This is a genomic window from Flavobacterium sedimenticola, assembly GCF_030053345.1.
GTDB lineage: Bacteria > Bacteroidota > Bacteroidia > Flavobacteriales > Flavobacteriaceae > Flavobacterium > Flavobacterium sedimenticola.
Map to the genome: position 1 here is coordinate 1 of NZ_JASGBP010000004.1, position 230,686 is coordinate 230,686.

The 230,686-nt window shown below is 40.7% G+C and carries 189 protein-coding genes, 5 tRNA genes and 1 other RNA gene (1 of these 195 cut by a window edge); 98 read left to right on the top strand and 97 right to left on the bottom strand.

The window, feature by feature from the left end; translation table 11 throughout:
* The 3 genes from QHT84_RS07870 to QHT84_RS07880 form a co-directional block, all read right to left on the bottom strand.
* The coding region (locus QHT84_RS07870; protein WP_283239014.1) for a hypothetical protein at positions 1 to 2,336 on the bottom strand (2,336 nt) is incomplete at its 3' end.
* 365 nt (positions 2,337 to 2,701) lie between these two features.
* Positions 2,702 to 3,820 (bottom strand): GTP cyclohydrolase, encoded by a 1,119-nt coding sequence (locus QHT84_RS07875; protein ID WP_283239015.1) that lies wholly within the window; start codon positions 3,818 to 3,820, stop codon positions 2,702 to 2,704.
* A complete protein-coding gene (locus QHT84_RS07880) occupies positions 3,820 to 4,800 on the bottom strand; it encodes a transporter (RefSeq protein WP_283239016.1) in 981 nt (326 codons plus the stop codon). The genes QHT84_RS07875 and QHT84_RS07880 overlap by 1 nt, the downstream gene beginning before the upstream one ends.
* Before the next feature lie 127 nt (positions 4,801 to 4,927).
* On the opposite strand from QHT84_RS07880, the gene QHT84_RS07885 reads away from it, so the two are divergent.
* The 12 genes from QHT84_RS07885 (at position 4,928) to QHT84_RS07940 (ending at position 14,739) form a co-directional block, all read left to right on the top strand.
* Positions 4,928 to 5,188: a DUF4834 family protein gene (locus QHT84_RS07885; RefSeq protein WP_283239017.1), complete on the top strand. Its 261-nt coding sequence runs from the start codon at positions 4,928 to 4,930 to the stop codon at positions 5,186 to 5,188.
* Between the two features lie 27 nt (positions 5,189 to 5,215).
* The gene (locus tag QHT84_RS07890) at positions 5,216 to 7,723 is read left to right on the top strand and encodes a YfhO family protein (RefSeq protein ID WP_283239018.1); all 2,508 of its coding nucleotides are present in this window, start codon (positions 5,216 to 5,218) and stop codon (positions 7,721 to 7,723) included.
* A 12-nt stretch (positions 7,724 to 7,735) separates the two neighbouring features.
* Entirely contained in the window at positions 7,736 to 9,031 is a 1,296-nt protein-coding gene (locus tag QHT84_RS07895) for a glycosyltransferase family 4 protein (RefSeq protein ID WP_283239019.1), read from the top strand.
* A gap of 13 nt (positions 9,032 to 9,044) precedes the next feature.
* Entirely contained in the window at positions 9,045 to 10,508 is a 1,464-nt protein-coding gene (locus QHT84_RS07900; protein WP_283239020.1) for a lipopolysaccharide biosynthesis protein, read from the top strand.
* A 31-nt stretch (positions 10,509 to 10,539) separates the two neighbouring features.
* The gene (locus QHT84_RS07905; RefSeq protein ID WP_283239021.1) at positions 10,540 to 10,923 is read left to right on the top strand and encodes a hypothetical protein; all 384 of its coding nucleotides are present in this window, start codon (positions 10,540 to 10,542) and stop codon (positions 10,921 to 10,923) included.
* Between the two features lie 127 nt (positions 10,924 to 11,050).
* Entirely contained in the window at positions 11,051 to 11,503 is a 453-nt protein-coding gene (locus tag QHT84_RS07910; protein ID WP_283239022.1) for a YciI family protein, read from the top strand.
* A 3-nt stretch (positions 11,504 to 11,506) separates the two neighbouring features.
* A complete protein-coding gene (gene gloA2, locus QHT84_RS07915; protein ID WP_283239023.1) occupies positions 11,507 to 11,890 on the top strand; it encodes an SMU1112c/YaeR family gloxylase I-like metalloprotein in 384 nt (127 codons plus the stop codon).
* Positions 11,891 to 11,945: 55 nt separating this feature from the next.
* Positions 11,946 to 12,308, top strand: a complete 363-nt coding sequence (locus QHT84_RS07920; protein WP_283239024.1) for an iron chaperone — start codon at positions 11,946 to 11,948, stop codon at positions 12,306 to 12,308.
* The gene (locus QHT84_RS14150) at positions 12,305 to 13,150 is read left to right on the top strand and encodes an SRPBCC domain-containing protein (RefSeq protein ID WP_321169576.1); all 846 of its coding nucleotides are present in this window, start codon (positions 12,305 to 12,307) and stop codon (positions 13,148 to 13,150) included. The genes QHT84_RS07920 and QHT84_RS14150 overlap by 4 nt, the downstream gene beginning before the upstream one ends.
* An 11-nt stretch (positions 13,151 to 13,161) precedes the next feature.
* Positions 13,162 to 13,581, top strand: coding sequence for a VOC family protein (locus tag QHT84_RS07930; protein ID WP_283239025.1), 420 nt, complete (start codon positions 13,162 to 13,164; stop codon positions 13,579 to 13,581).
* A gap of 27 nt (positions 13,582 to 13,608) precedes the next feature.
* Entirely contained in the window at positions 13,609 to 14,043 is a 435-nt protein-coding gene (locus QHT84_RS07935; RefSeq protein WP_283239026.1) for a VOC family protein, read from the top strand.
* A gap of 69 nt (positions 14,044 to 14,112) precedes the next feature.
* Positions 14,113 to 14,739 carry a murein L,D-transpeptidase catalytic domain-containing protein gene (locus QHT84_RS07940; protein ID WP_283239027.1) on the top strand — a complete coding sequence of 209 codons (627 nt, stop codon included), beginning with the start codon at positions 14,113 to 14,115 and terminating at the stop codon, positions 14,737 to 14,739.
* A gap of 44 nt (positions 14,740 to 14,783) precedes the next feature.
* On the opposite strand, the gene glmM is transcribed toward QHT84_RS07940, so the two are convergent.
* Positions 14,784 to 16,184, bottom strand: coding sequence for a phosphoglucosamine mutase (glmM, locus tag QHT84_RS07945; protein WP_283239028.1), 1,401 nt, complete (start codon positions 16,182 to 16,184; stop codon positions 14,784 to 14,786).
* Positions 16,185 to 16,298: 114 nt separating this feature from the next.
* On the opposite strand from glmM, the gene QHT84_RS07950 reads away from it, so the two are divergent.
* From QHT84_RS07950 to QHT84_RS08000, 11 genes are all read left to right on the top strand, one after another.
* A complete protein-coding gene (locus tag QHT84_RS07950; RefSeq protein ID WP_283239029.1) occupies positions 16,299 to 16,883 on the top strand; it encodes an acyl carrier protein phosphodiesterase in 585 nt (194 codons plus the stop codon).
* The gene (gene ggt, locus QHT84_RS07955) at positions 16,880 to 18,550 is read left to right on the top strand and encodes a gamma-glutamyltransferase (protein WP_283239030.1); all 1,671 of its coding nucleotides are present in this window, start codon (positions 16,880 to 16,882) and stop codon (positions 18,548 to 18,550) included. Before QHT84_RS07950 ends, ggt begins: the two co-directional genes overlap by 4 nt.
* Positions 18,551 to 18,617: 67 nt before the next feature.
* Complete coding sequence (locus QHT84_RS07960; RefSeq protein ID WP_283239031.1) at positions 18,618 to 20,438, top strand: chloride channel protein; 1,821 nt, start codon at positions 18,618 to 18,620, stop codon at positions 20,436 to 20,438.
* Between the two features lie 79 nt (positions 20,439 to 20,517).
* Positions 20,518 to 23,349, top strand: a complete 2,832-nt coding sequence (uvrA, locus tag QHT84_RS07965; RefSeq protein ID WP_283239032.1) for an excinuclease ABC subunit UvrA — start codon at positions 20,518 to 20,520, stop codon at positions 23,347 to 23,349.
* A gap of 145 nt (positions 23,350 to 23,494) precedes the next feature.
* Positions 23,495 to 24,220 (top strand): LOG family protein, encoded by a 726-nt coding sequence (locus QHT84_RS07970; RefSeq protein WP_283239033.1) that lies wholly within the window; start codon positions 23,495 to 23,497, stop codon positions 24,218 to 24,220.
* Positions 24,221 to 24,310: 90 nt separating this feature from the next.
* Entirely contained in the window at positions 24,311 to 25,744 is a 1,434-nt protein-coding gene (locus tag QHT84_RS07975; RefSeq protein WP_283239034.1) for an MBOAT family O-acyltransferase, read from the top strand.
* Positions 25,744 to 26,634 (top strand): hypothetical protein, encoded by an 891-nt coding sequence (locus tag QHT84_RS07980; RefSeq protein ID WP_283239035.1) that lies wholly within the window; start codon positions 25,744 to 25,746, stop codon positions 26,632 to 26,634. Before QHT84_RS07975 ends, QHT84_RS07980 begins: the two co-directional genes overlap by 1 nt.
* Positions 26,631 to 29,444: a gluzincin family metallopeptidase gene (locus tag QHT84_RS07985; protein WP_321169577.1), complete on the top strand. Its 2,814-nt coding sequence runs from the start codon at positions 26,631 to 26,633 to the stop codon at positions 29,442 to 29,444. Before QHT84_RS07980 ends, QHT84_RS07985 begins: the two co-directional genes overlap by 4 nt.
* 186 nt (positions 29,445 to 29,630) lie before the next feature.
* Entirely contained in the window at positions 29,631 to 32,036 is a 2,406-nt protein-coding gene (locus QHT84_RS07990) for an alpha-ketoacid dehydrogenase subunit alpha/beta (RefSeq protein ID WP_283239036.1), read from the top strand.
* A 261-nt stretch (positions 32,037 to 32,297) separates the two neighbouring features.
* Entirely contained in the window at positions 32,298 to 33,587 is a 1,290-nt protein-coding gene (pepT, locus tag QHT84_RS07995; RefSeq protein ID WP_283239037.1) for a peptidase T, read from the top strand.
* 185 nt (positions 33,588 to 33,772) lie between these two features.
* The gene (locus QHT84_RS08000; RefSeq protein ID WP_283239038.1) at positions 33,773 to 34,354 is read left to right on the top strand and encodes a YdeI/OmpD-associated family protein; all 582 of its coding nucleotides are present in this window, start codon (positions 33,773 to 33,775) and stop codon (positions 34,352 to 34,354) included.
* A gap of 102 nt (positions 34,355 to 34,456) precedes the next feature.
* On the opposite strand, the gene yajC is transcribed toward QHT84_RS08000, so the two are convergent.
* The 4 genes from yajC to QHT84_RS08020 form a co-directional block, all read right to left on the bottom strand.
* Positions 34,457 to 34,732: a preprotein translocase subunit YajC gene (gene yajC, locus QHT84_RS08005; protein WP_283239039.1), complete on the bottom strand. Its 276-nt coding sequence runs from the start codon at positions 34,730 to 34,732 to the stop codon at positions 34,457 to 34,459.
* An 8-nt stretch (positions 34,733 to 34,740) separates the two neighbouring features.
* The gene (locus tag QHT84_RS08010) at positions 34,741 to 35,136 is read right to left on the bottom strand and encodes a DUF1573 domain-containing protein (RefSeq protein WP_283239040.1); all 396 of its coding nucleotides are present in this window, start codon (positions 35,134 to 35,136) and stop codon (positions 34,741 to 34,743) included.
* A gap of 10 nt (positions 35,137 to 35,146) precedes the next feature.
* Positions 35,147 to 36,052, bottom strand: a complete 906-nt coding sequence (gene nusB / locus QHT84_RS08015; RefSeq protein ID WP_283239041.1) for a transcription antitermination factor NusB — start codon at positions 36,050 to 36,052, stop codon at positions 35,147 to 35,149.
* A gap of 111 nt (positions 36,053 to 36,163) precedes the next feature.
* Complete coding sequence (locus QHT84_RS08020; RefSeq protein WP_283239042.1) at positions 36,164 to 37,270, bottom strand: Glu/Leu/Phe/Val dehydrogenase dimerization domain-containing protein; 1,107 nt, start codon at positions 37,268 to 37,270, stop codon at positions 36,164 to 36,166.
* Positions 37,271 to 37,467: 197 nt separating this feature from the next.
* Here QHT84_RS08020 and QHT84_RS08025 point away from each other — a divergent pair, with 197 nt between their 5' ends.
* Together QHT84_RS08025 and QHT84_RS08030 are read left to right on the top strand one after the other, a co-directional pair.
* The gene (locus QHT84_RS08025) at positions 37,468 to 39,225 is read left to right on the top strand and encodes an ABC transporter ATP-binding protein (RefSeq protein ID WP_283239043.1); all 1,758 of its coding nucleotides are present in this window, start codon (positions 37,468 to 37,470) and stop codon (positions 39,223 to 39,225) included.
* Between the two features lie 70 nt (positions 39,226 to 39,295).
* The gene (locus tag QHT84_RS08030; protein ID WP_283239044.1) at positions 39,296 to 39,673 is read left to right on the top strand and encodes a PUR family DNA/RNA-binding protein; all 378 of its coding nucleotides are present in this window, start codon (positions 39,296 to 39,298) and stop codon (positions 39,671 to 39,673) included.
* 66 nt (positions 39,674 to 39,739) lie between these two features.
* Here the strand turns inward: QHT84_RS08030 and QHT84_RS08035 are convergent, their stop codons facing one another.
* The 3 genes from QHT84_RS08035 to QHT84_RS08045 form a co-directional block, all read right to left on the bottom strand.
* Positions 39,740 to 40,081: a tRNA-binding protein gene (locus tag QHT84_RS08035; RefSeq protein ID WP_283239045.1), complete on the bottom strand. Its 342-nt coding sequence runs from the start codon at positions 40,079 to 40,081 to the stop codon at positions 39,740 to 39,742.
* A gap of 38 nt (positions 40,082 to 40,119) precedes the next feature.
* Positions 40,120 to 40,407: a cytochrome c gene (locus QHT84_RS08040; protein WP_283239046.1), complete on the bottom strand. Its 288-nt coding sequence runs from the start codon at positions 40,405 to 40,407 to the stop codon at positions 40,120 to 40,122.
* 106 nt (positions 40,408 to 40,513) lie between these two features.
* Entirely contained in the window at positions 40,514 to 41,446 is a 933-nt protein-coding gene (locus tag QHT84_RS08045; RefSeq protein ID WP_283239047.1) for a peptidylprolyl isomerase, read from the bottom strand.
* Positions 41,447 to 41,519: 73 nt separating this feature from the next.
* On the opposite strand from QHT84_RS08045, the gene QHT84_RS08050 reads away from it, so the two are divergent.
* From QHT84_RS08050 to QHT84_RS08065, 4 genes are all read left to right on the top strand, one after another.
* Positions 41,520 to 41,969, top strand: coding sequence for a DUF1569 domain-containing protein (locus QHT84_RS08050; protein ID WP_283239048.1), 450 nt, complete (start codon positions 41,520 to 41,522; stop codon positions 41,967 to 41,969).
* A 124-nt stretch (positions 41,970 to 42,093) separates the two neighbouring features.
* Positions 42,094 to 42,771: a tRNA (guanosine(37)-N1)-methyltransferase TrmD gene (trmD, locus tag QHT84_RS08055; protein WP_283239049.1), complete on the top strand. Its 678-nt coding sequence runs from the start codon at positions 42,094 to 42,096 to the stop codon at positions 42,769 to 42,771.
* A 251-nt stretch (positions 42,772 to 43,022) separates the two neighbouring features.
* A complete protein-coding gene (gene rplS / locus QHT84_RS08060; RefSeq protein ID WP_283239050.1) occupies positions 43,023 to 43,373 on the top strand; it encodes a 50S ribosomal protein L19 in 351 nt (116 codons plus the stop codon).
* 234 nt (positions 43,374 to 43,607) lie between these two features.
* The gene (locus QHT84_RS08065) at positions 43,608 to 45,830 is read left to right on the top strand and encodes an NADP-dependent isocitrate dehydrogenase (protein ID WP_283239051.1); all 2,223 of its coding nucleotides are present in this window, start codon (positions 43,608 to 43,610) and stop codon (positions 45,828 to 45,830) included.
* Between the two features lie 42 nt (positions 45,831 to 45,872).
* On the opposite strand, the gene QHT84_RS08070 is transcribed toward QHT84_RS08065, so the two are convergent.
* A complete protein-coding gene (locus QHT84_RS08070; protein ID WP_283239052.1) occupies positions 45,873 to 46,541 on the bottom strand; it encodes a hypothetical protein in 669 nt (222 codons plus the stop codon).
* A gap of 135 nt (positions 46,542 to 46,676) precedes the next feature.
* Between QHT84_RS08070 and QHT84_RS08075 the strand changes: the two genes are divergently transcribed.
* The 7 genes from QHT84_RS08075 (at position 46,677) to QHT84_RS08105 (ending at position 55,415) form a co-directional block, all read left to right on the top strand.
* A complete protein-coding gene (locus QHT84_RS08075; RefSeq protein ID WP_283239053.1) occupies positions 46,677 to 49,046 on the top strand; it encodes a TonB-dependent receptor in 2,370 nt (789 codons plus the stop codon).
* A 3-nt stretch (positions 49,047 to 49,049) separates the two neighbouring features.
* Entirely contained in the window at positions 49,050 to 49,871 is an 822-nt protein-coding gene (locus QHT84_RS08080; protein ID WP_283239054.1) for a DUF4249 family protein, read from the top strand.
* A gap of 73 nt (positions 49,872 to 49,944) precedes the next feature.
* A complete protein-coding gene (locus QHT84_RS08085; RefSeq protein WP_283239055.1) occupies positions 49,945 to 50,607 on the top strand; it encodes a thiamine diphosphokinase in 663 nt (220 codons plus the stop codon).
* Between the two features lie 4 nt (positions 50,608 to 50,611).
* Positions 50,612 to 51,829, top strand: a complete 1,218-nt coding sequence (locus QHT84_RS08090) for an acyloxyacyl hydrolase (protein WP_283239056.1) — start codon at positions 50,612 to 50,614, stop codon at positions 51,827 to 51,829.
* 6 nt (positions 51,830 to 51,835) lie between these two features.
* Entirely contained in the window at positions 51,836 to 53,833 is a 1,998-nt protein-coding gene (gene uvrB / locus QHT84_RS08095; protein ID WP_283239057.1) for an excinuclease ABC subunit UvrB, read from the top strand.
* Positions 53,834 to 53,842: 9 nt separating this feature from the next.
* Positions 53,843 to 54,259, top strand: a complete 417-nt coding sequence (locus QHT84_RS08100) for a DUF3788 family protein (protein ID WP_283239058.1) — start codon at positions 53,843 to 53,845, stop codon at positions 54,257 to 54,259.
* 178 nt (positions 54,260 to 54,437) lie between these two features.
* On the top strand, positions 54,438 to 55,415 hold the full coding sequence (locus tag QHT84_RS08105) for a c-type cytochrome (RefSeq protein WP_283239059.1): 978 nt from the start codon (positions 54,438 to 54,440) through the stop codon (positions 55,413 to 55,415).
* 49 nt (positions 55,416 to 55,464) lie between these two features.
* Here QHT84_RS08105 and QHT84_RS08110 read toward each other — a convergent pair whose 3' ends face one another.
* Together QHT84_RS08110 and QHT84_RS08115 are read right to left on the bottom strand one after the other, a co-directional pair.
* Positions 55,465 to 55,896: an Hsp20/alpha crystallin family protein gene (locus tag QHT84_RS08110; protein ID WP_283239060.1), complete on the bottom strand. Its 432-nt coding sequence runs from the start codon at positions 55,894 to 55,896 to the stop codon at positions 55,465 to 55,467.
* 148 nt (positions 55,897 to 56,044) lie between these two features.
* Complete coding sequence (locus QHT84_RS08115) at positions 56,045 to 56,446, bottom strand: TerB family tellurite resistance protein (protein ID WP_283239061.1); 402 nt, start codon at positions 56,444 to 56,446, stop codon at positions 56,045 to 56,047.
* Positions 56,447 to 56,559: 113 nt separating this feature from the next.
* Here QHT84_RS08115 and QHT84_RS08120 point away from each other — a divergent pair, with 113 nt between their 5' ends.
* The 3 genes from QHT84_RS08120 to QHT84_RS08130 are packed head-to-tail and all read left to right on the top strand — an operon-like array spanning position 56,560 to position 58,302.
* Positions 56,560 to 57,030: a hypothetical protein gene (locus tag QHT84_RS08120; protein ID WP_283239062.1), complete on the top strand. Its 471-nt coding sequence runs from the start codon at positions 56,560 to 56,562 to the stop codon at positions 57,028 to 57,030.
* Between the two features lie 9 nt (positions 57,031 to 57,039).
* Positions 57,040 to 57,840 carry an alpha/beta hydrolase gene (locus tag QHT84_RS08125; RefSeq protein WP_283239063.1) on the top strand — a complete coding sequence of 267 codons (801 nt, stop codon included), beginning with the start codon at positions 57,040 to 57,042 and terminating at the stop codon, positions 57,838 to 57,840.
* Between the two features lie 9 nt (positions 57,841 to 57,849).
* Positions 57,850 to 58,302: a DUF1456 family protein gene (locus QHT84_RS08130; protein WP_283239064.1), complete on the top strand. Its 453-nt coding sequence runs from the start codon at positions 57,850 to 57,852 to the stop codon at positions 58,300 to 58,302.
* Positions 58,303 to 58,323: 21 nt separating this feature from the next.
* On the opposite strand, the gene QHT84_RS08135 is transcribed toward QHT84_RS08130, so the two are convergent.
* From QHT84_RS08135 to QHT84_RS08155, 5 genes are all read right to left on the bottom strand, one after another.
* Positions 58,324 to 59,211, bottom strand: coding sequence for a bifunctional 5,10-methylenetetrahydrofolate dehydrogenase/5,10-methenyltetrahydrofolate cyclohydrolase (locus QHT84_RS08135; RefSeq protein WP_283239065.1), 888 nt, complete (start codon positions 59,209 to 59,211; stop codon positions 58,324 to 58,326).
* Positions 59,212 to 59,270: 59 nt separating this feature from the next.
* Entirely contained in the window at positions 59,271 to 60,608 is a 1,338-nt protein-coding gene (gene ffh, locus QHT84_RS08140) for a signal recognition particle protein (protein WP_283239066.1), read from the bottom strand.
* A 126-nt stretch (positions 60,609 to 60,734) separates the two neighbouring features.
* The gene (locus QHT84_RS08145; protein ID WP_283239067.1) at positions 60,735 to 61,196 is read right to left on the bottom strand and encodes a hypothetical protein; all 462 of its coding nucleotides are present in this window, start codon (positions 61,194 to 61,196) and stop codon (positions 60,735 to 60,737) included.
* A 203-nt stretch (positions 61,197 to 61,399) separates the two neighbouring features.
* Entirely contained in the window at positions 61,400 to 62,434 is a 1,035-nt protein-coding gene (locus QHT84_RS08150; protein ID WP_283239068.1) for a hypothetical protein, read from the bottom strand.
* 63 nt (positions 62,435 to 62,497) lie between these two features.
* Complete coding sequence (locus tag QHT84_RS08155; RefSeq protein ID WP_283239069.1) at positions 62,498 to 64,156, bottom strand: T9SS type A sorting domain-containing protein; 1,659 nt, start codon at positions 64,154 to 64,156, stop codon at positions 62,498 to 62,500.
* 125 nt (positions 64,157 to 64,281) lie between these two features.
* Here QHT84_RS08155 and QHT84_RS08160 point away from each other — a divergent pair, with 125 nt between their 5' ends.
* From QHT84_RS08160 to QHT84_RS08170, 3 genes are read left to right on the top strand one after another with little or no spacing between them, the layout of a single operon-like run.
* Positions 64,282 to 64,803, top strand: coding sequence for an RNA polymerase sigma factor (locus QHT84_RS08160; RefSeq protein ID WP_283239070.1), 522 nt, complete (start codon positions 64,282 to 64,284; stop codon positions 64,801 to 64,803).
* A gap of 28 nt (positions 64,804 to 64,831) precedes the next feature.
* Positions 64,832 to 65,761 (top strand): FecR family protein, encoded by a 930-nt coding sequence (locus QHT84_RS08165; protein WP_283239071.1) that lies wholly within the window; start codon positions 64,832 to 64,834, stop codon positions 65,759 to 65,761.
* A complete protein-coding gene (locus QHT84_RS08170; RefSeq protein ID WP_283239072.1) occupies positions 65,748 to 68,273 on the top strand; it encodes a TonB-dependent receptor in 2,526 nt (841 codons plus the stop codon). Before QHT84_RS08165 ends, QHT84_RS08170 begins: the two co-directional genes overlap by 14 nt.
* Positions 68,274 to 68,297: 24 nt before the next feature.
* Here the strand turns inward: QHT84_RS08170 and argS are convergent, their stop codons facing one another.
* Complete coding sequence (argS, locus tag QHT84_RS08175; RefSeq protein WP_283239073.1) at positions 68,298 to 70,076, bottom strand: arginine--tRNA ligase; 1,779 nt, start codon at positions 70,074 to 70,076, stop codon at positions 68,298 to 68,300.
* Between the two features lie 211 nt (positions 70,077 to 70,287).
* Between argS and QHT84_RS08180 the strand changes: the two genes are divergently transcribed.
* Together QHT84_RS08180 and QHT84_RS08185 are read left to right on the top strand one after the other, a co-directional pair.
* A complete protein-coding gene (locus QHT84_RS08180) occupies positions 70,288 to 74,904 on the top strand; it encodes a T9SS type B sorting domain-containing protein (RefSeq protein WP_283239074.1) in 4,617 nt (1,538 codons plus the stop codon).
* Between the two features lie 176 nt (positions 74,905 to 75,080).
* Complete coding sequence (locus tag QHT84_RS08185; RefSeq protein WP_283239075.1) at positions 75,081 to 77,531, top strand: TonB-dependent receptor domain-containing protein; 2,451 nt, start codon at positions 75,081 to 75,083, stop codon at positions 77,529 to 77,531.
* Positions 77,532 to 77,615: 84 nt separating this feature from the next.
* Here the strand turns inward: QHT84_RS08185 and QHT84_RS08190 are convergent, their stop codons facing one another.
* A complete protein-coding gene (locus tag QHT84_RS08190; protein ID WP_283239076.1) occupies positions 77,616 to 78,623 on the bottom strand; it encodes a 3-oxoacyl-ACP synthase III family protein in 1,008 nt (335 codons plus the stop codon).
* Positions 78,624 to 78,832: 209 nt separating this feature from the next.
* Here QHT84_RS08190 and QHT84_RS08195 point away from each other — a divergent pair, with 209 nt between their 5' ends.
* The 3 genes from QHT84_RS08195 (at position 78,833) to QHT84_RS08205 (ending at position 82,157) form a co-directional block, all read left to right on the top strand.
* The gene (locus QHT84_RS08195) at positions 78,833 to 81,244 is read left to right on the top strand and encodes a prolyl oligopeptidase family serine peptidase (protein ID WP_283239077.1); all 2,412 of its coding nucleotides are present in this window, start codon (positions 78,833 to 78,835) and stop codon (positions 81,242 to 81,244) included.
* Between the two features lie 154 nt (positions 81,245 to 81,398).
* Positions 81,399 to 81,941 (top strand): DUF2975 domain-containing protein, encoded by a 543-nt coding sequence (locus QHT84_RS08200; RefSeq protein WP_283239078.1) that lies wholly within the window; start codon positions 81,399 to 81,401, stop codon positions 81,939 to 81,941.
* Between the two features lie 3 nt (positions 81,942 to 81,944).
* Positions 81,945 to 82,157, top strand: coding sequence for a helix-turn-helix domain-containing protein (locus QHT84_RS08205; RefSeq protein WP_283239079.1), 213 nt, complete (start codon positions 81,945 to 81,947; stop codon positions 82,155 to 82,157).
* Positions 82,158 to 82,167: 10 nt separating this feature from the next.
* Here QHT84_RS08205 and QHT84_RS08210 read toward each other — a convergent pair whose 3' ends face one another.
* From QHT84_RS08210 to QHT84_RS08230, 5 genes are all read right to left on the bottom strand, one after another.
* The gene (locus tag QHT84_RS08210; protein ID WP_283239080.1) at positions 82,168 to 83,091 is read right to left on the bottom strand and encodes an ABC transporter ATP-binding protein; all 924 of its coding nucleotides are present in this window, start codon (positions 83,089 to 83,091) and stop codon (positions 82,168 to 82,170) included.
* Positions 83,092 to 83,199: 108 nt separating this feature from the next.
* Positions 83,200 to 84,513, bottom strand: a complete 1,314-nt coding sequence (locus QHT84_RS08215) for an ABC1 kinase family protein (protein ID WP_283239081.1) — start codon at positions 84,511 to 84,513, stop codon at positions 83,200 to 83,202.
* On the bottom strand, positions 84,514 to 85,185 hold the full coding sequence (locus QHT84_RS08220; RefSeq protein WP_283239082.1) for a TetR family transcriptional regulator C-terminal domain-containing protein: 672 nt from the start codon (positions 85,183 to 85,185) through the stop codon (positions 84,514 to 84,516).
* A gap of 158 nt (positions 85,186 to 85,343) precedes the next feature.
* Complete coding sequence (locus QHT84_RS08225) at positions 85,344 to 86,039, bottom strand: OmpA family protein (RefSeq protein ID WP_283239083.1); 696 nt, start codon at positions 86,037 to 86,039, stop codon at positions 85,344 to 85,346.
* 6 nt (positions 86,040 to 86,045) lie between these two features.
* Positions 86,046 to 86,522, bottom strand: coding sequence for a lipocalin family protein (locus tag QHT84_RS08230; protein WP_283239084.1), 477 nt, complete (start codon positions 86,520 to 86,522; stop codon positions 86,046 to 86,048).
* A gap of 172 nt (positions 86,523 to 86,694) precedes the next feature.
* On the opposite strand from QHT84_RS08230, the gene htpG reads away from it, so the two are divergent.
* From htpG to QHT84_RS08245, 3 genes are all read left to right on the top strand, one after another.
* A complete protein-coding gene (gene htpG / locus QHT84_RS08235; protein ID WP_283239085.1) occupies positions 86,695 to 88,575 on the top strand; it encodes a molecular chaperone HtpG in 1,881 nt (626 codons plus the stop codon).
* A gap of 101 nt (positions 88,576 to 88,676) precedes the next feature.
* Complete coding sequence (locus tag QHT84_RS08240; RefSeq protein ID WP_283239086.1) at positions 88,677 to 89,078, top strand: DUF2721 domain-containing protein; 402 nt, start codon at positions 88,677 to 88,679, stop codon at positions 89,076 to 89,078.
* A gap of 273 nt (positions 89,079 to 89,351) precedes the next feature.
* Positions 89,352 to 91,880 (top strand): YCF48-related protein, encoded by a 2,529-nt coding sequence (locus QHT84_RS08245; RefSeq protein WP_283239087.1) that lies wholly within the window; start codon positions 89,352 to 89,354, stop codon positions 91,878 to 91,880.
* 37 nt (positions 91,881 to 91,917) lie between these two features.
* On the opposite strand, the gene carB is transcribed toward QHT84_RS08245, so the two are convergent.
* Both carB and rpmH read right to left on the bottom strand, forming a co-directional pair.
* Entirely contained in the window at positions 91,918 to 94,770 is a 2,853-nt protein-coding gene (gene carB / locus QHT84_RS08250; RefSeq protein WP_283239088.1) for a carbamoyl-phosphate synthase large subunit, read from the bottom strand.
* 217 nt (positions 94,771 to 94,987) lie between these two features.
* Positions 94,988 to 95,149 carry a 50S ribosomal protein L34 gene (rpmH, locus tag QHT84_RS08255; protein WP_026710894.1) on the bottom strand — a complete coding sequence of 54 codons (162 nt, stop codon included), beginning with the start codon at positions 95,147 to 95,149 and terminating at the stop codon, positions 94,988 to 94,990.
* Between the two features lie 155 nt (positions 95,150 to 95,304).
* Between rpmH and QHT84_RS08260 the strand changes: the two genes are divergently transcribed.
* Positions 95,305 to 95,820 carry a DUF2892 domain-containing protein gene (locus QHT84_RS08260; protein ID WP_283239089.1) on the top strand — a complete coding sequence of 172 codons (516 nt, stop codon included), beginning with the start codon at positions 95,305 to 95,307 and terminating at the stop codon, positions 95,818 to 95,820.
* A gap of 105 nt (positions 95,821 to 95,925) precedes the next feature.
* Here the strand turns inward: QHT84_RS08260 and QHT84_RS08265 are convergent, their stop codons facing one another.
* Positions 95,926 to 96,819, bottom strand: coding sequence for a lytic transglycosylase domain-containing protein (locus QHT84_RS08265; RefSeq protein ID WP_283239090.1), 894 nt, complete (start codon positions 96,817 to 96,819; stop codon positions 95,926 to 95,928).
* A 63-nt stretch (positions 96,820 to 96,882) separates the two neighbouring features.
* Positions 96,883 to 97,551: an alpha/beta hydrolase gene (locus tag QHT84_RS08270; RefSeq protein WP_283239218.1), complete on the bottom strand. Its 669-nt coding sequence runs from the start codon at positions 97,549 to 97,551 to the stop codon at positions 96,883 to 96,885.
* Between the two features lie 95 nt (positions 97,552 to 97,646).
* Here QHT84_RS08270 and QHT84_RS08275 point away from each other — a divergent pair, with 95 nt between their 5' ends.
* Together QHT84_RS08275 and QHT84_RS08280 are read left to right on the top strand one after the other, a co-directional pair.
* Entirely contained in the window at positions 97,647 to 97,931 is a 285-nt protein-coding gene (locus QHT84_RS08275; protein WP_407649240.1) for a GNAT family N-acetyltransferase, read from the top strand.
* A gap of 56 nt (positions 97,932 to 97,987) precedes the next feature.
* Positions 97,988 to 98,353 (top strand): hypothetical protein, encoded by a 366-nt coding sequence (locus QHT84_RS08280; RefSeq protein WP_283239092.1) that lies wholly within the window; start codon positions 97,988 to 97,990, stop codon positions 98,351 to 98,353.
* 25 nt (positions 98,354 to 98,378) lie between these two features.
* Here the strand turns inward: QHT84_RS08280 and mtaB are convergent, their stop codons facing one another.
* Positions 98,379 to 99,707, bottom strand: a complete 1,329-nt coding sequence (mtaB, locus tag QHT84_RS08285) for a tRNA (N(6)-L-threonylcarbamoyladenosine(37)-C(2))-methylthiotransferase MtaB (protein ID WP_283239093.1) — start codon at positions 99,705 to 99,707, stop codon at positions 98,379 to 98,381.
* A 168-nt stretch (positions 99,708 to 99,875) separates the two neighbouring features.
* Here mtaB and QHT84_RS08290 point away from each other — a divergent pair, with 168 nt between their 5' ends.
* Positions 99,876 to 100,304, top strand: a complete 429-nt coding sequence (locus tag QHT84_RS08290) for a PepSY-like domain-containing protein (protein ID WP_283239094.1) — start codon at positions 99,876 to 99,878, stop codon at positions 100,302 to 100,304.
* Positions 100,305 to 100,382: 78 nt separating this feature from the next.
* Here QHT84_RS08290 and QHT84_RS08295 read toward each other — a convergent pair whose 3' ends face one another.
* The gene (locus QHT84_RS08295) at positions 100,383 to 101,558 is read right to left on the bottom strand and encodes a GlmU family protein (RefSeq protein WP_283239095.1); all 1,176 of its coding nucleotides are present in this window, start codon (positions 101,556 to 101,558) and stop codon (positions 100,383 to 100,385) included.
* Between the two features lie 139 nt (positions 101,559 to 101,697).
* Complete coding sequence (locus QHT84_RS08300) at positions 101,698 to 101,949, bottom strand: type B 50S ribosomal protein L31 (RefSeq protein ID WP_283239096.1); 252 nt, start codon at positions 101,947 to 101,949, stop codon at positions 101,698 to 101,700.
* 224 nt (positions 101,950 to 102,173) lie between these two features.
* Here QHT84_RS08300 and QHT84_RS08305 point away from each other — a divergent pair, with 224 nt between their 5' ends.
* From QHT84_RS08305 to QHT84_RS08325, 5 genes are read left to right on the top strand one after another with little or no spacing between them, the layout of a single operon-like run.
* Entirely contained in the window at positions 102,174 to 102,713 is a 540-nt protein-coding gene (locus QHT84_RS08305; RefSeq protein ID WP_283239097.1) for a DUF4199 domain-containing protein, read from the top strand.
* Between the two features lie 3 nt (positions 102,714 to 102,716).
* Positions 102,717 to 103,676: a glycosyltransferase family 2 protein gene (locus tag QHT84_RS08310; protein ID WP_283239098.1), complete on the top strand. Its 960-nt coding sequence runs from the start codon at positions 102,717 to 102,719 to the stop codon at positions 103,674 to 103,676.
* Between the two features lie 34 nt (positions 103,677 to 103,710).
* The gene (locus QHT84_RS08315) at positions 103,711 to 105,438 is read left to right on the top strand and encodes a phospho-sugar mutase (protein ID WP_283239219.1); all 1,728 of its coding nucleotides are present in this window, start codon (positions 103,711 to 103,713) and stop codon (positions 105,436 to 105,438) included.
* Positions 105,438 to 107,267, top strand: a complete 1,830-nt coding sequence (locus QHT84_RS08320; RefSeq protein WP_283239099.1) for an ABC transporter ATP-binding protein — start codon at positions 105,438 to 105,440, stop codon at positions 107,265 to 107,267. Before QHT84_RS08315 ends, QHT84_RS08320 begins: the two co-directional genes overlap by 1 nt.
* Positions 107,268 to 107,270: 3 nt before the next feature.
* Entirely contained in the window at positions 107,271 to 107,972 is a 702-nt protein-coding gene (locus QHT84_RS08325) for a hypothetical protein (protein WP_283239100.1), read from the top strand.
* Here the strand turns inward: QHT84_RS08325 and QHT84_RS08330 are convergent.
* From QHT84_RS08330 to QHT84_RS08340, 3 genes are read right to left on the bottom strand one after another with little or no spacing between them, the layout of a single operon-like run.
* Positions 107,969 to 108,679, bottom strand: a complete 711-nt coding sequence (locus QHT84_RS08330) for a hypothetical protein (RefSeq protein WP_283239101.1) — start codon at positions 108,677 to 108,679, stop codon at positions 107,969 to 107,971. The genes QHT84_RS08325 and QHT84_RS08330 overlap by 4 nt on opposite strands.
* 36 nt (positions 108,680 to 108,715) lie before the next feature.
* On the bottom strand, positions 108,716 to 111,193 hold the full coding sequence (locus tag QHT84_RS08335) for a TonB-dependent receptor (RefSeq protein WP_283239102.1): 2,478 nt from the start codon (positions 111,191 to 111,193) through the stop codon (positions 108,716 to 108,718).
* 9 nt (positions 111,194 to 111,202) lie between these two features.
* A complete protein-coding gene (locus QHT84_RS08340) occupies positions 111,203 to 112,900 on the bottom strand; it encodes a M23 family metallopeptidase (protein ID WP_283239103.1) in 1,698 nt (565 codons plus the stop codon).
* A gap of 187 nt (positions 112,901 to 113,087) precedes the next feature.
* On the opposite strand from QHT84_RS08340, the gene QHT84_RS08345 reads away from it, so the two are divergent.
* The 4 genes from QHT84_RS08345 (at position 113,088) to rny (ending at position 115,447) form a co-directional block, all read left to right on the top strand.
* On the top strand, positions 113,088 to 113,378 hold the full coding sequence (locus QHT84_RS08345; RefSeq protein WP_283239104.1) for a hypothetical protein: 291 nt from the start codon (positions 113,088 to 113,090) through the stop codon (positions 113,376 to 113,378).
* Between the two features lie 3 nt (positions 113,379 to 113,381).
* On the top strand, positions 113,382 to 113,678 hold the full coding sequence (locus QHT84_RS08350) for a cell division protein ZapA (protein ID WP_283239105.1): 297 nt from the start codon (positions 113,382 to 113,384) through the stop codon (positions 113,676 to 113,678).
* Positions 113,679 to 113,728: 50 nt separating this feature from the next.
* Positions 113,729 to 113,836: non-coding RNA, 6S RNA (gene ssrS / locus QHT84_RS08355), on the top strand.
* Positions 113,837 to 113,884: 48 nt separating this feature from the next.
* Complete coding sequence (gene rny / locus QHT84_RS08360) at positions 113,885 to 115,447, top strand: ribonuclease Y (protein WP_283239106.1); 1,563 nt, start codon at positions 113,885 to 113,887, stop codon at positions 115,445 to 115,447.
* A 46-nt stretch (positions 115,448 to 115,493) separates the two neighbouring features.
* On the opposite strand, the gene QHT84_RS08365 is transcribed toward rny, so the two are convergent.
* The 4 genes from QHT84_RS08365 to QHT84_RS08380 all read right to left on the bottom strand — a co-directional run bounded on the left by QHT84_RS08365 (position 115,494) and on the right by QHT84_RS08380 (position 118,205).
* A complete protein-coding gene (locus QHT84_RS08365) occupies positions 115,494 to 115,886 on the bottom strand; it encodes a response regulator (RefSeq protein WP_283239107.1) in 393 nt (130 codons plus the stop codon).
* A 60-nt stretch (positions 115,887 to 115,946) separates the two neighbouring features.
* Entirely contained in the window at positions 115,947 to 116,846 is a 900-nt protein-coding gene (xerD, locus tag QHT84_RS08370) for a site-specific tyrosine recombinase XerD (protein ID WP_283239108.1), read from the bottom strand.
* A 76-nt stretch (positions 116,847 to 116,922) separates the two neighbouring features.
* Positions 116,923 to 117,456, bottom strand: coding sequence for a porin family protein (locus QHT84_RS08375; RefSeq protein ID WP_283239109.1), 534 nt, complete (start codon positions 117,454 to 117,456; stop codon positions 116,923 to 116,925).
* 131 nt (positions 117,457 to 117,587) lie between these two features.
* The gene (locus QHT84_RS08380) at positions 117,588 to 118,205 is read right to left on the bottom strand and encodes an outer membrane beta-barrel protein (RefSeq protein WP_283239110.1); all 618 of its coding nucleotides are present in this window, start codon (positions 118,203 to 118,205) and stop codon (positions 117,588 to 117,590) included.
* Positions 118,206 to 118,495: 290 nt separating this feature from the next.
* On the opposite strand from QHT84_RS08380, the gene QHT84_RS08385 reads away from it, so the two are divergent.
* The 4 genes from QHT84_RS08385 to QHT84_RS08400 all read left to right on the top strand — a co-directional run bounded on the left by QHT84_RS08385 (position 118,496) and on the right by QHT84_RS08400 (position 122,417).
* Positions 118,496 to 119,032, top strand: coding sequence for a porin family protein (locus QHT84_RS08385; RefSeq protein WP_283239111.1), 537 nt, complete (start codon positions 118,496 to 118,498; stop codon positions 119,030 to 119,032).
* Between the two features lie 71 nt (positions 119,033 to 119,103).
* Positions 119,104 to 119,517: a type II 3-dehydroquinate dehydratase gene (gene aroQ, locus QHT84_RS08390; RefSeq protein WP_283239112.1), complete on the top strand. Its 414-nt coding sequence runs from the start codon at positions 119,104 to 119,106 to the stop codon at positions 119,515 to 119,517.
* A gap of 21 nt (positions 119,518 to 119,538) precedes the next feature.
* Positions 119,539 to 122,016 (top strand): DUF5686 and carboxypeptidase regulatory-like domain-containing protein, encoded by a 2,478-nt coding sequence (locus QHT84_RS08395; protein WP_283239113.1) that lies wholly within the window; start codon positions 119,539 to 119,541, stop codon positions 122,014 to 122,016.
* Positions 122,017 to 122,060: 44 nt separating this feature from the next.
* A complete protein-coding gene (locus QHT84_RS08400) occupies positions 122,061 to 122,417 on the top strand; it encodes a hypothetical protein (protein WP_283239114.1) in 357 nt (118 codons plus the stop codon).
* Here the strand turns inward: QHT84_RS08400 and QHT84_RS08405 are convergent, their stop codons facing one another.
* The 4 genes from QHT84_RS08405 to QHT84_RS08420 all read right to left on the bottom strand — a co-directional run bounded on the left by QHT84_RS08405 (position 122,418) and on the right by QHT84_RS08420 (position 125,671).
* The gene (locus tag QHT84_RS08405; protein WP_283239115.1) at positions 122,418 to 123,185 is read right to left on the bottom strand and encodes a sulfite exporter TauE/SafE family protein; all 768 of its coding nucleotides are present in this window, start codon (positions 123,183 to 123,185) and stop codon (positions 122,418 to 122,420) included.
* A 108-nt stretch (positions 123,186 to 123,293) separates the two neighbouring features.
* Complete coding sequence (murA, locus tag QHT84_RS08410) at positions 123,294 to 124,604, bottom strand: UDP-N-acetylglucosamine 1-carboxyvinyltransferase (RefSeq protein ID WP_283239116.1); 1,311 nt, start codon at positions 124,602 to 124,604, stop codon at positions 123,294 to 123,296.
* Positions 124,605 to 124,682: 78 nt separating this feature from the next.
* The gene (locus QHT84_RS08415; RefSeq protein ID WP_283239117.1) at positions 124,683 to 125,387 is read right to left on the bottom strand and encodes a DUF4290 domain-containing protein; all 705 of its coding nucleotides are present in this window, start codon (positions 125,385 to 125,387) and stop codon (positions 124,683 to 124,685) included.
* Positions 125,387 to 125,671: a DUF493 family protein gene (locus QHT84_RS08420; RefSeq protein ID WP_283239118.1), complete on the bottom strand. Its 285-nt coding sequence runs from the start codon at positions 125,669 to 125,671 to the stop codon at positions 125,387 to 125,389. Before QHT84_RS08420 ends, QHT84_RS08415 begins: the two co-directional genes overlap by 1 nt.
* 285 nt (positions 125,672 to 125,956) lie before the next feature.
* On the opposite strand from QHT84_RS08420, the gene QHT84_RS08425 reads away from it, so the two are divergent.
* The 5 genes from QHT84_RS08425 (at position 125,957) to QHT84_RS08445 (ending at position 130,590) form a co-directional block, all read left to right on the top strand.
* Positions 125,957 to 126,493, top strand: coding sequence for an AAA family ATPase (locus QHT84_RS08425; RefSeq protein ID WP_283239119.1), 537 nt, complete (start codon positions 125,957 to 125,959; stop codon positions 126,491 to 126,493).
* 101 nt (positions 126,494 to 126,594) lie between these two features.
* Positions 126,595 to 128,487 (top strand): RecQ family ATP-dependent DNA helicase, encoded by a 1,893-nt coding sequence (locus QHT84_RS08430; protein ID WP_283239120.1) that lies wholly within the window; start codon positions 126,595 to 126,597, stop codon positions 128,485 to 128,487.
* A gap of 25 nt (positions 128,488 to 128,512) precedes the next feature.
* Positions 128,513 to 129,460 (top strand): methionyl-tRNA formyltransferase, encoded by a 948-nt coding sequence (gene fmt / locus QHT84_RS08435; RefSeq protein WP_283239121.1) that lies wholly within the window; start codon positions 128,513 to 128,515, stop codon positions 129,458 to 129,460.
* A 175-nt stretch (positions 129,461 to 129,635) separates the two neighbouring features.
* Positions 129,636 to 129,908: an HU family DNA-binding protein gene (locus QHT84_RS08440; RefSeq protein WP_283239122.1), complete on the top strand. Its 273-nt coding sequence runs from the start codon at positions 129,636 to 129,638 to the stop codon at positions 129,906 to 129,908.
* A gap of 121 nt (positions 129,909 to 130,029) precedes the next feature.
* Positions 130,030 to 130,590 (top strand): YqgE/AlgH family protein, encoded by a 561-nt coding sequence (locus QHT84_RS08445; protein WP_283239123.1) that lies wholly within the window; start codon positions 130,030 to 130,032, stop codon positions 130,588 to 130,590.
* Here the strand turns inward: QHT84_RS08445 and QHT84_RS08450 are convergent.
* Both QHT84_RS08450 and QHT84_RS08455 read right to left on the bottom strand, forming a co-directional pair.
* A complete protein-coding gene (locus QHT84_RS08450) occupies positions 130,587 to 131,423 on the bottom strand; it encodes an aminotransferase class IV (RefSeq protein WP_283239124.1) in 837 nt (278 codons plus the stop codon). The genes QHT84_RS08445 and QHT84_RS08450 overlap by 4 nt on opposite strands.
* 61 nt (positions 131,424 to 131,484) lie before the next feature.
* Positions 131,485 to 131,877 carry an START-like domain-containing protein gene (locus QHT84_RS08455; protein WP_283239125.1) on the bottom strand — a complete coding sequence of 131 codons (393 nt, stop codon included), beginning with the start codon at positions 131,875 to 131,877 and terminating at the stop codon, positions 131,485 to 131,487.
* A 144-nt stretch (positions 131,878 to 132,021) separates the two neighbouring features.
* Between QHT84_RS08455 and QHT84_RS08460 the strand changes: the two genes are divergently transcribed.
* From QHT84_RS08460 to QHT84_RS08470, 3 genes are all read left to right on the top strand, one after another.
* A tRNA-Met gene (locus QHT84_RS08460) sits at positions 132,022 to 132,095 on the top strand.
* A gap of 249 nt (positions 132,096 to 132,344) precedes the next feature.
* A complete protein-coding gene (locus QHT84_RS08465) occupies positions 132,345 to 135,512 on the top strand; it encodes a LamG-like jellyroll fold domain-containing protein (RefSeq protein ID WP_283239126.1) in 3,168 nt (1,055 codons plus the stop codon).
* 294 nt (positions 135,513 to 135,806) lie between these two features.
* Positions 135,807 to 144,701, top strand: coding sequence for a LamG-like jellyroll fold domain-containing protein (locus QHT84_RS08470; protein WP_283239127.1), 8,895 nt, complete (start codon positions 135,807 to 135,809; stop codon positions 144,699 to 144,701).
* A gap of 89 nt (positions 144,702 to 144,790) precedes the next feature.
* Here QHT84_RS08470 and hisS read toward each other — a convergent pair whose 3' ends face one another.
* On the bottom strand, positions 144,791 to 146,149 hold the full coding sequence (hisS, locus tag QHT84_RS08475) for a histidine--tRNA ligase (protein WP_283239128.1): 1,359 nt from the start codon (positions 146,147 to 146,149) through the stop codon (positions 144,791 to 144,793).
* A 118-nt stretch (positions 146,150 to 146,267) separates the two neighbouring features.
* Between hisS and QHT84_RS08480 the strand changes: the two genes are divergently transcribed.
* Positions 146,268 to 147,512: an ABC transporter permease gene (locus QHT84_RS08480; RefSeq protein WP_283239129.1), complete on the top strand. Its 1,245-nt coding sequence runs from the start codon at positions 146,268 to 146,270 to the stop codon at positions 147,510 to 147,512.
* On the opposite strand, the gene prmC is transcribed toward QHT84_RS08480, so the two are convergent.
* Together prmC and QHT84_RS08490 are read right to left on the bottom strand one after the other, a co-directional pair.
* The gene (gene prmC / locus QHT84_RS08485; protein WP_283239130.1) at positions 147,513 to 148,367 is read right to left on the bottom strand and encodes a peptide chain release factor N(5)-glutamine methyltransferase; all 855 of its coding nucleotides are present in this window, start codon (positions 148,365 to 148,367) and stop codon (positions 147,513 to 147,515) included. It abuts the gene before it with no gap.
* A 1-nt stretch (position 148,368) separates the two neighbouring features.
* Complete coding sequence (locus tag QHT84_RS08490; RefSeq protein ID WP_283239131.1) at positions 148,369 to 148,857, bottom strand: GNAT family N-acetyltransferase; 489 nt, start codon at positions 148,855 to 148,857, stop codon at positions 148,369 to 148,371.
* 108 nt (positions 148,858 to 148,965) lie between these two features.
* On the opposite strand from QHT84_RS08490, the gene ribD reads away from it, so the two are divergent.
* From ribD to QHT84_RS08505, 3 genes are read left to right on the top strand one after another with little or no spacing between them, the layout of a single operon-like run.
* Positions 148,966 to 150,009, top strand: coding sequence for a bifunctional diaminohydroxyphosphoribosylaminopyrimidine deaminase/5-amino-6-(5-phosphoribosylamino)uracil reductase RibD (gene ribD / locus QHT84_RS08495; RefSeq protein WP_283239132.1), 1,044 nt, complete (start codon positions 148,966 to 148,968; stop codon positions 150,007 to 150,009).
* The gene (locus tag QHT84_RS08500) at positions 150,002 to 150,610 is read left to right on the top strand and encodes an HAD family hydrolase (protein ID WP_283239133.1); all 609 of its coding nucleotides are present in this window, start codon (positions 150,002 to 150,004) and stop codon (positions 150,608 to 150,610) included. Before ribD ends, QHT84_RS08500 begins: the two co-directional genes overlap by 8 nt.
* Before the next feature lie 32 nt (positions 150,611 to 150,642).
* Positions 150,643 to 151,245 (top strand): IMPACT family protein, encoded by a 603-nt coding sequence (locus QHT84_RS08505; protein WP_283239134.1) that lies wholly within the window; start codon positions 150,643 to 150,645, stop codon positions 151,243 to 151,245.
* On the opposite strand, the gene QHT84_RS08510 is transcribed toward QHT84_RS08505, so the two are convergent.
* Positions 151,242 to 151,640 (bottom strand): acyl-CoA thioesterase, encoded by a 399-nt coding sequence (locus QHT84_RS08510; RefSeq protein ID WP_283239135.1) that lies wholly within the window; start codon positions 151,638 to 151,640, stop codon positions 151,242 to 151,244. The genes QHT84_RS08505 and QHT84_RS08510 overlap by 4 nt on opposite strands.
* Before the next feature lie 188 nt (positions 151,641 to 151,828).
* Between QHT84_RS08510 and dnaA the strand changes: the two genes are divergently transcribed.
* Genes dnaA through QHT84_RS08525 form a run of 3 tightly spaced genes read left to right on the top strand, consistent with a single transcriptional unit; the run spans position 151,829 to position 154,483 of the window.
* Complete coding sequence (dnaA, locus tag QHT84_RS08515) at positions 151,829 to 153,256, top strand: chromosomal replication initiator protein DnaA (protein WP_283239136.1); 1,428 nt, start codon at positions 151,829 to 151,831, stop codon at positions 153,254 to 153,256.
* 40 nt (positions 153,257 to 153,296) lie between these two features.
* Positions 153,297 to 153,764, top strand: a complete 468-nt coding sequence (locus tag QHT84_RS08520; RefSeq protein ID WP_283239137.1) for a low molecular weight protein-tyrosine-phosphatase — start codon at positions 153,297 to 153,299, stop codon at positions 153,762 to 153,764.
* Entirely contained in the window at positions 153,761 to 154,483 is a 723-nt protein-coding gene (locus QHT84_RS08525) for an SAM-dependent methyltransferase (RefSeq protein WP_283239138.1), read from the top strand. The genes QHT84_RS08520 and QHT84_RS08525 overlap by 4 nt, the downstream gene beginning before the upstream one ends.
* A gap of 4 nt (positions 154,484 to 154,487) precedes the next feature.
* Here QHT84_RS08525 and QHT84_RS08530 read toward each other — a convergent pair whose 3' ends face one another.
* The 5 genes from QHT84_RS08530 to dapF form a co-directional block, all read right to left on the bottom strand.
* Entirely contained in the window at positions 154,488 to 155,123 is a 636-nt protein-coding gene (locus QHT84_RS08530) for a peptidoglycan-binding protein LysM (RefSeq protein WP_283239139.1), read from the bottom strand.
* 97 nt (positions 155,124 to 155,220) lie between these two features.
* The gene (locus tag QHT84_RS08535; protein ID WP_283239220.1) at positions 155,221 to 156,087 is read right to left on the bottom strand and encodes a DUF2279 domain-containing protein; all 867 of its coding nucleotides are present in this window, start codon (positions 156,085 to 156,087) and stop codon (positions 155,221 to 155,223) included.
* A 49-nt stretch (positions 156,088 to 156,136) separates the two neighbouring features.
* The gene (gene mltG, locus QHT84_RS08540) at positions 156,137 to 157,165 is read right to left on the bottom strand and encodes an endolytic transglycosylase MltG (RefSeq protein ID WP_283239140.1); all 1,029 of its coding nucleotides are present in this window, start codon (positions 157,163 to 157,165) and stop codon (positions 156,137 to 156,139) included.
* A gap of 18 nt (positions 157,166 to 157,183) precedes the next feature.
* Positions 157,184 to 157,711, bottom strand: a complete 528-nt coding sequence (locus QHT84_RS08545) for a GNAT family N-acetyltransferase (RefSeq protein WP_283239141.1) — start codon at positions 157,709 to 157,711, stop codon at positions 157,184 to 157,186.
* On the bottom strand, positions 157,705 to 158,487 hold the full coding sequence (dapF, locus tag QHT84_RS08550) for a diaminopimelate epimerase (RefSeq protein ID WP_283239142.1): 783 nt from the start codon (positions 158,485 to 158,487) through the stop codon (positions 157,705 to 157,707). Before dapF ends, QHT84_RS08545 begins: the two co-directional genes overlap by 7 nt.
* A 130-nt stretch (positions 158,488 to 158,617) precedes the next feature.
* On the opposite strand from dapF, the gene QHT84_RS08555 reads away from it, so the two are divergent.
* The 3 genes from QHT84_RS08555 (at position 158,618) to QHT84_RS08565 (ending at position 162,132) form a co-directional block, all read left to right on the top strand.
* Entirely contained in the window at positions 158,618 to 160,003 is a 1,386-nt protein-coding gene (locus tag QHT84_RS08555; protein WP_283239143.1) for a S1C family serine protease, read from the top strand.
* Positions 160,004 to 160,158: 155 nt separating this feature from the next.
* Positions 160,159 to 161,607 (top strand): glyceraldehyde-3-phosphate dehydrogenase, encoded by a 1,449-nt coding sequence (locus QHT84_RS08560; RefSeq protein WP_283239144.1) that lies wholly within the window; start codon positions 160,159 to 160,161, stop codon positions 161,605 to 161,607.
* Between the two features lie 153 nt (positions 161,608 to 161,760).
* Entirely contained in the window at positions 161,761 to 162,132 is a 372-nt protein-coding gene (locus tag QHT84_RS08565) for a hypothetical protein (RefSeq protein WP_283239145.1), read from the top strand.
* A 60-nt stretch (positions 162,133 to 162,192) separates the two neighbouring features.
* Here QHT84_RS08565 and QHT84_RS08570 read toward each other — a convergent pair whose 3' ends face one another.
* Together QHT84_RS08570 and QHT84_RS08575 are read right to left on the bottom strand one after the other, a co-directional pair.
* Positions 162,193 to 164,457, bottom strand: coding sequence for an aconitate hydratase (locus QHT84_RS08570; RefSeq protein WP_283239146.1), 2,265 nt, complete (start codon positions 164,455 to 164,457; stop codon positions 162,193 to 162,195).
* A 167-nt stretch (positions 164,458 to 164,624) separates the two neighbouring features.
* Entirely contained in the window at positions 164,625 to 165,734 is a 1,110-nt protein-coding gene (locus QHT84_RS08575; RefSeq protein ID WP_283239147.1) for an acyltransferase family protein, read from the bottom strand.
* A gap of 21 nt (positions 165,735 to 165,755) precedes the next feature.
* Between QHT84_RS08575 and QHT84_RS08580 the strand changes: the two genes are divergently transcribed.
* The gene (locus QHT84_RS08580; RefSeq protein ID WP_283239148.1) at positions 165,756 to 166,889 is read left to right on the top strand and encodes a hypothetical protein; all 1,134 of its coding nucleotides are present in this window, start codon (positions 165,756 to 165,758) and stop codon (positions 166,887 to 166,889) included.
* On the opposite strand, the gene QHT84_RS08585 is transcribed toward QHT84_RS08580, so the two are convergent.
* From QHT84_RS08585 to QHT84_RS08600, 4 genes are read right to left on the bottom strand one after another with little or no spacing between them, the layout of a single operon-like run.
* Positions 166,886 to 167,839: an AAA family ATPase gene (locus QHT84_RS08585; RefSeq protein WP_283239149.1), complete on the bottom strand. Its 954-nt coding sequence runs from the start codon at positions 167,837 to 167,839 to the stop codon at positions 166,886 to 166,888. The two genes, QHT84_RS08580 and QHT84_RS08585, sit on opposite strands and share 4 nt — an antisense overlap.
* A gap of 56 nt (positions 167,840 to 167,895) precedes the next feature.
* Entirely contained in the window at positions 167,896 to 169,323 is a 1,428-nt protein-coding gene (locus QHT84_RS08590; protein ID WP_283239221.1) for a peptidylprolyl isomerase, read from the bottom strand.
* Entirely contained in the window at positions 169,286 to 170,134 is an 849-nt protein-coding gene (locus tag QHT84_RS08595) for a peptidylprolyl isomerase (RefSeq protein ID WP_283239150.1), read from the bottom strand. The genes QHT84_RS08590 and QHT84_RS08595 overlap by 38 nt, the downstream gene beginning before the upstream one ends.
* A gap of 1 nt (position 170,135) precedes the next feature.
* Complete coding sequence (locus QHT84_RS08600; protein WP_283239151.1) at positions 170,136 to 172,103, bottom strand: peptidylprolyl isomerase; 1,968 nt, start codon at positions 172,101 to 172,103, stop codon at positions 170,136 to 170,138.
* 253 nt (positions 172,104 to 172,356) lie between these two features.
* Between QHT84_RS08600 and QHT84_RS08605 the strand changes: the two genes are divergently transcribed.
* The gene (locus tag QHT84_RS08605; RefSeq protein WP_283239152.1) at positions 172,357 to 173,946 is read left to right on the top strand and encodes a peptide chain release factor 3; all 1,590 of its coding nucleotides are present in this window, start codon (positions 172,357 to 172,359) and stop codon (positions 173,944 to 173,946) included.
* Positions 173,947 to 174,014: 68 nt separating this feature from the next.
* On the opposite strand, the gene QHT84_RS08610 is transcribed toward QHT84_RS08605, so the two are convergent.
* From QHT84_RS08610 to QHT84_RS08720, 23 genes are all read right to left on the bottom strand, one after another.
* Positions 174,015 to 174,227 (bottom strand): hypothetical protein, encoded by a 213-nt coding sequence (locus QHT84_RS08610; RefSeq protein WP_283239153.1) that lies wholly within the window; start codon positions 174,225 to 174,227, stop codon positions 174,015 to 174,017.
* A gap of 15 nt (positions 174,228 to 174,242) precedes the next feature.
* Complete coding sequence (locus tag QHT84_RS08615) at positions 174,243 to 177,395, bottom strand: glycine-rich domain-containing protein (protein WP_283239154.1); 3,153 nt, start codon at positions 177,393 to 177,395, stop codon at positions 174,243 to 174,245.
* Positions 177,396 to 177,847: 452 nt separating this feature from the next.
* Positions 177,848 to 178,159, bottom strand: a complete 312-nt coding sequence (locus QHT84_RS08620) for a DUF3467 domain-containing protein (protein WP_283239155.1) — start codon at positions 178,157 to 178,159, stop codon at positions 177,848 to 177,850.
* Between the two features lie 2 nt (positions 178,160 to 178,161).
* On the bottom strand, positions 178,162 to 182,466 hold the full coding sequence (rpoC, locus tag QHT84_RS08625) for a DNA-directed RNA polymerase subunit beta' (RefSeq protein ID WP_283239156.1): 4,305 nt from the start codon (positions 182,464 to 182,466) through the stop codon (positions 178,162 to 178,164).
* 92 nt (positions 182,467 to 182,558) lie between these two features.
* Complete coding sequence (gene rpoB / locus QHT84_RS08630) at positions 182,559 to 186,371, bottom strand: DNA-directed RNA polymerase subunit beta (RefSeq protein WP_283239157.1); 3,813 nt, start codon at positions 186,369 to 186,371, stop codon at positions 182,559 to 182,561.
* Positions 186,372 to 186,639: 268 nt separating this feature from the next.
* Entirely contained in the window at positions 186,640 to 187,014 is a 375-nt protein-coding gene (gene rplL, locus QHT84_RS08635; protein ID WP_283239158.1) for a 50S ribosomal protein L7/L12, read from the bottom strand.
* 53 nt (positions 187,015 to 187,067) lie between these two features.
* Positions 187,068 to 187,568, bottom strand: a complete 501-nt coding sequence (gene rplJ / locus QHT84_RS08640; protein ID WP_283239159.1) for a 50S ribosomal protein L10 — start codon at positions 187,566 to 187,568, stop codon at positions 187,068 to 187,070.
* A gap of 22 nt (positions 187,569 to 187,590) precedes the next feature.
* On the bottom strand, positions 187,591 to 188,280 hold the full coding sequence (rplA, locus tag QHT84_RS08645; protein WP_283239160.1) for a 50S ribosomal protein L1: 690 nt from the start codon (positions 188,278 to 188,280) through the stop codon (positions 187,591 to 187,593).
* A gap of 3 nt (positions 188,281 to 188,283) precedes the next feature.
* Positions 188,284 to 188,730, bottom strand: coding sequence for a 50S ribosomal protein L11 (gene rplK / locus QHT84_RS08650; RefSeq protein ID WP_283239161.1), 447 nt, complete (start codon positions 188,728 to 188,730; stop codon positions 188,284 to 188,286).
* Between the two features lie 68 nt (positions 188,731 to 188,798).
* Complete coding sequence (gene nusG / locus QHT84_RS08655; protein WP_283239162.1) at positions 188,799 to 189,350, bottom strand: transcription termination/antitermination protein NusG; 552 nt, start codon at positions 189,348 to 189,350, stop codon at positions 188,799 to 188,801.
* A 10-nt stretch (positions 189,351 to 189,360) separates the two neighbouring features.
* Positions 189,361 to 189,558, bottom strand: a complete 198-nt coding sequence (gene secE / locus QHT84_RS08660) for a preprotein translocase subunit SecE (RefSeq protein WP_283239163.1) — start codon at positions 189,556 to 189,558, stop codon at positions 189,361 to 189,363.
* Positions 189,559 to 189,574: 16 nt separating this feature from the next.
* Positions 189,575 to 189,645 (bottom strand) — tRNA-Trp (locus QHT84_RS08665).
* Positions 189,646 to 189,709: 64 nt separating this feature from the next.
* Entirely contained in the window at positions 189,710 to 190,897 is a 1,188-nt protein-coding gene (gene tuf, locus QHT84_RS08670) for an elongation factor Tu (RefSeq protein WP_283239164.1), read from the bottom strand.
* Positions 190,898 to 190,952: 55 nt separating this feature from the next.
* Positions 190,953 to 191,024: transfer RNA gene (locus QHT84_RS08675), tRNA-Thr, on the bottom strand.
* Positions 191,025 to 191,200: 176 nt separating this feature from the next.
* A tRNA-Tyr gene (locus QHT84_RS08680) sits at positions 191,201 to 191,282 on the bottom strand.
* Between the two features lie 35 nt (positions 191,283 to 191,317).
* Positions 191,318 to 191,391, bottom strand: a tRNA-Thr gene (locus tag QHT84_RS08685).
* 88 nt (positions 191,392 to 191,479) lie between these two features.
* Positions 191,480 to 191,782, bottom strand: coding sequence for a ribosome hibernation-promoting factor, HPF/YfiA family (gene hpf, locus QHT84_RS08690; protein ID WP_283239165.1), 303 nt, complete (start codon positions 191,780 to 191,782; stop codon positions 191,480 to 191,482).
* A 32-nt stretch (positions 191,783 to 191,814) separates the two neighbouring features.
* Entirely contained in the window at positions 191,815 to 192,711 is an 897-nt protein-coding gene (locus QHT84_RS08695; protein ID WP_283239166.1) for a tyrosine-type recombinase/integrase, read from the bottom strand.
* Between the two features lie 69 nt (positions 192,712 to 192,780).
* On the bottom strand, positions 192,781 to 192,975 hold the full coding sequence (gene rpsU / locus QHT84_RS08700; protein ID WP_283239167.1) for a 30S ribosomal protein S21: 195 nt from the start codon (positions 192,973 to 192,975) through the stop codon (positions 192,781 to 192,783).
* A gap of 315 nt (positions 192,976 to 193,290) precedes the next feature.
* Positions 193,291 to 194,460, bottom strand: coding sequence for an acyl-CoA dehydrogenase family protein (locus QHT84_RS08705; protein WP_283239168.1), 1,170 nt, complete (start codon positions 194,458 to 194,460; stop codon positions 193,291 to 193,293).
* A gap of 32 nt (positions 194,461 to 194,492) precedes the next feature.
* Positions 194,493 to 195,365 carry a helix-hairpin-helix domain-containing protein gene (locus QHT84_RS08710; protein WP_283239169.1) on the bottom strand — a complete coding sequence of 291 codons (873 nt, stop codon included), beginning with the start codon at positions 195,363 to 195,365 and terminating at the stop codon, positions 194,493 to 194,495.
* Positions 195,366 to 195,370: 5 nt separating this feature from the next.
* Entirely contained in the window at positions 195,371 to 195,598 is a 228-nt protein-coding gene (locus QHT84_RS08715; protein ID WP_283239170.1) for a PspC domain-containing protein, read from the bottom strand.
* The gene (locus QHT84_RS08720) at positions 195,582 to 196,868 is read right to left on the bottom strand and encodes a DUF2851 family protein (protein WP_283239171.1); all 1,287 of its coding nucleotides are present in this window, start codon (positions 196,866 to 196,868) and stop codon (positions 195,582 to 195,584) included. Before QHT84_RS08720 ends, QHT84_RS08715 begins: the two co-directional genes overlap by 17 nt.
* Positions 196,869 to 196,924: 56 nt before the next feature.
* Here QHT84_RS08720 and QHT84_RS08725 point away from each other — a divergent pair, with 56 nt between their 5' ends.
* A complete protein-coding gene (locus tag QHT84_RS08725) occupies positions 196,925 to 198,574 on the top strand; it encodes a GLPGLI family protein (RefSeq protein WP_283239172.1) in 1,650 nt (549 codons plus the stop codon).
* Between the two features lie 69 nt (positions 198,575 to 198,643).
* On the opposite strand, the gene QHT84_RS08730 is transcribed toward QHT84_RS08725, so the two are convergent.
* The 5 genes from QHT84_RS08730 to QHT84_RS08750 all read right to left on the bottom strand — a co-directional run bounded on the left by QHT84_RS08730 (position 198,644) and on the right by QHT84_RS08750 (position 208,589).
* Entirely contained in the window at positions 198,644 to 200,005 is a 1,362-nt protein-coding gene (locus QHT84_RS08730; RefSeq protein ID WP_283239173.1) for a pyridoxal-phosphate dependent enzyme, read from the bottom strand.
* Between the two features lie 191 nt (positions 200,006 to 200,196).
* Positions 200,197 to 202,116 carry a putative porin gene (locus QHT84_RS08735; RefSeq protein ID WP_283239174.1) on the bottom strand — a complete coding sequence of 640 codons (1,920 nt, stop codon included), beginning with the start codon at positions 202,114 to 202,116 and terminating at the stop codon, positions 200,197 to 200,199.
* A gap of 104 nt (positions 202,117 to 202,220) precedes the next feature.
* Complete coding sequence (locus QHT84_RS08740) at positions 202,221 to 203,570, bottom strand: T9SS type A sorting domain-containing protein (RefSeq protein WP_283239175.1); 1,350 nt, start codon at positions 203,568 to 203,570, stop codon at positions 202,221 to 202,223.
* 123 nt (positions 203,571 to 203,693) lie between these two features.
* Positions 203,694 to 205,505 carry a RagB/SusD family nutrient uptake outer membrane protein gene (locus QHT84_RS08745; protein WP_283239176.1) on the bottom strand — a complete coding sequence of 604 codons (1,812 nt, stop codon included), beginning with the start codon at positions 205,503 to 205,505 and terminating at the stop codon, positions 203,694 to 203,696.
* 21 nt (positions 205,506 to 205,526) lie between these two features.
* Positions 205,527 to 208,589: a SusC/RagA family TonB-linked outer membrane protein gene (locus QHT84_RS08750; RefSeq protein WP_283239177.1), complete on the bottom strand. Its 3,063-nt coding sequence runs from the start codon at positions 208,587 to 208,589 to the stop codon at positions 205,527 to 205,529.
* A gap of 185 nt (positions 208,590 to 208,774) precedes the next feature.
* On the opposite strand from QHT84_RS08750, the gene QHT84_RS08755 reads away from it, so the two are divergent.
* Positions 208,775 to 209,377, top strand: a complete 603-nt coding sequence (locus tag QHT84_RS08755) for a ribonuclease HII (protein ID WP_283239178.1) — start codon at positions 208,775 to 208,777, stop codon at positions 209,375 to 209,377.
* A gap of 24 nt (positions 209,378 to 209,401) precedes the next feature.
* On the opposite strand, the gene lipB is transcribed toward QHT84_RS08755, so the two are convergent.
* Positions 209,402 to 210,115: a lipoyl(octanoyl) transferase LipB gene (gene lipB, locus QHT84_RS08760; protein ID WP_283239179.1), complete on the bottom strand. Its 714-nt coding sequence runs from the start codon at positions 210,113 to 210,115 to the stop codon at positions 209,402 to 209,404.
* 275 nt (positions 210,116 to 210,390) lie between these two features.
* Between lipB and lysS the strand changes: the two genes are divergently transcribed.
* The 3 genes from lysS (at position 210,391) to QHT84_RS08775 (ending at position 213,034) form a co-directional block, all read left to right on the top strand.
* A complete protein-coding gene (lysS, locus tag QHT84_RS08765; protein ID WP_283239180.1) occupies positions 210,391 to 212,082 on the top strand; it encodes a lysine--tRNA ligase in 1,692 nt (563 codons plus the stop codon).
* A gap of 104 nt (positions 212,083 to 212,186) precedes the next feature.
* Positions 212,187 to 212,633: a hypothetical protein gene (locus tag QHT84_RS08770; protein WP_283239181.1), complete on the top strand. Its 447-nt coding sequence runs from the start codon at positions 212,187 to 212,189 to the stop codon at positions 212,631 to 212,633.
* Between the two features lie 71 nt (positions 212,634 to 212,704).
* Complete coding sequence (locus QHT84_RS08775; protein WP_283239182.1) at positions 212,705 to 213,034, top strand: hypothetical protein; 330 nt, start codon at positions 212,705 to 212,707, stop codon at positions 213,032 to 213,034.
* A gap of 51 nt (positions 213,035 to 213,085) precedes the next feature.
* Here QHT84_RS08775 and hemL read toward each other — a convergent pair whose 3' ends face one another.
* The 4 genes from hemL to QHT84_RS08795 form a co-directional block, all read right to left on the bottom strand.
* A complete protein-coding gene (hemL, locus tag QHT84_RS08780; RefSeq protein WP_283239183.1) occupies positions 213,086 to 214,372 on the bottom strand; it encodes a glutamate-1-semialdehyde 2,1-aminomutase in 1,287 nt (428 codons plus the stop codon).
* 33 nt (positions 214,373 to 214,405) lie between these two features.
* Positions 214,406 to 215,308, bottom strand: a complete 903-nt coding sequence (locus tag QHT84_RS08785) for a glucosaminidase domain-containing protein (protein ID WP_283239184.1) — start codon at positions 215,306 to 215,308, stop codon at positions 214,406 to 214,408.
* Positions 215,301 to 216,194: a 1-aminocyclopropane-1-carboxylate deaminase/D-cysteine desulfhydrase gene (locus tag QHT84_RS08790; protein ID WP_283239185.1), complete on the bottom strand. Its 894-nt coding sequence runs from the start codon at positions 216,192 to 216,194 to the stop codon at positions 215,301 to 215,303. Before QHT84_RS08790 ends, QHT84_RS08785 begins: the two co-directional genes overlap by 8 nt.
* 107 nt (positions 216,195 to 216,301) lie before the next feature.
* On the bottom strand, positions 216,302 to 218,113 hold the full coding sequence (locus QHT84_RS08795) for a T9SS type A sorting domain-containing protein (RefSeq protein ID WP_283239186.1): 1,812 nt from the start codon (positions 218,111 to 218,113) through the stop codon (positions 216,302 to 216,304).
* 216 nt (positions 218,114 to 218,329) lie between these two features.
* Between QHT84_RS08795 and QHT84_RS08800 the strand changes: the two genes are divergently transcribed.
* Positions 218,330 to 223,867: a fibronectin type III domain-containing protein gene (locus QHT84_RS08800; RefSeq protein WP_283239187.1), complete on the top strand. Its 5,538-nt coding sequence runs from the start codon at positions 218,330 to 218,332 to the stop codon at positions 223,865 to 223,867.
* Here QHT84_RS08800 and QHT84_RS08805 read toward each other — a convergent pair whose 3' ends face one another.
* Complete coding sequence (locus QHT84_RS08805; RefSeq protein ID WP_283239188.1) at positions 223,868 to 224,194, bottom strand: hypothetical protein; 327 nt, start codon at positions 224,192 to 224,194, stop codon at positions 223,868 to 223,870. It lies immediately after the preceding gene.
* A gap of 28 nt (positions 224,195 to 224,222) precedes the next feature.
* On the opposite strand from QHT84_RS08805, the gene QHT84_RS08810 reads away from it, so the two are divergent.
* The 5 genes from QHT84_RS08810 to QHT84_RS08830 all read left to right on the top strand — a co-directional run bounded on the left by QHT84_RS08810 (position 224,223) and on the right by QHT84_RS08830 (position 229,728).
* A complete protein-coding gene (locus QHT84_RS08810; protein WP_283239189.1) occupies positions 224,223 to 224,402 on the top strand; it encodes a DUF5522 domain-containing protein in 180 nt (59 codons plus the stop codon).
* A gap of 271 nt (positions 224,403 to 224,673) precedes the next feature.
* On the top strand, positions 224,674 to 226,659 hold the full coding sequence (locus QHT84_RS08815; RefSeq protein WP_283239190.1) for a urocanate hydratase: 1,986 nt from the start codon (positions 224,674 to 224,676) through the stop codon (positions 226,657 to 226,659).
* A 72-nt stretch (positions 226,660 to 226,731) separates the two neighbouring features.
* Positions 226,732 to 227,265: a DUF4136 domain-containing protein gene (locus tag QHT84_RS08820; RefSeq protein WP_283239191.1), complete on the top strand. Its 534-nt coding sequence runs from the start codon at positions 226,732 to 226,734 to the stop codon at positions 227,263 to 227,265.
* 329 nt (positions 227,266 to 227,594) lie between these two features.
* Complete coding sequence (locus QHT84_RS08825; protein ID WP_283239192.1) at positions 227,595 to 229,358, top strand: aromatic amino acid hydroxylase; 1,764 nt, start codon at positions 227,595 to 227,597, stop codon at positions 229,356 to 229,358.
* Between the two features lie 61 nt (positions 229,359 to 229,419).
* Entirely contained in the window at positions 229,420 to 229,728 is a 309-nt protein-coding gene (locus QHT84_RS08830) for a rhodanese-like domain-containing protein (protein ID WP_283239193.1), read from the top strand.
* Here QHT84_RS08830 and QHT84_RS08835 read toward each other — a convergent pair.
* Both QHT84_RS08835 and QHT84_RS08840 read right to left on the bottom strand, forming a co-directional pair.
* Complete coding sequence (locus QHT84_RS08835; protein ID WP_283239194.1) at positions 229,725 to 230,372, bottom strand: response regulator transcription factor; 648 nt, start codon at positions 230,370 to 230,372, stop codon at positions 229,725 to 229,727. The genes QHT84_RS08830 and QHT84_RS08835 overlap by 4 nt on opposite strands.
* 221 nt (positions 230,373 to 230,593) lie before the next feature.
* A protein-coding gene (locus QHT84_RS08840; RefSeq protein ID WP_283239195.1) for a tetratricopeptide repeat-containing sensor histidine kinase crosses the window boundary here: on the bottom strand, positions 230,594 to 230,686 show its 3' portion. 1,881 nt of this gene lie beyond the right edge of the window; the window shows 93 of its 1,974 coding nt (coding positions 1,882–1,974); the start codon falls outside the window, past its right edge; its stop codon occupies positions 230,594 to 230,596.

Sequence of the window (230,686 nt, forward strand, 5' to 3'; positions counted from 1 at the left end):
ACCGGTTGTCCGGTGAAGCTGCCGCTTGGAGCACATCCGCCACTTACACTAAAGCCGTTTAAGAATGCTGCAAAAGCCGCGTTAACCGCTGCCTGATCCGCATACGCACAAGCCGAAGCCGAAGCGTTTGCCGGGGCATTGGTGATTACCGCCGCAGGAGCTGTAATGGTAAAGGTTCTGGTTACCGAACCACTGTAGCATTTATCACTTACATTGTAAACTACTGTAGTGGTGCCGCCCTCACACAAGCTTGGTGCTACCGGTTGTCCGGTGAAGCTGCCGCTTGGAGCACATCCGCCACTTACACTAAAGCCGTTTAAGAATGCTGCAAAAGCTGCGTTAACCGCTGCCTGATCCGCATACGCACAAGCCGAAGCCGAAGCGTTTGCCGGGGCATTGGTGGTTACCGCTGCAGGAGCTGTAATGGTAAAGGTGGCAGAACAACTTGCTTGTTTTCCACAATCATCAGAGGCACTAAAGTTAACGGTTACTGATCCGCCGGTACACAGAGCCGGGGCTGTATGATTCTGAAGACCGGAAGTAACTAGAGTGCCGTTTCCACCACTAGCCGTAAAACCTGCCAACCAAGTTTGGAAAGCTGCGTTAACCGCTGCCTGATCGGCATAAGCACAGGCACTGGTTGAGCTGTTTTGCGGACAATTGATTTGAATAGGAATGATAGGAATGATTGTAACCGTAACCGGCTTGATATCGAAACAATTCGCCGATGTTGTTACTTTTATATAATAAGTACCGGAGGCTGAAACAGCGCTCGGATTGTTTAGTGCAATCGTTGCTCCGGCATCTGTCCAATAAGTTAAAGTGCCTCCCTCTAAATTACTACCTGCCGTTACGGCTGCAGCTGTCAAATCAACAGTTAGAGGAGCACAAACCGGTGCCGGATTATGAGTTACTAAAGTGGGGTTAGGATTCACTGTTAAAGTTCCTGAACCTTGTCCTGAACAAGTTCCATTGGAAATGGTAACCGAGTAAACACCGGCTACAGTGGCGCTGAAACTTGCCACATTACCCGGGTTTGATGCACCTTGAGGCACTACCCAAGTATAGGTATAGGTACCTGCCGGATTTGGAGTAGCTGTAATAGTCACCGCCGGATCATTAGCACACTTAGAAGGTGAGTTTACCGTTACCGTTGGAGACTGTATAACTGAAACTACAGTCGGCCTACCAATTTCGAGTGTACATTCTGACAACACATTGGTAGCAATAACGTAATAACTGCCGGCCGGCAAGTTAGACCATGTTAGTGTACCACCGGTACCTAACTGTGCTGCTTGCACATTACTATTGTCTGCATTGTTTTTAAGCTGATAACTTACCTGAGTTTCAGAGTTAGCCATGGTAATGGTTCCGCTGTTAGGAACAGCACTACAAAACGAGCTTCCTACTAACGTTTTTGGTTCCGGTACAGAGCCAAAACGGCCTCTCGCCAAATCTTCTAAGGAAGCGGTTAGTGATTGAGACTGTCTGGTTTCCGCCAGGAAAGTTCCCAGACAAACGCTCAAATTAAAGTTGACACTACTTAAATCAATAAACCCTTCGAAGAACGAAGAGTCAGGATAGGTTCCGGCAGCACCAAATTTCGGCACATAGTTCCATGAAGCCGGTGCGTTTACCGTACCCACGTTTACTCTGGCATCTAAGCCCGAAGTAGGTAGCGGAATGGGCGTTGGATCTAATGCCCCGTTAATCCATCGATAGGCATTGATATCTGCGACAGCACCACCGTTAACGAAGTGACTAATCATTAAGATATCACCATCTACGTGTTGCCCGCTAAAACCTCCACTGGTAACACCTAATTTGCCGACACTATCTTGAAGAATCCAAAATCCGATAGCCGAATCACCATTATTGGCTCTTCTGTCGGCAAAGAAATACAATCGGGTTCCGTCAAAATAATACCCAACGTTGGCCATGTTGTTTTTGTCGTTGGCCCCATTAGTTGTCCATGCCCATTGACTAATCGGAAGTGTATCTTTGGAACCCAAGGTCCAAATATCATCCGTACTATCAATCGGATCGGTGATTCTGGCTTTGATTCCACCCGGAGAAGCCAGTAAAGTTCCCCAATCGTTCGGATCACCGTCTAAGGTAATCTGAGCGGTAGAAATGTTAGAAAATAAAAAAAGGATGAGTAGCATGATAATGCTAATCGCTCCTTTGTTTTTAGTGTTACCCTGTGTTTTGGAGTAATCACTATCCAATGCTGTTGCTTTGGAAAAATCTAACTTAAACCCGTTTTCCCCTTTACTAACGACATAATCGCTACAACAGGGAAATCCTAAAAACTTAAGTAAAGTAGTGTTTTTCATAATGTTATGTATTATTGGAATACCACATCACGAACAGGTTTGGATTAGTGTAAATTAGGGCACCAAAACATCAGAAATTTTCAGTTTTGAAAGCAAAAAGAAAAACAATAAGCAGGTAGATTCTTGGAATGGGATGTTAAAATTAGGCACAATTCTAAATAAATGTTAAAAAACTCGTAAGTTTTCTACGAACCTTTGGTTTTTATCGATTAACTGCACAAATGCCATTTTTTTTTAACACTTGATTTGGGCTTTTTTCAAAAAAAATCAAAGGAATAGCACCTTTTTATCGCACTGAACAAAAACTTTAACAAGAGTCATCCTGTTATTTGAGAGGTGTTTATTTTGGAGAAAGAAATTTCGGGTTAGAGCGACTTCGTGTAAGTTCGTCTTCTTCTGAAAGTAACCGGATTGAAATGCTTCCAAATATTATGAATCGCATGATTATCCTCGAGCTCCGGTGTTCGGATACAATTTTGAATCCCTTTCGCTTTGAAAACTTTGTAATATTCATTAAAAACGACTGCGGTTACTCCTTTACTTTGATATTCCGGATCGATTCCGATTAAGTAAAACAATACATCTTTGCTGTTTTTCTTGGCTTGCAACAAATGATAGAATCCAAAAGGAAACAATTTGCCTTTGGTTTTTTGCAAGGCTTCGGAGAAACTCGGCATTACAATACTAAACGCAATCATCTTATCGTCTTTATCTAAAATAAACTTAATGTATTCCGGATTGATAAAGCTGATGTACTTCTTTTTGAAATATTCTTTCTGGACTTCGGTGATCGCCACAAAAGAGGATAGTGATGCATAGGAAGCATTGAATAAATCAAACATTTTATCCACATACGGCATAATGGCGGAAGTAGACGTAAAATTGACCGGTTTTAACCCGTATCGTTTGACAATCAAATCATTGGCTTTGATAAAAAAATCCGGATTCACATTGTTAAAACTAAAGCGGTTTTCGAGATACTCCTTTTCTTTAACGAAACCTAACTGCTCTAAGTGGTCTTTGTAATATGGATAATTATACCATGTAATCATAGAACCTATCTCGTTAAAACCCTCCGTGAGTACGCCTACTTTGTCTAAGTTGGAAAAACCCATGGGACCTTCCACATGATCCAAATCGTGAGCCATGCCCAACTCGTATACTTTTTCCAACAATGCTTTCGTAACAGCGATATCGTCAACAACGTCCCACCACCCAAAACGCACTTTCTTTTTGCCTTGATTGTTGACTTCATTCCAATTAATAATGGCTGCTATCCGGCCAACCACTTTTCCATCTCTGTAAGCCAAATAAAAATAGGCTTCTGCCGATGAAAATGCCGGGTTTTTACTTTTATCAAACGTTTCAAGTTCGTCTGCAATCAAAGGCGGCACCCAATACGGATGGTTCTTGTATAATTCAAAAGGAAATTTTACGTATTCTTTTAATAACGCTTTGGTATTGGCTTCAACTACAGTAATCATTACGGCTTCGTATTTTCTAATTCTACTTCGTCTTTACGTTTTTTCCCTTTGTCTCTTTTCGATTTTTTATCTTTTTTCTTTTTATCGTCTTTTTTATCGTTTTTGATGCGTCTGTAATTTGTTTCATAATTACTGTCAAAACGCCAAGACATTCCGAAACTACCATATAATATGGCCGGAGTATCTTTGATGTTTTTTGCTAAAGAAGCATCCAATTGGATATTTTCTCTGACCAAATAAGCCGCACCCAATCTGAACACGCTATCGGCATACCAATCACTCTTATAACCCTGTACTTCTAAAAAGCCCGACCATCGCATGTTAAAACCTCGGGTCATAGTTGAAATCCATCCCAAAGTAGGGTAATCGGTCATGTACTTATCGGCAATGATATTGTTAACCCAAACCCATTTGGAGCCGAAATGATGTTGGGTAATGACCATCAATTTCGGACTGATGGTAGGATCGGAATCGAAAGTAAACGGGTTTGTTCCTAAATTCAAATTGAAACCACCATATACGGCTACCGCGGGAATAAATTGTTTCCAACTGAAACGATGATTGGCTTTCCAACTGTACACATTGGGCTTTTCATCCTTCAATTGCACAAACGGATCGTATACCAAATATTTAGCTCCCAAAGTAAACTGTTTGAAACCGCCTCGGGTATCCGAAACTAAAGGAGCGGTATACCAATCGTATTGGTATTGCGTATTCAAAATAAATTCAAATTGATCGAAAAAAGCGCCGTAACGTACATCCAATTCGGTTCCGAAACCATTGGCTTCATAGCGAGCCAAATCATGCTTTTCCTGAATACCATACAAACCGCCTTCTGCCTGAATCACTGTTTTACCAACAGAGAAAGCCGACATCGATTCGCCCGGACGGTTAGAATTTATAATATCGGTGTATTGGGCATACTGAGTAGTTGAAATCATCAAAAACCCGAGTACCAAAAGCAATTTCTTTTTTATCATAACAGATTTGTCGGTTTGCAGAAAATAATAGTCTTCCAAAAGTAATATATTTTATTATTTATTTAAGATAGCAAAGCAAATTTTACATCAGAGAATTTAGTACTTTTGACAAATTTTATTGATTAGAATGGAAACTGCATCTATGCCCGGGTTTGTAAAAACCTTACTTTATATTATTGCTTTTTACTACATTTTCAGGTTCTTGGCCCGATTGTTTTTGCCGGTGGTAGCCAAAAAGGTAGTGGAAAAAGCGACGCAACAATTCCAAGAGCAACAGGAACAATACCGCCAACAATACCAACAGCAAAATACCCAAAAAGCTTCATCGGAAAAACCGAAAGAAAAGAAAATTGTCGGCGAATATGTTGATTTCGAAGAAATCGACTAATTTCCCGATTCAATCTAATCCAATACTATGAAACAACTTCAAAAGGCCTATCCGCATTTGTTAACCATTCTTGGTTTTATTATCGTTTCACTCCTCTATTTTTATCCCGTTCTGCAAAACAAAAAAATATACCAATCCGATATCGTTCAGTATACCGGAATGGCCAAAGAACAAAATGTCTTCAGAGCTGAAACACAAACCGAACCGTTTTGGACCAATGCTGCTTTTGGCGGAATGCCTACCTATCAGTTAGGAGCCAAATACCCGCACGACTATATCGGAATGTTAGATGATGCCTTGCGGTTTTTACCCCGTCCGGCTGATTATCTTTTCCTATATTTCCTCGGATTCTACTCGCTATTGCTCGTCTTTCGAACCGATCCGTTAAAGGCTTTTTTCGGAGCCTTGGCCTTCGGACTATCGACTTATTTTATTGTCATCTTAGGGGTTGGTCACAATGCAAAAGCCCATGCTATAGCTTATATGCCTATGGTAATCGCCGGTTTTATATTGGTCTTTAAACGAAAGTACCTGCACGGCGGCATCCTGACCATGTTGGCAGTAGCTCTGGAAATCAACGCCAACCACTTCCAAATGACGTACTATTTGTTGTTGTTGCTCTTGGTACTTTCGGTATATTTCGTGTACCGATTAATCCAAGAAAAAGAATGGCAATCGTTACCCAAAATTGCAGGCACTTTTGCCATCGCTTTGGTATTGGCTCTGGGCGTGAATGCCACAGGCTTGATGGCCACCAAGGAATACGCCGACTTTAGTATGCGTGGCAAAAACGAGTTGTCGTTTAAAGCCGATGGTTCTAAAAATGACGAAACCGCATCCATGCCCAGAGAATACATTACCGAATACAGTTATGGTATCGGCGAAAGTTTAAACCTTATTGCGCCCCGACTCTACGGTGGTGGTAACAGTGAAACGTTGGGCACCGATTCTCATGTATATAATTACATGCTTTCGTATGGTGCCACCGAAAGTGAAGCCCAAACCTTTACCGAAAATTATGCGCCTACCTATTGGGGCGATCAACCCATAGTGGCCGCTCCGGCGTACATTGGCGCGGTGGTTTTTTTCCTGAGTGTGCTCGCCTTGTATCATGACCGCAGAAAAGTGAAGTATGCCTTTTTAGCCGGTGCGATTTTCTCATTGCTTTTGTCATGGGGAAAAAACTTCACCGGTCTTACCGATTTCTTTATCGATTATGTGCCTTTCTACGACAAATTCAGGGCCGTTTCTTCTATACAAGTTATTTTGGAACTCTGTGTACCGGTGTTGGCAGTCATGGGATTGCAATCTTTTATGAAAGAAAGCGATAACCGAAAAAAATCACTACTCTATACGGCAGCAACGGCTATTGGTTTGGTGGCTTTAATTTATGTGTGTAAAGGTGCTTTCTCTTTTGAAAGTGCGATTGATGCCCGATTGGAAAGCATGCTCAACCAAGGTCAGGATAAAACCTTTGGCGAGGGATTTGTATCGGCTTTACGCGAAGACCGAATGGATTTGTTTAAAGCCGATTTATTGCGCTCCGGCGTTTTGATGCTGATGGCCTTCGGAATTTTGTGGCTATTCCTTAAAGAAAAATTAGCTTCAACCACAGCCGTAATTCTGGTAGGATTAATCATGGTGGGTGATTTGTTTTTTATCGATAAAAAATATGTCAGCAATGACGGAAGACAATTCCGAAGTGCCCGCGAAGTCGAGCAACCGTTTGAAGAAACAGCGGCCGACAAGGAAATTTTAAAAGACACTTCGATTTTCAGAGTATACGAATTACAAGGCCGTCTGTTGGGTCGCACGTCGTATTTTCACAAAGCGGTTGGCGGATACAGTGCGGTGAGACCCCGTCGATACGAACAATTGTTTGATTACCAAATCGACAAACAATTAAACGATTTAAACAAAAGTATCGATCCCGAAACCATGACATTAACCGCAGACATTCCGGTGTTGAATGCGTTGAATGTAAAATACCTGTTGTTGCAAACCAATGACGGCGAAAGCGTAGCGGTGAAAAACCCGAACGCAAACGGTAATGCTTGGTTTGTAGCCACACTGAAAACGGTAAATTCGGCTGATGAAGAAATGAAAACACTGGGCAACATCGACACCAAAAATGTTGCCGTGAGAAGTAAGTTGAATGATTTAGATAACGTTTCACTGACGCCAAAATACCAAAAAGACAGTGTTGCATCTATCACAGTCAAAGAATACGAGCCGAATTACATCAAATATGTATCCCAAAACAGCTATGATGGTTTTGCCGTGTTCTCGGAAAACTATTATACCGGTTGGAAAGCTACTGTTGATGGGAAAGAAACGCCTATTTACCGCGTAAATTACGTACAGCGCGGGATTCAAATTCCGGCCGGAAAACACACCGTGGAATTTACATTTGAACCGCAAGTTGTAAAAACCGGCAGCACCATTGCTTTACTCAGCGCCATAGCTATGGCCTTTGCCATTATCGGCGTGGTCTACCTGGAGCAAAAAAGAAAGAAAAACGAATCTGTAAAATAGCATTGCAACAACGTGGCTGAACCCAAAAAACTTTTAATCATAACCTATTATTGGCCACCGGCCGGCGGACCGGGTGTGCAACGATGGTTAAAGTTTGTCAAATATTTACCCGATTATCACATTCAGCCTATAGTATACATTCCCGAAAATCCAACCTATCCTATCGTCGATTCGGATTTGGAAAGCGAAGTATCGGAAAAAGCGATTATTTTGAAAAACAAAATTTTCGAACCCTATGGATTGGCCTCGCTTTTCGGCAAAAACAAAACCCGAAAAATCAGCTCCGGAATCATTCCGAATCAAAAAAAGCAAACGCTCTTGGAAAAATTCCTGCTGTGGATTCGCGGGAATATTTTTATTCCCGATGCACGCTGTTTTTGGGTAAATCCTTCGGTTAAATTTTTAAAAAAATACATTCAGGAAAACAATATAGACACCGTTGTCACTTCGGGTCCACCACACAGTTTACATCTTATCGGTTTGCAGTTAAAAAAAGAATTAGGACTGCACTGGTTGGCCGATTTTCGCGATCCTTGGACGACCATCGGATACCACAAAGCATTGAAATTATCTTCGTATGCCGAAAAAAAGCACAAAGCGTTGGAGCAAGAAGTACTCACCACAGCCGATACCATCATTGTAACGAGTAAAACGACCAAAGCCGAATTCGAAGCCATTACCCAACGACCGATAGCCGTGATTACCAATGGCTACGATACCGAAAACATTGTCCGACAGCCGCTGGATGAAAAATTTACGTTGGCACATATCGGTTCGTTTTTATCGGAGAGAAATCCGCGTATTTTGTGGAAAGCGCTGAAGGAATTAACCAAAGAGCATCCCGATTTCAGAAAGGATTTTCAACTGAAATTAATCGGCGCCGTGAGCCGCGAAGTGTTGGACACCATAGCCGAATTCAAACTCGATGAGTTTGTCATGAACCTGGGTTATATTTCGCACAGCGAAGCCGTAGCCCACCAACGAAAATCACAAGTATTATTGCTGATTGAAATTGATTCCGAAGACACCAAAAGCATTATTCCGGGAAAATTGTTTGAATACTTGGTTTCCGAAAGGCCTATTGTGGCCATCGGCCCGGAAGGTTCTGATTTTGCCGAAATCATCACCACGACCAATACCGGGGTTTTCTTTACCTATGACGAAAAAGAAAGACTAAAAGACGTACTTTTGAAATATTATCAGGAATACCAAAAGCAAAATCTAAAAGTTCATGCCGTTGGTTTGCAACAATATTCCCGAAAAAGCTTAACAGAAAAACTGTCAAAACTCGTAACCCGTAACTCGTAACCCGCAACCATTCATGGGCATCGTTGTCAATCAATCCATCAAAAACACCATCATTACCTATATTGGTTTTGCGATTGGCGCCGCAAATACGCTGTTGATGTATCCGCATTTTTTAGGCGAGACATTTTACGGACTAACCGGTTACATTTTATCCTCGGCCAATATAATTTTCCCGCTGATGGCTTTTGGAGTGCACAACACCTTGGTCAAATTCTTTTCGCAATACCAAACTGAAAAAGAAAAAAGCGAGTTTCTCACGTTTGTGATGGTCTTACCGCTTATCGTATTAGTGCCGTTATTGCTTGTCGGTAGCTTCTTTTACCACGACATCGCTTCCTTTTTTTCGCGCAAAAATCCCATCATCTACGACTACTTTTGGCAAATTCCGGTCATTGGTTTGTGTATGGGCTATTTTGAAATTTTCTATGCTTGGGTCAAAGTGCACATGCAATCGGTTTTCGGGAGTTTTGTGAAAGAAATTTTACTGCGTATTTTTATCACGGTCTTTTTGTTTGCCGTGTATTACGGCATTATATCCGCCGAAACTTTTGTCGATATCCTGATGGGCATTTATTTGCTTACCACCTTGGTCATGTTGTTTTATGCCAATAGAGTACAACCGATACAATTTTCGTTTAAAATGCCGCATAACGGCAAAGCCGTACTCACCTATTCACTGTTTATCATTCTCTCCGGAAGTATTGCCAATATGCTGCTCGACATCGATAAAAACATGATTGGCCAGTATATCAAAATTGAAAATATCGCTTATTATTCGGTGGCTATTTTTATTGCTACGGTAATATCGGTACCGAGCAGAGCCATGCATCAAATTACGTATCCCATTACGGCCAAATTGATGACCGAAGGCAAACACGATGAACTGAACGATTTGTATAAAAAGACGTCTATCTCGTTGCAAATTGTTGGTGGTTTGGTATTTGTAGGCATATTGGTGAACATCAACCAATTGTACCTGCTGTTGCCCGAAAACTATCGCGGCGGTGTTTTTGTGGTTTTTGTAATTGGTCTTTCCAAATATTTCGATTTACTGTTGGGTAACAACAACGCCATTATTTTCAACTCCAAATATTACAAAGCCGTTTTGTTTCTGGGCTTGTTATTGGCCTTTTTAGCCGTAACGCTTAACATGTATTTTATTCCGAGATATTTCATCAACGGGGCGGCTATGGCGACCTTAATATCGATTATGCTGTACAGCATCGCCAAATTGTTGTTTGTGGTATTCAAAATGAATTTGTATCCGTTTACCCTCAAAAATCTCTACGCATTTGGTATCGGTTTGATTTGCTTCTTTGCGTTTTACTATTGGGAATTTCCGTTTCACCCGATTCCGAATATCCTTCTAAAATCGATACTCGTTTCCGTAATGTATGTCGGATTAATCTATAAAGCCAAACTTTCAGCCGAAATCAATTCGGTAATTGCCACTACTTTGAAAAGAATCGGCTTGTAATTTTTTGTATTTTTACTGTAAATACAATACCATGACATCCTTTAAAAAAGTAATCCTCGGTTTGTTTTTAAGCTCTTTCATCGGCTATTTGGAATGGGCGAAACAAAGTGAATTCATTGTGCAAATTGAGTTCGATTTGTTGCGAAAAATAAATCAATCGCCCGAAGCCTTTTTACATCCGTTTATTCTGATTCCGCTGTTGGGTCAACTTATTTTAGTTTTTTCATTACTGATTGCCAAACCCAAAATGAGTTGGGTATTCATAGCCTCAACGGCAATAGCCTTGTTGTTTCTGATGTTGCTTTTGGTAGGTGTATTAAGTTGGAATCCGAAGATGATGTTGTTTACTTTGCCCTTTTTAGGCTGTTACAGCTATCTTCTTTTACAACGAAAAAAGATACAACTTTCCGCCTAGTGATGATAGACTATCTTGACACAATAGCTTTTATGATTGGTTTTTGGTATGCCAAAAAACACGGTCGTGAGGCAGCAACCAAAATAAAGGCACACTTTTCCGATAACCCACCTCAACAAAAATAATCATGAAAAAAATTCTCTTTTTCTTTTTAATCGCAACCGGTTACGGCATGGCTCAGGAAAACAATCCCGACTACGATGCCGCTTTGGCTCAGCAACTCAGCGCCGATGATTATGGCATGAAAACCTATGTGCTTTGCCTATTGAAAACCGGTTCCAACACCAATGCCACCAAAGAAGAACGCGCTCAATTGTTTGAAGGACACATGGCCAACATTAACAAATTAGCCGCTGAAGGCAAATTAGTAGTCGCCGGACCTTTTGGCAAAAACGATAAAAATTACCGCGGTGTTTTTATTTTCAATGTCAGTTCAATAGAAGAAGCCAACGCTTTAGTAGCTACCGATCCGGCGGTAAAAGCCCGTATTTTTGAAGCCGATATGACGCTTTGGTACAGCAGTGCCGCTTTGCAACAAGTCAATGTAATACACAACAAAGTGGCCAAGAAAAAAATATAACACATGCTTCAAAAAGTACATCACGTAGCCGTGATTTGTTCGAATTATGAGATTTCAAAAAAGTTTTACACCGAAATCCTCGGATTGGAAATCATTCGGGAAGTATACCGAGCCGAACGCCAATCGTTTAAATTAGACTTAGCGCTTAACGGCATCTATATCCTCGAATTGTTTTCGTTCCCCAATCCGCCCCAAAGAGTATCGCGACCCGAAGCCGTCGGGTTACGACATTTGGCTTTTGAAGTCGGAAGTATAGAAAAAATCATAGCCCATTTAAACCAATTTCAAATAGCGTCAGAGCCCATTCGCATTGACGAATATACGGGAAAACGATTCACGTTCATCAATGACCCGGATGACTTACCGATTGAATTTTATGAAGCATAAAGGACATCGGCAGCCTTGATTTTGTAACTTTACCCTTCCGCAAAAAATTCGGATGATGAAAACGGTATACAAAACTATTGATGACTACATCACGCTTCAGGAGCAAAGTGTAAAACCGCTGTTGGAGACTATCCGTCGCACTATCAAGGAAACGGCTACCGAAGCAGAGGAATGCATCAGTTATCAAATGCCGGCATTCAAACAAAACGGCCCGTTGGTGTATTTTGCGGTCTACAAAAACCATATTGGCTTTTACCCGACCGGATCTGCCATTGCAGCGTTTCAAAAAGAGATTTCAGGCTATAAAAATTCAAAAGGAGCCGTTCAGTTTCCGTTAGACCAGCCTATTCCAACCGATTTAATTCGCCGGATGGTTCAGTTTAAAAGAAATGAGAATTTAAAAAAAGTAAAGAAATGAAAAAACTAACATTCAGCATCGCTATTCATGCTCCTAAAGAAAAAGTTTGGTATTCGCTTTGGGATGAAGAAAATTATCAAGATTGGACCAGTGCCTTCTGCGAGGGTTCTTTCGTCATTTCCGATTGGAACGAAGGCAGCAAAATTTATTTTCTCTCGTCGAGCGGCGATGGCATGAATTCTAAAATTGTTTTAAAGAGACCTTTTGAAAGCATGGTTTTTCAACATATAGGCGACATCGCTAATTATGAAGAACAGCCTATAACCATAGAAACACAATCGTGGTCGGGTTCGGAAGAGCGTTATGATTTGAGCGAAAACAACGGCCTAACCACCGTTAACGTCTCCGTCGATGTCGTCGAAAAGTACATAGACTATTTTAATGAGGCGTTCCCGAAAGCTTTGGAAAGGGTAAAAAACATAGCCGAAAGTGACACCAAAAGCATTACGGTAAAAATCACACTCAAAACTTCATTAGAAGAAGCATGGGAGAAGTTCACACAACCACAGCATATTGTGCATTGGAATTTTGCCTCGCCCGATTGGCATTGCCCCAAAGCAGAGAACCATTTGGAAACCGGAAAAGATTTCCTTTATACCATGGCCGCTAAAGACGGTAGTGTGCGTTTTGATTTTACCGGAACCTACCGGGAAGTCATACCGCACAAAAAAGTAGTATACACCATTGCCGACGGCAGAAAAGTAACCGTAAAATTTGACCGGATGGACCACAACGTAATTGTGACTGAAAATTTTGAACCCGAACATCAAAATCCGGTCGACCTGCAACGTGGCGGCTGGCAAGCCATATTGGACAATTTTAAAAAATATGTTGAACAATAACGTTTTTAATTATGACCAAAGAAATATGGCTCAACCTTCCGGTAAAAGATGTCTTAAAATCGAGAGCCTTTTATGAGCAAATAGGATTTACTTTTAATCCGAATGACAACCCGTACGACAGCACCATGCAGTGTATGTTTGTTGGTCAAAAGAATTTTGTAGTGATGCTCTTTCCGGAAGAGACCTTGCAAAAATTTTCTCGTATTGACCTCAACGATCGGTCTACTACTTCTCAGTTTTTGATTTCTATAGATGCCGAAAGTCGCGAAGAAATAGACCACTTAACCGCCAAAGCCAAAGCGGCCGGTGCCACTATTTTTGCCGAACCTGAAGAAATTCAAGGATGGATGTACGGCAGTGGTTTCACTGATTTAGACGGTCATCGGTGGAATACACTTTATATGGATCATACTAAAATGCCCAAAGAGTAAAAATTAATAAATCCTAATTCAATAAAAATGACACAAGTTAATCCTTACCTAATTTTTAACGGGACCTGCGAAGCGGCGTTCTTATTTTACCAATCGGTATTCGGAGGGGAGTTTCCTTATATGGGAAAGTTCAAAGACATGCCGCCCAGTGAAAATTGTCCACCGCCTTCAGCAGAAGATGCCAACCGCATCATGCACGTTTCCTTGCCTATCGGGAACACCATTTTAATGGGAAGCGACAGTACCTCGCAAAGTGGTGATGTGGTAATAGGCAGCAATGTTTCGGTTTCTATCAACACCGACAGTCGTGCCGAAGCCGACCGTTTGTTTAACGGTTTGTCGGCCGGCGGAACAATCATCATGCCTATGGAAAGTACTTTTTGGGGTGCCTATTTCGGCATGTTTACCGATAAATTCGGAATTCACTGGATGGTGAATTTTGATGAAAATCCGCATAAATAATGCTGTAAATAATAGCCAGCGCATATACTATTTTGAATCGTGTTGCGTTATTAGAAGAAAGCAAACCCCATGAAAAAAAAATTGGTATTTCTTCTGTTGTTTATTGGTGCTCTATGTAGTTACAAAACCATCGACACTCATTACAAGCGCCATCACAAACCAAAAGCCGATGTTTCCAAAACCCATACTATGGCACAGGAAGCCTTGGCTTTTTGTAAAAAGAACGGCTACAATTCCGATTTTTGTATTCTCATCGACATGAGTATTCATTCGGGACTCAATCGTTTTTTTGTGTATGATTTTACCAAGAATACCATCAGCCATAAAATGCTCGTGGGTCACGGTTGCTGCGATTATCCGTGGAGTCAGGATTGGTCGAAAAGCAATCCTACTTTTAGCAATGTCGATGGCAGTCACTGTTCGGCTTTGGGCAAATACAAAATAGGAAAAAGAGCGTGGAGTGATTGGGGCATCCATGTCAAATACGTGCTCCACGGATTGGAGCCGACCAATAGTAATGCCGAATCACGTTATATTGTATTTCATTCTTGGGAAAAAGTAGCCGACACCGAAACCTATCCCATCGGAACACCCGAGGGCTGGGGTTGTCCAACCATCTCAAACGCCAATATGAAAAAAATAGACCCCATACTCAAAGCCAGTGCACAACCGGTTTTGATGTGGATTTATAAGTAAAAACCCTTTCCGACGGAAAGGGTTTTTATGTTTTCTGTTTCAGATTATATTCCTGCTACTGCTTTGATTTCGTTGACAATTCTAACCGCCAATGTATCTGCAGCTTCTTGTGTTGGTGCTTCGGTGTAAATACGAATAATCGGTTCGGTGTTGGATTTTCGCAAATGCACCCATTCGGTAGCAAAATCAACTTTTACCCCATCAATCGTAGATAGTGAGCTTGTCGAACTATCGTTTTTGTATTTCTCTGTCATCGCCGCTAAAATCGCATCCACATCAATTTGCGGTGTCAATTCGATTTTGTTTTTACTCATGTAATATTGCGGATAGGACGCTCTCAATTCGGCCACCGTCATATCTAAACCGGCTAAGTGCGTTAAAAACAAAGCCACACCTACCAAACTGTCGCGACCGTAATGTAATTCCGGATAGATAATCCCGCCGTTTCCTTCGCCGCCAATAATAGCATGGGTCGCTTTCATCAGTTCCACTACATTCACTTCGCCCACGGCGCTGGCTTGGTAACTGCCACCGTGTTGCACCGTAATATCGCGTAAAGCTCTGGAGGAGGACATATTGGAAACCGTATTGCCCGGCGTTTTACTTAAAACATAATCGGCAACGGCTACCAATGTATATTCTTCACCAAACATTTCACCATCGTTAGAAATGAATGCCAATCTATCGACATCAGGGTCTACTACAATCCCAAAATCGGCTTTTTCTTCAACCACCAATTTACAAATGTCACCCAAGTGTTCTTTCAAAGGTTCCGGATTGTGCGGAAAATGGCCGTTCGGTTCGCAATACAATTTTACACACTCCACGCCCATTTGTTCCAGCAATTTCGGAATGATGATACCGCCCGAAGAGTTCACACCATCCACCACTACTTTGAATTTCCTTTTAGCCACGGCATCGGCATCCACCAACGGCAACGCTAAAACCTCATCGATGTGAATATCCATGTAAGCATCATTGATGGTGATCTCGCCCAAATTGTCCACCTCGGAAAAATCAAACGCTTCCGACTCCGCAATTTGAAGGATTAACTCTCCTTCTTTTCCACTTAAAAATTCCCCTTTTTCATTCAACAATTTCAAAGCATTCCATTGCTTCGGATTGTGAGAGGCCGTTAAAATAATACCGCCATCCGCTTGTTCCAACGGCACTGCCACTTCCACTGTTGGTGTGGTTGACAACCCCAAATCGATGACATCAATCCCCAATCCGATTAAGGTATGAACCACCAAATTGTGAATCATAGGTCCCGAAATACGGGCATCGCGACCGATAACTACTTTTAGTTTTTCTTTTTGAATATTGTTTTTAAGGAACATACCATAGGCCGAAGCAAATTTCACGGCATCAACCGGTGTTAAATTATCGCCTACCTTCCCGCCGATAGTACCACGGATTCCCGATATTGATTTTATGAGTGTCATTGCAATTGTAAATTTTTAACTGTTATTTTTATAGTATACAAATATAGAGATTGCCATTTCCCGAATCTAATTTAAAATTCAAAATTTATAATTTAAAATTACTAAATTAGGCACATGAACTTCTTAGCCCATATTTATCTTTCCGGTGAAAACGATTTGGTCAAAATCGGGAATTTCATGGCGGATAGCGTTCGCGGGCATCAATATGAAAATTATCCCGAAGAAATCCGTAAGGGCATTTTGCTGCATCGTTCCATCGACAGCTTTACCGATATGCACCCGATTTACAGGCAAAGCAAACATCGCTTGCATGAAAAATACGGTCACTACTCGGGTGTTATTATGGATATCTTTTACGATCATTTTTTAGCTAAAAACTGGGGGAACTATTCCGAGGAAAAACTCGAGGTGTATGCTGATACCTTTTACCATTTGCTCGATGCGCATTATGATATTTTAACCGAAAGAACCAAAGGCATGTTGCCTTACATGGTAGGCCGGAATTGGTTGGTAAGTTATGCTACACTGGAAGGCTTGGAAATGATTATGTTTCAAATGGACCATCGTACCAAAAACCGCGTGGCCATGCACGAATCTATCGTAGAGCTGAAACAATTTTACACCGAATTTGAGCAAGAATTCTTTTTGTTTTTTGATGAACTGCAACAGCATTGCCTGGAAAAATTAGCGCAATTATGAAGCAAATCAGTTTTGTTTTCTTCCTGATTTCGTCGCTTGCTTTTTCCCAACAAAATGGGGTAACAGTCGATAAAGCTATGGTGGTTTCGGCCCGTCAGGAAGCCTCAGAAATCGGTGTCGAAATTATGAAAAAAGGCGGTAATGCTTTTGATGCCATGATTGCTACTCAGTTGGCCCTAGCTGTAGCCTATCCGTATGCCGGAAACATTTCGGGTGGCGGATTTATGGTGTATCGAAAAGCCAACGGCGAAATCGGCTCGCTGGATTTCAGAGAAAAGGCACCGAAGAACGCCTCCAAAGACATGTATTTAGATAAAAACGGCGAGGTGATTCCGAATCTCAGTACCGACGGCGCCCTTTCGGTAGCCGTTCCGGGGAGTGTGGCAGGCATTTTTGAAGTCCACAAAAAATTCGGAAAACTCAAATGGCGAGAACTATTCCAACCTGCTATCAATTTGGCCCGAAAAGGCATCGTAGTAACCGCCAAAGACAAAGAGAAATTAGACGAATACCGAGCCGTCATTGTCAAAATAAGTGGCCATCAAACACTTTACCACCAAACCTTTCAAGTGGGTGACACCATCAAGTACATCGCTTTAGCCAATACACTCGAACAAATCGCTAAAAAAGGAATCAAAGAGTTCTACCGTGGAAAAACAGCGCAAAAGTTAGTGGCTTTTCTGCAACAAAAAGGAGGCATCATTACGACGGAAGATATGGCATCGTACCAAGTGGTTTGGCGCCAACCGGTGACATTCAATTATAAAGACCTGAAAATAATTACCATGGCGCCTCCCAGCAGCGGCGGGATTACGTTGGGACAAATTATGACCATGATTGCGCCGTATCCGTTATCCGCTTTCGGACACAACTCTGAAAAATACATTCAGACTTTGGTCGAAGCCGAGCGCCGTGCGTATGCCGACAGAAACTACTTTTTGGGCGACCCCGATTTTGTTAAAATTCCGGAGAAAGCTTTACGCGACGAAACGTATCTGAAAGAACGCATGCGTAGTTTTTCTTTTGAAAAAGCCACCAAATCGGCTGATGTCTCCCATGGTAACGTATCGATTTACGAAAGCAATGAAACCACCCACTACTCCATTGTTGATGCGGATGGAAATGCCGTATCCGTGACCACCACGCTCAACGGAGCTTACGGTTCTAAGCTGTACTGCGACGAATTGGGTTTCTTTCTCAACAATGAAATGGATGACTTTTCCGCCAAGCCCGGAGTTCCTAACAGTTACGGGTTGGTAGGCGCGGAAGCCAATAGCATAGCACCCAACAAACGCATGTTGAGTTCGATGACGCCGACCATAATCGAAAAAAACGGAAAACTCTGGATGCTGTTGGGCTCGCCGGGCGGTTCAACTATTATTACATCCGTATTGCAAACCATTTTAAATGTATCCGAATTCGGGATGAGCATGCAACAAGCAGTCAATGCCCCGAGATTTCATCACCAATGGTTGCCCGATGAGATCTTGTGTGAACCCCATCGGTTTAATCAAAAAACACTATCCGATTTGACCGCTAAAGGCTATTTCATTAATGAGAAAACAGCACCGGTAATTGGTAAGGTTGATGCCATATTGGTATGGCCCGACGGAACATTGGAGGGCGGTGCTGATTTTAGAGGCGATGACACCGCCGTGGGATATTAAATTTAACATGGTTTTTTTATGAAAACCCTATTTTTAAAAGTATCTTAGCCCATTAAAAGAAAACTACATGCCGTCAACTAAAGCATCGTTTTTTAAAATCGTTTTCCGAAGTATTTTCAGAAGAGTTGAGCACTTGGTTTTTTTGCTGAAAGAGAATCTCAGCGAACGCAACTTTATTTATCTGGCAGCCGTAGCCGTAGCGGTAACGTGTTCCTTTGCCGTGATTCTGCTCAAAAGTTTCGCACACAACATTTTTCTTTTAGCCAACGATATCAACAGCTTTTTAAAGTTACCCTACATCAATAGTTTATTACCCATTGCGGGGATAGTGCTGACCGTATTTGTGGTTCGGCATTTTTTGGATAATCATTTGGAAAAAGGAAGCTCCCGAGTGTTGTATGCTGTTGCCAAAAAAGGCGGCATCATGCCCAAAAAACAAATGTACGCCCAAATTGTCACCAGTTCCTTAACGGTTGGACTCGGTGGCTCGGCCGGATTGGAAAGTCCGATTGTGGTGACCGGCGCCGCTTTTGGCTCCAACTTCGCGCAGAAATACCATTTATCACAAAAAGACCGAATCTTGCTGTTGGCCTGCGGTGTGGCCGCCGGAATCGGGGCTGCCTTCAACGCTCCCATTGCGGGTGTTTTATTTGCCGTAGAAGTCGTGCTGACTGATATTTCGATATCGGCCTTTATCCCAATTATTATTTCGGCGGCTACCGGTGCGCTGATTTCTACTATAGTACTAAGCTCCGATGTCATTCTCAATTTTGAACAGAAACTACACTTTGATTACCACAACACACCATACTATATTTTATTGGGTATACTGGCCGGTTTCACTTCCTTGTACCACGCGCGTAACTTTCACAAAGTAGAACAATTTTTTGGCAGTTTCAAAAACAAAGGCTATCGAAGAGCTTTATTTGGCGCTTCTTTATTAGCTATTTTGATTTTCTTCTTTCCGACACTTTTCGGCGAAGGTTACGAAAGCATCAAGACGCTGTCATCTTCGCATCCCGGCGTTTTGCTAGACAACACGCTGTTGGAAAACTTCAAACACAACGATTGGATCTTATTGGCGTTTATTGGTATCACCATGCTGCTCAAAGCCTTTGCTACCGGATTGACCATAGGCAGTGGCGGCAACGGTGGAAACTTTGCGCCTTCGCTCTTTGTAGGTTCCTATCTCGGATTTGTAGTTGCTAAAACCGTAAACATGCTCAACTTTACCCATCATTTACCCATAGCTAATTTTACCATTGTAGGCATGGCAGGTATTTTGAGCGGCTTATTCCACGCGCCGTTAACCGCTATTTTCCTTATTGTGGAGATTACCGGCGGTTATGATTTAATGGTACCGCTAATGATTGTTTCCTCGGTGAGTTTTGCGGTTTCCAAACAGTTTGAAAAACACTCTATGGACGTCAAAGGATTGGCTGACAAAGGCGAAGTATTCACCAGCGACAAGGATAAAAACATTATCCAAAGCATCAACTTTTACAATTTGGTACAACAACATTATAAAACCTTGACGCTGAAAGACTCCCCGTTGAAAGCGATTGACATTTTCGCCACTACGGACCAAAAAGTGATTCCGGTGTTAGACGACCACAAATCACTACTGGGACTCATCGATTTTGAGGAAGTGAAAGCTTTTATTTTCAATCCGAATCACGTCAAGTTTATGACGATGCAGGAAATCCTGAGTCAGCCCAAAGAATTGGTTTTGTTTGAAGACAAACCCGAGAAAATAATGAAACTGTTTGAATCCTCGAATGTCATTACCTTACCGGTGGTACACAAGGGAAAATACGTGGGTTTCCTATCCAAAATAGACGTATTGGAAAGCTACCGCAAGCGTTTGAAAGAAATGGTGATTGAGTGACGCTTTTTACCGATAACTTATCGTTTTCCTATATAAATTTTACCCGCAAAACATTACCTTTGCGTTTTGCCTAATTGCTATGCTTGATACAGAGAATACGATTGAAGTACTCGGCGCCCGAGTGCACAATCTCAAGAATATTGATATTACGATTCCGCGTGAAAAACTGGTCGTGATTACCGGTCTTTCGGGCTCCGGAAAATCGTCGTTGGCATTTGACACCATTTATGCCGAAGGACAACGCCGCTACATCGAAACGTTTTCGGCTTATGCGCGTCAGTTTTTGGGTGGCTTGGAGCGTCCGGATGTAGATAAAATTGACGGTCTTTCGCCCGTGATTGCCATAGAGCAAAAAACCACCAGCAAAAGTCCGCGTTCTACCGTGGGCACCATTACCGAAATATACGATTTCCTGCGGTTATTGTACGCGCGTGCCGGAGAAGCCTATAGTTATGTGACTAACGAAAAAATGGTTTCCTATTCGGATGAGCAAATCAGAACATTGATTATGCAGTATTTTGCCGGCAAACGCATCACTATTTTGGCTCCGATTATCCGCGCGCGAAAAGGGCATTATGCCGAGTTGTTCCAGCAAATTACCAAACAAGGGTTTCTGAAAGTTCGGGTAAATGGTGAAGTACAGGATTTACTACCGGGCATGAAACTCGACCGGTATAAAACCCACGACATTGAAATTGTGGTCGACCGCATGGTGGTAGAGCCTAATGAAGACCATGAAAAACGTTTGACAGAAAGCATAAAAACCGCCATGTATCACGGTGAAAATGTGTTGATGATTTTGGATCAGGACACCCATGAAGTGCGGTATTTCAGTCGGAATTTGATGTGTCCCACATCCGGGATTTCCTATCAAAATCCGGAACCGAATTTGTTTTCCTTCAATTCTCCCAAAGGGGCGTGTGACACTTGTAAAGGTTTGGGCACCGTACACGAAATCAACTTAAAAAAAATTATTCCGAATCCTAAGCTCTCCATTAAAAACGGCGGTTTTGCACCGCTGGGCGAATACAAATCGTCCTGGATTTTCAAGCAATTGGAAATCATAGGGGAAAAATTTGGTTTTACCCTGACCGATCCGATTGAAAAAATTTCGGAAGAAGCCATGCAGATTATCTTGTACGGCGGCAAGGAAAAATTTTCGGTGGCCTCGAAAACCTTGGGTATTACCAAAGAATACAAAATTGAATTTGAGGGTATTTCCCATTTTATCAAAAACCAATTTGACGAAAGCGAATCGGTGTCAATTAAGCGCTGGGCCAAAGAGTTTATGGACGAAATTGAATGTCCGGAATGCCATGGCTCGCGTTTGAAAAAAGAAGCAATGTATTTCCGCATCGATGACAAAAATATTTTCGACTTGTCGACCATGGATATTTCCGATTTGTCAGCTTGGTTTGATACGTTGGAGACGCGTTTAAGCGATAAGCAACGTATTATTGCTACCGAAATCGTCAAAGAAATCAGAGACCGCTTGCGCTTCTTGGTCAATGTTGGCTTGAATTACCTGGCTTTACACCGCAGCTCCAAATCGCTTTCGGGCGGCGAAGCGCAACGCATTCGCTTGGCAACCCAAATCGGGTCCCAACTCGTTGGCGTATTGTATATTTTAGATGAACCGAGTATTGGGTTGCATCAACGCGACAATGAAAAACTGATTCATTCGTTAGAACAATTGCGAGACATCGGCAACTCGGTTTTAGTGGTAGAACACGATAAAGACATGATGGAGCGTGCCGATTATGTCATTGATATTGGCCCGAAAGCCGGGAAATACGGCGGTGAAATTATCAGCAAGGGAACGCCTAAAGAATTGTTGGCGGAAAATACAATAACGGCGCAGTTCTTAAACGGCACCATGCAAATTGAAGTTCCTAAAAAGCGACGCGAAGGCAACGGAAAATTCCTGAAACTAACCGGTGCTACCGGCAATAATTTGAAAAATGTGAGTCTCGAATTGCCGTTAGGGAAACTGATTTGTGTTACCGGCGTATCGGGCAGCGGCAAATCGACGTTGATTAATGAAACGCTGTATCCGATTTTAAATGCGCACTTTTTTAATGCGGTGAAAAAGCCGCAACCCTATAAAAAAATAGAAGGCTTAGAGCACATTGACAAGGTCATTGATATCGACCAAAGTCCGATTGGGCGCACCCCGCGCAGCAACCCGGCGACGTATACCGACGTGTTTTCGGAAATCCGAAGTTTGTACACGCAAACGCCGGAAGCCATGATTCGCGGCTACAAAGCCGGTCGATTCAGTTTTAATGTGTCGGGCGGACGATGCGAAACCTGCGAGGGTTCGGGTGTGCGCACCATAGAAATGAGTTTCTTGCCCGATGTGTATGTCGAGTGCGAAACCTGTCAAGGCAAACGGTTCAACCGCGAAACGTTGGAGATTCGCTACAAAGGCAAATCGATTTCGGATGTGTTGAACATGACGGTGGATGAAGCCGTAGTGTTTTTTGAAAACATTCCGAAAATATACCGCAAAATCAAAACGATACAAGATGTGGGTTTGGGTTATATTACCTTGGGCCAACAAAGTACAACGCTTTCGGGCGGTGAGGCGCAACGCATTAAATTGGCTACCGAATTATCGAAAAAAGATACGGGGAATACGTTTTACATTATGGACGAACCCACCACAGGATTGCATTTTGAAGACATTCGCGTGTTGATGGAAGTAATCCGGAAATTGGTCGACAAAGGCAATACCGTATTGATTATTGAGCACAATATGGATGTGATTAAACTGGCCGATCACATTATTGATGTGGGCCCGGAGGGTGGCAAAGGCGGCGGTGAAATTTTGTGTGCCGGTACGCCGGAGGAGATTATAAAAAACAAGAAAAGCTATACGGCTCAATTCCTGAAAAAAGAACTAAATTAGCAGGCTTTTTTAGCCCGGATGGCAGCGGCATCCTTTTTATTGTTTGTTGAAAAGCCCGATGACCGGGATTAGGGTGACCAACAATAAAAAGATACAGCGAACAGCCGGAAAAGCTTCAAAAAAAAAATTAATATAAAAAAGAGTTATGGCATTTGATCAGTACGAAAACGAAGACGAGAGAATTCACGATAAGTTAAAACAGAAAACCTGGAACGAAATCCGAACCAATGACAGTTGGGCGATTTTTAAAGTCATGTCGGAGTTTGTAAACGGATACGAAAGTATGGCGCGTATTGGGCCGTGTGTATCAATTTTTGGATCGGCGCGCACCAAGCCCGACAACAAATACTACCATTTGGCAGAGAAAATTGCTTACAAAATCAGTAAAGCGGGTTACGGAGTGATTACCGGCGGCGGTCCGGGGATTATGGAAGCCGGAAACAAAGGCGCGCACAATGGCGGTGGGACTTCGGTAGGATTGAACATTGAATTGCCGTTTGAACAACATTACAACCCGTATATTGATAAAGATAAAAACTTGAATTTTGACTACTTCTTTGTACGCAAAGTGATGTTTGTGAAGTATTCGCAAGGTTTTGTGGTCATGCCCGGTGGTTTTGGTACGTTAGACGAATTGTTTGAAGCGGTGACGTTGATTCAGACTAAAAAGATTGGGAAGTTCCCGATTATTTTGGTCGGCAGCGAATTTTGGTCGGGTTTAATTGACTGGATTAAAACCGTGATGATTGAGAAAGAACACAATGCGAGTCCGGATGACATGAACCTTATTCGCATCGTAGACACCGAAGATGAAGTGGTGGAAGTGCTGGATAATTTCTATAAAAAATACAATTTAAGTCCTAACTTTTAAGAAGTTCATTTTTAGCCTTAGCTTTTAGCCGCAGTCAAGCGCTAAGGGCTAGTTGCTAAAAGCTGACAGCTAATTGCTAATTGCGCCCACATGTTTTTCAACTCGTTTCATTTTGCGGTTTTCCTGCCCCTAGTATTTTTGATGTATTGGTTTGTAGGCCAAAAGTCGAAAATCAATCAGAACTACATCCTCATTTTGGCGAGTTATTACTTTTACGCCTGTTGGGATTGGCGGTTTCTGTTTTTGTTGGTGTTTTCTACCCTACTCGATTATTTTTCGGCCCTCCAAATTGAAAAAAGCCAGACCCCCAAACAAAAAAAGCTATGGCTGTGGTTGTGTATTTCAATCAACTTAGGCTTTTTAGGCATTTTTAAATACTACAACTTTTTTGCTCAATCGTTTGCTGCTTTATTCCAATCGGTGGGTTGGCAGGTTAGTCCTATCCTACTCGATGTAGTATTGCCGGTAGGAATATCGTTTTACACCTTTCACGGGTTGTCGTACATTATTGATATTTATTACGGACGCATCAAATCGGAGAAAAATTTTGTCGATTATTCGTTGTTTGTAAGCTACTTTCCCTTGTTGGTGGCCGGCCCGATTGAACGCGCTACGCATTTGTTGCCACAATTGAAGAAACGTCGCAAATTTAATTTTGAAAAGGCCAAAGAAGGCGTCTATCAAATTATTTGGGGATTGGTCAAAAAGGTCGTTATCGCCGATACATGTGCCCAATATGCCAATGCTATTTTCGACCAATACCACAGCATGAATTCGCTTTCGTTGGTGTTGGGTGCGGTGTATTTTGCCTTTCAGATTTACGGCGATTTTTCGGGCTATTCCGATATTGCTTTGGGAACTTCCAAGCTGTTTGGCATCGATTTGTTGCGGAATTTCAACTATCCGTATTTTTCGCGCGACATCGCTGAGTTTTGGCGGCGTTGGCACATTTCGCTCACCACCTGGTTTCGCGACTACCTGTACATTCCGCTGGGCGGTAGCAAAGGATCGAAGTGGATGAAAATCCGAAATACGTTTGCCATCTTTTTGGTGAGCGGATTTTGGCACGGGGCAAGTTGGACCTTCATTGCCTGGGGATTGATTAATGCGCTGTATTTTATCCCGCTGTTGTTGCTCAACAAAAACCGAAACAACCTAGATACTGTAGCGTTGTCTTTTAACCTCGCCTCGGTAAAAACTTTTTTCAATATCCTGCTTACGTTTGCCATTACTTGTTTGGCCTGGATTTTCTTTCGTGCCAAAACAATACAGGATGCGTTTTCGTATATAGAGCGCATGGTAACCGATAGCCGCTTTGTGTCGCAGTACATGAGTATTGAGCGTTATAACTATGAACTGTGGCCTTTGTTGGTGATTTTTATCGTAGCCGAATGGAGTTGCAGAACCCAAACCGAGCCGATTTCGGGACGTTACAGTTGGGTAAAAATGAGTTTGTGTTTGGCGGCTATTTTGGCTTTAGGTGTGTTTTCGGATTATAAAGAATTTATTTATTTCCAATTCTGATGCAACAGTTTTTTAAATTCATATTGAACGTTTTGGGCGTGTTGTTACTCACCATGCTCCTGCTCGATCTGTTGTATACCGCGGTGTATCACCAATCGAATGACCGCAATAAAATTAGTTATTTATACCAATCGGAAAAAAAAGAGTACGATGTGGTCTTTTTGGGTTCGTCGCGTGTGAACAATCATTTTGTGCCTCAACTTTTTAACGACCAGGGCTATAAAACCTTTAACTACGGAATTACACGGTCGCGCTTGGAAGAGTCGGCCTTGATGTTAAAATTGATGGTCGAGCGTAACTTTAGCATCGATACGCTCATCCTTCAGGTAGATTTAAATATCAATACGAATGATCATTCGGAAGCGATTCGTTCGTTATTTATGCCTTATTGGCATCAATCCGGGGTCATTCGGACTCATTACCGGGAAATTCCGGAGTATAAGGCCATTCAATATGTCCCGTTTTACCGCTATATGCATTACGATTCGCGTATCGGATTTAGGGAAATGTACGCTTCACTTGTTCATAAAGAAACGAATGCTTTGTTTTATGACGGATTTTATCCGTTGTTGCAAGATCAACGACCGATGGTCGCTGCTGATTTGAGTAAATACTATCCGAAGCGAAACAAAGCGTACGAGGAAATTAAGGCCATTTGCCAACAAAACAACATCCATTTATTAGCCGTAACGACGCCTATGTGCAAGAGCACCGTGAACCGAGATTATTTTAACCATATCCAAAAGGTATATCCCGAAGTGTATCGCTTTGAGGATGCCGTGACAGACGATAAGTATTTCTCGACTTGCGGTCACTTGAACAAAGCCGGCGCCATCGAATATACCAAAGCGATTTTTAACGCCTTTTTTAAACCCAAAACGAAGTCTTGAAAAAGTTACTGATTCTCTTTATTTTTCTGAGTGGTATCGCACAGGCCCAACATCATTCCAAAATGACGTTGGAGGTGCATACGAATGAGAAGATCGTAACCGTGGTTCAGGAACTCACCTATCACCATCAGTCGAATGACACCTTGGTGTATTTGGTTTTAAACGATTGGAACATGGCCTATAGTTCGAAAGACACCCCTATGGCAAAACGTTTTTCGGATGAGTTCGAACGCGGTTTTCATTTGGCCAAAGACAATGAAAGAGGTCAAACCAAGAATTTAACGATTATCGATTCGGCCCAAACTTTTTTATCCTGGGAACGAAGCGACAAATATCCCGATGTCGTTCAGGTGCGCCTTCGAGACAAGCTGCTCCCTAATCAAAAGGTAAAAATTACATTAACGTACACCGTCAAAGTACCGCAGGATGCTTTTACCCATTTTGGGTACGGTGATAACGGAAAAATGGCGCTCAAAGACTGTTTTTTGTTGCCGGCGCGTTATGAAAACGGCGATTTTGTGCGGTATAACAATCTGAATTTAGATGATGCGGCAAACGCCCTTTCGGATTACGACATCAACATCAAAATCCCGCAAGGCTTGTCATTGACTTCCGATTTGGATGAACGCAATAAAGTTGCAAAATCGGAACAAACCCAATACACCCTTACGGGTAAAAACCGTCTTAACTTTAGTTTATTTATCGATGAAACCAAAGCCTTTTCGGTTTTCAAAAATAAACTTGTAGAGGTGCATTCCGATTTAAAAGACAATCGCTTAACCGACATACAGCGTGCTATCGTCATTGATAAAGTGGTGCATTACGTAGACGAACATTTGGGTCATTACCCGTTTCAAAAGATAACCGTTTCACAAGCTGATTACGACCGCAATCCGTTTTACGGGCTCAATCAATTGCCCAATTTTATCAGTCCGTTTCCCGATGAATTCATGTATGAAATTAAGTTTTTAAAAACCTATCTCAACAATTACCTGCACACTACTTTACAATTGGACAACCGCAAAGACAGTTGGATTTTCGACGGCATACAAGTATTTGTGATGATGCGATATATTGATGAGTTTCATCCGGAAGCCAAAATGATGGGTAACGTAGCCAAATTGAAAATACTCCGCGGCTATAACTTGGTCAGTTTGGATTTTAACGGACAATACAGCTATTTTTACATGCTGATGGCGCGCAAAAATTTAGACCAACCGCTGGGTGCTCCCAAAAACACTCTTATCCGTTTTAATGAAAAAATTGCGTCGAAATACCGCGCCGGATTGGCTTTAAAGTACTTGGACAGTTATTTGGAAAACAACATAGTTTCCAACAGTATCCGCGAGTTTATAACGCTGAATCAAACCCAACAAACGTCCCGCTCCGATTTTGAAGCAATTTTGCAATCGAAAGCGCCGAAATCCATCGATTGGTTTTTTGATAAAATCATATACTCGCGTTCGATTTTCGATTACAAATTCGATGAAGTCAGCAAAACCAAAGACAGCGTGCGCTTTTCCATCAAAAACAAAACCCAAACCAACGTTCCGATTCCGGTGTACGGCATCAAAGACAAAACGGTTGTATTTAAAAAATGGATTGATGTTTTTGAGAAAGACAGTGTTTTTACGGTGCCGAGAAACGGAGCCGAAAAAGTAGTCATCAATTACAAAAACGAAGCGCCCGAGTTTAATTTGCGCAACAACTGGCAGTCGCTGCGCGGTTTCCGGTTGAACAACCGACCCATAAAATTTAACTTTCTAAAAGATTTGGAAGACCCGAATTACAACCAAATCATTTACATCCCGACGTTGGAATTTAACTTGTACGACGGCTTGTTGCCCGGTATTCGTTTTCACAACAAAACCATTTTAGACAAACCGTTTAATTTTGATGTGAACCCAACCTTATCTACCAAAACCAAGAGTTTATCGGGGAAAGCCAATTTTTATGTCAACCAATTTAACCGCGACAGTAATTTATACAACATACGTTACCAGCTCAACGGTCATTACTTGCATTATGCACCCGACGCCTATTATGCCAAAATCAATCCGATGGTATTTTTGCGTTTCAGACCGGATGATTTCAGGGATAATCGAAAGGAAACGATTATCTTTAAATATATTATGATTGACCGGGAAAAATCGGCTTTCACGGTAGATGAAAATACCGAAAACTATCAGGTTTTCAATGCCAAATACCTCAACACAAAAACCGAAATCACACGACACTTTAATTTTTTAGGCGATTTTCAACTCTCCAAAACCTTTGGAAAATTAGCCGGAGAAATCCAATACCGCAAGCTGTTTGACGACAACCGTCAAATTAATTTGCGTTTGTTTGCAGGAAGTTTTTTATACCACAAAAACACCTCAAACTATTTCGATTTTGGATTGGACCGACCGACCGACTACTTGTTTGAAAGCGATTATCTGGGTCGCTCGGAAACCAGCGGCTTGTTTAGTCAGCAATCTATTATTTCGGAAGGTTTCTTTAAGTCGATGCTCGAGGTACGCTATGCCAATCGTTGGATGGTGACCACCAACATCAATTACACGTTGTGGAATTGGATTGATGCCTACAGCGATTTTGGGATGCTGAAAAACAAAGGCGTACCCGAAAAATTTGTCTACGACAGCGGTATTCGCCTCAATTTGGTGACCGATTATTTTGAATTATTTTTCCCGGTGTACTCCAATAACGGTTGGGAAGTAGGCGAAAAAAATTACGGGGAACGGATTCGATTTATCGTTACGTTCAACCCCGATACGCTGATTGGCCTTTTTACCCGAAAATGGTTCTAAACCGGAAGACAGCTTCGTAAAATTTACATTTTTATCTACAATATTTGCATATCACTGAATATTTTTTACTCAAACCTTCTTTTTAGAGTCGAAAATTATTGATACTGAAATTATATTTTTTCAACACTTTGATGGATATTTCGGCTTTTTACTTAAATTTGTTACTTCAATACAGCGATTCTCACTATGACGGAAGCACAAACCAAAACCGAAATCACATTCGACGATTTTAAAGCAGAAGTACTTAACGATTATAAAATAGCGCGTATCAGCCGCGAATGCAGTTTGCTGGGCCGAAAAGAAGTGCTGACCGGAAAAGCCAAATTCGGCATTTTCGGCGACGGTAAAGAAGTGCCGCAGTTGGCGATGGCCAAGGCGTTTCAGAACGGTGATTTCCGTTCGGGCTACTACCGCGATCAAACGTTTATGATGGCGATTGGTCAGCTCACCATCGAACAATTCTTTGCCGGTTTGTATGGCCACACCGATTTGGGGTACGACCCTATGAGTGCCGGACGTCAAATGGGCGGGCATTTTGCCACCCATTCATTAGACGAAAACGGGAATTGGAACAACTTAACCCAACAAAAAAACTCGAGCGCCGATATTTCGCCTACTGCCGGACAAATGCCGCGTTTGTTAGGCTTGGCACAAGCGTCCAAAATATACCGCAACGTGCGCGGTTTGGAAGATTTTATGAAATTCTCCCACCACGGTAACGAAGTGGCTTGGGGTACTATCGGGAATGCGTCTACCTCTGAAGGCTTGTTTTTTGAAACCATCAATGCCGCCGGCGTGCTACAAGTCCCGATGGTGATGAGTGTTTGGGATGATGAATACGGAATTTCGGTGCACGCGCGTTATCAAACGACCAAAGAAAACATTTCGGAAATCTTAAAGGGCTTCCAACGCGATGCCGACAACAACGGCTACGAAATCATGACCGTAAAAGGTTGGGATTATCCGGCTTTGGTGGAAACTTACCAAAAAGCCGCGGCCATTGCCCGCGAAGAACACGTACCGGTGTTAATACACGTACAAGAATTAACACAACCGCAAGGCCACTCAACTTCGGGTTCGCACGAGCGTTATAAAAACGCCGAGCGTTTGGCTTGGGAAGCCGAATTTGATTGTGTGGCGCAAATGCGTACCTGGTTAATCGATAACAATTTGGCCACAACCGAAGATTTGGAAACGATTGATAGCGAAGCTAAAAAAGAAGTGTTAGAAGGTAAGAAAGCCGCTTGGGCTGCCTTTGTAGCGCCTATGAAAGCTGAGCAAAACGAGTTGGTAACCTTGTTACATTCAGTTGCTGCCACAAGTTCGAATAAAGTCTTTATAGAAAAATACGCCACAGATTTGGCGGCCATCAAAGAGCCGATTCGCAAAGACATTATCACCACCGCGCGCAAAGTATTGCGATTCGTGGTGAACGAAAGCGGGCAGTCGTTATTGGCCACCTGGATTACCGAGTACACTAACAAAATACAGCCAAAATTCAGTTCGCACCTGTTTTCCCAATCGGCGCACAACATTGCCCACAGTCGTGAAGTAGCGCCTACCTATGATGCCGCTGCCGAGGAAGTAGACGCGCGTTTGGTGTTGCGTGATAATTTTGACGCTATTTTTAACAAATATCCCGAAGCTTTGATTTTTGGTGAAGACAGTGGAAACATTGGCGATGTGAACCAAGGATTAGAGGGCTTACAGGAAAAATACGGCGAGTTGCGTGTGGCTGATGCCGGCATACGCGAAGCCACCATTTTAGGACAAGGCATTGGTATGGCGATGCGCGGTTTGCGTCCGATTGCCGAGATTCAATATTTAGATTATTTGTTGTACGCCATTCAAATCATGAGTGATGACTTGGCGACTTTACAATACCGCACCCACGGCCGTCAGAAAGCGCCGTTAATCATTCGAACACGAGGCCACCGCTTGGAAGGGGTTTGGCACTCGGGTTCGCCGATGGGTATGATTATCAATGCCATTCGCGGGATTCATGTCTTGGTACCGAGAAACATGACTAAAGCGGCCGGGTTTTACAACACCTTGTTGGAAACCGACGAGCCGGCCTTGGTGGTAGAATGTTTAAACGGCTACCGTTTGAAAGAAAAGATGCCGACCAACTTGGGCGAATTCAAAACGCCGATTGGTGTGGTGGAAACGATACAAGAAGGCACCGACATCACCATTGTTTCGTATGGTTCAACATTGCGCCTGGTGGAGCAAGCCGCCAAAGAATTGTCGGAAGTAGGCATAGCCGTGGAAATCATTGATGCGCAATCGTTGTTGCCGTTTGACGTGAACCACGACTGTGTGAAAAGCGTGGCCAAAACCAACCGTTTACTTGTAGTAGATGAAGATGTACCCGGAGGTGCTTCGGCTTACCTGCTGCAACAAATTGTAGACGCGCAAAACGGCTACCAATACTTAGACAGCGCACCGCAAACACTGGCCTCTAAAGCGCACCGTCCGGCCTATGGCACTGATGGGGATTATTTCTCGAAACCTTCGGCCGAAGATATTTTTGAAAAAGTATATGCGATTATGCACGAAGCCAAACCGGACCAGTATCCGAGTTTGTACTAATAGAAAAGAGGAACCTATCGGTTCCTTTTTTTTTGTGACGTTTTGTCTAAAGAAACCCTTCGACAAGCTCAGGGTGACATAGTGCATCGTTATTGTTTTTAGTTTAAAAAACAAACTCCCTTTAATCAACAAAACGCAATCGTTTCCACCGTGTCACCCTGAGCCTATCGAAGGGCAACTTACAACTTAGAACCTACAACCCACAACTTAGAACCTCCAACTTCCGCCCCTATTTCTTATCTTTACCAAAAATTAAAAACCATGCAACATATTATTGACCGCTTTATCAGCTATGTCACTATTGATACCGAATCGGATCCGAATTCGACTACTACGCCGAGTACCAAAAAACAATTCGATTTGGCGAACAAATTAGTAGAAGAATTGAAAGCCATCGGTATGAAAGAAGTCACTATCGACAAACACGGGTATGTGATGGCCACTTTGCCTTCGAATGTAAAGCGCTCGGTGCCTACCATTGGCTTTGTGTCGCATTTTGACACCACGCCCGACTTTACCGGAAAAGATGTAAAACCGCAAATTATTACCAACTACGACGGTGGCGACATTGTTTTAAATAAAGAGCACAACATTGTCCTATCGCCGAGTTACTTTAAAGATTTATTATTATACAAAGGCCAAACGTTAATCACCACGAACGGATTGACCTTATTAGGCGCCGATGACAAAGCCGGAATTACCGAGATTGTAACGGCGATGGAGTATTTGATTCAGCATCCCGAAATAGAGCACGGTAAAATCCGCGTATGCTTTACCCCCGATGAGGAAATTGGCCGCGGCGCCGATTTGTTTGATGTAAAAAAATTCGGAGCCGATTGGGCCTACACCATGGACGGCAGTCAGATAGGCGAATTGGAATACGAAAACTTCAACGCCGCTGGTGTAAAAGTGACCATCAAAGGAAAATCGGTGCATCCCGGGTATGCCAAAGGCAAGATGATTAACTCGATGCTGATTGCCAACGATTTTATCAACGCCTTGCCAAATGGCGAAACGCCTCAGGAAACCAAAGGCTACGAAGGGTTCTTTCACGTAACCGGATTAACCGGCAGCATCGAAGAAACCAAATTGGAACTGATTATTCGCGACCACAGCATGAAGAAGTTCCGAGCGCGTAAAAAATTGGTGGAGAAAATTGCTCAAAAAATCAACAAGCAATACGCCAAACAATTTGGCGAAGACATCCTGATTTGCGACATCAAAGACCAATACTACAACATGAAGGAAAAGGTAGAACCGGTGATGTTTGTTGTGGATTTGGCCGAGACTGCTATGAAATCATTAGGGATTAAACCGTTGATTAAACCCATTCGCGGCGGTACCGACGGTAGTCGTTTGTCGTATATGGGATTGCCGTGTCCGAATATTTTTGCAGGTGGCCACAACTTCCACGGGAAGTACGAATACGTTCCGGTAGAGAGCATGCAAAAAGCGGTAGAAGTGATTGTAAAAATTGCGGAATTAACGGCTACAACTGATTTCTCTAAAGCAAAAAAAGCAAAAAAAGAGAAAAAGGCGAAGAAGAAATAAGAGGTTAAAAACGGTTCTCGATTAGCTACGCTCCGTTCGGCTTTGCCACGGGTCATCCCGATTTCCAATTGGGATACTCGAACTGACGAATAGGATAAGCGGGCGTCACTTCGAGTTTTTCATATTGTTGGTCACCGCAAGATGAAACGTATCGAGAAGCGCATCTAAAATTAAATTTTTATCAAATGAAAGAAACCAAAAACCCTTGGATGAAAAACGACCAATGGACGGAAGCCATAGGGAAGTTACGCGACATTGTTTTGAAAACGGAATTGGTCGAAACTCAAAAATGGGGCGGTGAAGTCTATACGATTAACAACAAAAATGTGATTGGTATCGGCGGGTTTAAAAACTATTTTGCGTTGTGGTTTTGGAACGGTGTCTTTTTAAAAGACGAAGCCAAGGTATTGGTCAATGCCAACGAAGGCGTTACAAAAGGACTGCGCCAATGGCGTTTTACGTCGGCGGACGAGCTTAACGAAAAACTGATTTTGCAATACCTACACGAAGCCATCGCCAACGAAAAAGCCGGTTTAACCCTCAAGCCCGAAAAGAAAGAAGCCATGCAATGCGATTTCTTTGCCGCGGCGCTGAGAGACAATACGGCTTTAAAAGCCGCTTTGGAACAATTAACGCCTTTCAAACAAAAAGAATACTGGGAGTATATGGCTACGGCCAAACAAGAAAAAACCAAAGTAGCCCGCTTGGAAAAAATCACCCCGATGATCTTGGAAGGCAAAGGTTTTAACGATAAATACCGAAAGTAGTTGTAAGACTAAAGTAGTAAGACAAAAAATCCCAAACTTCGAGAAGTTTGGGATTTTATATTTAGCGCGTATCAGTCTTGATACTTAATACTTAGAATACGTTTACGCCTTTTTATTCAAAGCTGCCGTTAATTCTAACGAGATGGCAGAGCGCTCGATTTTTAATTTACCCGACATGGTTTCAATCACGGCAGTACCTTCGGAAAGTTCGGCAATTTTACCGTGAAATCCGCTTTTGGTAATGATACGGTCGCCTACTTTGAGCCCGGCTTCAAATTCTTTTTCTTGTTTGATTTTCTTTTGTTGCGGTCGGATCATAAAAAAATAAATCACCACAAACATTAGTAAAAACGGTAAAAACTGACCTAATTGTCCCATAATAATTGTTATTTAGTTGGAAGCGATGCTTCGATATTTGCTTTAATATTTAATACTTTATTGCCGTGTTCCACATTGCAAAAAACGGTAACCGATTTCGAGTGTTCGCCCGATTTGCCGTGGGAATCAAAAGACACTTTGATTACGCCCGATTCGCCCGGTTTTACCGGTTCTTTAGGATAGGCCGGCACGGTACAACCGCAAGACCCTTTGGCATCGGTAATAATCAAATCGGAGCCACCGGTGTTGGTAAACTTGAAATCGTGCACTACTTTATCGCCTTGCTTGATGGTGCCAAAATCGTGTACCTGACTCTCGAAGGTCATTTCGGTGGGTTTCTTTTCGCAGGAAGTGGTCAGCATGGCTAACGTGATGACTAACACTAAACTGATTTTCTTGAACATAGTTGATGTTTTATAATAGACCTCTGCCGGTTTTTTTGATTTTATTTTCGTTTTGAAACTCTTTCACCAAATTATCCAAAATACCGTTGATAAAAATACTGCTTTTAGGCGTCGAATATTCTTTGGCAATTTCGAGGTATTCGTTAATGGTTACCTTGATGGGAATAGACGGAAACTTCAAAAACTCACAGATGGCCATTTTCAGAATAATGGTATCGATTTCCGCTATACGATCGGCGTCCCAATTGGGGGTTTTATCGATGTATTCTTTGGCCAAATCCAATTCGTTTAAAACCGTTTTTCGGAACAAATGGCCCACAAACTCTCGGTCTTCTTCATCTTTATACAATTTCACCACTTTAAAATCGTCTTTCTCCGAAATGGCTTTGAGCTGTTTTTGGATTTGGGTATTCACTAACGGAATATCATCGGTCCAAGTGAGTTTATGGTCTTCTAAATAATCGTAAAGTTTTTCATTGGGCGCAATCAATTCGGTAAACATATCGATAACGAATTGCTTGTCTTCCTCAAACGTATTAATGCGGTTGCGCATGTATTTAGCATACAAGTCACTTTGTTTGATTTCGTTAAGCAAAATCAGAATATAATCGTCATTGAGTACCCAATTGTTGATTTTGCGTTGCTCCAGGGCAATGCTGAGCGAGCTGTTGTCTTCCAATTGAAGCAGCACGGCATTGTTGATGAATTTTGGGTTGGGATTTTTTTCTTCGGGTGTTGCCAAATGTTTTTTGCTGGACGTGTCCAAAAAAACAATTTCTTTTTTTCTGATTTCGGTCAGCGTAGACAACATGATAAGATACAAATCTTGAATATTATCAATACTTTGGATTAAGAATTTTTCTTCTTTCTCCAAATCATCAGTATTTTTTTGATGCATCGCGTAGATGGATTGCATCACTTTTACCCGAATATGTCTTCTGTTTAACACCTGTAAGAACTTTTTAAAATTAACAACGCGAAAGTTGCCTTTCGCGTTGCAAAAATAGGAATATTTTAAAGCTAATCCTTATTTATTAGCGTTTTCTTTTTTTCTTTGATCAATTCTGTTTTGCGCAATTTGCATAGCCGCTTGTTGCGTGGTCATGTTATTCACATCGGCAAAATTGAAAATCTCCAACGTAGTATTGTAGATGTTTTCGGTTCTGCGCATGGCTTCGGCTTTGTCGTATTTTACGATTTCACCGTATACATTGATGATGCCACCGGCGTTGATTAAGAAATCGGGCGCATACGCAATGCCTCTTTCTCTTAAAATTTGACCGTGAACCGCTTCCACCGCCAACTGATTGTTAGCCGCTCCGGCAATAACTTTAGCTTTGATTTTGTGGATGGTTTCATCGTTAATGGTAGCACCCAAAGCACAAGGAGAATAAATATCCACATCGGCTGCGTATAAGTCGGCTCCCGTAAAAATCTTAGCGCCGTATTTGGCTACCATATTTTCCATTTTATCTTGGTGAATATCGGACACAAACACCTCAGCGCCTTCTTGCGTCAAATAGCTGATAAGCGTTTCTCCGACATGACCGGTTCCTTGTACCAATACTTTTTTACCGTCTAATTTTTCAGAACCGAATTGGTATTTGGCCGCTGCTTTCATTCCCATATAAACCCCGTAAGCCGTTACCGGTGACGGATTTCCTGAACCACCGATTTCTTCCGAGATACCGGTTACAAATTTCGTCACTTTGTGGATTCGGTCCATGTCTTCGGTAGTGGTACCTACATCTTCAGCAGTAATATATTTTCCACTTAAAGAATTAACAAATTCGCCAAATCGCGTAATCATTTCCGGCGTTTTATCTTTTTTAGAATCTCCAATAATTACGGCCTTTCCGCCTCCTAAATTCAAACCGGTTATAGCCGATTTGTAGGTCATTCCGCGGGATAATCTCAAAACATCATTCAGTGCTTCCCACTCATTGGCGTAATTCCACATTCTTGTTCCACCCAACGCCGGTCCCATAACTGTGTTATGAATACCAATTATTGCTTTTAATCCTGTATCTTTGTCGTGACAAAAAACAATTTGTTCGTGGTTATCAAACGAAAGTTGACCAAAAACAGGATCCATTTTTGCAAGCGCTACCGGTGTAGTGATTTCTGAAGTCATAATTGTAGTAGTATTAATTAAAGACTTTTTAAAAAAGTCGGTACAAAAGTATAATATTATTCAATAAAATTCGTTGACAGCTCTAATAATTAGTAATTTGTTAATAAATTCAATTTATACCAACAATATCATAATTTCGTTATTATTAAACATTTTAACATTTTTAAGGCCCTAAGTCGCATTTCTTTAAAAATAACATGAAAGAACTTCAGTATTTAAATAAATATTTTGTCAAATACAAATTCCACTTTTTATTAGGAATTTTAATCACTATTGTAGCCCAAATCTTTTCTTTGTTTACGCCGAAGTTGGTCAGCAAATCGTTTAAAGCCATCGAGGACTTTCACAAGAACAATTTGAGTGACGCTGTGATTAAAACCGAACTCACTCACAATATTCTTTGGATTGTAGGCACCACACTGATTGCCGGGGTATTGACTTTTTTAATGCGACAAACGTTAATCGTAATGTCGCGTCATGTAGAGTTTGATTTGAAAAATGAGGTGTTTCGCCACTACGAAGTATTGGATCAAAACTTCTACAAACGGAACCGAACCGGCGATTTAATGAATCGCATCAGCGAAGACGTAGCAAAAGTCCGAATGTATGTTGGTCCCGCTGTGATGTACACCATCAACACCTTCATCCGATTTACGGTAGTGATTATATACATGTATAATGTATCGCCTTTGCTTACCTTATACACCATACTGCCGCTGCCGATTCTCTCCTTTATTATCTTCCGATTGAGCACCGAAATCAACAAGCGAAGCACTACTTTTCAACAGTATTTATCCAAAATATCCAGTTTTACGCAAGAAGTGTTCTCGGGCATCAGAGTTGTAAAAGCCTATGCTCTCGAGAAGCAACATCAGGACAAGTTGGTGGATTTGGCCAAAGAAAGCAAAGCCAAGAGCATGAGTTTGGCACGCGTGCAATCGCTATTTGGTCCTTTGATGATTGCCTTGATTGGCGTAAGTAATTTGGTGGTGATTTATTTTGGCGGTTTAATGTATATAGACGGGAGTATCAAAAGTATTGGTACCATAGCCGAGTTTATATTGTATGTAAACATGCTGACTTGGCCGGTGGCTTCTATCGGATGGGTTTCTTCTTTAGTTCAGGAAGCCGAAGCCTCGCAAAAACGCATCAATGAATTTTTAAAAATAGAACCTGAGATTAAAAATAAATACAAAGACCGAAGTATTATTGCGGGTGAAATTGAATTCAAGAATGTGACCTATACTTATGAAGACACGGGAATTACTGCGCTACAGAATGTTTCTTTCACGGTCAAAAAAGGAGAAACCTTGGCCATTTTGGGTCAAACCGGAGCCGGAAAATCGAGTATCTTGACATTAATTACCCGAATGGATGACATCAAAGAAGGGCAAATCCTGATTGATGGCCAACCTATCGATCAGTTGAACTTATTCGATCTCAGAAACAGCATCGGTATCGTCCCTCAGGATGCCTTTTTATTTTCGGATACCATCAAAAATAACATCAAATTCGGAAAAGAAAACGCGACCGATGACGAAGTCATCAACGCGGCTCAAAAAGCGGTAGTACACAGCAACATCATCAATTTTACCCAGGGTTATGATACCGTTTTAGGGGAACGCGGCATTACGCTTTCGGGCGGACAAAAGCAACGGGTTTCCATTGCACGAGCCATCATCAAAGACCCGCAGATATTGTTGTTTGACGATTGTCTGTCGGCCGTAGACACCGAAACTGAGGAACAAATTTTGAATAATTTATTGGAAATCAGCAAAGGCAAAACCACCATCATTGTGAGCCACCGAGTGTCTTCTGCCAAGAACGCCGATAAAATTATTATTTTGGAAGAAGGACAAATTATTCAAGAAGGCACTCATAATCAATTGGTAAACCAAGAAGGATATTATGCCGAATTGTACTTGAAACAACTTTCGGAAAAAGAAATACACTAATTGTTGCTTGGTAACAAAAATTTTACCATTTTTGAACTGTACAGAAACATTATAAATTGATTGAACGTATATGAGAGAAAATGATATGTTAGAAAAAGATGAGATTTTTTCTAAAGTTTTAAGAGCAGGGCGAAGAACATATTTCTTCGATGTGAGAGCTACCAAAGCTGACGATTATTACATCACGATTACCGAAAGTAAAAAGTTTACCGAAGAAGACGGATCGTTTCACTTTAAAAAACACAAAATTTATTTATACAAAGAAGACTTTGCCGCTTTTACGGATATTTTAGGTGAAATGACCGCCTATGTTTTAAACCACAAAGGGGAAGAAGTGATTTCGGAAAGACACCAAAAAGACTTCAAAAGAGAATACCAAACCGAAAGTTCAGAAGAATCGAAAACTTCCGACAAGAGTTTTACCGATATTGATTTTGACGATATTTAAGATAATACAAGGCCTAAGCCACTAAGAAGTAAACCCAAAGACGTTTTTGTTTTTGGGTTTTTATTTTTAACCGATACGCAATCCGTTTTCCACTTTACTATCGGAAGTCAGCAACACGATATCATTGTCCAAACCCACAGAACCCAATACTAAGCATTCGCTCATAAAATTCCCGATTTGTTTCTTGGGAAAATTAACCACGGCTACAATTTGCTTACCGATTAAAGCTTCTTTGGTGTAGCGCTTGGTAATTTGCGCCGAAGATTTCCGGATTCCGATTTCGGTACCAAAATCAATGACCAATTGATAAGCCGGTTTTCGGGCCGCCGGAAAATCGTTGGCTTCCACAATCGTCCCGACACGCATTTCTACTTTTTCAAAATCGGTCCACGTTAAATTTTGTTCCATATTTTTACTAAAAAAGCACTCAAAAGAGTGCTTCATGATTAATTCATCGTCAAATAATTATAGATTTTTTGGCCTTGTGCATCGTCTAACCGGGCTTTCTTTTGCATGCGCAACACGATAGGTTTCCATTGTTCGGCGGAGAAATCTTTAGCCTGATACAACTTATGGCAGCTGGAGCAGTTATTTTCATACAACGATTTGCCTTCTGCCAATTCCGGTGTCAGCGCTTTTTCAGTGGAAACGGCAACGGTTGGCGCACTCGATTTAGAGGCACACGAGTACATAGTGGCTGCCAAAATAAGTAAGGCCGGTACTTTATATTTCATGGTTTTTAATTATTGGTTAGAGTAAAAATATTAAAAAATCCCAACCGTAGCCGATTGGGATTGGGTTTTAATCAAATATTAATTTTCTGTACCGTAAACAGAGGGTTTACTTTACATCCATCAACTCTACGTCGAATATCAAAGTAGCGTTCGGCGGAATAACGCCTCCGGCTCCGCTCGCCCCGTATCCTAAATAGGACGGAATTACAAAACGGGCTTTATCGCCTACTTGCAATAGGGCAATCCCTTCGTCCCAACCTTCAATGACATGGCCTTTTCCTAACGGGAATTCAATGGGTTTTTTGCGCGGATACGATGAATCAAAGGTTTTGCCGTTTTCCAATTGACCGGTATAATGTACCGAAACAGTTTTTCCGGCCTCCGCTTTTTTACCATTTCCTTTTTGGATGATTTTGTAGCGCAAACCGCTTTCGGTTTTGTCGAAACCGGCCGCTAATTTTTCCATTGCCGCTTCGGCAGCTTTTTTGGCTTCCTCGATTCTTCTTTGACGGGAGCCTTCAAACGTACGGAACGCTTCAATGGCATTCCACGCTTGGGCTTCCTCACCTACTCGGATGATTTCGATATTTTGGATGATGTCGCCTTGCACAATTTGGTTAACGATATCTTGCCCTTCTACTACGTGACCGAAAACGGTGTGTTTGTCATCTAACCAAGTGGTTGGGACATGCGTAATAAAAAATTGAGAGCCGTTTGTTCCCGGACCCGCATTGGCCATCGATAACACGCCCGGCTTGTCGTGACGCAAATCGACATGAAACTCATCGTCGAAGTTGTAACCCGGTCCGCCGGTTCCGATGCCTTGCGGACAACCGCCTTGTATCATAAAATCGGGGATAACGCGGTGGAATTTTAAACCGTCGTAATAGGGTTTGCCCATAGCTTTGGCTGAATTCTCCAATTGCCCTTCGGCTAAGCCAACAAAATTCCCTACAGTTCCCGGTGTTAAATCGTGTGTTAATTTTACTAAAATCGATCCTTTAGTGGTGTTGAATTTAGCGTATATTCCGTTTTCCATTGCTTTAATTGTTAAAAATACGGTGCAAAGTTACTACAATATATTGTAAATTTGATGACCTAAAAACAAAACCATGCCTTCCATTTACAACAAAACCGATAACGACGCTTTCATTGCCCGAATTGAACAACTCACCCCCGAAAGTAAAGCTTTGTGGGGCAAAATGACCGTAGACCAGATGCTGTCTCACTGTCAGGCGCCTATGGATTTTGCCTTCGGAAAAATTCCGATGAAAGCTAATTTTTTGATGCGATTGATAGGAAAGTTGGTAAGAAACAAAATATTGAACTCGAAAGAATACCAAAAAAACAGTCCGACTGCTCCGGCATTTATTCGGAAAGAAGTGTATGATTTTGAGGAAGCCAAAAAAGGCCTGATTGAACGCATAAACACCTTCTCGGAACTGGGCCAAAAAGCCATTAAAACTACCAAGCATCCTTTTTTTGGGGAGATGACCTATGAGGAATGGAGCAAAATGCACACCATGCATTTGGATCATCACTTAAGACAATTTGGTGTTTAGCCCGGGTTGCAGCGGCATCCTTTTGCCTTGTTTTATGACAAGGCAAAAGATAGAGCGGAAAACCGGAAATAGCTTCACACTTCGACAAGCTCAGTGTGACATTCTATTTTTATATCTTTGCGCCATGCGAATTGACATCATTACCATATTGCCCGACTTACTACGAAGCCCGTTTGAAGGTTCGATTATGAAACGCGCCATCGAAAAAGGTTTGGTGGAAGTGCATTTTCACAACCTGAGAGACTACACCACCAACAAGCAAAAAAGCGTAGACGATTACCAATTTGGCGGCGGTGCCGGAATGGTGATGATGGTGCAACCCATAGACGATTGCATCACGCATTTGAAAAGCCAACGCGATTACGACGAAATTATTTACATGACGCCCGACGGCGAGACGTTGAACCAAAAAATGGCCAACTCGATGTCGTTGTATGAAAACATCATTATTTTATGCGGGCACTACAAAGGCGTAGACCAACGCGTGCGCGATCATTTTATCACAAAAGAAATTTCGATAGGCGATTACGTACTTTCGGGTGGTGAAATTGGCGCCATAGTGTTGTGTGATGCTTTGATTCGATTGATTCCCGGCGTGTTGAGCGATGAAACCTCGGCTTTGACCGACAGTTTTCAGGACAACTTATTGTCGCCGCCCATTTATACCCGACCGGCCGATTACAAAGGTTGGAAAGTACCTGAAGTGTTGACCAGCGGTCATTTTGCCAAAATAGAAAAATGGCGGGAAGATATGGCGTATGAGCACACTAAAAACCGACGTCCTGACTTGCTTGAAGAGTAAGTTCTTCGTTTACATTTTGAACATTGAGCTGGAAATACTTCGTAAGTAACTGACAAAAAGCTATTTGCAAGTTTCTTTTTTCTTTGAAATAATTCAAAAATTATAATCCGAAATTGCTTCGCCAGTCTCAAAACAAATCCAAATTTGTTTTGTTCGTGTCAAAATAATTATATAAATTTGCCCCCACATTTGACCAACCTCTGGCGAGAACCGTGAATGTTGCTCAGATTTTAAACCATAATAATCATAAAATGGCAAATTTAGTAGATTTCGTTAATAACGAATTGTCAACCAAAAAAGATTTCCCTGAGTTTGGTGCCGGAGATACTATCACGGTATACTACGAAATTAAAGAGGGTGAAAAAACAAGAACTCAGTTTTTTAAAGGAGTGGTAATCCAAAGAAAAGGAGCAGGATTAACTGAAACTTTTACCATCCGTAAAATGTCAGGTGCTGTAGGTGTAGAGCGTATCTTCCCGGTAAACATGCCTGCGTTGCAAAAAATTGAAGTGAACCAAAAAGGTAAAGTGCGTAGAGCTCGTATCTTCTACTTTAGAGAACTTACCGGTAAAAAAGCAAAAATCAAAGAGAGAAGAAGATAATTTACTCCTTTGTGCTCATAAAAAAAGTCCCGATTGTATCGGGACTTTTTTTATTCCCGAAAATTTACCTTGGAAATTTTGACAATTCTGTATTTTTTTTCCCTTTAATTGGCAATATCATAATTCAATCGATTTCGTTATAGGTTGGCTTGATTTCTTTATATTTGCATGGCTTGAAAATGAACGACTTCAGCACAACGAAAAGCCAAAAATACAAACGAAATACACTACCCAATGACACAAAAATCTAAAATCCATTACACGCTGACCGATGAAGCGCCGATGTTGGCGACGCATTCTTTCTTGCCCATCGTAAAAGCGTTTACAGCTCCTGCCGATATCGATATTGAACTCCGAGATATTTCGTTAGCCGGCCGAATATTAGCCAATTTCCCTGAGTATTTAAAAGAAGACCAAAAAGTTAGTGATGCCTTAGCCGAATTAGGCCAGTTGGCCACTACCCCGGAAGCCAACATCATTAAACTTCCCAATATATCGGCTTCTATTCCGCAATTAACCGATGCCATTGCCGAATTACAAGCACACGGCTATGCGGTTCCGAATTATCCGGCTGATCCGAAAAATGAAGAAGAGCAAAAAATTAAAGCGTCCTATGCTAAAGTATTGGGCTCTGCCGTGAATCCGGTGTTACGCGAAGGCAACTCTGACCGTAGAGCTCCGAAAGCCGTGAAAAATTACGCCAAAGCCAATCCGCACTCCATGGGCGCTTGGTCCAAAGATTCCAAAACGAAAGTGGCACACATGCGTGAAGGTGACTTTTACGGCACCGAACAATCGGTTACCGTAGCCAATGCCGGGCAATTTAAAATTGAATTTGTCGGTAAAGACGGTTCGGTAAAGGAACTCAAAGGACTCTCTAATTTGAAAGCCGGAGAAGTCATTGATTCTTCGGTGATGAATCTAAAAGCATTAAAAAAGTTTGTCTCTCAAACCATCGAAGAGGCCAAAGCAGCCGGCGTTTTATTGTCGGCTCACTTAAAAGCCACGATGATGAAAGTGTCTGACCCGATTATTTTCGGAGCCATAGTAGAAGTATATTTTGCCGAGGTGTTTGCAAAATACGGCGACACCCTAAAATCGTTAGGCTACAATGCCAACAACGGTTTGGGCGATTTGTATGTTAAAATCGCCGGGCATCCGCAGGAGGCCGAAATCAAAGCGGCTATTGATGCTGCCATAGCGCATGGCCCGGCTTTAGCGATGGTGAACTCCGACAAAGGAATTACCAACTTACACGTTCCTTCGGATGTTATTGTAGATGCGTCGATGCCGGCCATGATACGTACTTCGGGACAAATGTGGAATGCCGAAGGAAAACCCCAAGATACCTTTGCTTTAATTCCCGATCGTTGCTATGCCGGCGTATATGTCGCCACTATAGACGACTGTAAAACCAACGGCGCTTTAGATCCGAAAACAATGGGCTCAGTTCCCAATGTCGGATTGATGGCGCAAAAAGCGGAAGAATACGGTTCTCACGACAAAACGTTCCAAGCCGAAGCCGACGGAAGCATTCGGGTTACCGATGCCAACGGTACCATTTTGATGGAACAAACCGTAGAAGCCGGAGATATTTTCAGAATGTGTCAAACCAAAGACGCACCAATTCAGGATTGGGTTAAACTGGCCGTGAACAGAGCGCGTTTGTCGGCGACACCGGCTATTTTTTGGTTGGATGAAAACCGTGCCCACGACCGTGAAATCATTAAAAAGGTAAATCACTATTTAAAAGATTACGATATCTCCGGATTGGATATTCGCATCATGAATCCGGTGGATGCCACTAAATTATCTTTAGAAAGAATCCGCAAAGGATTGGATACCATTTCGGTGACCGGAAACGTATTGCGTGATTATTTAACCGATTTATTCCCGATACTCGAAGTGGGAACTTCGGCCAAAATGTTATCGATTGTGCCGTTGATGAACGGCGGTGGTTTGTTTGAAACCGGTGCCGGAGGCTCGGCTCCGAAACACATTGAACAGTTTATAGAGGAAGGGTATTTGCGTTGGGATTCGCTTGGCGAATTTTTGGCTTTGGGCGCTTCTTTGGAGCATTTGAGTCAGACACAAAACAATCCGAAAGCCATGATTTTGGCCGAAACCTTAGATGTGGCTACGGAAAAATTCCTGGCGAATGACAAATCGCCGGCGCGAAAAGTGGGTCAAATTGACAACAGAGGTTCACACTTCTACTTGGCAATGTACTGGGCTGAAGCTTTAGCAACACAAACCAAAAACGCCGAATTACAAGCCAAATTCGCTCCGATTGCCGAAGCATTAACAGCCAATGAAGCCATTATTAACAACGAGTTGATTGGGGCGCAAGGAAAGCCACAGGATATTGGTGGCTATTATCAACCGGTAAAAACACTGACCGATAACGCGATGCGACCAAGTGCTACTTTTAATACGATCCTTTCGCAATTAGCGTAATTCAAGTATAACAAATAAAAAAGCGACCTTGAGGTCGCTTTTTTATTTTTGTTCTGTTAGAATATCTTTCTCTTTTAAAATGATGAGCTTAGCTCGGACTCCGGTGGTCAGGTTCCATTTGTTGGTGGTAATCATTCCCTTCTTCTGATCAAAGATGACGAATTGTGCTGTGTTTGGTCCGGATTCCCCTTGATTCAACGCTTCGATTTCAATTTTATTGATGCCTTCATTCAAATCGAGAAACACCTCTTTAAAATCGACATCCAACAATATGGCATCGACTGCAATTTTATCATTGAGCCAAATTCGAACCAAGTCGCCATCGGGAGCTTCGTGGTCACGACACGCGATGCTGATGATTTTGGTTCCGGTTTTAAACTGTCCCAAAAAGCTGTCACTTTTGTATTTTTCCATAATCACACCGTCATTACTTTTCTTGTTCATCTTATCGGTGTATTGTTTGGATGGGTTTTCGAGTGGCTCGGATTCCATAATACTGCGCTCGTCTTCCTTCTTTTTAAGTAACGAAACACTCTCCAACAATTTATCTTTTTTATCAAAAATACTGGGGTATTTTAGTGTGCTTGAAGAGGTGGAAGACGTTTGCCCCGATGGATTGGACACCGGTCCGATGTTAACGGTTCTTTTGGTGGTATCAAATTGAGCATACCCACAAAAAGAAATCAAGGAAAGTAAAACAATAGCGCGCATCTTCATTATTTGTATAATACGGTAAAAATATTTAAAAAAAGCACACAAAAACAGTACCGTTAACCAAAAGTTAACAATTGATTATGAGCTAGAAGTCGATTTTATTAAGATTTTTGTACCAATAATTGACCACCTATGATAAAAAAAATATTTATTCTCGTTTTATTTTTATTTGCTGCGCCATTTTTTGCTCAGGAAAAGTTTACCATCAGCGGTATTATTTCCGATAGCGCGAATAAAGAAACCCTGATTGGGGTGTCTGTTTTTGTAGAAGAAACCAAAAGCGGATTGGTAACCAACGAATACGGGTTTTATTCGATAACGCTCCCCAAAGGCAACTATACCATTTCCGTAAATTATATGGGCTATCAATCGGTTAAGGAAAAAATTGAATTGAATAGAGACGTCAAGAAAAACTTTTCGCTTGCCGTGAGCAGTCAACAATTAGATGAAGTTGTCGTTTTAGATAACAAAAAACGCGTTGATATCCGAAAACCGGAAATGAGCGTCAATAAACTCACCATACAGGAAATCAAGGAAATGCCTGTGATTTTGGGAGAAGTGGACATTATAAAATCAATCCTTACGTTACCCGGCGTGACCAATGCCGGAGAAGGACAATCGGGCTTTAATGTACGCGGTGGTGGTGCCGACCAAAACTTAGTTTTACTGGACGAAGCTACTATTTATAATTCTTCCCATCTTTTTGGCTTGTTTTCGGTTTTTAATCCGGATGCGATAAAGGATTTAAAACTGTATAAAGGAGGCATTCCGTCGCGGTATGGCGGCCGTTTGTCTTCTATTTTGGATATCTATCAAAAAGAAGGGAACAAAAATGAGTTTCACATGAACGGCGGTATCGGACTCATATCGAGTCGTATGCTGGCCGAAGGCCCTATTGTAAAAGGAAGAGGTTCATTTGTTATCGCCGGACGCGCGTCGTATGCCCATCTTTTTCTGAAACTGACCGACAATCCGAATTCGGCCTATTTTTACGATTTAAATACTAAACTGAGCTATACGCTCAATGAAAAAAACAACATTTACCTCTCGGGGTATTTCGGACGCGATGTGTTTCAACTGAATGACACTTTTGTCAATACGTATGGAAATGCCGTACTGAACTTTAGATGGAATCATCTTTTTTCCGATAAACTTTTCTCCAACTTATCCGTCATTTACTCGGATTATTACTATGGGCTGTTGTTGGATGTGATTGGCTTTAATTGGGACAGCGGCATTAAGAATTACAACATCAAATACGATTTTAAACACTATCTAACCGATAAAATCAAACTTACCTATGGGATTCAAAGTCATTATTATGATTTTAATCCGGGTAAAATTGAACCTACCAGTGCTTCTTCCGGAATCAATCGCGACCAATTGGATAAAAAGTATGCTCTGGAGAATGCCATTTACTTGGATGCCGAACAACAAATTTCGAAAAAGATTGCGGTGTCATACGGACTTCGTTTGAGCTCTTTTCTTCGTTTGGGTCAGCAAACGCTCAATGTTTATGAAAACAATCAACCCGTTATTTTCAATACGGCGTTTCAAATTTACGAAAGTGCCGATCCAACAGGAACCATTAGCTATGGTCGAAATAAAACCATTGCCAAGTTTGACAATTTAGAACCACGCTTTGCGTTTTCGTATGCTATGGATGATGATCAATCGATTAAGGCCAGCTACAATCGCATGACACAATACCTGCATTTGATTTCAAATACGCAATCCCCTACTCCGCTGGATGTTTGGGCCCCGAGTGACCAATATTTGAAACCGCAGCTTTTAGATCAAGTTGCTTTAGGGTATTTCCGAAACTTTAAAGACGATGCCTATTCCCTGGAAGTGGAAACCTTTTATAAAAAGATAAAAAATCGAGTAGATTATATAGATGGTGCCAATCTTATTGCCAACGAAGCCATAGAGCGCGTCGTTTTGAAAGGTCGAGCCCGAGCCTATGGTTTGGAAGTATTGTTCCGAAAAAACGAAGGTCGCTATAAAGGTTGGATTTCCTATACATTGTCGAGAACCGAACAACAAGTTCCGGGCAGGACTCCGGAAGAAACCGGAATCAACAACGGAAAATGGTACCGAACCGGTTTTGACAAATTACACAACTTGTCTGTAGTAGGGAATTATAAATTGAATGAAAAATGGCGCTTCGGAGCCACTTTTACGTTACAAACCGGACAACCGGTTACCTATCCTAACGGCCAATACGAGTACGAAGGGATTACCGTACCGAGTTTTAATACCCGAAATGAAAACAATTTACCCACCTATCATCACTTAGATGTTTCGGCTACTTTGACTCCAAGAAAAAATAAGGGTCGCAAATGGCAAAGCGAGTGGGTTTTCGGTATTTACAATCTTTACGGCAGACAAAATGCCGCTTCTATAACCTTCCGCCAAAATGATGAAACGGCAGCCAACGAAGCCATCCGTTTGTCTATTTTCGGAATCGTACCAAGTGCTACCTATAACATTAAATTTTAACTTATGAAAAGTATATACCTATCCGCATTAGCAATACTATTAACTTTAGTTTCTTGCGAAAAAGTCATTGATGTCGATTTGGACACCGCTGCACCCCGACTCGTGGTGGAGGCCTCTATTAATTGGTATCACGATACGCCGGGCAATGAGCAAAAAATAAAACTGAGTACCACAACCGACTATTTCTCCAATACCATTCCGCCGGTTTCAGGTGCCGTGGTTATTATTACCAACAGTGCTAACCAAACCTTTGACTTTTTAGAAGACAGCAGTACTCCGGGCACTTACCGATGCAACACGTTTGAACCGGTTTTAGGGGAAACGTATACACTGACGATAGTGTATCAGGGCGAGACCTATTCCTCTACTGAAAAATTATTAGACACCCCCGTAGTTACCCGCGTAGAGCAAAACAACGACGGCGGTATTTTAGGAAATGAAACTGAAGTAAAGTTCTTCTTCAACGATATTGTAAACGAAACCAATAACTATTTGGTTAAGATTGAAGACCCATACAAAGTTATTCCTGAGTATGGTGTAATTGAAGATCGCTTTTTTCAAAACAATGAGATGTTTGGGTTGTATTTTAGTGAAGAATTAAAAGCCGGTGATACGCTGAAATTTACCTTAAACGGGATTACTCGAAATTATTACAACTATATGGATTTGCTTTTGGAGCAAACGGGCAGCAACAGCATGGGACCGTTTTCTACACCTACCGCCACGGTAAGAGGTAATATCGTGAATCAAACTAATTTCAACAATTACGCCTTAGGTTACTTCCGTTTAAGCAAAACAGAAACGGAAGAATACATTATTCAATAGATTTGTATTAGACTTGTAGTATTTTTTGCATTGCGATTATTACATTTACAACTTGTTGTAAATTAAAATTACCATGTCATCACATCATATCGTTCGAGACGATCAGGAACCGGCTTTGATTATTGCCAACGGCGAGGCCTGCAGCATGGAGTTGTTAGGTCAGTTATTAGAATGGTCACCATTAGTTATAGTACTCGATTCGGCTGTCGAACGCGTATTGGAACTAGGCATTAAAGTGGATGTGTTACTGGGTGATTTTGACCGTGGCTTTGATCCCGAATACTACAAAGAAAAACAATTCCCGATTGAAATTGTATATGCCCCAAACCAAGACAAAACCGATTTGGAAAAAGCGTTTGATTATTTGATTGAGAAAGGGCACCGCGCCGCGAATGTGATATGGGCTACCGGTCGCAGAGCCGATCATACCATTACCAATCTGACCAATATTGTGGCCTACAGAAACCAACTCAAAGTAGTGATTTTAGATGACCACTCCAAGGTTTTTTTATTGCCGAATCATTTTGAAAAATGGTATACGGCCAACACTATATTGTCACTGATTCCGATTGGAAAAGTCACGGGTATTACTACCCATAATTTGTTTTATCCTTTACACAACGAGGACTTGACTATAGGCTACCGAACCGGCAGCAGCAACCATGTGGTGACCGATGGAAAAGTAACAATCACTCATAATGGGGGTGATTTATTATTAATGGAATGCTGGGATTAAGCCGATGAAATACACGCAATACCGATTCCTTTTTGTGGGACTTATCATGTTGTACAGTGGCATGTCTTTGCTGCAAGCGCAAACAACCTACAGTTTCGAATACCTCATTGGAAAAACCTCGGCAGCCAATTCTTGGTTTCCTGATTTGGATGCCAATCAAACCGCAAGTTTCTCGATTGGAAAAAAGATTACAGATCCCCAACTAAATTGGGCTCATTATCTCAATCATCCTACTGTTGGGATTAACCTGGAATACGCCAATTTCGGGAATAAAGACGTACTGGGTTCAGGATATTCGTTGCATCCCTATCTGGAAGTTCCGATTTTGGAATCGACCATTAAAAATTTGAGCTGGCACACCGGTATAGGAATTTCGTATTTTACCCAAAAATACCATCCGGCTGAAAATTGGCAAAACAAAGCTGTTTCTACGGATTACAGTTGGTCATTCAGAACTTTTTTGTATTACCGACTATGGCACCATTCTGCTTTTGACACCCGTTTGAGTTTAGGTTATACACACAAATCTAACGGACATACTCGTTGGCCCAACAATGGTCTAAATTCATTCCTGGCCGGAATTAATCTGCAATTCGGAAAATCATCGGAACCAAAATCAACAGCAAAAAAGAGCATCCTTAAAAGTCAATACCGTTACTTCAGTTTTGAAACCGGAATCGGGAGTCAATCGCTTTCTCGTTTGTATGTGGATGCATTGCCGGTTTACAGCACAGGCATTTCCTATGGCACGATTTACGACAACACGTTTAAACTCGGGTTAGGCTTGTATTATCGTTTCTACCAAAGTTATTACGATTACATCAAAGCAGAGCGTGAGTTTATAAACGACAGTTATCCTTGGCTCAAGAAAAACGTCTTTTATAATTCTTCAACTTACGGCATCAATACTTCGGCTGAAATACTGATGAATCACGTAAGTATCGTAGCAGAATTGGGATTGAATATCGACAAACCTTTCTATAAAATTGATTACCGAATTAACAATGAAGGCTATGCCAATGGCGAGTATTTTCCGGGAGAAATTGACACTAAATACTGGATAAAAAGATTTGTTTCAGGTAAAATGGGTTTAAAATATTATCTTTGGAATACCAAAAACGCACCCAAATACAACCTCAGTATCGGAGCGCTTATCTGTTCTAATTTAGGTCAGGCCGATTATAGCGAACTAAATATTGGCTTCATTCATATTTTGAAATAATTACCGATGAAATTTCAAGTCGTATCCGAATACCAACCTACCGGCGACCAACCGCAAGCCATTGACAAGTTAGTCAAAGGCATCATGAGCGGTGAAAAATACCAAACCCTTTTGGGTGTTACCGGTTCGGGGAAAACCTTTACCATGGCTAATGTGATTGAAAGAGTGGAAAAACCTACCTTGGTGTTAGCTCATAACAAAACCTTAGCGGCCCAATTGTACTCGGAATTCAAGCAATTCTTCCCGAACAATTCGGTACAGTATTTTGTTTCCTATTACGACTATTACCAACCCGAAGCCTATATTCCGGTGACTGGGGTTTTCATTGAAAAGGATTTATCGATTAATGATGAATTGGAAAAACTGCGTTTGAGTACTACTTCTGCCTTGCTTTCGGGACGCCGCGATGTTTTAGTGGTAGCATCGGTTTCGTGTTTGTATGGTATCGGAAATCCGGTAGAGTTTCAAAAGAACGTCATTTCAATCGAAAAAAATCAAATTATTTCCCGAACTAAATTGCTGCATCGTTTGGTGCAAAGTTTATATTCGAGAACCGAGGCCGAGTTTTTGCCCGGTACGTTCCGAATCAAAGGTGATACGGTAGAAATCTTTCCGAGTTATGCCGACGAACCGTTTCGCGTGCATTTTTTCGGTGATGAAATTGAAGACATTGAAGCTTTTGATGCCAAATCTTCAAAAGTTATTGAACGCTACGAAAAACTCAACATTTATCCGGCCAATATGTTCGTAACCTCGCCCGATGTCTTGCAAGCGGCCATTTGGGAAATTCAGCAGGACTTGGTAAAGCAAGTGGATTATTTCAAAGAAATCGGCAAGCATCTCGAAGCCAAACGCTTAGAGGAACGTACTAATTTCGATTTGGAAATGATACGTGAATTAGGTTATTGCTCGGGTATTGAGAATTACTCGCGTTATTTAGACCGAAGACAACCCGGCACACGCCCGTTTTGTTTGTTGGATTATTTTCCTGAGGATTATTTGATGGTGGTAGATGAAAGTCACGTAACCATATCGCAAGTACATGCCATGTACGGCGGCGACCGAAGTCGGAAAGAAAACTTAGTGGAATACGGTTTCCGATTGCCGGCTGCCATGGACAACCGTCCATTGAAGTTTGAAGAATTCGAAAGCATGCAAAATCAAGTCGTATACGTTTCGGCTACTCCGGCGGATTACGAGTTGGAAAAATCGGAAGGCGTTTATGTAGAACAAATTATTCGTCCGACCGGATTGTTAGATCCGATTATTGAAGTACGACCGAGTTTGAATCAAATTGACGATTTAATTGAAGAAATACAGCAACGTTGTGAACGGGACGAGCGCGTTTTGGTAACGACACTGACCAAAAGAATGGCCGAAGAACTCACCAAATACCTGACAAAGGTATCGATTCGGTGTCGCTACATTCATTCGGATGTGGATACTTTGGAACGGGTAGAAATTATGCAGGATTTGCGCAAAGGTATTTTTGATGTTTTAATTGGTGTTAACTTACTCCGCGAAGGTTTAGATTTGCCCGAAGTTTCTTTGGTAGCGATTTTAGATGCTGATAAAGAGGGCTTTTTGCGCAGCCATCGTTCGTTAACACAAACCGTGGGAAGAGCGGCGCGAAATGTAAACGGAAAGGCCATTATGTATGCTGATAAAATTACGGTATCCATGCAAAAAACCATAGACGAAACCAATTACCGTAGGGAAAAACAGATTCAGTACAATATTGAAAATAATTTGGTGCCGAAAGCGTTGAACAAAAGCTTGGGCAATGCTTTGAGCAACAACTCGGTTTCGACCGCTTATTTTGAAGATAAGATCGCCAAAGCGGCCGAACCGGAAAGTTTGTATTTATCGAAACCCGAAATCGAAAAGAAAATTCGCGATACGCGAAAAGCTATGGAAAAAGCAGCTAAAGATTTGGATTTCATGCAAGCCGCTAAATTGAGAGATGAAATTCAGGCACTGCAAAATAAGTTGACCACCTTTTAAAAATTTATTTTGACCAGTATCTTTTTACATAAAGACGAAAAGCCATCGGAAGCACAACTGCAAAAAGCGGTGGGCCATACCTACCCTGTTTGGAAAACTTTCGCAGATTACACTTTGAAAAAATATCCTGAAGCCACGGCTGAATGGCATTATTCGAGTGAAAAATTCGGATGGAGTTTCAGAATCAAAGACAAAAAAAGAGTTTTGATTTATCTTTTACCCAGAGACCAATTTTTTAAAGTTGCTTTTGTTTTTGGCACAAAAGCTACCGATGAAATCTTGACCGGTCCAATTGCAGAATCTGTCAAAACGGAATTATCAGCTGCCAAGCCATACGCAGAAGGAAGAGGCATCCGAATTGTTATTACTGACGAATCCTTAACCGATGATATTCTCAAATTAATTGACATCAAATTAAAATATTGACATCGGGATTTGCTTTCTTTTTTGCAAAAAAACCTATCCGATTAATTTTCAATTACTTATCCCTATTCCACTTAGGAGCCTATTTTTTTTCAAAAAAAATTGTAACAAATTGAGGGTTAAACCGTCTTCTTGAGACATTTGTTGGGAAACAAATTTTAAAATCATCAATCAAACAATCATGAAAAAAACACTCACCATCGTTAAGTACGTTGTGGTTTGCGCACTCCTGCTTATCGCCGGCGTTTTAACGTATGTTAAGACGATGCTGCCCAACGTTGCAGAAGCCCCACAAATTAAAGTCGCCATGACACCCGAACGCATTGAAAGAGGTAAATACCTGGCCCATAACGTTATGGTTTGTATGGATTGCCACTCGGCGAGAGATTGGAGCAAATTTGCCGGTCCTCCCAAAGAAGGAACATTGGGAATGGGCGGCGAAGTATTTGACCAAAGTATGGGCTTTCCCGGAAAATTTGTAGCCCCTAACATCACCCCTTTTGCCCTAAAAGATTGGACTGACGGTGAAATTTTCCGCGCCATTACCACCGGAGTTAACAAAGACGGAAAAGCTTTGTTTCCGGTGATGCCTCATATCAGCTATGGTAAACTCGACAAAACCGATATCGAAGCTGTGGTGGCATACATCAGAACTTTGAATCCGATTGAAAATACTCCTGAACAATCATCGCCCGATTTTCCGATGAATTTTATCATCAATACGATTCCGTCTGAAGCCCAATTTACCACTATTCCGGCCGACAAAAACTCGGCCGCTTACGGACAATATTTGGTTACAGCCAGTGCTTGTTTTGATTGCCATACCAAGCAGGAAAAAGGGGAATTTACCGGAGAACCGTTTGCAGGTGGTTTTGAATTTAAAGCGCCGGACGGCTCTGTGACGACCTCGGCCAATATTACCCCGCACAGCACCGGTATAGGCAGTTGGACAGAAGAGCAGTTTGTACAGCGTTTTAAATTGTATAAAGAATTAAATTACGAGTCACCTAAAGTAGCTCCCGGCGAATTTCAAACTCCGATGCCTTGGGTAATGTATGCCGGCATGAGCAAAGAAGATTTGGCTGCCATATACAAATTTCTGCGTAGTTTGGAGCCTAAGAAAAATGAAATCGTAAAGTTTAAATCCGCTAAATCGTAAATAACAATATCCCAACAAATTATAAAAGCGCCTTTCAAGGCGCTTTTTTTTATAAAATATCAATCAACCGTTTTGGTTTTGGTAATGCTTCTTCTCGTTTCGGAAGGTTTATTTTTAACACCCCGTTTTCATAAGTCGCATTGATGTTTTCTGTATTCACTGATTCCGGCAAGGTAAAGGCTCTCCGGAACGAAGCATAGCTGAATTCTCTGCGAGTATACCTTCCTTTTTCATCTTTTTGTTCGTTCTCTGTTTTGGTTTCCGAGGAAATCGTCAAAACATTGTGGTCAATTTCAATAGAGAAATCTTCTTTACTTTTTCCCGGAACAGCTAATTCCAGGCTAAAATCAACATCGGTTTCTTTGATGTTTACCGCGGGTACATTAGTACCGATATTTTGCATCCCGCCAAACCAATCCGGTTTTAAAAACTCATCAATGATAGATGGAAAGTTGCTGTAATTTCTTTTTACTAAGTTCATAGTCGTATTATTTTAGTTAAACACTTTTTATTGGTTGCAAACTGAAAATACAAACGATGTACCATGCCTTTTTTTAAGTCATTTTGACAAAAAAAGAAAAGAAAAAATGAAATTTTGACGGATTATACAACTTTTAACTGACTAAATATCAGTTTAATTGCTCCTGAAACACCTCTAATAAAAACTCCGGCGAAATCATTTTAGTAGGTGAAATTTCCATCGCTTTTAAAACGCGTTTTATCGCATGCGGATTCAAGCCCATGTTGATTCCGATTTCGTGAATTTTAATTTGTTCGCGCTCATGTAATACCCCATCGCAGTGCATTAAAAGGGCCAATCGATAAAACTGTTGAATGCGCTCGAACTCGGATTTGATGACTATCGGATAACTTTCCTGATGAAACAATGCTTTGAAATCTTCCGTAGTAATTTGAAGTTCTTCGGCTATCATGGAAAGAAAAAGATATTCTCTTTCATGTAGCTTACCGTCAACTACCGAAAAAGCAATCATGTCGGATAACAAAGCTAATTTTTCTTCGTATGGGTTCATCAGAATTATATTTTTAGCTAAAATAACTTTTTTTACAAAAAAAACAATGATTTTATTTTTAACACCAAGCCATAGTTATTTTAATTAATTTTACCTATCCAAACAGTTGTCTTATGAAACTCATTAAAATCCTATTCTTCGGTTTGTTTTTGTTTTCGGGAACGGTAAGTGCTCAGTACGGTTACGGCGGTGTGCGAAATAACGGAATACCTAATAATCAGCAAACTCCCAAAGAGCCTACTGCCAAAGAAATTGAGGAAATGCGTGCCGAAAGAACCGAAAAATACATGCAAGTCCTAAATGCCGAATTAAAATTGGACGAGTTGCAATACATTGCCATAAAAAATGAAATTCTCAAAACCAGTAAGAGTATTGATATTGTGATGAAAAGTGATTATTCGGATGAAGAGAAGGCCAATCAGGTAAAAGCTATTCAGGAGAGTACCGATAAAACGATTGCCAGTTATTTGAACGCAGCGCAAAAGATACAATACGAAAAACTGAAATCTGATAAAAAACCCAAAAAGGAGGATAAGAAAAAGAAAAAAGAGCAAGAATCGGAACCGGCTAATAAAGCCAATTAATCTGACCACATGAGAACTCCTTTCTCCTTTTTGATATTCTTTATTTTTTCCTGTCTTTTTGCTCAAGAAAGTACGCTAAATACACGGGTAAGTACCTTTACAATTCAAGCACCTCAGCTGCAATCAACCAAAAAGATATGGGTGTATTTACCTAAAAATTATGAAATCTCATCGAAAAAATACCCGGTGATTTACATGCATGACGCCCAAAATTTATTTGAGACCAAAAGTTCTTATGCCGGTGAATGGAATGTCGATGAAACCCTAGACAGTATTTCGGCTCAGGTGATAATTGTTGGGATTGAACATGGCGGCGCTAAAAGAATTGATGAACTCACCCCTTTTACACATCCAAAATACGGTGGCGGCAAAGCCGACAATTATCTCGACTTTATCGTTAACACCTTAAAACCCGAAATTGACAAAACCTATCGCACTAAATCGGATGCCAAGAACACTGCTATTATGGGAAGTTCACTTGGTGGCTTGGTTTCGTTTTATGCCGCATTGAAATACCCGAAAGTGTTTGGTAAAGTGGGTTGTTTCTCGCCTTCTTTTTGGTTTAACCGAAATGAGCTTCATACAGTAATGGAGCAAACTCCAGAATTTAAAACCAAAATTTATTTTTTATGCGGGGATAATGAAGGCGATGCCGATGTGATTCCGGATTTGGAAAACGTTGAAAAATGGGTGAATACAAAACGCTGCGAATGTAAAAAATTGAACAAAAAAGTCATTGTAAAAGGCGGACAGCACAATGAAAAATTGTGGCGGGAGAGTTTTAAAAAGGCGTATCTTTGGCTATTCTAAAAATTCAAAATGAACAACAACGATATTTTTAAAAAACTCAGAGTTGCTTTGCAGTTGCGCGACGATCAAATTGTAGATATCTTGCAATTGGCAGACTTCAGAATCTCAAAAGGCGAAATCGGTAATTTTTTCAGAAACACCAATCATCCGAAATACATGGAATGTGGCGACCAAGTATTGCGCAACTTTTTAAACGGTTTGGTCATTCACTTGCGAGGCACCAAAGAAGAACCCAAAAACGCAATGGATGTAATCAAACAAAATCAGGCTACGGTTAAGAAAAATACCGAAAAGCCCAAGACTGATTTCAAATCAACCGGAGCTAAAGGCGAACTGAGCGGAGCAAAACCAAAAACAGCTTCCAACAAAAAAACTTTTAATTCCAAAGACAAAAAGCAAGCGCCAAAAGTCCAAGTGGTAGAAAAAGTCCAATACAAAAACGGTAAAAACAAAAAATCCTGAGTTTTCACTCAGGATTTTTTATTATTCCAAAAGTAATCGTTTCTGCTCTCGGGCCAGCAACGTATTTTTCAATAACATGGCTATCGTCATCGGACCGACACCACCCGGAACCGGCGTGATGAAAGAGGCCTTTTTGGAAACATTATCAAAATCGACATCACCGGTTATTTTGTAACCACGCGGATCGGTATCATCGGCAACACGGGTAATTCCGACGTCTATAACCACAGCATCGTCTTTGATCATCTCGGCTTTTAAATAATTGGGCACGCCCAATGCGGTGATAATAATATCTGCCTGAGTGGTGATTTGCGCAATATTTTTAGTGTAACTATGGGTAAGTGTCACGGTTGAATTGCCCGGGAATCCTTTTCTTCCCATCAAAATACTCATGGGGCGGCCTACAATATGACTTCTGCCGATTACAACGGTGTGTTTCCCTTTGGTTTCTACATTGTAACGCTCTAATAATTCTAAGATTCCGAAAGGTGTAGCCGGAATAAAAGTACTCATATCCAAAGCCATTTTTCCGAAATTTTCCGGGTGAAAACCATCTACATCCTTACTCGGATCGATGGCCATCAATACCCGTTGTGTGTCAATTTGTTTGGGCAGCGGCAACTGTACGATAAAGCCGTCGATGTCATCGTTTTCATTGAGCTCGATAATCTTCTTTAATAATTCGGTTTCCGAAGTGGTGCTCGGCATTTTGATTAGAGTAGACTCAAAACCTACCAATTCACAGGCTTTTACTTTGCTGCCCACATAAGTAAGACTGGCACCGTCGTTTCCAACAATAATTGCCGCCAAATGAGGTACTTTTTCCCCATCGGCTCGCATTTTGGCCACTTCGGCTGCAATTTCAGTTTTAATGTCTTTAGAGATTTTCTTTCCGTCTAAAAGTTCCATATTGTATTTGAGTTGTGTTGTTTCTAAAAAAAGAAGACGCGATTGCTCGCGTCTGTATATTATCTCATTCCTTTCATGCCACCCATCATGCGCATCAGATTTTTGCCGCCACCGCCTTGCATCATCTTCATCATTTTGCTCATTTGGTCAAACTGCTTGAGTAATTGGTTTACTTGCTCTATCTTCGTTCCGGAGCCTTTGGCAATTCGGGTCTTTCTTTTAACATCAATAATGGCCGGTTTGGCTCTTTCTTTCGGAGTCATCGAATGAATAATCGCTTCGATGTGTTTAAAAGCATCGTCTTCGATTTCTACATCTTTTAAGGCTTTTCCGGCTCCGGGAATCATACCGACCAAGTCCTTCATGTTCCCCATTTTTTTCACTTGTTGAATTTGCACCAAGAAATCGTCGAAACCAAATTCATTTTTAGCGATTTTCTTTTGCAATTTGCGCGCTTCCTCTTCATTGTATTGCTCTTGTGCTCTTTCTACCAAGGAAACCACGTCGCCCATACCGAGAATTCTGTCGGCCATACGCGACGGATAAAACACATCGATGGCTTCCATTTTTTCTCCGGTTCCGATGAACTTGATGGGTTTATTCACCACCGACTTAATAGAAATAGCCGCTCCACCGCGGGTATCACCATCCAATTTAGTCAAAATCACACCGTCAAAATCCAAACGATCATTGAAGGCTTTAGCGGTATTTACCGCATCCTGACCGGTCATGGAATCAACCACAAACAACGTTTCTTGTGGTTTGATGGCCGCATGCACATTAGCAATTTCATTCATCATTTCCTCGTCGATGGCCAAACGACCGGCCGTATCGACAATGACCACATTATAGCCTTTTGATTTGGCGTGTTGCACCGCATTTAGTGCAATTTGAACCGCATTTTTATTTTCGGGCTCCGAGTATACTTCTACCCCAATTTGATCGCCCACCACATGCAATTGGTTGATTGCTGCCGGACGATAGATATCACACGCCACCAATAATGGTTTTTTACCTTTTTTAGTTTTGAGATAATTGGCCAATTTGCCCGAGAAGGTAGTTTTACCCGATCCTTGCAAACCCGACATCAAAATAACCGAGGGATTTCCGGAAAGATTGATTCCGGTAGCCTCGCCACCCATTAATTCTGTCAATTCGTCTTTGACAATTTTAACCATCAATTGGCCCGGTTGCAACGTGGTTAATACGTTTTCCCCGATGGCTTTCTCTTTAACTTTAGTGGTAAAATCTTTGGCTATTTTAAAATTAACATCGGCATCCAACAACGCACGACGCACTTCTTTTAACGTTTCAGCTACATTGACTTCGGTTATTTTTCCGTGTCCTTTGAGAATGTGTAAAGCCTTATCTAGTTTATCACTTAAATTATTGAACATAACGGGTGAACTTTGTTTTTAAATTAAGCTGCAAATTTAAAGGATTTGATTGAAAATTTCGATGTTTCTCAAACAAAAAAACCATTCCGGATTCGGAATGGTTTTTAACTAACCTTAATCAACAAACTAATTCTTTGTGAAGACCAAAATATCGGTTCCACCATTACCACCGCTGATGTCAATTAGTGAAATAGTGGTACTTGTATAAGAAACGATATCCCAATCGTCTGTCAAATCCGCAAAATTTGCCGGAGAAGTAAAGCCAATGTTGAAATCCAAATCGCTACTCGGATTATCATCATTGCTATTGTCGTTAGTCACCGACCAAGTACCGGTGTAGGTATTGGTTCCGTTAGTAGCTGTTAACACATTTCCGCTGGCAAAAGTAAAGTTGTATCCTGTAAAATGGTTGGTTTCATCTGTTCCGGAATCAACGTAACTAGTTATTCTCCAAGTTCCTTGAGTAGCGGTATTGATTACCGGTGTTGGGTCTTGTGAAGATGAGGAATTATCATCAGAGCTACACATAGACGCTACATTGAGCATAAAAAGGCAAAAAAGAGCCGGTATTAAAAATAATTTCTTCATGATTTTATTGGTTTAAATTAATGTTTATTTTAAAAAATTGAATCATTAAAAAGAGTACGGACAAAATGACCGCCCAAATTAGCATTTGGTAAAAAAAAATACCTCTTTTTATAATTTACTTCGTTGTAATAGTGGTGTTCTATCTCTTTAACAGGGTTGAATGACCCCATGAATTTGCGATGTATAAACTTCATAGTGAACGTTTAATTCTTAGTAAACGTCAAATAATCGGTTCCATCACTGGTTTCTTTTTTCAAACGAATCGTAGTCGCATTGAATTCAATGACACGCCAATTGGTTTCCAAGTGTTCCAACAGCGAACCGTCAAAATTGAGACTTAGTCGCAAAGAACCACTATCGTCACTGATATCCCAATCGCCGTTAATCGTATTGGCATTTCTTTGTGCCAAGATGGTTTCATTCGGATTAAATGTAAAATTGTATCCGTTGTAATAGGAGGTTTCCACATCATTTTCGTGCACCGCATACGAGATGTACCATGTACCCGAGGTCATGGATTGTACCAAAGTGGCTCCGCCGCTTCCACCCCCATTACTGTTATCGTCACAATCATCGATGGAATCCTCTATAAAATTTTCCAGCTGTGCATTAGACGTGATGATTATAGTTTGACCGTTAGCATTAACTGCCGAAATCGGGAAATTAATCGCTACGTAAACATTATTGGAAAGATTATTTAAAAAATTATACAAACTGCTGTTTCCGGTAATGGTTACGGTATTGGCCAGCTGGTTGTTACTATCGTACACGTCAACAACAATAGGATACACCAATGCAATACAATCGATTTCATCAAAACCGTCATCATCGCCGCAATCATCCAACACATCATCCAAATCGTTCGCATTTTGCAACACTTGGGTTTGGAAGTTTTGGTATTGAATGGTAATCGGATATATAAAATTGACCAAATCGTCATCGTCTGAAAAAGCATCGATAGCATCTTGTACGGTTTGATAGTCTGCGGCACTGCTTACCGTAATTTGTTGATTATTTACAATGACGATAACCGGCAATTGCACACTAAAACAACTGGAATTATCTAAGACATTATCGGTAGCTGTAGGGTTTTGAGCCGTTCTCGACAACAACCCAACTAAGGGTGACGCCGTCGTGAAACTTTCTGCATTGTCCTGAATAATCGTTTCCTCTTCTTCCTGACAACTCAGCATCAATAACGCAGTTAGCGCCCATACTAAATACTTTAATTTTGCCATCGTAATTATGCTTTTAATTGAAACATCTGAAACAAATCAAACCCTACCCGGTTGTTTAATTTTTTAACTTTTAATGATTTTTTGAGAATGGGTGAAATCGTCTGAACTCACTTTTAAAATATAGATACCTCTCACTACATCGGATAAATCTACAGAATAATTAGTATCCCGGGCACCCAACTCCCACTTTTTTATCATGCGCCCATTGATATCAAACAAAACGACATCACAATCTTGATTTAGATTCAAATCCAAATGCAACAACTCTTTAACCGGATTAGGATAAAGACTCACACTTTTGGATACCGTTGGTACTTCTAAAGCTGTCTCACCGTATTTGGCTACTACAAAATTAGTATTGAAATTGGCATCTTGTACACTCCCCAAAACATACAAACTCTGATTGGAAGGATTCCATCGGGTTACATCTCCAAAATCGCCGGCAGTAGCATAATTTCCGTGAGTAACATACGAAAACCATAAAAATTCACCGGACATACTGTATTTAAGAGTCGTCATGTCGATACCGTTTCCATAAGGTGTATTGTCTCGGGAAGAACCGGTGATGAAGATATTCCCGTTGTGATCGATAGCCATATCACTTTGACGATTTTGAGCGCCTAAATTATTTCTGTTAAAATTGGTATTCCATACCGGAAGACCATCGTCACCGTTTAAAGCCACAATATTGATTCCGTTTTCATTGGTAGCGGCAAAAACAACGTTGCCGTTAGGCAGCAATTCCACAGGCTGTTTGGCAGTGTATCCGGTACTGGAACTGATAGAAGCTGCCGTCCAAACCGGGGTTCCGGAAGGCGAAAGTTTCTCAATAACCACTTGTAGGGCGTTGATTCCGATTCTTTTCAGCTGACTGGAAGTGTAACAATTTCCTTGAGTATCGATTGTTAAGTTGATCCCGAAATCTTCCGCATTACCGGTACCGTTGAGTCTTCTTTCCCATAAAAGATTGCCATTGGCATCCCATTTCAGGGCAACACTGTCGTAGTGAGAATATACACCTCCCGTATACGCATAGCCTCTGCTTCTACCGATAGTCCATACTTCTCCGGCATCATTGACCGCCATATCTTTGAGCATATCATCGGAATTGTACTGGCTGTTGTACACTTTTCTGAATACTATGGCACCCGAATCTGATTGTACTTTGTACAATATACCGTCACTGCCTTGTGTTGTCCATACATTTTCGCCGTACATAGATCCCAAAACATACAAAGCGCCATTTTTGTATTCGAAAACTCTGCGAGCGGCTTCTTCGGTTCTGTTTTCTACAGAATCGGATAAGTATTGGTTCCAGATTATATCACCATTGGCATTGTATTTTCTGATCACAATTCTGTTTCGGTTGCTATCGGTATATCTGGTCTTTTCGTTAAACATAACATAGATATTTCCCGATTCATCTCCGATTACCGCATTGGCAAACAACTGCCAGTCGTTATTGACGGCATAGAGAAATCTTTTCCAAACCTCCTGGCCTGAATCGTTCGTCTTAACCAAGGCCAACGCATCCAATTGTCCCCCGTAATTGGTAATTCTGGTTAAAGCATAACTTTCTCCGTTAGGGTTCACCCAAAAGTCGACAGCAGAGTCGCTGTTTGTGATGTCAACATGGTGCATCCAATCCGGATTTTTTTCGGATTGGGCAAAAGATAATTGTGTAACCGTAAGTGTTACAAGTAGTAAAAAAACTTTTTTCATAAATGATTGATGATTTAATTGAACTTATTTTTATTTGAGCTCGCTTTTGAAACAATTGAAAAAAAATAAACCCTACTTGATAAAAAAAAACTATTTTCGAATTCCAAAAAATTGAAAAGGAGTAAATGAATGAACCTAAAATGAGTAACGTTTGTGAAGAAGCTGTTTTCTCGGTCTTTTTTAAAACCCATGCGAAAGCCCTGAAAAATTATCTGTATTACAAGTTTGGCAATGAAAACCAGGCCGAAGATATCACACAGGAAGCCTTCATTAAATTGTGGCAAAATTGTGCGGACGTACCTGTAGAAAAGGCCAAATCGTACATCTACACCATTGCTAACAATGCTTCTTTGAACGTCATTGCCCATCAAAAAGTGGTACTGAATTATGCGCAATCGTCTTCTAAAAAAGAAACGACTAATGAAAGTCCCGAATATATTTTAGAAGAAGAGCAATTTAAAACCAAACTATTAACCGCCATACAAAACTTAAACGAAACCCAACGCGTAGCATTCTTGATGCACCGTATTGACGGTAAAAAGTATACTGAGATTGCAGAAGTTTTAGGTATCAGTGTAAAAGCGGTGGAAAAACGCATTCATCTTGCCTTGACGGAATTGCGAAAAGAATTTGATTATTTTAAGTAGGGTAAAACCACCCCAATATGTTTTAGTTATGAAATCCGAAGATATGAACGAAAATTACAAATTAGCGAAATGGCTTTCCGGTGAAATGACCGACGAGGAATTGGCTGCTTTTAAAGCAGAGCCCGATTTTGCTGTATTTGAAAAAATCAAACACTATTCGGCAGCTCTTGAAACCCCGGCTTTGGAGGAACAAAAAATGCTTTCCGCCATCGTTTCAAAGCCTAAAACGCCTGTTAAAACCGTCTCGTTGTATCAGCATTGGGTATTCCGTGTAGCGGCAGTAGCCGTATTGGTTTTAGGCTTCTTCTTTACATTTCAAATCTTTGGTACGGCTACCGAAATTGCCGAAAACGGCCAACAGAATCGTTTTTCACTCCCTGACAATTCGGAAGTAGTAATGAATGCCGGTTCCGAAATTGAGTACAAAAAATGGAATTGGAGCAACAACCGTCAGCTCACACTCAATGGAGAAGCCTACTTCAAAGTAGCCAAAGGGCAAAAGTTTGAAGTGAACACTTCTTTGGGTAAAGTTACCGTTCTGGGAACACAATTCAATGTAAAACAGCGCGGTGAGCGCTTTGAGGTACATTGCTATGAAGGCAAAGTTAAAGTCACTTACCAAGATAAAGAAACCATCATCACGAAAGGCATGAGCATCGCCTTTAAAAATGGACAATCCTTAACAATTCCGCAAACCACCATTGAAAGTCCGCAATGGCTTAACAACGAAATGGTTTTCTATCAAGAAGATTTAAAATCAGTTGTTGGTGAATTTGAAAGACATTTTGATGTAACTTTGGAATTAAAGACCAAGGCTAGCCCTCAATTATTTACCGGAACCATCCCGGCGAATGACATCGATGTGGCACTTCAGGTTTTGTCCGCTAGCTACCATTTAAAAGCTAGTAAAGTTGGTAAAAACAAATATATAGTGACTGCGGTTGATGCTCAACAATAGATTATGCTATTCCTTTTTCTTGTTGTTTTTTTCTTTGGTCAGTGCACTGGCACAAGGAGAAAAGACCTCTGTTCCTTTAAAAGTTCTTTTGTTTCAAATTGAGCAGCAACATGACGTGAAATTCAATTATATAGAAGACGAAATTATTGTTTTTGCCATTGTACCGCCGAATAAATCCATGCCGCTTGAGCAAAAAATAGCCTATATTTCGAAAGAAACCCGGTTGCAGTTTACGCTTATTGCCCATAAATACTACACCATTTACAACGACAAAAAATTAGATAAACCGCTTTGCGGTTTTTTGCTTGATGCCGAAAGCGGATTGGGCATCGAAAATGCGGTCGTACGGATTGACAAAAGCACAGTATCGACCTTTACCAATGAATCCGGTTATTTTGAGCTCCCCAAGGTTTCTCCGAACAAAATCATCATTCAACACCAAGGCTATCAAATTTTCAGTCTTAATCCCGAAGAACTATACGTTACTAATTGCCCTAAATTTAAGCTAAACCCGTTAACGCAGTCCTTACAAGAAGTAGTAACCCAACGTTATTTAGCCACGGGTATCAGTCGAAAAACAGACGGAACCATTTTGGTCAAACCGAAAAAATTCGGAATACTACCCGGGTTAATTGAACCCGATGTATTGCAAACGATGCAACAAATTCCGGGCATCATCAGCGTCGACGAAACTATTTCCAACATCAATGTTCGCGGCGGTACTCACGATCAAAATCTTTTTTTATGGAACGGTATACGAATGTTCCAAACGGGACATTTTTTTGGCTTAATCTCGGCTTTTAATCCTTCTTTGGCGCAAACCATCAGTATTACCAAAAACGGAAGCTCCGCTTTTTATGGGGAAAGTGTTTCCAGTTTGGTCGATATTTCGTCTTTTACCAACTCGGTAGAAAAAACCAACACCAGCATCGGTTCTAACTTAATCAGTGCCGATTTTTACACCAAATTGAAGGTATCCGAAAAGGCGAATCTAACCCTATCCGGAAGACGTTCACTAACAGATTCTTTTAATTCTCCGACCTACCAAAGCTACAGTGACCGGATTTTTCAGAATACTGTGATTACCGATTTAAGCACAAATGAAATTGTGAATTACAGAAGTAATGTTGACTTTTATTTTTATGACGTTACCGCGCAATACCAACAAAAAATAGGTGCTAAAAGCGAGTTAAACATGGATATCATTGCCATTGAAAACACGTTGGAATTCAAACAATTTTCTACAGACTTAAGTAAAAAAAGCAAATTAGAGCAAGAGAATTACGGGGCTAATATTCGATGGAAAACTACCTGGAATAGTGAGAGTTTTACCGAAATCCAGACCTACTTTTCCAATTACGACTTGAACTCGTATAACGAAACCTTAGAAAACAGTCAGATTTTAGAACAAAAAAACACAGCTTTGGATATCGGTTTCAGAGTCAAACAATCCAATCAACTCACGAAAAACCTAACGCTGCATACCGGCTATCAATTTAACGAAACGGGAGTTACCAATTTTGACGAAATCAATACGCCTTTTTTCTCCAGAACCATCACTAATGTTTTAATGACACATGTGGCAGTAGGTGAAGGTATTTGGGAATCGGACAACAAAAAAAATTACTTGAGAGCAGGTTTGCGAGTGAACTATTTCGATAAATTTAGTGTTATTTTGGTCGAGCCTCGATTACAGTTTAACCGAGCGCTAAACGATTATTGGCGTATTGAAATATTAGGGGAACAAAAGAGCCAAACGTTATCACAAGTTATCGATTTGCAACAGGATTTTTTGGGTATTGAAAAAAGAAGATGGACACTATCCGATAATGCTGAGATACCCATTCAGAAAAGCAATCAGGTTTCCGCTGGGATGACATTCAAAAACAAGGATTGGTTGATTACCTGTGACAATTTTTATAAAAAAGTAACCGGAATCACTACCAGCAGTCAGGGCTTTTTGAATCAATTTGAATTTGTCAAAAATGCCGGAAACTATACGGTTTTGGGAACAGAATTTCTAGTTCAGAAATCGTTTCGCCGTTTTTACACCTGGCTGAGTTATTCGTACAACCACAACGAATACGATTTTAAAGACTTGTACAACGGTCCGTTTCCGAACAATTATCATATTACGCATGCCGTTTCCTGGGCCGGAATTTACGAATGGCAAAAATTGAAATTAGCATTGGGTGCCAAATGGCATACCGGCAGACCTATTACAACGCCAAAGGAATACACTGTTACTGAAGCCAATCCGAATATTGTATACAACAATCCCAACAATTACCGATTAAAAGACTATTTCCAAGTTAACTTTTCGGCTTCCAAAGAATGGTCTTTAAGTCAAAAAGTGACACTTCAAACGGCGGCATCAGTACTGAATGTTTTTGATACGCAAAACAGTCTCAACCGATTTTACCGCGTCAACAGCAATACCAATGTAGTGGAAAGTGTGGACACCTACTCGCTACAAGTTACGCCGAACTTTAGTGTGAAAGTGAGTTTCTAAGTCAAAAAAGGAGTAATGGCACCGTTACATACGCTCGGGAACGTCAATACCGAGCAACCCGAAGGCTGCTTTAATCGTATCGGCTACTTTCTTGGAGAGTTGTACTCTGAAGATTTTTTTCTGCTCATTTTCTTCTCCTAAAATAGAAACCGATTGGTAAAACGAATTGTATTCTTTCACCAATTCGTACGTATAATTGGCCACTAATGCCGGACTGTGGTTATGGGCGGCATTTTGAATCACTTCCGGAAATTGTTCGATGAGCTTTAACAACTCTTTTTCTTTTTCGTGCAACGCAATCGAATCCATATCGACATTCCAATCAAAATCGGCTTTGCGCAAAATCGATTGAATTCGAGCATAGGTATATTGAATAAAAGGTCCGGTATTTCCGGCAAAATCAACCGACTCTTCAGGATTGAATAAGATTTGCTTTTTAGGATCAACTTTCAGAATGTAATATTTCAAAGCGCCCAAACCGATAGTTTTGAACAAGGTTGCTTTTTCGGCTTCCGAATAGCCTTCCAGCTTTCCTAATTCGGTGGCAATTGCACCGGCTGTTTGGGTCATTTCCTGCATTAAATCATCAGCATCCACGACCGTTCCTTCACGCGATTTCATTTTACCTGAAGGCAATTCGACCATGCCGTATGACAAATGATATAGGCTTTCGGCCCAATCAAATCCGAGTTTTTTCAATATCAGGAACAATACTTTGAAATGATAGTCTTGCTCATTTCCAACAGTATAAACCATACCGCCAACGTCGGGAAAATCCTTCACACGCTGAATCGCCGTTCCGATATCTTGTGTCATATATACCGCGGTACCATCGGAACGCAATACAATTTTTCGATCCAAACCATCCGCCGTTAAATCAATCCAAACCGAACCATCGGGATCTTTTTCAAAAATTCCTTTTTCGAGTCCGAACTGCACCACTTCTTTACCCAATAAATAGGTATTACTTTCATAGTAATAACTGTCAAAATCTACCCCAAGATTTTTATACGTTTCGGCAAAACCGTCATACACCCATTGGTTCATTTTTTTCCAAAGTGCCACAACTTCGGGATTACCGGCTTCCCATTGGCGCAGCATTTCCTGAGCTTCCAAAATAATAGGAGCTGTTTTCTTGGCTTCATCTTCGGTTTTCCCTTGACTTATCAACTCATTAATTTCCGATTTGTAGTGTTTATCGAAGGTTACATAAAAATTCCCAACCAACTTATCGCCTTTTAGTCCGGTGGATTCCGGAGTTTGACCGTTGCCGAATTTTTGCCAAGCCAACATCGATTTACAAATATGAATTCCGCGGTCGTTGATGATTTGCGTTTTATATACTTTTTTACCAGAGGCTTTAATGATTTCTGCTACTGAATAGCCCAACAGATTGTTTCTGACGTGACCCAAATGAAGTGGTTTATTGGTATTGGGCGAGGAATATTCAACCATTACGGCCTTAGCGGTTGGCTCGGGCGTTACAAATCCAAAAGTGGTATTATTTCTGACTTCATTAAAAAAGTTGAGATAATACGGGTCGGAGACTACTAAATTTAAAAAGCCCGAAACTACGTTAAAACGCACTACCTCAGTTGAGTTCAAGACTAAGTACTCTCCTATTTTAGTTCCAATTTCAGCGGGATTTCCTTTGATAACTTTCAGCAACGGGAAAATCACCATAGTGATATCCCCTTCAAAATCTTTACGGGTTAACTGAAACTCAACTCTTTCGATAGTTACTTCAAATAGTTGTTGGACTGCCTTGGTAATGTGACTCGTTAAAATTTGCGAAAGTTTCATGGTAACTTATTTTTTGGTTGGCAAAGATAAACATTCAATGCTAAAATTTAAGGAAATGATTTGGCAAACTAAAATCTTGGAAGACGGATTCAAAATAAATCATTTTGTAAGTTTTATACTTATTAATTTTAAAATATTATGCTTTTTGTCGATTTTTTTTGCACTTAAACGATATTTATATACATATTTGTCACGTCAAAATCTCCAAATCATGAAAAAACTATTACTAATTATCACTTTGATGACCGGTTCTATTGGTTTGTCACAACAAATCACGGTAAGTTCTTCCAGCTACACTGTACCACAATTAGTCAACAATGTTTTAATTAACTCCCCTTGTGTATCGGCGACCAATATTACTTGGAGAACAGGAAGCAATTTCGGTTCATCAAACGGTATCGGATTCTTTCAGAATACCAACCCAAATTTTCCTTTACAAAGCGGTGTTATTTTGAGTACGGGTAGTGCTGTAAATGCACCCGGCCCCAACACCTCTATGTTAAACGACGGTTCAGCGGCATGGCCCGGTGATGCAGCTCTGGAAGCCACTATGGCAGCTGCCGGAATTAGTTTAGTATCAGCAAATGCTTCTGTTTTGGAATTTGATTTTACGCCGATATCTCCAACTTTTAGTTTTGATTTCATTTTTGCTTCCGAAGAGTATGGCAATTTCCAATGCCAATATTCTGATGCTTTTGCCTTTTTGTTAACTAATATGAATACCGGTGTAACCACCAATTTGGCAGTTGTACCCAATACAACAGATCCTATTTCTGTAGTAACCATACGTGACTTCTTGTACAACTCTTCTTGTCCATCATCTAACGCTCAATTTTTTGGTAGTTTTAATGGAGGCTCAGAAGCCAATACATCAGCGACTAATTTTAACGGACAAACCAAAATATTAACTGCAGCTTCGGTTTTAACTCCGGGGGTGCCATACCATATCAAATTGGTAATTGCAGACCGGTTAGACCCTCAGTCAGATTCAGCCATATTTATCTCTTCGGACAGCTTCAATATCGGGCAAGATGCCTTAGGACCGGATCTTACGGTAGCCGACAATACCGCTTTTTGTTATGGTGAAACCCATACGTTGACAACCGGTTTAAGCGCTTCAGATTATACCTTTATTTGGAAAAGAAACGGGAATGTACTCGCCGGTGAGACAGGTTCCTCACTTGTAATCAACCAAGCAGGTACTTATACCGTTACTTTTACTAGTATAAACGGTTCATGTCAACCGATATCTGATACTGTTATTGTTGAATATCATCCTCAAATCACATCTCCAAATCCTATCAATCTATACCGATGTAACTCGGGTGCTGCCTCATTTAGTTTTAACTTAGACACCAACACTCCCAGAGTTAAACAAGGTTTAGATCCGGCTACAGTTGTTACCTATCATGCAAGTCAGAATGACGCCGATAATGATATTAATCCGCTTCCTCTTCAATACAATAGTGCGGGCGGGCAGACAATATATGTGAGAATTGAGTTGCCGAATGGGTGTTTTACAGTAAAATCATTCCAAATTTTACTTTCCCCCCCGCCAACTGCCACACAACCTCAAAATATGGTCAGATGTGCCGCTTCCAGCACTGATAATACAGCTGTATTTAACTTAATGTCGCAAACAACGGCCATTCTCAACGGCCAATCAGGGGCCATATACAATGTAAAGTTTTATACCTCCTCAACCAATGCCACCAATGGCGTAAATGCTATTACAAACGCTAGTGCCGGCAATTTTATTTCATCGGGACAAACTATTTATGTAAGAGTATTCAATACTAATGACCCGGATTGTTACAGTTTAACCAGCTTTGATTTGATTGTATCTCCAACACCTTTGGTAGATGAAGTTGAAGACGTTATAATTTGTACCAGTTATGTGTTGCAACCACTAACCAATGGTAACTATTTCACGGAACCCAATGGTGGCGGCACCATGATGCATGCCGGTGATGTAATTACAGAAAGTACTACGCTTTACATATACAATCAACCTGGCGGAAGTGGTTCTTGCGACGCAAGCAGCTCTTTTACAATTACGATTGTGGATGATTCCTCTATGACGCCACCTGATGTTACGCATTGCGGCAGTTATACTTTACCACAACTAAGCTTCGGAAAATATTACACTGGACCAACAGGTACCGGTGTTGAAATCCCGGAAGGAACCGTAATCAATTCATCCCAAGTGGTATACTATTATTTTACAACTAATTCCGTTCCGCCATGTGTAGTGGATACCGACTTTAGCATAACCATTTTACCTACGGTAAATGTCGGTCAAAGAAATGATGTTTTCGAGTGTACTTCATATACATTACCTTCACTTGCTGTAGGAAATTATTACACCGGACCGGCAGGAACCGGAACACAATTGACCCCCGGAACACAAATTACTACGAGCCAAACCATATATGTATATGCCACAACAAACGGAAGTACTCCTTGCAGTGATGAAGATAGTTTTGATGTATACATCGGATTGACACAACCGGCCAACATAGCACAATGTAATGGGTATACACTTCCACAATTACCCATAGGAAACTATTATACCGGACCGGCAGGAACCGGGCAACTGTTACAAGCCGGAACTGTAATTAATACCAATACTACTATTTATATTTATGCTCAACCGAATAGCGGTAGTACTAATTGTACTGACAATATATCTTTTACAATAAGTATCGCACAACCTCAAATTGACACTTTAACTGATGTTACGGTTTGTGAAAGCTATACTCTTCCAACCATCACCAACGGAGATTATTACACCGGAACCGAGGGAACAGGAACGATGTTACATGCCGGAGATGTTATTTTATCCTCTCAAACCATTTACATCTTTAAACGACTGGATGCCACTTGTTTCAATGAATCGAGCTTTGTGGTAACCATAAATCCGCTACCCAATATCAGTTCAAGATCTGATATCGATATATGCGATCAATATGTTTTGACACCGCTTCAAGTAGGTGATTATTTCACCGGTCCGGGCGGTACAGGAACACTACTTCCTGCCGGTACTGTCATCACCTCATCGCAATTAATCTATATTTACGCCATTTCAAATACAACTCCGGCTTGTAGTGCAGAAAATAGTTTTCAAATCAATATTTTCTCCACCGATGCAGATGTTCTTCCGAACGTAACGGCTTGCGACAGTTATACTTTGCAACCTTTAAGTGAAAATAACAAATACTATACGCAAAGTGGTGGTCCAAACGGTGGCGGAACAGAAATTTTGCCGGGTACTGTAATAACCAGTACGCAAACCATTTACATCTTTAAAGAGTCATTAATCAGGGTTTCCTTTTCTTGTGTAGACGAAACATCATTTACAGTGACTATTAATCATACGCCTGTTATTCCGGCTATGCCAAATGTTTCTGCCTGTAATTCGTATACTTTACAGCCTTTATCTATAGGGAATTACTACACCGGACCAAACCAAACCGGAACCTTGTTACATGCCGGGGATCAGATAAGCACATCGCAAACCATTTATGTTTTTGCGCATACCAACACATCTCCCGACTGTTTCAATCAAATTAGTTTTGATGTAAATATCTTCAATGTAGATAATGTGCCCAATGTTACGATTTGTGAAAATTATACCTTGCCTAGTCTTACCATCGGTCAATACTTTACTGGTCCTAACCGAACCGGCGCACAGTTAGCTGTGGGGACAGTAATTACAACTTCTCAAACCATCTATGTGAATGCCTTTTCCCCTTTTACACCGGTATGTGCCGATGAGAGTTCTTTTACAGTAACTATTATCGACACCCCATTAGTAAATCCAACGCCGGTGAGTATGCGAACAGTATGTGATGAAGACGGTACTAACGACGGTATTACTTCTTTCGATTTAACATCGCTGACTGCCACAATATTAGGAGCACAAACCGGAAATCAATTTACCTTGGCTTATTATAATTCGATGGCCGATGCAGCTAATCAGAATAATGCGATTACCTCTACAACTTCGGCCACTGTTTATGTGAGAGTTAGCAATACCCTAGCGGCCAGTTGCTACGACATTCAACCCATTGCTATCATAGTGCGTAAATTACCGGAACCCACTCCGGCTGATGGTATTGTTTGTATCGACAGTGAAACCGGGACGCTATTGAATGCCTACACTATTAGCAGCGGATTAAGTGCTGCAACGCATACTTTTGTGTGGACTAACGAAGCCGGGACAACAGTTGGCACCGGTGCCAATTATCAGGCAGTATTACCGGGAGTGTATACTTTGGTAGCCACAAGTGCTGTAACAGGCTGTAGCTCAGAGTCTATAGATGTAATTGTGAGTGCTTCAGAGCCGCCAGTGGTAACCTATGAGATTAGTGAAGATTTTTCTTCTTCACAATCAATTACCGTTATGGCCACAGGACAAGGCAATAACTTCGAGTACCAATTGGATAACGGATTATTTCAAGACAGTCCGGTCTTTGAAAATGTATCTTCCGGATTACATCTAATTACTGTGAGAGATAAAAACGGCTGTGGTTCTACAACGATTCAAGCTATTGTTTTGAACTATCCTAAATTCTTTACACCTAACAATGACGGCTACCACGATACTTGGAATATTTGGGATTTATTCAATCAACCAAGTGCTGTAATCACCATTTTTGATCGCTACGGAAAAGTGTTGCAACAAATCAAGCCAAATACTGCGGGCTGGGACGGAACTTACAACGGAAGACTAATGCCATCCGACGATTATTGGTTTAGTGTTAATTATACTGATGAAAATCAAGTAGCTCAGGAATTCCGTTCTCATTTTGCCATGAAACGCTAATATAACCCTCATACTTTAATTCGAAAAACTCTCAAAAATTTGAGAGTTTTTTTATATGTATCATGTAACAAAGTTTTGTTTTAACAGTCTACTTGATAAATCAAAAAAAGGCAGTCGTAAAAAAAATCAGCCACTGTTTTTTTAATCCTTAACCATAAATAAATTACGTTACAGCAATGAAGTTAAAATTATTTGTCTTTTTGACCCTGTGTACCATTGGTTTCACAACGGCTCAAAACGCATCAGGCAATGGTGTAATTACAGGAAAAGTAATAGACAAAAACAGTCAACAACCTATACCATATGTTAATGTTTCTGTTTTAGAGGACAGCAAAATTATCACCGGTGGTATTACACAAGAAAACGGAAACTTTACCATCAAAGGTTTACCTTTAAAAAAATACCTGGTTGAATTTCAATTTATAGGATATAAAAAAGTAACCAAAGAAGTTACCTTGTCTGAAAACAACAAAACCGTCAATCTGAACAATGTAATTATTGAAGAAGAAGCGGTGCAATTGGCCGGAGTCGAAATTGTAAAAGAGCGTTCCACCATCGAACAAAAAATCGATCGCAAGGTAGTGAATGTTGGGAAAGATTTGATTGCCTCGGGAAATACCGCTTCCGATATTATGAATAATATTCCGACCGTAAGTGTTGATCCGCAAACCAAGGAACTCAGCTTAAGAGGCAACTCTAACGTACGTGTTTTAATTGACGGCAAACCTTCTAATATTGATGCCGGACAATTGCTCCAACAAATTCCTTCCTCTTCCATAAAACAAATTGAATTAATCACTAATCCTTCGGCTAAATACAACCCGGAGGGAATGAGCGGAATTATCAATATCATTTTACACAAAAATTCGCAGGACGGTTTTAACGGAAGTATCAATTCGGGAGTTACCTTCGGGGAAACACCTAAAGTGAACTCGGCTTTAAACTTAAACTATCGCGTAGGAAAAGTGAATTTCTATTCTAATTACGGGTTTAATCACGGTCTGAATGCCAATCGCGGTCATATCAACAGTTTCCGTCCCAATTTAGAAAACAGACAAGAGTTTGGCGGTTCCAACTTAAACACCTCACACTTGGTTAAATTGGGAATGGATTATTATATCGATGAAAAGAATACGATTTCATTTTACACCAACCAAAACATTGTAGCCGGAGGTGGCGATGGCTATACGACCATCAATTATGACAGTGCATTACTGCGTGATTCGAAACAGTTTTCCTATTCGGATAACGACAATTACACCCAAACTTATGATTTGGCCTACAAACACGATTTTTCTAAAAAAGGGGAAACATTAGATTTTCAAGCCAACTTTTCAAACACTGAGAGTCCGGAAAAAACAGACTTTAAGTTCAATCAGACCAACCCGACTTCTACCCGATTCACTACTAACGATATCGAGCGAGACACCGATTACCTTCAAATCAACTTGGATTATGTAAATCCGATAACCGAAAGCATCAAGTTAGAACTGGGAGCTGAAACCCGAATTCAAAAAATAACCAATGATTTTGACGAAACCATAAGCGAGCCTTCGGAATCGTATAACAGAGTCGGAAATTCCAACTTTGTCTTTACTCGAAACATCCATTCATTGTACACCAACTTTGGCAAACAATGGACCAAATGGAGTGCCCAAGTTGGAGTACGACTGGAGCAATATGAAATTGACGGTGATTTTCAAAATGTAGTAACTTCGTCCAACAGTACCGAAAACATCAATGACCGCAGTGCTATAAAAGACGATATTTTTTCGGTATATCCTTCGGTATTCTTTAGCTATAAAATGAACGACAAGAATACGTTCAACTTTAATTATTCCCGAAGAGTCGATCGCCCGAGTATCGGACAAATCAGTCCCATTAGAGAATGGACTACACCATTGGTGGAATCACGAGGAAATCCGGCTTTGGAACCGCAATTTACCAATTCCTTTGAGGTGAATTATACCCGAACCACAACCATCGGAGCCATAACAGCTGGCGTATTTTACCGTCAAATTAACGATGAAATCGGAAGGGTTATTTACAAGAATCCGGACAACAACAATCAGGATATTATTTCTTATAGCAATTTTGACAACAATCATGCTTTCGGTACCGAAATTTCAGCCAATTTAAAAGTAGCCAAATGGTGGTCGATTAATGCCAGTTCGGATGCCTACTTCAAAACCGTTAGAGGTACTGTTGAAAACGCCAATACCGGAAATCAGGAAAGAGCCGAAGTAGATGTGGTCATCTTCAATGCCCGTATGAACCATAATTTTGTAGCCACCAAAAAACTACGATTCAATTTATTTGCCATGTACCGTGGTAAAGACTTAGGATTACAGTTTGAAAGAAAACCAATGTATCGAATGGACGTAGGTTCTACCTATACTATTTTAAAAGGCAAGGGAAGTATTACTGCCCGAATGAATGACGTATTTGAAACGATGAATTTTTCTTTTGACGGAAGCATTCCATATCGTCAAACGGGAGCGTTTTATTGGGAAAGTCAAACCTTTTACATCGGATTCAACTATATGTTTGGAGGCGGGAAAAATAGTGCGCTACAACGCAAACAAAGAGATCAGAACGAAACCCAAGGCAGTGGCGGCCTTCTGTAAATATGCCACTTAAATTATTTGAATTAGTTGTTACCAAAAAAGCCAAACAAAATTGTTTGGCTTTTTTATAATTATGCATCGCACTTACCATTTGATAATGGCACTGGCCCAAGTAAAACCACTACCGAAAGCCGCTAATACAACCGTATCGCCTTCCTTGATTTTACCTTGTTCCCAAGCTTCGGTCAACGCAATCGGAATAGACGCTGCCGTGGTGTTACCATACTTTTGAATGTTATTGAAAACCTGATCATCCGTCAACTTAAATTTTTGCTGGATAAACTGGGAAATTCTCAAATTGGCTTGATGCGGAATCAACATATCAATATCAGATACCTGAAGATTGTTGGCTTGCAGGCCTTCCATAATAACTTCGCTGAAACGAACCACCGCATTTTTAAATACAAATTGCCCGTTCATGTAAGGGAAATAACTTTCGTCGTCCGGATTGTTGTCGGCTATAATATCGGTCACCCAACGTTTGCCCATACCGGGAGCTATCACGGTTAATTCCTCGGCATGTTGCCCTTCGGAATGCAAATGAGTAGATAAAATACCTTTACTCAAATCTTCTTCTCTACTCAAAACAGCCGCTCCGGCGCCATCACCAAAAATGACCGAAACACCCCGCCCGCGCGTAGTCATATCCAATCCGGTGGAGTGCAACTCGGAACCGATAACCAAGATATTTTTATACATTCCGGTCTTAATATACTGATCGGCTACAGAAAGCGCATATACAAATCCGGAACATTGGTTTCTCACATCCAAAGCGCCCACAGTGCGCAATCCTAAATCGCGTTGCACTAAAACACCCGGACCCGGAAAATAGTAATCCGGACTCAGCGTGGCAAAAATAACAAAGTCGATGTCATGGGTATCAATTTTGGCTCTTTCGATGGCTATTTTGGCCGCTTTAACGCCCATAGAAGTCGTTGTATCCTGGCCTCTTATGACATGTCGTCTTTCTTGAATACCGGTTCGTTCCTGAATCCATTCGTCATTGGTATCCATAATTTTAGATAAATCATCATTGGTTACAATATTATCAGGCACATAAAAACCTAAACCTGTTATTTTGGAGTGGTACATATTTTTTACTTATTTACTAAAATGAGAATAGCAAATTTATGAATCTTATAGTTTTAAAAGTCATTTTTGAGTTCTAATTTAGATTTATGCAAAAAAGAACGTCAACCTTACTATAGCAAAAGCGCCAACTTTAACAAAATCTTCCCATTATTTGTAACCGAAATACCGTAAATTCGACCTACTTTAAAACCATCATAAACTACGAGCATATGAAATTACGCTTTACTTTTTTGTTCTTACTCGGATTAGGATTTTCGGCTTTAGCTCAAGAAAATCTTACCTTTCAAAAACCTTCTGCCGAAATTTTAGCATTGGCCGATTACGAGCGAGCGCCATCGGTGAGCATGGATTCTAAAAAAGAATACCTATTGCTGAGTTATCGCAACACCTACAAAACGTTAGACGATTTAAATCAGGAAGAAATGCGCTTGGGCGGTTTGCGTATCAACCCGATTACCAATATTTCGAGTACGGTGACGTATGTCAACAATTTGAAGTTAAGAAAAGTAAGCGATAAAACAGAAACGCAAGTTTCGGGCTTACCGCAAAATGCTCGAATCACCAATATTGCTTGGTCGCCCAACGAGAAGAAAATCGGATTTACGCATACGACCAATACCGGAGTGGAACTTTGGGTAATTGATGTTATTTCGGCTTCTGCCAAAAAAATCACGGATGCCAACTTGAATGCCAACTTGGGAAGTCCGTACAGTTGGATGAAAGACAACGAAACGCTTTTGGTAAAAATGCTGCCGAAAAATCGTCCGGCACTAATTGACAGCAAGAAAGATCTGCCCAAAGGACCAACGGTTTCCACCGGAGACGGTTCGAAATCGCAAAACAGAACGTATCAGGATTTGTTGAAAAATAAAACGGACGAAGCCAATTTCGACGCTCTAGTGACTTCCGAATTATACAAAGTTTCCCTATCCGGCAAAACCGAATTATTCAAACCCGCCGACATTTATGCCGGAGAAAGTTTCTCACCCGACGGGAATTATTTAATGGTAACGACAATTCAAAAACCGTATTCTTATATCGTTCCGTTGAGCCGTTTTCCGCAAAAAACAGTGGTTTACGATGTAAACGGAAAAGAGATTAAAGTCGTTAATGATGTACCGCTCAATGAAGTGATGCCCAAAGGTTTTTCTTCTGTGAGAAAAGGTAAAAGAAGCATGAATTGGAGAGCCGACCAACCGGCAACACTTTCCTATGTCGTAGCGTTAGACGAAGGCGACCAAGCGAAGAAAGTCGATTTCAGAGATGAAGTTTTCACTTGGGACGCGCCATTCAACGCCGAACCCAAATCGATTTTAAAAACCCAACAACGTTTCAGCGGCATCATTTGGGGTAACGAAACTACCGCTATTGCTTATGATGATTGGTACGATACTCGAAACCAAAAAGTATATTTGTTCAATCCATCCCATCCGAACCAAGCGCCTAAAGTAATTTGGGACCGAAACTCGCAAGACATTTACAGCGATCCGGGGAATTTTGAAACCAAAAGAAATCAATATAACCGCTATGTGTTGGCCATCGAAAACAACAATGCTTACTTAATTGGCGACGGATTTACCAAAGAAGGACAGTTTCCGTTTGTAGACGAATTCAATTTGGCGACACTCAAAACAAAACGTTTGTACACCTCTAAAATGAAAGATAAAAAAGAGGATTTACAATCGATTGAAGACTTCAAAAAAGGCGATGTTTTGGTGCAAATCCAATCGAAAAACGACTTCCCGAACTACTATTTCAGAAACATCAAATCGGGTAAACTGACGCCGATTACCAGCTTCAAAAACCCTTTTGAGAGTATCAAAAACGTATATAAAGAAGTCATTAAATACAAGAGAAAAGACGGCGTGGAATTGTCGGGTACCTTGTATTTACCGGCCGATTACGACCGAACTAAGAAAACCGAAAAGTTGCCGTTGTTGATTTGGGCGTATCCGGAAGAATTTAAAGATAAAAACAGTGCCGGACAAAGCAACAAAAACCCTAACGAATTTACGTTTCCTTACTATGGGTCTTTTATATACTGGGTTACCAAGGGCTATGCCGTATTGGACGATGCTTCTTTCCCGATTATCGGGGAAGGCACTGCCGAACCGAATGATACGTTTATGCCGCAGTTAATTGCCAATGCCGAAGCGGCAATTGATGCCGTGGATAACTTGGGTTACATCAACCGAAAAAAAGTGGCTATTGGCGGGCATTCGTACGGTGCATTTATGACAGCCAATTTGCTAACGCACACTAATTTATTCGCCTGTGGCATCGCCCGAAGCGGCGCGTATAACAGAACGCTGACGCCTTTTGGTTTCCAAAGCGAACAACGCAATTACTGGGATGTTCCGGAAGTGTACAACGGTATGTCACCTTTTATGAACGCCGATAAAATGAAAACCCCTTTGTTGTTGGTTCACGGCGATGCCGACAATAATCCGGGAACGTTTACGTTGCAATCGGAGCGCTATTTCCAAGCGCTGAAAAATTTGGGGGCACCGGTTCGATTGGTTTTATTACCTAAAGAAAGTCACGGTTATGCCGCCAAAGAAAACATTTTACACTTGCTGTGGGAACAAGACCAATTCTTGGAAAAGTATTTGAAAAACTAAGCTACCAACAATATTTACTAAAACCTCAAGGTGTGAAAGCTTTGAGGTTTTTTTGACATTGACTATTTCTATTTTTTTTTGAAAAAAAATTATTATTTATTGTTTATCAATAAATTTTTATTATTTTTGACTCGTAATTCAAAATCTAAAAAAGATGGAAATCAGAATCACTACTAAAATGATACTCCAAGCATTACACCTATTATCTTGGATTATTTTTATCGGTTTATGCGTTGAAGCCGGTAGTTTTTTGTTCAATGCTGTATTTACGATGGTCTTTAATCCGTTGGCCGCCGATTATTTCAAACTTACGGAACTGTACCAATACGACAGTGGTTTTTTCTTGACTCAAATTGGTTTAGGCTTTATAGTGGCCATTTTGAAAGCCTTATTATTCTTCTTAATTGTAAAAATACTGTACGATAATAAGCTCGATTTTTCAAAACCTTTCAGTAAAGCACTTGTCAAGTTTGTTTCTAACCTAGCCTATTTGACGATTTTCATTAGCTTTTTCTCCAATTGGGGCGCTAATTACGCCAAATGGTTAGCCACAAAAGGCATAAACATGCCCGACATTGCTGATTTAAATTTAGACGGAGCCCATATTTGGCTATTTATGGGTGTGGTACTTTTGGTCATCGCTCAAATCTTTAAAAAGGGAGTAGAAATGCAAACCGAAAACGAACTAACCATCTGAGATATGCCCATAATTGTGAATGTAGATGTGATGATGGCCAAACGAAAAATGTCGTTGAATGAGCTGTCGGAGAAAGTCGATTTAACCTTATCGAATCTTTCCATATTGAAAACCGGCAAAGCCAAAGCCATTCGTTTCAGTACGCTCGAAGCGATTTGCAAAGCGTTGGATTGTCAACCCGGAGATATTTTAGAATATGTGACCGAAGAAAAATAAAGTGCTTCTTTTACAAAAGCACTTCTAAAAAAACAGTTGTCTTTGGCGAGAAATTGAGTTGGCTGTCAAAGTAAATTCTGTCGCCGTTATATTCGGCTTCCACTAAATAATGGCTGCCTTTGTAATACGATTGCAAAACAGTAACTTGAAAATCTGACTTAGGAACCACGTGTAATTGGTGCGGATATAAGTATCGTTTTTCGCCGTCCTTTTCGATTTCATTCACATCCCCAAAAAGCGAAGCAATGTATTTGCTCGTTGGGTTTTGGTATATATTTTCGGGCGACTCGGAAGCGATGATTTGGCCGTTTTGCATTACCAAAGCTTCATCGGCAAACGACAACACATCAGAACTATCGTGGGTAGCGACTAGGGTCGTAATTTGTTTTTCTTTCAGATAAGCAAACAATTTTCGGCGCAGGCTGTTCTTTCTGAAATTATCGATATGACTGAACGGTTCATCCAACAACAACACTTCGGGTTCTAAAGCTAATACGCGAGCCAAAGCCACGCGTTGCATTTGTCCGCCACTCAAATATTGGGCTTTCACCGAAGCGAATTCGGTCATTTCGACTATCTCCAATAATTCGGCTATCCGCGCTTGCTTTTTATCGGCATAAATATTCGACAAGTATTTGCCCACATTCTCGGCTACGGTAATAAAAGGCATCAAATCGAAATCTTGCGCCAAATACTTCATGTATTCCATGCCGGGAATGAGGTGAAATTTCGGTCCGAGAACTTCGCTATCATTCCAAAAAATACGCCCTTCATCCAAATCATACAGCCCGTAAATGAGTTTGAGGAGTGTGCTTTTCCCGCAACCGCTTTCGCCCATGACAGCCAGATTTTTACCTTTCTGTAATTGGAAAGAAAGATTATGTAAGGTGGGCTTATCCTGATAGGCAAAGGAAATATGTTGAACTTGTAGCATCTTGATTTTCTGAAAGGCAAACTTACGAACTTTATTAAAAAGATAAGAGCGACAGAACTCAAACGTGGAGTGTCGCTCTTACCAACCTAACCAATAAATAAACAAAGTTTAATTTTTCATATATTTTTCGAACAATTTGGTGTCGATGCGTGCTTTTAAATCGTGTAACAAATTATACAACCCGAAAAACGTTCGGTTGATGTACAAAAAGTGTTTCGAACCACGATTACCGTTCATTTTGCGAAGCTGTGTATCTTTAGAGAAAGCTTCTCCCATTTGGGCAATTTTTCCGAAGAAATCGGCATCCGAGAAATCGAAGGCATCGCCGTGAAACGGTTGCGTGAACAAGCTCAATAAGTCATGGAATATTTTGGTGAAATATTCTATTTCTTCAGGACTGTCATCGTGACGCAATATTTCGAGTTCGTATAATTTTTCGTTGAATAATTTCGGATTGTTGATGACTTCCGGCTTCGCCAATTCGAAATACGGAACATAAAACTCTTCGGGTACGTGTTTGATGCAACCAAAATCAATCGCTACCAATCGTCCTTCGGCATCAATGAGGAAATTCCCGGGATGCGGATCGGCGTGTACTTGTTTCAAATGGTGCATTTGGTACATGTAAAAATCCCACAATGCCTGACCTATTTTGTCACCTTTAGCTCGGTCTTCATTGTGCGCTGCAAACTCCGACAAATGCTCGCCTTGAATCCATTCCATCGTTAAAATCTTTTCCGATGAATATTCAGGATAGTATTTCGGGAAACGCAAATTATCGATTTTACCACACCAATCGGACACTTCCAGACTTTGCTTTAATTCTAATACATAATCGGTTTCTTCGAGCAATTTGTCTTCAACTTCCTTAAAATATTTATCGGAATCTTTCCCTTTGATGTTGAACATTCTGATAGCAAAAGGTTTCACCAATGCCAAATCAGAACTTATACTTTCCGCCACTCCGGGATATTGGATTTTCACAGCAAAATTTTTCCCATTTTTTGTTGCTTTGTGTACCTGACCGATACTCGCGGCGTTCATGGCATCCGGAGTGAAGGAATCATATATTTCCTCGGGATATTTCCCTAAATATTTTTTGAATGTTTTACGAACCAAGGGCGCTGACAGAGGCGGCACCGAAAACTGCGACAACGAGAATTTTTCGACATACGCTTGCGGCATGATACTTTTATCCATACTCAACATTTGAGCCACTTTCAACGCACTTCCTTTCAAATTTTTTAATCCGTCGTAAATGTCTTCGGCATTGTTTTCATCTAGTTTTTCTCGTGTTAAAGACGGATTGACTATTTTTTCACCATAATAGGCTACGAAATTGGTCCCGACTTTTATACCGGTTTTCACTAACTGTCCGGCGCGTTCAATCTTTCCCGTTGGAATTTTGTCTAAGGTTTTCATTTATTGCATTTTTTCTTTCCAAAGAAACTTGCCCAAATCAAACAAACTTTCCAAGGGTTTGGTGTTCAATAAATCGACTACCGTGTTTACTGATTTCTCAATCAACACATCAGTCTTTTCAAAACCTTTCGACGTATCATCCATCCAAAATTTCAGTAAAAATAAGAACTGTAGCCAAGCGCCTTCGGCGTAAACGGGTTCGGTTACTTTTGCCACTTTCCCGAACGGCTCTGAAGGCTCTGAGGTAATACTATCTACGATATATTTCTTAAAATGGTTTCGGAATGTTTTTAGTTGTTTCAAATTCTTTAATCCTTCATTATTTTCTTTGAGCGAAAACAATACATAGCTTCTGTTCAGGGTTAGAATTTCAAACAGTGTGAAGTACAGCGTTAGCAGTTTATTCTTATCCGAATAGCTTTCAAACGCCACTTCCTTTTCAATAGTGGCCACAGCATTTTCAAAAAACTTCACCCAAATATCTTGTTTCAACGCTTCCAGAGACCCAAAGAAAGCATAGAAATCGCTTTCCTCGATGGCATGCTTTTTACAAAAAACATACACATTTTTAGGTGCTTCATTATTTTCCAAAACCTCATTCATGTATATTGAAATGATGGCGTTGTCATCGGGAGTGCTTTTTTTTGTTTTTGCTTTTTTAACCGTAGCCATGGTGTTACCTTTAAGAGATGTAAAGTTAATAATGTTTAACTATTTTAAAAAATAATTAAACAAAAAGTTTTGTTAAATTATTAGGCGTAAAAAGTTAAAGTCAAAAAAAAGCGCCCACCAAAAGTGGGCGCTTTTTATATTTTTAAAAAGGCAAAAAATTATTTTCCGGCTTCTTTTTGTGCGTCTTGAATCATCTTTTCATTGGCTGTAATGGCAAATTCCACACGACGGTTTTTACTTCTTCCTTCCGGTGTATCGTTAGTCGCAATAGGATCGGCAATACCTAATCCGGTTGTTACAAAACGGGAAGCCACCAAACCTTTACCTATCAAATACGATTTCACCGAAGCGGCTCTTTGTTCAGATAAGGTCAAGTTGTATTCCGGTGTTCCTGTACTGTCGGTATAGCCGTAAATCTGAATATTAGTATCCGGGTATTGGTTAAAAACCGGCACTAATTTATCTAAGTTGGCTTTAGCAGCAGCGGTTAAAGTAGATTTGTTCGTGTCAAAGCGAACCGCATTTTCACCCAAAACCAATCGAATCCCTTCGCCAACTCTTTCAACTTGCGCACCGGGAAGTGCCGTTTCAATTTCACGGGCTTGCTTATCCATTTTAGTACCGATAACTCCACCGGCAACACCGCCAATGACTCCGCCCAACACCGCCCCCAGGGCTCCGTTACCGCCTTTACCGATATTATTTCCTAAAATTCCGCCTAACACGGCTCCTCCAACGGCGCCAATGGCCACGCCTCGTTGCTGATTACTGGTGTTTTTAACTGACTCGCAACCGGTAAAAACCGTGGCAATCATAAAAACTGTTCCTAAAACAATGGTACTTATCTTCTTCATATTTACTTAATTTACTTTGTCAAATTGATATACTACAGCGGTCATTTTGCCGGCTACATTAATTTGGTCAACCAACTGAAACGATCTTTCTGTTTGGTTTGCCACTCTTAAAACATAACCCGATTTTACCGTTTTGGCTTTGGCTTCATCTAAAATTTTTAAGACAAATTCACCTTCTTTGTTGATAAACCAAGTTATAGGCGTTGAATAAGCAGTACAATTCGGGCTGTTTAAAGCCATACTTCCCTTGTTGCTCATAGACACGAACTTCCATTTACTTCCAATAAAACATTTGGAATCAGCCAAATCAAAAGAAGTCACTTTAATCACTTCAGATCCGGGATAATTCACTGAAGAAATTACCCATTCTCCTTTAATGGCGGTTTGAGATTGTGAATCTACCTTAGTATTGGTCGCCGAATTCGTCGATTTACAAGACAAAAACAAAACCGATACTACACTAAGTAAAATAATTTTTTTCATATCAATCATATTAACTTTATTAGAGACAAAGATACAGCACTTTTTTGGTTGTTATTTACAAAATTATACGATTTCCTTGCAGAATTTACTACGTCAATTTGTCATATTCCCGACAATTGGTATTTTCTTTGCGTAGCCTGAATCAAAAATTGTATAACTTAAAACAAATCATATGACAACAGGAAAAATTAATGTTTCGGTAGAAAACATCTTTCCGCTAATTAAGAAGTTTTTATACAGCGATCACGAAATTTTCTTGCGTGAATTAGTTTCGAATGCCACTGATGCCACTTTAAAACTAAAGCATCTTACCAGCATCGGAGAAGCCAAAGTAGACTATGGCAATCCTGTTATTGAAGTCAAAATTGACAAAGACAACAAAAAACTGCACATCATTGACCAAGGTTTGGGGATGACCGCTGAAGAAGTAGAAAAGTACATCAACCAAGTAGCTTTTTCGGGTGCAGAAGAATTTTTGGAAAAATACAAAGATTCTGCCAAGGATTCGGGCATCATTGGTCATTTTGGTTTAGGATTCTACTCGGCTTTTATGGTAGCCGAAAAAGTGGAAATCATTACCAAATCATACAAAGACGAGCCGGCAGCGCATTGGACGTGTGACGGTAGTCCGGAATTCACCTTAGTACCACACGACAAAACTGAACGAGGCACCGAAATCATTTTACACATCGCCGAAGATTCTTTAGAATTCTTAGAAGAATTCAAAATCCGTGAATTGTTGACCAAATACAACAAATTTATGCCGGTACCGATTAAATTCGGAACCAAAAAAGAAGCCTTGCCGAAGCCGGAAGATGCCGGTGACGATTATAAAACTGAGTATGTTGATGTGGATAATATTATCAACAACCCTACTCCGACTTGGACCAAACAACCTGCTGACTTAAACGAAGAAGATTATAAAGCATTCTACCGTGAGTTGTATCCGATGCAATTTGAAGAGCCGTTGTTCAACATTCATTTGAATGTAGATTATCCGTTTAACTTGACCGGAATTTTATACTTCCCTAAACTGGATGCGAATCTGCAAGTACAGAAAGACAAAATCCAATTGTACCAAAACCAAGTATTTGTCACTGATAATGTGGAAGGCATAGTGCCCGAATTCTTAGTCATGCTGCGCGGCGTGATTGACTCTCCGGACATTCCGCTAAACGTTTCTCGTTCCTATTTACAAGCCGATGGCAACGTGAAGAAAATTTCGAATTACATTACGCGTAAAGTGGCCGATAAATTGAAATCGCTCTTCAACGAAAACCGCGAAGATTTTGAAAGCAAATGGAACGACATTAAAATCGTGTTGGAATACGGCATGTTATCGGAACCGAAATTCTATGAAAAAGCGGGTGACTTTGTTTTGTACCCAACGGTTGACGGCAAGTATTATACCTTGGCCGAATTGAAAGAAGCCATCTCAGCCAATCAAACCGATAAAAACGGAAAATTAGTAGTGCTGTATGCTTCTAACAAAGACGCGCAACACAGTTATATTGAAATCGCGGCAGCAAAAGGTTATGAAGTGTTGCTGCTAGATTCGCCTATCGTATCACATTTAATTCAAAAACTGGAAAGCGACAACGAAAACCTTACATTTACGCGTGTCGACTCGGATCATATTGACAAATTGATTCAAAAAGAAGACACCCAAATTTCGAAATTGTCAGAAGAAGAATCAACGCAACTGAAAACTGTTTTAGAAGAAATTGTACCAAAAACTAACTACACGGTTCAATTGGAACCGATGGATAGTGCTGCAGCGCCTTTCATCATTACCCAACCCGAGTTTATGCGACGCATGAAAGAAATGAGTCAAACCGGCGGCGGTATGTTTGGCATGGGCAATTTCCCGGAAATGTACAATTTGGTGGTCAACACCAATTCAGAATTAGCCACTACTATCTTAAAAGCCGACAAATCGGTTCAGGAAAGTTTGGTCAAACAAGCACTCGACTTGGCGAAAATTTCCCAAGGGTTACTCAAAGGCGAAGAATTAACCGCCTTTGTAAAAAGAAGCTTTGAATTAATTAAGTAAAAAAGAAACCTAAGATAAGTAAAACCTGTAAGTGTAGCACTTGCAGGTTTTTTTATTGAAAATAATTCTCGACATTCGTAGTTCTTAATTCCATATTATACATGACGCTTTCTATAGAAACTCCCGCGCTATTATTCTCGGCCACATCCTTGATTTTATTGGCCTACACCAATCGGTTTTTAACAATCGCCCAAATTGTGCGCAGTTTGAAAAAGCATTACGACGAAAACCACACACGAAGCATATTGTTGCAAATTAAAAACTTAAACCTTCGTCTTTCCCTGATTCGTTATATGCAGCTCTTTGGTGTATTGTGTTTGTTTCTTTCGGTATTTGCCATGTTGTGTTTGTTTATGGATTGGCACACAGCCGGCGTTTATTTGTTTGCGGCTAGTTTATTGTGTTTATTGACTTCACTAGGGATTTCTTTTTGGGAAATCAGTATTTCAGTAACAGCTTTGCGCTTACACTTGAGTGACTTGGAAGAGGAAAGCAAAAAATAAACCACAAAAAAATCCCGAGAACATCGGGATTTTTTTTATTTATTTACTCAAGTACATTTTTCTTCTGCTGTACAATTCGTAAAACTGATCGTCTTTTAAATCGTCTATGAACAAGATGCTTTCACCTGTCGATTTTAGATCCGGATTAATGAGTTTTAAATTCAGAATTTAGTATTCGATTTTCCAACCTTAAATCGATAGGTTTTTTTAAACAAATTATTAATCAGATAATATTTACCGTAATTTTCTTATTTTTACTAAAAATTTGCTTCTATGAAAAAAATACTAATTGTATTGGTAAACTTAATTGTTTCAAAAACAGTTTCTGCTCAATGTTTTGATGGTCCTCAATTGTTAAATGCAAGTTTTAGAAAAATTGCTTTTTTTGATGAAAACAATGGATTTGCATTTGGACAAGGAACATTAATGAAAACTAATGATGGAAGTCAAAATTGGAACTTTATACCTTTTCCAAATACACGTTATGACACGGAACCATTAAAATCTTACTCTTTTTTGAATTCAACTTCCGCTGTAATTGTAGGGCAGAAAGGAACCATCATAAAAACTACCGACTTAGGTCAAAGTTGGAACTCATTAAGTTTGGGTATTAATGGGAATGAAAACATCAATAGTGTTGATTTTATAAATGAAAATATAGGATACGCCACTGCATATACTTCCACGCCTCAACAAAGATATTTTATGAAAACCACAAATGGAGGAGCAAGCTGGACCCAAATACCAACATATTTTAATAGCTACATTAATTTTTACAGTACAATTAATATCCATTTTTTAAGTGAAACTGTTGGTTTTGCTTGGAGTGGTAAATATTTGTTCAAAACCATGGATGGAGGAAACACTTGGACTGAGTTACAAAATCCTTCAGGAACAACCAGTTCCAATCAAAAAAATATTACTGATTTAAAAGTTTCTGAAAATGGCACTATAGTTTTATCGTGCTATGACAGCTTAGCGTCTTATTATAAATCCACAGACAATGGAGCGAGTTGGCAATTTATAACAGATTTGACTCCATCCAACAATATTTATAATTCATTAGGCATTTTTGATGTAAAAAATAATAAAATAATGTTAGTTGGTGCAATAGGAATGACAACAAACTTAAGTTTTATCTCTTATGATTTGACAAGTAATCAGATTACTTCCAATCAAATAAACACGCGAATGGGATATCAATCAGACATCTTTTTTGTCAATTCTACTGTAGGATACATTATTGACAGAGGGTATGCATTTTGGACTGATACCCCTGGAAGAAAGATATTAAAAACTTCTGATGGAGGCATTACTTGGAATGAATTTGATTCATTTGCTTTAATTAATCCTTCTTCTACAAATATCAAAGTTCTCACAAATGGTCCCAATACACTTACTTTAACTAAACAAGACGATTATGATGGAAGCGCATATGATTTTAATTTATATACCTCAGTTGATAATGGAGCCACATGGCAATTGAAACTAACCGCCAATAATATGTATTGCAATTTGCTAAAAGCTGAAAACAACTACATTAGCTATTTGCGATTTGCCAATCCTACGAACGGTGCCGAAGGGTTTTCCTTGTATGAATCTTTTGATTTAGGAGTTACTTGGACACATTCTGAATTTTTAGGGGTTCCCAATTCTATTATCAATAGTTTCGAACAATTGGATATGAATACTCTGCGTTGTGGACTTAATAGTGAAATTTATCTTTCATTTGATAAGGGCCAAAATTGGATTAACGTGCCAATGCCAGTGATTCCTAATGTTGTTTTTTATTACAGTAAAATTAAAAATATGAGTGAAATTTATGCATGGGGAAAATATAACCAATGGCCATCAAACTACGATTACTATTTGTATAAAACTGATAATTTAGGACAATCATGGCAGCTCATCACATCTATTCCTGATAACAATGGCATAGATCTAGGAGGTATTGCATCCAATACCTTTTTCGGAAGTAATTATGCCATAGTTTCCACAGGGGGAAACACTTATTTCAAAGTTAATCTTGATAATTCATCATACATTCAAATTCCATTTAACCATCCTGTTTCAAATCAGGTGTATCTCGATCAAAACAGATTTAAAATACTTGACGACAACAAATGGCTATTTGTTACTGAAAACGGATATAAAACCTCCACAGATCAAGGGGTAAATTGGACGGATAAAGCTTGTATGGTATGCAGTACAAAAACGATCTATGATAATATTACAGGAACATTAATTTCCTACGATAGTGACCATGCTGTTGAACGTATAGGTAATTATAGTCCTTCTACCCCTACAATTTATGGAAATTCTATTTCGCAAATAAATCAAACTGAAACTTATTTTGTAGCGCAAAGTGATTTTGCCAATGTAGAATGGATTTTAGTTTCAGGCGGAATAATAACTGAGAATAATGGTAATTTAATTGAAATAAATTGGTTAGAATCAGGCCAACATATTTTAAAAGCAAAATATATTAACAGTTGTGGAGAATCTTCCTATTGCGAGTTTATTGTAACTATTAATAATCTTGGAGTTGTTGAAAACTCAATCCAAAAAACAATACTATTTCCCAATCCATTTAAAGATCAAGTTACAATCGAAAGTGAAATTCTAAGCCTTAATTCTGAAATAAAAATCTTTACTCCTCATGGCCAGCTTGTATATTTTCAAAACTTTAACTCGAGCCATACTGTAATTCTTTCCAACCTAGAATATCTTAAAAAGGGCACTTATTTCTTAACCATCAACAATAATAATGGCACACATTTCTTTAAATTAATAAAAAATTAAACATAAAAAATCCCGATGTTCTCGGGATTTTTTATGTTTATTTACTCAAGTACATTTTTCTTCTGCTGTACAATTCGTAAAACTGATCGTCTTTTAAATCGTCTATGAACAAGATGCTTTCACCGGTCGATTTCATCTCGGGTCCGAGGGCTTTGTTTACATTCGGGAATTTACTGAAAGAAAACACCGGCTGTTTGATGGCATAGCCGTTCAATTTCGGATTGAAAGTAAAATCGGTGACTTTGTTTTTGCCTAACATCACTTTGGTCGCGTAATTTACATACGGTTCGCCATAGGCTTTGGCAATAAAAGGCACCGTTCGTGACGCTCTCGGATTGGCTTCAATTATATATACAATATCGTCTTTAATGGCAAATTGAATATTGATTAAACCAACCGTTCGTAAAGCTAACGCAATTTTCTTGGTATGGTCTTTAATTTGTTGCATCACAAACTCGCCCAAGTTGAACGGTGGTAAAGTGGCATTCGAATCGCCCGAGTGCACACCACACGGTTCAATATGCTCCATAATACCAATGATGTACACATTTTCACCATCGCAAATGGCATCGGCTTCGGCTTCAATGGCTCCGTCTAAATAATGGTCGAGCAACAACTTATTTCCCGGAATATTTTTCAATAAGTCGATGACATGTTCTTCGAGCTCCTGCTTATTAATGACAATTTTCATGCCTTGGCCACCCAATACATAAGATGGACGTACCAGTAGCGGGAAATCCAATTCATCTGCCAAGGCAGATGCCTGATCGGCATTTTCGGCTACACCGAATTTAGGATATGGTATGTTGAGTTCCTTTAATAATTCTGAAAAACGACCACGATCTTCCGCCAAATCCAAGGCATCAAACGAAGTCCCTAAGATTTTAATGCCGTAACGGTCGAGTTTTTCGGCCAATTTCAATGCGGTTTGCCCGCCCAACTGTACAATCACACCTTCCGGCTTTTCGTGACGAATAATATCGTAAATGTGTTCCCAAAATACCGGCTCAAAATACAATTTATCGGCGGTATCAAAATCGGTCGACACGGTTTCCGGATTACAGTTGATCATGATGGTTTCATAACCGGCTTCTTTGGCCGCTAAAACTCCGTGCACACAAGAGTAATCAAACTCAATGCCTTGTCCGATACGGTTGGGTCCCGAACCTAAAACAATGACCTTTTTTCTGTCGGTAACCACACTTTCGTTGCTTACCAATCTTTGCCCGTCGGCCGTTTGAATTTCGGCTTCGAAAGTCGAGTAATAATAGGGTGTCATCGCCTTGAACTCGGCCGCGCATGTATCCACTAATTTGTATACGCGATTAACATTCATTTCTTCGCGCAGTTTGTAGACCTGACTTTCCAAACAACCCATCATGTGGGCGATTTGGCGGTCGCCATAGCCTTTTTGTTTGGCCTCCAAAAGCAACTCTTTGGGTAGCGTATCTACTTTGTAATTGGAAATTTCGCGTTCCAATAAATACAACTCCTCGTATTGTTTTAAGAACCACATATCGATTTTGGTAATGTCGTGAATGCGGCTCAACGGAATACCCATGGCAATCGCATCGTAAATCACAAACACGCGGTCCCAGCTGGCATACGTGAGTTTTTCGATAATTTGTTCGTAGTTTTTGTATCCTTTTCCGTCGGCACCAATGCCGTTTCGTTTGATTTCCAAAGATTGGGTGGCTTTGTGCAAGGCTTCCTGGAACGAACGCCCGATACCCATTACTTCACCCACAGATTTCATTTGTAAACCTAACGTTCTGTCGGAACCTTCGAATTTGTCGAAATTCCAACGCGGAATCTTAACGATAACATAGTCTAATGTTGGTTCAAATAAGGCGGAAGTCGACTTGGTGATTTGGTTTTGCAATTCGTTTAAGTGATAGCCTAAAGCCAATTTGGTGGCAATTTTAGCAATCGGATAACCGGTTGCTTTGGAGGCTAATGCTGAGGAACGCGATACACGCGGGTTGATTTCGATGGCTACGATATCTTCTTTCTCATCGGGTGATACGGCAAATTGCACGTTACAACCGCCCGCAAAATTCCCGATAGAACGCATCATCAAAATGGCCATATCACGCATTTTTTGGAATGTGGTGTCCGATAACGTCATCGCCGGCGCTACGGTAATCGAATCGCCGGTATGAATGCCCATAGGATCCATATTCTCGATGGAACAGATGATCACTACGTTGTCGTTTTTATCGCGAAGTAATTCTAATTCGTATTCTTTCCAACCCAACAAAGCCTTATCGATTAAGACTTCGTGTATCGGTGACGCTTCTAACCCACGGGTTAATAACTCGTCGAAATCTTCTTTTCTGTGCACAAAAGCGGCACCGGTTCCGCCCAAGGTGAATGACGGACGAATTACTAGCGGAAAACCAAACTCTTGAGCGATTTCTTTCCCTTTCAAGAATGAAGTAGCCGTTTTGGCCGGTGCTGTCGGCACATTTATTTTTTGCAGCAATTGCTTGAATTGCTCTCTATCCTCTGTAATGTTGATGGCATTGATATCTACCCCTATTAACCTTACATTGAAATCCTGCCAAATCCCTTTTTCGTCGGCTTCCAAACATAAGTTCAAAGCTGTTTGTCCGCCCATTGTGGGTAACACCGCATCAATTTGAGGATGTTCTTTTAAGATTTGGATGATCGATTTTGTAGTTAAAGGCAATAAGTACACATGGTCGGCCATGGAAGGGTCGGTCATGATAGTTGCCGGATTGGAATTGATGAGGATGACTTCGATTCCTTCTTCGCGCAGGGAGCGCGCCGATTGGGAACCGGCATAGTCGAATTCGCAAGCTTGTCCGATAACGATAGGTCCGGAACCAATAATTAAAACCGATTTGATGGAGTTGTCTTTAGGCATTGTAGTTAGTTGTAAGTTGTATGTTATATGTTGTTGGTTGTTAGTTGTGAAACCTAGCCCCGATGGCAGTGGCATCCTTTTTCAGCGGTCGCAGACCGATGTAAAAGATACAACGAACAGCGGGAAACAGCTTCAAAAAATTATTAAAATTTATGAACAGGTTTAAAAAAAAGCCGCTACTAAAAGTAACGGCTTTATATTGATTAACGTTTAATCATTATTTTTTGTGTCTTGGTTCGCAAGATACGGTTAACTTATGTCTTCCTTTAGCTCTACGACGCGCAAGGACCTTTCTTCCATTCGCAGTAGCCATTCTATCCATAAATCCGTGTTTATTTCTTCTTTTTCTTTTCGATGGTTGAAACGTTCTTTTGCTCATTGCTGTGTATCTTTAAAATCGTGTACTATTCTTTTATGATGGTTCCTTAAAAACCGAGTGCAAATATACAAACCTTTTTTTTTCCGGCAAGAACTTTTTTAAAAATATTTTTAATTCATTTCACTACCTTTGCAGCCACAAAAAATCACAATACTATGTTTCACAGATTTATCAAATTAATTATAGCAGGATTATTGGTAGCTACTGCCGTTTGGCAATTTACAGAAAGCAACATCGGAAATGGAATTTTCCTGATTTTATTGACTGTTATTCCCATCTTTTTGTATTATAAAAACGAGTTTATTTTGATGGCTTTCTTGAAATTGAGAAAGCAAGATTTTGTCGGAGCCAAAAAATGGTTGGATAAAATAAAAAACCCGGAAACGGCTTTGGTTCGCAAACAGCAAGGCTATTATAACTATTTACACGGTTTGATGACGTCACAAACCAACTTACACCAATCAGAGAAATACTTTAAAAAAGCGATTGAATTGGGTTTGAATATGAATATGGATTTGGCGGTGGCGAAATTAAACTTGGCCGGAATTGCCATGTCGAGACGTCGCAAAATGGAAGCTACTTCTTTATTGAATGAAGTAAAAAAATTAGATAAGCAAGGTATGTTGAAAGACCAAATTGCGATGATGAAAGAGCAGTTGAAGAAAATCTAATCAGACTGCTTAGAAAGTTAGATAAAAAAACGTCCCGAAAATTTCGGGACGTTTTTTTATTTGAACACTGCCAACTGTCCCGTGGCTTCGGGACCGAACACTAAATTAATATCCGGACAACGGAATTTCGATAGCGTATTTCTTCTTGGTAGGATTAACCAACTTTTTATCACGCAGCCACGGATTGTGGATTTTTAAAATCTTGTAGTTAATGCCTTGCGACTTAGCGAAGCCCGTTAAATCATTGATGGTGCTGTCGACTTCCACTTTTTTAGTCGGTATCGGTTGGTACAACTCGCTTTGATAAATATTGAACCCGAATTTCGTCGGTTCACTCATAATTTCCTTTAATGCTAAGATTCGGAACACATAGCGCGACGTTTCTTCGGTTAGGGCCAAATCGTAATAGTTGCTTACCTTTTGTTCATCTATTTTTTTGGTGATACCATTCATACCGCCGTTGTAAGAAGCCGCGGCTAAGGTCCAGGAACCAAACTTTTCTTTAGCTGCCAACAAATATTTACAGGCCGCTTCAGTCGATTTTTCGAGATGGTAGCGTTCATCAACCAAATCGTTTACTTCCATTCCTTTTTCTTTGGCGGTATCGGGCATAAACTGCCACACCCCGCGAGCACCGGCAGAAGACACGGCATTGACCAAACCACTCTCGATGACGGCTAAATATTTAAAATCATCGGGCACCCCGTTTTTGGCCAATATCGGTTCGATAATCGGAAAAACGCGGTTGGCTCTTTTGATGATTAAGGCAGTTGTGGCATCGAGATTGGCATTGATTAACAATTCCCGATCCAATCGTTCGCGCACATCGGTGATGTGTAACGGGGTTTTTTCACCGGCAAAATCGATTTCAGCCGGGAAGTACATGGGGGTGCCTTCGCGCATTAGCTTGTCTTTGTTTTCTCCAGATATTCCGAACACTAAAATTCCGGACAAAATAATTACACTTAGGACAGATACCAGGGCTTTATTCGTTTTCATAGTCATTCGTTTTTAGACGGCTCGTCTGTAATTCTATCAGGTAAAACTACAAAAATTAAGCCGTTATGCCTTGTTATCTAACATAATTTTAGGCAAATTTTCATTCAACCATTTGTACTTAGACAAGATCATGATGTGTGTTCCGCCTTTGACCGGAATAAAGTTTTTGATATATTGCGGCGGAAAAACCTCATCAGCATCGCCGTGGATATGGATAATTTCGGGGTCAATTGCTTTGCGTTCCCAATTGATAATTTGCTCGATGGCCCAATCTAAATACTGCTTGTTGCGAACAGCCAGAAATTTTTCATACAATACCAATCGCTGTTTGACGATAGAAGACCCAAAGGAAAACTTTACCAGTGTTTCGACATTTTCGAAAAGTCGGGTTGGAATTAATTTATACGCTTTGGTGGTTTTGGCAATTTTGAAACGACTCGGGAATTCGGTGTTCGATTTTACGCTTGAAATGATGATTACTTTTTGCGGGGCAACAAACGGTTTCATTTCCTGCACCAAAATGCCGCCGAATGAGACCCCAACCAAAATAGGATTCGGGTGCTCAATTTTGGCTGCGATGCGTTGTGCGTATTGGGATAGCGTTTCTCCGGGACTGGGGATTTCCCACTCTAGTAAATGCATTTCAAAAGTACTTTCGGGGAGTTGGATTCGTTCGAAAATAGTCGGACTGGCCGCCATTCCGGGCATAAAGTAAACAGGGATTTTTGACATCATTTCACGGTAGGCTCGTTATTTATTCGTAAATTTGCCTAAAATTAATCCTTTTATTTCACTTGAGTATGAACACAACATTAATTTCGGAAAAGATGGAAATTAAAGACAACACCTTTGCCCGACAGTTCGAGACATTGGTAGACGGCAAATTGATTTCTGTTGAATATTCATTTCAAGAAAAGAAAATATTCCTAACCAGAATTAACACGTTTGACGGCTTTAACGATGACGAATTTATCAACGAGTTATTGAAAAACATCATGGAAATTGCTTACGAGCGCAAACTGAAAGTGGTTCCGATTTTACCTAAAATTGCCCTTTTCTTCAAGAAAAACACCATGTATAAAGACTTACTGCCACCCGGCATTAAGATTTAATGTCAAAAGAATCATAAGCCAACCGCCTCTTTACTGTTATCGAGGCGGTTTTTTTTATGAATTTTGTTTACATTTATGCTATGGATGCCACAACACTACGCAACGAGATTATTGCTTTTTTTGAAACGATAGATCGGTATTATACTTCGAAAACCGAAATAACGGAAGGCTTGTGTACCGACATCGAGACACTTGATGCCAATTTTACCACTTGGAACCTATCAGAGTTTGAGTTGATTCGGTCTGCCTACCGCATGAATGGAGAAAAATTTATGATGGAAGGACGTCATATGTATTACGAAATTTCGGCCGACAGAATCATCAGCTTCCAACAAAAGGGTCGGCACAAATTTGAATTTATTGAACAATACAGTGACACCGTATTTCGCATTACGCGAATCCGATTTCACTATAAGTACTGAATTTGATTTGATTTTAGTGTATTCCTTACACCGTAACATTCAAAAACTCAAATCGCACCGCGCCATCTTCATCAATTTTCGTCAAATTGATTTCGTGCAGGGTATTCACCAACTCCGGATTCCACGGTGTTTTGACTTTGACGTAATTTTCGGTAAACCCGTGAATGTAGCCTTCTTTATTTTCACTTTCGAACAAAACGGTTCGGTTGGTTCCGATTTGACTTTCGTAAAAGGCGCGGCGTTTTTTTACCGAAAGTCCGCGTAACATTTTACTGCGTTTGTTGCGCACATTCATCGGTACAACACCATCCATAACCGCTGCTTCGGTGTTGTCGCGCTCCGAATAGGTAAACACATGCAGGTATGAAATATCCAAATCATTTAAAAAATGATAGGTTTCCAGAAAATGGGCATCGGTTTCTCCCGGAAAGCCTACAATAACATCCACGCCGATGCATGCGTGCGGCATCACTTCTCGGATTTTGGAAACCCTGTCAGTGTAGACTTCGCGCAAATAGCGGCGTTTCATTTTTTTAAGAATTTCGTTGCTGCCCGATTGTAACGGAATGTGAAAATGCGGCACAAAAGTGCGGCTCTGCGCTACGAATTCGATAGTTTCGTTTTTGAGCAAATTCGGTTCAATAGAAGAAATGCGCAAACGCTCAATGCCTTCTACTTCATCCAAAGCTTTGACCAAATCAAGGAACGTATGTTCGTGCTTTTTATTTCCGAATTCGCCTTTGCCGTAGTCGCCGATATTGACTCCGGTTAATACAATTTCTTTGATATTTTGTTTTGAAATTTCGGCCGCGTTTTTCAATACATTTTCCAAGGCATCACTACGCGAAATCCCACGGGCCAACGGTATGGTACAATACGTACACTTGTAATCGCAACCGTCTTGCACTTTGAGAAAGGCCCGAGTTCGGTCGCCTATCGAATAACTCCCAACATAAAAATCGGCTTCTTCAATTTCGCACGAATGCACTTCACCCATTTCATTTTTAGACAAATCGGTGATGTAGTCGGTGATTTTAAATTTTTCGGTAGCGCCTAAAACCAAATCTACGCCGTCTACGGCGGCCAACTCTTCGGGTTTTAGCTGGGCATAACAACCCACAGCGGCCACAAATGCTTTATCGTTGCGCTTGAGGGCTTTTTTTACAATTTGTTTGAATTGCTTGTCGGCGTTATCGGTTACCGAGCACGTATTGATGACATAAATATCGGCTGCTTCTTCAAAATCAACCCGATCAAAACCTTCGTCTTGAAAATTTCTCGCAATAGTGGAAGTTTCGGAGAAATTTAGTTTGCACCCTAAAGTATAAAAGGCGACTTTCTTTTTATTTTCCATAGGCTAGCTCAACAAATGAAATCGTTGTCAAAAATTGAGTGGGCAAAGATAGTTTTAATTTGAAAACGAAACAATTCGGAGATTTTAAAATACAACAATATACTGTTAAATTTTCATTTAAAAAACTAATTTTTAGTACCTTAGAGCAACCATTACAACTCCTGATTTATGAAAGCAAAAAACATGATTACTGTTTTATTGCTGGCGACAGCAATGACGGTTACAGCGCAAAGAAAAATAAGTGTTGCTGATTTGCCTCCCGGAGCCGCTGAATTTATCGAGAAGTATTTTCCTGGGCGCACTATAGCCATCGCCAAAAAGGATTGGGAACACGGAGAAAAAGGTTTTGAAGTCATCTTGTCGGACAATACCGAAGTAGAATTTTGGAAAGACGGCACTTGGCGGGAAATTGACGGTCGAGGGAAACCCATACCAACCGACTATATCGCTCCCTCAATTGTAGCGTATGTGGCTAAAAATTATCCGAATGAAAAAATTACCCACATAGACTACGGTCACAAAGATGTGGACGTTGATTTAACCGGAAAAATTGATTTAGAATTTACCAAAGATGGCAAATTTCTCAAGGCAGACTAAATTAATTTGAAAATTTGAGGATTTGAAGATTTTAAAACCATTTTCAAATTAACGAATCTTCCAATTTTCAAATTGACATTACTCTTTTCTATACTTCCCGGTAACCTCAAAAACATGCTCTAAAATCTTGGCATCCTGTTCGGTAAATGCCACGTTGCGTCGTGCCATCACAATTTTGGCCGTTTGAAATGCTTTGTTGGTCATGTACGTGGTAAATCCGGAAGCACCTCCCCATGAAAAACTCGGCACAAAATTGCGTGGAAAACCCGAACCGAAAATATTAGCCGAAACCCCTACTACCGTACCGGTATTGAACATCGTATTAATACCGCATTTGCTATGATCGCCCATCATGAGTCCGCAAAACTGCAGCCCGGTGCGTGCAAACCCTTCCGTTTCGTAACTCCACAATCGGACTTCTTCGTAATTATTTTTGAGATTCGAATTGTTACTGTCGGCTCCAATATTACACCATTCACCCAACACCGAATTTCCCAAAAAACCATCGTGCCCTTTGTTCGAATAACCGAACAAAACCGAATTACTCACTTCGCCGCCAATCACCGAGTGCGGACCAACTGTAGTAGCGCCATAGACTTTAGTCGCCAATTTCACCCTCCCCGATTCGCACAAAGCAAACGGACCACGGATGACGGAACCTTCCATTATTTCGGCGTTTTTCCCGATGTAAATGGGACCGGTAGAAGCATTGAGCGTCACAAACTCGAGTTTGGCGCCTTCTTCAATAAAAATATTTTCGGGTGCTATTACATTCACACTTTTAGGAATAGGTTGCGAATGCCTGCCTTCGGTTATGAGTTCGAAATCCTCTCGCAATGCCGCATCGTTTTTGGCAAAAATGTCCCAGGTATGCTCTACTTTGAGGCATTCCTCTTGAAAATCAATAATCTCGTAACTTTCAAAATCAACTTCTTCCTGAGTATCATTGGTAAAAAAAGCAATAACTTCTTCGCCCTGAAAAATAGCTTGGCCTTTTTCCAAGCTTTTGACCATTTCCACCAACACATCATTAGGCAAAAAAGCCGCATTAATCATGATATTCTCTGCCATTTCCACCATGGGATATTTTTCAGACAAATATTCTTCTGTTAATGTAGTTGTGGTGTAGCCCAAATGTTTTTCCCATTTTTCTCTGATCGTCAGGATTCCGATTCGAATATCGGCTACCGGACGCGTAAACGTAAAGGGCAATAACGCATTGCGTACTGTTCCGTCAAAAAGTATGTAGTTCATTTAAGTTGCGAGTTTATAACGTTGCGAGTTCAAAGTTTATAAAAAAAATTCGTTCGGCAAGGTTTTGGGTAAAGTTTATGGCATAAAAAAACCACTCACTTTCGTGAATGGTCTTTCTAAAATTTGAACACTGAAACTATTATTTCCCGTGTTTAGCGTATTTACTTTTGAATTTATCAATACGTCCTGCTGTATCAATAAGTTTCGATTTACCAGTATAAAACGGGTGAGAAGTTCTTGAAATCTCCATTTTATACACCGGGTACTCAACACCGTCAACTGTAATGGTTTCTTTAGTTTCTACTGTAGATTTTGTGATAAAAACATCATCGTTTGACATGTCTTTAAATGCCACTAATCTGTAATTTTCCGGGTGAATTCCTTTTTTCATGATAAATCTTTTTATGGTTTTGAAGTAGTTTTGTTTTGAAGCTTTCGGTTAAAAAAGGTGTAAACTCGCTACAACGTTTATAATTTCTTTTAAAAATTGAGTGTGCAAAAATACAACTTTTTTACAATAAACAAAGCTTCGTGTAACTTTTTTTAATTGTTGACCACTTAATATAGAGTAATAATGGAATTACTTATATTTGTTCAATATTTAAACCTATTCAAATGGAAACAAAAACTACTCCCGGTAAATCATCAATTCAATTCGGAATTCTTTTCGGCGTCATTATGATATTAGAATTAGTTATTTCTTATGTTTTAAATATCGGTACCGAAAATAAAGCATTCGGCGTGGTGTTGAACTTGTTGAATTATTTAGTTTTCCCGTTTATATTTATCTATTTGGGATGTAATAATTACAAAACAAAATTGAACGATGGCTTCATTTCTTTTGGTGAATGTATCAAAATAGGTTTGTCTATCGCTTTCGTTGCCAGTTTTCTTTATGGGGTTTTTTATATCGTTTTCAATATGATTTTTCCGGAATTTCTGCCGGATATGATCGAAAAAATTAAAGACATTACTCAAAAAGAGAATCCGAATATGACCCAAGAGCAATTAGACCTATCAATGGCTATTGTGCAAAAAGTAATGAACCCTTATATCACAGCTCCTCTGGGTATTGCCATTAACTGTTTTGTAGCACTATTGCATTCATTAGTGATTGGCGCTATAGTAAAAAAAGAAAGACCCGCTACTTTTTAATACATGAATATATCCATAGTTATTCCGCTTTTAAACGAGCAGGAATCGTTGCCTGAGTTACACCAATGGATTGTCAAAGTCATGACAACCCATAACTATGCTTATGAAGTTATTTTTATTGATGATGGGAGTACCGATAATTCATGGCAAATTATTCAAAGTCTTTCCCAGGAAAACCCGAATGTCAAAGGAATTCGTTTTCTGAGAAATTTTGGCAAATCGCAAGCATTGCATGCCGGTTTTGCCAAAGCCAAAGGCGATGTGGTAATTACTATGGATGCCGACTTGCAAGACAGTCCCGATGAAATTCCGGAATTGTATAACATGGTCATGAACCAAAACTTCGACTTGGTTTCGGGTTGGAAAAAGAAACGTTACGATTCGGTGGTCACTAAAAATTTGCCTTCGAAATTATTCAATTGGGCTGCCCGAAAAACTTCAGGCGTACATTTAAATGATTTTAACTGCGGATTAAAAGCGTACAAAAGCACTGTCATCAAAAATATTGAGGTTTCGGGTGAAATGCACCGCTACATTCCGGTTTTGGCCAAAAATGCCGGATTTTCCAAAATTGGCGAGAAAGTAGTGATTCATCAGGCGCGAAAATACGGCGAATCTAAATTTGGCATGAGCCGTTTTATTAATGGTTTTCTCGATTTGATTACCATTTGGTTTCTGTCCAAGTACGGCAAACGTCCGATGCATTTATTCGGCGCCCTGGGCGTGGTGATGTTTATTATCGGTTTTATTTCAACCTTTTTGATTATCACCATCAAGTTAACCAAGCTTTTTGTTTTTCACGAACCGACCATTTTAGTGGCTCAAAACCCACTTTTTTATATTGCTTTAACCTCCATGATTATTGGTTCCCAACTATTTTTAGCCGGATTTTTGGGAGAAATTATCCTTCGCACTAAAAACAACGAAGAACGTTACAAAATTTCGGAAAACGTAAATTTGTAAACTACTAAGGCTGCTTTAGATTAAAATTACGATGATGCATATTGAAAAAAATATATTAGACAAAGTGAATGAGTGGCTTACGCCTACCTTTGACAGAGAAACGCAAGAGAAGATTAAAGACATGATGACCTCTTCTCCTAAAGAATTGGAAGAGAGTTTTTATAAAAATTTAGAATTCGGAACCGGTGGTATGCGCGGTATTATGGGCATCGGAACCAACCGTATCAACAAATACACCTTGGGTAAAAACACACAAGGCTTATCGGATTATTTAAAAAAATCATTCCCGGGCGAAAATCTGAAAGTAGCTATTGCGTACGATTGTCGTCATAACAGTGATGTTTTGGGGAAAATTGTAGCCGATGTCTTTTCGGCCAACGGTATTAAAGTATTTCTTTTTTCGGAAATGCGTCCGACACCCGAATTGTCCTTTGCCGTTAAACACCTTAACTGTCATGCCGGCATCGTGTTAACGGCGTCACACAATCCGCCGGAATATAATGGCTACAAAGTGTATTGGCAAGACGGCGGACAATTGGTGCCGCCACAAGATGCCGAAATTATTCAGGTGATTGAAAACCTCAAATACAGCGAAATTCGATTTGAAGCCAATGAAGATTTGATTGAATATATCGATACGGACGTTGACCAAGCCTTTATTGATTCTACCGTGGCGAATGCCGGTTTCAACACTTCGGCTTTCGCCAAACAAAATTTGAAAATCGTATACACTTCACTTCACGGTACTTCCATCAAAATGGTACCGCCGGTTTTGGCGAAAGCCGGTTATACCGATGTGAATATTGTTCCCGAACAAGCGGTACCCAATGGCGATTTTCCCACAGTAGTTTCTCCGAATCCCGAAGAACCCGAAGCGCTTACTATGGCGTTGGCATTAGCGGAAAAACTCAATGCCGACATCGTATTCGGCACCGATCCCGATAGTGACCGTTTGGGTGTTGCCGTGAGAGACAACCAAGATAAAATGATTTTGCTCAACGGTAACCAAACCATGGTCATCATGACGCATTATCTTTTAGAGCAATGGCGCAAGGCCGGGAAAATTAAAGGCAAAGAATTTATCGGTTCTACCATTGTATCGACGCCGATGATGCTGGAATTAGCTTCAGCATACAATGTGGAATGCAAAGTTGGTTTAACCGGTTTCAAATGGATTGCCAAATTCATCAAAGACTACCCCGAATTGAAATTCATCGGCGGAGGCGAAGAAAGTTTTGGTTTTATGGTGGGCGATGCGGTTCGCGACAAAGATGCAGTAGGCGCTATTTTGTTGATGTGCGAAATTGCCGCACAAGCCAAGGAAAAGGGCAGCTCGGTGTATAAAGAATTACAACAAATGTTTGTCGATTTTGGTTTCTACAAAGAACATTTAATCTCCATCACTAAAAAAGGCATCGAAGGCGCGCAACAAATCAAACAAATGATGATTGACCTGCGCGAAAATCCGGTTTCGGAAATCAACGGTCAACGTGTGATTATGGTGGAAGACTATCAAAATTCGACCGCTAAAAACTTGTTATCAGGTGAAACAGAACCGTTGACGATTCCGAAATCAGACGTGTTGATTTATTATTTGGAGGACGGATCCAAAATTTGCGCCCGACCTAGTGGTACCGAACCTAAGATTAAATTTTATTTCAGCGTGAATTGCACTATTGAAAGCTTAAGTGACATTCCGGAAGCCGAACAACAACTGGATCAAAAAATTAAAAATATCATTGCCGAAATGCAGCTGAACTAATGGATGAAAATTTAAAAAAGATTATTCCTTTTGCTTTGAAATACAAGAAGCACATTTATTTGAATGTGATCTTCAACATTTTCTACGCGCTGTTTTCAACCTTGTTGATGGTATCGATGATACCAACCCTTAAAGTTCTTTTTGAAGACACTGAAAAAGTATACGAAGAACCGGTTTACAAAGGATTTGGAAATATCAAAGCGTATGCTGAAGAGTTTCTGAATTACAAGATAACCGTCTTAACGCAGGAACATGGACTCAAATGGGCTTTGTTATTTGTCATTTCAATTATCATTACCACAGCATTCTTAAAAAACATTACCAATTACTTTGCTTCGTATCATGTTACCCGATTAAGAACAGGAGTTTTAAGAGATATCAGGCAAAAGCTTTACCATAAAATCATCAATCTTCCGGTTTCCTATTATTCCGAGAGAAGAAAAGGCGATGTCATGGCCAGAATGCTTGGTGATATTAATGAAGTCCAGAATTCTTTTTTTCAGATTTTAGAATTGGTGGTTCGCGAACCGCTGACCATTCTTTTTTCTATCGGCACCATGTTTATCATGAGCCCAAAACTGACATTTTTTGTTTTTGCATTTATTCCGATTTCAGGAATTATAATTTCACGTGTCGGAAAAAACCTTAAAGCAAAATCAGTTAAAGCCCAACAGGAGAACGGGGTTTTTATTTCTATATTAGATGAAACGCTCAGCGGACTTAAAGTCGTGAAAGGGTATAATGCAGAAAATTCATTTATCAATAAATTCAATGATTCAATCAATAGGTTATTGCGTTTATCAAACAGTATCGGAAATAAAAACAATCTGGCATCGCCGTTGAGCGAATTCCTGGGCATTATTACCATTGCGGTTTTACTTTGGTTTGGAGCACAATTGGTAGTTGAGGAAAAATCATTATCCTCGGCAACATTTATTGTATACATTGCGTTAGCCTATACCATTTTGACTCCCGCAAAAGCCATTTCCAAAGCATCTTATCAGGTTAAAACCGGTTTGGCTGCCGCTGAAAGGGTTTTTACTTTGATGGAACACGAAAACACCATTACCAACAGCTCGAATGCGATAGAGAAGAAAACATTCGAAGACAAAATAAGTCTCAAAAACATCAATTTCCGATACGAAAAAGAAAATATTCTCAAGGATTTCTCTCTTGAAATTCCCAAAGGAAAAACGGTTGCTTTGGTTGGTCAATCGGGTTCCGGAAAAAGCACTATAGCCAATTTGCTGACGCGGTTTTATGATGTAAATGAAGGTGATGTGACTATTGACAATGTTAATATAAAAGACATTCAAACCAAATCATTACGCGACTTAATGGGCTTGGTAACCCAAGATTCCATTTTGTTTAATGATACAATCAAAGGAAACATAGCCTTAGGGAAACCCGATGCCACCGATGAAGAAATTATTCAAGCCTTGAGAATTGCCAATGCCTACGAATTTGTCCAAGATTTACCGGAAGGTATTCATACCAATGTCGGAGACAGTGGCAACAAACTCTCGGGCGGCCAAAAGCAACGCTTGTCAATTGCCCGTGCCGTGTTAAAAAATCCACCGATTATGATTTTAGACGAAGCTACTTCGGCGTTGGATACCGAAAGCGAACGATTGGTACAACAAGCGTTGGAAAACATGATGCAAAACCGCACCTCCATTGTCATTGCGCACCGTTTATCTACCATCCAAAAAGCCGATACCATAGTCGTAATGCACAAAGGTAAAATTGTGGAACAAGGCACACACGACGAGTTATTAGCCCATAACGGCACCTATTCTAAATTGGTTTCGATGCAATCTTTTGAGTGATTTATGTACGTACACCATCCCAATATCAAACTGCCCGATGATCCCGATACCGTGGTTTGGAAATATTTGGACTTGTCAAAATTCCTCGATTTACTGCTTTCACAACAACTGTTTATGTCGCGCTCGGATAAGTTTGAAGACCAATACGAAGGCACCTTCAGCGAACCGACCTACGAAGAAATCAAAAAGCTTTCCGAAAACAATCCGGAGTTTTTAGCGCATTACAAATCACAACGCGAAAAAGTTGTCGTGAGCAGTTGGCACAGTAACGAATACGAATCGTTTGCCATGTGGCAAATTTTCACCCAAAACAGCGAAGGTTTGGCCATTCAATCAACTATCGGGCGTTTGCAAAAGGCTTTGGCTGTGGAGCAAAATTTCGAACAATATATCGGCGAGGTCAATTATATTGATTACAAAAAAGAATACATTCCGTTTAACGATATGTTTTTCCCTTTTCTGTTCAAACGAAAGAGTTTTCAATACGAGCGCGAAGTCCGAATTATCTCGGATATCTCCTCAAAAAATATGAAAATCAACGACGGATTAAAGATTGACGTCGACATCAATCAACTCATCGAGAAGATATACATTCATCCGAAATCGGAGAATTGGTACAAAAAATTGGTTATTGAATTGGTTTCAAAACTCGGCTTTGGTTTTGAAATCGAAAAATCCGATTTGGAGAGCGATATTCTGATTTAAATCGGTTTATATTCTGTAGCCTTCCACTCTTTTTCCAGCAAGTTGACAAAGAAATAATGTACTTTATCTTCTTTATCAAACTGTCCGTTTTTGTTGGTATCTTCTGTGGTTCTGAAAAACAATTTATTTTGAGCTTCAATCACATTCCAATCGATTAACTCCTGAAAATCGACTGAAATTTTGGTGAAATTACTACCCGAAACCTCACTCAGGTACAACGATTTGATGTCGCTATTATCGAGTTTATTGTCTTTGTTGGTATCCATATCGCATAACGAATACACCATCAATTGCTTTTTGGATTTATCGGCTATGGTTTTCAAATAGGTAGCGGTTTCAATCAAAATGTTTTTATCAGTTAACGCATAAATCGTGTCTTTCCCCATTTCCTGAAACTTGAGATTCTGCAAGTAACCGGTTATTTGATATTCGCTGTAATTGGAAACTGTATAACCGGTACCGGAATCGTACGATTTTAAGCTTTTTTTATCACTGGTCACCGTTCCGATAGGATAAATCAGAAAATTGGTGCCGCTCAAATGCACCGGCAAATCGGCGATTTCGATTTGCGTAGTATCTTCGGGAACTTCCGTTTTGGTTTTTGGGTTGTTCTCATAAATTACCTTGGGTTTGGTGGATTCTTCTTTTTTACAACTCGCCAAAACCAAACCGGTTAGTAACACTATATATATAGCCCGTTTTTTCATCTCATTACATTTGATATCAAAAATAAGGAATAATTTTTACAACTTGGCTGTCAACTTCACATTGAATACACGAGTAGTCATGTAGTTGGGAATACCGTATTGATTTTTGGTGTATACGTCACGAACCCAAGTGTTGGTGATGGCATTTTGATTGTTGAATAAATTGAAAATTTCAAAACCGATGGATAAGTCTTCGAATTTCTTTAACCAATGACTATTCGGTCTTTCGTTGTTTTTCTCGGTAAGCACATACGAAAAGCCAACGTCGGCTCTGCGGTAGTCGCGCAAGCGACTTTGGTAAGTGTACGCATCGGCATACGAAGGCGAACCGCCCGGCAAACCGGTATTATACACCAAATTCAGGTATAATTTCATATTGGGTAAATTCGGCATATAATCTTGGAATAAGATTCCGAATTTGAGTCTTTGGTCGGTTGGACGCGCGATAAATCCTCTTCCGTTTTGGTTTTCTTCTGTTTTCATATACCCAAAACTCAGCCACGATTCGGTTCCCGGCACAAATTCACCGTTGAGACGCATGTCTAATCCATAGGCATAAGCTTCGGCATCGTTATTGGCGCGATACCGTATCCTCACATTTTCGAGCGTATAGGTATTGACATCGGTCATCGTTTTGTAATACGCCTCGGTAACCAATTTAAACTTGCGATTGTTCATCAAAAAATTATAATCGTTACTCAACACAAAGTGAATGGATTGCTGTGCCTTAACATTCGGATTCACCGCGCCGTCAGCATCTCTGAGTTCGCGATACAAGGGCGGTTGATGGTAGAAACCGGCAGAAAAACGAAAAACCATGTCTCTTTTCCAATCGGGTTTTAACGCAAATTGGGCTCGCGGACTGAATACCGTTTGGCTTTTGGCATTCGAAATCCCGTCACCCGAAACCATCCAATTGTGGAAACGCGCTCCGGCAGTAACCCAAAATTCGCTACTGCCCAAATTCGTTTTGGTACTCCATTGCGCAAATCCTGACCAACGGTTGATATCGATAAAATTGGTCGCTCTTACATTTTGATACGGTACCAATGGCCCGATATACGGATTGTAGGGTTGGTCGTTCGGAATATCTACCACCGGCGGATTGATATGAAACCCGGCCGAATCGATTACTTCCCATTCAACGATGCGGTCGCGAATATTTTCTCGGGTGTATTTAAAACCCCAGTCAATTTGGTGTTTTTTATTGTTGATTTGATGTGTTCCTTTGATTTCAGCATTGACAAACAAGGCATCCAAATCGTTACGCGCGTGATTGAGTTGCGTTCCGACACCTCTGTTGTAGGTGACTTCACCTAAGGTTTCCGAACCAATGTTGGTGTCGACTTCTCCCAAGAAATAAGCCGCATAAATATCAAAATACTCTTGTTCCTGCGTGTGATATACCGAAGTAATCAAACGGTAATTGTTGTTTTCGTTTTGGGTAAAAGTCGTTTTGAAAGCGCCGAAAAGCGTTTGATAACGATCTTTTTCCTGACCTTCATAAAAAATAAGCAAGGCGATTGGTTCGTCTATAGTACCGAAATTGGTTTGACGCGTTAATGGCTGGTAATTGTATTTGTTTTGCGACGCATTCCCCAAAAAACTAAACTGCCATCTTTCGTTAGGTGAAAAAGTAACATTAGTTTGCACATCCATAAAAGTAGGGCGATAGTTGGTTTGCGTTTCCTGGCTGTTGACAAAAAGAGAGTTATCGCGGTAGCGCACTCCGGTGAGCGCCGTCCATTTTTTGTTTTTAGAAATGCCTTCTGCAGTCAGACTTCCGCCTAAAAAACTTCCTTCGGCAGTAAGGCCGAATTTTTTGGGTTTACGATACGTAATATCTAAAACCGAGGACATCTTATCGCCGTATTTCGCCTGAAATCCTCCCGCCGAAAAGTCGACGTTTTGTACCATATCGGTATTGGTAAAACTCAAGCCTTCTTGTTGCCCGGAGCGGACTAAGAACGGACGATAGACTTCAATTTCGTTGACATACACCAAGTTTTCATCATAATTTCCCCCGCGAACATTATAACCCGAACTTAAGTCACTGTTGGCATTGACACTAGGCAAAGCTTTTAAAACACTTTCAATTCCGGGCATGGCGCTCGGATTTCTGCGAATTGTTTCGGGTTCAATAGCGCTTATTCCTTGCACTCGTCTTTTATTTCCGGTCACAACAACTTCCCCTAACTGTTCGGCATTATCATTCATCATCACGTGAAACTCGCGGTTCTCATTCGGACTCAAATATAGAGTAACCGTAATTTTTTTTAAGGAAGTATGCGTAAACACCAACACTATTTTTTGATTGGCCGGAACAGTGATTTCATAAAAACCGTTGGCATCGGTAACGGAAGATTTGGTTTGATAGCTAACGGTAACCCCTTCTACGGGTTTGTTGGTTTCATCGAGGACCACTCCGGCGACTTTAGCAGATTGATTTTGAGCAAAAGCAATGGCATTCAACACCAAAAAAAGGAGCGTAAACAGGAACTTATTTGTTTTCAAACTATAACTTTAAGGTTTTTGACTTCTGAAAAATTGTGTTTCAAAGATAGTAGAATTTCCAACATTATCCGTCACTATGAGTTTTAAATCGTTTTTTCCTTCCGCCACGATACCATCATCAAAATGATGCACTAATTTTTTGGTCTTGGGATCAAATTCCAGTAAAATCCACTTGCCGTTAAGCGTTCCTTGGTAACTTTTAATTCCCGACAAATCATCAGTAATGGTAAACGTGAGCGCTTGTTGTTGGCTAATCCACTTGCCTCCTATTTTTCTATCAATTTTAACTTTTGGCGGCATCGCATCTTTGAACAATTGGTAATCGCCCAAATACTTGGAATACACAGTAAACGCATTTTTGGTGCGTTTCGTATGGTAATAGTATACTTTTTTTCCATCGCGCAGCCCGATAAACATTTTGCTTCTGTCCTTTTCGGGAGTAATGGTATCTTCAAAAGTAATGGTCATATTGGCAAAAGCCGGCTCAACATCTTCATGCAAATGAAGCTGCCCGTTCTGCACCGTAAAGTCCATGTAAAAATCTTTTAAAAAAGTGTTCGGCGGAATCGTTACCGTAACATTTTCCAGCGCAAAAATAGTTTCTTTATCGGCTTTGACTTTATAGTTGGAGGTAATCGGCACTTCGGTTACTTTGGCCGGCAGGGCGGCATATTCGATAGGAATAAAAACACGTGTTAGATTTTCGCTGAAGTCCGCAATTTCGATGCGGTAATTTTGCGTAATGTTGGAGTTGACTTCAACCATTCCGTTGCGTTCACCGGTTTTAATAATGCTTAAAGGATAGGCTTTTTCGGCAAAAAGTTTTTGAACCCGTTGTCCTGTTTTTTTGTACCTGCCGTAATCCAGAAGTGCATTGACGTATCGCGTTTCATCAAAGGCAAACGTATCAAATTGATACCCGAAATCCCTTTTTCCGTTTAAAAACGTGGCCACTCTAAAAATCCCGTTCGTATTCCAGGAAACATTATCATAGTCAACCGCTGTGATGCCGAAACCTATTTTACCCGAAGCTGTAATTTTTTCCGCTATGTAGGTTCCGTCATCTTGTTGCGATACACTTACCGCGACCGGTCTTTTCGCCTGATTCACCACCGCCTTTTCCTCTAACGGATACACCAAAACATTAGTAAGCAACGGCCTTTTACTGTCGGTAATTAGAGCATCAAAACCAAAATACATCGGGTTGATGATTTTTTCAGATGCCGTGTCGCGGATTTCAAAATGCAAATGCGGACCGTCTGAACCTCCGGTATTTCCCGACAGGGCAATAATCTCACCTTTTTTAACAGTGAGTTCATCGGGCGGAAGTGCGACATCAATTTCAAAAGATTGCGCTTTGTATTGTTCGCTCTTTATTCTTTTTTCAATAGCGCCGTAACCCAATTGCAAGTGACCGTAAACCGTGGTATAACCGTTGGGATGGGTAATATAAATCGCTTTTCCGTAGCCGTTTTCGGCAATTTTAATTCGGGAAACATAACCGTCCGCCGCGGCATACACCAACAACCCTTCTTTTTGCTGGGTTTTAAAATCAAAGCCTGCATGAAAATGATTCGGGCGCAATTCCCCGAAATTCCCGGAAAGCTGCAGCGGAATATTCAAAGGAGCCCGAAAATAATCCTTCGGATACTGATTTTGCCCAAATGCTTGAAGGGCAATCAAAAAAAATAAACCAATTCGTGTCATGAGAGATGTTTTAGCCAAGGTACAAAAAAGTAAGTTAAAATTTACGCTTTTGTCATTATATTATAACTCTTTCAAAAACAAAACTTTATATGTAGCGTTCAAAAAACAAAATAAATAATTGTCAAAACTATTGTGCAAACAAAATAGAATCCTAACTTTGTAAAGTAAGTAATGAATATAGTTATATATGAGTGAAATTGCAGAAATAATTGATTCTGTTGAAAGTAGAATTCAGCAACTTTTTATGAAAATAAACAGTTTGGAAAAGACTTCTACCGATTTGAAGACAGAATTAGAGCACGCTGCAATGCTGATTCAGAAGCAAAACGACGAAATAAAAACATTGAAATCGGAATGCGAATCGCTCAAAATGGCCAATTCATTATTAGGCGGTGAAGAAAACAAACGAGATACCAAGCTTAAAATAAATTCATTAATCCGTGAGATAGATTACTGTATTGCACAGTTGTCAGACTAAAGTATGGAGGATAAGCTTAAGATAAAGATATCAATTGCAGACCGAGTCTATCCTTTAACGGTAGACATGTCACAAGAAGAAGGACTGCGAAGTGCTTCTAAAAAAATTGATGCCATGATTAAGCAATTCGAAGAGAACTATGCGGTGCGCGACAAGCAAGATGTACTGGCTATGTGCGCTTTACAGTTTGCCTCACAAGTAGAACAAAAGCAAGTAGACAATGCTATTGATGGTTCGGAAGCCATAAAAAGACTGCAAAAGATTAATGATTTATTGTTCGATTATCTCGAAAAAAAATAACGTTCTTATCACAGATTACGACACTGCCTACATTAGTTTTTAATTGGTAAACTCAACACTAACAAATTAGAATGAGCAAATCGTCGCTACTAAAGCATGCCGCTTCTATCGCGGATCCTTGACCAGCGAGTTAGCTCAAAACTTGTCTTTACGAGTTTATGCATTCTCCTAATGTAGGCTTTTTTTATATATAAACCTTAACTAACATGGAAATTGTACTAATCATAGTTGCCCTCGTGGCAGGTATCGGCGGAGGCTTCGGGATTGCTAAATATCTCGAAAAAAACAACGTCTCCAACATGCTCAAAAACGCAAAAAAAGAAGCTGCTTCTATACTGAGAGATGCTAACGTAGAAGCCGAAAACATTAAAAAAGACAAATTACTTCAGGCAAAAGAAAAGTTTTTGGAACTCAAATCGGAACATGAAAAAGAGATTCTGAATAAAGACAAAAAAATTGCCGAAGTAGAAAAAAGAACCCGTGACAAAGAGTCACAAGTATCGAATGAATTGGCCAAAGCTAAAAAAATCAACGACGATTTTGAAGCCAAAACCAAAGAATACGAAGCTAAACTTGAGTTGTTAGACAAGAAGCACCAAGAGCTCGAGAAACTACACAAAAGCCAGGTAGAGCAATTGGAGGTAATCTCCGGTCTATCGGCCGAAGATGCGCGCGAACAATTAGTGGAAAGCCTCAAAGCCGAAGCCAAAACCAAAGCGATGTCACACATTCAGGACACCATTGAAGAAGCCAAACTAACAGCGCAACAAGAAGCTAAAAAAGTTATCATCAACACTATTCAACGTGTAGGAACCGAGGAAGCGGTTGAAAACTGCGTGTCGGTATTCAATATTGAATCCGATGATGTAAAAGGAAGAATCATTGGTCGTGAAGGTAGAAATATTCGCGCTTTAGAAGCCGCCACCGGTGTAGAAATCATCGTTGACGACACGCCTGAGGCTATTATCCTTTCGTGTTTTGATCCGGTTCGTCGTGAAATTGCGCGCTTATCATTACACAAATTGGTAACCGATGGTCGTATTCATCCGGCCCGAATTGAGGAAGTGGTCGCTAAAACTACCAAACAGATTGACGAAGAAATTGCCGAAGTAGGAAAACGTACCGTAATTGACCTCGGAATTCACGGCTTACACCCGGAACTGATTAAAGTGGTCGGTCGTATGAAATACCGTTCTTCCTACGGACAAAACTTATTGCAACACTCCAGAGAAGTGGCAAAATTATGTGGCATCATGGCTGCCGAATTAGGATTGAATGTGAAATTGGCCAAACGTGCCGGTTTGTTACACGATATCGGAAAAGTGCCGGATACCGAGAGCGACTTACCACACGCTTTATTGGGGATGCAATGGGCTGAAAAATACGGTGAAAAAGAAGAAGTGTGTAACGCTATCGGAGCGCACCACGATGAGATTGAAATGAAATACCTCATCTCTCCTATTGTACAAGTTTGTGATGCTATTTCGGGAGCCCGACCGGGTGCCCGTCGTCAGGTCTTGGATTCGTACATCCAACGCTTGAAAGATTTGGAAAATATTGCATTCGGATTTAACGGCGTGAAAAATGCCTACGCTATTCAAGCCGGACGTGAATTGCGCGTTATTGTAGAAAGTGAAAAAGTGAGCGATGAAATGGCTGCCAATTTATCGTTTGAAATATCTCAAAAAATTCAAACCGAAATGACCTATCCCGGACAAGTAAAAATTACGGTAATCCGTGAAACGAGAGCAGTAAATATTGCCAAATAGTTCTTCTTCGGAATCTTAATAAAAAAGCGGCCTTTTAGCCGCTTTTTTATTTGAAAATTTCTTTGATTAAATCATTCGTCATCGGTTTCACGTAGTAATTCAGAAACTCGCCCCTGAATTCTTCCGCCTTATCCGTATCGATTATATTATCGGACGAACTGATAATATGTACTTTAATTTCTTTTTCAATTGATTCTTTGAGCAATTTAAACTCCTCTAAAAACTGCCAACCGTCTAATACCGGCATATTGATATCCAATAAAATTAAATCGGGAAGATCATGATGACTATCCTTTTTGGATTGCAAATCCTGTAGAGCATCATAACCGTTTTCATAGAAGTAAGGAATCGCATTAATTCCGTTGTTTTCAAGCAACTTTCTGATGATAAAGTGATGCACTTTATCGTCATCAACAATAAAGACATTGTTAAATTTCATTATAAGACAGATTTGGGGATTATGTTTTGTCGGCACAAAAATACAACAAAATCCGATAAACTACATTTTTCTCGGATGAAATGTATGAATGATTTGTGTTAAATATTTTCTATCTAAGTGAACATAGATTTCTGTGGTTGTTATTGACTCGTGTCCGAGCATCATCTGAATAGAGCGCAAATCGGCGCCGTTTTCAAGCAAATGGGTAGCAAAAGAATGTCGGAAAGTATGCGGACTGATATTCTTTCCCAACTGAATCTTAACGGCTAAGTTCTTAATAATGGTAAACAGCATCGCGCGCGTCAGGCTTTTACCGCGACGATTGAGAAATAAGGTGTCTTCATGTCCTTTCGCAATCGGCAAATGTACCCGAATGGTATTCTTATACAATTCGATATATTTTCGAGTGCTGTCGGCTATCGGAACAAAGCGTTGCTTATTCCCTTTCCCTGTAATCTTAAGGAATCCTTCATCAAAAAATAAATCCGATATTTTAAGGGAAACGATTTCAGAAACACGAAGTCCGCAACCATAAAGTGTTTCCAGCATCGCTCTGTTTCGCTCTCCCTCGGGCGTGGTTAAATCGATAGCCGCAATCAATTGGTCAATCTCTTGCACCGATAACGTATCCGGAAGTTTACGACCTATTTTAGGTGCTTCTATTAATTCCATCGGATTATCCGTGCGATAATCCTCGAAGATTAAATACGAAAAGAAACTCTTTAATCCCGAAATGATTCGGGCCTGTGAGCGCGCATTGAGTTCTTTGGAAACGTCATAAATAAACTGTTGAATGGTCTCGGAACTGATTTTTTCGGGAGAAACGACTATGTTATTCTCCGCTAAAAACCCACAAAGTCGCTCCAAATCAAAGCTATAATTGGCCACTGTATTTTTCGACAAACCGCGCTCAATTTTGAGGTACGATTGATAACTCTTGATGTAGGTATTCCAATTCATACTACAAAGAAACGAAATGTAAGGGCACAAAAAAACCTCCCGATGGGAGGTTTTTAGAGATTTCTTATAGAAAATATTAGAATCTGTATCCTAAACCAACTTGGAAAGAAGTAGTATTAGCATCAACACCATCAATATCAGAGATGTTAGCCAAACCTAAGTTATAACGAGCATCAAAGAATAATCCTGATTCTAATTCATAACCGGCACCAATTCCTAAACCATAGTCTAATGATTTAACGTTATCTTTAATATCATCACCACCGGCAACAAAACCGAATTGTGGACCCGCTTGAAGGTTTAATCCTTCCATTACGTAGTATTTAGCCATAACCGGGATTCTAACGAAGTTTAAAGCCGCATCTTTAGCGCCTTCCATTGAATATAACAACTCCGGTTGAACGTGGAATTTTTCTGAAATAGAAAAGTCAACTAAACCACCTACATAGAAACCTGAAGTAGCATCGGTATCATAATCCCCAGTAAAATTTGAGTTGATGTAACCCGCTTTAACACCAAATTTCATGTCGCTTGATCCTCCTTTTTTGTCTTGAGCATTTGCAAAAGTTAAGGCAAATACAGCCGCCATTGTAAAAATTACTTTTTTCATGTTTGTTTTAATTTTTAAAATTAGTGAAGCGAAAGTAAGATTTTTTAGTTAATAAATAAATTTTGATTTAATTTTTTTTAACAAAAAAAAACCACGCTTAAAGCGTGGTTTTCTATTCTCGTTGCTAGAGATTATAATTTGTAGATCAAACCAAAGCTAACGTCAGACATATCTAAGCCTAAGTTGAAACCGTTAGTTTTCTCAGCACCATTTCCACCGTTGTCGTTAGATGAATAACCTAAACCACCCCAAGAAGTTGTAAGTGCAAAACTGTTAGACACAAAATAATGTAATCCTACAGGAACATTAACACCGATGATTTTTGAAGTAGAATCACCTAATCCAGAAACTTCAGATTTGATTGAAGCATAAGAAACATTACCTCCTACAGAAAGTGAAAATTTGCTTGCAGGTGTCCAGAAATATTTAACTCCCGCAGAAATTCCGAAACCTGAAGTTTTCAATTCATATAAATCACCATCTCCAAAAAGATCTACATTTTCTTTACCAGAAAGGTAAGCCAATGAACCTTCGATAGCTAAATTATCAGAGATAAAATAACCAAGTCCTGGAGCGATAGTGAAGCTATCTGTTTTGAAGTCTCCGGTTTTCTCACTTGAAAAGTTGAAAGAACCTGATAAGTACAAATCACCTTTAGCAAATCCTTCTCCTGAACCTTCTTTTTTGTCTTGTGCGTTAGCAAACCCAAAAGCGAATACTGCAGCAACGGTTAAAATAATTTTTTTCATGTTTGTTTAATTTTAAAATTAATATGAACAAAGTTAAAAGTTTAGTTTAATAGGAATTATTCGTGTTTTTGGACTTATTAACAAGGTTATCAACAACTGTCACGGTCAACAAAATTGATTTTCAATAAAATAGCCTACCCTTCCCTTTTTGCCCCAAATCACCGTTGTTTCAAAAGACATCTCAAAACAGCAATACTATCCCTATTTTCTTAAAAAATGTTAATGATACAATAATCCTCGGCTCATTTTCGTTTACTGCTATACATCACTTTATTTTTAAAAATACGTTTATGAAAAAAGCAATTGGATTATTATTTCTGTTAATGAGCATCCCTACTGTGAATGCTCAAATGGTAAAGTTCGGATTAAAAGCCGGTGCGAATTTCTCCAATTTGGAAGGAGACAATGTAGAAGGCTCTACGTATACCAGTTTTCATTTCGGCGCTGTATTGGAATTAAAATTACTGGAAAACTTGTCTGTACAACCCGAGTTACTCTATTCGTCACAAGGAACCAAAGTCAATAGCGCTGCCTTTGACGACATCAATTACAATTACATAACGGTTCCGGTTTTAGCCAAGTTTTATCTCACCGGTAAAAAACTGAGTTTAGAAGCCGGTCCGCAATTTTCCTTCTTGGTCAATGAAAATGTTGAAGATCAATTTGAAGGTGAAACCTTTGATTTTGGTTTAGCAGCCGGTTTGGGTTATAACATTACCGACCATGTTTTTGTGCAAGCACGCTATGTGGCCGGTTTAACCGAAGCCTCCAAGAACGCCGAAGTCACGAACAGAGTAATGCAAGTATCATTAGGTTACCGTTTTTAAAAAATAGTAAGTTTCCTGTAAAACCGTTGCCCAATCAGCAACGGTTTTCTATTTTTACTTAAAATTCATTTATGAAAATCATCATCATTAACGGCCCCAATCTGAATTTATTGGGCAAACGCGAACCGGATATTTACGGCGACACTACTTTTGAAACATTCTTCGATAGCTTACAAAACAAATACCCTAACATTACCTTGCATTATTATCAAAGCAATGTAGAAGGCGAACTCATCAACAAAATTCAGGAAGTAGGTTTTGATTATGACGGTATCATTCTCAATGCCGCAGCCTATACGCATACCTCTGTTGGTATTGGCGATGCGGTGAAAGCCATCACCACACCGGTGATTGAAGTGCACATTTCCAACACCTTTGCTCGGGAAACCTTCCGTCATCAATCTTTTATTTCTCCTAATGCCAAAGGCATTGTAATTGGATTCGGATTGAAAAGCTATGAGTTAGCTTTACAATCTTTTTTATAAAAGCCCAACAAACACAAAACAATGAAACAAAAACTACTCTCTTTCCTTTTTACCCTAATCACAGCCATTTCTTTTGCACAAATCAAAGGAAAAGTCACAGACGACAAAGGCAATCCGTTGCCCTTTGTCAACATCTTCGAAGAAAACACCTATAACGGTACCACTACCAACGAGCAGGGACGGTTTGAAATAAACATCAAGACGCCCGGAAACCACACGCTTATTTTTCAGTACTTGGGTTACAAAACCGTGAAAGAAATCGTGACATTCGATAAACTTCCCGTGACGGTTGACATTGTGATGCAGGAAGAAAACATCACGCTTAAAGAAGTAGTGATTAATCCGAAAGACAATCCGGCCAACGAAATCATACGTAAAGCCATTCAAAATAAAAAAGAAAACGCCGCCAAAACCGGGAAATACACCGCCGATTTTTATTCGCGTGGAATTTTCAGAATTAAAGACGCGCCCAAAACCATATTGGGACAAAAGTTTGACTTTTTTGATGAAGTACTCGACTCTACCCGAAGCGGTATTTTATACCTCTCGGAAACCGTTTCACGAATTACCTTCCAAAAACCCGACAAACTCAAAGAAATTATTGTGGCTTCCAAAGTAAGCGGCAACGACAATGGCTTTAGCTTTAACAATGCGGCTTCGGTGAATTTTGATTTTTATGAAAATTACCTGCCATTCGAGGTCAATGTGGTTTCCCCTATAGCCGACAATGCGTTCAATTATTACAAATACCAATTTGAAGGCTCCTTCTTTACCGAAAACCGACAACAAATCAATAAAATTAAAGTCGTTCCCCGCCGCGAGACCGAACCGGTTATGGAAGGCTACATTTATATAGTAGATGACAATTACGCTATTTATGCGATTGATTTGACTATTACAGGCAATCAGATGCAAACGCCTGCCATCGACAAATTGGTTTTAAAACAAAATTACAGCTACAATTCGAACAATAAAATTTGGGTAAAAAACACGCAAACTATCGATTTTGTGGCAGGCATGCTCGGCATCAAACTCAACGGTCGGTTTACCTATGTATATACCAATTTCGAATTTGAGCCGAAAATTGAAAAGAAAACCTTTACCAACGAGATTCTCTCTTTTGAAAAAGACGCCAACAAAAAAGAGAACAGCTTTTGGGATACCATCAGACCGGTGCCGCTGACCGAGGAAGAATCGACGGATTATGTCAAAAAAGATGAATTGCAAACCAAAAAGAAATCCAAAGTATATTTAGACTCTATCGATGCCAAGCGCAACAAATTCAGACCCATGGACATCTTGAGCGGCTACAGCTACAAGAACTCCTTTAAAAAATGGTCGGTTGACTACGACGGACCGTTGCTATCAACCTCCTTCAACACCGTTCAAGGTTGGCGCATGAATGCCGGTGTATCGTACACCAAACGCAACGAGGAAAAAAGAACGTTTACCCGAATCGGTTCCCGATTTGACTACGGTTTCTCGGAAGAAAAAATCAGAGCTACGTTCAACGTTACACACAAATTCAACAATCTCGATAACAGTTTGTTTTCTCTCAACGGCGGAAGCACCGTGAGTCAATTCAATGCGGCCAATCCGATTTCCAAAATGGTTAATACTGTAAGTACATTGTTCTTCAAAAACAATTTTATGAAACTGTATGAGAAGAATTTTGTCAGTGCCTTTTTCGGCAGGGAAATCGTCAACGGCTTTTATTTGAATACCGCTGTTGAATATGCCGAGCGAAAACCACTATACAACACGACCGATTATACCGTAATTAAAAACGACGATTTGTATACATCCAACAATCCGCTCAACCCGTCAGACGAGACATCGGCAGCCTTGGAAAAACACAATTTGGTCAAAGCCAATATTTTGATGCGATTTAACTTCGGACAAAAGTATTGGAAACGCCCCGACGGGAAATTCAATATTCCGAATGACGATTATCCGACCGTGACGCTGGCCTATGAGAAAACGCTGGCTGCCACGGCCAAAAATTACGAATATGATTTGCTTTCCGGAAGAGTAAATTATGAAGTAACCTTGGGGAATAAAGGCGATATGCAACTCAATTTGAAAGCCGGTAAATTCTTTAATGCCGATGGCATTTCGTTCGTAGATTACAAACATTTCAATGGCAATCAAACCCATATCGGGCAAACCGACAGTTATACCAATGTGTTTAACTTGTTGCCGTATTATTCGGCCAGCACGAATGACCGCTATTGGGAAAGCCATATCGAACACAACGACAAAGGCTATATCATGAACAAACTGCCGTTACTGAAATACCTGCAATCGCAATTGGTTTTAGGCTTTCACAACTTAGCGGTTCCCGACAGAAAACCGTATCAGGAATTTTCCATTGGCTTGGATAATTTAGGTTTCGGGAAATTTAAATTTTTGAGAGTCGATTATGTGCATTCGTACCAAAGCGGCTCCCAAACTGACGGCGTAGTTTTCGGCATCAAATTTTTAAATGCTTTTGAATAATAAAACAGTCCTTTATTCGTTTTACAGTTACAGAAAACAAAATTATGAAACGGATAATTTTCATTGTAATATTGATTCTTATTGCCTTTTCAATCATTGGATTGATTCCTACTCATCGTTCAAAAGAAAACGCGATTGTAATCGTCGGCAAAGTAAAATCGGTAGCTGAAGGCGGTGTTAAGGATTTGGTTTTCGAATTAGAAAACAACAACACTACGTATTACATCAATCGTGGTTTGGAAAACGGTTTTGAACTGGAAGACGCCAAAAGGCAATTCACAGGAAAGAACATCACGTTGTTTTATGCAGATTCTTGGACGCCGTTAGCACCGTTTGGCACCACCAGCAAACACCTGTCACGTGCTATTATAAATGATACTGTTATTTATAACGAATGGTAATCATTTCAAAAACACATCATACCCAAAACGCAACAGCGTTAGGATGACTACAAAAAGGAAAAACTTTCGAATGAAGGTATTTCCTTTTTTTATGGCCAATTTGGCGCCAATCCAACCGCCCAACGCATTGCAAAACGCCATCGGAAGAGCAAAAGCCCAAACAATTTTTCCCTTCCAGACAAACAAACAAATCGACCCTAAGTTCGTGGCCAAGTTGACCATTTTGGCATTGGCGGACGCGTGTAAGAAGTCGAATCCTAAAATAGACACAAAACCCAACACGAGGAAACTTCCGGTGCCGGGACCGATAAATCCGTCGTAGAAACCCACCAACAAACTAAGGATAACGGCATACAACACTTGTTGTTTTACCGAATGGGATTTGTCTTGATGCTGCCCGAAATTCTTCTTTTTGAAGGTATATATCGCCAAACCAATCAAAATAAAAAACAGCAGCGGTTTCATAAAATCGTTACGCACCACATTGAGTAAAGCCGAACCCAAAAAAGCAGCTCCGAAAGCCAAAACGGCCATCAGGGAAAGTAGTTTCCAATCCATGGCCACTTTTTTCAAATATTGAAACGCGGCAAAACCGGTGCCGCTGAAGGCCGGAATCTTTAGCGATCCTATGATGCTTGCCACCGATAAATGGGGCATCAAAATCATTGCTGCCGGCGTTTGAATCAATCCGCCGCCGCCCACTATCGCATCAACAAAACCGGCGAAGAATGAAGCAATACAAAGTAAAACAATGATATAGGTTTCCATTTTTTAAAAAGCTCATAAAAAAATTCCAAATCCCAATCAATTAAGTTTGGTATTTGGAATTCCATATTTTGTTAACTGAACACTAATTACTGAACACTGTGTACTGAGTTAAACACGAACGATATTAGCACCCAGTGCACGAAGCCTTTCATCAATTCTTTCGTATCCGCGGTCTATTTGCTCAATGTTTTGAATGGTTGAAGTGCCTTTAGCCGAAAGCGCGGCAATCAACAAGGAAATTCCCGCACGGATATCCGGCGACGACATGGTTGTGGCTTTGAGTTGCGATTTAAAATCGTGTCCCATCACTACGGCTCGGTGCGGATCACACAACATAATTTTGGCACCCATATCGATTAGTTTATCCACAAAGAACAAGCGGCTTTCAAACATTTTTTGGTGAATCAATACATCCCCGTTGGCCTGTGTGGCCACTACCAAAACAATACTTAACAAATCGGGAGTAAAGCCCGGCCATGGTGCATCGGCTATGGTTAAAATAGAACCGTCAATATCGGTTTTTACGGTATAGCCTTTGGTATGCGCCGGAATATAAATATCATCGCCTTTGCGCTCCAATGTAATACCCAATTTGCGGAATACATTCGGAATCACACCCAAATTATCCCAACTCACATTTTTAATGGTAATCTCACTGCGCGTCATCGCTGCCAATCCGATCCACGATCCAATTTCAATCATGTCGGGCAAAATGCGATGTTCGCAACCACCCAATTTTTCAACACCTTCAATGGTCAACAAGTTCGATCCTACGCCGCTGATTTTGGCGCCCATAGAATTCAACATTTTACACAACTGCTGCAAATAAGGTTCGCAAGCCGCATTGTAAATGGTGGTAGTCCCTTCGGCCAAAACAGCGGCCATCACAATATTTGCGGTTCCGGTTACCGAAGCCTCATCGAGTAACATATACGTTCCTTTCAAACGTCCTTTCGACTCTACGCCATAAAAGTGATCTTCTCTTTCGTAACGAAACTTAGCACCCAGATTGATAAATCCTTCAAAGTGTGTATCCAAACGGCGCCTCCCGATTTTGTCACCACCCGGTTTCGGAATATAACCGCAGCCAAAGCGCGCCAAAAGCGGCCCGACTATCATAATGGAACCTCTTAAGCTTCCGCCTTCCTTTTTAAAAGCTTCGGTTTTTAGGTAATCTACATTGACTTCATCGGCTTGGAAGGTATAATCACCGGGACCGTTTTTTTGGATTTTTACCCCCAAATTTCCCAGCAATACAATTAATTTATTGACATCAATAATATCCGGAATATTGGTCACTCTGACTTTTTCCGATGTTAACAAAGCCGGACACAAAACTTGCAATGCTTCGTTCTTGGCTCCCTGCGGCTGTACTTCTCCTTTTAATGAAATGCCGCCTTCTATTTTGAATGTTCCCATTTTCTTTGTTAAAAGTTGTATGTTATAAGTTGTACGTTGCGATGGGTTGACATAGAACCCACAACATACAACCTACAACTATTTCTGATTGTTATTGTTTTTCTGAAAATTCTTTTTGCCGTTTTTGCTCTTCGGCTTGCCGTTTTGAACCGGACTCTTATTCGACATTTTTTTGTTGGTACGCATCAAGTCGGTGGTGTTAAGCAATTCTTCGCTGCTTTGCAGCAAATTCAACTTCCCGCCCGACAATTCATACAAGTGTTCAAAAATCACGGTATCAGTCACCGTGTCTTTGTTCCAACTCAAATACGATTTTTTCATGTGGTTGGCAATCACTTTGACCAGGGCGCTCTTCATTTCGCCCTCTTCCCAACTGTTGGCCACATCAATCATGTACTTAATATTGTTGCCGTAAAAGCGATACTTCGGATTCTTTTGCGGGTACGCCAAGCGCTCCGGCTTCAAATTAATCACATCACGCGACGGAATCGGATAAGGCGAATCGACATCCAACCTAAAATCGGACATGATAAAAATCTGATCCCATAATTTGTGCTGAAAATCGGGCACATCGCGCAAATGCGGATTCAAACTGCCCATTACCTGAATGATGTATCGGGCGGCTTTGTTGCGCTCTTCCCTATCGGGAATCAAAGTCGCTTGGTCAATGAGCTTTTGCAAATGACGTCCGTATTCCGGGATAATCAAATGCGGACGCTCGGCATTATATTCTAAATAATGCACCACGTCGTTGGCGTTCTCCTTAATATATTTCTCTGCCATTACAACGAAATTATTCCTTCAATATCCGACACCTCAATGTACTTTTCCACCACACTGTCGGGACTCTCCATCATTACATTAACCGATACACTGGTGTATTTACCGGTCTTCGATTGCGTGGTTTGTATCACCGCACCCATGTTGTCAAAGGCATTTTCCACTTCTTCTATTTTCTTGGGATCCGTAGGCACAATAAACTTGTAGAGGTACTCGGTTGGCCATGTCGAAGTGTTGTTGAGTTCTTCCCGCAATCGGGCGTAAAATTCTTCGGTTTTCTTATCCATTTATTCCAAAATAAAAGCAAATATACAGTAATGATTTTAGATTTTACAGAAGATTTCACATGGTTTTATTTTTATTTTCGGGAGCGAATGGCTTGGGTTTCTTTGTCCTCCGTATTCCTGCTGTCCGCTTTTGTCCCGATGCCGAGACTTCGGCATCGGGAGCAATCGCTTCCATCAGGGCTAAACAGCCCGCTAAGCGCCGCTCGGGAAGTACAAAAATAAATTCGGACTTCTCTTTCGAAAATCTAATTTGTTTCGATAAATTTGCCCCTTATTTCCAAAATCTTGAAAAAAGAACTGATAGTTATCACCGGCGGTCCCGGCACCGGAAAAACCACCATCATCGATGCCCTCATCGAACAAGGATATGCGTGTTTTCCCGAAATTTCAAGACAAATCACCATGGAAGCTAAAAAGCAAGGTATCGAACAATTGTTTCTCGAAAAGCCGTTGCTCTTCAGCGAACTGTTGCTCGAAGGCCGAAAAAAGCAACACCAACAGGCCATACAAGATGCCGCTGAAATTGTTTTCTTAGACCGTGGCATTCCCGATATTTTAGCCTACATGCATTATATAGGCGACAGTTATCCGGCTTTTTTCGACCAGGCCAGCCGCGAGCACCAATATTCTAAAGTATTTGTATTGCCGCCTTGGGAAGCCATTTATGAAAGCGATGAGGCTCGTTATGAAAACTTCGAACAAGCCAAACTCATTTTCGACCACTTACTCGAAACCTATCAAAAATACGGATACCAACTTATCGAAGTCCCTTGCGGTAGCGTAGAAGAGCGCATCGCTTTTATCCTGAACCAGTTGGCGTAATTACATTTTTTGTGTAAACCAAAGCCAATTCTTTTTCATACTTTTATACCGTAAACCCAATTCCCTGTGAACGGTCACAGGGGTTCATTCATCTGAGTCCCTTGAGTCAAGCCTTAGCAATTCTTAAACAATATTGGAAACATGATAGTTTTCGTGAACCTCAGGAAGCCGTTATCAAATCGGTTTTGGAAGGACACGATACTTTTGCACTCATGCCTACCGGCGGCGGAAAATCGGTTTGTTTTCAAATTCCGGCGCTACTGCAGCAGGGGATTTGTTTGGTAATCTCGCCTTTGGTCGCTTTGATGCGAGACCAAGTGCAAAATTTACAATACAAAGACATTAAGGCCACGGCACTTACCGGAGGGCTGTCGCTTAATGACAGCATTGCCATTTTAGACAATTGTCAGTTCGGAAATTACAAATTCCTGTACCTCTCTCCGGAGAGGTTGCAAAACGACTGGATTGTGGAGCGACTGAAAAATCTACCCGTCAATTTAATTGCCATCGACGAAGCGCATTGCGTATCGCAATGGGGACACGATTTCCGCCCGGCGTATTTAAAAATTGCGCAGCTCAGAGAATTCTTTCCCAAGGTGCCTTTTTTGGCGCTAACCGCGTCGGCTACACCGCGCGTTCAGGAAGACATTATTTCGCAATTACAACTCAAAAATCCGCAAATTTTTACCAAATCCTTTTACCGCACGAATTTGGCCTACATGGTTTTTGAAACGGAAGACAAATTACATCGGATGCAACAAATACTGCGCAAAAATCCGGAGCCTGCCATTGTGTATGTCACCAACCGCAAGTCGTGTCTGGAAACCGCCCATCATTTGGAAAACATGGGCTTTACGGCTACCTATTACCACGGCGGATTGGCACCAAAGGAAAAAGCACGCCATATGATGCTTTGGATGGAAGAAAAAGCGCAAGTCATAGTGGCCACCAATGCTTTTGGGATGGGCATCGATAAAGCCAATGTAAAAACCATTATTCATTTGCACTTACCGCAAAATTTAGAAAACTACTATCAGGAAGCCGGTCGCGCCGGAAGAAACGGCGAAAAAGCATTTGCCGTGTTGCTTCACAATCCGTCGGATGTATTGCATGCGGAAGCTCAATTTATCAAGGTGTTGCCCGATAAAGTTTTTTTAAATTCGGTGTTCACCAAACTCTGTAATTACTTTCAAATTGCGTATGGCGAAGGCATCGAAGAACAGTTTCGTTTTAACTTACATCATTTCTGTACCAAATATGATTTCCCAACGTTAAAAACGTATAATGCCCTACAGTTTCTCGACCGACAAGGTATCATCAGTTTGTCGCAAGAGTTCTCGGAAAAAATCACATTGCAATTCATCATTCCTTCCAAAGAAGTGATTCGCTACATGAGTTTACATCCGCAGGACGAACCCATTATACTCACCATTTTACGAACCTATCCCGGCATTTACGATATGCAAACGGCTTTTAATGCTGCACTGATTGCCAAAAAATCGAATCACAGTGAAGCCGAGGTGTTATCCCTGCTTCAAAAATTGAAAGAAAAAGACCTGGTGGATTACATAGCCAAAAGTAACGATGCTACCATTACTTTTAATGACGTTCGCGAAGATGAGCGAACCATCAACAGGGTTTCGAAATATTTGGCCGCGCAGAATCAATTAAAAATAGCACAACTGAAAGCTGTTCTGGCGTATTGCTGCGATCAAAAAACATGTAAAAGCAAATTGTTACTGGGGTATTTCGGTGAAAGCCAAAAGCAGGATTGCGGTATTTGCTCCTACTGCATTTCGAAAAATAAAGAACCGTTATCCGAAGGTTTGGTATCGGAACACATTAAAGCCTTACTGAAAAATCAGAAATTAAATTCGAGAGAAATTCAAGAAATAACACAATTTCCAAAAGACGCTATTATCTTTGCCCTGCAACAATTATTAGATGAGGAAGTCATCAGCATTGACACCGACAATTTGTATTCCTTACAATAAAATAGCGCCACAATACTATCAAAAAATGGAAAAATTACGCATTGTATTTATGGGAACGCCCGAATTTGCCGTAGGCATTTTGGATACCATTATTAAACATAACTTCGAGGTAGTCGGCGTGATTACAGCGCCCGACAAGCCCGCCGGACGCGGACAAAAAATCAAATATTCGGCCGTTAAAGAATATGCCTTATCGCATCATTTGAAATTATTACAACCGACAAACCTAAAAGACGAAACCTTTCTAACCGAATTGCAAAGCTTAAACGCTAACCTGCACGTGGTGGTGGCTTTCAGAATGTTGCCCGAAGTGGTTTGGCGCATGCCTAAGTTAGGAACTTTTAATTTGCACGCTTCGCTTTTGCCAAACTACAGAGGCGCCGCCCCTATTAACTGGGCCATCATTAACGGAGAAACCAAGACCGGGGTGACCACTTTTTTTATCGATGATAAAATAGATACCGGTGCCATGATTTTGAGCAAAGAAACAACTATATATCCGGAAGAGAATGCCGGAGAATTGCACGACCGATTGATGGTTTTAGGAAGCGAAGCCGTTGTAGAAACGTTACAGTTAATCGCCCATGGCTCGGTTACAACAACACTGCAAACGGATAACGCTGACATTAAAACAGCGTACAAGCTCAATAGGGACAATTGTAAAGTAGACTGGAACAAATCGGCTAAGGAGATTCACAACCTGATTCGCGGTTTGTCGCCGTATCCGGCAGCATGGTGTTTGTTTAAAGATAGAGGAGAAGAGTGGAGTGTTAAGTTATATGACGCCAAAATCATTTCAGAAAACCATTTGTCCCCGATAGGACGAATCACCACTACCAAAAAAGAAATAAAAGTAGCGGTTAAAGACGGTTTCATACAACTGCTGAGTTTGCAATTTCCGGGGAAGAAAAAAATGCAGGCTCACGAGCTCTTAAATGGTATTACCTTTTCGGAAGAAGCGCAAGCAGAATAAGGTCTCAAGCGATTTTTAAATAAAAAAATCGATGAAAGGCTTAGGTTTATCAACAAATAGTTGAAGTTATCAACAAATTTTTGAAAAAAACCTGAAAACGCTTGCACGGTAAGGAATTCCTATTAAATTTGTTATCATTAACAGAATGTTTAACCAACAATTAATAACTAACATTATGAACAAATCAGAATTAATCGATGCAATTGCAGCTGACGCTGGAATCACAAAAGCTGCTGCAAAATTAGCTTTAGAATCATTTTTAGGAAATGTAGGAAGCACTTTGAAAAAAGGCGGAAGAGTATCTTTAGTAGGATTCGGTTCTTGGTCAGTTTCTAAAAGAGCTGCCAGAGACGGAAGAAACCCTCAAACAGGAAAAACTATCAAAATTGGCGCTAAAAATGTAGTAAAATTCAAAGCTGGTGCTGAATTGGACGGAGCAGTAAACTAATTTTAAATTGTTCTAATATACAGAGGTCACATTGTAAAATGTGGCCTTTTTTTTGTTTTACAACAAAAAAATTAGCTTTTTTAAAACCTTTTTAGTAGCTTTAGTAAAAATTAGCTGAAAAATGATTTCCGAAAAACTTCAAAAAGGACAATTATTAATAGCAGAACCCTCGATAATTGGCGACTTGTCTTTTAACCGATCCGTCATATTATTGGCCGACCACAACGAAGAAGGTTCGGTTGGGTTTATTTTAAACAAACCTTTAAAATACACCATCAACGATTTGATTCCGGAGATTCATGCCAATTTTAAGATTTACAATGGCGGTCCGGTAGAGCAAGATAACTTGTATTTCATTCACAACATTCCGAATTTGATTCCGAACAGTATTGAAATTTCCAACGGGATTTTTTGGGGCGGCGATTTTGAATTAACCAAAAGCCTTATCAACAAAGGATTGGTGAAGAAAAAAAACATCCGATTCTTTTTGGGTTATTCCGGTTGGGATTCCGAACAATTGGAAAATGAAATGCAATCGAATTCCTGGATTTTGTCTAAAAACATTTATGAGAATAAGATTTTGGGCAAATCCTCGGTACATTTTTGGAAAGAAAAGATTTTGGAATTGGGTGGTGACTACTTAATATGGTCTAATGCACCCGAGAATCCTATTTTAAACTAAATCGCAATACTTTCATTTAATTTTTCCAACAACCTTTTGGAAAAAACCGTTTCGAATTCTTTCTTCCTGTACTTCGTTATCGGTTGAATTCCGGTAATAACATTGGTAATGAACAATTCATCCGCTTTTTGTAAGTCAAACGGTGAAATTTCTTTTTGCACTACCTCAACCTCCTGAATTTCGGCAGCCAATTTTAATAGCTGCTTTCGCATTACACCATTTAAAGCGCCTTCAGTTAAAGGCGGCGTAATCAGTTGATGGTTCATTAACATAAATACGTTTCCGTTCACTGCTTCGGCTACATTTTTATCTTCATTGAGAATCAAGCAAGAATCTAAGCCGTTTTCTTGCGCAAAAATGCCGGAAGTAACCTGAATTATTTTGTTGGTTGTTTTAAGTGTTGACAACAATTGTTTTGCAATCGTAAAATCTTTGTATAAATCAACTTCATAGGACTTATTATCCATTTGATATAATTTATTCTCTAAACCAACAGCCTGAATCACAAAAGAAACCGAATTATCTGTCGGGGTGTAAAATCCGCCTTCATTTCGAAACACCGTAATTCTGACTCTTGCCGAATCTTGGATATGGAGTTGCTGCACTAACCCTATTATTTGACTTTCCAAATATTCATAGGTGAATGCAATAGGAATCTGCATGCGAACAATTCGCAATGAGGCTAACAACCTAAAGTAATGGTCTTCAAAAAAAAGAATCTTTCCGTCTTTAATTTTGAGCGTTTCAAAAACGCCGTCACCATAGAGGAAAGAGCGATTAAAAATAGATATTTGTTGGTCTGAGTCCGTATAAATTCCGTTGAAATTAATCATAAAAAAAAACCGTCCGAATATTAGAATCGGACGGGACAAATATAAGTTTAAAAAACAGGAATTATATAGAACCTATAACATGTTTTAAATCGGAAATTTGATTTTCCCATAATAATTTAGACTCTTCTAATTCATCTTCTACCGCATAATCCACAACCATCAGCGAAACATCTTTAGTAATTTCATCTTCTAAAATTCGGAGCTCAAAATAATAATCGGTGTCTTTTTTATCGGCATCAACCCATTTAAATTTTACCTTTTCTCCGGTTTTCTTGGAAGCTAATCTGGCATTTTCCTCGACATCATCCCAAATAAAAGTAAAAAACTCACCACGAGAATTAACATTATCCGCAAACCATTCCTGTAATCCGGACGGTGTTGAAATGTATTGATACAACAACTGAGGTGACGAGTTTACGGGAAACTCAAGTTCGTAACGTACTTTGGCGTCCATACCTTAACAAATTTTTTGGAAATATATAGAATATAAAATCAAAAAAAAAGCGTTTTTTAAAAATAAAAAAAATAACCCTCAGAAGTTTGTAGCCAATAATTTTAATTTTATATTTGCACCCGCATTCAGGGAATGCTTTATCATGGCGAGGTAGCTCAGTTGGTTAGAGCGCAGGATTCATAACCCTGAGGTCGAGAGTTCAAATCTCTCTCTCGCTACAAAAAAGGCTCGAAAATTTCGAGCCTTTTTTCATTTTATACCGTTGATTAAAATTGTTTTTCAAAACGATTTTGGGGATTTTACACAAAACATTAAATATGTAAGTTTTTTATACTATATTTTATGTTTTTAGTGCATTTCATCGATTTTTTTGTTCTTTTATCGATTACATTTTTACTTTTGATTTGTCAAAAACAATAAAGTGACATAATCATTTTAAAAAATTCATCAACTAATCCCCAAGAGTTATGAAAACAATTTTACTTAACCTACAGAAAAACTATTTAGTTGTAATAACGTTGTTTATTACATCGTTGTCCTTCGGTCAGAATCTTTATGATTCCAGCGGAAACATTATTTGGGATGCCACAGCCAACAGTGGTTACAATAACAATGTCAGCCTTATCGGTAGGGATAATGCTATCAACCTGAATAAGAAACAAAACACTACCAGTATGCCGAAAGTTGGTTTGGGCACTATTGCCAATTCAAACAATGCCAACCCGAACAATTTTGCCAGCGACAAGACTTATCTGGTTTGGGGTGACAACGGTGGTTCGTTGAGTGACTCCGGTACCGATGTCACCGTAACCTTTGGAGGAACTTCAGGCGTAAATACCAGTATTGACATTCCGAGTAAAAAATGGAAAGTAGTGGAAACCGGCGGCGATGTTGGCGCGACAAAAATTTCTATTAACGCTTCAGACTTCAGCAGTTTACCTGCTTTGTCAGGAAATGACTCTTATGTTGTGGTAGTGGCCAATGATGCTTCTTTTACCACTAATGTGGAAACTGTCTTTTTAAATGGCAATGGTTCCAATCAAGAAGGTAATTACGATTTTGACGGAACTAAATATTTCACGATTGGAGTTGCACACAGAGGTACTTTCTCGAGAGAAATCTCTTTTGACGGTTTGGATGATGTTATAAAGTTTGATGCTGTAAATAATTTAACTCCTAATTTCACCATGATGTTTTGGATGAAACCAACAGGAAATAATGCCTTAGCTAACAACAGAACTATTGTATCCAAATACAACGGAACTTCAGGATACAGAGTATACCTATCTACTGACAATAAATTGAATGTTTCATGGACGGGTGGAACTACTTTAACTTCTGCAACGACTATTCCAAATAATGAATGGCATAACATCGCTATCGTATACTCTGTTGGAAGCTTAGTTCTTTACATCGACGGAGTGATGGATTCAGTGGTTTCTTCAAGTGCTCCGAGTTCAGATTCAAGCATTTTCTCCATTGGTGGTGAATACCGAAACAAATCAAGTGTCGGAAATTATTTTAAAGGAGAAATTGATGAATTCAGACTTTGGAGAAGAGCCATGAATTTAAATCCAATCCGATACATTATCAATCAGGAAATAGCACAATATGGAACTGATGAAGTCGTTGGTACAGTGATTCCTCAAAATATTTCCAAAAATGAAATCAGCGGTATTAAATGGTATAATCTTATAGCGTATTATTCCATGAACTCATTTATTGGAACGCACGTTGACGATAACTCACAGTCTAAAAACAGAGGTTATTTATTCACCAACAATGCACTTACCGTAAAACAACAAAGTGCTCCAATGCCTTATGAAACCACAACCGATGGTAATTGGACCAATAGCAATACATGGGCGAATGGAAATATTCCTCTATCTGTGTCAATTGTAAACCCGGCAACTACTATTGCGTGGAATATTGTAAAAACCAACAACAATGTAAACTCTACTGCAAACCAAACACTGTTAGCTCTTTTGGTGACAGGCAATACTTTAAACGCTCAAAACAATTCTAAAATTGAGGTTTCACATTACCTGAAACTTGACGGCAAAATTGACCTTCAAGGGAAATCGCAATTGGTACAAACCCACAACAGCGATTTAGATGCCGCAAGCATCGGATTTATCGAAAGAGATCAACAAGGGCAATCCAATAAATTCAATTACAATTATTGGTCATCACCGGTAAGCTCTATAAATAATTCAACTCTTAACCATGGATTTACTGTGGCAGGAGTAATGAAAGACGGAACTTCTTCAACACCACAAGACATTAACTGGACAACCGGAATAAACGGTTCTCCAACAAGTCCAATTACGCTATCTAGCTATTGGATATTTAAATTCCAAGATTTGTCAAATGGTTATGCCAATTGGAGTGCTGTGGGCCAAAACGGAACACTCTCTGCCGGACAAGGGTTTACATTAAAAGGATCCGGTAGTGCTACTGCTAATCAAAACTACACTTTTGTTGGTAAACCGAATAACGGTACTATAGCCTCTAGTGTATCTGCCGGAAATTTAAACTTATCCGGTAACCCATATCCTTCTGCTATTGATGCTAACCGATTTATCGACGATAATGCCGCCAGCATTACCGGTACGTTGTATTTCTGGGAGCATTACAATACCAACACCTCACATGCTACCATTTTGTACCAAGGAGGTTATGCAACCTACACCAAAACCGGAGGAACTGCACCGGTAGCTCCTACCGGAGTTAGCGGAAGCGGAACCAGCAGAAAAAGACCAAACAGATATATACCGGTAGGTCAAGGCTTTTTTGTAACAGGTTCTTCAACCGGAGGCGCCATCACATTTAATAATAGTCAAAGGGTCTTTGCCACAGAAAATGACAGCAGATCTTACCAATTATTCCGAACAAATTCAGACCCTATCACTATTAATGATGAGGGAGATGCAAATGATGAAGAGCAATTCACAAAATTGTATTTAGGATTTGACTCGGCCGATCAAATACACCGACAAATACTAATTGGCTTTATGAATGAATATGCTACTTCAGGAATTGACCCTGGGTATGATGGTTTGAGTATCGAAAACCTTACTAATGATTACTATTTCATTAACGGTACAGTAAAACTAAACATACAAGGAGAAGGTTATTTTAACGTTGCTGCAGTATATCCGCTTGGTGTAAAAAATGCTGTAGAAGGCATTGTTAAATTCAGTATTGATGAAAAAGAAAATTTGGACGAGTCTCAAAATGTGTACATTTACGATAACCTCACTAACGAGTATCACGACATTACCACAGAAGGCTGGGAAATCAGTTTACCTGCAGGAACTTTTGACAATCGCTTCTCATTAAGATTCCTTAATCCGGATGCTTTAGGAACTGTTGAAAACAATACTCTAAGCGGAATAATGGTTACGCATTCACAAGCAGATGAATTGTTAACAATCAAAAATGAACTACAAGTAGCGACCATAGATTCAGTAGTATTATACAACATCATGGGGCAAAATGTATCTCAATGGAAATTAGACACTAATAACCAACAAATCATTCAATTATCTGTTGAAAACGCAACTACCGGAACTTACATCGTAAAAATTAATACCGATAAAGGAAGTTTCAGTAAAAAGATTTTAATTCAATAACCATTCAAGTAACACCCAAAAAGTACTCCCAAAAATGGGAGTATTTTTTTTTACCTCACCACCCCTTAGAACCTATTAATCTGTTTAATCAACAAAAGCATCTGAAAAAAAGTCGTTTTTAAGGCATTTTAAAAGTAAGAATTGAGTTTTATTTTGTAAGTTTTTTACGCATGTATAAATCAATATAGTGCATTTCATCGATTTTTTTGTGTTTTTTGTCGACATTTTGAATTGATGTATTAGCTTTGAGTTGTCAAAATCAACCATGTTTTACATACCTTAAAAAAATGAGTTATGGAAAAAATACAGATTACACTAAGAAAAAAGTACATTACCATAATAATGGTATTGGTAATGTATGCAGGATACGGTCAATCACAAATATTTTACACTAACTCCGGAACTTTTACAGCTCCTGCAGGAGTGACCACTATTCAAGTGGAAGCGTATGGTGCCGGTGGCGGTGGCGGATATGGCGGCTCATCTAATAAAGATGGCGGTGGCGGTGGCGGTGGCGGTGGCTACACTAAAAACATTTCGGTTCCCGTAACAGCAGGTACAACATACAACATCACTATTGGAGCCAGAGGAAACGGTGCTACCTCAAGCATTTCACCAAACGGAGCAAATGGAGGCAACACTTTTGCTACATTTGGATCAACAACAGTTATTGCTTATGGTGGAATCGGTGGTTTTGGCTATACCAATGGAGGTGCCGGAGGAACAGGAGGCGCTGGCTCAACCTATAATGGTGGCGCCGGTGGTGCCGGACTCAACGGTCTTGGTAGCGGCGGCGGCGGCGGCGCAGCGGGTACTTTGAGCCATGGAGGCTTAGGATCCGTTCCAAATGGAGGAACTGCCGGTGGAGGATTTGCCGGTGCCGGTGGTGCAGGTACTACTTCTCCGAGTGCCGCAGGTTCATCTTCGCTGAGTAACTATGGCGGTGGCGGTGGTGGTGGCACCAAAGCATCAGCCGGTGGAAATGGAGCCGGTGGATATGTAATTATAACTTATACTTGTCCTACTTACGCTTTAACCGGTGCAACTTCTTCTAATAGTCCGTTGTGTGCGGGTTCTTCTGCCCTGGTAACTTTAACTTCATCTTCCTTAGCATCAGGAGCATACATCGTAACTTATAACTTAAGTGGGGCAACAACTGCCAACGGAATCACTGCTGTGATGAATTTCACGGCCGGTAATCCCGGATCCGGAACATTTAGTACACCTGTTTTAAATTTGGGTGTTACTAATGTTACAATAACAAATTTAGCTTCTTCTTATTGCAGCAACAATATAAGTGCCTTCAATACTACCAGCATTACGGTAAATTCAAGTCCGACAGCCATTTCTGGCGCTGCCGTTACCGAATGTTCATCAAACACTGCAATCAATATAACGACCGGGGCAAGTGCAGCAAACTACAATACTGTATTATGGACTACCGGCGGGACCGGTACTTTTACAGATGCCAATTCATTATCGGCCTGCACTTACACTCCCAGCGAGGCTGATATAGCAACAGGAAGCGTACAAATAACACTTACCGCTTCAAATCCGGGTTGTACAAGCGCAACATCAACTAAAACCTTAACATTAGTGGCTGCAGCCGATATAGAAGCAGGTGCAAATGTTTATACGTGTTCATCAGGTGGTGCTGTCAATGTTACTACCGGTGCTAGTGCTGCAAACTACACCTCTATTGCATGGACTTCCAATGGAACAGGAACTTTTGCTGATGCCAATTCCATAACATCGTGTACCTATACTCCAAGTGCTGACGATATTCTTTCCGGAACTATTATTTTAACGCTCACCGCAACCGGAAATTCACCATGCGGCGTCACAACAGCTACCAAAACATTAACTATAGGTAATCCAATGACGGTGGAGGCAGGAGCTGACATCACCATTTGTGCGACCACAGATCCTGTTAGCGTGACAGATGGTTCCGAGGCAACCCAACAAACCGAAGTATTATGGACTTCGAGCGGAACGGGTTCTTTTACCCATGCTGATTCTATGACCGATTGTGCGTATACGGCAAGCGCTGAAGATTTAACCGCAGGAAGTGTTACACTAACGCTTACCGCCTCCAATACAGGTTGTGACAATGTAACTTCAACAAAAACCTTAACTTTTATAGCGCAACCCACAGCAATTGCCGGAGATGAAATATCCATTTGTTCTACTGTTGGTTCAATCAACATTGCTGATGGCTCATCTGCCAATAATTACACCAACATCTTGTGGACAACAAGCGGAACCGGTACTATTGACAATCCTGATTCGCTTACCTCTGCCGTATACACTCCCAGTGCAGAAGACATCGCAGCGGGAAGCGTTATTGTAACGCTAACAGCATATGGGAATACGCCTTGTGCAGCTGCTGTTTCTACTAAAACAGTAACTATTAACAGCCCCATGACGGCTGTAGCCGGTGCTGATTTTAGTGCTTGTACTTCCGAAACAGCTATTAATATTACCACTGATGCAGTTGCCTCTAATCAAACCAGTGTGTCATGGACATCAAACGGAAGCGGTAGTTTTACCAATGCCGATTCGCTCACACAAGCTACTTATATGCCAAGTGCTGATGATTTGGCTTCGGGAAGTGTTGTTTTCACACTTACGGTTTCAAATATAGGATGTACTGATGTTATCTCAACTAAAACAATGGCATTTGTTGACAGCGCTGATGCAGCGGCCGGTATGGATTTGGCGATTTGTTCGTACAATACAGCTGTTAATGTTACTTTCGGTGCATCGGCATCAAACTATACTGCTGTCGAATGGACATCGAGCGGAACGGGAACCTTTAACGATGCTGATTCATTAACATCAGCTACCTACTTCCCGAGTGCGGATGACATTGCCGCCGGTGGTGTTACTATTACCTTAACTGCAATTGGGAACACTCCTTGTTCCAATGCCGTTTCCACAAAAATATTAACCATAGATACTACCCCTACTGCAACAGCCGGCGTTGATTTTTCCACTTGTTACAGCGGAGGCTCAATCAATATAGGTTCTGATGCAAGTGCAACCCACCATACAAGTGTCATTTGGATATCAAATGGAACCGGAACCTTTGAGAATGCCGACTCTGTAACTAATTGTAACTATACTCCCAGCGAAGCTGATTTAGCTGTCGGAAGCGTTGTTTTTTCTTTAATCGCTTCAAATGCAGGTTGTGGAGTAGCTTATGCTACAAAAACAGTCACCATTAGCGCCCTTCCAACCGTTGTGGCGGGAGATGTGATAAACACTTGTGAAAGTAACGGTGCGGTAAATATTACTGCCGGTTCTAATGCTACTTACTACAATTCCATATTATGGACCTCGAGTGGAACCGGTACTTTTACAGATGCCGATTCGCTAACCTCGGCTACATACACCCCGAGTGCTGAAGATATTACAGCCGGCAGTGTGGTACTAACCCTGACGGCCGTCGGGAATGCACCTTGTGCATCGGTTTCTTCGTCCAAAAATTTGATTATCAATGTCGCTGCAACGGCGGCTGCCGGTTCAGATTTCTCAGTTTGTTATTCCGGTGGTGCTGTTGATATTTCAACAGGATCCAGTGCAACTAACCAAACTACAGTGCTTTGGACCTCAGATGGAACGGGAACTTTTGCAAACGCAGATTCATTAACAAACTGCACTTATACCCCAAGTGCTGAAGACATCTTACTGGGAAGTGTAACTTTCACTCTCACAGCCTCTAATGCTGCTTGTAGTACTGCAACCTCAACCAAAATACTTACTATTAGTTCTTCTCCTATAGCTAATGCCGGAACAAATGTGACCTCTTGTTCAAATAATGGTGCGGTAAACATTACGGCAGGTGCAACTGCAAATAATTATGCTTCGATAGCCTGGACATCAAACGGAACAGGGACTTTTACGAATCCCAATTCGTTAACAACTTGTACCTATACCCCAAGTCCGACAGATATCGCTAACGGGACTGTAACCTTGACACTAACAGCTTATGGAAATACCCCGTGTAACAATGCCGTGAGTACTAAAACGCTGCAGATAAACAGCACTATGACTGTAGCAGCCGGTGCCTCTTTTAGTGTGTGTTCATCTAACACTGCAATAGACGTTACAACGGGTTCAAGTGCTACAAATCATACCTCGGTCACTTGGACATCTAACGGAACAGGGACATTTACCGATTCGAATTCATTGACCTCGTGCACTTACAGTCCGAGTGCAGCCGATATTGCAGCAGGAAGTGTAATTATAACGCTGACGGCTTCAAATACCAGCTGTCCCAATGTAAACTCGAGTAAAACCTTAACATTTATTCCGGCACCGATTGTCGATGCAGGATCAGATATTGCCACTTGCTCTACTTGTGGAACTGTAAACATTACTGCTAACGCGAGTGCTTCAAACTACAACTCTATAGTATGGACATCAAGCGGAACCGGTACCTTTACAAATCCAAACTCATTAACAGCTTGTACCTACACTCCAAGTGCTGCTGATATCACAACCAGTTTAACACAAGGAGGAATTGTGTTAACGTTAACTGCTACCGGAAGTGCTCCTTGTTTTACTACAACTTCCACAAAAGTTTTGGCTATAACCTCACAAACATTTACTTCTTCGGGTACTTTCACTGTTCCTGCCGGAGTTTATCAGGTAACCGTTGAAGGTTGGGGCGGCGGCGGAAAAGGTGGAGACGGATTGAATATTGGAAATGTTGGCGGCGGAGGCGGAGGCGGAGCCTATGCCACAAAATCGATTCCGGTTGTGCCGGGAACAACATATACAGTAAACGTTGGATTGGGAGCAACAACTGTAGCTAACGGTGGTGACTCATGGTTTATCAACACTTCAACTTTCTTGGCAAAAGGAGGTACTACAGCACTCAACAACGTAACAACCGGTGCTGCAGGCGGTTCGGCCGCAAGCTCTATTGGAGACGTGACCTCTAGCGGAGGAAATGGTGCCAACGGTGTTAGTGGTTCTTATGGTGGCGGAGGCGGAGCCGGAGCAGAAGCCGGAGAAAACATGGGTGTTAATGCCACTACGCATTTAGGTGCCGTGGCCACTTGCAACGGCGGAAATGGCGGAAATGGCTATACATCCCCTAACGGTGACGGTTTACCGGGACTCAGTCCGGGTGGCGGTGGCGGTGGCGGCCGCAGAAACGGAAACAACGGAGTTAATCAGGGAACCGGAGGAAGAGGTGCCGATGGAAAAATAATTATCAGATGGCCTGTCAACGCATTACCTTCAACTTTAACACACGGTCCGGGCGGGGTGACATCTGACTTACAATTGTGGTTGCGTTCGGATTTATTAAACGGGACTACAACCGTGGCCGACAATACCCCTGTAATTACATGGTATACTCAGGCAAAAGGAGCCAATGCTATCAAACCTGCAGCAGTTGGAGCACCTGTTTATCGCAATAATGCTACGCACAACATCAATTTTAACCCTGTAGTCGATTTTACCAATCCGTATAACAGTCCATCACAGGTTTATACCGATTTGAACAGTTCAAGACAATATTTGAAAGGAACCAATGGCTTTTATTCAGAAGACACTTTTGTAGTGGTTATTCCGGATGTTACGGTAACTTCTGCACTGAACAGCATGGACGTATTTGCCGGAAAAAGTTCTCCTTGTACCCAAAATGTGAAATCCGGCATCTCTTTTGGTAACGTAGACACCCGCTTCACCAATGAAGTATTGTCATATACATCAGGCACTACTACTTCTTACGGAACGGCAGAAGTAAGCACAACATCACAATACAATAGCCCGGGAATTATCAACATCAGAAACAACCCCGGAAATACCGGTATGCAATTGTATTATAATGCCAATAACATTGCAACAACTGAAGTGAACGCTTCTAAGCACAGAAACATTTACGACAGTCCGTACTGGATTGGAAGAAGTGAAGCTTGGGACGGAAGTTTAGACGGAAGAATTGCGGAGATAATTACTTTCAGCTCCAGAAAAAATGATGTTACTGAGAGAAGTAAAGTAGAAAGCTATCTAGCTATTAAATATGGCATTACTCTGGGAGTAAATGGTACTTCTCAAAACTATATCGGTTCTGACGGAACACTGATTTGGAACGCAACATCCAATACCGGTTACAATTACGATATCACCGGTATCGGTAGAGATGACCTGTCAAGATTAAATCAAAAACAATCTAAAAGTGTTAATGCCAATACTATCTTAACCATCGGATTAGGAACCATTGCCACCACTAACACCGCCAATACAAATACTTTCGATGCAGACAAAAAATATTTGGTTTGGGGTGATAACGGTCAAAACATGAATGATTCCGGTACTGATTTAACCATCACTTTTGGTGGTACTTCCGGAGTTACCACTGTTACGGATGTTCCGAATAAGAAATGGAAAATTGTGGAAACCGGAGGAGATGTAGCTACAGTTAAAATTTCCATCCCAACTTCAGCGTTAGCGAATTTACCTGCTTTATCCGGTAATGATGCTTACGTAATGATAGTGGCTTCCGACGCTGCTTTCACCACAGATGTCGAAACCATATTCTTATCAACAAACGGAACCAAACAAGAGACTAGTTACGACTTCGACGGAACAAAATATTTTACTTTCGGTGTAGCGCATGAAAGTGTGTACTCAAGACATGCCTCTTTTGATGGTGTAGATGACATCATGAAAACTGCTGCCGTAAATAACTTAAACAGTGTCTTTACCATGATGACTTGGGTTAGACCTACCGGAGCAAATACCTTGGCTAACGACAGAACTATAGTATCTAAATTCAATGGTTCAACAGGGTTCCGAGTATATTTATCGAGCAACAACAAAGTAAATGTAACATGGTCCGGCGGAACAACATTAACTTCAAACACAGCCTTACCAAATTCGGAATGGCATAATATTGCTGTTATTTACTCCTCGGGTGCTATCAAGCTCTATATCGATGGAGTATTGGACTCTACTGTTAACTCAGCGGCTCCGGCATCAAACTCGAATGTATTCTCTATCGGAGCAGAATACCGATCGAAATCAGATACCCGAAACTTTTTCAAAGGGGATATCGATGAGTTCCGATTGTGGAACAAAGCCTTGACGCTGTCTGAGTTAAAATTCGTAATGAATCAGGAAATACTACAAAACGGAACGGTGACTAAAGGAGCTATTATCCCAACCACCGTTACCCGAAACGATATCAGCTCTTTGGGTTGGAGCAACCTCCAAGCGTATTATTCGATGAATTCTTTTATCGGTACCTACATCAATGATGATTCCGTGAACAACAACAGAGGAAATGTATTTTCTCCTAATAAAACTACGATAACCCTACAGTCAGCGCCACTACCGTACGAAAGTACTACCGCCGGATCTTGGGCAAGTGCTGCTACTTGGGCAAACGGAAGCATCCAACAAATACCGGGCAGTTTATCGATTGTTGACAACGCCACTTCTATTGACTGGAATATTGTGAAAACAAATCATGATATCACTTCAACCGGAAACCGAACGTTGCTGGGATTATTTGTAACTGCAAATACGTTGAGTGCCGCCAATGACACCAAAATTGAGCTGACACACTATTTAAAACTGGATGGAAAAATTGATTTGGTTGGAAAATCACAATTGGTACAAACCGTTAATAGTGATTTGGATGTAACCAGTTCAGGATCTATCGAAAGAGACCAACAAGGACAATCCAATATGTATAACTACAACTATTGGTCATCACCTGTGAGCTCTATCAATAATTCCACCATCAATCACGGGTTTACCGTAGCCGGTGTTATGAAAGACGGAACAACTGCCATTCCTCAAAATTTAAATTGGACCAACAGCATCAACAGTTCGGCAACCAGCCCAATTACCTTGAGCAGCTATTGGATATTCAAATTTCAAAATTTAACCAACAGTTATGCCAACTGGACAGCTGTTGGGCCAAACGGAACATTACTGGCTTGTCAGGGATATACGTTGAAAGGGTCAAACAGCCCGAACCCTTTCCAAAACTACACTTTTGTGGGAAAACCTAACAACGGCCCTATAACTTCTGTCGTGGCTCCCGACAATTTAAATTTATGTGGTAACCCATATCCTTCTGCCATTGATGCTGATAAATTCATCGATGACAATATAGGTTCAATCACAGGAACATTATTGTTTTGGGAACATTACAATACGAACTATTCCCACACTACCATACAATACCAAGGCGGATATGCCACCTACACCAAAGTAGGCGGTACCGCACCTGTGGCTCCGGCTGGTATCAGTGGTTTGGGAATCAGCAATAAGCTGGCTAAAAGATTTATTCCGGTGGGACAAGGTTTCTTTGTAATCGGAAATGGAAATGGTGGAACAATAACCTTCAACAACAGCCAACGTATTTTTATTAAGGAAGACAATGCAAATTCACAATACTTATTCAGAAATACCGGAATGATGGCCAGCAATAGTTCGGATGATAACAATGCGGAAGATTCGTTTGAGCAGCAACAATTCACTAAATTACGATTAGGATTTGTATCGGCCGATAATTACCACCGACAGTTGTTATTAGGTTTTATGAATCAATTTGCCACTGGTGCATTCGACAACGGTTACGATGCGTTGAGTCCGGAAACAACATCGAGCGACATGTATTTCATGCAAGGAACGAACAAACAAAACATTATTGGTGACGGTTACTTTAATGCCAACAACAGTTATCCTTTAGGAATTAAAAATGCTACTGCCGGAAATGTGAAATTCAATTTGGATGACACAGAAAATTTAGACAACAACCAAGAAGTTTATATTTACGACAATGTAACGGATGCCTACCACAGTATTACATCGCAGGCGTTTGAAATTAACTTACCGGCCGGAGTCTATGAGAATCGTTTCTTCTTGAGATTCACCACTTCAAGTGCTTTGGGAACCAATGAGAATGAAATCCAAAACAGTCTGTCGGTTACTCATACGCAGTCTGACAATACCATTCATATCAAAAATGAGTTGATGGAAACCTCCATTCAATCGGTTGAGTTGTACAACTTGCTGGGGCAAAAAGTAGCCGAATGGCCAATCGGAAACCAATCGGAAACTGAAATGCATTTACCGGTAGGCAACCTAAGCAGCGGTACTTACATTGTAAAAATCAGTACGGATAAAGGCACCATCAGTAAAAAAATTATAAAAAAATAACAGTATCCTATAAAAAACTCTCCGTTTCGGGCGGAGAGTTTTTATTCATTATTGATAAAAAAATCAAATTATGCTCCTACTTATTACACTCAAGTTAATTTCTCTAAAATACCCGATACATCGATTTGCGATTGTTCGCCGGTTCTTAAACACTTCAAAGTAATCGAACTTCCGGTGATTTCTTTCACCACAAACGGAATGTTTCTGCGCTCCGCATGTTTAAACTGCTTGTCTATTTTGGCCGCATCGGGATACATTTCGGCTTTTACCTGCTTACTTCTTAAAAAAGTTATGGCTTTCATGGCGTCGAAGGCCTGAGGTTCACCCAAATTTAAAAACAATACCTGCGTGGCTGTGGTAATGGTTTCGGGAAACAAGTTCAACTCGTCGAGAACCAAATAAATGCGGTCTAAGCCAAAAGAAATACCTACACCGCTCATATTTTTCAACCCGAAAATGCCGGTTAAGTCATCGTATCTGCCGCCGCCACCAATAGAACCCATGGCTACTCCGGCCGGTGCCGCAACTTCAAAAATGGCTCCGGTGTAGTAATTCAATCCTCGGGCTAAGGTCACGTCCAAATCCAATTGTGCTTTTTGCAAACCAAGCTTCATCACGTTATCACAGATAAAACGCAGTTCTTCAATGCCTTTTTGGCCTTCTTCGGAAGTGGTCAACAACTGTGACAATTTTTCAAATTTTTCCTGAATAGTTCCGGTAAAACGAAACAAGGGTTGTACTTTGGCGAGTGCTTCTTCGGCAATCCCTTTTTCGAGCATTTCTTTTTTAACGCCGTCCTCCCCTATTTTGTCCAATTTGTCTAAGGCTACGGTGAAATCAATCAGCTTATCCGAAGCCCCGATAACCTCAGCAATTCCCGATAAAACTTTGCGGTTGTTAATTTTGATGGTCACGCCTTCCAAACCCAATTCGGCAAAAACCGAATCGTACAATTGCACCAACTCTACTTCCTGCCATAACGAGGTCGAACCGACTACATCGGCATCGCATTGGTAAAACTCTCTGAAGCGTCCTTTTTGCGGACGATCGGCACGCCAAACCGGCTGAATTTGATACCGTTTAAACGGAAATTCAATCTCGTTTTGGTGTTGCACCACATAACGGGCAAACGGCACCGTTAAGTCGTAACGCAAGGCTTTTTCGGAGATTTTTGCGGTGAGTTTTTTATAATTGATTTGTTGTAACTCTTCCGGGGATACTTTATCCAAATAATCCCCCGAATTCAATATCTTAAAAATCAAACGATCGCCTTCTTCCCCGTATTTCCCCATCAGGGTTTCGGAGTTTTCAAACGAAGGCGTTTCGATAGGTTGGTACCCAAATTGCTCAAAATGACGGCGCATCACCGAAATGATATAGTTGCGTTTGGACACCTCTACGGGTGAAAAATCTCTCGTGCCTTTAGGAATACTTGGTTTTTGAGCCATCTGTATGAATTATGAATTGCGAATTAACCTTGCAAATATCTTATTTTTAAAATTATTTTCGAACAACGCGCTCTATATTCTTGTAACAAAAGCTGTACTTTAGTGTCAAATTACCGTTATGATTGGATTATTCAGAGAAAATGTAAAAATCGCAATGGGTTCTATCCGAACGCAATTGCTTCGCACCATATTGACTGTTGTTATTATCGCCTTCGGAATCATGGCGTTGGTAGGCATCCTTACCGTAGTTTCTGCTATAGAGTACAACCTCAACAGCAGTTTTGCTTCGATGGGCTCCAATACCTTCACCATCAACCAATACGAATCGCGTAACAGAAGTAGCGGTGGTGGCGAAATTGAAAAAATTAATCCGATTATTTCCTATCCCGAAGCTAAAGCGTTCAAAGAAAAATTTCATTTTCCGCTGACCCAAACATCACTTTCCTTTATGGCTACCTCCAATGCCGAAGTGAAATTCGAGAATCAAAAAACCGATCCGGAAATTACGGTTTTCGGAATCGATGAGTTTTATTTGCCCAACACCGGAGTTGAAGTGGCTCAAGGCCGAAACTTCAATTCTTTTGACATTTCCAACAACGTGTATTCGTGTATCGTGGGTTCTGATTTTGCCAGCAAAGGATTGCTCAAAGACACAAATCCGATTGACAAGATTATTTCGATTCGCGGTGCCAAATTTAAAGTCATCGGAGTTTTAAAAGAACAAGGTTCTACGTTTGGCAACAGCAAAGATTTACGAATTATGATTCCGATACAAGTAGCCCGCTCCATGTTTTCGGCTCCTAATATCAATTACTCGGTGAATGCCATGGTAATGAAAAAAGAGATGCTCGATGAAGCCATCGACAATGCCATTACCACCATGCGAAAAGTGCGAAAACTCAATCCGGTAGAAGACAATAATTTCGGAATATCGAGAAGCGACGACCTTATTCACCGCATTGCCGAAATGACCGGTTTTTTAACCAAAGCGGCTTGGGTTATGGGTATCATTACTATTTTAGGGTCTTCGATTGCCTTGATGAACATTATGGTGGTTTCGGTAACCGAGAGAACACGCGAAATTGGTGTCCGCAAAGCCTTGGGCGCCAAAAAGAAAACCATTGCTTTTCAGTTTTTTATCGAGACCTTAACCATCGGACAAATGGGTGGTTTTTTCGGAACGGTTTTCGGAATTCTAGCCGGATTCTTTATCTGTTTGTTTGCTAACTGGGATTTTGTGATTCCGTGGGGCGCTATAGTAGCGGCCTTTATCACAAGTTTCATTGTGGCGTTGGTTTCCGGTTTGTATCCGGCGATTAAAGCCGCAAACCTCGACCCGATTGAAGCGTTGCGCTACGAGTGATTAGGCAAAAGCACTAATCATGCGGTCGTTGCCGTATATATCCTGATGCAGCACAACTTGTGTAAATCCGAATTGGGCTACCAGTGCCACCGTTTCTTTTCCTAAATACTGATTGATTTCGAAAAACAAGCGGCCACCGGGACGTAAATTTTCCCGAGCTAATGCGGCTATTTTTCGATAAAAGAGCAACGCATCGTCATCTTCTACAAATAGTGCCAAATGCGGTTCAAATTCCAATACATTGGGTTTGATTTCGGCTTTCTCTACCTGTCGAACATAGGGCGGATTGGAAACGATGATGTCAAATGGCATTCCTAAATCATCGGTCTCCAAAATATTTTTTGCCATAAAAGTTATTGCTACAGCGTTGCGCTCGGCATTTTTTTGAGCTACTTGCAGGGCTTTGCCGGAAACGTCTATCGCATAGACTTCGGCTGTTGGCCAATTTTTCTTTAAGGCAATCGGAATACACCCACTTCCGGTACCGATATCGAGGATACGAACGTTTTCTTGGTGCCGTTTTCCTTTCTCTTCCGTTAGAATCAACGCAACTAACTCTTCGGTTTCGGGGCGCGGTATCAATACATTTTCATTCACTTGAAACGATAAGCCGTAAAATTCGGTTTCTCCCAAAATGTATTGTATCGGTTTTTGCTTTTTCAAATCGGAGACGATGGCTTTCCATTGTTTCAAATGAATGCCATCCATAACCGTTTCGGGATTCAGTGCCAAATCAATGCGTTTCAAACCGTGCAATTTCTCGAGTATGATATAAAAAAAACGCTCCACTTCCTTCTCGTCATACAACGAAGTAAGCGCTTCTGAAAAAATAGTTTTGTAGTTTTTAATCAACATCTCACCGTAAATCTTTAATCATCCAAACCGGACAAGTCGAATGCCCGGTATTGCCCAGCGGAGCACAAATATAGTGGAAACCCATTTTTTGATACAAATGTTGCGCGGCTTCCATCTCGGGCAATGTTTCGAGATAACATTGGTCGTAGCCAAACGCCGTGGCTGCTTCTAAACAGCGTTGAATCATTTGCTGACCAACACCTTTTCCTCTTACTTCCGATAAAAAGTACATCTTTTGCAATTCACAAATATTGTCCTCCGTATTGTCGAGTTGGCTGATTCCGCCACCGCCGACTATTTTCCCGTTTTGCTCTACCACATAATAAACAGCTCTCGGTTTGTGGTAGGTCTCAAACATATAATCAAGTTGGGAATCGGCAAAGGCTGTACCGGTTTTGGGGAAATCATCTGCGATAAAAACCTCACGGATTACGGCAGCAATTGCCGAATTATCTTCGGATTGAATTTCCCTGATGAGGATGCTGTTCATTGTAAAAGTAATGTCTTATTTTTGTTTGGTGAAGATACATGAAACGCTAAAGACAAACAAGAATAAAACAACAACTTTAAGGGCGTTCCTGACGAACTTAGGCAAAAAATGAAATCGACGGAAGAATTCTACATAAATCGCTGCATTCAATTGGCCAAAAACGGTTTGGGCACCACCTACCCTAACCCGTTAGTAGGCAGTGTAATTGTGCACAACGGCCGGATTATAGGCGAAGGTTGGCATCGAAAAGCCGGCGAGGCTCATGCCGAAGTCAACGCTGTAAATTCGGTAAAAGACAAATCCGTTTTAGCTGAATCTACTCTTTATGTTTCTCTCGAACCTTGCAGTCATTTCGGCAAAACACCACCTTGTTGTGATTTAATTCTTCACCACAAAATTCCGAATGTGGTCATCGGAACCATCGACCCCAACAGCCAAGTAGCCGGAACCGGAATTCAAAAACTGATTGCAAACGGCTGCACGGTTACTGTTGGTGTTTTGGAAAAGGAGTGTCACGAATTAAACAAGCGCTTTTTTACGTTTCACACAAAAAAAAGACCCTACATCATTTTAAAATGGGCCGAAACCACCGATGGTTTTTTGGCGCCACTGTCCAAAAACCAAAACAAACCCGTTTGGATTTCCAACGCCTATTCCCGTCAGTTAGTACATCAATGGCGCAGTGAAGAGCAGGCTATTTTGGTGGGTACACAAACGGTTTTAGACGACAATCCGAAATTGGATGTCAGGGATTGGACGGGTCAAAACCCGGTTCGAATTGTTTTGGATCGCACCGGAAAAATCTCGGAAGTATATCATGTAAAAAACGGCTCCACGAAAACTATAGTCATTACGGAACAGGAAAATTTGACTTCAAGCGATACTATTATGTATGAAAATGTTATCTTTGATAGGCAACTAACCCATAAAATTGCTGAAATTTTATACCATCACGGAATTCAATCGGTGATTGTGGAAGGCGGAAGACAAACGCTTCAAACTTTTATTGATGACCATCTTTGGGATGAGGCCAGGGTTTTTGTTGGGAAAGTCGAAATCAAAAACGGTATTAAAGCGCCGGTTTTAGAGCGCCGTTTCACATCGATTCCCGTTAAAGGTGACCAACTTAAATTGTATTTGAACCATGATTAATACTATAATTTTTGATTTTGGCGATGTCTTTATCAATTTGGAAAAAGAAAAATCGATTGAAGAGTTTAAAAAATTAGGACTCAACGGACCAAATGAAGAATTATTAGCAAAGAATGATTTGTTCGAAAAAGGACACATCTCCGAAATAGAATTTATCGACAGTTTCAAAAAATTTATTCCCAATGCCGAAGTAGATGCCATTATCAAAGCCTGGAATTCGGTAATAGGCGATTTTCCTTTGTACCGATTGGAGTTTTTGCAGATGCTGTCCGGTAAATACCGTTTGTTTCTGTTAACCAACACCGATTCCATCCACATCAATCGTTTTGAACACAAGGTAGGCATGTCGTTTTACACCGATTTTTACCGTTGTTTCGAAAAAGTCTATTATTCTTATGAAATGGGTATGCGGAAACCACAGCCGGAAATATTCACTACTATTATAAACAAACACGATTTGTCACCGAAGCGTACACTGTTTGTTGATGACAAAAAAGACAATACGGATGTGGCAGCCCAATTAGGACTTCATGTGTGGAATTTGCAAGTCGGCACCGACGACGTGATAAATTTATTTGACCAAAAACACTTACCGTTGTAAATTCCGAGCTCCAATGTATTGGAATTTCAAACATGAAAGACACTTATAATACCCTTGCCCAGCCCTCTCCGGAAATTTTATACAAAGAAAAAAACAGCAAATTCTTTGGTTACGCCTTCCCGATTGAGTCTGAAGAAGACGTTAAGACACATCTTGAGGCTTTACGAAAGCAACATCACGGTGCTGTTCATTTTTGCTATGCTTTTCAATTGGGAACCGATACCGTTTACTTCCGAGCCAACGATGACGGCGAACCCGGCAACTCGGCCGGGATGCCTATTTACGGTCAGATTCAGTCGTTTGGCGTGACGAATGTTTTGGTGGTCGTAGTTCGATTTTTTGGCGGAGTAAAATTAGGTGTCGGCGGATTGATTTCGGCCTACCGAACCACGGCACAAATGGCTTTGGCTGGAGCCGACATTATCGAAAAAACCATCAATGTTCATTTCGTTATTTCGTTTGACTACAAAAACATGAATAAAGTGATGCGCATCATCAAGGAAAAAAACCTAGAAATCGTGGCTCAAAAAATGGAAGAAAGCTGTCAAATTGAGATTGCCACCCGAAAAAAAAATGCCGAAAAAGTATTCGACATTTTTACTGCTTTGTTTGAAATTGACATCCAAAAAGTTTAGCGGTTCATCACATCCAAAATGTATTGCGGCGGCGGTATGGCTTTTCCTAATTTTACGTCCACAAAAACCAATACAAAATGTGCAGTTGTTAATAACTCGTCGTTTTCATTGCGAATTTCGCAATCAAATTCTATCTTCACTGAGGATTGACTTTTGAACTTGGTAATCACTGTAAGTAAGTCATCATAACGTGCTGGTTTTTTGTAATTTATAGTCATGGAAACGATGGGAAGTGCAATTCCGCTTTCTTCGAGTGATTTATATGAAATCCCTTTATTTCTAAGCCATTCCACGCGTCCCATCTCAAAATAAGGCACATAATTCCCGTGATAAACGACACTCATTTGATCGGTTTCGGAGTAACGAACTCTAACTTGAATCTGATGTTCTTTCATCTGTTTTTTTTGCTTTTAATCTATAATCAACTAATCTCTGTACAACAATATTTTTAAAAAATCAATACCCTTAAAATTTTTTTTAACGAATTTTATTCACATATTTGTTATCCCGAAAAACACGACCATTTTCAGGGTCGTTTTTGACAAAATAACCTAACACTAATTACTGTAATTTTAACTTAAATATGAACAAAACTGCGCAATCGGTATGGGAAAACTGTCTTGAGTTCATAAAAGACAATATTCAGGAACAAGCTTTCAAAACTTGGTTCGAACCGATTAAATCAGTGGAGCTCACTGATAACGCTTTGTACATACAAGTGCCTAGTAAATTCTTCTACGAATGGCTCGAGGAACATTACGTGAAATTATTGAAAGTGGCGTTAACCAAAGAACTCGGAAAAAACGCAAAGTTACTCTATAAAATCAAAATGGAAAACACTTATGGCAACAAACAACCATTTACGGAACAGTTGCCGAGTGCGCATCGCAGCCCGATTAAATCACAAGATGTTGATGCTCCGTTTAAAAACCTCAATCCGGAACTGAAAAATCCTTTCGTCATTCCGGGTATCCGAAATTTAAAAATTGAGTCGCAACTCAACCCGAATTACAGTTTTGACAATTTCCTGGAAGGCGATTCCAACCGTTTGGCGCGCTCTGCCGGTATGGCGGTAGCCAACAAACCGGGCGGAACTTCTTTCAATCCGTTGTTGATTTTCGGTGGTGTTGGATTGGGTAAAACACACTTGGCACATGCTATAGGTGTGGAAATCAAAGACAAATATCCCGAAAAAACCGTATTGTATATTTCTGCCGAAGTTTTCACGCAACAATATATCGATTCGGTAAAAAAGAACAACCGAAACGACTTCATTCACTTCTATCAATTAATCGACGTATTGATTATTGATGATGTGCAATTCTTATCCGGAAAATCAGGAACGCAAGATGTATTCTTCCATATTTTCAACTATTTGCACCAAAACGGCAAGCAAGTTATTCTAACTTCCGACAAAGCGCCGGTTGACATGCAAGACATTGAGCAACGCTTATTGTCGCGTTTCAAATGGGGATTGTCTGCCGAGTTACACCAACCGGATTATGAAACCCGAATCTCCATCTTAAAAAACATTTTGTACCGCGACGGTGTGGAAATGCCGGAAGAGATTGTAGAATATGTAGCCCGCAACATCAAATCGAACGTGCGAGAATTGGAAGGCGCTATTATTTCGCTAATCGCCCAATCTTCCTTCAACAAAAAAGAAGTGACGTTGGATTTGGCAAAAAATGTAGTGGAGAAATTTGTAAAAAATGTGAAGAGAGAAATCTCTATCGACTATATCCAAAAAGTAGTTTCCGATTATTTCCAATTGGATGTGGATACTTTACAATCCAAAACCCGTAAACGTCATGTGGTTCAGGCGCGACAATTGGCCATGTTTTTTGCCAAAAAATTCACCAAATCGTCTTTGGCCAACATCGGTTCTCAAATTGGCGACCGCGATCACGCAACCGTACTGCACGCCTGTAAAACCGTTGACAACTTGGTTTCAACCGACAAACAGTTTAAAAAGTTTGTCGAAGATATTCACAAAAAGTTATCGCTCTAATTGGGTTTTTGCCTAAGTTTGCAACTTAGAAAAAAACAATATGCCCGTTAAAATTTTAATGGTTTGCTTAGGTAATATTTGCCGATCTCCATTGGCAGAAGGAATATTGGCATCCAAACTTCCCGTTGACAAATTTTTTGTTGATTCGGCCGGAACCGGTAATTATCATATCGGGAAACAACCGGACCAGCGTTCGATTTTAGTCGCCCAAAAAAACGGGTTGGATATCACCCGCCAAAAAGCCAGACAATTTTCACCCAAAGATTTTGACGAATTTGATTATATCTATGTCATGGACAGTTCTAATTACGACCATGTAATCGAATTGGCTAAAACCGAGGCGCAAAAATCCAAAGTCGACATGATTTTAAATCAGTTGTTTCCGGGCGAAAATGTAGATGTGCCCGATCCGTATTACGGCCTGCAAAACGGGTTTGACATGGTGTATGAAATGCTCAATGAAACCTGTGATATTTTAGCCCGAAAATTATTGGAGAAACACTCATGAATACTCCCGCACTCAAAGGAAAATTATACCTGATTCCGACCACATTGGGCGAAATGAATCCCGATGATGTACTGCCTCAAACCATCAGACGAGCAATTGACTTCATTGACACGTATATTGTTGAAAACGAAAAAACGGCTCGAAGATTCATCAAATCGGTTCATCCTTCAAAAGTGCAAGCCCATTTGAAGATTTCATTACTTAACAAACACACCGAAATAGCCGAACACAATGCCATGATTGCTCCTTGTTTACAGGGAATCAATGTCGGTTTGATGAGTGAAGCCGGCTGCCCGGGTGTAGCCGATCCCGGTGCTGCCATTGTAAAAATAGCCCACGAAAAAGGGATTCAAGTGGTACCTTTAGTAGGCCCGTCTTCTATCCTGTTGGCATTAATGGCCTCGGGCATGAACGGACAAAGTTTTGCTTTTAACGGTTATTTACCGATTGATAAAGGAGAAAAAAAATCGGCTTTAAAAAACTTCGAGAAATTATCTTCCGATAAAAACCAATCCCAAATTTTTATTGAAACCCCGTATCGCAACAACAAACTTTTAGAGGATATTTTGGCAGCTTTACAACCCAACACCCATTTGTGTATTGCAGCTGATATTACACTGCCCACCGAATATATCAAGACCTTGCGCGTGGCCGATTGGAAAAAAACAAAGGTCGATTTACACAACCGACCTTGTATTTTTATCATTCATAAAATGTAGTTGCTTATTGCACTTTGGCGTTTTTAACGGCTTTGATTCTACGGGTATCAAACCCACCAAACTCTTTTAAATACGTTTTCACAGAGGTTCCGTATTCGTCTCTGCATTTTCGTTCGCCACGTGTATTTAAAAATCGTTTTACCGAACCACTGCCGCCCAAGTGTGCGGCTGCTAAAATACCCGATTCGGTAATTTTAACACCGTCAATAACTTCACCTTCAAAATCGTTAATATACTTTCTCAAATCGTATTTGTGTTTGGAAAGCAATGTAACAAAGGCTTTTTCCTGGAGCTTGGGATTGTTTAAAAACGCATCACTGTCGTGAATGCCGATTGATTTTAATGTACTAACACCGAATTGGTATTTTCCTAAATAACCCAGCGTATTTATTTTTTTGTATTTGCCTTGTGATTCTTTGTGTGCAATAGCGTCTTTGTATCCAATAAAATACTTTCCTTTAAAAGGAATCTGAATGTCAAAATTAGCAATGTCTTTTTGAGAAGGAAAAACGTATAAAAGTTTTTCATTTTCATCGACATTCGAACCGAAGTCGATTGGGGAAAATAGTGGTTTAAAACCTGAGCTGATGAAAGCTACTGTTAGTAGGATGGATGTGTAAAAAATTCCTTTTTTTATCATTTAGTGTGATTTCTCAAGCGCTGTCACCGACTTGAAATTACCGGGTGCAAATATACAACTATTTTTAGAAAATTGAATATCAAGCAGTTAAACTACCTTAAAAGTAGATTAAATGCAACTTCGACCCGCCGCTCCCCTTGATTTCAAACGTTGGAGCCGGAATTTTGATGGTATTTAAAATTGTTAAAACTGTCTTAACAAAATGTGATTTGGTTTCAATTTTCGTCAGATCAACGTCGAGACTAAGGTAAAATTGACGGTATCTTTGCGACTCCGGAAGAAAAACAGTATTGACCAATTCGTCATTTCCGGTAATCATACCTTCGGCACCATACCCTATGGCTACATTAAGCCATTTCGGAATCTTAGAAGATTTGGCAAAAGAATGCAGATTAAAAGACAGCCAATAGGTTTGCCCATTGTAATCTTTCAGTATTTGCTCTTGTAGTGAACTTCCCAAAACAGTAGGACGAGCCGAAGCGTAAGGCGTAGTATGAAAGGAAAATTTGGGTACAATACGCTGTTCTTTCCAGAGCAATTCCTGAGAGACAAAAAGAGCAGTTCCCGAAACATTCGCCACAACATCGCCCCAAGAAGCACCCCAATTGGCCGAATAACCGTCGAAAACCTCAACAGCCGTCAGAAAGGTTAATCCTATGGTGGAACCGTAAATTAATTGGGATTTTCTGTTGCCACCGGCCCATTTCATGGCATTGGCTCCGAAGCTCCCCAAATGATAGGATGAAAATACATGTCCGGCTTTGTCCATTTGCAGCCATTCGGCATTGTCATTGATGAAATGAAAATCGGAACGCGGATAGTCAGCATACCAAGCCTGGTTGAGCCCAATCAAAGCCGCTGTCCCTAAGGTAGCCTCAGTAATGATTAATGTATTTAGTCGCCTTTTGTGTAAGGAATCTGAAGGCTTTAAAAAACGCTCAACGGCATTTTGAGCCGAGAGCATACTCGACACCAATAGCCATCCTACTATGTAAAATCGTTTCCCCAAACCATTATCGTTTGGTTCCCAGTGTATTTAACCAATCGGCATACTTTTTCGCATTTACCTCATGTTGCGCCATAGTCGCCGCAAATTCGTGGTATCCGAATCGTTCCACGCTGGCGCAGAAATAAAGATAGTTGTGCTTTTCGGCATTTAAAACCGCATCGATCGCATTAATATCGGGCATGGCTATAGGTCCGGGCGGCAATCCTTCATTTTGATACGTATTGTAGGGTGAGTTAATAAACAAGTCGTTGTACAAAACGCGTTTTATGATTTGATTAAAATCGTTGTCTCTTAATTTGAGCGCATAAATCACGGTTGGATCGGCCTGCAATTTCATCCCGTCTCGCAATCGGTTGAGATACACACCCGCCACAGTTGGTCGCTCACTTTTCTTAGTCGTTTCCTTGTGAACTATAGACGCCAAAGTAATTACCTGAACCGGCGTCAAGTTTAAATCGGCGGCTTTGGCGATGCGCTCTTTGGTCCAAAAACGATTGTATTCTTCGAGCATTTTATCCCTGAATTTTTCAGCCGATACATTCCAATAAAACTCATACGTATTCGGCAAAAACATGGCAAAAACATTCTCTTTGGTAAAACCGTTTTTCTCCAGAAAAATACTGTCCCGGAATGTTGCCAAGAGTTTTGTGGTATCGGGCTCAATTTGCGAACTAATCCGCTCACACAAATTTTCGAGGCGCTCCTGATTGTTGAAGGCTAATTTTACCGGAACGTTTCTACGCATGGCGCTTACCAATTGAAACGCGCTCATCCCTTTTTTGAGCAAAAACCTTCCGGCTTTGACATTTTCGGGATACGAACGGAGTTTGGCTATAAATTCGAAGCTGCCGCTGTTTTTTATATAAGGGGCAATGATGCGCTGTACGTCTTCGTATTTTGAATCGGTTGGGATTTCAACATAGATTTCCGCTTTGTCAAAAGTAGTATTGGAGGTAAAAAATTGAATGTAAAGAAACAACACTACCAAAAAACCAATGGCAGCTGTAATTTTGAGGATTTTACTTTTGTTCAAAACCGAGACGTTTAAAATTTATTTTTTGATTAATTGAAATAAGGCTTCGTCATGAAAAGTATTGTGAATAAAATTCCAATCTTTCTTAACGCCAATTTTTTCGAACCCAAATGTAGTAAAAAGCGCTAAACTTGCTGCATTTTCAGTTCCTATATTGGCATACAACTGATGCAGTTGTAGTTGCTGAAAGGCATAATCGATAACCAAACCTAAAGCTTCTTTCCCAAAACCGGTCTTTCTGTTGGCTTCCTCTTGGATAATAATCCCTACTCCGGCACGTCGGTTTTTAGGGTCAAAATCGAATAAATCAATCAGTCCGATGGCCTCAGCATTTCCCTTTTTACAAATAGCCAGTCGCAGTTGCTTGGCTTCGTATATATCCTGATAGGCGTTTTCGAGATACTGACGGATGAGAAATTTGCTGTAAGGCGTTTGCGTATGGCTTACTTCCCAAATCGTTTCATCGTTTTCAATAGCATAGACAAACGCTAAATCTTCGGGTTCGAGGGCGCGCAAAAAAAGATGTTGTCCTTGTAATGTTAGCATGTTATCTCTCCTTCAAAAACAAAAGTTGCCGGACCTTTCAAAAACACATGAGTATACCTATCGCCTTCTTTTACAAAAGAAACCTCCAATTTTCCGCCTTCGACATCTAAAAAAATATGATGTGCTTGGGTTTTCCCCAGGGCATGCATGGCAATCGCTGTAGCTGTAGCGCCGGTGCCGCAAGATAGTGTTTCATCTTCTACACCGCGCTCATAGGTGCGCAACGCAAAATGATTGTCTGCTATTTGAGACACAAAATTGACATTACTCCCCGGTTTACCATACAAATCAGAATACCGAATTTCGGCACCTTTATTTTTGACATCATAGTTTTTCAAATCGTTAACCATGGTCACATGGTGAGGAGAACCGGTATTAAGAAATACATAATCGGCTTCTTTTTTGATAAAATCAACTTCTTTCATTTGCAATGAAATCGTTCCGTCTTCAAGTACGGAAGCATGGTGTAAACCATCGGTAGCGATAAAATCGGCTTCCTGCTGAATTACATGGAGTTTTTTGGCGAAAGCCACCAAACAGCGCCCGCCGTTTCCACACATCGAACTTTCATTGCCATCAGAATTGTAATATACCATTCTGAAATCGGTTTCCGCATCGTTTTCTAACAGAATCAATCCGTCAGCACCGATTCCGAAGCGTCGATCGCATAATTTCTTGATAAGCAGGGTATCGTTTTTAGGGAAAAAATCGTTACGATTGTCAATCATGACAAAGTCGTTTCCGGTTCCTTGATATTTGGCAAAATGAATCTTCATAGCATAGTTTCTTCCACAAAGATAACAAATATTAAGATTCACTTAAAAAGTGTTAAACCACCGTTAAAGGGAGTTTGTTCCAAAAATGAAAGTTTTTAATTTTACTGTAATAATTTAAATGTATGTGATTATGAAACGATTCTCAAGTTTATTTTTAGTGTCATTATTAAGCGGCGCTACTACACTTGGTGCCTATAAATTATTTTTTGATTCCGATTCCAAAAACAGCATTATTACGGAAGCGCCGAACCATTACAACAGAACGGTAGGATTATCGGGAGAAGCAATCGATTTTACCAAAGCTGCCGAAAATGCGGTTCATACGGTTGTTCACGTCAAGAATGTTTCGGTTAGAACCGTTTCTAACCCTATTATGGAATTTTTCTATGGTCAGCGCGGTGGTCAACAACAGGAACAAATCGGAACCGGTTCGGGTGTGATTATTTCTGAAGACGGCTACATTGTAACTAACAATCATGTGATAAAAGATGCCACAGAGTTGGAAGTAACGTTAAACAATAATAAATCCTACAAAGCAAAATTGATTGGTACCGATTCTAAAATGGATATTGCCTTACTAAAAATCAACGCCGATGAAAAATTGCCCTATTCTGTTTTTGCCGATTCCGATCAGGTAAAAGTAGGCGAATGGGTTTTAGCGGTAGGAAATCCATACAACTTAAATTCGACCGTAACAGCCGGAATTGTATCGGCAAAAGCCCGAAACTTAGATACTAACGGCATACAATCGTTTATCCAAACCGATGCGGCCGTAAATCCCGGAAACAGCGGCGGAGCCTTAGTGAATACTCGTGGCGAGCTAATTGGTATCAACACGATGATTTCATCACCAACCGGAAGCTATACCGGTTATTCGTTTGCGGTACCTTCTAACATTACACGCAAAATTATTGAAGACATTATGGAGTTTGGCGGTGTACAACGCGGAATCTTAGGCGTGGAAGGCAATGAGTTAAACAGCAAAGCTTCGAAAGAATTGGGCATTACCGATACGGAAGGATTTTATATTGGTAAAGTAACCAAAAATTCGGGTGCCGAAAAAGCCGGACTCAAAAGCGGGGATATCATCAAAAAATTAGACAACCAAAAAATCACTTCGTTTGCCGAGTTGACCGGTTATATCAATACCAAAAGACCGAATGACAAAGTACAAGTGACCTTTGTGAGAGACGGACAAACCAAAACGGCCTCGGTGACTTTGATTAAAAACGACGTATTTACTACCGAATTCAAAGGATTAGAATTGGAGAATATCGATGCCGCTGACAAAAAGAGATTCCGAATTGATTATGGGGTTCGCATACGGGACATCAACAATGAAAATCTAAAACCGTATTACGACCAGTTGAAAGGAAACATTATTCTCTCGGTTGACAATGTGAAGGCCACTGATGTAGAAACCATTTCCCGATTTTTGAATCGAAAAGACGAAAACCAAAGCGTTAATATCCAAATGATTAATCGCATGGGACAAGTTATTCAAATTATCATATAGCTTACATTCATCTTACTTATTTTTCAAAAAACCGGTCGCTGATGACCGGTTTTTTTATTGTTAAAAAATTACGAAATCGTTTTCGTGAAAGACTTCTATTTTATACTTTTGCGCCAAATTTAATTTTTCAACACAACTTAACTTTTTTCTTTTTTATGAGCAGTACTACTTTATATGAGAAGGAATTATCTTTTCAGGCCGACAGACGCAAAGCCGGCGTAGAATTAATCAAGATTATCAGCGATTTATGGTTTGACAAATCCATCGAGTTGGTGCTTTTCAGAAACCAATTGATTGACCGAAATGTAAGCGACATCATCAATTTACACGAATATGCCGGTGAATTTGTTCAAAAACCCATTAACGTTTTTGATTCGGTAGAAATTGCTCGCGCCATTGAAAATTTAGACTTACCGCCTTCTCGTATTGATATCGGAAAATTAACTTACGAATATCATTTAGAAGACAATAAATACCATGACAGCAGAGCTTTTGTAATTGACAAACTCAAAAATGCCAAAGACTTCAAAAACATCCAACCCAAAGATGTGGTATTGTATGGTTTTGGACGTATCGGGCGTTTGTTAGCGCGTGAAATGATGAGTAAAATAGGCAAAGGACAACAATTGCGCTTAAGAGCTATTGTTACCCGTGATCGCAACGATGCGTTGTCTTTAGAAAAAAGAGCTTCGTTATTGCGTTACGACTCGGTGCACGGTGACTTTGAAGGATCCGTTCAAGCCGATACCGAAAACAATGCTTTGATTATCAACGGAACTACAGTTCACATTATTACGGCTGCCGGTCCGGAAGAAATTGACTATACTCAATACGGCATCAATGATGCTTTGGTGATTGACAACACCGGTGCATTTACGACGGAAGAAGCCTTAAAACGTCATCTGACTTCAAAAGGTGTCGATAAGGTGTTGTTAACAGCACCCGGAAAAGGCGTTCCTAACATTGTTTACGGCGTGAATCACAACGACTACAATCCGGATGAAGTGGATATTTACTCCGCTGCTTCTTGTACCACTAATGCGATTACTCCGGTTTTAAAAGCCATTGAAGATACGCTTGGCGTGGTAAAAGGCCATTTAGAAACCATTCATGCGTATACCAACGACCAAAACTTGGTTGATAATATGCATAAAAAATACCGTCGCGGTAGAGCCGCAGCGTTAAATATGGTTATCACCGAAACCGGTGCCGGTACGGCCGTTGCCAAAGCATTACCGAGTTTGGCCGGAAAATTAACTTCTAACGCTATCCGTGTTCCGGTACCTAACGGTTCATTGGTTGTTTTAAACTTGGAGGTTGGCAAAGAAACTTCGGTAACCGAAGTGAATGACATAATGAAAAAATACGCCTTAGAAGGGGAATTGGTAGAGCAAATCAGATATTCGCTTAACAACGAATTGGTTTCTTCCGACATCGTAGGTACGGCGCAGCCTTCTATTTATGATAGTAACGCTACTATTGTCTCCGGAGACGGAAAAAATATTGTACTTTATGTATGGTATGACAACGAGTATGGTTACAGTCATCAGGTTATTCGTTTGGCTAAATACATCGCGAAAGTAAGACGCTATACTTATTATTAATAGTTATTAATTCAGTAGGGTAAAGTCCGTTTGGTTTGTTTCAGAAACTAAACGGACTTTCTAATTAACACTTTTTTGTTAATAAGTATTGTATGTAAAAAAATAATTGTTATTTTTCGTCCGTCAAAATTAAGTCCCAAGTATCAAACCATTATGAAAAAAGTATTTTTTAGTTTTTTAGTGATGACCTGCTTTGCCTTCAATAAAAGTGAAGAACCCAAAGTAACTACCTACAGTTATGGTCATAACGGAATGGAATACGTAGCTCGAAACAAAAACGGCACGGTTATCATTAGTACCTACAATGCCAAAATGACTATTCGTCAGGAAATTGCCACCAAGATTTACAACATGTATTTAAATCACAACTTAGAAAGTGATAAAGTAGTGACTGTTTTTGGTGATGAAGCCGATGTTACCGGCAGGTGTGTGATTCGAAAAAAAGAAAATCTTACAGTAGTCGATTTTTATTACGAATCGGTGAGCTGGTGTTCCGGTCATAAAGAAATTTATAAAAAGAATTAATCGATAAAAAAAGCTCAACCAAATGGTTGAGCTTTTTTTTATGAAACTAATTTGTTGCGCTTAGGCTTTTCCGGCTGCAATTAAGTTTAAAGCCGAACCGGCTACAAACCAGCCTATTTGACCTTCGTTATAGGTATGATTTGCTTTGATGATATCTTTAGAACCATCGGCGTGTACAAACTCTAAAGTTAACGGTTTGCCCGGAGCAAATTCGGTTAAATCTAAGAAGTTGATGGTATCATCTTCCTGGATTTTATCGTAATCCGCTTCATTGGCAAACGTCAAGGCTAACATTCCTTGTTTTTTTAAGTTGGTTTCGTGAATACGGGCAAAAGATTTCACCAATACCGCTTTCACACCCAAGAAACGTGGCTCCATTGCCGCGTGTTCGCGAGAGGAACCTTCCCCGTAATTGTGATCACCCACAACTATAGAAGGAATACCAGCTGCTTTATAAGCTCTTTGCACTTTAGGCACTTCATCGTACGCACCGGTTAATTGATTTTTAACGGAGTTGGCTTTACCGTTAAAGGCATTTTCGGCACCAATCAACATATTATTGGAAATATTATCTAAATGTCCGCGGAAACGCAACCAAGGACCGGCCATAGAAATATGATCGGTAGTACATTTTCCGAACGCTTTGATTAACAACTTGGCTCCGGTGTAATTTTTTCCGTCCCAAGGCTCAAAAGGCGCTAACAATTGCAAACGGTCTGAAGTTGGCGAAACCACTACCTCTACCGAAGAACCATCGGCTGCCGGAGCTTGATACCCTGCATCTTCTACATCAAAACCTCGTTTTGGCAACTCATCACCACTAGGCGGATTTAATTTTACCGCTTCGCCTTTATCGTTGAGTAAAGTATCAGTAATCGGATTGAATGATAAATCACCGGCAATGGCTAAAGCCGCTACCATTTCGGGTGAAGTTACAAAAGCGTGCGTATTCGGGTTACCATCGGCACGTTTAGAGAAGTTTCTGTTGAACGAGTGAACAATGGTATTCTTTTCGCCTTTATCAGCCCCGGTTCTGTCCCATTGTCCGATACACGGTCCGCACGCATTGGTGAACACTTTGGTTCCCATTTTTTCAAAAGTAGCAATGATACCGTCTCTTTCGATGGTGTAGCGAATTTGTTCCGAACCCGGATTGATTCCGAATTCCGCTTTTGGTGTGATTCCATGGGCTACAGCCTGCTCTACAATAGAGGCCGCGCGCGCCATATCTTCGTAAGACGAATTGGTACAAGATCCAATCAATCCCCATTCTACTTTTAACGGCCAACCGTTAGCGATGGCCTCCTCTTTCATTTTAGACACAGGCGTTCCTCTGTCCGGGGTAAACGGACCGTTAATGTGTGGTTCTAATTCGGATAAATTAATTTCGATTAATTGATCGAAATAGTCTGCCGGATTAGCATACACTTCGGCATCAGCGGTTAAGTATGAAGCTACTTTATCCGCAGCATTTACTACATCTTGACGCCCGGTAGCCGCTAAATATCTTCTCATCGAATCGTCGTAACCAAACGTAGATGTTGTGGCTCCGATTTCGGCGCCCATATTACAAATGGTTCCTTTTCCGGTACATGACATGGAAGTCGCTCCTTCACCGAAGTATTCTACGATAGCTCCGGTTCCTCCTTTTACGGTAAGAATATCGGCAACTTTTAAGATGACATCCTTTGGCGCTGTCCACCCGTTTAATTTTCCGGTCAATTTTACACCGATTAATTTAGGAAATTTCAATTCCCAGGACATGCCCGACATTACGTCGACAGCATCAGCACCACCTACTCCGATGGCTAACATCCCCAATCCGCCGGCATTCACCGTATGCGAATCGGTACCAATCATCATTCCGCCCGGAAAGGCATAATTCTCTAAAACAATTTGATGGATAATTCCGGAGCCCGGTTTCCAGAATCCGATGCCGTATTTATTGGAAACAGACGAAAGGAAATCGAATACTTCTTTAGATTGGGTATTGGCAACCGCCAAATCGGTTTTGGCACCCACTTTAGCTTGGATTAAGTGATCACAATGCACGGTTGTCGGCACGGCTACTTTACTTTTTCCGGCATGCATAAATTGCAATAATGCCATTTGTGCCGTAGCATCTTGACACGCTACTCTGTCGGGAGCAAAATCGACATAATCTTTACCACGTGTAAATGCCTGAGAAGGCATACCTTCCCACAAATGCGAATATAAAATCTTTTCGGATAAGGTAAGCGGACGACCAACCAATTCACGTGCTTTATCGACACGAGCAGCCATGGTTGCGTACACTTTTTCAATCATTTCAATATCAAAAGCCATAATACAATTGGGTTAATTTTGTTTGCTTTGCAAATTTACGAAAACGTTGTACTTGTGAAAAATTTTTAAGAAAATAAGTTGTTTACTGAGAATGATTTGCGAAAAGCAAATTTTTGATGCATCTTTTTTGTCAAATACACATTTATATCATCAAAAATTGAAAATTATTAACTTTTATCTCTTAAATCCATCAAGGGTTTTTCATAAAAGCGATAGAGTAAATAACTCAACAGTAGCGTCAGCGCTATGTAAGCAATCAAAAAAGGATACAACTCTAACGGATTTGAAGCATCATAACGTATGTAATTTTTCATGACATGCAGTATGACCCCATAATGCAATAAATAAATAGAATACGATAAAACACTAATCCATACTATGGGTTTTCGGATACCGGATGCTTCCGATTTCCATTCGGAAAGAAAAGGCAAAAAACAGGCTACCATTACAGAAACCAACGGTAAATACAACACGTTCCAAAATACCGGATACGTCTCAATAAACAATTTAAAATAACCGATAGCCACAAATTGGAAGAGAAAAAGAAAAATACCAATGACAAAAAACAAATAGCGACATTTTTGCCATAAAGCCGTAACGTTATAATACAGCCAACTGCATAAGACCCCGATAAAAATACTGTCGAGGCGATAGAGCACCACCGCTTTCAGCGACATATTCCATTGGTTCAGATTCACATTGGTCGTGGTCCTTTGGTAGTATATCTTATTCAGAAAAAAAACGATAATCAACAAGATAACCGAATACAGAAAAAAACGCGCTTTGTTTCGAGGTTTTGCCACTAAACCTAAAACCAACAAGGTGAAAGGCAACACAATATAAGCGTATTCTTCTACCGATAAACTCCACGATTCGGTAAAAAAGGGCGTCATGGGCGTGACTGCATTTTGGATGAAAAAATAGTATTTCCACACATACGACAAATCGTAGCGAAAGGCATAACCGATGGCGATGTTCACGGTAAGAATCAGAAAATAGTTCGGCAAGGTGCGAAACCACCTTCTTTTGAGAAAATAAAAAACACTATGAAGTCTGAAATCTTCTTTTATGTACAATTGATAGATGATTTTCCCGATAAGAAAACCACTGAGTACAAAAAAAACTTCTACACCTAAAAATCCGCTCAGCACCATCAATTGATGGAAAATGCCATCCGTTAACGGAAAAATCCAAACACAATGGCCAAACAAAACCAAGGTGATGGCTATTGCTCTCATCAGGTCTAATCCGAAAATGCGATGCGTGCTGTCAAACATATAAAAGTGTACATTTGTGTAATGCGTAAATCAAAGATATATAAAATTTTAGGAGTTCTGATGGCCATTGGGATTTTGGGCTCGGCGATTTGGTACAGTCAATTGCCCAATCGGCATAAAGCCATTGTGAAGTCGTTTCTCTTTGAAAAATTAGGGATTACCGATGGCGATTGGAACGTAAGCAATGCAACGGGAACCTATGCCATGATTTCCCCTGAGTTTTATATTGATGGCATTTACAAGTCGATGGAAGGACCGAAATCGTCGAAGTATGTGCAATTGTCTCAAGATTCGACACTCTTATGGCTAACCGGTTTTGAGGTTAAGGCTCTGGAAAACCAATCAGGTATACCGGTTTCTAACGATTTTATCTGTCACACCAACATCGATTTTAATGATGTAAAGTATTACAGTTCCTTTCATTTGGAAAAGAGAATCGGAATTCAGTATCCGCGATTAACCTCCTTGTCACACGGCATGGAAAAATTTAATTTTCCTGATGGCTACGGCGTTCCCATGAAAGGCAATGAGTTGTTGTATGTAACCACTGAGGCACTCAATCACAATGTACCCGATGCTGATTTTTGGATACGCCATAAGGTTGTTATTCATTATACAAAAGATAAAAAACGCAAACCGTTGATGAGTCGCACCGCCTTTATCATGCTGCCTTACGACAAGCGAAATCCGTATAAAGAACCCACCGATCCCGGTACCAATCAATGCATTCCCGTAGAAACCAAAAATCACAGTTATGATGACGGAAAAGGAAATAAACTCTCGGGACATTGGGTAATTCCGCCCGGAAAAAATACCTATCGCAGCAGTATTGATACGCAGTTGCAACTACAAGACAGCTTACGCTTGCACGCGGCTGCTATTCATGTGCATCCCTTTGCTACAAGCATTTCGTTGTTTGATGCCACACTGGGAAAAGCGGTTTTCACCAGCGCAATCGTCAACCACAAAAACAACATCGGGTTAACCAAAATCACTCCTTTTTCATCGGAAGAAGGCATTTGGTTGTATAAAACTCACCGCTATGAAATAGTGTTGGAAGTAAACAATACTACCGCAATCCCACAAGACATGATGGGCAGTATGTTTTTGTTTTTTTACGATAAGGAGTTGGATGATATCCTCCGCAAAAATTAAAGCAACTTAGCAATAATCATTTCTTCGGAAATGCCTTCGGCGTCGGCTTTGTAATTTTTGATAATTCTGTGACGCAAAATGCCTGTCGCTACTGCTTTTACATCTTCGATATCCGGAGAAAATTTACCATTAAAAGCGGCATGTGCTTTGGCGGCCAAAATCAAATTTTGTGACGCTCTCGGACCGGCGCCCCAATCGAGGTAATTTTGGATATAGTCGTTTGAAAGCGGATTGTTCGGGCGGGTTTTGCTCACCAAAGTTACGGCGTATTCAATCACGTTATCGGCTACCGGAATCCTTCTGATTAAATGTTGGAAATCGATAATTTCTTGTGCCGAAAATAACGGATTTACGGTTGGTTTACCATCATTGGTCGTACTTTTAACTACTTGTACTTCTTCCTGATACGTTGGATAATCCAATTTGATGGCGAACATAAAACGGTCCAATTGGGCTTCCGGCAACGGATACGTTCCCTCCTGCTCAATGGGGTTTTGAGTAGCCAACACAAAATACGGCAATGTCAATTTGTAGTTTTGACCGGCTATGGTTACCGAACGTTCCTGCATGGCTTCTAACAAAGCGGCTTGGGTTTTCGGCGGTGTTCTGTTAATCTCGTCAGCCAAAATGATATTGGCAAAAATAGGCCCTTTGATAAACTTAAACTGACGGCTTTCATCTAAGATTTCACTCCCCAAAATATCCGAAGGCATCAAATCGGGTGTGAACTGGATGCGTTTAAAATCTAACCCTAAAGCCTGAGAAATGGTATTGACCATTAAGGTTTTTGCCAAGCCGGGCACACCCACTAAAAGCGCGTGACCCCCCGAAAAAATACTGAGTAAAATTTGGTCAACTACTTCCTCCTGACCCACGATAACTTTTGAAATTTCTCTCTTGAGTTCGATACGTTTTTGAACTAAATTTTGGATGGCAGCAACATCAGACATACGGTTTTCCGGATTTTAGGTTTATCAATTCAGGATTTTAAGTTCTCTAAAGTACATTATTTTTTTAACCAATTGCTGGAGAAAAGACAATCTTGGTATTCTCCGTTGATTTTGATGTAGGTTTCTTTGATTTTCTCATTGGTCCATTTGGTGATGGCCTTGATTTGTTTTTCTTTGAGAGCCAGTTCTTTGATTTTGATATAATCTTTGGCGTAATCAGCGGTATGCTCCTCAATACGGTTGGTTACCGTGATGATTTTGTATTTTTTACCACTTCGAGGATCGTCATCGAGGATAGGAGCTGTAATAGCTCCGTCTTTTAAATTGGATACTTCGCTGTACAAACTCGGATCCATTTTAGTCAACTCAAAGTGAGTATCTTGCGTTTTAGGATTGATTAAGATTCCGCCGTTGGCACGGGTTTCTTTTTCATCCGATAGGGTTCGCGCTGCATCCGCAAAGGAAATTTCGCCGCTTTCGATGCGACTTTTTATCAACGTGATTTTCTCTTTCGCTTCTTTTAAGGCTTTATCGGAAACTTTCGGCATCATTAAAATATGACGCAATTCAACTTCCTGCCCTTTGATTTTTTCGACCATAATGATATGGAAACCAAACTCGGTTTCGAACGGTTCCGAAATTTCGCCTTCGTCCAAACTAAACGCTACATCTTTAAATTCTTTTACAAACTGCGTTTTCCGATTGATTTTATAGAAACCACCGTTGGCGGCTGATCCGCGGTCATCAGAATAAATTACCGCGCGGGTTTTGAAACTGGATCCGGCTAAAACTTCGGCTTTGATTTCTTTGAGGCGATTGATTACACGCTGTTTTTCTTCCTCGGTTACTTTGGGCTGCACCACAATTTGAGCCACTTCCATTTCGGCACCGAAAACCGGTAACTCGTCTTGAGAAATAGATTTGAAAAACGTTCGGGTTTCTTCCGGTGTGATTTCGACTCCCTCGATGATTTTTCTTTTCATCTCGCCGGTCAATTTGTTGGTTTTGATGATGTCGAAAAGCTCGCTTCTGAAATCTTCTTCCGTATCCTTTTTAAAATACTGTACCACTTTCTCCATAGAACCGATTTGCTCTACCATGTAGGCAATCTGTTCGTTCATTTTTTCTTTTACTTCTTCATCTTTCACCACTATACTGTCCTGAACTGCTTGGTGCGCAAACAATTTGTCTTCCAACAAGCTGTTCAACATTTGACAACGCGTAATGTCTTTTACCGAATTTCCCTGACTGGCTAATTCGAGATAGGACTTGTCGATATCGGAATCCAAAATAAGATAATCCCCAACAGTAGCTACAATGCCGTCGACCTTTTGTTTTTTGGCCGCATAAACCGGTTTTTTAGTTTTAACGGAGTCTTTTATAATCTCCTGGGCATTGGTAAAACCAATTGTACTAACCGCAAACAGTACTGCCAGGACAAGTTGGTTATTGATATATTTCATAATCTTTGTTTTTAATAGCATCATCGGTGATTTCCTTTTCAAATTTTTTAATCAATTCTAACTTTCTCTTGTTGAGAATAACTTCTTTGAGTGTTGGCTTAATATATTCAAAGGGCGCGATTTGGTTTTTATCAATCACATTAGTGACTTTAATCAAATACACATCATCGTTGCTTTGAATTTGGGCTCTCTTTCCGGGCTGAATAATCTCATCCCGATTGTCGGGATTGATGACCGGCAGTTTTGCGTAAATTTGACTCATATCGACCCAAACGGTATCGTTTAGCGCAAAATTTTTAAACTGAAGCACATACGTATCCCAAAACTTTTTGTCTTTTTTATTGTAATCAAAGAACTTATTTTTTATGGTTTCAAAACGAGGATTACTTCGATCCAAATTGATAAACCGCAATCGCACCAAAGTACCGTTGGTTTTAAAATTTTCCTTGTTTTGTTCGTAGTACTTTTTTAACTCTTCATTAGAAACCAAAGTGTCTACGGTATTTTTAACGATTTCTTCAATATAGGCCTTGGTGTACAAATCCACCTTATATTGTTTGATTAAATCGCTATATTCCTTTTTCTTTTTATCGCTTAAATTTCGCTCGGCCGCTTCAATGAGCAACTTTTGGGTAGCCCAGCGGTTGATGAAATTCTTGACAATCAGTATGCTGTCTTCTTTAGACGTCCCGGCCGGAACTAAGGTCGCAATATCACTCTTATACAAATAATTTTTTCCTACTCTGGCAATCGATTCCGGCTTTTGTTCCGGTTTGAAATAATTACAAGAACAAAACAAAAAAAGCAATAGAAAAAAACCATTCTTAATCATTTTACGGATGGAGCTGTTTTTTTATTCTTTCAAAAACGTCGCGGTTGACTTTTACCGTGAATTCTTTTTTCAAATCATCCACCCAACCTTGCTCCAGTTGTTGTTGGTAATCGTTTACCATTTTGCCTCTGCATTCGTCGAGTGTTTTAATGCTGCTTGGAATTACTTTATCAACTTTGGTGATAAAATAATATTCTCCTTCTTTCACAATATCCGAAATCCCAACCTGGAATTTGGTTCCTTTTGGCAAGGCATCACTACCTTCTTCAAAAGTTCCGGTATTCGACATGATATTGATGACATTATTTACATTGAGTTTGTCTTTAATGGCTTGAGCGTCGCTTTTCTTCTTTAAAAGGTCGAGCGCTTTTTTAATCATGTCCTGTTTAGTCGACGAAAACACAGTGGCCTCCAACCTGTTTTTCCATTGGTGTTCATTTTTGTGTTCCTCATAAAACTTTTGCAATCCGAGAGTATCGGTTTTGGCACGTTCCCAAATTTCTTTCTCCATCAAATCAAACAACAATAATCCGTCGCGGTATTCTTCCATCACATTGGCGAAATCCTGAAACTCGTTTTCCAGGTTTTCATCGTAATAGGCGGTCAGTTGAGCCTCTAAAAACTTATCGTATAAATTCTCGGTCAACTTGGCAATCGGCTTGATTTTTAACCCTGCTTTTTGTTGTTTTTCCACAAAGTCCAAAAACAATTTCCCTTCAATTTTTTTGGCGTTGATGGTCAAGAGCGGCGCAGTGAAATCTTTAGCATTCTCCGGTTGTTTCCATTTGGATTCATAAAAATCATCCGTCACCAACTTAGTCAAGGCGGCAAATTGTTTGTTGTCGCGTTTGTAGGTGTATTTTTTTCGGAGTTTTTCGTTTAAGGAAGCCGTAATTTTTTTGGAACGTTCGTCTTTTCCGATTTTATTCTCCAATTCTCCTTTCATTTCTTCGAAAGTTTTTACCGGATGCTTCTCGACCAACTTCACAATGTGCCATCCGAATTGCGTTTGAAACGGAGTCGAAATTTCATTTGGTTTGGAAAGTGAAAACGCTACGTTTTCAAAAGCTTCGGAACTCAATTGACCCGAGGCGAATTTGTTTAATACTCCACCTTTGGAAGAAGAAGATTTGTCTTCTGAAAACTGCTTGGCCAAATCTTCGAATTTTTCGCCTTGTTGTATTTTTTTATAAATGTCGTTGATTTTATTCTTGGCCAAATCCTGATCGGCATCTTCCGGTTTTGGATTTAGAATCATGATGTGGGCCACGGTTACTTCACCTCTGTTATCGCGTATGGCTTCCACTTTTAAAATGTGAAAACCAAAACGAGTTCTGAAGATTTTGGACACTTTCCCTTTTGGTGTGGTAAACGCAGCACTTTCGAAAGGATACACCATTCTGAAAGCTGAAAAATAGCCTAAATCCCCTTTGTTGTCTTTTACCGAAGGATCTTCGGAGTACTGCGTTGCCAAAGCGGCAAAATCTTCTCCGGCGTAAGCTCTCTTCGCTACTTCTTCCATTTTTTTATAGGCTTTTAGGGAATCCTCAGGCGTTGCATTTTCGTCTACTAAAATTAAGATGTGTGACGCTCTGATTTCTTTTTGCAAACGATTGTAACCCTCTTCTACTAATTCGTGAGTAATTTTGGTATCGTTGAAGTAATTTTTAGCCAACTGATTTCGGTACGATTTTAACTCGTTTACGTATTTCGGATTCTTATCCAAACCTAATTTATAGGCTTTGTTTACTTTTAATTTGTACCCGATGAAAAGCTCCAAATATTGATTCAGGTCTTTTTGTGACTCGTCTTTCACCAAATCCAGATTCTTTTTATACACTCTGGAAAATTCATCGGTGTAATAGGGTTTATCATTAATGGTAAACAAAACTTCTCTTGAACTGTTTTGCCCAAAACCGGCAATCGACATTGAAAAGAACAATCCTAAAAAAAACTGTTTTAAGCTCATGTTATATTTTATCGTTTAAAAAATAAGTGTTCCATTTTGGTTTTTGCAAGCGGCCAAAATTACTATCGTTTTTTTGTGTTAACAATCAACAAAAGTAACAATTCAAACACATTATACAAGTATCGGGCTTACTATTAACAAAATTTTATTAACAGAACTTTAAGCCGTTTTCGCTTTCTGAAAAACACACCTGAAATACATATCCGAATTGTGCGCAAATAATAGTATTTTTGCAGACCATTTAGAAAAAAATATGAGTTTTTTAAAAGAAATACAACGTCGCAGAACTTTTGGAATTATTTCGCATCCCGATGCCGGAAAAACAACGCTGACCGAGAAGCTGTTGCTTTTTGGAGGCGCTATTCAGGAAGCCGGTGCCGTGAAGAACAATAAGATAAAGAAGGGCGCTACTTCCGACTTTATGGAAATCGAAAGGCAAAGAGGAATTTCGGTAGCTACCTCTGTGTTGGCCTTTAATTACAAGGACAAGAAGATTAATATCCTTGATACACCCGGTCACAAAGATTTTGCCGAAGATACGTTCAGAACGTTAACAGCGGTAGACAGTGTTATTGTGGTGATTGATGTGGCGAAAGGAGTTGAGGAACAAACCGAAAAATTGGTGGAAGTTTGCCGTATGCGTAACATTCCGATGATTGTTTTTATCAACAAATTAGACCGAGAAGGAAAAGACGCCTTTGATTTGATGGATGAAGTAGAGCAAAAACTCAAATTGAGTGTCACACCCTTGAGTTTTCCTATCGGTATGGGGTATGATTTTCAGGGAATATATAATATTTGGGAGCGAAACATCAATCTTTTTAGTGGCGACAGCAGAAAAAACATTGAAGACACCATTGCCTTTTCGGATATTAACAGCCCTGAATTGGAAAAAATCATTGGGGAAAAACCGGCGGTAAAGTTGCGAGACGAATTAGAATTGATTTCGGAAGTGTATCCGGCTTTTGATCGCGAAGCGTATTTGAATGGCGATTTACAACCGGTATTTTTCGGATCGGCTTTAAACAATTTCGGAGTACGGGAATTGTTGGATTGTTTTATTGAAATTGCACCTTCGCCTCGAGCCAAAGAATCGGAAACCCGTTTGGTACATCCGGAAGAAGAAAAAATGAGCGGGTTTGTATTTAAAATCCATGCCAATATGGATCCGAAACACCGGGACCGATTGGCGTTTGTTAAAATCGTTTCGGGGACTTTTGAGCGAAACAAACCCTACACACATGTTCGACTGAATAAGAATTTGAAATTCTCCAGTCCGAATGCTTTCTTTGCCGAGAAAAAAGAAATTGTCGATATCTCTTATCCCGGCGATATTGTAGGATTACACGATACCGGGAATTTCAAAATCGGCGATACCTTAACCGAAGGCGAATTGATGAATTTTAAAGGCATACCAAGTTTTTCTCCCGAGCATTTCCGTTACATTAACAATGCCGACCCGCTAAAAGCGAAGCAATTGGAGAAAGGCGTAGATCAGTTGATGGATGAAGGTGTGGCCCAGTTGTTTACTTTGGAAATGAACAACCGAAAAGTAATCGGAACTGTCGGAGCCTTACAGTATGAAGTAATTCAGTACCGATTAGAGCACGAATACGGCGCCAAATGCAGCTACGAAAACTTTCCGGTGCACAAAGCGTGTTGGGTAAAACCCAATGATCCGAAAAGCGAAGAATTCAAAGAGTTTAAAAGAATCAAACAGAAGTTTTTAGCGCATGACAAATATGGGCAACTGGTCTTCTTGGCCGATTCGGAGTTTACCATTCAAATGACGCAAAGCAAGTTTCCGAATGTGAAGTTGTACTTTACCTCGGAATTTGAATAAAAAAAAAGAAGACGTCAAAAAAAAAATCCACTATACAGTGGATTTTTTTTTAGATATAATTTTAAATCTTAGCGATTTATTTTGGTTTTTTGGCGTAACAAAAGATACCCCAATCCTACTGCAGTAACCAGCAGTAACGGAACGTAAAAATCGACACTGGCTGCCGGGGTATTGTCATCTGTATCATCACCAAAATCTTCTTGTGCCTGTAGCGAAGATGTTGTAATACAAAGTAACACTATCGTAAAAACTATTTTATTTACATATTTCATGGCGCTCATAAAGTCCTTTTGTTATTAATTATTTACTATCCATTTTTTAGTGGCTTCTTTACCGTTTTGAGCTACTTTAACATAGTATACTCCTTTGGTTAAATTCGCAGGGACATTGTATTGTCTGGCCATTCCGTCAATTTCTCCCGCAATTACCGGAATTTGTTGTCCAAGAGCATTGTACAATACAACACTGGTGTTTTCATCCCATGTCGGCAAATTTAAATAAAATAAATTACCGTTAGCAGGATTTGGATATAAACTCACAAAAGATTCAAAATTCACATTGCCTAAAGCATTCACATCGAAAACTACTTTAAAGCGGTTTTCACCATACGATTGAACGTCTGTGGTAGTAGTGAACGTAACAAATGCATCCTCATTTAATGCGATAGGGGTTTGGGTATTTAGATATTGATCTACCAAAAATGCTGAAACAGAAGCATCAAAATCGGAAGTTTCAAATTTAAATGTGTACGATTTATTAGCTGTAAAGCGCAATGTTTTTAACATTAATTCATCCGTAGCAGCTACAGGAGACATCGTTGCCATCGCTAATTTTTGGTTGGAATTAAACCAAGCGACATTCTCTCCTGCCGATTCTAACTTTTCTACATCACCGGCATCAATAGCATTGGTAAAATCGGAACCAAAAAAAGCAACTGCTCCATCGATTGGCGAACTTCCTAAAGCCAACTCATTAGGTTCATATACTAACAACCCTAATTTACTGAAAGTGGTGACATCATTGTAGGATTGTTGTGTTCTGAAAACGCTGGTGTAAGTATCGGCCTTATCATTTTCGTCAAACGTTAAGGTTCCCGGTGTTCCTAAGGTTGTGTTTCGCACAAAGAAAGCCTGACCCGGTTGGATGTAACGTCCTACTTGTGAAGAACCGGAATTCCCCATACTGTTAAATCCGGTAGCTACACTGTACGCTACATAGCGCCCTCTTTGTGAAGAGGTTCCCATGTTAGCATCCCAGGCATAATAGGTATCCAATAGACCGGAGCGAGATACGGCATGCCAATCTACGGAACACACGTACGGATTCCCTACTAAACTAAATCCGTTAGTAGTAGTATTGGTGGTGTTATTGATGGCCGGAGTACTCGATACATTCATAACCACTTGTCCGACTCTTAAAGCCCCGGTAGCGCTCAAAGTGACCGCTGTATTCATATTGGCTGCAGATGCGCTGGTTAACAACGATGGAGTTCTGTCTCCTCTGATTAATATTCTATATCCCATACCAGCCTCTAAATTGGTAGCATTGGTATTGGGAATCGCTGTCCATCCTGTACCCGAAGCCACTGTATTATTATAAGTATACATAGACGGACTTCCCGATACTGTAGCATCAAAACCACCCGCACCTGTAGTGGAACCGGTAATATGTGTTGCTTCTTGCCAACTTCCTGATATAAACTCGGTAGTAGTTACACCCGGTGTTAAAAAACGGAACGCTCTTTTTCCCAGCGGGATATAACGTTCCACTGTCACATTAGTGGCATTATTCAATGACCCTGAAACTTGACCGATAGCCCCGGTTCCGGTAGCATCCGAAAGAATAGTCACCGATTTTCCTCCAAAATCAGCATTACCGTCAATGGTTAAGTTGGATTGTGACCCAATAGTCAAACTTCCGGTGCCTGACAAGGTTAGTGTTTTTCCTGAACCTAATGTAAAATCAACGTTCAAAACAGGAGCATTAGGAGAGCTCGTAGAAATGATAATATTATTAGTTGCACTAGGCAAACCACAACTCCAATTTGAAACATCATTCCATGCTGAACTTGTTGTACCCACCCATGAAGTTGTTCCCGTAACGGTAATTGTACCTGTCGCATTTACGCTGCCACAGCCCCCTGTCAAAGGGATACTGTAATTATAAGTTCCCGAAATGGTTGGTGTTCCGCTGATTGTAATTGTATTTGACGACCATACCGCCGAAACCCCAGAAGGTAATCCTGTTGGTATACCAATTCCTGTTGCACCCGTAGTTGTATGGGTAACAGTTGTTATGGCAGTACCCGGGCATGTCGTTGGTGTAGACGAAGGAGCACTAGCCGTATTACTAGGTATAACCGTAATACTGGCTGTGTTATTAGCTGTAATTCTAGAGCCAAAATCTGTATTTTGTAAATTGGTAATGGTAATCGTAGTTGCTCCGCCGGAAACAAAACCGCTGGAAATGGTAAACGAACCGCTTCCTGCTGTTGTTACCGTCATTGATGATGTAGCACCGGTTACACTGTTAGCTCCCGATAAGTTATAAGTTACTGTATAATTTCCTGTTGGCAGCCCTATCGCTGATGCTGTTACATTTACCGTTGAAGAACCTCCGGCACAAATCGGTGATGAAGCCGTAGTTCCGGTTATCGAGTATAAATAATACGTCAATCTGATTTGGCCGCTTGAACCCGCACCTCCGGCTCTTGCTGTTGAACCTGAGTTTGTATTTCTTGCTCCGGCACCTCCGGCACCGATTCCTGTTGCAGCCAAAGGTGTACCCGGCGTACTTTGTCCTGCTCTACCTGTCCCTCCGGTTCCTGTACCATCGCCTAACCCTCCGGCTCCGGCAGTAGCTCCAGTAGCATTTCCTCCACTAGCTGTAGAACCGGCACCTCCACCACCGCCTCCACTGGAATTAGAACCTCCTCCATTAGTTCCATTGCCTCCAGCACCACCATTTAATGTAACTCCTACAGTTACAGGTGCCCCTGAATTAATGGATACATTAGTCAACCCTCCTGCTCCACCAACAGCCGAAAGCACGGTTGGTGAGTTGAAGGTGGACGTCCCACCGGCTCCTCCTTGACCATTAGAAACTCCTGCTCCTCCAGCACCGACTGTAAATGTAATAGATGAAGCTGGCGTAACATTACTTGCTCCTCTGGTGTATGAGCCTCCCGCACCACCACCACCGGAAACATTATTACCATTGGTTACGCCACCACCAGCGCCACCGCCTCCCCATAGTTCAATTCTCATTCTTGAAATATCACTTGGGACTGTGAAAGGAGAAGTACTTGTTGTGGTCAAAATGGTTTGAGTCTGTTGTGCGAAAATAAAATTAGATCCAAAAAACAACATTGAAGTTAAAAAAAGTCTGAATCCAACTCTTTTAACTACTATATCTCTCTTCTTATCGGAAAAAGTAATTGCTTTGTTCATAGAAAATTTTATTAATGTTATACCAATTGTTGAACGAAACTACCCTATTGGATAATGTAGAGCAATAAAAATTGTTCAAACGCACAAATTATCGATGTAAACCAAACACGAAGCACTTTATCGTATTTTTTTGACTTTTAAGTGGGACTTACTTTTAGTAAGTAAGTATTTTACTTCAAAATCTTTCTATCTGAATACATCTCAAAAGAACAAAAAAAAAATCCATCACGGATGGATTTTGTCGTCAAAATGCACTTTACTAGTATTTTTGTAATCTTTATTTTATAAATATATATGTTTTATAAGTAAAGTTTTAAAAATAAGATTACACTGATAAACGCTTCCCTGTATATAAAAAGAAGGGTTTTTGACAGCAAGCTGACCTTGAGTATGCACATATAAATGAAGTGTTGAAATAAAAAAGCCTCTCCATCTGGAGAGGCTTTCTATATTTAGGCTTGACCGGTAAGACCGAAATTTAAAGGAATCGGTGGTTGCTCCGTATCCTTAATTTCACCGTTGGCCAATTCGTACCTATGGATATTTTCACCTAAGGCTTTTAAAAATCTTTTGGCGTGTTGTGGTGTCAACACAATCCTCGATTTTACTTTGGCTTTAGGCACACCCGGCATGATGGTTACAAAATCAACTACAAATTCTGAGGCGGAATGGTTAATGATAGCCAAATTGGAATAAATTCCTTCGGCTGTTTTTTCATCCAACTCAATGTTGATTTGTCCTTGTTGTTGATTATTATCACTCATGATTAATAGATATATTCTTCTTTATTAGCCATGATTTCATTGTAATCGTCTTTCGAGCCTACAATGGTGTGATCGTAATCGCGCATACCGGTTCCCGCAGGAATTCTGTGACCCACGATAACATTTTCTTTCAATCCTTCCAAGGTATCTACTTTACCTGCCACCGCAGCTTCGTTCAATACTTTAGTCGTTTCCTGGAAGGAAGCCGCCGAGATAAATGATTTGGTTTGTAATGACGCTCTGGTAATACCTTGTAGCACCGGAGTCGCGGTAGCCGTGATGACATCACGAGCTACTACTTGGTTTTTGTCATTACGTTTCAACAACGAATTTTCATCTCTTAACTCACGTGGCGATACAATTTGACCCGGTTTTAACACTTCAGAGTCTCCGGCATCTTCCACTACTTTCATTCCGTATAACTTATCATTTTCTTCGATAAAGTCGGCAGTATGTACCAATTGCTCTTCCAAGAATAAAGTATCTCCCGGATCTTCAATTTGTACTTTACGCATCATTTGACGAATCACTACTTCAAAGTGCTTGTCGTTGATTTTTACCCCTTGAAGACGATACACTTCCTGAATCTCATTTACCAAGTACTGTTGTACAGCAGATGGCCCTTGGATTCTTAAGATGTCTTCCGGTGTAATCGCGCCGTCAGACAATGGCATACCGGCTTTCACGAAGTCGTTTTCTTGCACTAAGATTTGACTTGACAATTTCACCAAGTATTTTTTCACCTCGCCGAATTTGGATTCGATTACGATTTCACGGTTACCACGTTTGATTTTACCGAAAGAAACTACCCCGTCAATTTCAGACACCACGGCCGGATTCGATGGGTTACGTGCTTCCAACAACTCGGTAATTCTAGGTAAACCTCCTGTGATATCCCCTGCTTTAGAAGAACGGCGTGGAATTTTAACCAAGATTTTACCGGCTTTAATTTTTTCTCCGTCTTCTACCATCAAGTGAGCACCAACCGGTAAGTTGTACGAACGGATTAATTCTCCGTCTTTACCGTATACCAATAAGGTTGGGATTAATTTTTTATTTCTTCCTTCCGAAATTACTTTTTCCTGGAATCCGGTTTGCTCGTCAATTTCCACTTGGAACGTTTGTCCTTGCTCTAAATCTTCGTAAGCAATTTTTCCGGTGAATTCCGAAACAATAACTCCGTTATACGGATCCCATTTACAAATAACCGCTCCTTTTTCAACCACATCACCATCTTTTACATTGATGACAGAACCGTAAGGAATGTTGTGTGTACTTAATAAGATTCCGGTTTTAACATCGGTTAATTTCAACTCTGTGGAACGAGACACTACGATATCTACTTTGTTACCGTCGTTATCTTCTCCAACCACTGTTTTCAAATCTTCGATTTCCAGTTTTCCGCCAAAACGAGCCACAATGCTTGATTCTTCAGAAACTCCACCGGCAACTCCACCCACGTGGAAAGTACGCAAGGTTAACTGTGTACCCGGCTCACCAATAGATTGGGCTGCGATAACACCGACAGCTTCCCCTTTTTGAGTCATTTTTCCGGTAGCCAAGTTTCTTCCGTAACATTTAGCACAGATTCCTTTTTTGGCTTCACAAGTCAATGGCGAACGCACATCTACTTTTTCAACCGGCGATTCTTCGATAGCTTTCACAATCGCTTCTGTGATTTGCTCTCCGGAGTGTACTAAGATTTCGTTGGTTAACGGATTGATGACATCTTGTAATGCCACACGTCCTAAGATTCTTTCTCCTAGTGTTTCTACGATTTCTTCGTTTTTCTTCAAAGCCGAAACTTCGATTCCTCTTAACGTACCACAATCTACAGAGTTTACGATTACGTCTTGAGAAACGTCATGCAAACGACGCGTCAAGTAACCTGCATCGGCCGTTTTCAAAGCGGTATCCGCTAATCCTTTACGAGCACCGTGCGTAGAGATGAAGTATTCCAAAATTGATAACCCTTCTTTAAAGTTGGAAAGAATCGGGTTTTCGATAATTTCTCCACCACCGGCGGTTGATTTTTTCGGCTTCGCCATCAAACCACGCATACCGGTTAACTGACGAATCTGTTCTTTCGATCCACGCGCTCCGGAGTCAAGCATCATGTACACCGAGTTGAATCCTTGTTGGTCTTCTCTAATGTTTTTCATAGCTAACTCCGTCAACAAGGCATTGGTGGAAGTCCACACGTCGATTACCTGATTGTAACGCTCGTTGTTCGTGATAAGACCCATGTTATAGTTCATGGTAATTCCGTCTACTTGTTCACGAGCATCGGCAATCAAATCGTCTTTTCTTTCCGGGATGATGATATCTCCTAAAGAGAATGACAATCCGCCTTTGAAAGCGAATTTGTATCCCATATCTTTCATGTTATCCAAGAAAGCAGCCGTGGTTGGCACATCGGTTACGGCTAAGATTTTACCAATAATATCACGTAATGATTTTTTGGTCAATACTTCGTTGATGTAACCGGCAGCTTCCGGTACTACTTCGTTGAAAAGTACTCTACCGGCAGTTGTTTGGATGATCTTGTATACTAAATCCCCATTTTCATTAAAATCTTTTGCTCTGATTTTGATTCGCGCGTTCAATTCTAAACGGCCTTCATTTAAAGCAATATTTACTTCTTCAGCAGAATAGAACGTTAAGCCTTCGCCTAAGATTTTATGATCAGGTGTCGATAATCTTTCTTTGGTCATGTAGTACAGACCCAAAACCATGTCCTGAGACGGTACGGTAATCGGAGCACCATTGGCCGGGTTTAAGATATTGTGCGAAGCCAACATTAACAATTGGGCTTCCAAAATAGCTTCCGGTCCTAACGGCAAATGCACCGCCATTTGGTCACCGTCGAAATCCGCGTTAAACGCCGTACACACTAACGGGTGTAATTGGATGGCTTTTCCTTCAATCAATTTGGGTTGGAACGCTTGGATACCCAAACGGTGCAACGTAGGAGCACGGTTAAGTAATACCGGATGTCCTTTGATTACATTTTCGAGAATATCCCATACTACAGGCTCTTTTTTATCGATGATTTTCTTAGCCGACTTAACGGTTTTAACAATACCTCTTTCGATTAGTTTACGAATAACGAATGGTTTGTATAGTTCCGCCGCCATATCTTTTGGCAAACCACATTCGAACAATTTCATTTCCGGTCCAACGACAATTACCGAACGAGCCGAATAATCGACACGTTTTCCTAGTAAGTTTTGACGGAAACGACCTTGTTTTCCTTTTAAGGAATCCGAAAGCGATTTTAACGGTCGGTTCGATTCGGTTTTAACTGCAGAAGCTTTACGGGTGTTATCAAACAAGGAATCTACTGATTCTTGTAACATACGTTTTTCGTTTCTCAAGATTACTTCCGGCGCTTTGATTTCCATCAATCGTTTCAAACGGTTGTTACGGATGATTACTCTTCGGTACAAATCGTTCAAATCGGAAGTAGCAAAACGACCCCCATCAAGCGGCACCAACGGACGTAATTCAGGCGGAATTACCGGAATTACTTTTAAAATCATCCACTCCGGACGATTCTCACGGTTTAGGTTAGCCTCGCGGAACGATTCTACTACTTGTAATCTTTTTAACGCTTCTGTTTTTCTTTGTTTCGACGTTTCGTGGTTAGCGCTGTGACGCAATTCGTAGGACAACGCATCCAAATCGGTACGGGCCAATAAATCCATGATACACTCAGCACCCATTTTGGCGATGAATTTATTAGGATCTGAATCGTCTAAATATTGATTCTCCATCGGAAGCGTATCTAAAATATTCAAATACTCTTCTTCGGTTAAGAAATCTAATTTTTGTAATGGTTCGCCTTCTGCATTTTTAGCAATACCAGCTTGGATTACTACGTATCGCTCGTAGTAGATAATCATGTCTAATTTTTTAGACGGCAATCCAAGGATATAACCAATTTTGTTAGGCAACGAACGGAAGTACCAAATGTGCGCAATAGGCACCACCAAATTGATGTGACCTACTCTGTCTCTACGTACTTTTTTCTCGGTTACTTCGACACCACAACGGTCACAAACAATTCCTTTGTAACGGATTCTTTTGTATTTACCACAAGCACATTCGAAATCCTTTACAGGTCCGAAGATACGCTCACAGAAAAGCCCGTCACGCTCCGGTTTGTGCGTTCTATAGTTGATGGTTTCCGGCTTTAACACCTCACCTCTTGACTCAGCCAAGATGGATTCGGGAGAAGCCAATCCTATCGAAATTCTGTCAAATCTTTTGATAGTATTTTTAGTATCTTTATTTCTATTCATCATAGTCGTAAACTTTAAATTTTTGTTTACAGTCACAGTTCCCAGTCACAGTTTACAGCATTTCTGCCCACTGAGACTGAGACTGATTACTGATTTTATTCTTCTAATCTGATGTCTAATCCAAGACCTTTCAATTCATGCATTAATACATTGAATGATTCCGGTAATCCTGGCTCCGGCATAGTTTCTCCCTTAACGATAGCTTCGTAAGTTTTTGCTCTACCGATTACGTCATCCGATTTAACAGTCAAAATTTCTCTAAGCGTACTTGATGCGCCATAAGCTTCAAGTGCCCAAACCTCCATTTCTCCGAAACGCTGACCTCCGAACTGAGCTTTACCTCCTAACGGTTGTTGCGTAATCAACGAGTATGGACCTATAGAACGGGCGTGCATTTTGTCGTCTACCATGTGTCCGAGTTTCAACATATAGATTACTCCTACTGTTGCCGGTTGGTGGAAGCGTTCTCCTGTTCCTCCGTCGTACAAATAGGTATGACCGAATCTTGGGATTCCTGCTTCGTCAGTCAAGGCGTTGATTTGGTCCAGCGTAGCGCCGTCGAAGATTGGTGTAGCAAATTTTCTACCCAAGTTCATTCCGGCCCAACCTAATACCGTCTCATAAATCTGACCGATGTTCATACGCGATGGTACCCCTAGCGGATTCAATACGATATCTACCGGTGTTCCGTCTTCTAAGAACGGCATGTCTTCATGACGAACGATACGAGCTACAATACCTTTGTTTCCGTGACGTCCCGCCATTTTATCACCCACTTTCAGTTTACGCTTCTTAGCGATATATACTTTCGCCAATTTCAAAATACCGGCCGGCAATTCGTCTCCCACAGTGATGGTGAATTTCTCTCTTCTTAAGGCACCTTGTAAATCGTTTAATTTGATTTTGTAGTTGTGAATTAAGTCGTTCACCAAATTGTTGGTTTCTTCATCTGCCACCCATTGTCCTTTAGTTAAGTGCGCAAAATCTTCTACGGCATGTAACATTTTCTGGGTGTATTTTTTACCTTTCGGCAATACTTCTTCACCCAAATCGTTCATGACACCTTGCGATGTTTTTCCGTTTACAATGTTGAATAATTTATCTACCAATTTGTCTTTTAATTCCACAAATTTGGTTTCGAATTCCATTTCCAAAGCCGTCAAATCGTCTTTGTCTTTGGTACGTTTCTTTTTATCTTTTACCGCTCTCGCGAATAATTTTTTATCTAAAACCACACCGTGTAACGATGGAGAAGCTTTCAAGGAAGCATCTTTCACATCACCGGCTTTGTCTCCGAAGATGGCTCTTAAGAGTTTTTCTTCTGGAGTCGGATCGGATTCTCCTTTTGGTGTAATTTTTCCGATTAGAATGTCGCCTGGTTTTACCTCGGCTCCGATTCTGATCATACCGTTTTCATCCAAATCTTTGGTTGCCTCTTCAGAAACGTTCGGGATATCATTGGTTAACTCTTCGTTACCCAATTTGGTATCACGTACTTCCAAAGAATAATCATCTACGTGGATAGACGTAAAGATATCATCACGAACTACTTTTTCAGAAATTACAATCGCATCCTCGAAGTTGTACCCTTTCCAAGGCATGAACGCTACTTTTAGGTTTCTACCCAAAGCCAACTCTCCGTTTTGCGTGGCATATCCTTCACAAAGCACTTGTCCTTTAGTTACTCTGTCGCCTTTTCTTACGATAGGCTTCAAGTTAATCGACGTACTTTGGTTGGTTTTTCGGAACTTGATTAATTGGTATGTTTTTTCATCCGGATCAAAGCTCACCATTCTTTCTTCTTCTGTTCTGTCGTATTTGATGGTAATCATGTTGGCATCAACATACTCTACAGTTCCTTCGCCTTCTGCATTAATCAATACTCTGGAATCAGAAGCGACTTGACGCTCCAAACCGGTTCCTACAATTGGAGCTTCAGGACGTAACAATGGTACGGCCTGACGCATCATGTTGGATCCCATCAACGCACGGTTCGCATCATCATGTTCCAAGAACGGAATTAAGGATGCTGAAATCGAAGCGATTTGGTTTGGCGCTACGTCGGTGTAATGAATTTCAGTTGGATCAACTACCGGGAAATCACCTTCTTCACGGGCAATAACTTTATCGGCCGTAATTTTTCCGTTATCATCCATGGCAATATTAGCCTGAGCAATCATTTTCCCTTCTTCTTCTTCCGCACTTAAATAGATTGGATCGGAAGTTAAGTCGACTGCACCGTTTTTCACTACGCGGTAAGGCGTTTCAATGAACCCCATACTGTTTACTTTGGCGTAAACACCTAACGAGGAAATCAAACCGATGTTTGGTCCTTCCGGCGTTTCAATCGGACATAAACGACCGTAATGGGTATAGTGAACGTCACGAACCTCGAAACCGGCTCTTTCACGAGAAAGACCACCCGGTCCAAGGGCAGACAATCTACGTTTGTGAGTAATCTCGGCCAATGGATTGGTTTGATCCATAAACTGAGATAACTGGTTGGTACCAAAGAAAGAGTTGATAACCGATGACAATGTTTTGGCATTGATCAAATCGATTGGTGTAAACACCTCGTTATCTCTAACATTCATTCTTTCACGGATGGTACGCGCCATACGCGCTAAACCAACACCAAATTGTTGAGACAATTGCTCACCAACGGTTCTCACACGACGGTTAGACAAGTGATCAATATCATCAATCTCCGCTTTAGAGTTAATCAATTCGATTAAATATTTAACGATAGTGATGATGTCTTCTTTCGTTAACACTTGTTTTTCCATAGGGATATCCAAGTTTAACTTTTTGTTCATTCTGTAACGACCTACTTCACCTAAGTTGTAACGTTGGTCAGAGAAGAATAATTTATCGATAATGCCGCGCGCGGTTTCTTCATCAGGCGGTTCTGCATTACGCAACTGACGGTAAATGTGCTCAACAGCTTCTTTTTCTGAGTTAGTTGGATCTTTTTGTAACGTATTGTGAATGATAGCATAATCACCTTGATTGGCATCTTCTTTGTGTAACAAAATAGATTTTACATTAGAATCGATGATTTCTTCCACATTATCTTTGTCGATAATGGTGTCGCGGTCTAAGATAATTTCGTTACGCTCGATAGATACTACTTCTCCGGTATCCTCGTCAACGAAATCCTCATGCCAAGTATTCAATACTCTTGCCGCTAATCGTCGTCCTACGTATTTTTTTAATCCGGTTTTGGATACTTTGATTTCTTCCGCAAGGTCAAAAATCTCCAAAATATCTTTATCTCTTTCGAATCCGATAGCACGGAACAAAGTAGTTACCGGTAATTTTTTCTTTCTATCGATATAGGCATACATGACGCTGTTGATATCGGTAGCAAATTCAATCCATGATCCTTTGAAAGGAATAACTCTGGCAGAATACAACTTAGTTCCGTTAGCATGGAAAGACTGACCAAAGAAAACGCCCGGTGAACGGTGTAATTGCGAAACTACAACACGCTCCGCACCATTAATTACAAAGGTTCCGCTTGGTGTCATGTAAGGAATGGTTCCTAAATACACGTCTTGTACAATAGTTTCGAAGTCTTCGTGTTCCGGATCGGTACAGTACAGTTTTAATCGGGCTTTTAAAGGCACACTGTACGTTAAACCTCTTTCGATACACTCTTGAATGGTGTAACGCGGAGGGTCGACAAAGTAATCTAAGAACTCTAATACAAATTGGTTTCTTGTATCAGTAATTGGAAAGTTTTCCATGAAGGTGTTGTAAAGCCCTTCGTTGCCTCTCTCATCAGATTTGGTTTCCAATTGGAAGAAATCTTTAAAAGATTTTACCTGAACATCCAAGAAGTCGGGATATTGAGGAATGTTTTTAGTAGAGGCAAAATTCAATCTTTCAGTCTGATTTGTTATCATCAATGGACAAAATTTTGATTTTAAAAAAGTAATTTTTGTGTGAGAGCACACTTATTGATTTCTACTTTCCTTTTATAAATAATCAATACCTCTTTAAAAATAAACCAGGAAAATAGTTTGTTTTTTTCTTCGTATTGACTAAGCAATTTTTCGTTTTGTAAACGAGTGGTGATAATAAAACTGAATATAATTTTATTATACGAAAAATGGTTTAGGCCCTTGGACGCATTGTCCAAGGCCTAAACCTAGTTCTAAAACCGGTGTTGGATTATTTTAACTCAACAACAGCTCCAGCTTCTTCTAAAGATTTTTTCAAACCTTCAGCTTCTGCTTTAGAAACTCCTTCTTTGATGTTAGCAGGTGCACCATCAACGATGTCTTTTGCTTCTTTAAGACCTAAACCTGTAAGTTCTTTTACAGCTTTAACTACTGCCAATTTAGAAGCACCAGCATCTTTCAATACTACTGTGAATTCAGTTTGCTCTTCAGCAGCCTCTCCTCCACCGGCTCCACCGGCAGCAACTACTACAGCTGCAGCAGCTGGTTCGATACCATACTCATCTTTTAATATTGTAGCTAAATCATTAACTTCTTTTACAGTTAAGTTAACTAATTGTTCTGCGAATTGTTTCAAATCTGCCATTTTTTCTATCGTTTAAAATGTTCTTTTAATATTTATTTTTTAGTCTGCTCTAATTATTCTGCTGCTTCACCTTTTTGTTCCGCGTTGTTCAACAAAGCCGAAAGGATACGTTTAGCAGGGGATTGAAGTAATCCGATGATTTCACCGATAACTTCTTCTTTAGATTTAAGCGATGCTAAGCTGTCTAACAAGTTATCTCCGATGTAGATTTCTTGATTGATGTAAGCGCCTTTGAATACCGGTTTATCTGATTTCTTTCTGAAATCTTTGATAATTTTTGCTGGAGCGTTAGCGATTTCAGCAATGAATACGGAAGAGTTTCCTTTTAAAACTGACGGTAAGTCGCCGTAATCATTAGCAGAAGCTTCCATGGCTTTTTCAAGTAGGGTGTTTTTAACCACCTCTAATTTGATGCCGGCTTTGAAACAAGCTCTTCTCAAGTTAGATGTCGTTTCTGCATCCAATCCAGATGTATCTGCAATGTAAATTACATTCGTATTAGCCAACTTTGCAGTTAAATCTTCTATCGCGATTGATTTTTCTTCTCTAGTCATAATAAAACTTTTTAACTACCAATTATACTGCTTTAGGATCTAAGGCAATAGCAGGACTCATCGTACTAGACAAGTGGATAGACTTGATGTAAGTACCTTTAGCTGCAGTTGGTTTTAATTTGATTAATGTTTGAATAATTTCGTGAGCGTTATCTACAATTTTGTCGGCTTCGAAAGAGATTCTTCCGATACCCGCATGTACAATTCCGGTTTTATCAACTTTAAAGTCAATTTTACCTGATTTTACTTCTTGTACTGCTTTACCAACTTCCATAGTAACGGTTCCGGTTTTAGGGTTTGGCATCAAACCTCTTGGACCTAACACACGTCCTAACGGACCTAGTTTACCCATAACAGCGGGCATGGTGATGATTACATCCACATCGGTCCAACCGTCTTTGATTTTTTGTAGATAGTCGTCTAAACCTACGTGGTCTGCACCAGCAGCTTTAGCTTCCGCTTCTTTATCCGGAGTAACAAGAGCCAAAACTCTAACGTCTTTACCGGTTCCGTGTGGTAACGTTACCACACCTCTTACCATTTGGTTTGCTTTTCTCGGATCTACTCCTAAACGAACAGCAATATCCACTGACTCATCAAATTTTGCAGAAGCAACTGTTTTCAATAAAGATGAAGCATCTTTTAAGGAATACAATTTGTTTTTCTCAATCTTTGCTGCAGCCTCTTTTTGTTTTTTTGTCAATTTTGCCATGTCTTATCCTTTGTTTAGAGGAGAATCTCCAGTTACAGTTAATCCCATTGATCTAGCTGTTCCAGCAACCATGCTCATAGCAGATTCGATAGTGAATGCATTTAAATCTGGCATTTTGTCCTCGGCAATCGTTTTGATTTGGTCCCATGATACGTTACCAACTTTACGACGATTAGGCTCTCCGGAACCGGATTTAATTTTAGCAGCATCCAATAACTGAATTGCAGCAGGTGGAGTTTTCACGACAAAATCGAACGATTTGTCTTTGTACACGGTAATTTGTACCGGTAACACTTTGCCGGGTTGATCTTGGGTTCTGGCATTAAATTGCTTACAGAATTCCATGATATTAACCCCAGCAGCTCCCAAAGCAGGTCCAACCGGTGGCGACGGGTTCGCAGCACCTCCCTTAACTTGTAGTTTAACTACTTTACTAATTTCTTTAGCCATTTCTTAAAAAATTTTGCATCTCTCAATTGGAAGCGATTGACGCGGGTTATAATATATGTAACAAAAAATTATACTTTTTCAACTTGCATAAAGCTCAATTCCAATGGTGTTTTTCTTCCGAAAATTTTCACCATCACTTCCAGCTTACGCTTTTCTTCATTGATTTTATCAATGGTTCCGTTGAAGCCATTGAAAGGACCATCAATTACCTTAATGGTTTCACCTACGTTGAACGGGATATTTTGGGTATCGGTATTAACCGCCAATTCGTCCACTTTTCCAAGCATTCTGTTAACTTCAGACAAACGCAAAGGCACCGGATCACCACCTTTAACTTCTCCTAAGAAACCAATCACACCGGTGATTGACTTAATAATATGAGGTATCTCACCAACCAAATTAGCTTCAATCATGACATAGCCGGGAAAGTATACTTTATCCTTAGCTATCTTTTTCCCGTCACGCACTTGCACCACTTTTTCAGTCGGAACCAATACTTGAGAGATATAATCTGACATGCCCAAACGGTTAATTTCAGTCTCGATATAAGCTTTTACCTTATTTTCTTGACCACTTACCGCTCTTACCACATACCATTTTTTTACATTAATATCAGCCATTTCAGAAAAATTATGGTTTTAATAACTTAAAGAATCCGGCAATCACTTTTGCACAAGATTCATCAACACCCCAAGTTACCAAGGCTAGAACAATTGAAAACACCGCCACAATAATAGTGTACTTTTGAACTTCAGCCCATTCCGGCCAAGTCACGTTAGATTTCAACTCTTCAAACGCTTCTGATATATAATTAACAATTTTTGCCATTGTAAATATTTTTTTGCACGGGCGGGAGGATTCGAACCACCATCAACGGTTTTGGAGACCGCTATTCTACCCTTGAACTACGCCCGTTTCATTAAAAACCAGTGTCGTCTGTATAGACGACGACACTGGAATTATTATTTGAATTAGATAATTAGTCTAAAATTTCAGTTACCTGACCAGCACCAACTGTTCTACCACCCTCACGGATAGCGAAACGTAAACCTACGTTTAATGCAATTGGGCTCAACAATTCAACTGAAATCGTTAAGTTATCACCCGGCATTACCATTTCTACACCAGCAGGTAATGAAATGATACCCGTTACGTCGGTTGTACGAACGTAAAATTGCGGACGATAGTTATTGTGGAATGGAGTGTGACGTCCACCTTCTTCTTTTTTCAAGATATACACCTCAGCTTTGAATTTAGCGTGTGGTTTTACTGAACCTGGTTTACAGATTACCATTCCACGACGGATATCAGCTTTGTCAATACCTCTCAACAACAAACCTACGTTGTCACCGGCTTCACCACGGTCAAGGATTTTACGGAACATCTCAACTCCAGTAATTGTAGAAGTCAATTTGTCAGCACCCATACCAATGATTTCAACAGGATCTCCAGTGTTAGCCACACCAGTTTCGATACGACCTGTAGCTACAGTTCCACGACCAGTGATTGTAAACACGTCCTCAACAGGCATCAAGAATGGCTTAGCGTTGTCACGTACCGGCTCTTCAATCCAGTTATCAACAGCCTCCATCAATTCGATGATTTTAGGAACCCAAGCCGGATCATTGTTCAATCCACCCAAAGCAGAACCTTGGATTACCGGACCGTTATCTCCATCATATTCGTAGAAAGACAATAAGTCTCTGATTTCCATTTCTACCAACTCTAATAATTCCGCATCATCAACCATATCCACTTTGTTCATGAATACAACGATTCTTGGAATACCTACCTGACGTCCTAAAAGGATGTGCTCACGAGTTTGTGGCATCGGACCATCTGTAGCAGCAACTACCAAAATAGCACCGTCCATTTGAGCAGCACCGGTAACCATGTTCTTAACGTAATCCGCGTGACCTGGACAGTCAACGTGAGCGTAGTGACGGTTAGCAGTTTCATACTCTACGTGTGAAGTATTGATAGTAATACCTCTTTCTTTTTCTTCCGGAGCGTTATCAATTTGATCAAATGATTTCGCTTGACAATAACCTGCATCAGACAATACTTTAGTGATTGCAGCAGTTAAAGTAGTTTTTCCGTGATCTACGTGACCAATAGTACCTATGTTAAGGTGTGGCTTGGTACGACTAAAATTCTCTTTTGCCATTTTACTTAATTTTTAATCTTAGTTTATATATTAGTGTTCAAATTTTACAAATTTGAGCCAATGACGGGATTTGAACCCGTGACCTCTTCCTTACCAAGGAAGCACTCTACCCCTGAGCTACACCGGCTTGTGTGTTCAGAAGTTTAGACCTCAGAATTCAGAAACCTCTAAACCCCTATTTCTAAATTCCGATTGAATTACCGCCTTTAGGCGATGATTCTGATAAGGCGTTGCCTTATCCAAAGTTTTTAAATTTCATTTCTCGAAAGCGAACTTTTCCGAAAATGCCTTTCAAAAACTTTGTGGGGAGAGCAGGATTCGAACCTGCGAAGACTTAGTCAGCAGATTTACAGTCTGCCCTCGTTGGCCGCTTGAGTATCTCCCCTTAACCTTTTTGTTTTCAATATTCTAAAGAACTTGAGCCGATAGAGGGACTCGAACCCACGACCTGCTGATTACAAATCAGCTGCTCTAGCCAGCTGAGCTACACCGGCAACAATAAAAAAAGTCCGCTATTTCTAACGGACTGCAAATGTAGGCATTTTATCTTTTAATCAAAACATTTTTAGAAAAATTTTTCTGTTAGATGTGCGTTCTGATTTTTTCCTTTCTTTTTACTAATAATCTTTCCAACGATTCCGACGATAACTCCACTGCTTCCTCAAATGTTTTACATTGTTTTTTCACCATAAAATCATCTCCGGGTACGTGAATTTTCACCTCTACAATTTTATTTTCCTTCTCACTGGTATTGTCTACCTTTAAAAAAACATCTGACGAAACCACTCGGTCATAAAATTTTTCCAATTTATTGAGTCTTTCGTTGATAAAATCAACCAACTTTCTGTCGACAGTGAAGTTTACTGCATGAACATTTACCTTCATAATTACATTTTTATAGATTAAACATGGTCGAACTATTGCTTGTTTCTGGGATGAGCCTCGCCGTAAACTTTTTTGAGTTCCGCTAAACTGCTGTGCGTGTAGACTTGGGTAGAAGCCAAACTCGAATGCCCCAATAGCTCTTTAACTGAATTAATATCCGCTCCGTTATTTAACAGGTGAGTCGCAAATGTATGGCGCAAAATATGCGGACTCTTTTTGACCTTCTCGGAGACATTACTAAAGTAATAATTTATTAAACGATACACAAACGAATCGTTCAATTTAACGCCTTTTAACAGTAGAAAAAAATAGTCTTTATCGATAATGCTTGGTAATTGGGCTCTTTCCGACAGGTACAAAGCCATCTGATGTTGCACTATCGGTAAAATCGGAATAATGCGCTCCTTATTTCTTTTCCCCAACACTTTTATGGTACCTCCCGACAAATCCACATCGTGCATTTGTAAATGAATCAGTTCGGTTCTTCGGATTCCGGTGGTGTAAAACAAATCTACAATCAACTTGTCGCGTACCCCCTCAAACCCTTCCGGATATACAATCTGATTCAATACCAAGTCGACTTCTTTTTCCGAAAAAGGAATCTGGATTTTTTTCGGCGACTTCAACGCCTTATGTTTCAATAGCGGACTGGCCGTGATATGTCCCGTTTTGAGCAAAAATTTGTAAAACGATTTTAACGAAGCGATTTTGCGGTTAATACTGGCGTTCGAAATACCGTCATCCGAAAGCGCTACAATCCAAGCCCGAATCTGACTGTAATGTACCCTTGCCAAATCGGCATCATCAAACGCGGCACTCAAAAACGATTCAAAAAACAACAAATCATTCCCATAAGCGGTCGCCGTATGCCGAGAGTATTTTTTCTCCAACAACAAGTAGTCTAAAAATTTTTGCTTCAATGTATCCATAAAAAAACCGCGAGTATCAAAGTTAGTAAACTTTAATGACTCGCGGCAGTATCTTTAGGTCGAATTTAACTATCCTTCCAAATTGTCTCTTAAGGTTTGAATATATTGAGCTTTCTGAATCTGAGCTCTTCTCACCACCGATGGCTTAGTAAACGCCTGACGCGCTCTAAGTTGTCTTACGGTTCCGGTTTTATCGAATTTTCTCTTGTAGCGCTTTAATGCTCTATCAATGTTTTCTCCGTCTTTAATGGGTATAATCAACATAATTTAGACACCTCCTCTCATTTAGTGGGCGCAAAGATATAAATAATTATGACTCGAGCAAAACAAATTAAAATTTGTTTTGAGAACAGGCGAAGCAATTTTGAATTGTAAATTACAAATTATTTTCATGGCGTGCCGGTGGCTACACCAACGTCCTTCAATCGGAAACTTCAACATAGCCACCGTCGGGCTGTACGTTGCAATCTTTTACTTCGCAAAAGGATTTCCACTTCCATCCCTCACGCAAAAGAAAACAACAAGCAAAACATAAAAGGGATAAGCCCTCTGAACTTATCCCTTTTCCTTTATCTCTTGTTACTTCACCGCCGGCTGGTAACTTTGCTTGTCAATAATCATCTTCGACAAAATCTCTCTCAAAATTTCCGAAGTCCCGCCACCAATCGGCCCCAATCGGCTGTCGCGTAACAGTCGCGCCAACGGATACTCTTCCATATACCCGTAGCCGCCCAACATTTGCAAACACGCATATATCGCCTCATCGGCTACTTTAGTCGATTTTAATTTAGCCATCGTGGCCTCTTTCACCACATATTCGCCTTTGTTCAAACGAGCAACCGCTGCATAGTTGAAAATCTTACAGTGCTCCACTTCGGTCGCATGATCTACCATAGTGTGGCGCAACGCCTGAAACTTGTTAATGGCTTTACCAAACGCTTCGCGCTGCGACATGTATTCTAAAGTATAGTTTATGGCATATTCGGCACGGGCATGCGCATTAATCGCCATAATCAAGCGCTCCAACGCAAAGTGCTGCATAATATACGGAAACCCTTTGCCTTCTTCACCCATTAAATTGGCAGCCGGAATCTCTACATTGTCAAAAGAAATCTCTGCCGTATCCGAAGCTCTCCAACCTAATTTATCCAATTTGGTAGCACTAATACCCTTGGTAGCCGTATCCACCAAAAAGATACTGATGCCTTTATTTCCTAATTCCGGACTGGTTTTCGCTGCTACGACATAGTAGTCGGCATACACACCGTTGGTAATAAAAGTTTTGGATCCGTTAATAATGTATTTGTCGCCCTGCTTCACCGCCGTAGTTCGCATACCGGCTACATCACTGCCGCCGAAAGGTTCGGTTAAACACAACGCGCCGATTTTCTCACCGGCAATACTCGCCGTTAAATATTCTTGCTTGATGCGCTCATCGCCCTCGGCATTCAAGTGCGTCATCGCCAAATAGGCATGAGCCCACATGGCTGCCGCAAAACCGGAAGATTTTATCTTTTGAAGTTCTTCTAAAAAGACTACGGTGTAAAATAAATCCAAATTCAAACCACCGTAAGCCTCAGGATAGGCCAACCCAAAGAAACCCATGTCCCCGAATTTCTTCCAAATAAAACGCTCAATGGTTCCTGTTTTTTCCCATTTCTCAATATGTGGCACTACTTCTTTTTGCAGAAAATCCTGCAAACTCTTTCTGAACAACTCGTGTTCTTCGGTAAAATACGTTGAATTCATACAATACGACAGTTCTTTTTTTAGCTATTTTTTTAGAATTCCAAATATAAGGCAATTATTTTTATCTTATCAACAGGAAAACCTTTAATATTTGCTAAATCCTCAATTTTAATATCCCCTTTCATACTGCGGTGAACCACAACAGCTTTGGCAGTCTCGTATTGAAAAAAGGGAAATTGAGTCAACTCTTTGACTGTAGCACTGTTAACATTAATCTTTTTGATTTTGGCAACCGATTGCACTTCAAAACGGGTATGGAGTTGCTGAATCACTTCGGGCGATAATCCCCAAACATCTTGCAGCTGCTCCATGGAAACAAAAGCACCTAACTTTTCTTTTTGTTGTAAAATTCGATCCGAAATCTTATCGCCAATCCCATATACCTGCATCAAATCTTCTTTAGACGCTTCATTAATATCACGCTTCTTGACGGTTGTTGCCTTGGCGGGCTCGTATGTGGTAAAATGGCCTCCTCTTTTTTGTGACTTTGTTACCCAATCGGGAAATTTAAAGTATGGCGCCATGGTCTTGAGTAATGAATCGGAAACTTGCGTCACCTGCTGAAACTCGGTGGCTGAATTCACAAACTTATTTTGCTTTCGATACGCTAATAATCTGTCTATTTCCGCGACCGACATGCCCAATTGATAGCCTTTGAAATCCGTAATAAAATTGGGATTAAATGGATACAGCTTCGGTTTGTATTGTTTTTGTTCGAGCTTCATACTATCGATTACCGCTTGCTTTGACAACCACAACGCCCTTTCTTTTTCATTCACCACAGCCTCTGAAAAATAGACTAAACTCTCCAGCCAAGGAATGCTAATTGCTATTGCAAATAACAACACCAGACCTATGCGTTGGCTTTTCGAAAAACTGATAAATGATTTTAAAATTCCCTGCATAACACTTACAAATCAAAAACAGACGTGCGCTTGCCTCGAATTAAATCTTTTAATTTAATCCAAAAGGCCAAGGTAAGGTAAACCCCAAATCCCAATCCGGCAGTAACGAAAGTGATGTAAATAAAAAACAAACGCACATTGGAGGCACGCATCCCGAGTTTGTCTGCCAAACGGGACGACACATGAAAACCGTGTTTTTCAAAAAAGTATTTTAGCTTAATGATGGGTGACATGCGTTTGTTTTAAAAGTTGGGTTCCTACGACACATTGCAAACACTGACCGTGATTGCAATACTTGTTTTTTAATTGTAAGAGTGCTTGTGTTTCAAAAGCATTGGTTGCTTTGACCCCAAAATTAAAAAACTTTTCGATGATAGTGTTCTTTTCGGGCGATATTGTTTCTGCCAGAGCCATCACCGCTTCCGAAACTTCTTTTCCCAGATGCTTTCCGTAGGCCAGCTGCATCGGAATTACGGTATTTACCATCAACAAATCGATAAAAGCGCGACTCAATTTTTTGGGCTTTATCGGGCTCGGCTTATCAATCAAATAGTGCGTTTGCCAATAATCGGAAACCCCAACATCAAAAACACGATACAAATCTTCTTTAGTTTTGGTCGCCATCAGCTTTGAAAACAAATGTTGTTGGCAGTGGTACAACATGGCTAATTGCGCCAATCGTATGGTAGGGAAATTATCGGGTCGGTGTTTGAAAAACTGAACCGGTTGGGTTACTACCGACTGTAAGCGGTATTTTTGACGCCAATAATCAAACCGACGCCACAAGTCTTGTGCCGCTGTATCTTCAGCTTGTGGTGAGAGCAAGCCGGCTTGACCCAGTAACAATGCTTCTGTATTTTCAACCTCAAAAGAAGCTTTTCGGATAACCTCAAACGGAATCGATTGCACTATCTTCAAAAAAGCCTCACCGTTAGTATTGAGACCGAAATTTTTAGCCAAACCATAAAACAAAACGGCTTCCCAATCGTTGCCCGACTGTGCTAAAAGTTGCAACACCGGAACCGACTTCGTTTCCAAACGCTCTAAAAATAACCGGGCTAACCAATTCGTAAAAACAAACGAATCCACTTCGGCGATGTGACGTTCGCAATTAATCCAGGATTTAGGTTGCATTAAGTTTTGGTAGTTTTGAACGATTTCGGAAGCCACATAATTTTTAAGCTCCAACACAGGAATTTCAGTGTTATCACTTCTGAAAACCGGAACGTCATGTTCCCAAACCACATGTAAAATTATCGTATCATACCGATTGTCGTTTTGATGATGGTGCAAATACCAATCGGATGACTTGACGTGAATTTCTACATTACCGGCCCATTTTTGCTGATTAATGACGAGTTGCGCATTGAAAAAATCAGGCCCTGATTGCCCCAAATAGTGACCCGAATGAACAATAGTTAACGCTTCGCCCGCCGTAGTCGTTAGGTTTGCAAAATCAAACTTCTTATATTGCCATATGTAATGAAGAAAATCTTCTTTCACGAATTGAAAATTTACACTAAAGTAAGAATTTTACTTTAACAAACGCTATTTTTGTAATGAAAAAATTACTTTTTATCGTATTGCTGATGATTTCCGGTACTGCTATCGGACAGCAATTGAAAATCACGTACCTCAAAAGTTCCAACGGCAAGCTGTTGGAAAATCAAGACCCGGTTTGGGTATTTGCATCACCGTACACTACTGTATTGAGTACCGAATCGGTTCGCAGTCAAAAGGCGGACTATCCGTATGAAGAAACGGTAATCGACAGAACCGCCAATGTTTTGTACCAAACCGCTGTTTTGAATGACAAAGAAAATATAGCCGCAAAAGACAGTGTATCCTTAACCAAACAAACGTTTGACTACCTTAACGAAACCAAAAAAATATTAGGCTACTCGTGTAAAAAAGCCAAGACCATCGTAAATTCCAATACCATTGAGTTTTGGTATACCGAAGAACTAAAGGTAAAAGGAAGTCCGAGTATTTTAGGACAAAATTTAGGACTGGTATTGGAGATGGTACGCAACGGAAATTTTTTGGTTGCGGCCACAAAAATTGAAAAAATCAAAACGATGCCCGTAATTAAAAAAACATCCAAAATCGTAGATGCTTTAACGTACAAAGACTTGCTATGGAAAAGCCGTTTCACCACGATTTCCGTATTTAAGGATCAAATCATTAATTTCTCTGAAGCATCAAAATCCAATGATACTATTTTGCGTTTTGCTAACGGCACCATTGCGGTTCGAAAAATACAATTTCCGGAAATTGCGGCAGGCAGTCAAATTTTTGCCGATGTAACCGAACAATCGAATGGCGATGCTTACGACCGCACCGGTTCTTTTTTTATCATTCCTACCGATAAGCCACTTTCCTTTTTAGACGGATTACAAAACGGTGTTGCGGCATTGCCGGTATACCAAAACGGAAACGGCAAATCCTACCAAGGCGTGGTCGCTACCGAGCACTACAATCCTATAGTAGAATTAATGCGCTTCTTTACACCTTTTGGGGTGAAACAATACAACTATTTGGAGTTAAAAGACAAAACTTGGGCCGAACAGGTTTTTTACCGCCAAGACATTTCGGAGTTGCGAAGTTTGTTGAGCGGCAAAGAAGTTTGGGTCGGCGTCATGATTGGCAATTATGACAAAGGCGGTCATAAAGTGTCGGCGAATATTACTATTCATTCCGAAGGTGAATCGAAAGCCAAACCGGCTCAAATTGTCCCTTTGTTTTGCACCAATAACATTATGGAAATGGCCGGACAAGAATACGGTACCCTATTTAACAACGACAAAGGATTGGAAGTGACGTTTACGCTGGACAAACCCATGAAAAATGTCAAATTGCGCTATATCACTACGGGGCATGGCGGTTGGGAAAACGGCGATGAATTTGTACCGAAAACCAATACGCTTTTTTGCGACGGAAAAGAAGTGTTCCGTTTTACACCTTGGCGCCAGGATTGCGGTTCGTACCGCTTATCGAATCCGGCTTCGGGGAATTTCCCGAACGGCTTATCTTCCTCGGATTACAGCAGAGCCAATTGGTGTCCGGGTACGGTTACCAATCCGGTTTTTATCGACCTAGGCGATTTGAGTGCCGGAAGTCATACCTTACAAGTGACCATTCCGCAAGGATTACCCGAAGGAAACAGTTTCAGTGCTTGGAATGTTTCGGGGATTTTAATAGGAGAGTAAATCAAGGATTAGAGATAAAAGAAAAGGGACAAGACATTTCCTTTTGCCTTATCCCTTTTTAGCTAATGCCTATTTTATAGAACTGATAATATCATGTTTGGTGATGATGTGAAACTTGTGGTTTCCTAAATCGACCAAAACGGCTTGATTGTCTTTGCCGAATAATTTAGAGATTTCCTCAATGGGTGTATTGGCTTGAACCATCGGGTATGGTTTGCCCATAATTTCTTTAATCGGTTTATCCGCAATGTTTTTATCTTCGATATAGCTGCGGAACAAATCGGTTTCATCAATACTACCCACAAATCCTGTGGTATCAATGACCGGGATCTGAGAGATGTTGTATTTTTTCAATCGGTCGATGGCGTGCGACACCAATTCTTCGGTTCTCACGATAACCAATGGTTTGTCTTTGTGGTCTTTGATGACGTCTTCGGCTTTGGTGATTTCTTCGTCTAAGAATCCGCGTTCGCGCATCCAATCATCGTTGAACATTTTGCCTACGTAACGGCTACCGCTGTCGTGAAACAACACGACCACGACATCATCGGGACCGAAATGTTCTTTGAGTTGTAACACGCCTTTGATGGCAGCCCCTGCAGAGTTGCCCACAAAGATCCCTTCTTCTAAAGCTAATTTTCGAGTGAAAACCGCCGCGTCTTTATCGGTTACTTTGGTGAAGCCGTCGATAAGCGAAAAGTCGACGTTCTTCGGCAAGATATCTTCTCCGATTCCTTCGGTGATGTACGAGTAGATTTCGTTCTCATCGAAAATTCCGGTTTCGTGGTATTTTTTGAACACTGAACCGTAGGTATCAATGCCCCAACACTTCACATTCGGATTTTGCTCTTTTAAATATTTGGCGACGCCCGATATGGTTCCGCCGGTGCCCACACCTACCACAAAATGGGTGACTTTGCCTTCGGTTTGCTCCCAAATTTCGGGGCCGGTTTGCTCGTAATGCGCCGTGGCATTACTGGGATTGTCGTATTGATTGACGTACCACGAATTCGGTGTTTCTTCGGCCAAACGTTTGGAAACCGAGTAATACGATCGCGGATCGGTTGGCTCTACGTCGGTAGGACAAACCACTACTTTGGCGCCAACGGCACGCAAAATATCCATTTTTTCTTTGGATTGCTTGTCGGAGATGACACAAATGAGCTTGTATCCTTTCACGATGGCACCCAAAGCCAATCCCATACCGGTATTGCCCGAAGTACCTTCGATAATGGTACCGCCCGGTTTTAGGCGTCCGTCGGCTTCGGCATCTTCAATCATTTTTACGGCCATGCGGTCTTTAACCGAGTTTCCGGGATTGAAAGTTTCTACTTTAGCCAAAACCAAGGCCGGAATTTCGGCCGTGATTTTATTGATTTTTACCAAGGGCGTATTTCCGATGGTTTCTAATATGTTTTTTGCGTATTTCATGGTACAATGCTCTGATTAAAAAAAGCGTGTAAAGGTATTGAAAATAGAATTGTTTACAAAAATTCGAACCGTTTATCCCATAACCCTGATGGCAGTGGACATCCACTTTGTGACCGTTGGTAACGGGAACAAAGTGATGGGAACGAACAGCAGGAATTACGCCCACCGACAGTTCCCAAGCGTTTCGTTTCTTATTGAAAGAAATTCCACACCAAGCCAAACCGTATCATAAAATCGCGGTAGGGATAATTGGGCGCGGTGTAAAAGTTGTTGCCGGTCATTCGGGAATTGAGGTGCTCGAGCTTAAAGAAAATACGGGTTTGACGGATGCGGGCATTGACAAAGAAATCGACCATAGGGAAATCGCCGAATTGGGTTTGATTTTGCACAAAAGCATCGGCAATCACCGGATTGTAATCGTTGCCGTAGAATTTGGTGAAATAATTGAGCGTGAAACCCGTTTGCAGGTACAAGGCCTTTTGGAAAAAATAGTCGGTAAAATAGAGCGTGTTTCGGGTTACGATTTGCGGCACGTTGAGTATGTCGTCTTCCTGATCGACTTGCTGGTAGAGCACGGTGTTGTCGAGCGCGAGTTTCCACCATTTGAATTCGCGGCTGACTTTAACCGAAAGGTAATTGATGGTTTTGTCATATTGCTTTGGCGTTACGAATTGCTGTTGCGGATCGACTGCGTCATTACTGAAAAACAAGTAATCGTTGATAACAGTGGCTTGCAGCGCGGCTTCGACCCATTGGGTTTTGGCGGTTACAAACAGGTTGTTGATTTTTTCGTTTTTAAAATCGTTGTACCAGTTGTAGGCGGTAAAACTGCTTTGGTGCAGGTTGTAAATATGATCGGGAATTTTATTGACCATTTGGTATTGAAACAACAACTCATTTTTGGGATTGATTTGGTAGTGCAACTTCGCATCCAAATTTGAGAGTGGCTGAATGGTAATGGAGTTGGCGTATTGGAAAGTCCCGCGCCATTTGTTTTTTCGATATTCGTACTCGCCGCCTACCGTATTGATTTCGTCGTTGAGTGAACTGGGAATCACGCCCGAATCCAACACTAGTATATTATCGTAGAAATAATTGTAACGGAAATCTTCTGTAAAAAAACGGAACGTGCCAAGCAGCGAATTTTCGTAGGTTGCCCCAAATTTGTTGTAGAGTCGGTTGTACCGATTTTGGTCGTTAATATTGCTGCTGACGTTGGCTTCCCCGAAACGCAAAATTTGAGTGTTCCCAACGGTAGAAGCCACTGTAGCTTGGTTGTACTCGAAGAACTTGGTTTCGTAATTGAATTGGTGGTTGATGTACAAATTATTGTTGCCTTTCTTTTTGTTGATTAAGAAACTGTGGTCGATAAAAAAGCGCTTTCCTTTGAGGAACGATTTGGCATCTCTGAGGTATACTTCGAGTCGGGCTCTGTTTTGAAAAGCCGGATCTTCGCCTTCAAAATCTTCGAGAGTGGTGATTCCGCCGTTTTCACCGTTGAGAATATCTTGGCCGGTAAAATGAAAATTGAGATAGTAACGTTTGTTAAGCGTGTTATAACTGGACGTAAAGCGAAAATTTCCGGTACTCGACAACTGGTTAACGTATTTTCCTAAGGAACGAAGTCCTTTAAACGCGACCGACATATTGAAACGCTCCGAAGTGTTTACTGCGATAAGCGCATCGAGGCATTGTCCTTGCTCCATTACGGTTTTGAAATACAATTCGGTTACCGGTGTGGCTACGGAATAGTATTGGATATCGTTGGCTTTCATAAAATTGAAATGCTTTCCGGCATACCCGATCTCGGGATAAGGAGCGAATTTTTTAAAGCCGAAGTCTAACACCGTATAGGTTTGGCCTTCGTTGGCAAACGGTAACAATCCGAAACTATCTTTTCGAAGGTAATTGTAGGCGTATTCTTTTTGGATGGTAAGCGACGTATCGACATAGGTAGTGTCTTTTTGCAGGGTAATAATACGGTATTGATCGTAAGCTGCTTTGGGTGTCGGCTTTTGTTGGTCTTTATTGGCGCTGTTGCGATCGGCTTGCGTTTGTGCGAACCCGACAGAAAAAAGCAACACAAAGAAGACAGCAATGGTATTTCTCATCAGACTAAATTTCGGAACAAAAATACACAAAACAATTTGTAATAAAATCATAAAAAAAAACCATCCTGAATTGAGGATGGTTTCAGTACTGTAAAAAAAAGGGGTTACTCTTTGATGAACTTTTTAGTGGCAGTAGCGGCATTTGATTTAAAGGTCACAAAATATACCCCTGAAGATAATCCGGAAACATCGATAGGTTCCGGCAGGGCAACCTGATTGTTTCTGTACACCTCTTTCCCGCTGATATCACTGATTACAATCGAATTCACAGCGATAGTATCCGTAATTAAATAATTGATAAAATTAGAGGTTGGATTCGGATAAATATTGATAGCTTTATTGAAATCCGATTCATTGACACTCAAAGGAGCAGAACAAGCATTCGATGTTTTTAACTGTACTCTACGAACCGAATTATTCATTACGGTCATGATTCTTGTTTTTTGATCGTTGGTAAAGATGTTCATGCAGGTGTCATCACTATAATCCATATAATTTTCGACCATATCAACGTAATCATCAAAGCAGGTATCTACATCCGTTTGACAACCGTAATGCAAATAACCGGCTGGCGGTGTATCGGCACAGTAATCCGTGGCGCTACAATCGGTTACTCCGGTTTGGTAATTCCCGTTACCATCACCCCAAATATGTCGCAATCCTAAGGCATGACCCATTTCGTGGGTAGTAGTTCTACCTCGATTGTAGGTACTGGAATAAGCCCCAACATTGGCAATAGCTTGAGAACCAAAAGAAGTATAGCTGATTACCACACCATCGGTATTGGCAGCACCGCCGTTAGTGTTTAAACCCGGTAATCCGGACGTACTGGGAAATTGGGCATACCCCAATAAATTATTGATAGAGCCCCCGAAATTAACTACCCATATATTGAAATAACGCAACGGATCCCATTGGGTGGTGGTTTTCATGGTTTCTACTTCCGGTCGGGTATCGAATGACCCTTGGGATACTGTAATTCTGTTGATGCCGTTAGTAGCAGTGCCATCGGGTTTTTGTTGTGCCAAACAAAACTCGATTTCGGTATCGGCACCAAATTCGCTGTCATTGTAACCGGGTGTATCTAGCATTCTTCGGAAATCTTGATTTAAAACTTGGATTTGCGAAAAAATACGGGCATCTGCCAAGTTTTCATTTACCCCTACTAAATCACCGTTGCTTAAAACATGTACCACTACCGGAATAGTAATTACTTCGTTTGTGCTTCGCGATGTAGGATTGTTTCTTCTTTCCGCTATTTTTTGGGACATCCAATTTTCAAACTGCTCTACCGTTTCTCTGTTGGGATTGGCACTCCTTAAAAGAATTTCATTTTCGGTAGTGGCGCAACGTACAATTCCCGATGGAGATGCTTGCAAATTTTCAAAGTCTTGAGCCAGTCCGCTTTGGGAAACAAAAAACAACGGTAAAAGCAATAGTAGCAATTTTTTCATTTTCAATCAATCGTTTGTGGGTTATGTTACAAAAGTAATTTATTCTCAAATTACTTTATCATAAAAGAAAGAAAAAATCCCGACCTAGGGTCGGGATTTTTAGATATTTAACTAAATCGGTTATTAGTAACCAGGATTTTGTTGTGATAATATACCTGGATTAGGTATAGACTCGTCTAAAGGAATAGGCAAAGCAAATCGGTAATCTGTAACCGCCATAGAACAAGCACCGTTAACAGCACAATCGGCAGGATCTCTAAGTATACCTTCGTTTGCTAAAGTTCCTAAACGTTTCAAATCGATGAAACGGAAACCTTCAAAAGCCAACTCAATTCTTCTTTCTTTTAAGATATCTTTCCAAGCGTCAGTAGCCGATGCGTAAGACGGAGTAGGTTGTACTCTGTTCGTACGGGAATCTCTTAAAGCTTTGATAGTGGCTGCGGCACCGGCTAAATCATTAGCTGCTACTTGCGCTTCTGCTTTAATCAAGTACATTTCACCCAATCTACAGATTTTGATATCATTCACCAAGTTACCGTTAGCGGTAGTACCCGGATACTTTCTGATAGCAATTTTGTCTGTATTTCTGAAATCAGAGCTGGTTGCATAGTTATAGTCAATAATTGACGAAGGATGAACATTAGTAGCATAACGAATATCGCCGTAATTTGTTTTCGCATTTAACGGGAACAAAGGTGCATTATTTACGTTAGAACTACTAGCTGCAGCTAAAGAAATCGTAGAAGTTCCGTTTGCCGTATCGGTAAGAGTAATAACGTTACCTCCGGTTACAGTTCTCACAAAATATACTTTTCCTGCCAACAAAGACCCTGAAGGTGATGTTGTAGTACCATTAGCAGTAGTCGCGTTTGAAGGTACACTTACTGTAGAAACAAACATATCTCCAACAGCTAAAGTACCGCCAGAAACAGTAATGTTATTTCCGGTAATGCTAGTCACTTGGATGTTAGTGGCGGTAGGTAAATTGGTAGTGTTCATAATATTGAACAATGATCTGCCCATTTCGTAAAACGGTGAACCGTTAACAGTAGAATTAACACTGGCCCAAATCGCACCTGTTCTAGTTTGATTGGTTTGTTTTTTCAATTTGAAAATAACTTCTACGTTACTCGCATTAGCATCAGTGTGGAAAACAGAAGTGTAATTTGAAAAAGTAGCCAAAGACAAACCTGAACTGTTGATAACCGCATCCGCATAGGTTAATGCATTCGTATAATCGCCTCTTAAGGCAGCTGCACGTGCCTTTAATGCTTTTGTAAAGTTTACATTAGCATAAATTGGGTTTGGAGCTTCTGTCACTGTAGCATACAAAGCTTCAGCTGCAGCTAAATCAGAATCAATCGAAGCATACATTTCAGCATTGGTTACTCTTACCCCAAGGTAAGACGAAGGTACAACATCATTGATCAATACGGCTCCTAATGCATTTAAATCTTTTGGATTTGTAGAAAAATAAGCTAATAACTGTAAATGACAATGGGCTCTTAAGGTATACGCTTCTGCTTTTAATCTGTTAATCAAAAGCTGATCGGCCGCATCTACAGGAGTAACATTACTATCGGCAAACTTGATCACACGGTTAATATAAGCTAGGGTTATGTAATTGGTGGACCAAATTCCGTTGGGCGAATCTGTTGAAGGATTCAAAAGAAAGGCGTAATTGTCTGAAAGTCCTTGGCCTCCATTGGCAAAACCAATACCGACTTCATCTGTAAAAACGGAATTAAACTCAATTTCAGATATAGGAGTTAAACTCACATAAGCAGCATTCATCAATCGAGACAAATCCGTACTATTTTGTACAGCAATATCCTCTGTTAATTGCCCAGGTGTGTAGGTGTCTAATAGACTATCACTACACGAAGCAATGAAAAGACCTAAACCGACAAATAAGAATTTTGAATATTTTTTCATAAATTTCATAGTTTAATTTTTTTAGAATTTAATATCAACTCCGAAAGTGTATATTTTAGGGGTTGGATATTGCGCTTGATCTGCCGATCTATCACTTTCCGCATCAAAACCTTCCCACTTGGTCCAAGTATATAAGTTTTCACCTTGTACATAGAAACTCAAACCGGTCATAAAGGTTTTGTCTAAAAATTTCTTAGGTACCTTGTATCCTACTTGCAAGTAGCGCAATCTCACATAAGAAGCATCTTTAAGGAATCTATCTGAATCATCTTGGTTACCCAAGTTAGTAGCATTTAATGAAGGAACATTGGTATTGGTATTGGTTGGGGTCCAGGCATTCAATAATGCATCGGATACCACAAACTGACCTAAAGAAGTAGGATCATACAAACCCTGTAAATCGTAGTCATAACGCCAAACCTTTTGAGCAAAAGTAAAGTTCGTATTCGCAAAGAAGCCTTTGTAATCCAAATCAAATCCGAATGCTCCTTGATATACAGGTAAATCAGACTTACCTGTTCTTACTCTATCAGTGTCAATGCTCGGTGTTTCCGTTAAAGTACCATCAGCAGCTTGGAATAATAAATTACCATTAACTGGGTTTACACCGGCATAAGGTATTGCATACCATTCGTAAGTCAAACCATAATTAGATAAAAATTGCAACCCTTGATCCTCATCACCATCTGGTAAATCTTTAACAAACGCTTTATTGTAATTGACGTTACCTCTAACTGTGAATTTGAAATTATCGTTTCTAACCACATCATAAGCTAAAGTGAGTTCATAACCTCTATTTACAGCATCAATTTCTGTATTACCTAAAACAAAATTATCACCAGTGTAAGGAGGTACACGTCTTGTACGGAAAATATCTGTAGAGTTTCTGTTATAGTAATCAAAAGTACCTCTTAATCTGTTTTTAAACATTTCAAAATCTAACCCGATATCAAATTGAGTGGTAGTTTCCCATTGCAAATTATTTGAACCCAAACTAAAACCCAAATACGGCTGACCATTATAATTTGCACCAAGAGCACTTGGAATGGAGTAAGTATCAATTGCAGGATTAGGAATCAAGCCTTGCCATTCGTCACCCGGAGCAGGTCTCTCATTACCTGTTGATCCATAGGAAACCCTTAACTTTAACACTTGAAACAAATCATTATTTTTCATAAATGATTCTTTATTGATGTTCCATCTACCGGCTACTGACCAGAAAGTACCCCAGTTAAAACCATCTAAAAATCGGCTGGTTCCGTCATACCTCATAGTTCCTACAACTCCATATCTTCCATCAAAATCATAATCCAACACTCCAAAATAAGAAATTAAGCTTCGCTTAACTTTAAAAGCTGATGCTTGTGGCCCATAAAAATCATGCGCATTAATATCCGCCAAATATCCAGCGCCTGTTCCTGGCACAAAAGTTGCCGGGTTTAAACCTCTTTGTCTTACGTTATTTGTATTACGTTGTGAAAAATAATACTCTGCATTTGCCACCGCATTGATAGTGTGCTTTTCTGCAAAAGTCTTTTTGTAATCTAATTGCCATAATTGGTTGAAACGAAAATCTCTTCTATTGTTGATATCTTCAAATCCACCGAACTCTTGCCCAGGATTTAAAAACAATAAAGCATTAAAAGAAATTGGATGCTCTGATTGCGTAAATCTTGTCTCCAGCAATTCAACTGATGTTCTAGACCTTGCAGTTACGTTTTTGAATAACTCGTACGAAACTTCAGCTGCTGTCTGTAATCTGAACTCATCCGTGTTGTTGGTGTACGTTGCCAATTTATCCATCAAGAATAGAGGCGTATATAATAAAGTACCATCAGAGTTATACAAATCCAACACTTCTTGAGAACCTGTATACTCAGATGGACTGATGTATGGCGCTGACAAAGTAGCTCCCAATACATAGTTTCTGTTGATAGCACCGGTACCCAAGTTGGTCGCTTCATTATTCTTGGTAAATCCAAGACCTATAGTAGTGGAATAACTGAATTTATCATCATCTGATTTACCAGACAGATTGTTTCTAAATGTGAATCTTTTAAGTCCTGTAGACAACAATATCCCTTCTTGATCTAAATAACTTACCGAAGTATACGAATTCAACTTTTTACCCGATGTTTCAACACTGAACTGTTGCTCCGTTGATTTAGCTGTTCTGAAGAAATAATCCACCCAATCCGTATTGATAGAATACGCAGCAATTTCAGCATCCGTAAACGGTGCTCCTGTAGCAGGATTTAAGTTACCACGACCTACACCATATGCTCTCTCTAATGTTAACAACTCTCTGGCATCTGCAAAAGAATATTTAGAATTCTGCAATTGTGTATAACCAGTATTGCTTGTGTATCTAAATTTTGTTTTACCATCAGAAGTCCCTCCTCTTTTGGTCTTAATAATGATTACACCATTAGTACCTCTATTACCATAAATAGCGGTTGCTGCTGCATCCTTCAATACCGTTGCAGATTCGATATCACTTGGGTTGATTGATCTAAAGTTATCCCCATTCGTAGGAATCCCATCAATCACATACAAGGGGTCGGTACTAGCAGTTAGAGTACCCACACCTCTGATAATTACTGTTGGTTTTGAACCCGGTTGACCGGAACCTGATGTAATATTCAAACCGGCCACCTGACCCTGCAAGGTTTGAATGAATGAAGCGTTTGGTCGGTTTTCAATAGTTTTAGCAGTAACTGTTGTTTGCGCTACCACGGTTGTTCCCTTGGTGGTATTTCTATATCCTTCCACAACCACTTCATCCAACTTGATCCCGTCTGACAAAGTAACGTTGTAGTTATTTGCAGCTCCAACTGTAATGTTGGCATTGTTGTAACCGGTAAAGGACACTACTAAAACCTCACCGACTTTTGCGTTGATGCTAAATTTACCATCGAAATCAGCTTGTGCGCTTCGCGTGGTTCCTTTAACAACAACATTTGCACCAGGTAGTGGTCCAGCTTTATCTGAAACAACTCCAGTAACAGTTTTCTCTTGTGCAAACGAAAACTGCATTGTAAACGCTACTAAAAGCGTAAAAATCCATTTGAACTTCGATCTCATATTAATTTTATTTGAGTTAGTTATTTTGCAAACTTCTTAATTATTTCTTAATTAACCAAATATTAACCTGCAATAATAATCGGATACTATGTTAAAAAAAATTGCGTTTGCAGCAACAACTAAACGCTTTGATTCAAAAAAAAACAGATGGTTGCGTCAATTTTGTTATTTTTATAAAAAAATCAATGTTGCTAGGTAAATTTTCCGGTTTTGAGTTAGAATGTGGTACAGATGAAGCAGGCAGAGGATGCTTAGCCGGACCGGTAACTGCCGCTGCCATAATACTCCCCGATGATTTTAAATTGGATTTTTTAAATGACTCCAAACAACTATCCGAAAGAGTAAGAGAAAAACTCAAACCTATTATAGAAGAGAAGGCCATTAGTTTTTCTGTTACCCATTTGGAACCGTTACTCATTGACGAAATCAACATTCTAAACGCTTCCATCAAAGCCATGCAGGAAAGCATTCTCAAGCTCCATCCTTCTCCTCATTATATAATAGTAGACGGCAACCGATTTAAACCTGTCGCCAATATTCCACATACAACTATTGTAAAAGGCGACAGTAAATTTATGAGTATTGCCGCCGCTTCGGTTTTGGCCAAAACATACCGAGACGAATACATGAACCGGATTCATGAAGAATTTCCGATGTACAATTGGAAAAAAAATAAAGGCTACCCTACCGAAGAACATCGAGAGGCTATCAAAAAGTATGGTACCACCAAGTACCATCGCATGTCTTTTCGATTATTACCCGAACAACTAAGACTGTCTTTCGACTAGATTCTGAATAATAAAAAACAGAATCTAAAGACTTTTACTTACCACAGACTCCATTTCGGCCTCAAAAAGCACCGAAAAATGAGTGATGATTTTGGCTTTTACTTCAGCCTCATCTATAGTTTTGCCAAGTTCAACATGCATCGAAGTGACTGCTTTGCCTTTAATCCCACACGGGATAATGTTATCAAAATAACCCAAATCGGCATTAACATTTAAGGCGAAACCATGCATGGTGACCCAACGACTGGCCCGAACACCCATGGCACAAATTTTTCGGGCAAAAGGCGTTCCTACATCGAGCCACACACCTGTTTCACCTTCGCTCCGTGTACCTTGGAGTCCGTATTCGGCGATGGTAAGAATGATGGCTTCTTCTAAAAGACGAAGGTATTTATGGATGTCGGTAAAGAAATTTTCCAAATCTAAAATCGGATAGCCCACAATTTGTCCCGGTCCGTGATAGGTGATATCACCGCCGCGGTTGATTTTATAAAAGGTAGCGCCTTTGGCTTCAAGTTGTTTTTCAGAAAGCAGCAAATTCGACATATCGCCACTCTTGCCCAATGTATATACGTGGGGATGCTCAACAAACAAAAAATAGTTGTCGGTTTCGAGTTCGGGACGATTGCGCTTCTCTAATTTAACGTCGACAATTTTCTTGAAAAGTTGTTCCTGATACTCCCAAGTGATTTTATAATCCTGATGCCCTAAATCCTGAAGTTGAATGTGCTTATTCATAGTCGGTGTTGAAAGCGCAAAGTTACAAAGTTAAAACGTTAACCCGACGTTAATCTTTCAGCCCCGATTGAAGTGGAAATCCTTTTTGTTTTGTTATGCTGTCCCGAAACTTCGGGAGTCGAAGCACAAAACAAAAAGATTGAAACAAAAGCGGGAATAGGGCCCGCCGACAAAACCCAAACCTTTCGCTCAAAAATCCCAAAATTATTTTCAAATTTTCAAATGGATACATTTTCAAATTATAATTATCTTTGCCGGCTCAAATACAATACGATATGCAACTTTCGGAACAAGAAATCATCAGAAGAGACAAACTCAATGCCTTGCGCGGATTGGGCATTAACCCGTATCCGGCTAATTTATTCCCGGTAACACACACCTCGAAACAGGTAAAGGAACAATTTGAGGAAGGCAAGAAGGTGGTTTTGGCCGGAAGAATCATGAGCGATCGCGACATGGGGAAAGCTTCATTCGTGGAATTGCAAGACAGTGAAGGTCGAATTCAGTTGTACTTTAACCGCGATGTGTTGTGTCCGGGTGACGATAAAACGCTATACAATCAGGTTTTCAGAAAACTAACCGATTTGGGTGATTTTATTGGTGTGGAAGGGGAATTGTTTCTGACTAAAGTCGGCGAAAAATCAGTTCGCGTCGATCATTTTACCTTTTTGAGCAAAACCTTACGCCCGCTTCCGTTACCTAAGGTGGACGAGGATGGCAAAGTACACGATGCTTTTAATGACCCCGAATTGCGTTACCGCATGCGTTATGTGGATTTGGTAGTGAACCCGCACGTAAAAGAAGTCTTCATCAAAAGAACCAAGTTGTTCAATGCCATGCGTACTTTTTTTAACAAGGCCGGGTATATGGAAGTGGAAACTCCGGTATTGCAATCGATTGCCGGTGGTGCGGCAGCACGACCGTTTATTACCCACCACAACAGTTTGGACATTCCGTTGTATATGCGAATTGCCAACGAGTTGTATTTAAAACGATTGATCGTAGGCGGTTTTGACGGGGTGTATGAGTTTTCGAAAAACTTCCGCAACGAAGGCATGGATCGCACGCACAATCCGGAATTTACCGCCATGGAAATTTATGTTTCCTATAAAGATTACAATTGGATGATGGCGTTTGCCGAAAACCTGTTGGAGTACTGCGCCATGGAAGTGAACGGCACCACCGAAGCGACTTTCGGCGAACACAAAGTCAGTTTCAAAGCGCCGTATGCCCGAGTTACCATGACCGATGCCATCAAACAGTTTACCGGTTTTGACATTTCGGGGAAAAGTGAAGCCGAAATTTTTGAAGCCGCCAAAAACATGGGTATCGAAGTCGACGAAACCATGGGTAAAGGCAAATTGATTGATGAAATTTTCGGTGCCAAATGTGAAGGCCACTTCATCCAACCGACTTTCATTACCGATTATCCGAAAGAAATGTCACCGTTGTGTAAAGAGCACCGCGACAATCCGGAACTGACTGAGCGTTTTGAGTTGATGGTTTGCGGTAAAGAAATTGCCAACGCCTATTCGGAATTAAATGACCCGATTGATCAAAGAGCGCGTTTTGAAGCCCAGTTACAATTAGCCGAGCGTGGTGACGACGAAGCCACCCAATTTATAGACCACGATTTCTTGCGGGCGTTGGAATATGGTATGCCCCCAACATCGGGTATGGGAATCGGTATGGACCGATTAATTATGTTCTTAACCAATAATGCTTCAATTCAGGAAGTATTGTTCTTCCCGCAAATGCGACCGGAGAAAAAACAATTGGATTTATCGGAAGAAGAAAAGTTAATTATAGCGCTGTTGAAAGCCGAAAACAACCAACCGTTGGCACAACTCAAAGAAAAGTCACAGCTCAGCGGTAAAAAATGGGATGCCGCCATGAAAGGCTTAGCCAAACACGGTCTGACCAAAGTAGTCGTTGAAGGCGAAAGCAAAACAGTAGTATTACACTAGTACAAAAGGAACTCCATGGAGTTCCTTTTTTTATACAATTTTATTGCAATTTAAACCTTTTCGATGAATCGCAGTCCTATCGACATAATTTTAAAAATCAAAAAATGAAAAACGTAGTTTTAGCCGTATTGTTGTTGGTAGGAATCACAGCTATGGCACAGCAAAAAAGAGAACGCAGACCTGAAGCAGAAAAATTGAGCAAAGAAGAACGAATTGACCTTCAGGTAAAAAAGATGACCAAAGATTTAGACTTAAATGAAAAACAAGCCAAAGAAGTTCGTGCTATTGTAACCCAACAAGTAGAAAAGAGAGAAGCCAAAAGAGCGGAAATGGAAGCCCAACAAACCCAACGAAGAGCCGAAATGAAAGCGCGTATGGAGGAAATGAAAAAAGAACAGGCGGCTGTTGCGGCCGAAATGAAAAAAGTGCTCAGTGCCGAACAGTATGCTAAATGGGAAAAACTGCGGGACGAACGAAAAGATAAATTGAAAGAAAAAGTCAGAGAACGCAGCCAAAACAGAAACCTTGAAGAACCTTCTGATGATAAATAACAAAATAAATTTTGAGTTTACAGTAAAATAAATTAGTTTTGGTGTTGATATCCAACTAAATTTTAAAAAAAATGAAAAAACTAATTGCTGCTTTAACACTATTGTTAGCGTTTACCATCAATGCAAATGCACAAGATAAAAAGAGTTCAACCCCTGCAGATAAAGGTTTAAAAGAAGCGACTGAACTCTCTCAGTTTTTAGGGTTAAACGACACACAAAAAGCTGACTTTGCCAGACTTTTCGAAATGAAACACAAAACAATGACTGAAACAGCATTGAGTGAAGAGAGAAAAAAAGAATTAGCCCGTGTGATTGAAGCTAAAATCAGAGCTAGTTTGGATGGAAATCAAATGGACAAATTAGAAAAGAACACCGAGTTATTTAAAAAATTAGTGAACTAATTCTGAAGTACAATACAAAAAAAGCCTCTCAGTTTGAGAGGCTTTTTTTTATTATAATGTTTGAGCAACTTTGGCTACGGCGTTGATGGTGAAATCCAAATCGTCGTAGGTCAACGCATCGGTAATAAACCAGGTTTCATAGGCCGATGGCGCTATATAAACGCCTTCTTGTAATAACCCGTGAAAGAACTTTTTAAAAGTATCATTATCCCCGTTTTTAGCAGTTTGAAAATCCACAACCGGATGCGCATCAAAATGAACCGATATCATTGACCCTACTCTGTTAATTGTAAAAACAATATTATTTTCTCTCAAAACGCGGTCAATACCTTGCTGCAAGTACGCCGTTTTTTCTTCCAATCTTTGGTAAACCGCCGTATCATTATTGAGTGTCTCCAACATAGCCAATCCGGCCGCCATCGCCAACGGATTCCCCGACAAGGTTCCGGCTTGATACACCGGTCCCAATGGAGCCAAATGATTCATGATTTCGTTGCGCGCCGCAAAAGCACCTACCGGCAAACCGCCGCCAATCACTTTTCCGAAACACACGATATCGGCCGTAACCCCGTACAATTCTTGTGCGCCGCCTTTGGCCAAACGAAACCCGGTCATGACTTCATCAAAAATCAACAAAGCGTTGTTGGCATCACAAATCTCTCGAAGCGCTTGTAAAAAGCCTGCTGCCGGAGGCACACAGCCCATATTACCAGCTACAGGTTCTATGATGATAGCCGCAATTTCGTTTGCATTCGCTTCAAACAAGGCTTTCACATTATCGATGTCGTTGTAATGGGCCAATAGTGTATCTTTCGCTGTTCCTTGCGTAACACCCGGACTATTAGGTACCCCAAAAGTACTCAAGCCACTGCCGGCCGCAATTAAAAACGAATCGGAGTGGCCATGGTAACATCCGGCAAACTTGATGATTTTATCTCTTTTCGTATAACCGCGAGCCAATCGAATAGCACTCATACAAGCTTCGGTACCCGAGTTTACAAAACGGATTTTATCAATATTAGGTACCATCGAAATCGCCAATCGGGCAATTTGAGTTTCCAACTCGGTGGGCATCCCAAACGAGGTTCCTTTTTTGGCTTTCTCGATTACGGCATCCACCACCGGCTGAAAGGCATGACCCAATATCATCGGCCCCCAGGAATTGATATAATCGATAAGTCGGTTATCGTCTTCGTCATACAAATAAGCGCCTTGGGCACTTTTGGCAAAAAGCGGTGTCCCGCCTACCCCTTTAAACGCTCTTACCGGTGAGTTTACTCCACCGGGAATCACTTGTTCCGCTTCAGCAAACAACTGACTGCTTCTTTGGTATATCATAAGAAATTAGGAAAATTATAGTGTCCGTTAGTTTTACTTTACAAGGATTTGCTGACCTAACGACAATGTATTATCGGTTAAATTGTTTTTCTTCTTTAAGTCCTCGATAGAAATATTGAATCTCTTGGAAATAGAATACAACGTATCGCCTTTAACCACCGTATAAGTGTCGGGATTATTCTCGTACACAATAGGCTGGGATTTTACAATCGGCGTGTACTCTTTCCCTAAGACTTCGGCATCGAAACGCTGCAACTGGTAACGCTCAATCAAGGCAATGAGTTTGTCGGGATATTTCGGATCCGTTGCATAACCGGCCGCTTTTAATCCCTTAGCCCAAGCCTGATAATCGCTTTTTTCCAATTGAAAAAGTGAGGCATATCTTGGTCTACTGGTCAAAAAGTAGGAATGATCTAAGAAAGAATTACTTGGGTCGTCATATTTGCGGAAACATTCGTTTTCTTCATCATCGGTATAGCGAATACTCGGTCCGGTCCATTCTTTATGGCATTTAATACCAAAGTGGTTGTTGGCCTGAACACTCAACGGTCCGGTGCCGGCACCCGATTCTAAAATGGCTTGTCCCATGGTAATACTGGCCGGTATACCGGTTTTTACCATGTTGTCTTTGGCTACTCCTTTGTATTTTTCGATGTATGCCAAAACCATCTCGGTGGTGACCTTAACACGAGTGGTGGCTTCCAAAACTTCGGTTTGACCGTTGGCGTTTTGCGAAGCAGAACTTCCGGCTTTTTGGACTACCGATTCGTTCTTTCTCGGGATATTCGGACGATAGATAGGCTTTCTTTCCCGTTGTACTGTGGGAGCGGAGGCTGTTTTTCTGGGGTCGGGTTTTGTTGTTCTCACTACCGATTGATTCGAGCCGCAGGCATACAAAGCCATTAGTATGAACAACATTAGAAGTTTCTTACTCATAGATTATTTCGATTTGGTTTTTTTTCTTTAGCTTTTTGTTCATCCCGGCGATACCTTGCAGTCCTCCGGTATGGATCATCAATATCCTGGAATTCTTCGGAAATTTCCCTTTTCGGATGAAATCGAAAACGCCGAAAACCATTTTTCCGGTGTAAATCGGATCGAGCGGGATGCGGTATTTTTGATAGAAGCAATTGATAAACTGTATTAATTCTTCCGAAACCTTTCCGTAGCCGCCAAAATGGTAATCGGTGACCAATTCCCAATGTTGATGTTTCGCAAATTTACGAATATCTTCTTGTAAAAAATCGCCTTTCAATGCCGAAAAACCCAAAACTTGTTGACTACTTTTTGAACAATTGATGAGTCCCGAAAGGGTACCTCCGGTACCCACCGAACAACAGATATAATCAAAAACAGCGTCTTCCTCGGTCAACATTTCTTCGCAGCCTTGTACCGCCAACGCATTGGAACCGCCTTCGGGCAACCGATAAAAACGACCGTATTTGGTCTGCAAATAGGCCGTAAATTCCGGTGTTTCTTTTCTTCGGTATTCGTCACGGGTCACAAACTCAAAAACCATTCCGAAATCCCGAGCTTGTTGAAGCGTTGGATTGTCTTCTATTTGGGATGCCAATTCCTCACCGCGAATTACGCCAATTGTTTTAAAGCCGTAATCGGCTCCGACAGCGGCTGTCGCCAAAATATGATTGGAAAAAGCACCGCCGAAAGTCAGCAACGTGTCGTGCTGCTCTTGTTGGGCTTGCGCCAAATTGTACTTTAGTTTTCGGTATTTGTTTCCGGAAATATACGGATGAAGCAAATCCTCACGCTTGAGAAAAAGCGTCACGTCATCGACTTCAATTTGTTGATTGTAACTTTCCAAAGAGATTTTTTATGTTGCACTATTCGACCTTAGATCATGCATGACAAAAGTACGAAACGAACTTCCATCTCTCTAAAAAAGCCATTAAAAGTAGCTTAAGACTTAAGCTATTGTCTTGCAATAATGATTTTTTGGGTCTTTTTGACGTTATTATCCGCGGTCAATTCTACCAAATACACCGCATCACTCAAACCCGAGGTAGCAAATTGATACCTGTTGTTTGCCCCAACATTTTCTTTCTTAAAAATCAGCTTACCGTTGATATCAAATAAAGTCACCGCCTGTAAGAACAGCTCTTGCGGATTACTGACATGCAATTGTTGGTTGGCATTATCCTGAAAAACAACTAACTCTTTTACCGCATTGACAGGGGCATTCAAAGCTGTGGTGGTGAAGGTAATTTCAAAACGATTGTGGTACACTCCGGCAGGCAATGTTAGCTCATACGTACTGTTTTTGATGTCGTGATAACTGCCGTCTAAAGCATCATAAAGATAAATCGGCTGCGACTCGTCAAAATTATACACCATCGAAGCATCAAAGGTAAATACCGCATTATTCGTAGCTTTAATACCAATCGGAATTCTTTTATTGACATCAAAAGCAACCCCTTGAATCACATAGCGGTCTTGCTCTAAAAAGAAATAAACATCATTTGGCAAGGTTTCTTCGGCCGGCGATTGGGCATCAATGCCTCGGTCGATGCCGTCGGTAGCAGTAGGCAGGAAAACCAGAGCTATTTGGCGGGTAAATTGATGGTTCATCATCGTATTCAATCGAATATGACTCGCATAATTCGGCCCAACCGGCTCGGCGAAACCACTATTTGGAACTGATAATCTTTCAAATTGAGAATACGGTCCGGATTCTTTGTAATAGACCCTGTGACTGTTTTTTAAGGCGACTGAAGTCGGACTGCCCGAAGCCGTTCCTTTTATCATAAAACCCTGCCCTATGGGCGCGTACTTGCGCTGAATCGATAAACCCGAAGAAGCCCCCGCTGTATTCACTGTACCATCTATGTTGTACGAATCAAAAGTAGCGGGCACATAAATCCCATATTCGGTTGGTGACGTGCTGATAGGCGCATACGTACCATAGCCGCCACGGTAAGCCAAAAGCAAATGGGAATTAACCGATTTATCATGCTCCCAGTAGTAGGCAATTCCGGTACAATCGATATTGCTCGGATCAAGTAAAAAAGCATTCACATGCAAAGCCGAAGGATACGGATTGCCGGTTAACGTTAAATTGTTCGCCGATACTGTCACTGCAATAGTACCATCATTGGGCTTCCCTCTGAAATCGTAACGTTGCGCACCGCCCGGATTGTTAACCGCAAACTCCCCAACATTGGTTGCATCAACGCCTGCCGTTCCTTTCATAGTAAAACCTTGTCCGGCCGCAATATCGGTATTGGCACCCGATTGAAACCAATCGGAGTAATCCACCCCCGATAAATACTTAAAAATCCAATAACTGGCAATAGAAAGGAAACCATTAGCCGATTGACCATCGTAGGTCGCAGAATCTATTGTAGCCGGACTACTGTTCGTTGCGGTGGTAGGCACCTGCAACAGGGTAATCCCAAAATTTTCATTACCCGAAATAGCAGAGGCATTTCCTACAGGAGAACACCAATAGTTGTAGTCGTAATTATCGGATGTGCCTTCTTGAAAAACCGATAAAAAACCCAATCCTTTATTGGTTGAATAACCGGTTGTACCTTGTAAAAATTGCCCTTCATTTCTCAAATAAACAGCAGCATTATTTTGCAAATCAGTATCTTGATTTACATACACATACGTATCTTTTACAAACACGTAACTGCCAGATTTTACATGAAGCTGAGCCCAACCAAAAGGACATGAAATCATTAAAACCAATAGCGGCAAGGCTTTCACAAGAATAAGTTTCATACTATCAAACCTTTACATTAAACAATTGGTGTAGCAATACCACAAATGTAGCTAATTTTCTTAATTACCACATCCCCATTTTTACCCATAATTTTTAATCGATTCAACGACATATTTGTTAATTTTAACGGATATTTGTTAACATTTGTAGATTTTTTTTGGAAACAGAAAAAGAATCCACATACATTTACCTCATATAAATACCGCTATCCTTTTATGATTAAAAATTACTTTATCAAAAATCTATTTTTAAGCCTTAATAAAACACACTATTTCGTTTTTTTTATAGTTTTTTTCTTATTTACCGATGTTGTTCGTGCGCAAACCACGATTATTTCGCCAACGGGAGCCGGAGGGTTTGAAAACGCAACAGTGACACTTGCAGCAAATGGATGGTCAGCTACCACATCGGCTTCCACACGTAATCAATGGATTTGTGGAAATGGGGCTAATGCATATCCGGGATTCTCCGGTTCCTATTATGCGTATGTTACCAACAATACAGGAGCAACAACACCAGTAAATCAATATCCTCATGCTTACACCATGAACACAAACAGGGTAACGCATTTGTATCGTGATGTTACTGTTCCTGCAGGAGAATCGAATATTACTTTAAGTTTTAGTTGGATTGGAGCTGGAGAATCCGGCCTAGATTATTTAAGAGTATGGGCTATTCCCATTCCAACACCACCCGCAACAACACCCCCAGCTTACGGAACTGCTTTAATAGCTTCAGGTTCGGCACCAACCGGAAACGTTCTTTTAACACCAAGCAACTTGTCAGGTCAGGCCTCTTGGACCACCGCTTCCTATACTTTGGATAGTTCATATGCAGGGACTTCTTTCCGTTTGGTGTTTGAATGGACCAACAACAACAGTGGTGGAACTAATCCGCCTGCCGGAGTTGATAATATCTCTTTGGTCTCTTCGCCACCTGTAGGATGCACTACGCCAAGTCAGGCAACCGCTTATACGCCCGGCACTAAAACATCAACTTCGTTACCGGCTACCTTTTCGGGTAGTGCCCACGGGTATTTGGTCATTCAATCTACCTCGAGCACACCGCCGTCACAACCGGTTAATGGTACTACCTACTCGGCAGCCAACATCGCTACTTTAGGGAGTGGGTTAACGTTTATCCAATCGGGTAATTCAACCACTATTCCGGGTACCGGGCTCGCAGGCAATACCCAATATTACTATTACATTTACGCATACAACAATACGGCTTGTACCGGAGGTCCGGTATATGCCACCGGCGGCGCATTAAGCGGTAACGGGATTACGTGTCCGGCCGTACCGAATTCGGTAACGGTTTCCGGTACTTCGGCTACCGGTTTTACACTAAACTGGACGGCGCCTACCGGCGGTAGTGCTTCGGCCATTACGTACACCGTTCAGGTAACTACCGATGCGGGGTATACCACTAATGTGAGCGGTTCTCCTTTTACCACCGGTTCATTGAGCCAAGTCCTATCCGGTTTATCCGCTAATACCACCTATTACTATCGCATTTTAGCCGGCAACGGATGCAGCAGTGCCTATGTAACCGGAAGCACTACTACTTCTGCGGGCAATCCGTGTTCGAACGCAATTACTTTAGCGTGCGGCACCACAAACTTAGCCGGAACCACAGCAGGTAGCACAAGCTATGCCTACACCCCAGGCTGTGATCCTAGTAGCTATGGAAGATGGTATACTTTTGTAGGCGACGGAAATCAAACAACTATTACCTCTGTGGGTACAGGTGGCTTCGATCAGGAAATGACCATCTCTCGTGGTAGTTGCGGCAGTTTAACGAACATCAGTTGTCATGATGCCGGTGGTTCTAACGGTACTGAGACGGCAACATTCGTCACCACGGTTGGGGTAACCTACTATGTGTACGTTGCCTATTGGTTCTCAGGAGGGGCCAGCACAGATGTTGGAACTTTTACCATTTCCAGAACCTGTACCACTCCGTTTAATCCGTGTGCCAGCACTCCTACCATTGCGGCTTGTGGCACCAACACTACAGCAACAATAGCCGCCGGCGCAGGGGCATACAATACTTCTGCTTGTGGCTGGTCGACACCGGGACAGGAAAGAATTTTTGTCTTCACACCAACGACTACTGGCAATTACACTATTACACAATCCAGTTCATACACGTACATTGATTATCAATATAAACCGGTTTCGGCGGAATGTGATAACATAGGGTGGACTTGTATAGACGATATCTCAGGGGCCGGTACATCACCAAGCTTTTCAATGACTGCAGGAACCTCATACTATATCTTATTAGATCCGGAAAGCAGTCTGGGCGGCAATGTTACGTTTACCATTTCGTGCCCGCCTCCACCGATAACGAACGATGAATGCAGCGGAGCCATAGCATTGACTCCGACAACAACATGTAATTATACCACGTATTCCAATGCTACGGCAACTGCCAGTAGCGGTATACCTGCGCCGGGCTGTGCCAGTTATTCGGGAGGAGATGTTTGGTTCTACGCTGTAGTCCCTGCCACCGGGGTATTGACTGTTGATCTTCAAGCAGGTACTATGACAGATAGCGGGATGGCATTTTATACCGGAACCTGTGGCGCATTAACCCTCTTAGAGTGTGACGATGACGACAGTACCAATGGGCTGATGTCCAACATTACTATGGTGGGCTTAACCCCGGGACAAACCATCTACATCAGAGTTTGGGAATTCGGCAATGACAACAACGGCACCTTCAGTATTTGTGCCACTACCCCAAGCTGCCCGCAACCATCCGACTTGTTTGCTAATATCTTATCAACAACCAGTGCTTCAATTTATTGGACCGCTTCGACGCCACCGGCTTCAGGAGGGTATCAATATTATGTGAGTACCAGTAACACAACTCCTTCTGCAAGTGCCACACCAACCGGTTCTACAGCTCCGGGAGTGATTGGCGTAACTTTAACCGGACTGACAGCAGGCCAAAGTTATTATTTTTGGGTACGTTCTTACTGCGGCGGCTCGGATACCAGTGCGTGGTTTGGACCAACAAATTTCACCCCTTGTGCCGTAGGTAACGGTACCGGCACAACCACACTGGCCTGTCCATCGGTGACCGTTGGCGGCCTTGGCCTGAACGGGGCAGATCCTGCAGCCATGTCATGTAATTCTCTGGGCTGTGTAAACCTGGAGGCCACCTATTTACAAGTCAATCAACCAACCAATTATACGGTTGCTTCAATTCCTTATGCGCCGCCGTATCAGTTTAGCTGTTTGCAAAATCCGGTGAGTGTAAATATTGACGACCGTTGGTCGCCTATCATCAATCTACCGTTTAATTTCTGTTTCTTCGGCAACAACTATGACAAATGCCTTATTGGTTCTAACGGAACCATTACTTTTGACACCACCAACAACACACCGGGTGGGTATTCGGCTTGGTCTTTCAACACCGATTTACCTAGTACTTCACTTTTCAGAAATACCATTTTCGGTGTCTATCAAGACATTGACCCAAGTGTGGGAGGCAAAGTAAGCTGGGAATTAATCACACTAAATACGGGTTGTAGAGCTTTGGTTGCTTCATGGCATGAAATTCCTATGTTCTCTTCTACCTGCAACAACTTGTTGTACACAGGAATGATTGTCTTGTATGAAAATACCAATGTCATTGAAGTGTACATCAAACAAAAAGATATTTGTTCAACTTGGAACGATGGGAATGCCATCGTTGGACTCCAAAATGCTGCAGGAACAACAGCTGTAGTAGCTCCAAACAGAAATGGTTTAAGTACCAACTGGTCGGCTACGAACGAAGCGTGGCGATTTACCCCTAGCGGAACGTCATTAACTTCTGTAAAATGGTTCCAAGGTAATGTAGCATCCGGACCTGTTTTGGGAACATCCAATACACTCAACGTTTGCCCGCTAGCCACTACAACGTATACTGCCGAAGTGACCTATGCGATGTGTAACGGAACAAATTTAACATACACCGACAACACCACCGTAACCGTAACCGGGGGAAAAGTTTGGACCGGTGCCATTGATACCGACTGGAATAAAGCGGGTAACTGGTTACCCAATAACGCTATCCCAACAGGAACAGACTGTGTGGTCATTCCGAATACTACCAACAAACCGATTGTATCCGGAACCAGTTATAACGCTTTAGCAGGAACTTTGAGTGTGTACGCGAATGCCTTGTTAACGATTAACTCCAATAATAGCATCACCGTTACAGACTGGGTAAATGTGCAAACTAACGGTACTTTCTTAATCAACAACAACGCGAGTTTAGTACAGATTAATAATGTGACCAACACCGGAAACATTGTGTACAAACGGGATGCTTTTATCCGAAGTCTCGATTATGTGTATTGGTCGTCTCCGGTAGCCGGATTTAATGTAAGCAACATTGCCTCACCATTAACCGCTTGGGGCATTTACAAATGGAATACTACAATAGCCAATTCAAACGGCGGCCAAGGAAATTGGGAAAATGCCGCCGGAAATACGATGATTGCCGGTAAAGGTTATATAGTGAGCGGTCCAAGTTCTTTCAGTTCGACAACCGCAGCTACCCTAAATGGCGTATTCACCGGTGTTCCTAACAACGGTACCATTACGGTACCGATTGCACGCGGTAGTGATACCAACACCGCTACGCATTACGGACTTAACGGTGCCGAAATCACCAATTACAGCGACAACTGGAACTTAGTTGGAAATCCTTATCCGTCTGCTATCAGAGCCAGTCAATTCCTCTTTGATAACAATACCAAAATTATGGGCAATGTAAAATTGTGGACGCATGGCAACTTACCATCCGTAAGTCCTAGTCCGTTTTACGGTTCTTTTATATCCAACTACAGTCCGGGAGATTATGTAACCTATAATTTTACGGGAACCAGTTGTTGCCCGACAGCAGCTTCTGATTTGTTTATCGGTTCCGGTCAGGGATTCTTTGTTCAAATGATTGACGGTCCGGCCGACAGTTCTCAAAGCATCACATTTACCAACAGTTTACGAAGCGCTACGTATAGCAACAGTAGTTTTTACAGACTATCCAATTATGCCGGTTTGACTGCCGGAAACAATGTAAATCAATTGGAACGAAACAGAATTTGGCTGGATATCGTAGGTCCTAACGGCCAATCCGACAGAACCCTGTTTGGGTATATCCAAGAGGCCACCATGGGTAAAGACAGTTTCTTTGATTGCTTGACACAAAATTCGGGCATCACCCAAATTTATTCTTTAATTGAAGGTGGAAAATTCTCCATCCAAGGACGTGAATTGCCTTTTGATGTGAACGATGAAGTGCCGATTGGTGTAAATATTCCCAACACCGGAAATTATACTATTGCCATAGCCGCTGTAGACGGTTTATTTGATAGTCAAAACATCTATTTAAAAGACCAACAACTCGGTATCATCCATGATTTAAAAGTGAGTCCGTACCAATTTACGGCCAATAACGGCGTTATCGAAAACCGATTTAGCGTGATATATCTCAACGGCAGTTTAGGGGTAAATAATGCAACAACTGACAATAGTGTAAAAGCCATTATTAAAGACCAAGTAAGTGTTGCCTCTAACAACCTGCAGATGGAAGCCATTACGGTATACAACGCGCTGGGGCAGCAATTGGATTTGTATGAAAACATCAATACCAACTACTTTACCTTATCAAATCTGCGAAAAAACAACACCACCTTGCTGTTGAAAATTAAACTGCAAAACGGGGAAACGGTAGTCCGAAAAGTAATTTACTAATTAAAAATAGTTCAAAAAATTCCAAATAGACCTTTGCTGTAAATAGTGAAGGTCTTTTTCGTTGGCATAGGCCTCACGCTCAAACGAGATTTCGCGATACGCTTGGTGACGGTTTCTCAAAACCATCCAGCGCAGTAAGAATTCTATCGCATACCAAATAAAGAAAGGCAGCACTAACAACTCCAATTGTTGTCTTAAATGAATGCGCTCGTGCTGCAACAATATCGCATCTGCTTTACTGTTGCGCGCTTTCAAAATCACCAGCGGAAAAATCGTCAATCCTCGGTAGCCTTTAGGCACTAAATATTTAAAAACAACGACAATCATTCGTGATAAAGTAGTTAAATTTGCGCTTATGATGGAACAAAATAAGGAAAATAAATTAATCGAAGGCGAAGATTATTACCTCACGCCCGAAGGCTATAAAGTTTTTACCGAAAAGTACCATCTCAAACGGGGCTATTGCTGCCGCAGCGGTTGCCGCCATTGCCCGTATGGATTTGATAAAAAAACAGGAACTATCAAAAAAAAGTAAGGCAATGTTCAGTAATTAAAATAGGGGCGTTACCACAAGGGTCGGGCTTTCCGTTGCAATCTTTTTATAGATTGGTCTTCTAACGAAGACCAATCCTCAAAAAGGATTTCCACTACAATCCCTAACGCAAAAAAAAATGTAAACAGAAGGACTATAATTGATAACGATTCAAAAAATACCTGACAGCCAGTGGCTGTCCTCCTCTTACCATCAAATCTAACGCTTCAGGCAAAAACAACAAACAACATATAACATACAACTCACAACCAAAATGACTTTTCAAGAACAAATCCAACAAGGAATCCCGGCCGTTTTACCACAGCCAAAACCTTATGAACCCCAAATCAATCATGCGCCCAAGCGCAAAGAAATACTCACCGAAGAAGAAAAAAAATTGGCTTTGCGAAATGCCTTGCGCTATTTCGAACCACAACATCACGCCACACTGATTCCCGAATTCAAAGCCGAATTGGAAACGTACGGTCGCATTTACATGTACCGTTTCCGTCCCGAGTATCGCATGTATGCGCGTCCTATTTCGGAATATCCCGGAAAATCAGAGCAGGCCAAAGCCATTATGCTCATGATTCAAAATAACTTGGATTACGCTGTGGCACAACACCCACATGAGTTGATTACCTACGGTGGTAATGGTGCTGTGTTCCAAAACTGGGCACAATACTTACTCACCATGAAATACTTGGCCGAAATGACCGAGGAACAAACCTTAGTCATGTATTCGGGTCACCCTATGGGTTTATTTCCATCACATCCCGAAGCACCCAGAGTAGTAGTTACCAACGGCATGGTGATCCCAAATTACTCCAAACCCGACGATTGGGAGAAAATGAATGCTCTCGGGGTTTCCCAATACGGGCAAATGACCGCCGGCAGCTATATGTACATTGGACCGCAAGGCATAGTGCACGGAACCACTATTACGGTGCTGAACGGTTTCCGAAAAATTAAAAAATCACCCAAAGGCGGTTTGTTTGTGACTTCAGGATTAGGAGGCATGAGCGGTGCCCAACCCAAAGCCGGAAACATAGCCGGTTGCGTAACCGTTTGTGCCGAAGTCAATCCGAAAATCACCCACATCCGTCATTCACAAGGTTGGATTAACGAAATCATTGAAAATATAGACCAGTTAGTACCCAGAGTCAAAAAAGCACTCGAAAATCAAGAAGTGGTTTCTATTGCGTATTTGGGCAATGTAGTAGACATTTGGGAACGTTTTGACCAAGAGAATTTACACATCGACTTGGGTTCCGACCAAACCTCATTACACAATCCGTGGGCCGGTGGCTACTATCCCATCGGCTATACGTTTGAAGAATCCAACGACTTGATGGCCGCCAATCCGGAAAAATTCAAAGAAGAAGTACAAAAAACCTTGCGCCGTCATGCTGCAGCCATCAACAAACATACCGCCAAAGGCACGTATTTCTTTGACTATGGCAATGCCTTTTTACTCGAAGCTTCTCGAGCGGGCGCCGATGTGATGAATGACCATCCAACTTTAGGCAGAGAATTCAAATACCCGAGCTATGTGCAGGATATTATGGGGCCGATGTGTTTTGACTACGGTTTCGGACCGTTCCGTTGGGTTTGTGCCTCCGGAAATCCGGACGATTTAGCAAAGACCGACCAAATTGCTTGTGCCGTTTTAGAGGAAATGATGCAAAACGCCCCCGAAGAAATCCAACAGCAAATGGCCGACAACATCCAATGGATTAAAGGCGCCCAAGAAAACAAGTTAGTCGTGGGTTCCCAAGCCCGTATTTTATACGCGGACGCCGAGGGCCGCATCAAAATTGCCGAAGCTTTTAACCAAGCCATTGCGCGCGGAGAAATCGGCTATGTAATTTTAGGTCGTGACCACCATGACGTTTCGGGTACCGATTCGCCGTACCGCGAAACATCGAATATTTACGACGGTTCCCGTTTTACTGCCGATATGGCTATTCATAATGTTATAGGTGACAGCTTCAGGGGCGCAACATGGGTGTCTATACACAATGGCGGTGGTGTAGGCTGGGGCGAAGTGATTAACGGCGGATTTGGTATGGTTCTTGATGGCTCTAAAGCAGCGTCAAGACGCTTAGAATCAATGCTTTTCTGGGACGTAAACAACGGAATCGCGAGAAGAAGTTGGGCCCGAAATGAAGGCGCTGTTTTTGCCATAAAAAGAGCGATGGCCACGCAACCTTTATTGAAAGTGACCATCCCTAACGTAGTAAATGAATCGTTACTTTAGTTTCATGTTTAAAGCTTCACGTTGATTAGCGTAATCAATAACTTAAACTTGAAACTTTAAACATCTAAAAATATGAAAACAATAAAAATCACCGCATTACTCCTCCTTTTTGTTTTGGCTTCCTGCAATTCCATTCGGGTAAACTCCGATTATGACAAGCAGGTTGATTTTGCTCCTTTTAAAACCTATGCGTTTCACAAAACCGGGATTGACAAAGTGGACATTTCCGATTTAGACAAAAAGCGCATTTTACGCGCCATAGATGAAACCATGACCGCTAAAGGTTTTACCAAAAGTGATACGCCTGATTTGTTGATTTCGTTTTTTACGAAAGAAAGAGAAGAGGTTAGTGTAAACCAATTCAACGCCGGCTGGGGTTATGGCTGGGGATGGGGCTGGAATCCTTACTTATGGGGTGGCAATACTACGGTTTCTCGACATACCGAAGGCACCTTGTACATTGATATTATTGATGCTAAGAAAAAAGAACTGATTTGGCAAGGCGAAGGCGAAGGTGTTTTAACCAAAGACACCCACAAGAAAGACGAAGTCATTAAAACGTTTGTGGCTAAAATTTTGGAACAATATCCGCCGCAAAAGAAGTAGTCAGTTGGCAGTGTTCAGTTGGCAGAAAAAGACATAAACCGTAACAGAGGCTGTTGCGGTTTTTTTTTGCTCATTGCCCTAGCCCATATGGTCCAGAAGTTTCGGAAATATCCTTTTGTTTTGTCATCCTGTCCCGAAACTTCGGGAGTCGAAGGGCAAAAAAAATGATATAGCGGACAGCCGGACACGAGCTCCTAAAGAGCGAACTGGCGAAGCAAAAAGCGCCTTCCATCCATTGCGCAGAGGAGGAACGTTTTGTTTTTTATGATTTTTATCACACTTCTTTAGGCGAAGATTTGTAAATTTACGAACACAACAAAACACTAAATATGGAAGCTCATTTTGAAAGCAACCCTTTGATTGACAGACTGCCAAAACATTTAAAACAGTTTATAAAACCGCAAGATTACGATGATTACACGCCGATTAATCAGGCCGTGTGGCGTTATGTGATGCGTAAAAATGTGGATTATCTTTCGAAAGTAGCGCATGAATCCTATCTCGACGGCTTGAAAAAGACCGGTTTGGAAGTCGATAATATACCGAATATGTATGGCATGAACCGTATTTTAAAAGAAATCGGTTGGGCTGCGGTGGCTGTAGATGGTTTTATTCCGCCGAATGCGTTTATGGAGTTCCAAGCGTATAATGTTTTGGTAATTGCTTCCGATATCCGTCAATTAGAACATATAGAATACACCCCGGCTCCCGATATTATTCACGAAGGTGCCGGCCACGCTCCTATCATTGCCAATCCGGAATATGCCGAATACTTGCGCCGTTTTGGGGAAATTGGTTGTAAAGCTATTTCGTCTTCGCGCGATTACGAAATGTATGAGGCGATTCGTTTGTTATCCATTTTAAAAGAAGCCGAAGGCACTCCGGAGGAAGATATTAAAAAAGCGGAAGATCAGGTTGATTTTCTGCAAAACAACATGGGCGAACTTTCGGAAATGTCGCGCATCCGAAACCTGCATTGGTGGACCGTAGAATACGGTTTAATAGGGACCGTAGACAACCCAAAAATTTACGGCGCCGGTTTGCTTTCTTCTATAGGCGAAAGCACTTGGTGCATGACCGATAATGTGAAGAAAATCCCGTATGATATTTCGGCCGCCGATCAAAGTTTTGACATTACCAAACCGCAACCGCAGTTGTATGTAACACCCGATTTTGCGCATTTGAGTTTGGTTTTAGAAGAATTTGCCAATACGATGGCCTTGCGCACCGGAGGTTTATCGGGGATTAAAAAATTAATAGATTCCAAAGCACTGGGCACCATAGAATTGAGCACCGGGATTCAAATTTCGGGGGTATTCACCAACGTAATTGAACACGAAGGCAAACCGGTTTATGTACAAACTACCGGTAAAACCGCTTTATCTTATCGCGAAAAAGAATTGGTAGGTCACGGTACGGAATACCATGCTGAAGGCTTTGGTTCGCCTATCGGAAAACTGAAAGGCATTAACTTAGCCATTGAAGATATGAGTCCGCGTGACTTAAGAGCTTATGATATTTACGAAGCCGAGAAAGTCACTTTAGAGTTTGAAGGCAACATCACCGTAAGTGGTGAAATCATTACCGGTTCGCGAAACTTGCAAGGCGAAATCATCATTATCAGTTTTAAAAACTGTACGGTAACCCATAACGACACGGTTTTATTCTTGCCGGAATGGGGCACGTATGATATGGCGGTCGGTAAAAAAGTAATTTCGGCCTTTTCCGGTCCGGCCGATGTGAACAGTTTCGACATGATTAACCACGTGCCATCTTCGCAAACCATTAAAGCCCAAAAATCGGCAGAGCGTGAAGAGTTGGAAGGCTTATATCTCAACATCCGAAACATCCGCGAAGGCAAACCGGCCGTGATTTCGATAGAAAAAACCTTCTATTTGGTCAAAGACAAACATCCAAAAGATTGGTTGTTATCCGTAGAGATTGCCGAACTATGCGACAAGACCCATAACACCGCCTTATTACACGAAGTGCTGGTTCATTTGGAAAAAGTGAAACAAAGTCGTCCTGAAATTGCCCATTTAATTGCCGGCGGATTGGGATTGTTTTTGGAAAAAGTGAGCTTACAACACTAATGTAACCTTTGTTACGGCAAGCCGGAAACTGCTGAACTATCTTTGCCGAAAAATTTGAATTATGGGACTATTAGACTTTTTAGGATTAGGCAGCAAATCGGAAAGCGTTCAGGATTTTGTAAACAAAGGCGCAGTGATTATTGATGTCAGAACCGTTGGAGAATTCCGTGAAGGACACATTAAAGGGTCGAAAAACATTCCGTTGGACACCATCAACGGTAAACTAAACGATATCAAAAAATTAGACAGGCCGGTGATTGTATGTTGTCGCTCGGGCATGCGAAGTGCACAAGCGGCTTCTATCTTAAAGTCGGTCGGCATCGAGGTTATCAATGGCGGCGGATGGCAGAGTTTGGAAAGTCAACTTTAAATCAAGTTATTATTCTTGGCCTTTTGAATGGCCTCTAACTTGTTATGGACTTGCAGTTTGGTATAAATATTTTCGATGTGCTTTCGAACTGTAGAAGGAGACAAAAACAGGTTTTCGGCTATGATGTTGTAGTTTAACCCTTTACTCAGTTGTTCTAAAACTTCCACTTCCCGCGAAGTTAATTTGATATCATCACGGCATTTTTCTTCAAAATTAACCGGATTTCTGAGTAGTTTCAGTGTTTTTAAGGCAATTGACGGATTCATGGCCGCCCCGCCGTTTAAGGTTTCGAGTATGCCTTGGTGTAGTTCTTTTGGGTTGACTTCTTTTAGTAAATACCCATCGGCACCGGCTTTGATGGCGTTGAAAATATTTTCATCGTTATCAAAAACCGTCAGCATGATAATTTTGATTTGCGGGTATTTCGCTTTGATCAGTTTAGTGGCTTCGATACCGTTGCATACAGGCATTTCAATATCCATCAAAATCAAATCGATGTTTTTATTAGCTTCCAGTTTCTTGAGCAAATCTTGTCCTTCAATAGCGGTAAACTTGAGCGCTAAATCATCAAAGAAAGATAATTTCTCGGCTACTGCTTTTTGCAAAAAAACATTATCATCTACTAAGGCGATACGGATTGACATACAGATATATATTAAGACAAATTTGGCGAATAATTTTTAACTGATTATCAAAAGCGTTGAAAAAAAGTCCTTTTCAAACATGTAGAATTAGCTTGAATAATCCACAGAATGAAAAGGACAACAATAAAAACAACCTAATTGTTTTTGTAATTAATCAATACCACTTGATTACTCAAATTTGATGAATTACAGACACAAAAAAAATACGACATATGTCGTATTTATAACCCTTGCTGTTTTTGGGATTGTATACCCAACATAATGGTAATGGCAGTACCTTTATCGGGTTCGGAATGAATTTCAAAAGTTCCGCC

Coding starts and splice junctions, on each gene's coding strand:
- QHT84_RS07875 (WP_283239015.1), bottom strand. CDS start 3,820: ATGATTACTGTAGTTGAAGCCAATACCAAAGCGTTATTAAAAGAATAC.
- QHT84_RS07880 (WP_283239016.1), bottom strand. CDS start 4,800: ATGATAAAAAAGAAATTGCTTTTGGTACTCGGGTTTTTGATGATTTCA.
- QHT84_RS07885 (WP_283239017.1), top strand. CDS start 4,928: ATGGAAACTGCATCTATGCCCGGGTTTGTAAAAACCTTACTTTATATT.
- QHT84_RS07890 (WP_283239018.1), top strand. CDS start 5,216: ATGAAACAACTTCAAAAGGCCTATCCGCATTTGTTAACCATTCTTGGT.
- QHT84_RS07900 (WP_283239020.1), top strand. CDS start 9,045: ATGGGCATCGTTGTCAATCAATCCATCAAAAACACCATCATTACCTAT.
- QHT84_RS07905 (WP_283239021.1), top strand. CDS start 10,540: ATGACATCCTTTAAAAAAGTAATCCTCGGTTTGTTTTTAAGCTCTTTC.
- QHT84_RS07910 (WP_283239022.1), top strand. CDS start 11,051: ATGAAAAAAATTCTCTTTTTCTTTTTAATCGCAACCGGTTACGGCATG.
- gloA2 (WP_283239023.1), top strand. CDS start 11,507: ATGCTTCAAAAAGTACATCACGTAGCCGTGATTTGTTCGAATTATGAG.
- QHT84_RS07920 (WP_283239024.1), top strand. CDS start 11,946: ATGAAAACGGTATACAAAACTATTGATGACTACATCACGCTTCAGGAG.
- QHT84_RS14150 (WP_321169576.1), top strand. CDS start 12,305: ATGAAAAAACTAACATTCAGCATCGCTATTCATGCTCCTAAAGAAAAA.
- QHT84_RS07930 (WP_283239025.1), top strand. CDS start 13,162: ATGACCAAAGAAATATGGCTCAACCTTCCGGTAAAAGATGTCTTAAAA.
- QHT84_RS07935 (WP_283239026.1), top strand. CDS start 13,609: ATGACACAAGTTAATCCTTACCTAATTTTTAACGGGACCTGCGAAGCG.
- QHT84_RS07940 (WP_283239027.1), top strand. CDS start 14,113: ATGAAAAAAAAATTGGTATTTCTTCTGTTGTTTATTGGTGCTCTATGT.
- glmM (WP_283239028.1), bottom strand. CDS start 16,184: ATGACACTCATAAAATCAATATCGGGAATCCGTGGTACTATCGGCGGG.
- QHT84_RS07950 (WP_283239029.1), top strand. CDS start 16,299: ATGAACTTCTTAGCCCATATTTATCTTTCCGGTGAAAACGATTTGGTC.
- ggt (WP_283239030.1), top strand. CDS start 16,880: ATGAAGCAAATCAGTTTTGTTTTCTTCCTGATTTCGTCGCTTGCTTTT.
- QHT84_RS07960 (WP_283239031.1), top strand. CDS start 18,618: ATGCCGTCAACTAAAGCATCGTTTTTTAAAATCGTTTTCCGAAGTATT.
- uvrA (WP_283239032.1), top strand. CDS start 20,518: ATGCTTGATACAGAGAATACGATTGAAGTACTCGGCGCCCGAGTGCAC.
- QHT84_RS07970 (WP_283239033.1), top strand. CDS start 23,495: ATGGCATTTGATCAGTACGAAAACGAAGACGAGAGAATTCACGATAAG.
- QHT84_RS07975 (WP_283239034.1), top strand. CDS start 24,311: ATGTTTTTCAACTCGTTTCATTTTGCGGTTTTCCTGCCCCTAGTATTT.
- QHT84_RS07980 (WP_283239035.1), top strand. CDS start 25,744: ATGCAACAGTTTTTTAAATTCATATTGAACGTTTTGGGCGTGTTGTTA.
- QHT84_RS07990 (WP_283239036.1), top strand. CDS start 29,631: ATGACGGAAGCACAAACCAAAACCGAAATCACATTCGACGATTTTAAA.
- pepT (WP_283239037.1), top strand. CDS start 32,298: ATGCAACATATTATTGACCGCTTTATCAGCTATGTCACTATTGATACC.
- QHT84_RS08000 (WP_283239038.1), top strand. CDS start 33,773: ATGAAAGAAACCAAAAACCCTTGGATGAAAAACGACCAATGGACGGAA.
- yajC (WP_283239039.1), bottom strand. CDS start 34,732: ATGGGACAATTAGGTCAGTTTTTACCGTTTTTACTAATGTTTGTGGTG.
- QHT84_RS08010 (WP_283239040.1), bottom strand. CDS start 35,136: ATGTTCAAGAAAATCAGTTTAGTGTTAGTCATCACGTTAGCCATGCTG.
- nusB (WP_283239041.1), bottom strand. CDS start 36,052: ATGCAATCCATCTACGCGATGCATCAAAAAAATACTGATGATTTGGAG.
- QHT84_RS08020 (WP_283239042.1), bottom strand. CDS start 37,270: ATGACTTCAGAAATCACTACACCGGTAGCGCTTGCAAAAATGGATCCT.
- QHT84_RS08025 (WP_283239043.1), top strand. CDS start 37,468: ATGAAAGAACTTCAGTATTTAAATAAATATTTTGTCAAATACAAATTC.
- QHT84_RS08030 (WP_283239044.1), top strand. CDS start 39,296: ATGAGAGAAAATGATATGTTAGAAAAAGATGAGATTTTTTCTAAAGTT.
- QHT84_RS08035 (WP_283239045.1), bottom strand. CDS start 40,081: ATGGAACAAAATTTAACGTGGACCGATTTTGAAAAAGTAGAAATGCGT.
- QHT84_RS08040 (WP_283239046.1), bottom strand. CDS start 40,407: ATGAAATATAAAGTACCGGCCTTACTTATTTTGGCAGCCACTATGTAC.
- QHT84_RS08045 (WP_283239047.1), bottom strand. CDS start 41,446: ATGGAAAACGGAATATACGCTAAATTCAACACCACTAAAGGATCGATT.
- QHT84_RS08050 (WP_283239048.1), top strand. CDS start 41,520: ATGCCTTCCATTTACAACAAAACCGATAACGACGCTTTCATTGCCCGA.
- trmD (WP_283239049.1), top strand. CDS start 42,094: ATGCGAATTGACATCATTACCATATTGCCCGACTTACTACGAAGCCCG.
- rplS (WP_283239050.1), top strand. CDS start 43,023: ATGGCAAATTTAGTAGATTTCGTTAATAACGAATTGTCAACCAAAAAA.
- QHT84_RS08065 (WP_283239051.1), top strand. CDS start 43,608: ATGACACAAAAATCTAAAATCCATTACACGCTGACCGATGAAGCGCCG.
- QHT84_RS08070 (WP_283239052.1), bottom strand. CDS start 46,541: ATGCGCGCTATTGTTTTACTTTCCTTGATTTCTTTTTGTGGGTATGCT.
- QHT84_RS08075 (WP_283239053.1), top strand. CDS start 46,677: ATGATAAAAAAAATATTTATTCTCGTTTTATTTTTATTTGCTGCGCCA.
- QHT84_RS08080 (WP_283239054.1), top strand. CDS start 49,050: ATGAAAAGTATATACCTATCCGCATTAGCAATACTATTAACTTTAGTT.
- QHT84_RS08085 (WP_283239055.1), top strand. CDS start 49,945: ATGTCATCACATCATATCGTTCGAGACGATCAGGAACCGGCTTTGATT.
- QHT84_RS08090 (WP_283239056.1), top strand. CDS start 50,612: ATGAAATACACGCAATACCGATTCCTTTTTGTGGGACTTATCATGTTG.
- uvrB (WP_283239057.1), top strand. CDS start 51,836: ATGAAATTTCAAGTCGTATCCGAATACCAACCTACCGGCGACCAACCG.
- QHT84_RS08105 (WP_283239059.1), top strand. CDS start 54,438: ATGAAAAAAACACTCACCATCGTTAAGTACGTTGTGGTTTGCGCACTC.
- QHT84_RS08110 (WP_283239060.1), bottom strand. CDS start 55,896: ATGAACTTAGTAAAAAGAAATTACAGCAACTTTCCATCTATCATTGAT.
- QHT84_RS08115 (WP_283239061.1), bottom strand. CDS start 56,446: ATGAACCCATACGAAGAAAAATTAGCTTTGTTATCCGACATGATTGCT.
- QHT84_RS08120 (WP_283239062.1), top strand. CDS start 56,560: ATGAAACTCATTAAAATCCTATTCTTCGGTTTGTTTTTGTTTTCGGGA.
- QHT84_RS08125 (WP_283239063.1), top strand. CDS start 57,040: ATGAGAACTCCTTTCTCCTTTTTGATATTCTTTATTTTTTCCTGTCTT.
- QHT84_RS08130 (WP_283239064.1), top strand. CDS start 57,850: ATGAACAACAACGATATTTTTAAAAAACTCAGAGTTGCTTTGCAGTTG.
- QHT84_RS08135 (WP_283239065.1), bottom strand. CDS start 59,211: ATGGAACTTTTAGACGGAAAGAAAATCTCTAAAGACATTAAAACTGAA.
- ffh (WP_283239066.1), bottom strand. CDS start 60,608: ATGTTCAATAATTTAAGTGATAAACTAGATAAGGCTTTACACATTCTC.
- QHT84_RS08145 (WP_283239067.1), bottom strand. CDS start 61,196: ATGAAGAAATTATTTTTAATACCGGCTCTTTTTTGCCTTTTTATGCTC.
- QHT84_RS08150 (WP_283239068.1), bottom strand. CDS start 62,434: ATGGCAAAATTAAAGTATTTAGTATGGGCGCTAACTGCGTTATTGATG.
- QHT84_RS08155 (WP_283239069.1), bottom strand. CDS start 64,156: ATGAAAAAAGTTTTTTTACTACTTGTAACACTTACGGTTACACAATTA.
- QHT84_RS08160 (WP_283239070.1), top strand. CDS start 64,282: ATGAATGAACCTAAAATGAGTAACGTTTGTGAAGAAGCTGTTTTCTCG.
- QHT84_RS08165 (WP_283239071.1), top strand. CDS start 64,832: ATGAAATCCGAAGATATGAACGAAAATTACAAATTAGCGAAATGGCTT.
- QHT84_RS08170 (WP_283239072.1), top strand. CDS start 65,748: ATGCTCAACAATAGATTATGCTATTCCTTTTTCTTGTTGTTTTTTTCT.
- argS (WP_283239073.1), bottom strand. CDS start 70,076: ATGAAACTTTCGCAAATTTTAACGAGTCACATTACCAAGGCAGTCCAA.
- QHT84_RS08180 (WP_283239074.1), top strand. CDS start 70,288: ATGAAAAAACTATTACTAATTATCACTTTGATGACCGGTTCTATTGGT.
- QHT84_RS08185 (WP_283239075.1), top strand. CDS start 75,081: ATGAAGTTAAAATTATTTGTCTTTTTGACCCTGTGTACCATTGGTTTC.
- QHT84_RS08190 (WP_283239076.1), bottom strand. CDS start 78,623: ATGTACCACTCCAAAATAACAGGTTTAGGTTTTTATGTGCCTGATAAT.
- QHT84_RS08195 (WP_283239077.1), top strand. CDS start 78,833: ATGAAATTACGCTTTACTTTTTTGTTCTTACTCGGATTAGGATTTTCG.
- QHT84_RS08200 (WP_283239078.1), top strand. CDS start 81,399: ATGGAAATCAGAATCACTACTAAAATGATACTCCAAGCATTACACCTA.
- QHT84_RS08205 (WP_283239079.1), top strand. CDS start 81,945: ATGCCCATAATTGTGAATGTAGATGTGATGATGGCCAAACGAAAAATG.
- QHT84_RS08210 (WP_283239080.1), bottom strand. CDS start 83,091: ATGCTACAAGTTCAACATATTTCCTTTGCCTATCAGGATAAGCCCACC.
- QHT84_RS08215 (WP_283239081.1), bottom strand. CDS start 84,513: ATGAAAACCTTAGACAAAATTCCAACGGGAAAGATTGAACGCGCCGGA.
- QHT84_RS08220 (WP_283239082.1), bottom strand. CDS start 85,185: ATGGCTACGGTTAAAAAAGCAAAAACAAAAAAAAGCACTCCCGATGAC.
- QHT84_RS08225 (WP_283239083.1), bottom strand. CDS start 86,039: ATGAAGAAGATAAGTACCATTGTTTTAGGAACAGTTTTTATGATTGCC.
- QHT84_RS08230 (WP_283239084.1), bottom strand. CDS start 86,522: ATGAAAAAAATTATTTTACTTAGTGTAGTATCGGTTTTGTTTTTGTCT.
- htpG (WP_283239085.1), top strand. CDS start 86,695: ATGACAACAGGAAAAATTAATGTTTCGGTAGAAAACATCTTTCCGCTA.
- QHT84_RS08240 (WP_283239086.1), top strand. CDS start 88,677: ATGACGCTTTCTATAGAAACTCCCGCGCTATTATTCTCGGCCACATCC.
- QHT84_RS08245 (WP_283239087.1), top strand. CDS start 89,352: ATGAAAAAAATACTAATTGTATTGGTAAACTTAATTGTTTCAAAAACA.
- carB (WP_283239088.1), bottom strand. CDS start 94,770: ATGCCTAAAGACAACTCCATCAAATCGGTTTTAATTATTGGTTCCGGA.
- rpmH (WP_026710894.1), bottom strand. CDS start 95,149: ATGAGCAAAAGAACGTTTCAACCATCGAAAAGAAAAAGAAGAAATAAA.
- QHT84_RS08260 (WP_283239089.1), top strand. CDS start 95,305: ATGTTTCACAGATTTATCAAATTAATTATAGCAGGATTATTGGTAGCT.
- QHT84_RS08265 (WP_283239090.1), bottom strand. CDS start 96,819: ATGAAAACGAATAAAGCCCTGGTATCTGTCCTAAGTGTAATTATTTTG.
- QHT84_RS08270 (WP_283239218.1), bottom strand. CDS start 97,551: ATGTCAAAAATCCCTGTTTACTTTATGCCCGGAATGGCGGCCAGTCCG.
- QHT84_RS08275 (WP_407649240.1), top strand. CDS start 97,647: ATGGAAATTAAAGACAACACCTTTGCCCGACAGTTCGAGACATTGGTA.
- QHT84_RS08280 (WP_283239092.1), top strand. CDS start 97,988: ATGAATTTTGTTTACATTTATGCTATGGATGCCACAACACTACGCAAC.
- mtaB (WP_283239093.1), bottom strand. CDS start 99,707: ATGGAAAATAAAAAGAAAGTCGCCTTTTATACTTTAGGGTGCAAACTA.
- QHT84_RS08290 (WP_283239094.1), top strand. CDS start 99,876: ATGAAAGCAAAAAACATGATTACTGTTTTATTGCTGGCGACAGCAATG.
- QHT84_RS08295 (WP_283239095.1), bottom strand. CDS start 101,558: ATGAACTACATACTTTTTGACGGAACAGTACGCAATGCGTTATTGCCC.
- QHT84_RS08300 (WP_283239096.1), bottom strand. CDS start 101,949: ATGAAAAAAGGAATTCACCCGGAAAATTACAGATTAGTGGCATTTAAA.
- QHT84_RS08305 (WP_283239097.1), top strand. CDS start 102,174: ATGGAAACAAAAACTACTCCCGGTAAATCATCAATTCAATTCGGAATT.
- QHT84_RS08310 (WP_283239098.1), top strand. CDS start 102,717: ATGAATATATCCATAGTTATTCCGCTTTTAAACGAGCAGGAATCGTTG.
- QHT84_RS08315 (WP_283239219.1), top strand. CDS start 103,711: ATGCATATTGAAAAAAATATATTAGACAAAGTGAATGAGTGGCTTACG.
- QHT84_RS08320 (WP_283239099.1), top strand. CDS start 105,438: ATGGATGAAAATTTAAAAAAGATTATTCCTTTTGCTTTGAAATACAAG.
- QHT84_RS08325 (WP_283239100.1), top strand. CDS start 107,271: ATGTACGTACACCATCCCAATATCAAACTGCCCGATGATCCCGATACC.
- QHT84_RS08330 (WP_283239101.1), bottom strand. CDS start 108,679: ATGAAAAAACGGGCTATATATATAGTGTTACTAACCGGTTTGGTTTTG.
- QHT84_RS08340 (WP_283239103.1), bottom strand. CDS start 112,900: ATGACACGAATTGGTTTATTTTTTTTGATTGCCCTTCAAGCATTTGGG.
- QHT84_RS08345 (WP_283239104.1), top strand. CDS start 113,088: ATGAGTGAAATTGCAGAAATAATTGATTCTGTTGAAAGTAGAATTCAG.
- QHT84_RS08350 (WP_283239105.1), top strand. CDS start 113,382: ATGGAGGATAAGCTTAAGATAAAGATATCAATTGCAGACCGAGTCTAT.
- rny (WP_283239106.1), top strand. CDS start 113,885: ATGGAAATTGTACTAATCATAGTTGCCCTCGTGGCAGGTATCGGCGGA.
- QHT84_RS08365 (WP_283239107.1), bottom strand. CDS start 115,886: ATGAAATTTAACAATGTCTTTATTGTTGATGACGATAAAGTGCATCAC.
- xerD (WP_283239108.1), bottom strand. CDS start 116,846: ATGAATTGGAATACCTACATCAAGAGTTATCAATCGTACCTCAAAATT.
- QHT84_RS08375 (WP_283239109.1), bottom strand. CDS start 117,456: ATGAAAAAAGTAATTTTTACAATGGCGGCTGTATTTGCCTTAACTTTT.
- QHT84_RS08380 (WP_283239110.1), bottom strand. CDS start 118,205: ATGAAAAAAATTATTTTAACCGTTGCTGCAGTATTCGCTTTTGGGTTT.
- QHT84_RS08385 (WP_283239111.1), top strand. CDS start 118,496: ATGAAAAAAGCAATTGGATTATTATTTCTGTTAATGAGCATCCCTACT.
- aroQ (WP_283239112.1), top strand. CDS start 119,104: ATGAAAATCATCATCATTAACGGCCCCAATCTGAATTTATTGGGCAAA.
- QHT84_RS08395 (WP_283239113.1), top strand. CDS start 119,539: ATGAAACAAAAACTACTCTCTTTCCTTTTTACCCTAATCACAGCCATT.
- QHT84_RS08400 (WP_283239114.1), top strand. CDS start 122,061: ATGAAACGGATAATTTTCATTGTAATATTGATTCTTATTGCCTTTTCA.
- QHT84_RS08405 (WP_283239115.1), bottom strand. CDS start 123,185: ATGGAAACCTATATCATTGTTTTACTTTGTATTGCTTCATTCTTCGCC.
- murA (WP_283239116.1), bottom strand. CDS start 124,604: ATGGGAACATTCAAAATAGAAGGCGGCATTTCATTAAAAGGAGAAGTA.
- QHT84_RS08415 (WP_283239117.1), bottom strand. CDS start 125,387: ATGGCAGAGAAATATATTAAGGAGAACGCCAACGACGTGGTGCATTAT.
- QHT84_RS08420 (WP_283239118.1), bottom strand. CDS start 125,671: ATGGATAAGAAAACCGAAGAATTTTACGCCCGATTGCGGGAAGAACTC.
- fmt (WP_283239121.1), top strand. CDS start 128,513: ATGGAAAAATTACGCATTGTATTTATGGGAACGCCCGAATTTGCCGTA.
- QHT84_RS08440 (WP_283239122.1), top strand. CDS start 129,636: ATGAACAAATCAGAATTAATCGATGCAATTGCAGCTGACGCTGGAATC.
- QHT84_RS08445 (WP_283239123.1), top strand. CDS start 130,030: ATGATTTCCGAAAAACTTCAAAAAGGACAATTATTAATAGCAGAACCC.
- QHT84_RS08450 (WP_283239124.1), bottom strand. CDS start 131,423: ATGATTAATTTCAACGGAATTTATACGGACTCAGACCAACAAATATCT.
- QHT84_RS08455 (WP_283239125.1), bottom strand. CDS start 131,877: ATGGACGCCAAAGTACGTTACGAACTTGAGTTTCCCGTAAACTCGTCA.
- QHT84_RS08465 (WP_283239126.1), top strand. CDS start 132,345: ATGAAAACAATTTTACTTAACCTACAGAAAAACTATTTAGTTGTAATA.
- QHT84_RS08470 (WP_283239127.1), top strand. CDS start 135,807: ATGGAAAAAATACAGATTACACTAAGAAAAAAGTACATTACCATAATA.
- hisS (WP_283239128.1), bottom strand. CDS start 146,149: ATGGCTCAAAAACCAAGTATTCCTAAAGGCACGAGAGATTTTTCACCC.
- QHT84_RS08480 (WP_283239129.1), top strand. CDS start 146,268: ATGATTGGATTATTCAGAGAAAATGTAAAAATCGCAATGGGTTCTATC.
- prmC (WP_283239130.1), bottom strand. CDS start 148,367: ATGTTGATTAAAAACTACAAAACTATTTTTTCAGAAGCGCTTACTTCG.
- QHT84_RS08490 (WP_283239131.1), bottom strand. CDS start 148,857: ATGAACAGCATCCTCATCAGGGAAATTCAATCCGAAGATAATTCGGCA.
- ribD (WP_283239132.1), top strand. CDS start 148,966: ATGAAATCGACGGAAGAATTCTACATAAATCGCTGCATTCAATTGGCC.
- QHT84_RS08500 (WP_283239133.1), top strand. CDS start 150,002: ATGATTAATACTATAATTTTTGATTTTGGCGATGTCTTTATCAATTTG.
- QHT84_RS08505 (WP_283239134.1), top strand. CDS start 150,643: ATGAAAGACACTTATAATACCCTTGCCCAGCCCTCTCCGGAAATTTTA.
- QHT84_RS08510 (WP_283239135.1), bottom strand. CDS start 151,640: ATGAAAGAACATCAGATTCAAGTTAGAGTTCGTTACTCCGAAACCGAT.
- dnaA (WP_283239136.1), top strand. CDS start 151,829: ATGAACAAAACTGCGCAATCGGTATGGGAAAACTGTCTTGAGTTCATA.
- QHT84_RS08520 (WP_283239137.1), top strand. CDS start 153,297: ATGCCCGTTAAAATTTTAATGGTTTGCTTAGGTAATATTTGCCGATCT.
- QHT84_RS08525 (WP_283239138.1), top strand. CDS start 153,761: ATGAATACTCCCGCACTCAAAGGAAAATTATACCTGATTCCGACCACA.
- QHT84_RS08530 (WP_283239139.1), bottom strand. CDS start 155,123: ATGATAAAAAAAGGAATTTTTTACACATCCATCCTACTAACAGTAGCT.
- QHT84_RS08535 (WP_283239220.1), bottom strand. CDS start 156,087: ATGCTCTCGGCTCAAAATGCCGTTGAGCGTTTTTTAAAGCCTTCAGAT.
- QHT84_RS08545 (WP_283239141.1), bottom strand. CDS start 157,711: ATGCTAACATTACAAGGACAACATCTTTTTTTGCGCGCCCTCGAACCC.
- dapF (WP_283239142.1), bottom strand. CDS start 158,487: ATGAAGATTCATTTTGCCAAATATCAAGGAACCGGAAACGACTTTGTC.
- QHT84_RS08555 (WP_283239143.1), top strand. CDS start 158,618: ATGAAACGATTCTCAAGTTTATTTTTAGTGTCATTATTAAGCGGCGCT.
- QHT84_RS08560 (WP_283239144.1), top strand. CDS start 160,159: ATGAGCAGTACTACTTTATATGAGAAGGAATTATCTTTTCAGGCCGAC.
- QHT84_RS08565 (WP_283239145.1), top strand. CDS start 161,761: ATGAAAAAAGTATTTTTTAGTTTTTTAGTGATGACCTGCTTTGCCTTC.
- QHT84_RS08570 (WP_283239146.1), bottom strand. CDS start 164,457: ATGGCTTTTGATATTGAAATGATTGAAAAAGTGTACGCAACCATGGCT.
- QHT84_RS08575 (WP_283239147.1), bottom strand. CDS start 165,734: ATGTTTGACAGCACGCATCGCATTTTCGGATTAGACCTGATGAGAGCA.
- QHT84_RS08580 (WP_283239148.1), top strand. CDS start 165,756: ATGCGTAAATCAAAGATATATAAAATTTTAGGAGTTCTGATGGCCATT.
- QHT84_RS08585 (WP_283239149.1), bottom strand. CDS start 167,839: ATGTCTGATGTTGCTGCCATCCAAAATTTAGTTCAAAAACGTATCGAA.
- QHT84_RS08590 (WP_283239221.1), bottom strand. CDS start 169,323: ATGCTATTAAAAACAAAGATTATGAAATATATCAATAACCAACTTGTC.
- QHT84_RS08595 (WP_283239150.1), bottom strand. CDS start 170,134: ATGATTAAGAATGGTTTTTTTCTATTGCTTTTTTTGTTTTGTTCTTGT.
- QHT84_RS08600 (WP_283239151.1), bottom strand. CDS start 172,103: ATGAGCTTAAAACAGTTTTTTTTAGGATTGTTCTTTTCAATGTCGATT.
- QHT84_RS08605 (WP_283239152.1), top strand. CDS start 172,357: ATGAGTTTTTTAAAAGAAATACAACGTCGCAGAACTTTTGGAATTATT.
- QHT84_RS08610 (WP_283239153.1), bottom strand. CDS start 174,227: ATGAGCGCCATGAAATATGTAAATAAAATAGTTTTTACGATAGTGTTA.
- QHT84_RS08615 (WP_283239154.1), bottom strand. CDS start 177,395: ATGAACAAAGCAATTACTTTTTCCGATAAGAAGAGAGATATAGTAGTT.
- QHT84_RS08620 (WP_283239155.1), bottom strand. CDS start 178,159: ATGAGTGATAATAATCAACAACAAGGACAAATCAACATTGAGTTGGAT.
- rpoC (WP_283239156.1), bottom strand. CDS start 182,466: ATGATGAATAGAAATAAAGATACTAAAAATACTATCAAAAGATTTGAC.
- rpoB (WP_283239157.1), bottom strand. CDS start 186,371: ATGATAACAAATCAGACTGAAAGATTGAATTTTGCCTCTACTAAAAAC.
- rplL (WP_283239158.1), bottom strand. CDS start 187,014: ATGGCAGATTTGAAACAATTCGCAGAACAATTAGTTAACTTAACTGTA.
- rplJ (WP_283239159.1), bottom strand. CDS start 187,568: ATGACTAGAGAAGAAAAATCAATCGCGATAGAAGATTTAACTGCAAAG.
- rplA (WP_283239160.1), bottom strand. CDS start 188,280: ATGGCAAAATTGACAAAAAAACAAAAAGAGGCTGCAGCAAAGATTGAG.
- rplK (WP_283239161.1), bottom strand. CDS start 188,730: ATGGCTAAAGAAATTAGTAAAGTAGTTAAACTACAAGTTAAGGGAGGT.
- nusG (WP_283239162.1), bottom strand. CDS start 189,350: ATGGCTGATATTAATGTAAAAAAATGGTATGTGGTAAGAGCGGTAAGT.
- secE (WP_283239163.1), bottom strand. CDS start 189,558: ATGGCAAAAATTGTTAATTATATATCAGAAGCGTTTGAAGAGTTGAAA.
- tuf (WP_283239164.1), bottom strand. CDS start 190,897: ATGGCAAAAGAGAATTTTAGTCGTACCAAGCCACACCTTAACATAGGT.
- hpf (WP_283239165.1), bottom strand. CDS start 191,782: ATGAAGGTAAATGTTCATGCAGTAAACTTCACTGTCGACAGAAAGTTG.
- QHT84_RS08695 (WP_283239166.1), bottom strand. CDS start 192,711: ATGGATACATTGAAGCAAAAATTTTTAGACTACTTGTTGTTGGAGAAA.
- rpsU (WP_283239167.1), bottom strand. CDS start 192,975: ATGTTGATTATACCCATTAAAGACGGAGAAAACATTGATAGAGCATTA.
- QHT84_RS08705 (WP_283239168.1), bottom strand. CDS start 194,460: ATGAATTCAACGTATTTTACCGAAGAACACGAGTTGTTCAGAAAGAGT.
- QHT84_RS08710 (WP_283239169.1), bottom strand. CDS start 195,365: ATGCAGGGAATTTTAAAATCATTTATCAGTTTTTCGAAAAGCCAACGC.
- QHT84_RS08715 (WP_283239170.1), bottom strand. CDS start 195,598: ATGTCACCCATCATTAAGCTAAAATACTTTTTTGAAAAACACGGTTTT.
- QHT84_RS08725 (WP_283239172.1), top strand. CDS start 196,925: ATGAAAAAATTACTTTTTATCGTATTGCTGATGATTTCCGGTACTGCT.
- QHT84_RS08730 (WP_283239173.1), bottom strand. CDS start 200,005: ATGAAATACGCAAAAAACATATTAGAAACCATCGGAAATACGCCCTTG.
- QHT84_RS08735 (WP_283239174.1), bottom strand. CDS start 202,116: ATGAGAAATACCATTGCTGTCTTCTTTGTGTTGCTTTTTTCTGTCGGG.
- QHT84_RS08740 (WP_283239175.1), bottom strand. CDS start 203,570: ATGAAAAAATTGCTACTATTGCTTTTACCGTTGTTTTTTGTTTCCCAA.
- QHT84_RS08745 (WP_283239176.1), bottom strand. CDS start 205,505: ATGAAAAAATATTCAAAATTCTTATTTGTCGGTTTAGGTCTTTTCATT.
- QHT84_RS08750 (WP_283239177.1), bottom strand. CDS start 208,589: ATGAGATCGAAGTTCAAATGGATTTTTACGCTTTTAGTAGCGTTTACA.
- QHT84_RS08755 (WP_283239178.1), top strand. CDS start 208,775: ATGTTGCTAGGTAAATTTTCCGGTTTTGAGTTAGAATGTGGTACAGAT.
- lipB (WP_283239179.1), bottom strand. CDS start 210,115: ATGAATAAGCACATTCAACTTCAGGATTTAGGGCATCAGGATTATAAA.
- lysS (WP_283239180.1), top strand. CDS start 210,391: ATGCAACTTTCGGAACAAGAAATCATCAGAAGAGACAAACTCAATGCC.
- QHT84_RS08770 (WP_283239181.1), top strand. CDS start 212,187: ATGAAAAACGTAGTTTTAGCCGTATTGTTGTTGGTAGGAATCACAGCT.
- QHT84_RS08775 (WP_283239182.1), top strand. CDS start 212,705: ATGAAAAAACTAATTGCTGCTTTAACACTATTGTTAGCGTTTACCATC.
- hemL (WP_283239183.1), bottom strand. CDS start 214,372: ATGATATACCAAAGAAGCAGTCAGTTGTTTGCTGAAGCGGAACAAGTG.
- QHT84_RS08785 (WP_283239184.1), bottom strand. CDS start 215,308: ATGAGTAAGAAACTTCTAATGTTGTTCATACTAATGGCTTTGTATGCC.
- QHT84_RS08795 (WP_283239186.1), bottom strand. CDS start 218,113: ATGAAACTTATTCTTGTGAAAGCCTTGCCGCTATTGGTTTTAATGATT.
- QHT84_RS08800 (WP_283239187.1), top strand. CDS start 218,330: ATGATTAAAAATTACTTTATCAAAAATCTATTTTTAAGCCTTAATAAA.
- QHT84_RS08805 (WP_283239188.1), bottom strand. CDS start 224,194: ATGATTGTCGTTGTTTTTAAATATTTAGTGCCTAAAGGCTACCGAGGA.
- QHT84_RS08810 (WP_283239189.1), top strand. CDS start 224,223: ATGATGGAACAAAATAAGGAAAATAAATTAATCGAAGGCGAAGATTAT.
- QHT84_RS08815 (WP_283239190.1), top strand. CDS start 224,674: ATGACTTTTCAAGAACAAATCCAACAAGGAATCCCGGCCGTTTTACCA.
- QHT84_RS08820 (WP_283239191.1), top strand. CDS start 226,732: ATGAAAACAATAAAAATCACCGCATTACTCCTCCTTTTTGTTTTGGCT.
- QHT84_RS08825 (WP_283239192.1), top strand. CDS start 227,595: ATGGAAGCTCATTTTGAAAGCAACCCTTTGATTGACAGACTGCCAAAA.
- QHT84_RS08830 (WP_283239193.1), top strand. CDS start 229,420: ATGGGACTATTAGACTTTTTAGGATTAGGCAGCAAATCGGAAAGCGTT.
- QHT84_RS08835 (WP_283239194.1), bottom strand. CDS start 230,372: ATGTCAATCCGTATCGCCTTAGTAGATGATAATGTTTTTTTGCAAAAA.